This is a genomic window from Exiguobacterium sp. s194 (genome assembly GCF_018618275.1).
Lineage (GTDB): Bacteria > Bacillota > Bacilli > Exiguobacteriales > Exiguobacteriaceae > Exiguobacterium > Exiguobacterium chiriqhucha.
In genome coordinates, this window is record NZ_JACSLT010000005.1 from 1 (window position 1) to 227808 (window position 227808).

Below are 227808 nucleotides of genomic sequence, written 5' to 3' on the forward strand. Positions count from 1 at the left end.
GTCAAGTTCAACTCGTTAAGCGACTATGAAGTGCGTGAGCGGGTGAATAATTACTTAACTTACTACAACGAAGAACGTATCCAAGAAAAATTAGGCTACCTCACACCGATAAAATATGGTGTGGCGGCAGCCTAATCAAGGTGTTTTTATTAGTGTCTCATATAGCTAGGTCAGTCTAAACACCATCTTTTTTTTAGAAATATCGCTTGCGCCACAAAATGTAAAAGGCGAGGCTTGAGAAACCGATCATCATCGTAATGGCGAACACGAAGCCGATCGGTTGTCCTTCCCACGGCACTTGGACGTTCATCCCGAATATTCCAGAGATCATCGTCGGAATACTTAGTACGATCGTGATCGAGGCCAAGAACTTCATGACGAAGTTGACGTTGTTCGAGATGATCGAACCGAAGGCGTCCATCTTGATGCTGATGATATCGTTATAAATCGACGCCATCTCCATCGCCTGACGGTGCTCGACGAACACGTCTTCGAGCAACTCCTCGTCTTCCTCGTGCTTCTCGAGACTCGGTGTCTTGACGATGCGGTCGAGGACGCTGTCGTTCGCTTTGAGCGACGTCATGAAGTAGACGAGCGACTTCTGTAAGTTCATCAATTGAAAGATTTCCTGATTTCGCATCGAACGTTGCAACTCTTGCTCGAGCTCGTCCATGCGCCGATCGATTTGGCGAAGGAAGCGCAAGTACGTCATGCTGACTCGGTGCAAAATCTGAAAGACGAACCGGCTCCGGTAGTTCGTCCGGAACAAACGGGCTTTTCCGTTGGCGAACAAATTGAGCACGTCGAGGTCACGCGAACAGACGGTGATGAAGTGTCGTCCCGTGACGATAATCCCAAGTGGAATCGTATTATAGGCGCGTCCTGTGTCGTCTTCTTCCACATATGGGACGTCAATGATCATGAGGAGGCCCTCATCATCTTTTTCAAATCGTGGTTTTTCTTCAATATCAAGCGGGTCGTAGACGAAATCTTCAGGAATGCCGGAGGCGGCGATGACTTGATCGGCCTCATCTTTGGTCGGATTGACGAGTTGAATCCAGCTCCCTTTGTCAAAGTCTTCGATTTCGTCGACACGCCCAGATGCGTCGGTACGGTAAATCGTTAGCATAATGTTCCTCCTACCTTAGCTCAACCTAATTATAGGTAGGCGAATGGGAGAGTGCAATCGGAAAAGGAGGAGTTTTTTTGTTTTTTCTCGAAAACATGCTACAGTGGGTAGGAATGTTAGTAGGATTGAAGCAAAGGAGGGATGGAGTTGTCACAAACGCCCCATAATGCTCTGTTTAACGAAGAAAAGTTGGCGGAGCTCCATCAAATCGCTAGCGGAAATAAAGATTTCTTAAAAAAGATTGCCGAGACATATATCCGCCAATTCGAGGCGAAATTCCCGGAATTGAGACGCATGGTGCTGGAACGAAACCATGAACAAATCGAACAGCTCGCCCACTTGTTGAAAGGGGCCTCCTATTCTGTCGGCCTCGACGAGACGGCCGCCCGGTTCCAACAGCTCGAAGTGGCTGGAGAGACGAACGAGACCGAAAACCTCGAACCGATTCTCGACGACATCGAAGCCGATATGCGCCGCTTCGACCAAGAATGGGAAGCGCGCTTGAATGCATTATCATAAATAAAACGGGATTTCGCCGCAAGGCGAAGTCCCGTTTTTCGGATTAGGCTAAAAATTCGTCGAGTGTGGCAATCAACATGCCAATCTCTGGCTTCGTGATTTGGGCGTTCGCTCCGACCGCGTCGCCTTTATGTTTCAAGTCGTCCGAGATGAGCGAAGAGAAGATGATAATCGGCAGGTCGGCGAAACGATCCATCTCACGGAGTCGTTTTGTCAAATGCAAACCGTCCATTTGCGGCATCTCGATATCGGTGATCAGCAAGTCACAATGGACGTCGCTCTGTTCGAACGCATCGAGCGCTTCCTTCCCGTTATTGAAAATCGTCGTGTTGAAATAGCCGGCGTCATCGAGCGTATCGATGATGAGCGTCCGCAACATCTCCGAGTCTTCCGCGATCCAGACGTGTTTGTTCGAGCGCTCCCGGGCACCGAGTCGTTTGACCGATTCACGGGCCATGATGTCTTTACGGGACAGTTCGAGGGCGATGCGCTCGTAGTCAAGAAGGATGATCATCTGGTCGCCTGTCTTGACGACCCCGTTCGTGATTCCTTGCATGCCGCGTGCGAGATCAGACGGCGTGTCGATCTGTTCCCAAGAGATACGCTTAATCTCTGTCACTTGATCGACGCGGAGCACCGATTTCTCTCCGTTAAACTCACAGACGATCAAGCGATCGTTGTCTCCGACGTCACGCGGATGTCCGATGACCATCGGTAAATCGATGACCGTCATGACCTCACCGCGGAGCTCAATCAATCCCATGATTGCTTCCGGAGTGCCCGGGAGCGGAGTGAGGGGAAGCATCGTGATGATCTCACGTACCTTCATGACGTTAATCCCGAAAATGAACGGGCCTGACTGGAAAATGACGATCTCTAATTCGTTCGTGCCTGCCTCAAGTAAAATATTATGATCCATGCTCACTGGTGGTCCCTCCTAGTTCACGTACTCTCATCTCTTCTATCGGTCGATTTGATGAACATCTTCAGTTGAAAGTGGCAAAGTCGAGGCGGAATTGACAAAAAATTGACGAGTAACCGTTTACATTACATAAACTGAATCTTTATAGTTGTTCAACCGATTTGATTTTGCATACAATGGGGGTGGCAACGAGATATCAAAGCTTACTCAGGAGGCAGATAGAGATTATGAGTATGAACACGTATCCATATTTAATTAATGGACAATGGCAGGAATCGACAACGAACGAAACAATCGAACTCGTTTCACCTTATACAGATGAAGTCGTCGGGCACGTCCAGGCGATGTCTCGCGACGAAGTCGACGAGGCGATTCACGGCGCGAAAAGCGCACAACAGGAATGGGCGGCGCTTCCGGTCAACAAGCGTGCCGAACTGTTGTACGCTTGGGCGGACAAACTCGAAGAACGCGTTGATGAGATCGGTCAAATCATCATGCGCGAAGTCGGCAAGAACTTGAGCGACGCGAAGAAAGAAGTCGTCCGGACGGCGGAAATCATCCGCTATACGGCCGAAGAAGGTCTTCGCTTCACGGGCGGGTTCATGCAAGGGGACTCATTCCCTGGCGGTTCGAAGAACAAGATGGCAATCATCAAGAAAGAAGCTCTCGGTGTCGTCCTCGCGATTTCACCATTCAACTACCCGGTCAACTTGGCAGCAGCCAAAATCGCACCGGCGCTCATCACAGGTAACGCGGTCGTCTTCAAACCGGCGACACAAGGTGCCATCAGTGGTGTGAAGATGATCGAGGCACTCCAAGATGCAGGTCTTCCAAGCGGTCTCTTGAACCTCGTCACAGGGCGCGGGTCGGTCATCGGTGACTACTTGACGTCACACCCTGGCATCGACATGATCACGTTCACGGGCGGTACCGGGACAGGTCAACACTTGTCGCAACAAGCATCGATGGTACCTGTCGTGCTCGAACTTGGCGGGAAAGATCCGGCGCTCGTCCTCGAAGACGCAGACCTCACGCTCGCGGCTGATCAAATCGTCAGCGGGGCATTCTCGTATTCAGGACAACGCTGTACGGCGATTAAGCGCGTATTCGTGCTCGAGCACCAAGCAGACGAACTCGTCGGCATGTTGAAAGAGCGCGTCGAGAAGCTCACGGTCGGGTCACCGGTCGATAACAGCTTCATCGTCCCACTCATTGACAAGAAGTCGGCGGATTACGTCCAAGGCTTGATTGACGATGCCGTCAACAAGCAAGCGACGGTCGTCCACGGAAACGAGCGCGACGGCAACCTCTTGCACCCGACGCTCCTCGACCACGTCACACGTGAAATGCGTGTCGCTTGGGAAGAGCCGTTCGGACCAGTCTTGCCGATCATCCGCGTCAACTCGCTCGACGAGATGATTGAACTCACGAACGAGTCTGAGTTCGGTCTTCAAGCGAGTGTGTTCACGCAAAACGTGAACAGCGCCTTCACGGTCGCCGACAAGCTCGACGTCGGTACGGTCCAAGTGAACGGCCGCACGGAACGTGGCCCAGACCACTTCCCGTTCATCGGCGTGAAACAGTCAGGCCTCGGTGTTCAAGGGATTGGACGCAGCCTCGAGACGATGACACGAGATAAAGTCACGGTCATCAACCTATAAGACATCGGAGAGGAGAAATCCTCTCCTTTTTTTGTGTGATTGAAATCCATTCTTATCGACAGGTATAATGAGTGAAGATAGGTGGAAGGGGTTGTGGGGACGTGGCGAACTGGATTTCAAGCCAACTGGCAAGACTCGATATACCGACGCCGTTCGAGGTCGGCAACGTAAACGTTTATGTCGTCGAACACATGAACCGTTTCTTTATGGTTGATTGCGGACCGGATACGGAAGAGGCGTGGGCCTCATTGACGACACAACTGGCCGAGCTCGAGTTGACGCTCGCGGATATTGATTTTTTATTTTTGACGCACCATCATGCCGACCATGCGGGTCAGGCGTGGCGTCTGCGTGACGCCTCGATTCCCGTCTACGGACATGAGAAGCTCGTTCGCTATTTAGAACAGACACCGAACTTCATCAAACGGGGCAACCAGTTTTTGCACGATCTGGCGCACTGGTTCGGGACCCCGGAGACGATTGTGAACAAATTGCCCGATTATCGGGAGGCACTGCGCTGGATCGGTCCGACGACTGTGACGATGACATTCGAGGATGGACAGGACGTGACGAGCGACGGGGCGTGGAAGACGATCCATCTGCCTGGGCATGCGAGTGACCAGCTCGGACTGCTCGGTCCAGGTGGCGTGTTAATCGCGGGCGACCATTTAATCGATGCGGTCGAACCGAACCCGCTCATCGAGCAGCCGTACGAAGAGGAAGGGTTCGCTTCGCCGGTCGTCCTGTATCTCGATTCACTGCGGAAACTGCAGTCGGTCGACTTGAAGCTCGTCGTGAGCGGGCATGGGGAACCGATTCACAAACCGCGTCCATTGATTGAGGCCCGCATCGCTCAGCGCTATGAGCGAAGTGAACTGCTCCTGAACGACTGGGTGGACGGCTTGAGCGTGTTCGATTGGTCGATGCGCCTGTATGGACGCAAGATGCGGCGGGCGATGCCGCTCGTCTTCAGTGAGGTGTTCGCCCGGTTGACATTGCTCGAGGAACGTGGGCGCGTCGTCAAACAGTTGACGGATGGAAAATGGATTTATGTGAGAGTGGAGGACATCGTAGAATGAGACATATTGTCATCACGGGTGCGTCGAGCGGCTTTGGGGCCGCGCTGGCGCATTCTTTTTATGAGTCGGGTGCCCGATTGACGTTGATTGCACGGAACGAGGAGCGGTTGCGCGAACTCGGACAGAAGTTATCGGCCGATTGGATGGTGGCCGACGTCTGTACCGACTATGACACGCTCGTGGCCCAAGTCGAACGTACATATGGAGCAATCGACGTCTGGGTGAACAATGCCGGAATCGGCGAGTTCGACCGGGTCGTCGATCAAACGACCGACGTCATCGAGGAGACGATGCGCTTGAACGCGATCGCACCGATGTTGCTCGCGCGTGATTGTGCGCGAACGATGCGCCGTGGCAGTACGATCATCAACGTCTGCTCGCAAGCGGCAAAAGTCCCGACCCCAAAATCGGCCGTCTATGCCGGATCGAAAGCGGCGCTGCTCCAGTTCTCGAACGCGCTCCGGTTGGAACTGAAGCCGGCTGGGATTCATGTATTGACCGTCAACCCGGGACCGATTGCGACGCCGTTTTTTCTCCGGGCCGACAAGAGTGGACGTTACGAAGCGAGTGTGAAATCGATTATGCTCGATCCCGATCGTCTCGCGAAACGCGTCGTCGCAGCATGTGAGGCGTCGAAACGTGAAGTGAACGCCCCGTGGTGGATGGAACTTGGCGCGAAACTGTACGCAATGTGCCCGGTCATGTTCGAACGGCTCGCAAAACGGGGATTTGACAGAAAGTAAATGCGTCAACATAGAGAAAAAAAGGGGGAGACACGATGCGCCGATTGAAACAGTTTGGCTTGATGCTGTCACTCATCTTCCTCGCTGCCTGCGGGACGACGCGCGCCGAAATCGCACCGACGTTCGAACAGGCGGCCGAAGAAGCGAAACAGTCGACGGTCAATTTTTATATGTGGGGAGGCGATGACGGCATCAATCGCTATATCGATGAGTATGTCGCGCCCCGCCTGAAAGAGACGTATGACGTGGAGTTGAACCGCGTCCCGATGGACACGGCTGAATTCGTGCGTCAATTGTCGCTCGACAAGCGGGCGAATCGAGAAGAAGGAACGATCGACCTCGTGTGGATCAATGGAGACAATTTCCGTAACGCTGCCGAGGCGGATTTGTTGCAGGGTGACCTGCTCGACAAAATCCCGAACGCCAAGTTATTGAACGAGGAAGCGCAAGCGACCGATGCGGGAACTCCGACGAACGGGCTCGAAGTCGCTTGGGGGAACGTGCAGTTCGTCATGCACTATGATGCGGACAAAGTCAAAAATCCGCCGACGACGTTCGACGAATTACATCGTTGGACCGAAGAAAATCCTGGCCGTTTCACGTATCCTGAAGTGACAGACTTCACAGGAAACGCGTTCGTCCGCCATCTGCTCTACGCCGAGTATGGGACTGAGGCCGGTGACGGTGAGATTCCAAACGAGTTCTGGGAGAAGCTTGCGGCGTGGTCGCCGACCCTATGGAAACAAGGGACGACGTATCCGAAATCGCTGGCCCAGCTCGACCAGTTGTACGCCGCGGGTGACGTCTGGATGACGATGGGCTTCAATGAGCGCCGCGCCGAGGCAGAACGCAATGACGGCGTGTTCCCGAGCGGCACACGGTCGCTCGTGCTCGAGCATTCGATTGCCTCGACGCACTTCCTCGCCGTACCGTTCAATGCCAAAAATCCGAACGGTGCCCTCGTCGTCATCAATGAGTTACTGTCACCGGAAGCCCAGCTCGCCAAACAAGACGCGACATACTGGGGGGACGGGACGTCGCTTGATTTGACGAAACTCGATGCGGCCGACCGTGACGCTTTCTTGAAGCTCGATGAGGGTGTCACTTATCCCGATCCGGAACGTCTCGCCGAACGATCGATTCCCGACTACGGGCCGGCCGTGATTGACGCGATTCGCGAGGAGTGGGACCGTGTCGCGCAGTAGTCTCTGGCTCAGTTTGTTCGTTCTGGCCTTGCCGTTCACCGGTGTCGCCTTCTTGATATACGAGACCGTCGGCTTCGACTGGTCTGAGTTGAACGATGCGGCCTGGCGTGCCAGTCTCGCCGTGACGCTGTATGTGACGCTCGTCTCGACGGTCATCTCGCTCGTGATCGGCACATGGCTTGCCCGCTCGGTGTATCGGCGCCAGTCGACATGGCTCGCGTCACTGCTTAGATGGCCGATGTTCGTACCGCACGTCGCGGCCGCGTATTTATTTTATGTATTGTTCTCGGGCGGCTTCCCGGTCTATGGGTTCGTGGAAGCGAATGAACGCCACCATCTCGTCGTCATCTTGACGTACGTCTGGAAAGAGGTGCCGTTCGTGTTTTTGATGGTGATTGGGACGTATGTCCAATTGAACCGGGGCTACGTGGATATGGCGAAGACGCTTCAACTGACGCCGTTCGAACAGTTTAAGGTGGCCGAATGGCCGTTCCTCGTCAAACCGCTCCTCGATTCGTTCTGGGTGCTCGTCGCCTTCATTTCGTTCGCTTATGAAGTGCCGGCCTTGTTAGGGGTCACGTACCCCGAGCTGCTCGGGGTACTCGCCTATGAACGATTGACGACCGGGCTGTTCTTGAATGCGGTCGAGTCATATGCGGTCGCCCTCGTCTGGACGCTGTTCATCTTTATCGGTGTCATCGGCTCCTATACGGTGACGGCTAAACGACGGCGGCGCATCGAACGGGGGGTGAGGCGATGAGTCGGCTTCTCATTGCGGGTTTGATCCTGTTCCCGTTCATCGGGCTGTTTTTGGCATTCCCGGCCACTTTCAGCTGGGACGAGGCGATTGGGAATACGGTCCTCTATGTCATCGTCCTCGGGTTCGTCAACGTCTGGCTCGGCATCGGGACGGCGTGGTGGCTCATGTTCACCGACTCGAGATGGAAGACTACAGTCGAATGGTTCACGTTCCTGCCGTTGTTCATCCCGGTCCTGGCCAGCATGTTCGGCATGTATATCGCCGTGGCGCAACTCGGTCTTGTCGGCACGCACATCGGCGTCGGGCTCGTCCTGCTCGTCACGACGCTGCCTTACTCGATTCGGTTGGCGTATAACGCCATGTACGTGATCGGTCGACCGCTCCTCGAACAGACGTTGACGCTCGCCCCGTGGAGCCGGTTCGGCCTCGTGTTGTTCCCGCTTTTAAAAGAAACGATTCGGACGATTGTCTTGTTCTCGACCGTCATCGTCTTGAGTCAATTCGTGCTCGTCCAATTGATGGGGGCCGGACTCATCCCGACGGTCACGTCACAGCTCTATCAGGCGTATGCAGGCAATGACGTCTCCTTGGCGTTACAGAATACATGGGTGCTCATCCTCGTTCCGGTCCTCCTCTATCTTGGGCTCGGCGGACTGTTCGGCATCTGGATCAGATTGGTGAAAGGGCGGTTGCAATGAGTTTAGTGTTAGCAGGCGTTCAAAAACGCTTTAAAGACCGCGACGTGTTACGCGGCATCGATCTTGAAATCCCGAACGGCGAGATTCACGCGCTGGTCGGTGTGAGCGGGTCCGGGAAGTCGACGTTGCTCCGCATCGTCGCCGGTCTGGAGACGTTAGACGCTGGTACGGTGACGTGGGACGAGACCCCGCTCGACGGGGTGCCGCCTCACTTGCGCCGAATCACGATGTTGTCGCAATCCGCGCTCTTGTTCCCACATTTGACGGTCGGGGAGAACGTGACGCTGGCGACGCCGAAGCGGTCACGAGAAGAAGCGGAGGCGTGGCTCGCCCGCGTCCGGCTACCGGGTCGCTATGACGCTGAGATTCACGAGCTCTCCGGCGGAGAACAACAACGTGTCAGCTTTGCCCGGGCGCTAGCGGCTTCCCCGCGACTCATTCTGCTCGATGAGCCGTTCACGAACCTCGACCCTGAGCTCAAGTACGAGTTGCAACGCTTGATCCGCGACCTCGTCCGCGAACTCGGATTGACGGCGCTCCTCGTGACGCATGACCGGGAGGAAGCGATGCTCGTCGCTGACCGGGTGACGCTGCTCGAAGCAGGACGCGTCCGCGCGACCGGCACCCCACAAACGTTAGCCGAGACGGAATCGACGTTCGGCGACTTTATCGAACTGGGTGGCAGGTCGTATCCTTCGCTTCACATCGAAGTGACGGAAACCCCGACGGACGAGACGGTCAAGCTCGTCCGGTCGTTCACGCGTTTCGGGCATCGTCTCGGCGAGTATCGCCGCGAGCGAGGGGACTATGTCATCTTGCCGCGGCATGAATCGTTCCGAGACGGGGAGACGTATTATTTACGGAAGAGACAAGGAGGAATTTGATGTTAGACACATACGGTAGCCGGTTCGTCCGTCCCGTCATCGAACGCGGGGCCGATCGGCTCTTGAAATGGAAGTTCACCCCGAATGAGGTGACCGTCCTCGGGGGCATCATCGGCGTCTCGGTCGGCCTCTTTATTTATAACGACATGCTATGGACGGCCGTCTTGCTGTTATGGGTGTCGGGCCTGTTCGACGTCCTCGATGGGACGATGGCGCGTCGCTCGCAAAAAACTAGCTTCGGGACGGTGCTCGACCTCGTGTTCGATCGCATCGTCGAGATCGCCGTCGTCATCGCGCTCGCCTTGCGCCATCCCGAGCATATGCCGATCTTTCTGCTGTTGCTCGGGTCGTTCGTCGTGGCGATGACGTTGTTCCTCGCCGTCGGGGCGAGCAGCTCCCGCCGGTCGGAGAAGTCGTTCTATTACCAACCGGGGATTTTGGAGCGGACGGAATGCTTCATCTTGTTCACGCTCATGATTATATTCCCGACATGGATTGGCGTCATCGCGACGATTTTCCTCGTCCTTGAAGTGTCGACCATTTTACAGCGGTTGTTCGAAGCGCGGCGGATTTTACGATGAAGCCGCGTCTCGTCCTTGTCGGGCTCGGTCACGGGCAACTTGAAATTCTCGCTCGGCTCGACGTGCTCCATGAACGGTATGACGTCCAGTATATCGGGGGACGCGAAACGATATACACGGGCGCGTTCCCGCAAGTGATCGCCGGGGAGATGGAATCGGCGACGACTCGGCTCCGGTCCGACGTCACACCGATCGCCCATCGCCTCATCGGGCTCGACCCGGATGCCCGGATCGTCGAGACCGAACGCGGCCAAGTCGGCTATGATGTCCTCGTGCTCGCGACCGGTGCGAAAAGTCGTGGGCTCGGAAAAGAGTTGAAGCCGATGACGACAAACTTGTTGGACGAGATTTTACAGAGTGATGCGATCACGATCGTCGGCGGCGGCAAGGCCGGCGTCGAGCTCGCCTTCGCGTGCATCCGCCAACAACGACGGGTGACGCTCTATGCCCGGAACATCTTGCCCGAACTTCCCCGTGATGTCGGTCGACGTATGGCACGTCGTCTCGTCCGGAGCGGCGTGACGATCATCCTGGCCCCGTTCCAACCTGGACAAGAGGACGGACTCGTCTTGGATGCGACCGGTGTCGTCGCCGACGACTGGTGGTCAGCGGCCGGACTGGCGGAAGAAGCGGCGTTCATCGAGACCGAAGACGATTTGCGGCACCCGGTCTATCGCGATATCTTTGTTACGGGCGATATGGCGGCCCGGTTGAACGGAGGCGTCGATGCCGTCCGCTCGGGGCGACACGTCGCACGTCTGCTGCTGGGCACAAAGCGGCCGTTCAAATCACGGACATCGCTCAACATCTTGCTGACGACTCCGGGACAAGCACTCTTGACGTACGGGAAGTTGACGTGGCACGGGCGGTTACCGTTTTGGTTGAAACGGACAATCGACCGACGCTACGTCGAACGATTTACTTGAAAGAACGAAAAAAGACGACCATGACGGTCGTCTTTTTGTTTAGTCGTTCAACGTATCGAGGAACGAGCGGATTTGCATCTCTGTCTTGGCGTTCGCCGAGTGGAGATGCTCTTGTTTGACGCCTTCTTTATAGAAGAGAAGCGAGGGAATGCCCCGTACTTCTTGCGCGTCCGACAGTTCCGGCAATTCGTCGCGGTCGACGACGTACCAGTTGAACTGTGGGTAGTCTTTGACGAGCTCGTCGACGTACATGTCGAGTCGACGGCAGTCAGGGCACCATGACGTCGTGAAGACGACCATGCCTTTATCTTGAATGGCTTCTTGGAATTGCTGATCGGATTGAATCGGTTTCATAAAAAATCTCTCCCTTCACGTATATTGTCTGTGTAATCGCAATGGGCGTCAACCGATTGGCATTCTCGGTCGCGCTGCAATATGTGATACACTAATAAAAATAGAACCGCAAGGGATAGGTGATGGTTATGGCGTTACGTCATGCACTACTCGGGTTATTGACCCATCAACCCGCTACCGGCTATGCCTTGAACGCGACGTTCAAAGCGCAAATGATTCATTTTTGGCACGCCCATCATACACAGATTTACCGTGAACTGTTAAAAATGGAAGACGAAGCACTCGTCTCCTCTGAGCATGTGGCCCAACATGATTTACCGGACAAAAAGATTTACTCGATCACCGACACGGGACGTCAAGAGTTGATCGACTGGTTGCGGCAACCGACCTCGTACCAACCGAAAATGAAAGACGAGAACTTGCTCCGGGTCAGCCTGTTGCAGTTGCTCCCGCTCGACGAGGCGATTCGCTACGTCGAAGAGACGAAAGCGCATCACGAGCAAGTCGCCCATCAAATCCGGGCGTTTCAAGCGGCCCATCAGTCCGAGGCCGATACGCTCGGCTATTTACTGACGAGCGAGTATGCGATTCGGATGATGGAAAACTACGCCGGTTGGGCCGATTGGGCCATCGAACAAATGAAACAACGTGACACCGATGCGACCTGACGTTCAGGTCGCATGTTTTGTGTAGGGGTGAATAGGCAGCCGTGCCAACAGCTCATCAAGTTTGTCCGAATCGACGTCGGCTTGATTGGCGGCAATCAATTCGTTCAATTGATCGACCGAAGAGGCACCCGGCAGGACGACGGCACACGTTCGTTTCGCGGCGGCAAGGGCGTAAGCTTGAATCGGCGTCGGGATCGTCGGCAACACGTCGCGTAACTCTGATGCAGTCCATGCTTCGAAGCCTTTGTCCGTCAAGCGCTCGGACCACTCGGCGGTCAATAGTCCTTTGGCGAGCGGTCCGCGCCCGACAATCGGGATGTCGAGGTCGAGTGATTCGACGCGACGATCGAGCAACGAATATGGTGTCATCAAGACGTCGAGTTCACCGTGCTCGAGCCAATAGTGAATGACGTTCGGACGAATCGAGGACAGTCCGATTTGTCGGACGACCCCGGCTTGTTTTTGCCGGCGCATGAAGGCGATTGTCTCATCGAGGTCGTCCTCGATCGTGCCGCCATGGACGTAATATAAATCCAAATAGTCAGTCTGGAGACGTTCGAGCGAATCGGCGAGCGCCTGCTCCAAATACGCGGCGCTCGGATTCCAGCGCATCCCATCCTCCGTTCGCACGTTCCCGCCCTTGCTCGTCAAGAACAGTTCGTCCCGGCGTCCGGCAAACGTCGAACCGACTAGACGTTCCACCTTGAAGTGATCGTAGACGTCGGCCGTATCGAAATGCCGAATCCCAGCGTCGTAGGCGGCCTCTAGAATCCGACGACCTTCTGCTTCCCCGTGTTTTAAAATCGACATGGTTCCTAATCCTAACTCTGCCATTGATAATTCCTCCTTGTTCCGTCTGACGATATGAATCATAATCACAGTATATAGGAAAAGTGAGGGGTACATACAAATGGAAGAGAAAACGATTGAACGGGAAGTCATTTACGAAGGAAAGATCTTTAACGTTGAGAAACACGTCGTCTCGCTCCCGAACGGAGGGACCTCGGTCCGTGAACTCGTCTACCATAACGGGGCCGTCGCCGTCCTCGTCGTCGATGAAGACGATCGCATCGTCCTCGTCGAGCAGTACCGGAAAGCGTTTGAATCGATGTCACTCGAGATTCCGGCCGGTAAATTAGAAGTCGGTGAGGAACCGCTCGCGAGCGCGAATCGCGAACTCGAAGAAGAGACCGGTTATACGGCCGAGACGCTCGAAAAAATCTTCTCATTTTACGGGGCACCCGGTTTTTGTAGTGAACGGGTCGATGTCTATGTCGCCCACGGCTTGACGGCCGGTACGATGAACCTTGATGAGGACGAGTTTTTACAAGTCCAACGCTTCACGTTCGACGAGGCGGTCGACTTGCTGGCGAGTGGACGCATCACTGACGCGAAGACGATTATGGCGATTCAGTGGTGGCAATTATCTAAATTGAAATGATTCTAAACTAGAGTGAGTTATGTTACACTTACATAGGAATCATTTTAATTTGAAAAACCGGACGAACTTCGGTATGCTTTGAATAGTGAATTATGCTAAGAGGGGGCGCCTTATGGAAACGCGAATTGAACGGATCAAACAGCAATTGAGCGCCAAAGGATATAAATTGACACCGCAACGAGAATCAACTGTCCGGATTCTACTTGAGAATGAGACGGACCATTTGAGCGCAGAGAACGTGTTCATGCTCGTCAAAAGCATCGCACCGGAAATCGGGCTCGCGACCGTCTATCGGACGCTGGAGCTATTGACGGAGCTCGGTGTCGTCGACAAAGTCAACTTCGGTGACGGCGTCGCCCGTTTCGACCTCAGACCAGAAGGCGCGAACCATTCGCACCATCATCTCGTCTGTGTCGAGTGCGGTTCGGTCGAGGAGATCATGGAAGACTTGCTCGTCGACGTCGAGAAGAAAGTCGAAAGCAAATACGAATTTTTAATCAAAGATCATCGCTTGACGTTTCACGGCATCTGTAAAGTTTGCCAAGCCAAAGGCGTCACGCTCGAGGGTCATAAAGCAGTCATCAACGGATAAAGCAAGACAGGCAGCCCCTCAAAGGCTGCCTGTCTTTTGTATGTCGTCACGTCGTCAAGTAACGGGACAAGACGGTGGCGATCCCGTCTTCATTGTTCGATGTCGTCACTTCCGTGGCAATGGTCAAGATGTCCTCGACGGCGTTGCCCATGGCGACGCCGATGCCGGCATACTCGATGATCGACCGGTCGTTATGCCCGTCACCGAACGCGATGACATGCTCGCGGTCAATCCCAATCTCCCGGAACACATGATTAAGTGCCCGGGCCTTGTCGATTCCGAGATCCGTGAACTCATAGTACATGGCGGCCGTGAACATGCCCGTTACGCGGTCCGTGAACGGTGCGGCGAGCGACGCGGCATGGGCCTGTAGATAGTCAGGTTGTCCCGCGACGAGAATCTTATAGACGGGGAAATGGATGGCGTCGGCGAGACGGGGTGCTTCCCGCAATTGGAATCGTCCACCGCGCGACTCATATTCGATGATATTGAACGGCTTACCATTTAACTCGAGCATGCCGTTGAAGACGTCATTGACATACATATACGTCTCGTCATTGATCATCGGAATGACGTCGAAGCCGGTCAAATGATCCAAAATGGCACGAGCGTCGTTCGGATGAATCGCCTGTTCGAACAATGTTTCATTCGTCGCAGCATCCGTGACGCACGCCCCGTTCGAGGAGACGATGAGTCCCCCGTATTCATGCAGTCTGAGCTCTTCGGCGAACGGTTCGATGCCCCGTTTCGGCCGGCCGGAGGCGAGTACGACTTTTTTGCCTTCCGCCTGGAGGTCGAGCAATATCTGTTTCGTGCGCGATGAAATCATCTTCTGGTCGGTCAATAACGTTCCGTCAAGGTCGAGTAAAATCGCCTGAATCATCGTCTCATCTCCTTAAATCGTCAATTCAAGTTTATTTTGTTCGGGGTCGAGCAGGACACTTTCATAATAACCGTCTCCCGTCGTCCGCGGTCCGTCGATGAGCGGATACCCGTCGACTTCGAGTCGTCGTGTCAACGCATCGACCGCCTCTTTGCTACCGAGCGCGAACGCGATATGCGCGTAGCCAATCGTTTCGCGTGGTGTGCCTTGGACGTCCGGGCGTCGCATCAACTCGAGCCGGCATGTCGAATCAGGGAACGTCAAAAAATAGGATTCGAACTGTTTTTGTTCGTTCGTATACTTGTCGTTCGCAGTTGCCCCGAGGTACGTCTCGTAGAAGCGGCGCATCGGTTCGAGGTCGTTCACCCATATGGCGATGTGTTCGATTTTCATGTGAGTTCCTCCTTTGATGGTTGGTGCATGATCAAGTTCAAGCGTTCCGTGTTCAAGAGCATCCCGAGCATGATCAAGACGGTCACGAGCGGGAATAGGCCGAGCGACGTCTGAGACACGATGAGTCCGAATAGCGGTGGCAGGAACGTGCTGCCCGTGTAGGCGAACGCCATCTGGAAGCCCATCAACCGTTTTGCCCGTTCCTTCCCGAACCGCTGCGGCGTCTCATGGAGCATGCTCGGGTAAATCGGGGCCAAGCCTAGCCCGATACAAATCAATCCGATCAACATCGCTCCGGTCGCCGGAATGAGAAACACGAGGCTACCGATTAAAGCGAAGGTTTGCCCGAGCCGAATCATTTGTCGATTCGTGAAGCGGAACGAGAGGAACCCGCTCAGGAAGCGACCGAGCGTGATGCTGCCGTAATAGATTGAAACCCACGTCGCGGCCGTCGCGACAGAGAACTGTTTCATCTGGACGAGATAACTGCTGGCCCACAGGCCGATGAGCGCCTCAATCCCACAATAGAGCAGGAACGTGGCCAGCGCATACGAGAGGCCTTTCGGCATCTTTCGTTCGAGCGCGGCCGCAGCCGTCTCTTGTCGTTCGAGCGTGGAGGGCTCCGTTTTGATTTCGCGCTTCCAAAGCGGGAACGACAGGAGCAGGAGGAAGGCGAGCGCGAACTGAATCAACGCGACGATTAAATAGCCGTCACGCCAACCGCTCTCCGTCAAGACACCGGCCATGACGAGCGGTCCGCCCGTCGCTCCGACGCCCCAGAAACAATGGAGCCAGTTCATATGGTGCGCCTGATAGTTTTCTGCGACGTAATGGTTGAGCGCGGCATCGACCGCCCCGGCACCAAGTCCGAGTGGAATCGATAGGACGAACAGCCAAATCAAGGACGGGGCCGCGTAAAAGCCGAGCAGGCACATTGCCGTCACGAGTCCGGAGCCGAACGTGACTTGCTTCGTATCGAAACGTTCGAGCAACCTACCGCTGAGTAGGCTCGATAAAATCGTGCCTGCAGCAATGGTCATAAAAATCCATCCGGCCATCGAGATCGGGGCGTTGAACTCGACGTGCATCAACGGCCAACTGACACCGAGCAAGGCGTCGGGCAGGCCAAGACTGATAAAGGCAATGTAAATCACGGTCAATAATAAAAATCCTGTCATAATTCACCTCTTCAAATCGATTCAAGGATCAACCCGACGCAACGTCGAGCTAAGCCTGCGAAATAATCTTCCTCCCATATGCCGATCAATAAATCTGGGGTGTGAGCCGCCGGAATATGACGCTGGCAGGCGTGCCGAATCCCCTCCAACTCGGTATCGACGAGATCGACGTCCGAAAAAATGATGGCGTGCGGATTGAGCGTCGCGGTGAAGGTCGCGACGAGCCGACCGAGCGCATCGAGCGCGGCGTCCGACAATGGGGCCGGGGCCGACCGCTCACTCGCTATCCGGTCATGAAACGTCGAGTCGTCATAGAGCGGTAGAAACGAGATCTCCCCGCTGAACCCGGTCTTTCCACGGATGAGCTGTCCGTTGATGAGTATCCCGGCACCGGGTCCGTTTTTTCCCAGATAGATGTAGACGATTGACTGGTCGCCAGTGAGTTCGTGCGTGTGTCCGTATCCATAGACAGCCGCGTTCATGTCGTTCTCGATGACGGCAGGGCGAGCGGTGCGTGACTCGACCCAATGTTTCAAGTCGAGGTGTGCGAACGTCGTATAGTCCGGGGCGAAGATGACCGTCCCGTCCGCGACGGCCGCCGCGACACCGATGGAGATCGCACTCACGTCGGAGGTCTGGTCCAACTGTCGATCGAGTACCGCACCGAGCGCACCAAGGTGGTCCCCGTCTAGAATCATTTGCGTCCCGTCGTCAATCGTTGCGCCTTTGCAATCGATGAGACGATAGCGGACGACCGTCTTCTCGACGTATAGCGTCAATCCGTGCGTGAACCTCTCATTATAGATGTAACGTTTGGCAGGGCGTCCGCCGTGTGAGTCCTCAAATCCGTGTTCGAACACTTCACCGGCTTGCATCAACTGCTCTAACTGCTTCTTGACGGTCGGAAAGCTGAGCCGGGTCGCCTCCGAGATGGCGGCGACGGTAGAGCGGCCGTTCAAGACGAGTTGCCGTCTGACGGCGACCGTCAGATTAGTAGTGGTCTGGTCCATGGACGACTCCTTCCTAACTTTTTAAATTGGTTTAATAAGTCGACTTGAGTGTATCAAATTGTGACGAGATTCGTAAGCCCCCAATCGGAAGGAAAGCGTAAAAACCTCACCAAAATCCGTCACAAAAAAGCTTTTAAAAAAATGAGGTCAGACGTCTTCACAACGGTTTACATAAGTGATATGATGTAAGCGTATTCAGGTGTAACGAGAAAGGAGGGGGATGTCATGCGTTCGCAAGTCGAGTCATTTTTGCAGTACATGACGGTAGAAAAACGAATGTCAACGAACACGAGACAAGCCTATGCGAGCGATTTGACCCAGTACTTATCGACGTTGACCCAACTCGGGGTGACCGAATGGAATGAAGTCACGCGGGCACATATCGTCAAGCATATGGAAGAGTTGTCGCAAGCCGGTCGGGCCGCCTCATCATTGCGGAGGGCCGTCAGTTCGATTCGGACGTTCCATCATCATTTAAAGATGACGGGTGGGGCAACGACTGACCCGGCGCTCTATTTAGAGACGCCGAAAGCAGAGCGCCATCTGCCGGACACGTGGTCGCAAGACGAAGTCGAGCGGTTACTCGACAGCGTTCCGACGTCAGACCCGCTTGCGCTGCGCGATCGGGCCATGCTCGAACTGCTCTACGGCACGGGCATGCGCGTCAGTGAACTTCTTGGGCTCGATTTGGATGATTTACAGTTCGAATTGGGGTATCTACAGTGTGAAGGCAAAGGCGAGAGTGCCCGGATTATCCCGGTGTCATCGGTCGCCCAAAGTTTTGTCGAACGCTATATCCAGCAGGCGCGTAACGGGCTCGGTGGTCGGGAGACCGAGGCGTTGTTCTTGAACGGACGTGGCGGCCGGCTCAGTCGTCAAGGATTCTGGAAGATGATTAAACGACGGGCCAAAGAGGCTGGCATTCAAAAAGAGATCACGCCGCACGTGCTCCGGCATTCGTTCGCGACACACTTGCTTGAGAACGGCGCCGACCTTCGGGCCATCCAACAGATGCTCGGGCATGCAGACCTCTCCACGACTCAAATTTACACACATGTCAATAAGGCACGACTTCATGATGTCTATCGAAAACATCACCCGCGTGCGTAACGACACCAAAGGAGGAACTTTTTGTGAAGAAATTTAAACGTATTTTCTTGGTCGTCATGGACTCGGTCGGAATCGGGGAGTCCCCGGATGCCGATCAGTTCGGCGACGTCGGTTCGGACACGCTCGGACATATCGCCCGTGAGCATGGTGGTTTAAACATGCCGCATATGGGCCGTCTCGGCTTGTCGAACATTAAGCCGATTGAAGGAATCGAATCATCGGAGACGCCTAGCGCCTACGGACGCATGGAAGAGATTTCAGCAGGTAAAGACACGATGACCGGCCATTGGGAGATCATGGGCCTTCATATCGATACGCCGTTTCGCGTCTTCGAAGAGTTCCCGGATGACTTGATCAATCGTCTCAAAGAGTTCAGCGGTCGTGACATCATTGGCAACAAGCCGGCATCAGGCACAGAGATTTTGGATGAGCTCGGTGAAGAACACGTCAACACGGGCGCCTTGATCGTCTACACGTCGGCTGACTCTGTGCTTCAAATCGCGGCGCATGAAGAAGTCGTCCCGCTCGACGAGTTGTATCGCATCTGCGAATACGCCCGTGAAATCACGCGCGAAGACCCGTACATGCTCGGTCGCATCATCGCCCGCCCGTTCCTCGGAACACCTGGCGCTTGGGTCCGTACGTCGAACCGCCACGACTATGCGCTCAAACCGTTCGGCAAGACGGTCATGAACACGCTCGAGACGGCCGGGAAAGACGTGATCGCCCTCGGGAAAATCAGCGATATTTACGACGGCGAAGGCGTCACGAAAGCGATTCGGACGAAGTCGAACATGGACGGGATGGACAAGCTTGTCGAATCGCTCGATGAAGACTTCGAAGGACTCTGCTTCTTGAACCTCGTTGACTTTGACGCACTCTTCGGTCACCGCCGTGACCCAGAAGGCTATGCGATCGCGCTTGAAGAGTATGACGCCCGTCTACCAGAAGTGATGGAGAAGTTGCGTGAAGACGACTTGCTCATCATCACGGCCGACCACGGGAACGATCCGACGGCACCAGGCACGGACCATACGCGTGAATACGTGCCGCTCATCGTTCATCATCACGGCGCGACAGCAGTCGACCTCGGGATTCGAGGAACGTTCGCCGACATCGGCGCCACAGTCGCGGATAACTTCGATGTCGATGCACCAGTACACGGAAAGAGTTTCTTAAACGAAATTTGAGGAGGCACTACTCATGGTAAATTGGAACGAAACAAAGGCATTTTTACAGGAACGCATGAACGGAACACCAGAAATCGGACTCATCCTCGGCTCAGGACTCGGCGTCCTCGCTGATGAAATTGAAAACGCGGTCAAAATCCCTTACGAGGACATCCCGCACTTCCCGGTATCGACCGTCGAAGGACACGCTGGACAACTCGTCTTCGGTGACCTCGAAGGAAAACGCGTCGTCGCGATGCAAGGACGATTCCATTTCTATGAAGGTTACTCGATGGAACAAGTCACGTTCCCGGTCCGCGTCCTCAAATTGATCGGTGTCGAGACGCTCATCGTCACGAACGCGGCTGGTGCTTGCAACGAGTCATTCAACCCGGGCGATTTGATGATCATCACGGATCACATCAACTTCTTCGGCACGAGCCCGCTCATCGGCAAGAACGCGAGCGACTTCGGGACACGTTTCCCAGATATGTCAGAAGCGTACGATAAAGAGCTCGTCACGTTGACGGAAGGTGTCGCTGCGAAGCTCGGCCTCTCGATTCAAAAAGGCGTCTATTTCGGAAACACAGGTCCGACATACGAGACACCAGCTGAAGTGAAGATGGCACGCCTCCTCGGCGGCGACGTCGTCGGCATGTCGACGGTACCTGAAGTCATCGTGGCCCGTCATTCGGATATGCGTGTGCTCGGCATCTCGTGCGTGTCGAACATGGCAGCCGGGATTTTAGATCAACCGCTCAACCATGAAGAGGTCATCGAGACGACAGAACGCGTCCGCCAAGACTTCCTTTCACTCGTACGCGGCACGATTCAAAGCATGTAACCACTACCCAATTAGGAGGACGAAACTTATGCGCATGGTCGATTTGATTTTGAAAAAACGTAACGGTGGCGAATTAAACGAAGAGGAGATTCGCTTCATCATCGAAGGCTTCACGAACGAGACGATTCCTGATTATCAGATGTCGGCCCTTTCAATGGCGATTTACTTTAACGGCATGACAGAGAAAGAGACGGCAGCCTTGACGATGGAGATGGTCAAGTCTGGTGACGTCATCGATCTTTCGAACATCCAAGGTAAAAAAGTCGATAAACACTCGACCGGCGGTGTCGGTGACAAAATCAGCTTAATCGTCGCTCCGCTCGTCGCGTCAATCGGCATTCCGGTCGCGAAGATGAGCGGGCGCGGTCTCGGCCACACGGGCGGGACAATCGATAAGCTCGAATCGTTCCCTGGCTTCAACGTCGAGTTGACGGAAGAACAGTTCACGAAGCAAGTAAACGATATCAAGATGTCAATCATCGGTCAGACGGGTAACTTGACGCCTGCCGACAAACGTCTTTACGCACTCCGTGACGTGACGGCGACGGTCGATTCAATCCCGCTCATCGCGAGCTCGATCATGTCGAAGAAAATCGCGGCCGGTGCCGACAGCATCGTCCTCGACGTCAAGACTGGTTCAGGCGCGTTCATGAAGTCGTTCGATGATGCAAAAGCGCTCGCTGAAGAGATGGTCGCCATCGGGAAGAACGTCGGCCGTCAAACGGTCGCCGTCATCACGGACATGGACCAACCGCTCGGTTTCGAGATCGGGAACGCGAACGAAGTGAAGGAAGCCATCGAAGTCCTCTCGGGCAAAGATGTGAACGACTTGAAGACGATTGCCCTCACGATCGCCGGCCATATGGCTGTACTTGGCGAGTTCTATCCGACGTTCGACGAGGCGTACGCTGACCTCGAGAAACGGATGGCGGATGGTCATGCCCTCGAAGTGTTCCGTCAGTTCGTAGCGGCACAAGGTGGCGACGCGTCGCTCGTCGATGACTTGTCGAAACTTCCGCAAGCGAAGTATGAGACGACGTTCGTCGCGAAACAAGCGGGTTACGTCGAGTCGATTATCGCTGACGAAGTCGGTGTGGCAGCGATGCTCCTCGGCGCAGGTCGGGCGACAAAAGATGATCAGCTCGACTTTGCGGCCGGTATCACGCTCGAGAAGAAAGTCGGTGACAAGGTCGAAGCCGGTGAAGTGATCGCCGTGCTCCGTTCGAACAAAGAAGATATGACGTCTGCGCTCGAGCGGATGGACCACGCGTATACGATCGGTGCGACAGAGCCGACGGCCCGTCCACTCGTCCACGCTGTCATCCAGTAAGTAGCAAGTCAGAACGTCTGTTTCCACAAAATAGTGGAGACAGACGGTTTTTTTTGATAGAATGGGCAATGTGTGAGTGAGAAAGACTATTATGAACATAAAGGGGTTACTTTCCATGAAAAAAGGATCTATGAAATTAGAGAACGGTGAAATGATCGAATTCGATTTGTTCCACGATGCGGCACCAATCACGGTTGAAAACTTCGAGAAGCTCGCGAACAGCGGCTTCTATAACGGTTTGACATTCCACCGGGTCATCCCAGGTTTCGTCAGCCAAGGCGGTTGCCCAGAAGGTACAGGCATGGGCGGCGCAGGCTACACGATTCCATGTGAGACGTCAACGTCGTTCCCATACAAGCACGAAGCAGGTTCGCTCTCAATGGCGCACGCTGGCCGCAACACTGGCTCTTCGCAGTTCTTTATCGTCCATGAGCCACAACCGCACCTTGACGGCGTCCACACGGTCTTCGGAAAAGTGACGTCTGGCCTCGAGCACGCGGTCAAACTTCGTCAAGGCACGAAGATGGCCGAAGTCAAAGTTTGGGACGAGAATTGATTTCTGCCTGAACGTTATGGCACAATGAGCCATGTCTCTCACGTGTTCACTTAGTGAAACATGAATGACTAAAGGTGGTGAAACCAGCGATGCTGGTGAAATATAAACAATCGTACGAAAAGACGGCGATGGGACTGCTCGCGTTCTCATGTAGCGACAAATCCCCGCTCGCCTTGCTCGACCTCGTTCGGTCCTACGAAGATGACCCGGCTAAATTCCTCTATCTCTGGAGAGTCGGGGAAGACTTCGTCGGGATCATCGGGATGGAGCAACAAGAGACGACGATGTTCATCCATCATATCGCGCTGTCTCCGTCGTTCCGTGGCGAGAAACGTTCCTATGAACTGCTCGATGAGACCCGGAACTTATTGCCGCTCGACTTGACGCTCGTCGGTCAAGGCAAGACCGGAGACTTGCTCGATAAATGGAATCAAGTCGCAATCTAAAAAAGCTAGGCTCAGCGCCTAGCTTTTTTGCGTGCCTCGAGCGCCCGGAGCCGCTCGGTGACGACCGGTGTCCGGTCGCGATACATATGTTTATGGACGAGCTCGTCAAACGTGAGCGTGGTCGGTTCAAAATTCGGTTTCAAGCGTTCGATTCGTTGTCGCATCGACGTGTCGAGCGGGAGCGTCTCAGGGAGCGGCCAACGACCCAAGTCCCGGGCGAACGTCTCCACGTCGATGCCGTGCCCCTCGAGCGCGGTCGCGGCCAACGTAAGTTTCTGCTGCAGCGCCGAGATGCTCTTTTTTGCGCCGGCCGTGTTGCCGCGTCGGGCGTGGTAATGGGCGACGGCGTACTGAATCAAGGCGGCGTAACCGAGATCTTGGCGCCCCCCGTCTTGCCATGCCTCTTCGAGCACTTCGTGGCATTCGAAATAATCGGCATGGCATTCAAACAAGAGCGTATACTGGATTAAAGGCGTTGACATCAAATTTCTCCTTTCGTGGTCACGGTACTACAAAACATGTTATACTAAAGCGCAAAAATGTAAATGGCAGGTGTCTCTATGGAAGCGTACAACGTCAAAATCGATACGTTCGAAGGCCCGCTCGATTTGTTGCTCCACTTGATCGGCAAAATGGAGCTCGACATCGCGGACATCTCTGTCTCCGAGGTCACGGACCAGTATGTCGCCTTTATCCGGACGATGCAAAAATTTGAGCTCGATGTGGCCAGTGAATATTTGGTCATGGCGGCGACGTTGCTCCAATTGAAGAGCAAGCAACTGTTGCCACCGGTACCGGTCGAAGAGGATGACATTCCTGACTTCGGCGAAGAACCGACCCGCGAAGGGTTGATTCGACAGTTGATTGAATATAAGGCGTATAAAGAAGCGGTCGTGTTCATGCGCGAGCAAGAAGAGTCTCGGCTCGAACTGTATAGCCGCCCGGGCGAGGATTTGACGCGCTATATGTCTGATCTCGTCCAGCCGTACGATGGGCCGCTCAATTTCGCGGATTTGTTGCACGCCTATTCGAAGATGGTCGAGCGCAAGCGGTGGAAAGAACGCCGCAAGAAGACGATCAAGCGCGAAGAGCGGACGCTCGAAGAGCAGATGACACGGTTGCATGAGCACGTGTCGGCCGAGGGGACGACGTCGTTCTTCTCGTTTTTCGAAGAGCGTCCCGACGTCTCTGACCTCGTCGTCACGTTCATGGCGTTGCTCGAGCTGATCAAGTTGCGTGTCGTCACGACCAAACAAGAAGACCGGGACATTCAAATCTCGTTCGTCGAATCGTCAAAGGAAAGGAATGAAGCCGTTGTTGTCTTATGAAACGATTATTGAGAGTCTACTGTTCGTCGTCGGCGAAGAAGGGATGGAAGTGCGGGCCCTCGCGGATACGCTTGACATTTCCGAAGCCGCCGCCCGCGAACAGTTGAGCAAGTTAGAAGCATCGTTTAAAGACTCCGGTCGCCCGTTCCAGTTGATTGAATCGGCGGGCGTGTACAAGCTCGTGACGATTCCTGAGGTGTCGGACTATATCCAGCGCTACGTCGGCACGATGGCCGAACAAGCGTTGTCTCGGGCCGCGATGGAGACGCTCGTCATCATCGCGTACAAGCAACCGGTCACCCGGGCCGATATCGAGGAAGTCCGGGGCGTTAAAGTCGAACGCGTCATCCATACGCTGTTATCAAAAGGATTGATCGAGTCGGCAGGTCGGGCCAAGACAATCGGCCGGGCCAAGTTGTACCGGACGACCGAGCATTTCCTGGACCATTTCGGGTTTAATTCGCTTGAAGAATTGCCCCCATTAACGTTTGAAGACGAGCTCTCGGACGAAGGCGATTTGTTCTTCGGCCAGCCGTCTGCGATTACGCAAGATAGATTGGAGAATGAATAAATGGAACGTTTACAAAAAGTGATTGCCCAAGCAGGTGTCGCCTCACGGCGTAAAGCCGAAGAAATGATTTTAGATGGACGGGTGCGCGTCAACGGGAAAGTCGTGCGCGGACTCGGTACGAAAGTCGGTCCAAAGTCTGAAGTCGAGGTCGACGGTGTGAAAATCGAACAAGAAGAGCATGTTTATTATGTGCTCTACAAGCCGAGCGGTTACGTCTCGACGGTCGAAGACGATAAAGGACGGAAAGTCATCACCGATCTCGTACCGCCTGGATCGCGTGTCTTCCCGGTTGGACGTCTCGACTATAACACGACGGGACTCATCATTTTAACGAATGACGGTGAGTTCTCGAATATGATGACCCATCCGAAGTTCAAGATCCCAAAACGTTATGTCGCGAAAGTGAAGAACATTCCTTCGTATATCGCGATTAAACAACTCGAGTCGGGTGTCGAACTCGATGACGGCTACAAGACGGGTAGCGCCCAAGTGAAGATGAAGACGGTCGACCATAAGAAAAACTCGGCCATCTTAGAAATCGTCATCTCGGAAGGCCATAACCGTCAAATCCGTCGCATGCTCGAAGCAGTCGGTTCAGAAGTCATCAAACTGAAACGCGAACAGTTCGGTTTCTTGACGCTCGACGGTCTCACGACGGGCGAATGGCGTGAACTGTCACGCAAGGAAGTATCGAAGCTACGTGAGCTTGCCAACCCGACCGTACCACCCGTACAACGGGGCAAGAAAAAGAAAAAATAACAACTAAAAAATCGTCCTGAGATAGGATGATTTTTTATTTTGTGGAGATTGTGTGACAAAAAGATGAAAAAAGTCTGTTAATGTGCGTTTTTGGTGTTTTTTCAGTACAATAACAACTAAAGGATGGTGTGAACTCATGACGAAAGAAACAAAGTCGGGTGATCGCATGAACCAGGCGATGGCCCATAAGAAAAAACGGTCATTTTGGCGGCTCATGATTATGACGATGGTCCTGTTCGCAGGAGCGGTCGTTATCATGCAATTGTTTGAACAAGCCGGCAACGACGGACGTATCGAGGCCGGTGACGATGCGCCGAACTTCAAGCTCGTCAGTCTTGACGGGACGACGATGGTCGAGCGTGACACATACGACGGTAAAGGGTTGCTCTTGAACTTCTGGGGCACATTCTGTGAACCGTGTGAGAAAGAGATGCCGGTCGTCCAGGATAACTATGCCGCACTCCAAGACATGGGCGTCGATTTTTGGGCGGTCAACGTCGGCGAGACACCGCTTCGGGTCGATAATTTCGTGAACGGCCTCGGCGTCAAGCTCGACTATCCGATTTTGATGGACACGCGCAGCGAAGTCGAGAAGGCGTACGGGATTTATAACTTGCCGGTCACGTTCGTCATCGATGCCGACGGCAAAGTGATTGAAAAGTACGAAGGTGAACTCACGAAAGAGAAACTGATGGAGTTGGCCGAGAAGTCATTGTAAGCGAACGGGGGGCGCACAAATGCTAGATATGAAATACGACGGCGCCGATTTACGATCGAAGCGTCGTCCACGGTCATGGATTGACCGGGTGTGGAGCTTTTTTGCATCGGTCAAGGTCGGTCTATGGCTCATCGGGCTTATCATCGTCGGGTCGGCGATCGGAACGATTTTCCCGCAAGAGATGTATATTCCGCAACAGTTGCCGGCGAACCAGTATTACACGGACGAGTACGGGACACCGGGTACGATTTACTACACGCTAGGATTCCACAACCTCTATACATCGTGGTGGTACATCACGTTGATCGTGATGCTGACGTTATCGCTCATCGTTGTATCGATTGATCGATTTTTCCCGCTGTATAAAGCGTTGAAATTTCAACCGGTCCGACGTACCGATCGCTTCATGCGCGGACAACGTTTGATTGGTGAGGGAAAAGGGACGGACGAGCAAATCGATGCGTTCGGAGAGGCTTTAAAAGCCAAGCGTTATCAAGTGAAGCGTGATGGGGATGCCTTACTCGCCGAGAAATATCGATTCGGTCGCTGGGGTCCATACGTCAATCACATTGGGCTCGTCATCTTCTTCATCGGGGCGATGCTTCGCGTTTTCCCGGCATTCCATACGGATACGCTCGAATGGGTGCGCGAAGGCGATACGGTTCCGCTCGAAGCGACGGATGATGAATATTATCTTCGCAACGATCAGTTCATCTTAGAGATGTATGATCCGGAAAATAACGCGGAAGATGCGAAATTTGCCAAGGCGATCGAGAAAGCGGGCGCAGTCCCGAAAAACTATGAGACGGAATTGACGCTGTTCAAGAAGACCGGGACGAACGAGGACGGATCGCCGCAACTCGAGGAAGTCGATACCGGTTCGACGAAAGTGAACCACCCGTTCAAGTTTGAAAAGTACGAAGTGTATCAAGAACAGTATTCGAGTCGCCTGGAATTCTTGTCGATGTCCTTTAACGTTGCCGATAAAGAGACAGGTGATGTGTATGGACCGTTCACGGTCGATTTGACGAACCCGGAGACGACGTATGACCTCGGAGACGTCACGGTCAAACTGAACGACCTGTATCCTGACTTTGAGGTCAAGGACGGCCAACCGAACACGAAATCGCCACGGGCACTCAACCCGGCCTTCTTCATGGCGATTGACACACCAGACGGCACGACGGAATCGAATTTGATTGGAATTCGTTTAAACGTGGCCGATGAAGATAATCGCTATGTGTTCCAGTTCGCTGGTACGGAGATGGCAAGTACGAGTGGTCTACGCGTCAAGAGTGACTCGACGTATCCGATTTTGATTGTCGGTGGAGTCATCTTCATGATTGGAATTGTCATGGGGATGTATTGGCCGCACCGTCGTATCTGGATTCGCCGACACAATGAGACGGACGTGCTCGTCGCTGGTTTCACCAACAAGAACCCGTCCTCGCTCAATCGCGAAATCACACCGCTCCTAGAGAAAAATGGCCTGCCGATCTGGGAAGATCAGGCACGGTTTGAAAAAAAGACGGACGACAACTCAACCAATGAAAGAGGGGAATCATAATGGAGTGGATTCAGTGGAGCAGTCGTTTGCTCTTTATCGCGTTCATCCTTTACGCTGTCGCGACCGTGTTATTCACGATCGCGGTCAGCGGGATGCGCAAAGGCCGAAACGTCAACCGTATCGCCTACGGCAAATATGCGTTCATTTTGGCCGTCATCGGCTTCATCGCTCAAATGACATATTTTATTTTACGTTGGGTCGGGGTCGGTTATGCACCGGTATCGAACCTGTACGAATACACGACGTTCTTCGGCATGATGATGGTGTTCGGGTTCCTCGTCGTGTACGGGATTTATAAAAATGACGTGCTTGGCTTGTTCGCCATGCCGGTGGCGCTTCTCGTCATCGCTTTCGCTTCGATGTTCTCGAGCGAAGTGGCACCGCTTATCCCGGCCTTGAACAGTGTCTGGTTGAAAATTCACGTCACGACGGCCGCGCTCGGCCAAGGAATTCTCGCCATCAGCTTCGCCTCAGGTCTCATTTTCTTATTGAATGAGACGTCGATGCGGGAACAGTCGAAGTCACGAACGTGGCTTGAGATTACGATGTTCGTCCTCATGTGCACGCTCGGCTTCATTCTCGTCTCGATGCTCTTCAAGGCGATCGGTGCCGGTGGCGTGGTCGAGTTCACGAACGACCGCGGGACACAAGAGTCGTATGAATACTTCATGCCGATGTTGTTCGTGCCGGAAGGGGCTCAGCTTCTCTCTGGTTCGGGCGGACTGTCACTTGAGTTACCGACGTTCATCAATACATTGAAGTTGAACACGCTCATTTGGTCGGTCATCGCCGGCGTCGTGATTTATGTACTGCTTCGTTTCGTCATCTTGCGAAAACGGATTGCCGAGGCGCTTCAACCGCTCGCGAAAAAAGTCGACCTTGATCTCGCCGACGAGATCAGTTACCGGTCGATCGCCATCGGCTTGCCGGTGTTCATCCTCGGTGGACTCATCTTCGCGATGATTTGGGCACAAATCGCCTGGAACCGTTTCTGGGGCTGGGACCCGAAAGAAGTGTGGGCGCTCATCACGATGCTCATCTATATCTACTATTTGCATATGCGCATCCAACGTGGTTGGACGGGAACAAAAGCCGCTTGGTTATGTGTCGGCGGCTTCGCCGTCATCATGTTCAACTTGGTGTTCGTCAACCTCGTCATCGCAGGTTTGCACTCATATGCGTAAAAAAAGAAGTCACTTCGGTGGCTTCTTTTTTTACGCCGCTGTCAACTGACCGTTGTGAAGCCAAATAATAGAGTGGTATAGTTATGAAAGAGAGCGAAATGTTCACAATTGTGCAACATTCGCTACATCTTGTAATGGTTCTTTAGGAGGTTTAGTGGATGGCTAATAAAACTAAAATTTTAGTGGTCGACGACGAGGAAAGAATTCGCCGCCTATTAAAAATGTATTTGGAACGGGAACAATATGTGATCGTCGAAGCGACGAACGGGGAAGAGGCGCTTCAGCTCGCCCTTGAGCACAATTTTGATGTCATCCTGCTTGATTTGATGATGCCGAAAATGGACGGGGTCGAAGTATGTACCGAGCTTCGGAAATCGAAGGCGACACCGGTCATCATGCTGACGGCGAAAGGCGAAGAAGTCGATCGTGTCCAAGGTTTCGAAGTCGGAGCGGACGATTATATCGTCAAACCGTTCAGTCCGCGTGAGGTCGTCTTGCGCGTCAAGGCACTCCTTCGCCGCTCGGGCTCGACGAAATATTTGCGTACGGCCGAAAAATCAAAAGACTTGATCGTCTTCGCGCATTTGACGATCGACAACGATGCGCACCGCGTCACGGTCGACGGAGAAGAAATCGCGCTCACGCCGAAAGAGTATGAGCTCTTGTTCTTCTTGGCCAAACAAGTCGACAAAGTATTTTCACGGGAGCAACTGTTGAAAGAAGTTTGGAACTATGAATTCTTTGGAGACCTTCGAACGGTCGACACACACGTGAAACGACTCCGGGAGAAGTTGAACCGGGTCTCTCCAAAAGCCGCGCAAATGATCACGACGGTATGGGGTGTCGGGTACAAGTTCGAAGTCGTCAGTGAGTGATGATTCGCCGGAATAGCATCGTCACAAAACTATGGTTGACGATTCTCGTATTGGTCAGTCTCATCTTGTTCATCGTCTCTGTGTTGATGCTCGAGTTTTTCAACTCGTTCCATATCGACCAGGAACGCGGCCACTTGGCCAAGCTCGGCGGGCAGGTCCAGTCGGTGTTGCTTCAAGAAGGGGACGCGTCACGGACGGTCGACCAAATCATTGAAGTGTACGGTGCGAACTATATATTAGAGAACGGGACGGTCCGTTCGAACTTTGGAACGGAAGTCGACGGTCTCATGACGGAGCTCGGCCGTCAGGATTGGGAAACGTATCAGGCAGTCGGGGAGACCGCGATTGGAAACTTTTCGTCATTTGACGATCAGGCGGCACTCGCGTATCGGACGACATTCTCACTCGAGACAGGGGAATACACGCTCTATTTGATCGAACCGCTCGACGCGATCTCGAGTGCGAACGAAGGGGCCCGGACGATCATCTTTTGGACGGTCGCGTCGGCCATCATCGTCACGACCGTATTTGCCTTCTTCTTATCGACTCGGATTACGGCACCGCTCCGCGAGATGCGTGACGCGGTCAATAAGACAGGAGAAGGACAATTCGACCTCCGTCTCGTCCAGAAGTCGAACGATGAGATTGGGGAGTTGGCCGGGTCGTTCAATGCGATGAGCAGCCAACTGTCGACATACGTGAATGCGCTCGATCGAGAACGGCTCCAACTCGCCTCGATTTTACGATCGATGGCCGACGGGGTCATCACGCTCGATCGTCATGCGAACGTCATCGTCACGAACCCGCAAGCCCAACCGCTCCTCATCGACGAACAGCCGCATGAAGTCGTCCTGTCTCTCTATGAGGACGTCGTTGCCGGGGCACCGGAGAAGACGATCGAAGTGAAACAAGACGATCATTATTATACGTTGACGGTGACACCGCTTCTCGGCGAGGACGATTTTGAAGGTGCGGTTGTCGTCATCCGTGACACGACCGAGAGCCATCGTCTTGACAAGATGCGAACCGATTTTGTTGCCAACGTCAGCCATGAACTCCGGACCCCGCTCGTGACGCTCCAAGGGTATTCCGAGGCGATTATCGACGGCATGACCGAGAGTGATGATGCGACGAAAGAATTCGCTTCCATCATCTATGATGAGTCACTCCGGCTCGCTCGTCTCGTCAACGATTTACTCGACTTGGCACGGATTGAATCAGGCAAAGAGACGATGCAATTCGCAACGTTCGACCTCGGTGAGTTTTTACCGCGCGTCATGCGCAAGTTCAACCAGATGGCGAACGAGAAAGGGATCACCCTCTCGACTGAGGCTCCGCGTCACACGATTGAGGCGGACGGGGACCGATTGGAACAAGTGTTCACGAATTTGATCGGCAATGCCATCGCACATACCGAGTCCGGTTCGATTCGACTCGAAGCGAGCGCAGAAGAGACCGGCTTCATGATCCGTCTGTCCGACACGGGCAGCGGCATCCCGAAAGAAGATTTACCGTTCGTGTTCGAACGGTTTTACAAAGCGGATAAAGCACGGACGAGCGGCGGCAAGGCGGGTACCGGAATCGGTCTCGCCATCGTCAAGAACGTCATCGATGCCCATCACGGCATGGTCGACGTCTCAAGCGCGCTCGACGAAGGGACGACGTTCACAATCCGTCTCCCGTACACGCAACCGCAGGCATAACGACAATGGTGACTCCTATGGGTCACCATTTGTGGCATAAAGGAGGAAATGACATGAAACTGTACACACGAGGCGGGGACAAGGGCGAGACGTCGCTCATTGGTGGACGCGTCTTGAAAGTCCATCCCCACATCCAGGCGATGGGGCTGTTAGATGAATTGAACAGTCAGATCGGTCTCGCGCTCGCCCATCAGACGGACGAGACGCTCCGGACCCAATTGACACGAATCCAGCACGACTTGTTCGATCTCGGCTCGGAGCTGATGTATAAACAAGACCCGCCGCAACAAGTCGATTTAGTAATCGTCACGGAGCTTGAGACGTGGATTGACGAGCTTGAGGCCAAATGTCCTGAGCTCGTCCGGTTCATTTTGCCGGGAGGCAGTGTCGGAGCGGCAAGCCTGCATGTGGCGCGCACCGTCTGTCGCCGTGTCGAACGAGAACTTGTCAATGTCGATGCAGCCGTCCGTCAACTCCCGTACTACAATCGATTGAGTGATTACTTATTTACTGCGGCCCGTTACGCCAACGTCGTGGCCGGTGTGCCTGATCAAGAGTACGCCCGCGGTGCCGATGTCTTTAAAACGAAAAAGAAGAAGGAGTAGATCCAGTTATGAAAGGAATCGAACAATTTCAACAGCGATTGCACTATTCGGTCTACCCGACCCAAAAATTCAAGACGACGACATGTCTCGTCTCGTTCGCGGCGCCATTGTCGCCTGAGACGATTGCAGCCCGCGCCTTGTTGCCGTATGTGATGGAGAAGGCGACGGAAGCCTATCCGTCGATCGAACTGTTCCATACACCGCTCGAACAACTGTATGACGCAAGCCTGTACGCCGGGGCCTCAAAAGTCGGCAAAGAGCATATCATCCAGTTCCAGCTTGAAGTCGTGAACGATGAACTCGTCGGCGAACCGGTGCTCGCTCAAGCCATCAAACTGCTCGAGGAAGTGCTACTTCGTCCGAACGCCTATGACGGGGCGTTCCAACCGCTCATCGTCGAGCAAGAGGCTCGTCTACAGCGTCAACGGATCGAATCGGTATACGATGACAAGATGCGCTTTGCCCAACAACGTCTACAAGAGCTGCTCGGCGGAGAACTCGCCATCCCATCGCTTGGGACACTTGACCAGTTGGAGCACGTGACACCTCGGACGTTGTTCGAGGCGTATGAAGCGATGATCCGTCACGACCGCGTCGACGTCTATGTCGTCGGGGACGTCAGTCGTGAACAAGTGACGGACGCGTTCGCCCCGCTCGAAGGGCTCGGAGAACGTCTCGTTCGGGAGTATCCCCAGCCGGTCGACCGTGAGTTTCAACGGCTCGAGGAACATCAAGCCATCAATCAGAGCAAGTTGCACCTCGCCTATCAAGTCGACATCGACCCGAGAAGTGAGGACGCCGTCCGGATGCAAGTCGTCAACGGCTTATTCGGCGGCTTCCCGCACTCGAAACTGTTCATGAATGTCCGTGAAAAAGAGAGCTTGGCCTATTACGCGGCCTCGCAGTATAGCTCGCTCAGCCGGATGTTGTTCGTCTACGCCGGAATCGATGCCTCGAACCAGGCCAAGACCGAGGCGATTATCGCCGACCAGCTAGCCGACCTTCAAGCCGGCACGTTCGAGGATGAGACGCTCGAACAGACGAAAGCGATGTTATTCCATCAGCGTCGTCAACTCGGCGATAATCCGCGCCAATTGATCGCTTGGATGAGCGGTTCGGACATCCGTCCGTTCTCGCTCGACGAAGAGATGGCGATTATCGAACGGACGTCGCGTCAAGACGTGGCCGCGCTCGCGAACCGATTGACGCTACAGGCCGTCTATTGTTTAAAGGGGGGAACCGCATGAAACTCGATTTTCCAAACGTCGGAGAGACGCTTCATCATACCGTCCTCGAGAACGGATTGACGGTTTACTTATTGAAAAAGACCGGCTATGAGAAAACGTACGCCACGTTCACGACCAAATACGGGTCGATTGATCGTCGGTTCAAGCTAGAGGACTGGGTCGACGTACCGGACGGGATCGCCCATTTCCTCGAGCATAAGATGTTCGAGAAAGAGGACGGCGACGTGTTCCAACACTTCGGACGCCTCGGCGCGTCGGCGAACGCGTTCACGTCGTTCACGCGGACGGCATACTTGTTCGGTGCGACGTCGAACGTCAGCGAGAACTTGAAGACGTTAATCGACTTCGTCCAAGCGCCGTACTTCACGGAAGCGTCGGTCGAGAAAGAGAAAGGCATCATCGGCCAAGAGATTCAGATGTATCAAGACAATCCGGGCTGGCGGCTCTATTTCGGTTTGATTGAGGCGATGTACGCCGAACATCCGGTCAAAATCGACATCGCCGGGACGATCGAATCGATCAGCGCCATCACGGCCGACGATTTGTATCGTTGCCATCAAGCGTTCTATCATCCGAGCAACATGGTGCTGTTCGTCGTCGGGAATATCGACCCGGACGCGATTCTCGCCGAAATCACCGCCAACCAGGCGGCGAAGACGTTCCCACAGCCGCTGTTGACGGCGCGGGAAGAAATCGAAGAGCCGGAGACGGTGCATCTGGCCGAACGCATCATCGAGATGGACGTCTCCGTCCCGAAAGTGATGATCGGATATAAGGATACGCCGCTCACCGGCAAGGACGGCATGAAGCAAGAGCTCATCGTCGAGCTCCTCATGCACGCCTTGTTCGACACGACGGCGCCGCTCTACGCGGAACTGTATGCCGAAGGATTGATCGATGACGCGTTCTCGTTCGACTATACGTCAGAAGAGACGTTCGCCTTCGCCGTCCTGTCGATGGAGACGCCGCACGTCGAGCCGTTCGTCGACCGTATCACGTCCGCCCTCGAGCGTCCGCTCGAACTCGGCGCCGAGACACTCGATCGCAAGAAGCGCATGATGAAAGGGCAGTTTTTGAAGGCGCTCAACTCACCTGAGTTCATCGCTAACCAGTTCTCACGCTATGCGCTCAGTGGCGGTAATATGTTCGACATCCCTGATCTGCTCGATGCGATTTCACTCGACGATCTGTACGCCGCGTATGACCGTCTATTCCAAGCCGATCACCGGACCGTCTGCATCGTCAAGAAGCCGTGACGACGCTCATCACGGGAGCGAGCGGGGCAATCGGTCGTGCCGTCGCCCTGTCGTTCCGGGACGATGACCTCATCTTGCAGGCGCATACGCAGGCGGAATTGCTCCGTGCATTCGTCGCGAGCGAAGGACTGACGGCTGACGTCGTCACGTGTGACCTCGATGATGAGACCGGGCTCGAGGCTTGGCTCGACACACTCGGACCGGTCGACCGCATCATCCACGTCGCCGGCAATCATGCCTACGGGTTGCTCGTCGATCAGTCGCTCCTCGAACTCGATCGGCTGTACCGAATTCATGTCCGCTCGATGATCCGGCTCGTGCAACACGTCGTCGGGCAGAAAGCCTACGACCGCCCCCTCGATATCGTCGTCGTCTCGAGCGTCTGGGGTGAGGTCGGTGCGGCCGGGGAAGTCCTCTATTCGACCGTCAAGGCCGCCCAACTCGGGTTCGTCAAGGCGTTCGCTCGTGAGGCGGGACCATTTCACGTCCGCATCAATGCGGTCACACCGGGGTGGATTGACACTCCGATGAATGATACGGTAGAAGAGACGAAACAAACGGCCCGTGAGGAGATTCCGCTCGGCCGATTAGGTGGACCTGAGGAAGTGGCGGAGACGATTCGTTTCCTCTGTTCCCCAGCCGCCGCCTACATGACCGGTGCCGTGCTCCGGATCGATGGTGGTTGGGTATAAAACTTTGTCGCCACGACTGAAACGAGTTCTTTTCAATTCTTCTAAAATAATTTAGAATGAACAAGGTAGCGAGCACACATCAGAAAGGGTGGACGAGATGGATCATAAGTTCGAAGAATGGTATCTCGAATATGAACTTTGCCAGAATCGACCCGGTATCCTGGGGGATATCGCTTCACTGATGGGGATGCTTCAAATCTCAATCGTGACGATTAACGGCGTCGATCTCCAACGCCGCGGCATGCTGTTAAAGGCCCCGGCCGCGGATCACGTCCATCGTCTGGAACATATTTTGCGCAAGATGGAAGCCATCGTCGTCATCAAGCTCCGGCGACCGAAGCTTCGCGACCGAATCGCGATTCGACATGGGCGCTACATCGAGCACGACAATGACGACAAGAAGACGTTCAAATTCGTCCGCGAGGACTTAGGTGTCCTCGTCGACTTCGTCGCCGAACTGATGAAAGAAGAACGGCACTTGTTGATCGGGGTGCGCGGCAATCCGCGTGTCGGGAAGACCGAGTCGATTGTTGCGGCGAGCGTCTGTGCGAACAAGCGCTGGCTGTTCCTGTCATCGACGCTCATGAAGCAGACGGTGAGGACCTCGTTGTTCGAAGAAGAACGCGAAGGGGACCACGTCTATATCATCGACGGTGCCGTCTCGACGCGGACGATGGATGAACGCCATCGTCAATTGATTCGAGAAGTCATGCGGTTGCCGTCCGTGAAAGTCATCGAGCATCCGGACCTATACGTGCGCAACACCGATTGCGTGTTCGAAGACTTTGATTACATCATCGAACTGAGGAACTCACAAGATGAGGAGATTATCATTCCTCAAGAGACACATCGTGAGGCAGAATGGTTTGAATAACTACTTGAATGGAAGGTGTGGACCCCTGTGACAGAACTAGGGACTTTTTTGAAACAAAGGCGTGAGGCGAGCGGTTTGACGCTCGACCAAATCCAGCAGACGACGAAGATTCAAAAACGCTATATCATCGCGATCGAGGAAGGTGATTACAAAAATCTCCCTGGCTCGTTCTATGCACGGGCGTTCATTAAAACGTATGCGGAATCGTTAGGACTTGATGTCGATGAACTGTACGAGACGTATGCGAAAGATTTGCCGAAAATCGAGCCGCAACCGACCGTTCAATTATCGCGAAAGCAAACCTATTCGAAAGCGTCCGAGACGTCGAGCCGTGTCTCGCGTTGGGTACCGAAAGTCATGCTCGTGCTCGTCGCGTTCCTGTTGATGACGGCCGTCTATTACGTCGTCCGAAACCTTGATTTCGGCGACCAAAACGCGTCACCGACTGAACAGACGAACTCGGGTGTAACCATTGATCAAAACAAGGACGTGCCGGAAGAAGAGCCGGTCGAAGAAGAACCGCCGGCTGAAGAACCGGTCGAAGAAGAACCGGCAGAAGAGACGGGACCGATTGCGGTCGCGTCGACGAACGGGGCAGACCTCACATATGAGATCGCGACGGCCGATAAACTGACGACGGAGATTCATGTGAAAGAGTCGCCGGCGACATATGTCGGTGTTCGGGACACCTCACTCGAGGGAGCGTTCCTCGCTCCGGAATATCCGAACCAATCGAAACAAAACCCGATTGTCATCGAGGACGCGGAGACGGATACGCTTCGCATCCGAATCGGCTTGATCGGTGGGGTCGAGAAAATTGTTGTCAATGGCCGGGAGCTTGAATTAGCCGACTCGCCGGTCACACAAAATATATTTGTAAAGAGAGTCGACGCAGAATAAGTTGACTCTCCTTCTAGAGGAGGAGTTCTCGATGAACCTACCTAACCGTTTGACGATGTTACGGGTGTTGCTCATCCCCGTGTTCGTTGTCTTACTCGCCGTAGATTTTGATTGGGGAGACATCGCTTTCCTCGGGGCGGACGTACCGCTCCATCAATTCATCGCCGCGGTCATCTTTACGATTGCCGCTATCACTGACTGGCTTGACGGGCATCTCGCTCGGAAGCACAACTTGGTCACCAACTTTGGGAAGTTCATGGATCCGCTCGCTGACAAACTACTCGTCACGGCGGCACTTGTCCTGCTCGTCGAGATGGATCTCGTCGCGGCATGGGTCGTCGTCGTCATTCTCTCGCGTGAGTTCGCGGTGACGGGACTTCGTCTCGTGGCGGCCGATGAAGGAATCGTCGTCGCGGCCGGGAAGTCGGGCAAAGCGAAGACATGGGTCCAACTCTTTGCCATCATCTTCCTGCTGTTCGGCAACCCGATTTTCAGCTATGTCGGCATCCCGTTCGGCGAATGGGCCATGTGGCTCGCGCTCGTCTTGACGATTTACTCAGGGGCCGAATATTTCGCACAAAACTATAAGATCATTGTAAAGTCGATGTAACCATCGGCATAGACGAGTTGTTCAGCTTGGCCGAACAGCTCGTTTTTTTTTAATGGGGGGAGGAATTTGGATGAAACGCACCGAAATCATTGCGGTAGGCTCTGAACTGCTCTTAGGGGAAATCACGAACACGAACGCCCGTTACTTATCAGAACAGCTGTCGAAATACGGGTTGTCCGTGCTGTATCATGTAGTCGTCGGAGATAATCAGGAACGTTTGCGAGCGACACTCGAACAAGCGCGATCACGAAGTGAATTCGTCATCGTCACTGGCGGCCTTGGGCCGACGGCGGATGATATCACGAAGACGACACTCGCCGAGGTGCTCGGTCGTCCACTCATCCGTGACGAGGCATCGCTCGAGACGATCCATCGTTTCGTCGCCTCGCGCGGACGCGAGCCGAACGAAGGGGACGCGCGGCAAGCCGATGTCTTAACCGGGGCCGAAGTGCTCACCAACCCGGTCGGTCTCGCGCCCGGGATGTGGATCGAGGACGAACCGACATGGCTGTTGTTACCGGGTGTCCCGTGGGAGATGAAAGCGATCGTCGACGCCACGTTCCCAGAAAAATTCGGCGGGATGACCATCGTCTCTGAATCGTTGCGCTTTTATGAAATCGGTGAGTCGGCGCTCGACGCGGCCGTCGTCGATTTGATGACCGGGTCGAACCCAACGGTCGCCCCATACGCCGAGTCGGGCGAGGCACGACTGCGCATCAGCGCCCGCGCCGATACCGAGACCGTGGCGCGGGAGATGATTGAACGGGTCAAACAGGATATTTTGGCGCGGGTCGGTCACTATTACTTCGGTTCAGACGAGGATACGCTCGCCGCACGGCTGATTCACGAGTTACAAGCGCGCAAGGCGACGCTGTCGATTGCCGAGTCGCTCACGGGCGGTCAAGCCCAAGCGATGCTCACGGCCGTTCCAGGAGCATCCTCGGTGTTCAAGGGCGGGGTCGTCACGTACTCCGACGAGCTAAAAAATAGGTTTTTAGGGGTGTCCCTTGATACAATTGATTCACACTCGGTCGTCTCAAAAGAAGTCGCCTTTGAAATGATCCTCGGTCTGACGCGTCAGACCGGAACGGATTATGGGCTGGCGTTCACCGGCGAGGCCGGTCCGACGTCAAATTCGGGTCAGCCGGTCGGAAAAGTGTTCATCGGCATCCGGTCACCGGACGGGATTGACGTGATCGAACGTGATTACCCGCATCAAGAGCGGCATGTCATTCAAGCCCGGGCTACGAAAGACGGAATGTGGGCGCTCCTGCAACAAATGAAAAAAGGCGAATAAACGTTCGCAAAAAACTTGTGTATCGTCTTCGCTTCGCTTATAATGAAAGTATCAATCAAAGGAGGCTCATTAATCTATGAGTGATCGTAAACAAGCGTTAGAAATGGCATTACGCCAAATTGAGAAACAATTCGGTAAAGGCTCAATCATGCGCCTCGGTGAAAATACAGATCAGCAAGTTTCGGTGACCCCGTCAGGCTCAATCGCCCTCGACATCGCCCTCGGTGCAGGTGGTTATCCACGTGGTCGTGTCATCGAAGTGTACGGACCTGAATCGTCAGGTAAGACGACGGTGGCGCTTCATGCCATCGCTGAAGTTCAAAAGCGCGGCGGACAAGCTGCCTTCGTCGACGCCGAGCACGCGCTCGACCCGAAATACGCACAAAACTTGGGCGTCAACATCGATGAGTTGCTCTTATCACAACCGGATACAGGGGAACAAGCCCTTGAGATCGCGGAAGCCCTCGTCCGCTCTGGTGCGGTCGATATCCTCGTCGTCGACTCGGTTGCGGCACTCGTTCCGAAAGCCGAGATTGAAGGGGAGATGGGAGACTCACACGTCGGTCTTCAAGCCCGCCTCATGAGCCAAGCGCTCCGTAAATTGTCTGGTGCGACGAACAAGTCGAAGACAATCGTCATCTTCATCAACCAAATCCGTGAGAAAATCGGAATCATGTTCGGTAACCCGGAAACGACACCTGGTGGTCGTGCCCTCAAGTTCTATTCGTCGGTCCGTCTCGAAGTCCGTCGTGCTGAAACGCTCAAACAAGGCCAAGACATGGTCGGGAACCGGACGAAAATCAAAGTCGTCAAAAACAAGATCGCGCCACCGTTCAAGACGGCAGAAGTCGATATCATGTACGGCGAAGGAATCTCGCGTGAAGGCGAGCTCATCGACATCGGGGCCGACCTCGATATCGTTCAAAAGAGCGGCGCGTGGTACTCGTACAACGAGGAGCGTCTCGGTCAAGGCCGTGAGAACGCGAAGCAGTATATGAAAGAGAACCCGTCGGTGGCCGCATCGGTCGAAGAACGGATTCGCGACCACTACGGTCTCAACGGTGAAAAGACGGTCACAGTCGAAGCTGACAACGATGACGTCCTCTCACTTTTAGACGAAGAGTAAGTAACGTTTCTCGCCTGACATGGTTCAGGCGAGATTTTTTTAGTATAATTTTTTTGATGAATTGGTAGTTCTATCCTGTCCGTGCATTGCATTCTAACAGGTAAATAAGTACAATAAAGCTATACGCGGGCTCGCTCGCGTTTTCATTCATGAAAAAATAAAATATCCTTGCGAAAGGGAGGTGAACATGATGGAATGGCTATTAGAGCTTATTCTGATCCTCCTTTTGCCGATAGCTTTTGTTGCAGGTTTTTTTGTGCGTAAATCGATCGCCGAAGCGAAGATTCAAGGTGCCGAGACGGAAGCGACCAAGATTGTAGAGCAAGCGCGACAACAATCGGAAGCGATGCAAAAAGAAGCACGGCTTGAAGTAAAAGAAGAGATGATTCAACTTCGCAATGAAACCGAACAAGAATTGCGCGAACGACGTGAAGAGCAGAAAGTGAAAGAAAATCGTTTCGTCCAAAAGGAAGAGCTTCTCGACCGGAAAGCAGACATGCTTGAACGGAAAGAAGACGCCTTGGATGAACGTGAGGCTGCACTCGCGAAACGGAAGCGTGAAGCGGAAACGCTCGAGAGCAAAGTGGAGGAATTATATGAGGAGGCACGCCAAGAACTAGTACGCGTGGCAGCCTTGTCGAAAGAAGAAGCACGGACCATCATCATGGACGAAGCGAAGCAGGAAGCGCTTCACGATGCTGCTCTCCTTCAAAAAGAAATCGAGCAAAAAGCAAAATTAGAAGCTGATAAAAAAGCGAAACACCTCTTGTCTCTCACGATGCAACGTTATGCGGCCGAACACGTCGCCGAGACGACCGTATCAGTCGTCAACTTGCCGAGTGATGAGATGAAAGGGCGCATCATCGGACGTGAAGGACGTAACATCCGCACGCTCGAGACACTCACCGGCATCGACCTCATCATCGATGACACGCCGGAAGCGGTCATCCTGTCTGGATTTGACCCGGTCCGTCGTGAAATCGCCAAGATGACGCTCGAAAAACTCGTTCAAGACGGTCGGATCCATCCGGCCCGCATTGAAGAGATGGTCGAGAAATCACGTCGTGAAGTCGATGAGCGCATCCGTGAATACGGGGAAGAAGCGACATTCTCAGCCGGCATCCACGGCGTCCACCCGGACCTCGTCAAGACGCTCGGTCGAATGCGTTACCGGACGAGTTACGGTCAAAACGTGCTCGCCCATTCGGTCGAAGTGGCCCACCTCGCCGGCATGATGGCCGCCGAGCTCGGGGAAGACGTCACGCTCGCCAAGCGAGCGGGTCTCCTCCACGATATCGGGAAAGCCATCGATCATGAAGTCGAAGGCAGCCACGTCGAGATTGGTGTCGAGCTCGCCACGAAGTACAAAGAGCATCCGGTCGTCATCAACTCGATTGCCTCGCACCATGGGGACGTCGAAGCGACATCGACGATCGCGGTTCTCGTCGCAGCGGCGGACGCCTTGTCAGCGGCGCGTCCAGGAGCCCGTCAAGAGACGCTCGAAAGCTATATCCGACGCCTTGAGCGCCTCGAAGCGATCTGTGAGTCGTTCGAAGGAGTCGAGAAGTCATATGCCATCCAAGCGGGACGTGAAGTCCGGATCATCGTCCGCCCAGACGTCGTCGATGACGTCGTGGCGAACAAGATGGCCCGCGACATCTGTAAACGGATCGAAGATGAGCTTGACTATCCAGGCCAAATCAAAGTGACGGTCATTCGCGAAACGCGTGCCGTCGATTATGCGAAGTAACAAGAGCGGAGACATTCTCCGCTTTTTCTATTGGAGGAGGACAAGACTATGAAAATCTTATTTATCGGCGACGTGGTCGGAAAACCAGGTCGCGACATCTTGAGCGCCCAAATCGGACGCTTAAAAAGCAAATATAGCCCGACGTTCATGCTCGTCAACGGTGAAAACGCAGCCAACGGGCGCGGTATCACAAAAAAAATCTATCAACAATTTCTTGAGCTTGGGTTCCATGGCGTGACGATGGGGAATCATACTTGGGACAACCGTGACATCTTTGACTGGATCGATGATGCTGACCGCATCGTCCGTCCGGCCAACTATCCTGACGGCACGCCGGGTGTCGGGATGATGGTGTTGAAACAAGGCGGGAAGAAGCTCGCCGTCATCAACGCGATGGGCACGGTGTTCTTGCCGTCGCTCGACTGTCCGTTCCGTACCGTCGACGCCCTCGTCGAAGAGATTCGCGGCGAGGTCGACGCGATTTTCGTTGACATGCACGCCGAGGCGACGAGTGAGAAGATTGCGATGGGGTATCACCTTGACGGACGCGTCCAAGCCGTCGTCGGCACCCATACGCACGTCCAGACGGCTGACAACCGCATCCTACAAAACGGCACGGCGTACATCACCGACGTCGGGATGACGGGTCCGCTCGACGGGGTGCTCGGCATGGATGCCGAGGTCGTCTTAAGAAAATTCATCACCCAGCTCCCGGTCCGGTTTGAAGTTGCCGAGGGACGGGAACAACTAAATGGAGTTTTAATCACAATCGATGACCAATCGAAACGAGCCACGAAAATCGAACGCATACACCTAGATGATCAGACCGTATGGTTTGATTGAACAACCTACCCGAGGGGGAAACAAGAATGGACGTACTCAAAGTTTCGGCAAAATCGAATCCTAACTCCGTGGCGGGTGCACTCGCTGGCGTACTTCGTGAAAAAGGAACGTGTGAGATTCAAGCAATCGGCGCTGGAGCGCTCAATCAATCCATCAAAGCGGTCGCGATCGCGCGTGGTTTCGTCGCGCCGAGCGGGCTGGATTTGATTTGCATCCCTGCGTTCACCGATATTATGATTGACGGAGAAGAACGAACGGCAATCAAGCTCATCATCGAACCAAGATGAGCTTGCGGTCGGGACATAGGTCCTATTCTTGTAAGAGAAGCCATCGGCGCGGATGGCTTCTCTTTTTTGTCTGGAAAATCGACGTTCTATCTTCTCAGGTTCGTCATTTTATGACAAGATGAAAGAGAACGTGAAGTTCGATTAAGAGATGAAGAGGGGGACGTTTTCAATGGAACAGCTCGTGTCTACGACAGAGAAGGAAGCAACGACACCTGTGATGAAAGCGATTCAAAAACATACGGCCGGATTCGGGGCCCAATTGGTCGAAGTGCCAATCCCGACACCAGGAGCCGGGGAAGTGTTAATCAAAGTGAAAGCGACATCGATTTGCGGGACCGATGTCCACATTTATGAGTGGGACGACTGGGCAAAGAGCCGGGTCAAACCGCCATACGTGTTCGGTCACGAGTTCGCGGGGGAAGTCGTGGCGCTCGGGGAAGGAACGAAACGCATCCAAGTCGGACAGACCGTATCGGCCGAGACGCATATTGTCTGTCACCAATGTAAACAGTGTTTGCGCGGGCAGTATCACATCTGTAAGAACACGAAAATCATCGGTGTCGACACGCAAGGCTGTTTCGCTGAATATGTCGTCATGCCCGAAGAGAACTTGTGGGTCAACCCAGAGTCGATGCCGGCCAAGCTCGCCTCGATTCAAGAGCCGCTCGGAAACGCCGTCCATACAGTGCTCGCGAGTGACGTGTCGGCCAAGTCGGTCGCTATCGTCGGCTGCGGCCCGATTGGCCTCATGGCCGTCGGCGTCGCCAAGGCGGCGGGCGCGAGCCGCGTCTATGCGATTGACGTCAACCCGTACCGGTTGAAGCTCGCCGAAGACATGGGGGCGGACGTCGTCATCAATAGCCTCGAGCAAAATCCGCTCGAGCTGATCATGGATCAGACCGATGGGGACGGCATCGATGTCGTCTGTGAGATGAGCGGGCATCCGGTCGCCATCGACCAGGCGTTCAAGATGGTCACGGCCGGCGGGGACGTCAATGTGTTGTCACTACCAGCCAAGCCGGTCGCCATCGACTTGACGCGTGACGTCGTCTTCAAAGGGGTGCGCGTTCAGGGCATCACCGGACGTAAGATGTATGAGACGTGGGGTCAAGTGTCGACGCTACTCGCGACAGGTCAGCTGAACGTAGAACCGATTATCACGCACGTGTTCAAGCTCGAGGAGTTCGAGCAAGGTTTCGAGCTCATGCGGGCCGGGAAGTGCGGTAAAGTGGTCTTATTACCATAAACAGGGGGAATCGATATGGCATTTGAACATATTACAGAAGCAGTCAATGAAATGAAACAAGCGGGCACGTTCCGCTCACTCGTGCCGCTCGAGTCGGCGCAAGCGAACGAAGTCACAATCGACGGCAAATCGCTCGTCCAGCTGTCTTCGAACAACTATCTCGGACTCGCCAACCATCCGCGCTTGAAACAAGCGGCAATTGAAGCGGTCGAACAGTTCGGGGCCGGCACAGGTTCGGTCCGGACGATTGCCGGGACGTTCGAGATGCACGAGGCGTTCGAACGCGAGCTCGCCGAGTTCAAACATACGGAAGCGGCGCTCGTGTTCCAGTCGGGCTTCGCGACGAACCTCGGCGTCTTGTCGGCCCTCCTCGGTCCGGAGGACGTCGTCATCAGTGACGCGCTCAACCACGCCTCGATTATCGATGGCATCCGGTTGACGAAAGCGGCTCGCCGCATCTATAAGCACATCGACCTCGCTGATTTAGAGGCGGCGTTGAAAGAGACGCAAGATTATCGGACGCGTCTCGTCGTCACGGACGGCGTCTTCTCGATGGACGGCAACATCGCGCCGCTCCCAGAAATCGTCGAGCTCGCCGAGAAGTATGACGCGGCGGTCATGGTCGACGATGCCCACGCCTCGGGCGTGCTAGGCAAAAACGGCCGCGGTACGGTCAACCACTTCGGGCTCGACGGCCGGGTCGCGCTACAAGTCGGGACGTTGTCGAAAGCGATTGGTGTCCTCGGCGGCTACGTCGCCTGCTCGAACGACATCCGTGACTTCTTGATTCAAAAGGGACGTCCGTTCTTGTTCTCGACGTCACACCCGCCAGCGGTCGTCGCGGCGAACCGTGAGGCGATCCGTGTCATGAAAGAAGAAGAGGAGCTGTTCGACAAGTTATGGGCGAACACCGAGTTCTTCAAATCAGGACTTCGTGACCTCGGCTTCGACATCGGCCATGCGACGACACCGATCACACCGGTCATGCTCGGCGAAGAGACGCTCGCGCACACGTTCTCGGACAAATTGAAAGACCACGGCGTGTTCGCACAGAGCATCGCTTTCCCGACGGTCGAGAAAGGCAAGGCTCGGATTCGGACGATCGTGACGGCGGAACATACCCGTGACGACCTCGAACGTGCGCTCGCTGCCTTCAAGGCGGTCGCGGAAGAACTGAACGTCACGCTTCAAGCGTAAGGTTAAAACTGTAGAAATAGAGATATGAACCACAGCATGCCTGAATTGGGCATGCTGTTTTTGTTTGAAAATTTTGGTAGACATCTAGGAGGATTGAATCTAAACTTTGAACAGGAGAGTACTCGGATTTCACTATTTTTTATTTCAACTACCGAGTTTATATAAAAAGGAGTAACAAGAAAGATGTTAGTAATTGATTTATTTTTAATCAGCGGTTTAGGCATCATTTTATCTACCGCCGGCATGTATTTGTTATTTAAACCGAAACAGTCCGTCTCAGTGCAAGATGCGACCGTGGATAGTATCGTAGGAACGATTTTGCTCCATGTCATCTTAGTCTGCATGACAACGAAGCACTTAGGAGCGCTTCTGTTGCTCCTTGGGATAGGGATGGGAATAGGACTTTACATAGCATTGTATGATGCTATTATTCTTTACATAAGTGAGATGAGGAAAAGATGATAGATTATAGCCGAAGTTCAGTTGCGGGATCATTTCTGACAGCAGAAGAATTCTCGATTCTGACGATTTCTCCGCTGTTTATTATTAATGTTGTAATTGGGATTGGGATTTTAATCGTCATATATATCATCGACGTGGAGTCGTGGAAAGACTTTTTCTTATTTTTAGGGATGACGATTTGGGCATCGATTTTCGTATCAGTTTATGTCATGGCGTGGTACATCCGAATTAAGTACGATACGTCGCCAGATTTTTCGGCAACGTTTGGTTTGGATTCCTTCCCTGGATGGGGTGTTCTACTTTCTCAAATGATGGAAGAGCCGAACCTCACACAAAGTTTGATAGCAAATGCATTATTCTTGTTTTTCACACGCAAGTTGAACGACTGGTTCATGTGGCCATTCAAAGTGTTATCCATTTTATTTGTCAGTCTATTTTTCGTCAAGTATGTCCCCATCGTCTTCAATTGGCTCTTCACATAAAAAAGCAAGGCACGTGGCCCTGCTTAGAGGATGAACATTCCGCGGAATCCTCGGGCCGCATAATACGAATCGGCGCCATTATGATAGACGAAGATCTGGTTGTAGCGCCGGTCGCAGAATAAGGCTCCGCCTTTTTGACGAATCGATTCCGGGGTGGCAATCCAGCTCGACGTCTTCAAGTCGAACGTACCGAGCGTCTGCAGATGGCGATACGTTGCTTCGTCGAGTAGTTCGATGCCCATCTCTTCAGCCAACTCGACGGCACTCCCCACCGGTTTGTTCTTCTTTCGCGCCGCTAACGCCGCATCGTCATAGCATAGGCTACGTCGACCACTCGGACTTTCAACCGAACAGTCACAGAAGACATGCTCCCCGTTCGGAAGTCGAATCACATCGGGTTCGCCGCCGGTCCGTTCCATTTCGGAGAGCGCGGCGAGTTTACGGTCGTCCGCTTGAAGACGAGTCAAGATGTCGGGCCAGGTGAGATCTTGATGTCGTTCGGGGTTGGTGGTAAAGCGCGCTTCGAGAGTTTTCAACAACTCGGTTGTTTCTTCGTGTGAAAGGGTGGACATCATCAATCACTCCATTCCAAGGTTTCTTTCAGTATACGACATCACTTGTGATCGATTCAGCACACTGTTCATGGAAAGGGGAATGCCAATTGAATTTCGATGCCTTAGATGTTCAGCATCTACATGCGCAGACGTTCCGGACGATTGATTTGTTCTTGCTCAAATCTATTTGGTCAGACGTTTTGCCGCTCGGTTCTTATCGCGTGATTGACTATGGTGAGCTAGATTTGGAACTTACCAAACCACAATTACTTCAGCTTCGATGGATTGATTTGACGTTACCGATTGGCATCTATTCGAATGAAAAACTAGTCTTTTTGTATAATTCGTATCATCGCAAATTATATACAGAAAAAGTTGTGTCCATCGAGCTAGCCGGACACGATGTTTCTTTCCTCGATTTTTTATTGGCACACAGTCAGACGTTTCATGACCCTGATTCATACTCTCTGAAAATGGAGGATATGTACGGCCTCTCACCGGACAGCCAATGGAGAGAGTTCGGGTTACCGGAAGTGAAGGCCCCTGCGGCATTCATTGCGGACTTATTAATCGCACTCGGTGTTACGTCATTCCAAGTCGTCTTATCCAAAAATAAACTGTTATCCGATTTTGAGTCTTGGGCGAAGTGGACGGGAAGCGATCATGCAATTGAATCTAGTGGGAAATGGACGTGGTCGAAGACGTATAAGGTGAGTTGTGATGTCTCCCGACAACCAGAACAAGCTGTTCATCAACTTGTGTCACTCCTGGAACATGATGAAGAGTGGGAAGGCATTCGATTCCTCATCCCGACCGAGACAGAAACCGTCTCATTGTTCATTGGAGGCGATTTGACGCAAGGATATGGCTACGGTGTGTTTCAGTATAAACATCCGGGAGAGGTGGTTTCCAATGAGATTTGAAGATTTGTTCTTGTATGACGGGATGATGCACGTGTTTGCTTTCAATTATGACCTCGGACCTAAGACTCTGACGTTCAATCTACAGCTCTTCGACCACTCTAGGAAACGGAACGTCTCTTTCCGTGAGCGGCTCGAGGCGAATGGGATTCCTCCGCAAAGCGAGATGGTGAACGTGAAGCTCCGCTTTGAAGACATCATATACATGGAAGTCATCGATGAATCGTATACCGATGGAGTGGTGATCACGCCTCATGACAAGTTTGAAGGAAATCAAATCGTTCGTTATACAAAGTCAGGCTATCTCGATCAACTCCAAGAAACACGTTTTCAGTTGTGGGAGTACATCAAACCGGACGTCGCTACATTTTGCCACTATCGGATATACGGATTGGACACGGTCCTCGAAATCATCACGATGTCGGACCCGACTGTCGAGGCGGCGATTGGGTTAAAATGTATCCGTCGGGGGAGCCCAACCATCTATTTTGGTGGGAAGCATTACTACGAGCAATCTTAAAAAGTCCACATATCAGCAAACAGGCGCCCTCTCTGACCGAGAAGGCGCCTTCTTATTAAGCTGATTGAATCACATCGTCCGTCAAATTGATTTGCCGACCGAGCCAGACGAGCGGAACGGTCAACGCTGCGCCAATCAAATAGACGATGGCGATCGGTAATCCGTCCGCGAGCATTCCGAACGTCAGGCTGCCGATGCTGAAGGCGAGGGTGTAGGCCGTCTGTTGGACGCTATAGACGTACGGAAGTTGCGAGACAGGTGACGTTTCTTGGAGCACCGTGTTCGTTTGGATGATACGGAGTTGGGTGGCGTATCCTTGAACTGCGAGCGCGATGAGCGCGAATGCGATATGAGACGTCACGCCGAACAACAAGGCCGCCCCGACCGACAGCAGGGAGCTGATTCCAAGCGAACTGCTTCGTTGAGCGCGATACAAGTATGCACTGGCCAGAATCATGCTGATCAAGAAGCTTGCGTTCATCGAGCCCCACCATCCCGTATCGATGTTAAGGTGGCGTTCCAGATAGACGAGCAAAAGCGCCGAAATCCAGAGCGTGCTGACGAAAGACTCGAACGTGACGAATACCGTGATTAATCGAGCATGAGGTACTGTTCGCACGATGGCGAGGCTGTCTCTAAGGGAAATGTCTGATTCACCATCTTCTACCGTCACGTCGCGGTCGAGTGAACGGACGAAGCGAAGCGTGACGAGCGTCGAGAGCATGAATAACATCAACGCGACGGTCAAGGCAATCGCGCTTGAAAACGAAGCGACGACCATCGTACCGAGCGGCCACATCGCCAGCTGGATGAACTGATTCGACCCTTGGACGAGACTGTTCGCTTGTTGGCGATTCGTCGTCAGCCGGGGGATGAACGACGCTTGGACCGGACGGGCGAACCCATCCAAGAAGGCGATGAGCACGACGAGGCCGAGGACGAGAATCGACTCCGACCAAATGACGGCCCCGAGCAAGGTCGTCTTCAACAGTTGCGTGACGAGCAGCGTCTGACCGAGGGTGAACCGAGATAAGACGCGGGCAAAGAACAGACCGCTCACGGTCATGCCGATCGTGACGGCAATCGGGAAACTGGCCGCAGCCAGGGCGGAACCGGTCTGTTGATATAACAAAGCGATCAAGGCGACGATATAAAGCACGTCACCAATATTGGCCAGCCATTGACTGACCAGCAGCAGGTAAAACGACTTCATCATGACTCTCCTCCAGAACTATTCAATTTTGGGTGGATGACATGATGTCGACTTACATACTTTCACCGCTTTCAAATTATTTACAAATAGTTTACGATAAAATGATGAAGAACACAATAATTGGAAAGTAAGAGGGGGAAACGACATGTTACACTATGACATCAATGACCAGCTTCAACTACGAATGTTCACCATCGATGACGCGGAGGCGTTGTTCCAGTTGACGATGGCGTCGAAGCCATACCTTCGCGAGTGGCTCGGTTGGCTCGATTACACCGAGACGGTCGAGGATTCACGACAAAACATCGAAGGGCGAATTAAAGGATTGATGGAGACGGGCGGCTATCCGAAATCGTTCGCGATTGTGTATCAGGGCGAGCTCGCCGGGACGATCGGTTTCAACGAGATCGACCGAGGGATCAAGTGCGGCACGGTCGGCTATTGGCTCGGCCAAGATTTTCAAGGGAAGGGCATTATGAGTCAAGCGCTCGAGACGGTCATTGATTACGGGTTCCGTGACTTAAAACTTGATAAAATTGAGATTCGGGTCGCGACCGGAAACGTGAAGAGTCGGGCCTTGCCGGAACGGTTCGGCTTCCTCGAAGAAGGGGTGCTCCGCAATGCGGAGTGGCTCTATGACCGCTACGTCGACCACGTCGTGTACGGGCTGTTGCGAGATGAATGGGCCCATTAACATACAAAACCCCGTCCTTTACAAGGCGGGGTTTTCGTTTGGGATTTGTTCGCCGAAGAGTTCGCTACCGAACTCGGCATACGCCTGCTCATAGCGCCGGAGCGATGACTCTTTATGCATACACGTCACGTTCATGCGTTCGAGAGATGTCATGTCGGTCGCATACGTCTTCAAGACGTGGGCGTTCCGGAGCATCGACGGTGTGACCGAACGGCTGAGACCGCTGCGTTCATTCAATTGGCGCATCATCTTCGTAATCATGACGATCGTCAGCTGTTTCGGCTGGTTCTTCGCATACACCCAACGGAACGTCATCCGGGAGAAGTCGAACGAGACGAAGACGGGATCGTCCGAGTACCAACGCGGACGGACCGGCGTCGGGATGTCGACCAAATAGTTCATGAGGAGTGTCTGGTCCTCTTGACTGAGTTTCAACGTGAACCGGTTGCCGAGCCGGTCATAGACGTCGAACTCATGGCTCGCGAGATGCAGGTCGTTCATCCGAAGACGGATGATATGGTGCACCCGGAGTCCATATTTATAGAACAACGTGACGATCAGCTCGTTCCGATTGACGAGATACGGATGCGCCTGAAGCTGGTTCTCACTCAGCCCGCTTGTCGAACGGATCGTCCGGACGAGCTTGCTGAACTCGGTCGGCAAGGCAATCTGGTCGACGGTGAGCGTATGAGCCGGTTGGGCATAGGCGAGCATCTTTTTCCGGAGCGGATTCAAGAAGACGGTCAGGCTATTGATGACGGTGACGATTCGGGCGACCGTCGCCTGTTGGTATTGCTTCTCTTCGATGAGGAAGTCGTTGACGAACGTCTTCCACGATTCGAGCGGGACGGCGAGCCACGCCTCCGGGGCATCGAGCTCGACGTTATGGTCATGAAAGTATTTGTGCACATCGATCAAGTCGTATCGATAGCGTTTCAGCGTCGACGGTTGACGGCCGCTCGCGCCGAGATGGAACAAGTACGCCTCGATATATTCAGGCAATGGATACTCTTTTCTACGTTTCGTCATGGACGTTCCTCCTTCTCCTCATATCGTACCACAAACGGACGTTCTCCATTCGCCGTTTCGTGGTAAGATGGAGGATGAGACTTATAGGAATGAGGGATTTTTATGCAACGAGAGAAAGTCATTATCGTCGGATGTCAATTACCGACTGTCGACGATTGGACATATGAACAATCGATGGGGGAACTCGTCGAATTGGTCGATACGGCACGAGGTGAGGTCGTCGCCCGTCTCGATCAGAAACGGCAACAAGTCGACCGCCGCACGTTCATCGGGAAAGGGAAAGTCGAGGAGCTCGCGGTGCTCATCGAACAGTTCGAGCCGGACATCGTCATCTTCAACGCCGAGCTGTCGCCAGCCCAGTCGAAGAACATCCGCATCTCGCTGAACGACCCGGACGAGATGAAACTGATTGACCGGACGCAATTGATTCTAGACATCTTTGCCGGACGGGCCCAATCGAAAGAAGGGAAACTCCAAGTCGAACTCGCCCAAATGAACTACCTGCTCCCGCGTTTAATCGGACAAGGCACGCAACTGTCACGTCTCGGTGGCGGAATCGGGACACGGGGACCGGGTGAAACGAAACTCGAGTCGGACCGCCGGCACATCAAGCGCCGCATCGATGAGATTAAGAAAAATCTCGAAGGCACCGTCGCGCACCGTGACCGTTACCGCGAACGTCGGAAAGAGAACCGTGTGTTCCAAGTCGCGCTCGTCGGATATACGAACGCCGGAAAATCAACGATTTTCAACCGCTTGACGGACGCCGATACGTACGAACAGGACGAATTGTTCGCGACGCTCGATCCGCTCACGCGTGAGCTCGAATTGCCGCGCGGCGGGAAAGTGCTCATCACGGATACGGTCGGATTTATTCGCGACTTGCCGACGAAACTCGTCGCCGCGTTCCGCTCGACGCTCGAGGAAGTGCTCGGGGCTGACCTCGTCTTGCACGTCATCGATTCGTCAAACCCGCACTACATGAACCAGATCGACACGACCAACTCGGTCTTAACGGAACTCGGCGCGAGTGAGTTGCCGCAGCTCGAGGTATACAATAAGAAAGACCGGTTGACCGAAGACTTCGTCGGCGGACCGCTCGTCATCTCGGCGCTCGACTCGAACGATATCGAGACGCTCATCGGCGCGATCGAAGATAAGATTGCGGATGTGTTGACGAAAGTACACGTCATCTTGCCGGTCCGCTCGTTCGAGCATTACCATCCGGCCAAAGATTCGATGTATCGTCTCGAGGAGAAGTTCCTCGATGACGGTTCGGTCGAACTCGTTGGATATATGAGAGAAGACACGCGTCTATATGCGACGCTGAAACAATTTGAGGTGTGAAACAATGATGTGGCAAGAAAAGATTGCGTATTATGATGAATTGGCCCCGTTCGTGACCGAGGCGGAAGCGCGGGTAAAACCATATTTTGAAACGATCGAGGCGACAGCGGAGTTCAACCAATACCGTGTCCTCGAGTCGTTTAAGAAGCATAAAGTGTCGGACTTTCATTTCAATCCGACGACCGGGTACGGCTATGACGATATTGGACGCGACACGCTCGAGTCGATTTATGCTGACGTGTTCGGGGCGGACCTCGCCCTGTGCCGCCCGCAAATCATCTCTGGGACGCACGCCATCGGGATCGTCTTGTTCGGTGTGTTGTTGCCAGGGGATGAACTGCTTTATATTACCGGCAAGCCGTACGACACGCTCGAAGAGATTGTCGGGATTCGGGGAGACGGCCGTGGGTCGCTCAAAGAACTTGGTGTCGGCTACGACACGGTCGAGTTGAAAGACGACCAGATCGATGTCGAGACCGTCATCGCACGGATTCGCCCTGAGACGAAGCTCGTTGGCATCCAGCGCTCGAAAGGTTACGCCAACCGACGCAGCATTCCGGTCCAAGAAATCGGGGAGGCAATCGCGAAAATCAAAGCGGCACACCCGCACGTCTTCGTCTTCGTCGACAACTGTTACGGTGAGTTCGTCGAGACGATTGAACCGACCCACGTCGGGGCTGATCTCATGGCCGGCTCACTCATCAAAAACCCGGGTGGCGGCTTGGCGAAGACGGGTGGCTATATCGCCGGGACGAAAGAACTCGTCGAACGCTGCTCGTTCCGCATGACGACACCTGGCATCGGAAGCGAGGCCGGTCCGTCACTCTATTCGCTCCAAGAGATGTATCAAGGGTTTTATATGGCGCCGCACACAGTCGCCCAAGCCTTGAAAGGGGCGCACTTGACGGCGAGCCTGCTCGGATTGCTCGGTTTCGAGACCGATCCGCATTATACGACGCCCCGGACCGATTTGATTCAATCGGTGACGTTCCGCGACCGCGACAAGATGATTGCGTTCTGTCAGAGCATCCAGATGGCGTCGCCGGTCAATGCGCATGCGTTACCGGTACCGGCCTATATGCCGGGGTATGAGGATGACGTTATCATGGCAGCCGGGACGTTCATTCAAGGCTCGTCGATTGAATTGTCGGCCGACGGTCCGCTCCGCGCGCCTTACACGGCCTACGTTCAAGGCGGATTAACTTACGCCCACGTCAAGGTCGCGCTCATGCTTGCCTTGAGCCAATTGCGGACGAAAGAGCTCGTCACATTTGACCGTGACAATATCTCACAGAAGTTGTAACCGAAATGTCATGTTAACTTTCTTAACATCTATTGACAGGTAAGTTGTCATGTATTATTCTCACAGTGTGAGACAGAAAAGGAGGGGTAAGAGATGGCCGATCAATTTCGTCGCTCCAACCCGTTGTTTCCGATTGGAATCGTTCAAGATTTGACCCAGCTGACAGGTAGGCAGATTCGGTACTATGAAGAACAGGGTCTGATTTCGCCTAGTCGGACGGAATCGAAACGACGGCTCTATTCCTTTAATGATGTCGAACGTCTACTCACGATCAAGGATTTTATCGATCAAGGCTTCAACTTGGCGGCGATTCGTCATATGCTCGATAACAGCGACGCTAAAGACGCGGAATCACTAAAGGCGCCGGTCGATGAAGCACCGAAGATCTCTGAACAAGAGTTACACAAATTATTGAAAACACAGCTTCAAGAAGCTGGCCGTTTCAATAAGACGTCGCTCATTCAAGGTGAGCTGTCACGTTTTTATCGATGACGCCAGTACACTAACCATTACACAATGTGAGAGGGGACATTTCACCATGGCCAGAAAAACGTTCACGAAAGAAGACATCAAACGCATCGCACAAGAAGAGGACGTACGCTTTATTCGTCTTCAATTCACGGATATCCTCGGTACGATTAAAAACGTCGAGGTTCCGATCAGCCAATTGGACAAAGCACTTGATAACAAGATGATGTTCGATGGTTCTTCAATCGAAGGGTTCGTACGCATCGAGGAATCAGACATGAACCTCTATCCAGACCTTGACACATGGGTTGTCTTCCCGTGGACAGACGGCAGCGGTAAAGTCGCTCGCTTGATTTGTGATATTTATACTCCGGACGGAAAACCGTTCAGCGGTGACCCGCGCGGCAATTTGAAGCGTAACCTCGAGCGCATGCAGAAGCTCGGTTTCACAGCATTCAACGTCGGACCAGAGCCTGAGTTCTTCCTCTTCAAGAAAGACTTGAACGGCCAACCGACACTCGAACTTAACGACCAAGGCGGTTACTTCGACTTGGCACCGGTCGACCTCGGCGAGAACTGCCGTAAAGAGATCGTCATCGAGCTCGAAAACATGGGCTTCGAAATCGAAGCATCACACCACGAAGTCGCACCAGGTCAGCACGAGATCGACTTCAAATACGCAGATGCGGTCACGACGGCTGATAACATCCAAACGTTCAAACTCGTCGTCAAGACGATTGCAGCGAAATATGGTCTTCACGCGACGTTCATGCCGAAGCCACTCTTCGGTGTCAACGGTTCAGGGATGCACGCCAACATGTCGCTCTTCAAAGGTGACACGAACGTCTTCTACGATCCGAACGGCGAAATGGAACTCTCTGACACGGCTCGCGCCTTCACGGCAGGGATTCTCGAGCATGCCCGTGCATTCACGGCTGTTTGTAACCCGACTGTCAACTCGTACAAGCGTCTCGTTCCTGGTTATGAAGCACCTTGCTACGTAGCATGGAGCGCGCGCAACCGTTCACCACTCGTTCGTGTACCAGCGGCCCGTGGTCTCTCGACTCGAATCGAAGTACGTTCGGTCGACCCGGCAGCAAACCCGTACCTCGCTTTGGCCACACTATTGGCTGCAGGTCTCGATGGAATTGAGAAAGACATGACAGCACCGAAGCCAATCGACAGCAACATCTACGTCATGGATAAGCCAGAACGTGTTGCTAACGGGATTGACGATCTTCCGGCTACGCTCTTCGACGCGCTCGAAGTACTCCGTACTGACAAAGTCGTCATGGAATCGCTTGGCGAGCATATCGGTGAGCACTTCCTCGAGTTGAAAGAAATCGAGTGGGATATGTTCCGTACGCAAGTAACAGAGTGGGAACGCGATCAGTACATGACGCTCTACTAAGTCGATGAACTGGGGACGTTAACCCTACCAATCAGAGTCCTGAACGAGTCTTCGCAAGAAGAACTCATTCAGGACTCTTTTTCTATCGTTCTATATAATGGGGAAGAATGTATGGCTAGATGAGCGGACTAGACGAAACTGAAGGAGATGGAAGACGTGGCCACACCGTTGAAAGAGGTATATCATGAGGATTTTTTGCTAGGATTTGGGCGACGGATTCAATCCGTGTACCCATCGTTTGATATACAAGCATTTGTCGCATCGATTGTAGATGAGTCATGGGAAGCGTTAGCGCTGAAAGGGCGTATGCGCCGTATTTCGACAAAGCTCGGGGAGTACTTACCTCAAAACTACGAGTCAGCTATAGATGTATTGGTTGAAATTGCAGACGATTGTGTCGGCTTTCCATATTTATTTTTTCCCGACTTCGTAGAAGTGTATGGACAGGCGGAAGAACATTGGGAACGCTCGATGTCAGCACTCGAACTCTTCACGCAGAAATCGTCTTCTGAATTCGCAATCAGACCTTTTCTGCTTCGTGATTCGACGCGAGTAATGGATCGCATGATGGCATGGGCCAAGCATCCGAATGAGCATGTGCGAAGATTGGCAAGTGAAGGCTGTCGTCCTCGTCTTCCGTGGGCGGAGTCATTACCGATGTTCAGAGAAAATCCGGCTCCCGTGTTTGCGGTTTTAGAGTTATTGAAAGAAGACCCATCATTATATGTAAGGAAAAGTGTCGCCAACAATCTCAACGATATCTCGAAAGATCACCCGGAAGCCGTGCTCGAAGTCTCGCGTCGATGGCAAGGCGAACATCCTCATACCGATTGGGTCATCAGACATGCGTGCCGAACATTGATCAAATCCGCACATCCTGACGCCTTAACGCTGTTCGGTTATACGCAAGAAACGGATTTGACCGTCAACGCATCGATTTCGATACATCCGAACGTGCTCAGCATAGGAGAGACGTGCGAGATTCAGTACGATGTGTCGATTCGTCCAGGCGATGGCGCCTATATTCGGGTCGAATACGCCATCGATTTCATAAAAGCGAACGGGAAAGCGAGTCGTAAAGCTTTTCTGCTAGCGAACAAAATCGTCCCCGGGGGTGCGCGACTTGTAGCGAACAGGATGCACAGTTGGGCAGATTTGACGACTCGTCGGCATTATTCAGGGGAGCATCGTGTCGTTTTGCTGGTCAATGGACGAGAAGTGGCAGAACATCATGTCATGTTGCATAAAAGTTATTGAGCTTCTATATAATAAACAGTTCAAAAAGGGCAACCCAGTCTCTACTAGACGGGCTGCCCTTTTAGGTGTATGGCATAAATGTTTGGCTTAAAAGGCACGTTTGAAGAACGTGGACGCATAGTCGAGCGTCGTATGTAGCGTCGTCGCGAAAACGAGTCCGAAGAAGCATGCGGCCCCGTTCAGGTCGAGCCACGATCTGACAGCTTCCTCATACGGCGTGAACGTGAGCACGAGCGTGAGCGGGAAACCGAGATAGATGACCCGGATCAGATCGCTCAAGAGCGGAAAATGCGAGAATAACGACCGATGGGGCATAATCTTCACATAAGGGAGCCAAAAGCCCCGAAGCGGTCCCCATCGATAATAGGCGTCCGACTTTAAGTCAAGGTCCGGGGAGAGCCAGAACGTCCCGATTAGGGCGCCGAATAGGAACATGGTCGGAATATCGATGTCAATAAAAGGCGTGGCAATCGCAAGAGCACCGATTGCCACGAGATTCGTACGGGTATGTGTCTTGCCACTCGCCATTAGTGAATCGTACGGTATACACCGATGACCTTCCCTAAAATCGACACGTTATCGAAATACATCGCTTCGAGTTCATCGTTCTCCGGTTGAAGACGGACTTTCGAAGCTTCTTTATAAATCCGCTTCACTGTCGCTTCGCCTTCATCCGTCATGGCGACGACAATCTCTCCATTGTCGGCCGTGTTCTGTTGGCGGACGAGGACACGGTCCCCATCCAAGATGCCGGCGTTAATCATCGAGTCTCCCGATACCGAGAGCATGTAGACGTTGTCGGAACCGACGACGTGGGCCGGGAGCGGGAAGTGCTCTTCCACGTTCTCGATTGCCGTGATTGGCGTACCGGCCGTGACTTTCCCGATGACCGGCACGTACATGACGGCATCATGGTCTTCCACGACTGACATCTCTTCATCTAAAATTTCGATGGCACGTGGCTTCGTCTTGTCACGTCGAATCAATCCACGCTTCTCTAGACGGTCCAAGTGGCCGTGGACGGTCGAGCTCGATGCGAGTCCGACTGCCTCTCCGATTTCACGAACGGAAGGTGGATACCCTTTCGCCCGGACCTCGGCTTTTATAAAATCAAGAATCTGTTGTTGTCTTGCTGACATTTTTTTCAATGGATTTCACCTCGATTATGTCGAATAACCTGCGAACGCATCCTATTCTTTATGGGTTTAGTTTAACACAAGAACACATGAGCGCACAAACATTCGTTCGTTTTTTTCCACTTGACCGAACAGAAGTTCTTGTTTTATGATGAGAACAGATAAACGAACAGACGTTCTCGAGAACGTGTATTCTTATTCCCAGGAGGTAATCGTTATGAGAGACACAATCAATGGAATCATTTTAGTCGGCATGTTGGCACTTGGAATGTTCGCGTTTTATATGGTCGGGGAAATGCGCCACGATGTCGAAGTCGTCGCGACCGAACCAGTAATCGAGCATAGCGTCGAAGAAGAAGTCGCCTTGACGGAGGCCGAGTCGCTCGAGGCACAGCTTCTCGCTGAACGCGCTGAGAAAGAAGACGACAAGACGACGTGGTTCGCCGCCGAATAATCTTTTCTGATTGCGAACAGCCCCCGAACCTGTGTATCGTAGAGGGCGAATGGAAAGAAAGGAAGTGACGGGATGCGAGTCGTCATTTATTGTCGCGTGTCGACGAACAAGTCCACGCAAGAGACGTCACTCGGTCGCCAAGCGGACGAACTGACGCGGATGGCGAAACGTCTTGACGCTGAAATCGTCGATGTGATCAGTGAGCAAGAGAGTGGGTATGAGGTCAATCGGACGGGGTTGCTCGATTTGTTGGAGCACGTCTCGACATCTAATCTCGATGCCGTGCTCGTGAGCGATGACAGCCGCCTCGGACGAGGGAACGCGAAAATCGCCATCTTGCATACGCTCATGAAACATAACGTCCGCTTGTTGACGATGCAATCGTCCGATGAATACGTCGTCTCGGATGCCGAGAAGATGGTGCTTGAAATCGTCAGTGTCGTCGAGGAATACCAGCGTAAAATCCATAATGCGAAAATCTCACGCGGCATGCGTCGGGCGGTCGCGAACGGGTTCAACCCGCACCGCAACATCCAACATCACGATCAAGGCGGTCGGAGCCGAATCGAAGTGCCGATCGAAGAAATTGTCCAACTGCGCGAGCGCGGACTGACGTTCGCTGAAATTGCCGCCACGCTACGTGGTTTTGGCTATGAGGTGTCGAAAGCGACCGTGAACCGTCGTTATTTGGAGCACGTATCAGTGCCAGAAACTTGATTCCTGCTCGCTGATTTTGTACAGTAGAAGAACAAATTCAGTAGAGAGGGGGCGAGCCTGATGCTAGCACCTGAACAGTTGGAGCGAATCAATTTTCTCGCCAACAAAGCCAAGACAGATGGACTGTCATCAGAAGAGATGGATGAGCAGCAAGCGCTGCGCCAACAATATTTGCAAGCGTTCCGCCAATCATTCAAATCGCAAATGATGGGGATGAAGGTCGTCGATCCGGACGGGAACGACGTAACGCCTGAAAAATTGAAAGACGAGCAGAAACGACATCGCTCGGAGTGACCACGAATGCACATCCTATTTCATATAGGGTGTGCATGTTTGTTATACGCGAACGGCGATCAGGGGGACTTAATGGACTGATTTTGGACGAAAGGAAGTAAACGATTCCATCTAATGTGTTATACTAATTAATTAGTTGTGACACACGAATGAGTATGCTAAAATATGACGGGTAGAAACTTTGTAACAACAGAGAGGATGAAATTAGTGGAAACAACTACTAAAGAATTATTAGCGATTAACTCGATTCGGACGCTCTCGATTGATGCGGTCCAAAAAGCGAACTCTGGTCACCCGGGGATGCCGATGGGTGCGGCTCCGATGGCGTTCACACTTTGGACGGATAAGATGCGTCACAACCCGAAAAACCCGAACTGGTTCAACCGCGATCGGTTCGTTCTTTCAGCGGGACACGGTTCGATGCTCTTGTACTCGCTTCTTCACTTATCTGGTTACGACCTTTCACTCGACGACCTCAAATCGTTCCGTCAAATGGATTCGAAGACGCCTGGACACCCAGAGTACCGTCACACGGCTGGTGTCGACGCGACGACTGGACCGCTTGGCCAAGGGATTGCCATGGCAGTCGGTATGGCGATGGCTGAAAAGCATTTGGAAGCGACTTACAACCGTGATGAGTTCAAAGTGGTTGACCACTTCACATACGGGATTTGCGGAGACGGTGACTTGATGGAAGGCGTGTCGGCAGAAGCTGCCTCACTCGCTGGTCACTTGAAACTCGGAAAGCTCGTCGTCCTTTATGATTCAAACGACATCTCACTCGATGGCGACCTTCACAAGTCGTTCTCAGAAAGTGTCGAAGATCGTTTCAACGCTTACGGCTGGCAAGTGATTCGCGTTGAAGATGGCACGGACATCGATACAATCGCGAAAGCAATCGACGAAGCGAAGGCGGAAACGTCGAAACCGACCCTCATCGAAGTGAAGACGGTCATCGGTTTCGGTTCACCGAACAAGTCAGGGAAATCGGCCTCACACGGCGCGCCACTCGGCGAAGCTGAAATCGAGCTCACGAAGCAGTTCTACAAGTGGGAAGGCGAAAACTTCTACGTACCGAACGAAGTATACGACTTGTTCAACGATAAAGTCGTTGAGCCAGGCGCGAAGCATGAAGCGGACTGGAACGAACTCGTTGAAGCTTACAAGTCAGCACACCCTGAACTCGGTGCCCAGTTCGAGCGTGCAGTGAACAACGAGCTCCCAGAAGGTTGGGACAGCGAGCTGCCGACGTTCGAAATCGGTTCGAAGAAAGCAACACGTCAAACGAGCGGTGAAGTATTGAACGCAATCGCTAAAGCGGTGCCGACACTCTTCGGTGGTTCGGCTGACCTCGCGGGCTCGAACAACACGATGATTAAAGGTGCTGCAGACTTCGATGAAGATCCAGCAGGCCGCAACATCTGGTTCGGCGTCCGTGAATTCGCAATGGCAGCTGCCGTCAACGGTATGGCACTCCACGGTGGTGTCCTTCCTTACGGCGCGACATTCTTCGTCTTCTCAGACTATTTGCGTCCAGCGGTACGACTCGCGGCCCTCATGGGAATCCCATCGACGTTCGTCTTGACACACGATTCAATCGCGGTCGGCGAAGACGGCCCGACACACGAACCGGTCGAGCACTTGATGAGCTTCCGTGCGATGCCAAACTTGTCTGTTCTCCGTCCGGCTGACGGAAAAGAGACGATTGCGGCTTGGAAGCAAGCAATCACAACGAAATCATCACCGTCACTTCTCGTCTTGACGCGTCAAGCGTTGCCAGAACTCGAAGGCACGTCGATCGAAGAAGCGGCTAAAGGTGGCTACGTCGTCGCCGGTAACTCGAGCGAGGCGGACGTCCTCCTCCTCGGTACAGGTTCTGAAGTACACGTCCTCGTCGAAGCTCGCAAAGCACTCGCGGCTGACGGCGTGAACGCGGCTGTCGTCTCGATGCCTTCGTGGGAATTGTTCGAAGCACAGTCAGCAGAATACAAAGAATCGGTCCTTCCTTCGTCAATCACGAAGCGTGTCTCGCTTGAAGCGGGCGCGACACTCGGCTGGTACAAATACGTCGGATTCGGCGGTAAAGTACTCGGAATCGACAAGTTCGGTGCCTCTGCCCCTGGGGATCTCCTCATGAAAGAATATGGCATGTCGGTCGACAACGTCGTCGCTGCTGTCAAATCACTTTAATCGCTTACTATCAGTGGTGGCCCGGAGTTTTGGGTCACCACTTTTTTTACAGACGACTAGCGAATTAGCGTAATATAGTGTATAGTAAAAAACGATGTTTCATATGGTAGAGGAGGTTAAGCCTTGAGTACATTATTCTGGATTCTTCTGATCGTGGCAGCACTAATCGGGGGTATTGCGATCGGTTTCTTTATCGCTCGTAAATACATGATGAACTACCTCGAACAGAACCCACCGATCAACGAAGATATGATTCGTACATTGATGATGCAAATGGGTCAAAAGCCGTCACAGAAGAAAGTCAACCAAGTGATGCGCGCCATGAACGTTCAAATGAAGAACGAAAAGAAATAAACCGGATCGACCGAAGCACTTTGCGCCCGCAAAGTGCTTTTTGTATCCATTTTTTGTTAGACAATCGAACAAACTTTCGCTAATCTAAAAGAATAGTCTGAATTCAAGACAACATAGGGGGTGTTTCAGATTCGTGTATTCAAACAATTGGCTTGGTTCTTCAAGCTCGAATGGCGGACGTATGCGCTCGGTATCGTCCTACTCATGTTCGTTGCGGCGCTCGAACTCGTGCCGCCACGCATCATCGGCCGAATCGTCGATGAGATCAACCGAGAATCGCTCGAAACAGATTTATTGTGGATGTTGCTCGGCGGGCTCGCGGCCGTCGGCATCGGAAACTATGTGGCCCGCTTCTTCTGGCGGTACTTCATCTTTGGGGCTTCAATTCGGCTCGGTCGGATGTTGCGGAGTCAGCTCTATCGCCATTTCACTGATTTAGATCAACGTTTTTATAAGAAGTCGCGGGTCGGGGATTTGATGGCTCATGCGACGAACGATGTCCAAGCCGTCTCGACGACGGCGGGTGCGGGGATTTTGACGCTCGTCGACAGCATTACCATGGGGACGTTCGTCATCATCACGATGGTGACGACGATTAGTTGGAAGTTGACGGTCGTAGCGCTGTTGCCGCTGCCAATCATGGTCGCGTTAACGACACGATACGGCAAACTATTACATAATCGGTTCGGGGTCGCTCAGGCGGCGTTCTCCGAACTGAATGACAAAGTCCAAGAGAGCGTCAGCGGTGTTCGGGTATTGAAATCGGCCGGAGAAGTCGGCCGCGACGTCGACTCGTTCGAGAAGTTATCCGACGAGGTCATGGCGAAGAACGTCCGCGTCGCCAAAATCGATGCCCTATACGACCCGACCATCTTCGGAATCGTCGGCCTCTCGTATATCCTATCGATTGGCTATGGGGCCTATTTGATTGAACAAGGCGAGCTGACAATCGGTCAAATCGTCAGTTTCACGGCGTATCTCAGTTTGCTCACTTGGCCGATGCTCGCGTTCGGCTGGCTGTTCAATATCGTCGAACGCGGTCGTGCGTCTTATGACCGAATCGAGCGAATGCTCGCCGTCAAACCTGAGATTCAAGATGACCCGATGGCGGCGACGAAACTTGCCCATTCGGAGATTGAGGCAGACATTCATGCTTTCCGCTATGATGAGACACCCGTCTTACAAGACGTGTCGTTCCGGATCGAACGCGGGCGCACGCTCGGAATTGTCGGACGGACAGGCTCCGGTAAAACGACAATCGTTCGGCTGTTGACGCGGGAGTATGACGTCCATGACGGCACGATTAAAATCGGGGGCATCAATATCCGACAGGTGAAAAAGTCACTTCTGCTCGACAAGGTCGCCGTCGTCCCGCAAGACCACTTCTTGTTCAGCGACTCGATTGCAAACAATATCGCGTTCGGCAAACCGGAAGCGAAACTTGACGAGATTATGGAGGCGGCTAAAATCGCCGAAGTGCATGATGACATCATGCGGTTACCAGAAGGTTATGCCACGCTTGTAGGCGAACGGGGAGTCACGCTATCGGGCGGCCAAAAACAACGGATCTCGATTGCGCGTGCGCTCATGATTGAGGCGGACGTATTGATTCTAGACGATGCCCTCTCCGCCGTCGATGCAAAGACGGAAGAAGCGATTATCGAGCATTTCCGGGCCGGGAATCCCGATCAATCTCGGTTGATTGTCGCGCACCGACTGTCCGCAGTCGAGCACGCCGACGAGATTCTCGTTCTCGAAGACGGTCGTATCATCCAACGGGGCCGGCATCAGGACTTGATTCGCGAACCGGGATGGTACAAAGATACGTATGATCGTCAACAGCTCGAAGCAATCGTAGAAGGGGGTGGCCACCATGAAGCATGACGTTCAGGAATGGGCGGTCATCAAACGTCTATTGGCGTATACGAATCGTTACTCACGCCCACTCAGTCTCGCATTCGTCTTCTTGTTGCTCGCCACCGGTGCGAAGCTCGCGGGACCGTTTTTAATCAAGGTCTTTATTGATGAGTTCGTGACGCCAGGCGTCTATCCGACGAACTGGGTCGTCACATTACTCGTCGTTTATTTGGTCTTGCATGTGTCGGCGATCATCTTCGACTATTTACAGTCGATTTCATTCCAAAAGATTGCCTTGAAAATCGTTCAAAACATTCGGATGGATATTTTCCGTCACGTCATGGGCATGCGACTCGCCTATTTCGACCGGACGCCAGCAGGCGTACTCGTCTCGCGGATTACGAACGACACCGAGGCGGTCAAGGAGCTGTACGTCGGGGTGATGAGCACGTTCGTCCAATCGGCCGTGCAGCTGCTCGGGACATACGTGTTCCTTTATATCCTCGAACCGACGCTCGCAACGATGGGGCTTGTGCTCGTGCCATTGTTCTGGCTCATCATCTGGGTGTATCGTCGCTACTCGACGAAGTACTTCGCCCAAGTACGAGATCTGCTGTCACAATTGAACGGACAGTTGAATGAGTCGATTAACGGGATGGGAATCGTTCAACAGTTCCGTCAAGAAGAGCGGCTTGTCCGCCAATTCGAAGAGACGAACGAGGCCCACCAAGAAGCACGTTATCGGAACTTGAAGCTCGACAGTATGTTATTGCGACCGATCATCGAATTGTTGCTCGCCTTCTCCATCATCGGGCTGCTCGGCTATTACGGCGTCTTGTCAACGACCGAGCAAGTACAAGTCGGGGTCGTCTACGCCTTTATCAGCTATATCGAACGAATCTTCCGTCCCGTGCTCGATATCATGCAACGATTGAGTGAATTTCAACAGGCGGTCGTTTCGGCGGACCGAGTCTTCAAAGTCTTGGACACGGATGAACCGGCCCCAGGTAAGAGCTTAGAGGGAACGGCTGAAATTGGCTCCGGGGAAGTGCGTTTCGAGAACGTCACGTTCAGCTATGACGGGGAAGTCGACGTATTGAAACATATCTCGTTCGTCGCCAAGCCGGGCGAGACGGTCGCCCTCGTCGGTCATACTGGGAGCGGGAAGAGTTCAATCATCAACTTGTTGACTCGGTTCTATCCGTATCAATCAGGACAAATCACGATTGATGGGCATCCCATTGAGCAGTTCGAGGAAGCCGAGCTTCGAGCCAAAGTCGGCCTTGTGCTCCAGGACCCGTTTTTGTTCACGGGGACGATTGAGGACAACTTAAAACTATTTAACCCGACAATCGACTCGGACAAAGTCCGGGAAGCGGCTGAGTTCGTCCAAGCCCATACGTTCGTCGAGAAACTCGAGGCCGGCTACGGGCATACGGTCGGTGAACGGGGGGCGACGTTCTCGAGCGGGGAACGGCAATTGCTCGCGTTCGCCCGGACGGTCGCCCGGGATCCGAAAATCTTGATTTTGGATGAGGCGACGAGTTCGATTGATACTGAGACCGAGGAGCGCGTTCAACTCGCCCTCGAGCGGATGAGACGTGGTCGGACGACGATTGCCATCGCACACCGACTCTCGACAATTCAAGATGCCGACTTGATACTCGTCCTCCATCGTGGTGAAATCGTCGAACGAGGTAATCATCAATCGTTATTGAAACAAGACGGGCTCTACAAAAAGATGTATGAACTTCAATCAGGCCAACGTCTGATGTCATAAATTACAAAAAAAGACGCCAATATCGGCGTCTTTTTTCCATGGAAAAGGCTCTCCGCAAATGAGATGCGGAGAGCCGTTCATTTAAAAAGTTAGGTGTTCTGAAGCATGTATAGCCAGGACGTGACGTGTGATCAGCTTGTCTAACTCTTGGCTGACGTGAATCACTTCAGGAGACGTCCAACTGTGCTGCGAAGCGATTTCGTACAGTTCATCGCGTTTCTGTTCAATGGCAAAATGTAAGTTTTCAGCTGTGATGACCGCCACGGTGTTTCCCCCATCATTATAAAGTCAAAAGTGTTACTTAGGAATATCCAAATCTTAGCATCTAACACTACTGTTTACAAGTTTCATTTCCATTTCAAAGATTACAATTTCTATCAAACAATCGTTGCAGAAAAAGATGCGAGCATTTTGAAAAGGTTTTCGCTATAATGGGGCTGAAAGGTGGAAGATCGCATGGAAGTTACCCTTTGGCTCGCATTTGGGGCGGGCGTCTTGTCATTTTTGTCTCCGTGCACGCTACCGTTGTATCCAGTCTTTTTATCGTATATCACTGGGGTCTCTGTCTCTGATTTGAAGAGCGAAGGACTGCGGCAGCGCACGGCATGGTTTCATACGTTCTCATTCCTCTTCGGTTTCTCTATCGTCTTTCTCGTGCTCGGTTTGTCGACCTCGCTGATTGCCGACGTGTTCATTCAATACAAAGATAGTTTGCGCATGTTCGGTGCCATCCTTATCTTCGTATTTGGTGTCTTCTTGGCAGGTCTCTGGCAACCACGTTTTATGATGCGCGAGAAAAAACTCGCATTAGGAGAGCGCAAGAGCGGCTATTTTGGGACGGCACTCATCGGAATCGGATTCGCAGCAGGGTGGACACCTTGTACCGGACCGATTCTTGCTGGCGTCATCGCCCTCGCGGCGTCGAACCCGAGTCAGGGAATGGGCTATATGTTGGCGTACGTCATCGGCTTTGCCATCCCATTCCTCGTTATGGCCGGTTTTGTCGGCAAAATCAAGTACTTGGCACGCAATAGCGCCAAGGTAGCAAGATTCGGAGGCTATTTGATGATGGCTTTCGGCGTCGTATTATATTTTGATGGAATGAACCGCTTCGCTGCTTGGATGAGCGAATTAGTAGGATTCACCGGATTTTAAAGGGGTTGACCGAATGTCGATATTTTGGGGATCGACCCTCGTCGCACTGATGATGGGCTTGATTGCGAGCTTCGTTCGCGTCAAAGCGTCAGCACGTCCGACGAATGCGAAAAAGATTTTGATTCCGCCGCTGGCGATGTCGACGGGCATGTTACAATTTCTCGTCCCGGCGTTTCGGCTGACTTGGCTCGAGGTCGGAGAGGCGCTGATCGTGGGATTGATTTTCAGCGTGTTCCTCATCAAGACGTCGAATTTCGAGAAACGTGACGGAGAGGTGTACTTGTCCCGTTCGAAAGCGTTCTTTATCGTCGTGTTTGTCTTATTGGCCATCCGGACGGTTATGAAGGCGTTTCTCGGGGACGAGGTAAACATATTCGCGACGGGCGGCCTGTTCTATTTGATCGCCTGGGGCATGATTGTCCCGTGGCGCATCGCCATGTATCAAAAGTACAAACAAATCGTAGCATCATAAACGGCGTCCCTTGCGAGGGACGCCGTTTTGTCGATTAAGAAGATTTTTTGGTCAGGGCTGCCTCGGTCTCGGCATCGATTCCGGTGTTGGCCTTGACGAGAATCCGTTCGAAGTTTCCGGCGACTTCATCTGACTTCGTCACGTACGTCCCGACGATAGCGGCGAGGAAACCGAGCGGGATCGACACGATGCCCGGATTCGTGAGCGGGAACAGAGCCTCACCGATAAAGATGGCGGAACCGTCCGGCGCCCATACGTTCGGGCTGATGGCGACGAGGAAGAGTGACGAGAACAAGCCGACAATCATGCCGAACACGGCTCCTCCGGTGTTAAACCGTCTCCAGTAAATCGTGAACAAGATGACCGGCAAGTTCGCACTGGCGGCCACGGCGAAAGCGAGCGAGACGAGGAAAGCGACGTTCATCGACTGTGCGAAAAACGCGAGTCCCATCGAGACGAGGGCGACAGCGATCGAAGCGATGCGGGCAGCCGTGACTTGTTCTTTCTCAGTCGCTTCCCCCTTACGGACGATATGTCCATAGAAGTCGTGGGCGAATGCCGAGGCGGCCGAAAGGACGAGGCCGGCGACGACGGCAAGGATCGTGGCAAATGCAATCGCCGCGACAAAGGCGAACAACAAGTCGCCGCCGAGCACTTGGGCCAGGAGCGGTGCGGCCATGTTGCCGGCCGGGTTGGCGGCGATAATGGCATCCGAGCCGACGAATGCGGCAGCCCCGAATCCGAGGAAGATTGTCAATATGTAGAACGCACCGATGATCCATGTCGCATAGACGACCGATTGGCGTGCTGTCGGTGCATCTTTGACCGTGAAGAAACGGATAAGGATGTGGGGCAGCCCCGCCGTCCCGAGGACGAGTGCCAAGTTGAGCGAGATCGTGTCGAGCGGGAGCTTGAACTTGTTGCCCGGGTTCAAGAAACTGTCGCCGAGCGGCGTCGCCTTGCTCACTTCCGAGAACATGGTGAAGACAGAGAAGTCAAAGCGAGCGAACACGAGAAACGAGATGATGGCGGTCCCGATCATCAATAGCACAGCTTTCGTGATCTGTACCCATGACGTCGCGGTCATCCCTCCGAAGACGACGTACACCGTCATCAAAATCCCGACGACGACGACACTCGTCGTGTATGGGATGCCGAGCAATAACTCGATGAGCGCGCCGGCCCCGACGAGCTGGGCGATCATATAGAAAATCGAGATGACGATGGCGTTCATGGCGGCGACACCGCGCACGCGCGGTTTGTTGAATCGAGCCGCAATCATATCGGCCATCGTATACTTGCCAAGGTTACGGAGCGGCTCGGCCACGAGGTAGAGCACAACGAGATAAGCCACCAAGAAGCCGATTGAATAGAAGAAACCGTCAAATCCGGCGAGGGCAATCATCCCGGCAATCCCGAGGAAAGAAGCTGCCGACATATAGTCCCCAGCGATGGCGAGCCCATTTTGGAAACCGGTCAACCCTCCATCGGCCGTATAAAAGTCGCTCGCGGTCTTCGTTTTACGAGCGGCGAAGAACGTGATGACGAGCGTGAGCCCGACAATCGCGAGGAATAATAAAATAGCGGTCCAGTTCATCGGTCGTCCTCCTCTTGTTTGATGGCGGTGACGAGTTCGTCAAACCGACGGGCCCGGCGGCTGTACATCACACAGAACGTCCAGGTCATAAAGAATTGGGCGAAGGCGAGCACCCAGGCCCATGTGATGTCTCCGGCGACCGGGATATTCAAAAAGGTGAAGTAACTTGTCGAGATTGGCAACGTGAAGTAGAAGATAAGGGAGAAGATGATGGATGGAACAATGAACCGATTCTTTTCTCGCATCAGTTTGTGAAACGTCTGGCTCTCGACAATCGCTTCGGCGGAGCGGGTACTGTCGGTTTGCGTGACATGTGTGACATCATGCATATAAAAACCTCCTTCGGCATCAAGATACGTACATTATAGAAATGTAAATAAAGGAAAAGCTATCCATTTTTTATTGCGGAAAACGAAATTGTTATACTAATATTGGTCATACCACTTTAATGTAAGCGTTTCCAATATTGTCTATATTATGAACATTATCTTTAGATAGTTATCACTCGTGAAAAGGGTACTTTTGACCTATTAGTCGTATGGCACAATTTCGTAAGCAGGAGACATAATCAGTCGGCTACGATGAGTCGACATCAAGGGGTGAACAAAAAGACGCCAGGCACATGTCCTGACGTCTCGTCTCATTGTTGGAAGTAATGTTGATACACTTTCCAGTCGATTTGCTCTTCTTCAAGTGCCTTCTTTAAGAACTTATGGTCCCGCTTCGGTGTTGCGGCGATATAGCCTTTGACGACGAGCTCGGTCGTCATTTCACGTGCCCGGGTCTCGAGGGCGAATTGTCCAATCTTACCGGCGATCTTGCGGATGGCGACGTCGCGGAACAGCTCTGGTACCGGCGTGACGAGGCGGTCGAGCAACGTTCGCGTCTCCGGCGTCCATAAGTGGCGTGTCTTGTCGATGTAGTCATCCTCGATGTCGAGGAGTGAGCGTCCGTCTTCTTTTGGCATTCGTTTCAAAAATTTACGGAACATAAAGTAACCGCCGATCGACATTAACCCGATCATCACGAATCCCCAGAAGACAATGAAATACATCATCAAGTTTTCTGGCATCGTCTTTCCCCCGTTCTGTCATTTCACGATCATTCAAGCTAAGTATACAAAAAAGGGGCGCGATACAAAAGCTACAGCTATCCGTTCCCTACTATAAAGATGGACGAAACGGGCCGGTTTCGTTAGAATAGATAGCGTTGCAGTGAGCAAGACATCGTATAAATCGTATTGTCCAGAAAGGAAAGAGCCATACATGAATCAATTAAAACAAGAAGTTGAGAAGCGTCGTATTTTCGGCATCATCTCGCACCCGGATGCAGGTAAGACGACGCTGACGGAGAAGTTGCTCCTCCACGGAGGCGCCATCCGGGAGGCGGGGACGGTCAAAGCCCGCAAAAATTCCAAGCATGCCAAGTCGGACTGGATGGAAATCGAGAAACAACGTGGGATCTCGGTCACCTCGTCGGTCATGCAGTTCGTCTATCAAGATAAGGTCGTCTCAATCATGGACACGCCCGGACACAACGATTTCGGGGAAGACACGTACCGTGTGTTGACGTCGGTCGATAGCGCCGTCATGGTCATCGATGCGGCCAAAGGGATTGAGACGCAGACGAAGAAATTGTTCCAAGTCTGTCGGATGCGGGGGATTCCAATCTTCACGTTCATGAACAAATTGGACCGCCAAGCGAAAGACCCGCTCGAACTCATGGAAGAGCTCGAAGAAGTGCTCGGCATGCCTTCGGTCGCCGTCACGTGGCCGATCGGGAGCGGGATGCAGTTCGAAGGGGTGTACGACCGCCTGAAGAACGAAGTCCACTTGTTCCGGGGTGAGAAAGGGACGCTCACGTTGAACGAGGACGGCGTCAATGACCCGATTCTCGCCGATTATTTAACGGAAGAGAACTTGACGAACCTTCGAGATGAAATCGATCTTCTCGACGGTGCCGGCAATGAAATCGAAGTCGATGCGATTCAGCACGGGAAATTGACTCCGGTCTTTTTCGGGACGGCCCTCGTCGACTTCGGCGTGACATCGTTCTTGAACCACTATCTCGCCATGTCACCGGCCCCTGAGGCCCGTAAGTCGAATGTCGGTCCAATCGACCCGACGTCAGAAGACTTCAGCGGCTTCGTCTTCAAGATTCAAGCGAACATGAACCCGGCCCACCGTGACCGCATCGCCTTCGTCCGCATCTGTTCGGGCGTGTTCGAGCGCGGCATGGACGTCACACTCACGCGGACAGGGAAGAAAATCAAATTGAGTCAATCGACGCAGCTCATGGCCAACGACCGGGAAACGGTCGATCAGGCGTTCGCTGGAGACGTGATCGGGATTTACGATTCGGGGACATACCAAATCGGCGACACGATCACGACGTCGAAACAGAAAATCGCGTTTGAGGCGTTGCCGACGTTCCCGCCTGAACTGTTCATGCGCGTCTCGCCAATCAACTCGCTCAAGTCGAAGCATTTCCACAAAGGTGTGGAGCAGCTCGCCCAAGAGGGAGCGATTCAAGTGTATCGCAACGAATACAACGAGATTTATCTCGGTGCGGTCGGTCAACTCCAATTCGAAGTGTTCGAGTATCGCTTGAACAACGAATACGGCGTCGACATCCGTATGGAGCCGGTCTCGTACAGCGTCGCACGTTGGGTGAAGGACAAGGAATTGAAGACGCTCAAGCCGTTTCAGGACTCACGCAACATGCTCGTGACGGATCGTTGGGAGCGTCCTGTGTTCTTGTTCGCTAACGAGTTCACGTTCGATCGCTTCAAAGAACGGTATGAAGATGAGCTCACGCTCGTCGACGCCCTCGACGTCAACGTCGAGATTGGCGCAGAATAATGATTGAAGACGGCTCTTGTCCAAGGGCCGTCTTTTCATGTTTCAGTGAGTCTGACGCTATTGATAAGTTTTACTTATGACTAATTTGTGACGGAATGTATTTTACGTCACGCTATAGTTGTATTATGATAAACATGTGATAAGTAAGCGATTACGGCACGTGCCGGCATCGCCGCTTTCAAAAAGGGGGATATCGTATGGAACAGACGAACGTATTAGACGCTTTCAAATCTCGGACGCAGTTCGAGGTCAATGGACAAGCGTACGATTATTACCGGCTTAAAAAGCTTGAAGAAGAAGGGGTGACGGAACTTAGTCGACTTCCGTACTCGATTCGCGTATTGCTCGAATCTGTGCTTCGCCAACAGGATGGCCGTGCCATCACGAAAGAACATGTCGAGAACTTGGCTAAATGGGGTACTGCCGAAGTTTCGAAAGACATCGATGTTCCGTTCAAACCGGCTCGTGTCGTCCTTCAGGACTTTACGGGTGTACCGACGGTCGTTGACCTCGCCTCACTTCGCAAGGCGATGGCTGACCTTGGTGGAGACCCGAACAAAATCAATCCTGAAATCCCGGTTGACCTCGTCGTCGACCACTCGGTCCAAGTCGATGCGTACGGTTTTGCCGGCGCACTCATGAAAAACATGGACATCGAGTTCGAGCGTAACGAAGAGCGCTACAAGTTCTTGCGTTGGGCCCAGACGGCGTTCGACAACTATCGCGCCGTTCCGCCTGCGACAGGAATCGTTCACCAAGTCAACTTGGAGTACTTGGCGTCGGTCGTCCTCGAGAAGAATGACGGAACGGGCAATGTCGTCTATCCAGACTCGCTCGTCGGAACGGACTCGCACACGACGATGATCAACGGTCTCGGCGTCCTCGGTTGGGGTGTCGGTGGAATCGAAGCCGAGGCGAGCATGCTCGGACAACCGTCTTATTTCCCGGTACCAGACGTCGTCGGCGTCAAAATCATCGGTGAAGTCAATCCGGGTGTCACGGCGACAGACGTCGCGCTCGTCGTCACAGAAATGCTCCGTAACGAGAAAGTCGTCGGCAAGTTCGTCGAGTTCTTCGGTCCATCGCTTCACACGATGCCGCTCTCAGACCGGGCAACGATTGCCAACATGGCGCCTGAGTATGGTGCGACTTGTGGCTTCTTCCCAGTCGATACAGAGACGCTCAACTATATGCGCACGACAGGTCGCCCAGAAGAATTGATCGACCTCGTCGAAGCCTACTCGAAAGCGAATGACTTGTTCTACACACCAGATCAAGCGGACCCGTCGTTCACGAAGACGCTCACGCTCGACTTGTCGAAAGTACAACCGTCGCTTGCTGGACCGAAACGTCCACAAGACCGAATCAACTTATCAGACCTTCAGACAGCGTTCGTCGATAGCGTGACGGCACCAGCCGGACACAGCGGCTTCGGTCTTGAAAAATCCGAGCTTGAGAAGAAAGCAGCTATCAACTATGCAGACGGCTCTGTCGACATGCGCACGGGTGACGTGGCGATCGCAGCGATCACAAGCTGTACGAACACATCAAACCCATACGTCATGGTCGGAGCAGGTCTCGTCGCGAAGAAAGCTGTCGAACGCGGTCTCACGGTTCCAAAATTCGTGAAGACGTCGCTCGCACCGGGCTCGAAAGTCGTTACCGACTACCTCGACAAAGCCGGTCTCACGCCATACCTCGACCAACTCGGTTTCAACACCGTTGGGTACGGATGTACGACATGTATCGGAAACTCGGGTCCACTCGACCGCGAAGTCGAAGAAGCGATCACATCGAACGATTTGCTCGTCTCATCGGTCCTCTCGGGGAACCGTAACTTCGAAGGCCGCGTCCATCCGCTCGTCAAAGCGAACTTCTTGGCGTCACCGCCACTCGTCGTCGCTTACGCACTCGCTGGATCGGTCAACTTCGACATCATGAACGAGTCGTTCGGAACAGACAAAGATGGCAACGAGGTCTTCTTCAAAGACATCTGGCCATCAAACGATGAGATTAAGATGGTTGTTCAAGATGTCGTCTCGCCGGAAGCGTTCCGGAAAGAGTACGACACGGTGTTCACAGGGAATGAGCGTTGGAATGCCCTCGACGTGCCAGAAGGCAACTTGTATGACTTCTCGGACGATTCGACGTATATCCAAAACCCACCGTTCTTCGAAAACCTCGAGCCAGAAGCGGGAGAAGTACATGCGTTGAACGGACTCCGCGTCATCGGGAAGTTTGCTGATTCGGTCACGACCGATCACATCTCACCAGCTGGAGCATTCTCGAAAACGACACCAGCCGGCCAATACCTTCAATCGAAAGGTGTCGCACCGCTCGACTTCAACTCGTATGGCTCACGCCGCGGGAACCACGAAGTCATGATGCGCGGTACGTTCGCGAACATCCGTATCCGTAACCAAGTCGCACCTGGCACTGAAGGCGGCTTCACGACGTACTGGCCGACTGGCGAAATCATGCCGATGTACGATGCAGCCATGAAGTACAAAGAGCAAGGCACAGGCCTTGTCGTCTTCGCTGGAAACGACTACGGTATGGGCTCGTCACGTGACTGGGCAGCCAAAGGGACGAATTTGCTCGGCATCCGTGCCGTCATCGCGCAAAGCTTCGAACGGATTCACCGCTCGAACCTCGTCATGATGGGCGTATTGCCACTTCAGTTCATGGACGGGGAGTCAGCTGACTCACTCGGACTCACAGGCGAAGAAGCGATCGACATCCAAGTCGACGAGTCAGTCCGCCCACGTGATATCCTGAACGTCAAAGCAACACACGAGAACGGCACAGTGACCGAGTTCAAAGTCATCGCGCGCTTCGATTCAGAAGTCGAAATCGATTATTACCGTCACGGTGGCATCTTGCAGATGGTTCTCCGCAACAAATTGAAATAAGCAACATAGCCTTCCTTTGCAAAAAGGAAGGTTTTTTTTGTGAATATGCGAATAAAAGGTGAGAGGATGACTCATATCGGGAAGAGAATGGGGAGAGGGGGGAGTGTATGGAACGACAGACGAAATCAGGTAAAAACTGGTGGCAACGGCTGACGCAAAAAGAGGAAGTGCCGGAGGAAGAGTTTGACCTCACGCTTCCGCAGCTGCGCGAAGCCATCCATGAATATGAACAGACGTTACCGAAAGGCGTCAATCGTACGGTCTTGCTCGACGAGACGCAAGAAATCGATTTGGCTCGACTGAAAAAACACTTGCCCGGTAAACCGAGACAGCGGTTCTATATGTCAAAAGAGACGTTTCATATCGTCCCCGAGGACGAACGAGAATTGGTTTATGAGATGGATCAAGTGCAACGGGCGCTCGATTTATACTTTGAACAAGAAAAAAAAATACCGTTTCGAAAATTTCAACAGACACTGCAATTGGATTTGACTCGATTACGTGAAGGCGGCTACTTGAAAGTACTGCCGAAACGGCCCTATTACGTCGTTGACGAGACGTTAATCGTGTCCTTGGAACCGAAACCGCCAGAGTGACGACACGCCATCGTCACTTTTTTTGACATGGTCGTCCGAGCACGTCGCGGGGTTGAGTCTGGTTTACAAACTATGTTACGGTGGAAAACGTATATGAAAATAAGAAAATTGAATAGGAGTGAGATTATGGAAAGGAAAAGCCAAGTGACGACCGTTTTTCTCGTTTCAGCCATCATTACGGTCTTATTCACGATCTGGGGTGTCATCCCAGAGAGCGTCCTCGGTAACGCCAGTCTCTTGAACGTGACGACGAAACTGCAGGGCTGGCTCTCGAACGGCTTTGGCTGGTTTTATTTACTCAGTGCGACTGGAATTCTACTCGTCGCCATCTTTTTAATCTTCTCGAGGTTCGGGTCAATTCGACTCGGGAAAGACACGGATCGTCCTGAATTCGGGTATCTGTCATGGTTCGCCATGTTGTTCAGCGCCGGGATGGGGATCGGACTCGTCTTCTGGGGAGCAGCCGAACCGCTATCACATTTTCACGCGCCGCCATTCGACTCGGGTACACCTGAGGGCGATGCCCGTACGGCGATGCAATATTCGTTTTTCCACTGGGGCTTGCACCCATGGGCGATTTACGCGATGATCGCGCTCGCCATCGCTTACTCAACGTTCCGGAAAGGGCGTCCGGCGACGATCGGGGAGACCATCGGCTCACTCGTCAAAGACCGCTACGAAATACGGGTCAAACGGACGGTCGATGTGTTGGCCATCATCGCGACCGCGTTCGGTGTGGCGACTTCGCTCGGCTTCGGGGCCCAGCAAATTGCCGGCGGGATTCACTTCTTGATTCCGAACGTACCAAACGCGTTCTCGACCCAATTGATTATCATCGCCGTCGTAACGGTACTCTATATGATCAGTGCATCGACGGGACTCGAGAAAGGGATTCGTATTTTAAGTAATACGAACATCTTTCTCGCCATCGTTCTCTTGATCGCAACGCTCATGGTCGGACCGAGTGCATTCATCCTCGATTTGTTCACGCAGACGATCGGGACATATTTGCAACAGTTACCGTCGATGAGTTTCCGGACGGCAGCGTTTGAGCCGGTGGAACGCGAATGGATTAACGGATGGACGATTTTCTATTGGGCTTGGTGGATTTCATGGTCACCGTTCGTCGGGACGTTCATCGCTCGTGTCTCGAAAGGACGTACGATTCGTGAATTCATCATCGGGATTCTACTCGTGCCGACCTCGTTCGGTCTGCTCTGGTTCTCCGTCTTTGGCGGTGCGGCCATCTGGGCTGATTTGAACGGTGGGGCAAACTTGATTGCAACGGTTAACGAGATTGGCACGGAAGTCGGTCTGTTCGCCTTGTTCGAGACGTTTGGTGGGTTTGGCACGATCCTTAGTGTCGTCGCCATTTTCTTAGTCTCTGTCTTCTTCATCACGTCAGCGGACTCGGCAACATACGTGCTCGGCATGTTGTCGACGAACGGAAAACTCGTGCCGCCGATGAGAATCAAGCTCATCTGGGGTCTCATTCAGTCATCGATTGCCGCCGTGCTCTTATACGTCGGTGGACTTGGAGCGCTACAAGCGGTCGCCATCCTGGTCGCTTTCCCGTTCATCTTCGTGTTAATTTTGATGATTGTCGCCTTGTTCAAAGATTTGTCTGATGAACCAGACGAACGGGACAAGTATATTGAAGCGTATAAGCAGGAAGAAGAAGATAAGCTCGGATAAAAGGAAAGGGTCTCGGTTGAGGCCCTTTTTTGGTTGTAAATGTTTTGCAGGACCCTCTCGCTAGTGTAGGATAGTAAGTGAAGAAGATTGGGAGGGCATTCTATGAAACAACATGTTAAAAAGCGATTGAGTTGGGTGATTTTTGCGGGAATCCTCATTGTCGGCGCCCTGCTCGCCTATAACTTTTACTCGATCATGAACTTGAATGACGACGAGGGCCGCGTCAACCGGGCCGAACCGTTTTATACATCCGTCGTAATCGGCTATGAAGAGAAAAAATTGCCGGAAAACGGCGAGACGTTGGAAGTTCGTGAATATGAAGTGACATACGATGAGGACGGTCACTTCGTGTCCGAGGTCGTGGAGGGCCCTAACGTTGGTGCCCGGGCCGAGTGGGACGGAACCGTTTATCGTGAGTTCAACCCGGACGGCGAGGAGACAAACAGTCAAGAGACGAGCTCCGGTGCTGTGGCTCCGCACCCATTCTTGTCGCGCGCGACGAATGAACAGATTCGTAAATGGCTCGACGATGGGACGCTCGGTTCGAGCGAAGGTGATGTCGATATCATCGGACGGACCGCGCAAGCGTTCGTCAAGAAAGAGTCACCTGAAGCTGTCCCGGCAGAATGGGTCGAAAAGTACCCAGCGATATTCAGTGAAGACGACAATGAAGAAGCGGTCACGTATTACGTCGACGCGAACGAGCGAATCTTGCTCGCTGCCGAATCACGAAACAACGGGAAGTTGTTCCATTCGATTCGGATGACTTCTTTTGAATCACGATAATCCGGCGAGGAGCAGACTAAAACGTCGGCTCCTTTGTCGTCTAAAAAGGAGAATACTATGAAACAGATCACCTTGGATCAAGTGCAATCGGACTTGACGGCGTGGGAAGCGGGTGGACGCATCGAGGAAGCGGCGCTATTGTCTTACGCCCATTGGTCGCGCGCGACCGGCCACCGTCAAGAGTTGATTCGCACCTTGACCCTCCTCGCAACGAAACGGTTCGAAGCGCGTCAGAACATCGACCCGTTATTACATCGTTGGGTCAAGGAATTGGAGTCACTCAACGCATTACCGCCAGCGCTCCGCGTCAGTCAATTATACGAAGTCTTGCGACGTCATAAACAACATTTGCACGTCGAATGGCCGAAATTACGTGAGGCGGATTACGCGTCGATGAAAGTCCAAATTTTAACCGAATACGAAGCGAAGACGTCGGAACTGCTCGAGCAACTTGAACAGCTTCACGACGAGATTGACCGTGCCAAATCCGACCTTCGGGACTCGGAATTCAAAGGACAGCTCGAGCGGTTATTCCTTGTCGTCATCGAGGCGATGCAAGAAGTGGCCGCACTCGAAGATGACACGGCCTCGCTCTTGGCATCGATGCAAGGCAATTACTTCAGCCGTGAGGCGTTCCACCGTTTCGGTGAGCGGGTCGGGCTCGTCAAACAGCGACTCGCCATGATCGTCGAACATTTGCCGGAACAGACGGAACAAGTTCGGTCGAGCGCGATTGAATCACTCGAGGCGATGATCGGGCTCACGGACGTGAAGCAACGTGTCAAAGCGTGGTACCGCTTCCTCTTGTTCCAAAAAGAACGGGAGAAGGCAGGCTTCTCGTCCAAACACCAACCTTCGCTCCATCTCGTGTTCACGGGAAACCCAGGCACCGGTAAGACGACGCTCGCGCGTCTCATGGCCGAGATATATTTTGAGCTCGGTCTACTCGCTCGTCCCGACGTCGTCGAGGCGGATCGGTCGAGTCTCGTCGGCGCGTTCGTCGGACAGACGGAAGAGCAAGTCATGAACAAAGTGAAAGAAGCCGAGGGCGGAGTCCTGTTCATCGATGAGGCGTATGCGCTCAAACGTCAGGATGCGAGCGGGAGTGACTATGGGCAGGCAGCCATCGATACGCTCGTCGCCGCGATGACGAGTGGCGAGTACGCCGGGAAATTCGTTGTCATCCTCGCCGGTTATCCGGAAGAGATGCGTCACTTTCTATTGGCCAATCCGGGACTACGTTCGCGTTTCCCAGAATCAAACCATTACGAGTTGCCGAACTACAGTGATGACGAACTCGTCGCCATCGGCGAGAAAGTGGCCGCGGAGAACAATTACGTCCTGACGGTTGAGGCGAAGCGCGCCTTGATTGCGCGGATCGACCGGGAACGGGTTGACGCCACGTTCGGGAACGCGCGCACGGTGCATAATATTTTGCTCGACGCCATGTTCAAAAAAGGGTCCCGCTTCGGTGCCGATGCCCCGCTCGACGAGATGGCCCTGTTGACGGAGCTCGATTTCGAGATGGATGCGACCGAGGACACGTCAGCCCCGACGCTCGACGACTTGGTCGGGATGGAAGAGGCGAAACGTCAACTACGTGAAATCGAGGCGCTCGTCACGATTCAAAAACGGCGCCGCGAACTTGGATTGAAGACGGCTCCGGTCCAACTTCATGCCGCACTCGTCGGCAACAGCGGAACAGGGAAGACGACGTTCGCTCACCTTTATGCCCAACTGTTGAAGAAGACCGGTTACTTGAAACGCGGACACTTAAAAGTCGTCAGCCGAGCCGATCTCGTCAGCGGTTATGTCGGTCAGACGGCACAAAAGACGAAGGCTGCCATCCGCGATGCGCTCGGCGGAGTGTTGTTGATTGACGAGGCTTATAGTTTGAACGGCGGACCAAACGATTACGGTCGTGAAGCAATCGATACGCTCGTCGACGAGATGCCGAAGCACGGGGACAACCTCGTCGTCGTCATGGCGGGATACGAGGCGCCGATGCGGCGATTGATCGAGTCGAATCCTGGACTGAGTAGTCGGATTAAGCGCACCATCCAGTTCGAGGATTACTCGACCGACCAACTCGTCGAGATTGCCAAGACGTATGCCGGAAAATTTGGCTATACGTATGACGAGACGGTAGAGCAAGCGCTTAAAGAGCGATTGTCTGGTATCGACCGGCCAAACGCGAGGACGGCGCTGTCGTTGATTGATGAAGCCATTGCGAGACAGTCATACCGTTTGATTGAAGGACAGGCTGAAACTGACGACTTGAATCATATTTTAGTAGTAGATATTAAGACCAAGTTATAATATAATGACCTTGAAAGCGAGGACGATTTAATGCATACGATTCAGATTCCGGTCCGCTACCAAGAGACCGACATGATGGGCATCGTCTATCATGCGAACTATTTAGTGTATCTCGAAATCGCTCGTACTGAATTATTGCGCGAGCTCGGGGTCGAATATAAAGACATGGAACAGGCGGGCTTTGTCTCTCCGGTGACGAACGTCTCGGTCGACTATAAGAAGAGCGTCACATTCGGCGATACGGTCCACGTCCGGGTATGGGTCGACAGCTATTCCAAGATCCGGACCGTCTATGGCTATGAGTTGACCGATCAAGACGGACATCTCGTCGGTTCGGCGAAGACGACCCACGTCGTCGTCAAACAGGGCGACTTCAAGCCGGTCCGTCTCGACCGCGAGTTTCCAGAATGGCATGACATGTATATGCGTGTCATGAGTCCCGTCACATAACAGTGGTTCTTTTGTACCGTCAGTATGGTATCATATCTTGACGGTATTTTTTGTACAAAGAAAGGGGAAGATCGCATGCGAAAACCATCTCTGTTGATGGTATGCTGCGCCTTGACGCTCACATTGGTGGGCTGTACTACAAGCGACCAAAGCAAAACGGAAGAAGCCGAGAACAAACCGGCCGAAACCGAACAACAAACAGAAACTCCGGCCGATGCGCCGAAGGATACAGAAGACGAAGTAGTTGAAGAAGCTCCGGCGTCTGAAGCCGAGCCCCCGGCAGCAGACGAGCCTGCGGAAGAACCGGCAGTAGACGAACCTGAGGCCGAAGAAGCACCTGTTGTGGAAGCACCGCCTGTAGAAGAACCGGTCCAAACGCCGAGCCAGCCGCTCGAACAAAACGGGACGGCGAACGTGAAACTCGATACGCTCATCCTCGTCAATAAACAAATCGCCTTGCCGGCCGGTTACAAACCGACCGACCTCGTGACGGCGAATATCGATTTTGTCGACACGGCGTCCGGGGAGCGGAGAATGCTCCGTAAAGAAGCGGCACAGGCAATCGAAAAATTGATGGCCGGTGCGAAAGCGGCCGGAATCGATTTGAAAGGGACGAGCGCGTTCCGTTCATACGACTATCAAGTGCAATTGTTCAACGCCTATGTCGCCAAAGACGGAAAAGAACAAGCGATGAAGTATTCGGCGCCGCCGGGTCATTCAGAACATCAGACGGGACTCGCCATCGACGTCTCGAGCGCCTCGGTCGGGTATCAATTGACACAGAGCCTTGAGCAGACGAAAGAAGGCAAGTGGTTGGCCGACAATGCCCATACGTATGGGTTCATCGTCCGCTATCAACGCGCCTATGAGGCGGAGACGGGTTATATGTTTGAACCGTGGCACTTACGCTACATCGGGGTGGAGCATGCGACGAACGTTCATAAGACGAACGTCCCGTTTGAACGCTATCTCGAGCAATCCATGAATTAAGGGGAATCGCGATGCCTTATTTGACAGAAATCATCATTATCATCATCAGCTATCTACTCGGTTCAATCCCGTTCGCCCTCCTCGTCGGTAAGCTCGGCTATAAAGTCGATGTCCGCGAGCACGGGAGCGGGAACTTGGGCACGACGAACACGTTTCGCGTGCTTGGGAAGAAAGCGGGTACGATCGTCCTATTAGGGGATATGGGGAAAGGCTTGGTCGCGGCATTATTGCCGCTTCTATTCGGGAGCGAAATGAGTCTGCTCCTCGCTGGGATTCCGGCCATCATCGGCCACTCTTATCCCATCTTCGCCAAATTCAAGGGCGGAAAATCGGTAGCGACGAGCGCGGGGATCCTGCTTGCTGCGTTCCCATGGTTTTTCGTCGTCGTCGTCGGCACGTTCATCGTGACGTTGCTTATTTCAAAGATGGTGTCGCTCTCGTCGATGGCCGCCTCTGTCGTCGGACTCGTGACCGTCGTCGCCTATGGCATCATCGCCAAAGACTGGTTGCCGCTCATCGTCATCGTCCCGCTCGCCTTGTTCATCATTATCAAGCACCGCTCGAACTGGCAACGAATCCGTGCCGGCACGGAACCGAAAGTGCCGCTGTTCCAAAAGCGAAAGTAACGATCGATGACCATCCTGCTCGATATACAGAGAAGGATGGTCATTTTTTCATGTAAAAAACGAGAAGTTGAAACCTCAACCCTCATGATGAGGCTGTCTTTTTGTGGATTTCCGTTGATTTTTGCCGAAAAGTTCGAAAAAAGTGTTGGATTTGCCCGTTCTTTACTTTCTGTTTACGTTAAATTTACATCCGTTCGCTACACTGAAAAAGGAAGCGATATTTGCGGAGGAGGCAGGGAAGTGTCTTTAATTGGAGAAGAACGTAAACAAAAGATTGTTGAATGGATTGAGCGGGAAGGCAAAGTGAAGACGAGCGAGTTGATCGAACGGTTGAACGTCTCGGGGGAGTCGATTCGCCGCTACTTAGAAGAGCTTGAGAAAGAGCATCGCATCAAGCGGGTGTATGGCGGGGCGGTGCTCCATCAGAGCGTCTCGTTCCAACCGATGATGATCTCGAACATGGACGGGATTCGTCGCATCGCCTATACGGCGTTTCAGCTCGTCGAGGATGACATGTTGCTGTATATCGGACACGGCGTCGCCCCAGAGCAAGTCGCGGCCAGACTTCGCGGACGCAATTTGACCGTCGTCACTCCGTCGCTCATGGTCGCCAAGGCGCTCTTTGAGCAACGCGCCAAGGGCGTGTTTACTGGCGATATCCAATTGCTCGGTGGGACGATTGATCCGAAACATCTCGTCACCGTCGGCGAGCACGTCCTGCAGCAACTGAAGGCGTATGTGTTCGATATGGCCATCCTGTCGGTCGAGGGCGTCGATGCCTCACTCGGATTGACGTGTGATGCCCATGGTCTCTCGACCGTGACGCAGGCGGTCCTCGATCAATCGCGTCAATGTTATTTGCTCGCCGACCATACCCAGTTCAATCAACAAAAACGCTATCGGGTCTCCGACTTTTCAAAGGTGACGACCATCATCTCTGATTTTCCGGAACCGACGGATTGGAAGCGCGCCTTGGCGGAGCATGAGGTCGAGTGGCGCTTCGCACCATAAGGAGGAGGGATTTCATGATTGAAGTGATTGTGACGACATTGACCGAAGCCAAAACGGCGGAGCGGTTCGGGGCGGATCGGCTCGAATTGATTGCCGATTTGCCGGCCGGCGGGACGACACCGAGTTTTGGGACGATTCGTAACGTGCTCGAACAGGCTACCATTCCTGTCCACGTCATGATTCGGCCCCATGCGGACTCGTTCGTCTATAACGAGGAAGATGCAGAGACGATTTTGGCGGATATCGGTCTTTGCCGTGAACTCGGGGCCGATGGCATCGTCTTCGGAGCCTTGACGAGCGAAGGGCGTATCGATGAGGCGCTACTCGGAGAAGTGATTAAACATAAAGGCGAGATGGTGCTCACGTTCCATCGGGCCATCGATGACGCGGTCGACTTGATGGACGCAATCACGGTGCTAAACGACTTCCCAGAAGTTGACCACGTCTTGACGTCCGGAGGACAAGCGACGGCACTTGAAGGCATAGACCGATTAAGTGCGATGCATGAGGTGGCGGAGATGAACATCCTCCCGGGTGCCGGCATCACGGCCGACAATGTGGCGCAACTGATCGACCGGCTAGGCGTTGATTTCGTCCATGTCGGAAGCGGGGTACGGACCGAGGGCCGCTTGGATGAGCACAAGTTCAAGGCAATCAAACAACAGATGGCACGCTAAAAACAGTCGGCTGACTGTTTTTTTGCTATAATGAAGAAAACGATACTGTAGGTGAAGTCATGCAATCATCAGTCTATAAACAATTTGCCCTTCGGATGTTGTCCGGCAACTGGGGCATCTCGCTGCTTGCGGTCGTGGCGACGATGCTCGTTCAGGCGGTCATCACGACGCAGCTCGATTTGGAATCGACCGACCCGAGCATCCTGTTCGTGTCAATCGGTCTGCTGTACGGTGCGACCGTCTTGCTCGCCCCTCTCGAACTTGGCCGCAACTGGGTGTTCCTCGATATCGCCAAAGCCGAGAAACCTTCATTCGGGCTCTTGTTCGATGCATTCGGTTCGCTCAAAGATTACATCCGGGCGGTCACGTATTATGCCGTCTTTTATCTCGGGTTGAACGTGCTCATGTTGTTCTTGATCGTCCCGGGCGTCTGGTTCTATTTGACGTATCGGATTGTCCCGTTCGTGCTACGAGACCAACCGGAACTGTCTGCGTTTCAGGCGATGCGAGAAAGCCGGCGTCTCATGCGCGGCCATAAACGGACGATGCTGCGCTTGTATGCGAGTTTCATCGGCTGGTATGTCCTCGTCTTGTTCACGGGCGGATTGGCCTATATTTTCGTACAGCCTTATATCAACACGGCGCTCGCCGGGTTATATGTTGAAATCAAGGTAGCGACAGACGCAAACGAACAACCGGTCGGCTCATGAGCCGACCGGTTGTTTTTATGTTCCGTGCCGATCCGACTTTTGTGGGTCAGGAGCGTCACGAAACTCAGATTTCTCTTCTTTTGAGGCATGTTCATGCCATTTCTTCGCTTGTTCCGTGGCGATTGGAATCGCCTTTTGATCGGAGTAACCTTGGGCGAGCAAGGCGTTGGCGATATCGATGGCTTTCTTTTTGACGAGTGGGTCGAAGTTCTTCAGTGATTCCGGATAGTCTTTCATATTCCATGGCATCTGTAATCGCTCCCTTCTGTACTACTAATTCCACGAGCGGGACGATTCAAACGTCCTGATGCATGTAGTATTCGATGAGCGCCTGCGTCCCGTTCTCGCCGTAGCCGTTCTCTTCGAGGATGGAGTACAGTTTATACGCCAACTCGAGGCTCGGTAGTTTGATGTTCAACTGTTCGGCGCTCTCGAGGGCGAGTTTCATGTCCTTCAGGAAATGCTTGATGAAGAAACCAGGAGCATAGTCCTCGACAATCATCCGGGGAACAAGGTTCTCGAGCGTCCAGCTGCCCGCGGCACCGCCCCGAATCGTCTGGCGCAATTGATCGGGATTGAGCCCGGCCCGTTTCGTGAAGGCGAGCATTTCGGCGTTGCCCATCATGATGCCGGCGATTGCGATCTGATTGGCGAGTTTCCCATATTGGCCGCTTCCGGCATACCCCATCCGTTCAATCGATTGGCCCATCGCCTCGAATAGCGGGCGCGCCTTCGTGAAGGCGTATTCGCCGCCGCCGACGAGAATCGACAACGTCCCGTTCTTGGCACCGACGTCACCGCCCGTGACCGGTGCGTCGAGCGGGAGCAAGCTGCGATCGATTGCGGCATCAGCGATCCGTTCGGCCAGGAGTGGCGAAGACGTCGTCATATCAATGACGAGCGTTCCTGGCTCAGCCGATTGCAAAATCATACCGTCCCCGAAATAAAGACTCTCGACGTCAGACGGATAGCCGACGATGGTGATGACGGCATCGGCGTTTTGACAGACGGCTTCGACCGAATCACACCAACGGACACCTTCCGCCAATAAATCAGCCGCTTTCTCTTTCGTCCGCGTATACGCTTGGACTTCGAATCCCGCCTTCATTAAGTTTCTGACCATCGATTGACCCATCACACCGAGTCCGATAAATCCGACTGTCTTCATAGTTGATTGCCTCCTAAAAGTTGTTGTTTCACGAGTCGTTCATAGAGCACGTTTTCCCGAAGCAACTCTTGATGTGTCCCAAGCCCGCTGATGCCACCGTCCTCGAGCACGACGATTTGATCGGCATGTTGGACGGTCGAGAGCCGATGGGCGATGACGAGTGTCGTCCGTCCTGTCATGAGACGGTCGAGTGCTTCTTGGACGACACGCTCGGATTCCGAGTCAAGGCTTGATGTCGCCTCGTCGAGCAATAAGATTTGCGGGTCACGTAACAGCGCCCGAGCGATGGCGAGCCGTTGGCGCTGTCCACCAGATAGCCGGACGCCGCGCTCGCCGATTTCCGTATCGAGCCCGTCCGGCATCGCCTCGATGAACGACCAGGCGTTGGCCATATCACAGGCGTGACGAATCTCATCCTCGGTCGCGGTCCGGGTCAAGCCGTATAAGATATTTTGCCGCACCGTCCCGGATAAGACGGGCGAATCTTGGGCGACGTAGCCGATGACTTGCCGCCATTCGTTGCGGCCGTAGGTTGAGATGTCCCGGTCCCCGTAATGGATGTGTCCGCTCGACGGAAGGTAGAACTGCTCGACGAGGGCGAACAGTGTCGTCTTGCCGGCACCGCTGCGTCCGACGATGGCTGTCGTGGCACCGAACGGGACAGTGAGGGTCACGTCGTCAATCACGGGTTGGTCGCCATAGCGGAACGTCAGGCCCTCGAACGAGAGCGACGACTGTCGAATCGTCGACGGCTCATCCGTGTACGGTTCCGGCTCGATGGCGAGCAGTTCCGAGATTCGTTCGGTGGCCCCGCGTGCTTTTTGGAGCCGAGTGATAAACTCCGTCATCGTGATGAGCGGCGTGATGATTTGGAACAAGTACAGCATGAACGCGAGCAACGAACCGGTCGACAAGGCACCGGTCGAGACGCGATAAGCCCCGAAGCCAAGAATGGCGATCAGCATCGCCGTCAACGTGACGTTCAAGAGCGGAATCAAAATCGCTTGAATCCGTCCCTCGCGCACACCGAGGCCGAAGAGACGCTCAATGCGTCGTTTTCCTTCTGCGACCTCGACTGATTCGGTCGCTTGTGATTTGACGAGCCGGATCTCTCCGAGCAGTTCGGCGAAAAACCCGGACAAGTCACCGAGCTCATGTTGCGTCGCCTTGGCGATTTTCCGAAGTTTACGCCCGAGTGGGATGACGATAAGAAGTGTCGTCGGCACGGAGAACAAGATGACGAGCGTCATCTGCCAATCGAGCGTGAACAAGATACCAACGGCGCCGATGACCGAAACGAACGACGTCAAGAGACGGACGCTCTGTTCGGACAAGAGCTGCTGCAACGTCGTCGTGTCGTTATTTAACCGTGAGACGAGATCCCCTGATTTGACGCCGTCATAGAACGGGATTGGGAGGGCGACGAGATGCTCCCATAACGTCGTCCGCAAATTGGCGACGACCCGTTGTCCGACGATATGTAGCCAATAAATCGAAATCGCACTCGAGACGACTTGGATGAGAAACGCCGTCACGAAGATGGCGACGAGGCGGGCGTCGAGCGCGGCCTCGCTCCAATTGTCGACGACGCGTTGCAAGATGAGCGGGATGGCGAGTGAAGCCATCGCTTGAAGCAATGAAATCAATACGGCACCGATAAACAGACCTTTCGGTGGTTGAGCGACACGGAACAAGCGCAGAAAGGCTTGCCATGTAGATGTGGACTCCATGATACGTCCCCCTTTCCTATTAACTTTCGCTGTTTCGAAAACAAGTGTCAAGACGTCGAATCGTACACCGGAATAATGCTAGAATGGAATCAGAGGTGAAGTCGCATGAAATGGATACATACGGCCGATTGGCATTTAGGTAAAATCGTCCACGGCCGCCATATGACAGAAGAACAACAAATCATTTTATTTGAGTCTTTTTTACACATCGTCGACGAGGAGAAGCCTGATGCCATCGTCGTCGCCGGTGATTTATATGATCGGGCCGTGCCTCCTGTCGAGGCCGTCGATCTGCTCGATGAGATGTGGCGCGCGCTCGTCCTCGAGCGGGGCATCCCCGTGCTCGCCATCGCCGGCAATCATGATTCGGCCGAGCGGCTCCAATACAGCTCCAAACTATTGACGAAAGTCGGTCTCCATATCGTCGGGAAGGTTGACCCGGGCACAGGGCCGATTGTCGTGAACGACATCCCATTTTATTTGATGCCGTTCCTTGAGCCGGCGCGCATCCGTTATGCGTTCGGCGACGAGTCGATTCGGACCCATCATGACGCACTCGCCGCAGTCATCGACTCATACGGGGCGATTGAGGCACGTGCGGTCGCCGTCGGCCACAGTTTCGTCGCCGGTGGACTCGAGACCGATTCCGAACGGCAGCTGTCCGTCGGGACGGCAGGGCAAGTCGCCAAAGGACTATACGCGCCGTTCGGCTATACGGCACTCGGACACTTGCATAACCGTGACGCCATCCGCGACGACCGGGTTGCGTACAGCGGCTCGCTCATGAAATATTCGTTCTCCGAGGCGTCCCATGTGAAATCGGTCGACGTCATCGAATGGGACGGGACATGGACACGCCGTCGGCGCCCGCTAAAAGCGCGACGAGATTTGCGCATTTTGACCGGGACGCTGAACGAGCTACTCGACCCGTCGTTTTATCAAGATGAGGCCGTCGACGACTATTTGAAAATCGTCTTGACCGATGAACGTGCGTTATTCGACCCGATGGCGAAATTACGGACCGTCTATCCGAACATCTTACACCTCGAACTCGAGTTGTTGCGTCGCCAAGACCAGACGTCCCGCTTCGAACGTGAGAAGCTCGAGCGGCAATCGGTCGAGGATGTATATATGGACTTCTTTAAAGCCGTCCACGGCCGCGATGTCGATGCGACGGTGCAACGCTTCTTAAAAGGGGAGGAATCGATTTGAGACCGGAACAATTAACCATCACCGCCTTTGGTCCTTACGCCGAGACGGAACAAATCGATTTTACGCAGCTTGAAGGACGTTCGATGTTCGTCATCAGCGGCCGGACCGGTGCCGGAAAGACGACCATTTTTGACGCGATGACGTTCGCACTCTATGGCCGGGCCAGCGGGGCACTCCGGAACGCCAGCGATTTCCGAAGCCAATATGCGGACCCGGAACGGAAGACTGAAATCGACTTCACGTTCACGATTCGTGATGAACGGTATCGGATCGTTCGTCAGCCGCAACAACCGCATCCGAAAAACAAGACGCCGATTCCGCACGAGGCGGTGCTCTATGAATGGAAAGAAACATGGAAACCGTTGGCAACGAAAGTGAACGACGTCGAACAGACGATTGAATCGTTGTTGCAGCTAAGCTATGAGCAGTTCAGTCAAATCTTGCTGTTGCCGCAGAACCAGTTCCGTCAGCTCCTCGATTCCGATTCGACGAAGAAGCAACAGATTCTGCAATCAATCTTCAAGACGGAGGCGTACCGCGCCTTTCAGGAGGATTGGATCGAACGTTACGGCAAGTACCGCAAACGAGTCGAATGGGCGGTCGAGACGACGCGTTTAAAACTGTTGGAACTCGAAGACGAGTCCGTCGAGGACATGTCGACCCGCAACTTGCCTGAAATCGTGACGTGGCTCGACGCCCGGGAGGAGCGACTCTTGGCGGCGCGGGACACGTTACAGACTCAGCGCCGGACTGGTGAGGAACGACTCGAGACGCTGCGCCGAGAAGTGAATCAGGCGACCGCGCTCGCCGAGTTGATGGATGAGCGGGACGTGCGCGCGACCGCGCTCCAAGCATTCCGCCAAGCGGCACAAGCACGCGAAGAACGCCAGGCGCTCATCTTGCGACTTGAACAAGTGGCGAGCGTCAGCCCGCTCTATCAACGTACCGAAACGGTGCGTCATGATATCGAACGGTTGACCCGTGAACGCGATGTATCCCGTCAACGAGACGAAGGCTACACGAGACAGTTGGAGGAGTTGAAGTCAGAAGCAGAGGCCATCACGACCATGCGCCAGGAGGCAGACCAAGCCACAAGTCGCGTCAATGCGATTGACGAGATGTTGCCCTATGTCGATGAATGGCACCGGGCCACTAGACGTCGGGATGACTTGAAACGCCGGTTGGAGCCGCTCAGTCTGTTCTCAGAAGAAGCGCGTCTCCAGGAGCTCCAAGCGACCGAAGGCGAACTTGCGGCTAAACTGGAACACGCACCGGCCCCAGACCAACTCGTCGAGGCCGAACGACTGTATAGTCAGCTCCAACATCAGGTTCGACTCGAGTCGAAAGTGGCAGAGGTCACGGAACGACTCGGTGCCTGTGAACGCAACGGGAAGGAAGTCCAACGACAATTCACCGCCCAGACGAAACAGGTCGACCAATTCGTCGAGGCCGAGCATGCGCTCATGGCCGACACGCTACGCGAGCATCTCGAAGCGGGGGAACCTTGTCCGGTCTGCGGTTCATTGACCCACGGACACGTCGAGCGAACGGGGACGTCCATCGACCAAGCCGGTCATCGCTCAGCCGTTGAGACACTGAAACGGATTGAGGCCGACCTCCATGAAGCTCGGGCGGATTATCGGGCGCTCAAACGCCAACTCGATGAACTGATCCGTGAACGCGATCTCGCTCGACTTGAGTTGAAGCTCGATGGTGCGGCTGACACTGCGATGCAACACCAAGACGCCCGCATCCGTCAGTTGCGTCAAGAAGCCGAAGAACGACAACGGATGGAGCGTCTCCTGCGGTCGACCACAACCGAATTGAAGCAACTCGAGACGGCGAAGCGTGTGCAGGCTGAAGAACGACAGAAGTTGTTCGAACAGCTCCAAACTGTCCAAGAGAAGCTTCAGTCGATGCGTCAACCGGATGGGACGACGTTAGAGATGTTGCAGACCGAGCGGAATCAGCTCGCGACGCGACTCGCTCACATCGAACGAAACGTGGAGACGTATGAACGTCGGCTTGAAGAATTGAATCGATTGAAGTGGGGGGAAGCGGAGCGACTCCGTCTCCTTGGCGAACAACTCGAGTTCGAACATGCTCGTCTTTCCGAAGCGACGGCTGAACTGGAGGCCGCTTTCGAGAGAATTGAGTTGACTGAAGCTGTGTTCAAGGAGTATCGCTTGCGCGTCGAGCAACTGCCCGAACTACGCGAGCGCCAAGCGACTGAGCTTGAGGAAGGTTTCCGGCTCGAACACGCCGTCAAGGCGCTGAACGAGAAAATCGGGGACCGTCCGCGACCAGACCTTGAACGGCTCCAGGAGAAGTTGCACGAAGAGGGCCGTTCGTTCGAAACGCTGTCCGAACAACTCGTGACGGCGGACGGACAATTGAAACGCCATCGTCACATCGTCGCCGAATGGAACGCGTTACGGGAGAAGACGGATGAGGATCAGCGGAATCTGGAGACGGTCAAATTGATTGCCGACACCGGACGGGGCCTGAATCCGCAAAAATTGACGTTCGAGACGTACGTGCAGACGGCGTTCTTCGATCAAATTCTCCATGCGGCCAACGTCCATCTCGATCAAATGACGAGCGGACAGTTCCAATTAGAGCGAAAAATTGAGACGGCGAAAGGAAATGCCAAGTCCGGTCTCGAATTATTAGTCTTTGACGCCTATACCGGCCAGTCACGCCGGGTCCAAAACTTATCGGGCGGCGAAGGGTTCAAGGCATCGCTCTCGCTCGCCCTCGGATTGGCCGAGGTCGTCCAGCAGTTGAGTGGTGGGGTCAGTCTCGAGACGATGCTGATCGATGAAGGCTTCGGGACGCTCGACGCCGAATCGCTCGATCAAGCGATTGAATTGCTCATGTCGCTGCAATCGAGCGGCCGGCTCGTCGGGGTCATCAGCCACGTCCAAGAATTGAAAGACCGGGTCGACGCCCGGATTGAAGTCAAGAAATCAAGGAGCGGATCAACGATCCAGCTCATCGTGGAGTGAGATCGATGAAACATATGGAAACGAAAACAACGTTAGTGGCCCATCTGCAAGAGGCGGGCATTCGACGAGGGGACGCACTATTCGTCCACACGTCGCTATCAAAACTTGGCTGGGTGTGCGGCGGGCCCCAGACGGTCATCGAGGCGCTCCAAGAAGCGGTCGGACCGGACGGGCTCATCATGATGGCGACCCAGAGCGGGGATAATTCAAATCCCGCTGAATGGGAAGCCCCACCGGTCCCGGTCGAATGGTGGCAGACCATCCGTGATGAGATGCCAGCGTATGACCCGGCGAAAACAGCGACCCGAGGGATGGGGCGTGTCCCAGAGCTGTTCCGCTCGTATCCGGAAGTGTTCCGGAGCGATCACCCGATGTGGTCGGTCGCCGCGTGGGGACGGGACGCCGAACACATCGTGGCTGGACATACGCTCGACGTCGGCTTCGGGCCAGGATCGCCGATTGAACGGATGATTGACCGCGATGCGAAAATATTACATCTCGGTTCGCCGCTCGATGCGACAACGTTATGGCATTATGCCGAATACGGGATTGAGGGTCCGGTGAAGCCGTTCGAATGTGCGTTAGTGGAGAACGGTCAACGGGTGTGGAAGTCGTTCGAGCATACCGACGTCAACAGTGACCCGTTCGGTGCCATTGGCGAGAATATTGTCAAACGGGCCGACGTCAAGACGTTCACGATTCATGAGGCGACATGTTACGTCATCCCGTCTGAGACGTGGGAGCCGGTGCAACATGCGCTCGTCGCCTTACGGAGCTGGCTCCGGTGAGACGGCTGATGCGAACTATACTTAGGAGAGGGGCACTGCGATGAATCGCTGGGTCAAATATATGGGAATCGCCGTCGGGGTGTTGGTTCTCGTCGCGTTTCTTGCCGTCGTGGGCATCTCGGCCCACATCGGGGATCAATTGACGTCACCTGAACGGGAGACGTTGACGTTCACCCCGAAGACGCTAGGCGTCAAGTATGAGAACATCACGATCGAATCAGAGGATCAACAGGATTTATACGGCTGGTGGATCCCGCACCCGACGCCGCGTGCGACGATTGTCTTCGCGCATGGCTACGGGAAGAATCGTGAACAATCCGATTTGCCGCTCAAAGAATTGATTCCGGAATTCCATGAGCAAGGGTATCAGTTTTTGACGTTCGACTTTCGCGGCTCCGGAATTTCAGAAGGGGATCGCGTGACGGTCGGGGCGAAGGAGCAATCTGACCTTGCTGCCGCCATCGATTACGCGAAAGAGCGCTCGGACGGGCCCATCGTCTTATATGGTGTTTCGATGGGTGCCGCGACGGCACTCGCGACGGCTGACGAGACCGATGTCGCCGCCGTCATCGCCGATAGCCCGTTTAGTGACCTCCGCGGCTATCTCGAGACGAATCTGCCGGTATGGAGCGATTTGCCGAACTTCCCGTTCACACCGGTCATCATGACAGTGACGCCTTGGTTTACGGGGCTCGACGCGGATGTGGTCAAACCGATTGACGATATGGCCCAAATCGATGCACCGGTGTTATTGATTCATAGTCAAGGTGACGATGCCATTCCCGTAAGCGAGAGCGAGCAATTGGCCAAAGCCGGCGAGGATGTCGAACTGTGGGTGACCGAGAATGATGGGCACGTGCAGTCGCATCGCTCGTTCCAAACCGAATATCGCCGGACGGTATTCGAATTTTTAGAGCGTGTGTTGTAAGTGAGGGGCGCAACATGCGCTCCTTTTTTGTTATGATTAGTTATGAAAAGGAAAGAAAGAAGGTTTGTTCATGGACGTCACAGCATTACTATCGTTTCTTTTGCTCGGAACGCTCATCGGAATTTTGAGCGGATTCTTCGGCATCGGGGGCGGGATTTTACTCACGCCGCTCTTGCTCGTCTTCGGATACGAGGCGAGCGCGGCCATCGCCCTCAGTCTCATGCTCACGCTCGGGTCGACGACGGCCGGCACGATCTCCCACATCAAATTAAAGAACGTCAATCCGAAACACGCCCTCTTGATTGGCGCGTTCGGGGTCGTCGGGACGTGGGTGGCGACGCCGCTCGTATTTTATCTAGAGACACTCGACGGCGCGAAGCCGGTCATCTCGCTCGCCTATATCGCACTGTTGACGTATTTCGCCGTCTCGTTCTTCCGGTCGAAACAGCACGAAGAGGGTAGCGTCGGTTCGGAGTCGGTCCCACGCCTCGGGTTCATCGGGTTGTTCGGCGGATTCATCTCGTCACTTATGGGTGTCAGCGGTGGGTTCGTATTGACGCCACTTCAAGTTAAGTTACTCAACACCGAGATGAAACGGGCCGTCGGGACGAGTATCGCCGCGGCGTTCCTCATCGTCGTCTCGGGCGTGATCAACTATGCCGTCGCCGGAGCCGATGCGAACTATTGGCACGGCTTGGCGCTCATCGCCGGTGCGATGATTGGTTCACCGATTGGGGCGAAACAGTTGCAGCGGTTCACTTCGCAACTCGTCAAAAAGGCGCTCGGTGGCTTCTATGTCGCCGTCGCCATCAGTGTCGCCCTCAATTTGCTCGGTTATAACGATATCTCGCTCGGACTGCTCGTCGTGCTCGCGCTCTCGTTCATCGTCGCGCTGTTCATCCGACCGCGTTCGAAGTGATCCCAAACCCTCGTCTACGGACGGGGGTTTGTTTGTGGGGATATACTAAGGCTATTCGATCGATGCGACGTACCAAGCATTCTTAACCAGTTCAGCACAGTAAAAAACCCCGTCCGAGGACGAGGTTTTAACGTCTGGCAATATGGTCAATGTTTTCTTGAATCTCTCCGACTTTACTTTTCGCTTCCCGCAGACGTCGTTCGAACGCCTCGATATCGCGCTTCTCGTGCCGCGTCTCGTCTTTCCCGCGTCGTTGTCCTTTCGGAAAGCGATGGGTCGCTTTAGCCAAACGTTTTTTAAACGTCGAATCGCTCATAAGGACACCCCCTTCCATACTATATACGTTCCACCTATACTTTCCGCTGAAACGTTTGAACCTTTAAGAGGCGAGGGTTTTGCGCATTTGAGGGTTGGTGGACACTTTATAAGCGATAGCTGCCGCCAACACTGCTTTGATTAAGTCGCCGATGATGAACGGAATGTTCACTTTGAGCGCATCGATGAACGTCATGCCAAACACGGCTTGCAAGCCAAGACTGCCGAGCAAATAGACAAGACCGAGTCCAAATAAGACGTTGTAGCCGATGAAGGCAGGGAACGAACGATGCCGTTCCGATGACCAGCCAATCAAAAAGGCCGCGATTGGGAAGGCGAGCAAGTATCCGACCGTCGGACCGACGAACGGGGCAAGTCCGCCCGAACCGCTGAGTACTGGAAGGCCGATTAAGCCGAGCAAGAGATAGACGACGACGGCGAGCCCGCCTTTTTTGGCACCTAGGACGGAAGCGACCGTCATGATACCGAGCATTTGTAGGGTAATTGGAACCGGACCGATTGGGATGGCAATCGAACCGATGCTAGCGAGCAGCGCGGCACCGATAGCAATTTGTGTCATATCATGAATTTTCACAATGTAAACTCCTTTTCTGTTAACGTTGACTAAAGTTAGGTTAACATCATCGTAAGAAGTTGGCAAGTACTAAACTAAGTACCTGGTCGTATACAGCTTGAGCCTACAAATTCAGCTTTAGGCAGACACTCCAAACCTCGGCGTATTGAGGATGTTTTTACGCCTACGGACATTTTTAACGTTGAGCGTGAAACTAATTCCATATGTTGGAGATTCAAATTCACATCGTTGGCATGTGCTCGTGTTGCTTGAATTGTTTGGGAGTCGTGCCCGTGTAGGTTTTAAAGACTTTTGTGAAATGGCTCTGGTCGTGGAAATTAAGCCATGTGTAAATTTCAGAAAGAGAGGAATCGGTGTACTTTAACAGTTTTTTGGCTTCCGCTATTTTTTCTCGCAACACATACTCTGTGAACGAAAGCCCGACTTCTTTCTTAAACAGGGACGACAAATAGTTGGGATGAAGATTCACGAATCGAGCGACGTCTTGTAAGGAGATGGCGTCATACAGATGTTTAAAGACGTACGACTGGCATTTGATGATTGGGGCGCTATGTCGAAGCTGTTTTGATTTGTTGACTTGATCCGTGAATTCACATAACGCCTCTTTGGTGTAACGTTGTACAGCTTCAATCGTTCGAAGTTCTTCGGCCCCTTGGATATAGTGATCGCTCATCGTATATGCCGTTTCCGGATGAAGTCCTCCTTCAATCGCATAACGTGTCGCTAACGTGATGGTAGAAATATGGAGGTTTTTTTCATTTCGCAAAGTGCTCTGTTTGGAGAGCACCCCGATTCGTCCATCTCGGTCGGGTGATGCCAGTCGCTGAAGTAACTCTTCCTTCTGACCTTCCTTGACACACCGTAACGTCATCCGTTCCGATTGATACGTCGCGTGGAATGCAATGTCTTGTCTGTTTTTAAACAGCTCTCGTTCATAGGTTTTCGTATCCTCGGTTGTCGTGCGACGCTTGGACGAATCCTCGTCTAGGACGACATCGGACGTAGAGAGTCGTCTCGTAGTCAAAATCGAGGTCGCGAGCACGGCTACATGCAGTAGGTCTTGTCGCGAAAAAACAGGCAAGCCATTCGTAAAACTGTTCGGTTCCACTTCTGCCGAATCCAGACACGGACCGAGAATGAAAAGGCCAATCGGCTGCTCGTTGTCGGTGATGACCAACGTCACGACCTGTTCGTTCGAATTGAGACGACGCCAAACCGGTATGTTAGAAGGCTCATTTAAGAGAGTTAACCGCTCCAGAAGTTGACGTAAAGAAGGGGGAATGAATGATGTTTCTGGATACGCCATCTGTAACGATAATCGGTCATTGTAAAATAACACGGAAAGATGGGTAGTCTGATGCAACAACCGGCACCAATACGTGTAATCCTGATTCGTGTCTCTCTGATTCACATCCATCAAATCATCTCTCCTATCGATTAGGTGTATCTGCAAATTGTATTATAAATCTACTAAAAATGATAAATAAGTACAAAAAAATCCGAATGGGAATGAGTACACTACAAGCAAGCAGAAATGCAAACGGTTACAGGTTCGAACATGGACTGCTAGACCGTATTTAAAAAGTGTTCAATGAAGAGAGGAGTATTACATATGAGTACACATCGATTTCCAGAAGGCTTTTTATGGGGTGGCGCAACGGCGGCCAATCAATTAGAAGGAGCTTACAAAGAAGGAGGGAAAGGTCTATCCATTTTCGATATGGTGACATTCGTCCCTAAAGAAGCGCGTACAGCTGAAATCGAGATGGACGTGAAGAGTGAAGCCGAACTTGAGCGACTGTTAGCGGCTGATGATGGGGCGAATTTCCCAAAACGTCGCGGAATCGATTTTTATCATCGCTATGAAGAAGACATCGCTCTCTTCGCCGAGATGGGTTTTAAGACGTTCCGGATGTCGATTTCATGGCCTCGGATTTTCCCGAACGGGGATGAGCTCGAACCAAACGAAGAAGGGCTAGCGTTTTATGACCGCGTCTTTGATGAGCTGCTCAAGTACGGGATCGAGCCGCTTGTGACATTGTCGCATTATGAATTGCCGCTCACACTCGTCAAAAAATATAACGGCTGGGCGGACCGTCGGCTCGTTGACTTGTTTGTCCATTACGCAGAGACCGTCTTCACTCGTTACAAGGATAAAGTAAAGTATTGGCTGACGTTCAATGAGATTAACGTCTCGACGATGTCACCATACATCGGGAGTGGGATTTTAGTCGATCGCGTCGAGAATGTGGAGGCGACTGTGTACCAAGCGCTTCATCATCAATTCGTGGCGAGTGCTCGTGCCGTACGCGCATGTCATGAGATCATTCCAAATTCGCAAATCGGCTGTATGCTCGCCCGAATGGAAGTGTACCCGGAAACGAGTAATCCAGACGATGTGTTAGCTGCGCTCGAAGAAGATCAAAAGAACTTGTTCTTTACCGACGTGCAAGCGCGCGGATATTATCCGAGCTTCATGTTAAGCTATTTCGACAAACATGATATCTCGATTGAAGTGCTGCCAGGAGATGAAGAGATTTTGTCACACCACACCGTCGACTTCATCTCCTTCAGCTATTATATGTCGATGGTCGCCAGCGGTGCCCCTGAGAAGGCGAAACAAAAAGGAAACTTCTTCAGTGGCATCAAGAATCCTTATTTGGAGGCGTCCGATTGGGGATGGCAGATTGATCCGAAAGGGTTACGCATCACCTTGAAGAAGATGTATGACCGTTATCAGATGCCGTTGTTCATCGTCGAGAATGGATTGGGCGCATACGATGTCGTCGAAGCAGACGGTACAATCAACGATGACTACCGGATCGAATACTTGCGGGCCCATATCGAGCAAATGGGACAAGCGATTGAAGAAGGTGTCGACTTGATCGGGTATACGAGCTGGGGATGCATCGATCTCATCAGCGCAAGTACGTCGGAGATGTCAAAACGTTACGGCTTTATCTATGTCGATCAAGACGACTATGGCAACGGCACGCTCGAGCGAAAGAAGAAAAAGTCATTTGATTGGTATAAGCAAGTGATCACATCGAATGGTGAACAATTGTAATCAACGGAGTCATCAACATGAACAAGCGTCCATTCCTCGCGGAACGGACGCTTGTTTTGATTTATTCGTTACACGTTGGTCGGTAACTTGGCTTTTGCTTCGCTCAATTGCGTACGGACGGAGTCGAACCCTGTTCCGCCGTAGCTGTTGCGACGTTTGACGGCCGTCACCGGAGAGAGTGCCTCGTACACGTCCTGTTCAATCAATCCAGAGTGGGCATGATACGTCTCAATCGGCAGCTCCGCCAAATACAGACGATGATCGATACAGTATCGGACGAGTGTCCCCGTCACTTCATGCGCCTCCCGGAAAGGCATGCCTTTCGCCGTCAAATAGTCGGCGAGCTCGGTTGCGTTCGAAAAATCGCGCTCGGTCGCTTGTTTCATCATGTCCGTGTGGAACGTCATGTCTTGAATCATGCCGGCCATGATGCTGAGGCTCCCTTGAAGCGTCTTGACGGTGTCAAACATGCCTTCCTTGTCTTCTTGCAGGTCTTTGTTATAGGCGAGCGGCAAGCCTTTCATGATGGTCAGCAGCCCCATCAGATTGCCGACGACCCGTCCCGACTTCCCGCGGACGAGTTCGGCCATGTCCGGGTTCTTCTTCTGAGGCATCATGCTCGATCCCGTCGAGAACACGTCAGAGATCGTGATGAACCGATACTCTTCACTGCTCCAAAGAATCAACTCCTCGCAGAACCGTGACAAGTGCATCATGAGGAGCGACGCGTTCGATAAAAATTCCAAGATGAAATCACGGTCGCTGACGGCGTCCAGGCTGTTCGGATACACGTTTGCGAAGCCAAGCAACTCGGCCGAACGGTGGCGGTCGATCGGGAACGTCGTCCCGGCGAGAGCCCCGGCACCGAGTGGGCTCATGTCGATCCGTTTCAAGCTGTCACTGAAACGCTCCTTGTCGCGCTCGAGCATCCAGAAGTAAGCGAGCAAGTGATGGGCGAGCGAGACTGGCTGGGCCCGTTGCAAGTGCGTATAGCCCGGCATAATCGACTCGACGTTTTGAGCGGCGTGGTCATAGAGTGCCGTCTGCACGGCTTCAATCCCTTCGATTGTCTCGAGGACGCGGCGCTTCAAATAGAGGTGCATATCGGTCGCGACCTGATCGTTCCGGCTGCGGGCCGTGTGCATCTTGCCAGCGACCGACCCGATCTCTTCATGCAACAACGCCTCGAGGTTCATATGAATGTCTTCATGGAAGACGTTGAACGTCAATTCGTTCGCTTGTGCCTTCTTGGCTAGCGTCTTCAAACCAGCGACGATTTGCTTGACTTCGTCCGTCGTCAAGATATGTTGCTCCCCGAGCATCGTCACGTGGGCGATGCTCCCTTCGATATCTTCTAACACGAGCTGGGCGTCGAAATGAATCGAGGCCCCGAACTCGTCGACCCATTCACTGGCCGTCTGTTCGAACCGGCCGCCCCATAGTTTACTCATGCACCATCGTTCCTTTCTCTGCGAGCACTTCCGCTTGCACTTTCGTCGGCAGCCCCCAAAGTTTGATGAAGCCGACGGCCGCTTGCTGGTCGAACGTGTCGGCTGACGTGTATGTCGCGAGGTGCTCGTCATAGAGCGAGATCGGTGACTTCCGTCCGTCGACGATGGCCTGTCCTTTGAATAGTTTCATCCGGACCGTACCGGTCACCGTCTGTTGCGTCTCATCGATGAAGGCGAGGAGTGCTTTCGTCAATGGTGAGTACCAGAGACCGTTATAAATCGTCTCTGTCAACTTCTGTTCGACGATCGGTTTAAAATGGGCGACTTCCCGGACGAGTGTGAGCGCCTCGAGCGCCTGGTGTGCGGTGATGAGCGTCATCGCGCCCGGTGCCTCGTACACTTCCCGCGATTTGATGCCGACGACCCGGTTCTCGATATGGTCGATTTTCCCGATGCCGTGGGCCCCGGCGACGATGTTCAACTGCTCAAGAATGGCTGTGAACGTCGCCGCTTGTCCATTGATGGCGACCGGTACACCGGCGTTGAATTCGATTTCGACATAGGTCGGTTCGTTCGGTGTGTCTTCGAGTTGCGCCGTCAATTCATAGGCGCTCGCTGGTGGAGCGGCCCAAGGGTCTTCGAGGATGCCGCATTCGACAGCCCGGCCCCAAATGTTATGGTCGATCGAGAACGGTTCTTCTTGGACGATTGGGATTGGGATACCGTGCTCGGCCGCATAGGCGATCTCTTCTTCCCGCGACCATTTCCACTCCCGGACCGGGGCGATGATTTCAAGCGACGGATCGAGCGCATGGATCGACACTTCGAACCGGACTTGGTCGTTCCCTTTCCCCGTGCATCCGTGAGCGACGGCGATGGCACCTTCGGCTTGTGCGACCTCGACTAGCTTCTTCGAGATGAGCGGGCGCGATAGGGCAGAGACGAGCGGATAGACGCCTTCATACATAGTATGTGCCTGCATCGAGTAACGGGCGAAATCGTTGACGAATTCATCGACCGCATCGATGACGACCGATTTGACGGCCCCGACTTTGAGTGCTTTCTGTTGAATGCGTTCCAAGTCTTTTCCTTCGCCGACGTTCAAACAGCAGGCGATGACGTCATACCCTTGTTCATCCAACCATTTGATTGCGACCGATGTATCAAGTCCACCTGAATAAGCTAATATGAGTTTTTGTTTCATTTCCTTACACCCCTTATACATAATTATTCATCTGTATTTATAAATATACGAATTACTCTAACGTATGCTTCGCCGTAAAGCAACCTTTTTGGCGAAAAAAAAAGAATCACTTGTGAAAGTGATCCTTCATTGGACGATTTCGAGCTCTGGCATCCACTGCGACATATGTTGGCTCGTGGCCTCGAACAGCTCCGGCTTGGCCGACTGTAACGGGACGACCTCGAACGGACCGTCGGCACTTGTGCGGCGGGTGAACGTCGGATAGAACATCGGGTTGGCGAGTTCGAACGTCGTCTCATCCGCCTCGACCGTCTTGACGACATCGATGCCGACGATGCCACCTGTATTCCGGTCGTCCCCTTGTTGTCCGGACAGGAAGTTGCCGAGCGAGTAGGCGACGAACGTCCGATTGCCTTCGGCGCCATCCACCCAGGCGACCGGTTGGAGGACGTGGGGATGGTGGCCGATGATGAGATCGACCCCGAGGTCGGACAGTTGTTGGACGAGCGTCTGTTGCGCCTCGTTCGGGACCGTCTCGTATTCGTTACCGAAATGAAGCGAGACAACCGTGATATCGGCCGCTTGTTCGGCCGCTTCGATTTCAGGGGTCATCGCCTCGAGATCAATGTAATTGACGTGATACGGTTGTTTCGGAACGACTCCATTCGTCCCGTACGTATAGGCGAGAAAGGCAAATGAGATGTCATTCTCGGTCAGCGTCCGAAGCTCGGACTTGTCCGCCTCCGATAAGAATGAACCGGTGTACGGCATGCCGATCTCGTTCCAGTGCGCGATTGAATTCTCGATGGCCGTGACACCCCGGTCGAGCGTATGGTTGTTCGCCGTCGTTACCAAGTCGACGCCAGCGTCTTGGAGCGCATCGCCGACCTCATACGGACTGTTGAAGGCGGGATAACTCGATAAACCGATTTCACTGCCCCCAATCATGCTCTCTTGGTTGGCGATGGCGATGTCGGCCTCGGTCAAAATCGGAGCGATCGGTTCGAAGGCGGCGGTGAAATCATAGCCGTCTCCGCGCTTGGCGGCATTATACACGCTGTCGTGCAATAAGATATCGCCAATCGCATAGAGCGACGTCGTCGTCACGACGGGTTCTGGCTCTTCAGGAACAGGGGCCGGGGCTTCCGCCTCCGCCTCTGTCTCTGGTGCCGGAGTCTCCGTTTGCTCCGTAGACGTCTCGACGTCAGCGGTCGCACAGCCGAACAGAAAGAGGAGGGGCAAGGTCAACATGGCTTGTTTATACGGGATTACTCGTTTCAACGGACGAGTCACTTCCTTTCGTGTGATCCAAACTGGTCTACTCAAGTCATTCGCCATGGAAGAAGAATGTCCTTGTCAGGGCACAAGAAAAAAGTGCCAGGCTATAGTAGCATGGCACTCCGAGTGTTAAATCCGTTCTGTCTTCAAGATGTGTTCCATTTCCTCGAACTCGTTCGTGATCGTCGTGCTCGGTGGCGGTGTCAGCAAACTGACGACATAAATGGCGAGGCTCGACAAGAAGAAGGCAGGAATCATCTCATATAGCTCGCCGAAGGTCCCGAACCAATCGGCAGCAACGTTTTTCCAGACGATGACGATGAACGCACCGGTCAACATCCCGGCCAGCGCGCCTTGACGCGTCGTCCGTTTCCAGAACAGGCTGAACAGGATGAGTGGACCGAACGATGAGCCGAATCCGGCCCAGGCATATCCGACCAAGTTCAAAATCGTGTCATCCGCCCCGAACGCGAGCCAAATCGAAATGAGCGAGACGAGGATGACGGTAATCCGTCCGACCATGACGAGTTCGCGGTCGCCGGCGTCTTTGCGGAAGAACTTCTGATAGAAATCAGTCGTCGCCGCACTCGATGAGACGAGGAGCTGTGACGAGATCGTCGACATGATGGCTGCAAGCAAGGCTGCGAGCAACACGCCGGTGATGAGATCGACGAACAACAAGTCAGATAGATTGATGAATACATTTTCTGGGTTGTCAATCTCAAGCCCGCGCTGGGTGTAGTAGGCGAGTCCGAACAATCCGGTCGCCATGGCCCCGACGACGGTGAACAACATCCACGAGATGCCGATGCGTCGAGCCTTCTTAATGTCTTGCAGCTTCTCGATGGCCATAAAACGGACGATGATATGCGGTTGCCCGAAGTAACCGAGCCCCCAAGCGAAGAGCGAGATGATGCCGATGAGCGATTGACCCGTCAATGGATCGAGCAACGCCTCATCAATATCACCGATCGTCCGAAACGCGGCACTCACCCCGTCAGTCGCCGTGATGGCGATGGCCGGTACGAGGATGAGGGCGAACAACATGATAAGTCCTTGGACGAAGTCGGTCCAACTGACGGCCAAGAAGCCACCGATGAACGTGTACAAGATGATGATCGAAGCCAAAATCAAGACACCCGTCCCAAAGTTGATATCGAAGACCGCTTCGAACAAGCGACCGCCGGCCACGAACCCGCTCGTCGCATAGAGTGTGAAAAAGACGAGTGTGACGGCCGCGGAGAACGTCCGCAACGTCCCGCGTGAATCCTTGAATCGTTTCTCAAAGAAATCTGGAATCGTGATGGCATCCTCGGATAAATATGAGTATGTCCGCAAGCGAGGTGCGACGAGCAACCAGTTCAAGTAAGCGCCGATCGTCAACCCGATGACGATCCATCCGCTCGAGAGTCCCGTCGCGAACATCGCGCCCGGCAATCCCATCAATAGCCAACCACTCATATCGGAGGCACCAGCCGATAAGGCCGCCACGGCCGGACCAAGACCGCGTCCTCCGAGCATATAGTCGCCGATGCTCTCAGTTCGCCGATAGGCGATGACACCGAGTAACACCATGAGCGCCATATACACTGTAATCGAAATCAATACACCGTTCATATAACATCCCCCTCGTTCATAATGAAAACGCTTTCAAACTTTATGGATTGCACCATGAAAAAATTTTGTCACAAAAATGAATGAAGTGCACGATTTTGTTTGAGGATTGACCAAATAATCAAATTATTTGGCGAAGCAAGTTGTGAGGTGGTCATTGACGAGGCCGGTCGCTTGCAGATGGGCATAGATGGTCGTCGGGCCTAAAAATTTGAACCCGCGGCGCTTCAAGTCTTTGCTCACTTGATGGGACAGTTCGGTCGTGGCGGGGATATCGTCAGTTGATGCCCATTCGTTATAAATCACCGAATTGTCGACGAATGACCAAATGTAGGCATCGAACGTCCCGAACTCTTGTTGAATCTCCATGAAACGCTTGGCATTATTGATGGACGCCTCGATTTTACGACGGTTTCGAACCAGGCCTGGATTGGTCATCAATCGTTCCACATCCGTCTCATCGAACGAGGCGACGGTCATGACGTCAAAATCGGCATAGGCGTCTCGATAATGCTCGCGCTTCCGTAAGATGGTGATCCAGCTGAGGCCGGCCTGGGCGCTCTCGAGCGTCAAACACTCGAAATGCTTTCCATCATCATGGACGGGCTTGCCCCATTCTTCATCGTGATAACGAACGTACAACGGGTCAGTGCCGCACCATGGGCAACGTGTAACTTCAGTCATGTCATGTCCTCCATTTCCTTCTAATATTCCATTTTAACATGTTAGTGCGGTTTTTGAGCAGGCGTGACGGGTATAGAAGGAACTATTGGAGGGTGAAGCAAATGAGAGACTGGATGATCCAGGTCATTGAACAGTTCGGTTACTTTGGCATCGCGTTCATGATTTTCATTGAGAACGTGTTCCCGCCGATTCCTTCGGAGGTCGTGCTCTTGTTCGGCGGGTTTTTCGCGGTGAAGACCGATTTGATTGTCCCGCTTGTCATCTTCGCAGCGACGGCAGGCGCCATCTTAGGAGCGGTATTATTGTACGGCATCGGATTGTATTTGGACGTCGAGCAGATTGAGAAGTGGACGAAACGATACGGCAAATGGATTCGGCTCGATATCGCCGACGTGCATCGGGCTGACGCTTGGTTTGATAAATACGGGGGATGGATGGTGTTCTTTGGCCGTTTGATGCCCGTCGTTCGGAGTTTGATTTCAATCCCGGCCGGTATGTCGAACATGCCGTTCTTGAAATTTTTGTTGCTCAGTACGGCGGGGACGGTGATTTGGAATACCATTCTCATCTATATCGGCATCCGCGTCGGCGAGAATTGGGAATCAATTTTAAGCTATTTGGATGTGTACTCGTATGCCATTTACGGTCTGATGGCAGCCGGGCTGGTCGTATTTTTCATTTGGCGCAAAAAGCGGAAGAAGAAACAGGCCTCTTCATTCTAAACAGAAAGGACCGATCTTCGGGAGAAGATCGGTCCTTTCTGTCACGGTTCATTCGTTCGAACCGTTCTTGTTCTCGTCGGGCAAAACTTTTTCTAGTTTTTCTTCCGTCTTGGCCGCTAAAATCTCAGAGAAGCGGAACAAGACGATCCCGATGATGGCCGAGACGAAAATATACAGCCCGACGAACAAGTTGATCGCCCCGTTCGATAAGGCGGTGAAGAGAATCGAGAACTCACCGCGCGGAGCGAGCGAGAAGCCGGCCTCGTTCGCCTGAACCCTTGTCAGGCCATACATGCGGCCGCCGATGCGCCCGACAATCCATTTCGATAGGACACCCCAGACAATGAGAACGAAGAAGAGCGTGTTGACGAAAACGCCTTGATCCAGATTGATTGAGATCCCGAACGAGATGAAGAAGATTGGCAAAAACAAATCACGAACGGGGACCGTCAACCGTTTCAACGGACGGACGTCGTGAATGCCCGCGAGCATGATGCCGGCGATGAACGCCCCGAGAATCTCGGACAGTCCGAATACCATTCCGATTCCGGCGAAAAAGAGAATCAACCCGATCAAGCCAATGCTCGCATCGTCTTGCCGCAGCAGATGTTTGGCAATCTTCGGCTGTTTCTTGACGAAGCGCGATCCGATAAAGAGCAACACGCCGAAGATGAGGAAGCCGGCGAACACTTTCCCGATATCAGACACATGAATCGGTTCGTCCTGGATGATGAACGGGGCGACGGTCAAGATGAGCGGAGCAACCATGTCTTCAAAAATCAGGAGTGCCAAAACGAACTCTTTCACATCTTCATGCTTGTCCGCGTGCCACTCGAGCAGACGTGCCGAAATCGACGAACTCGTCGCAAACAAGACGGCACCGATTAAAAACGATTGTGAGAAGTCGAGTCCGAACAGCATGGCGATTCCGATCGTGACCCCGAAGGCGAGCACGATGTCGAGGACACCTGCCTTCCATACCTGCTTGAGGCGCTTCATCAACTCTCCGAGCGGGAACTTTAACCCGAGTAAAAAGAATAAGAGGATAATCCCGATTTCGCCGGCGATTTTAAAGACCTCGTTTCCATTCCAGAAGAAACCGACGGCGACGCCGATGGCGATAAAAGCGAGAATACTTGGAAAGAATAACCGCTCGATAATGAGGCTGAGCACGGAGATGGCGGCAAGCGCCAGGCCGAGCAAGACGATCATGTTCAGTTCCATACGTCACCCCTTGAATTCGAAAGGTATATTGGTCGACGGGTCAGTCCCGGTTCCATTGGTACTCCATCCCGACCGATTCCGGGCGCGAATAGTCAAACCCGAATTGCCGGTACAATCCATCGGCCGGTATATCCGCAATAAGACTGATGATGGCCGTCTCGTCAGCTTCCTGTAAAATCCAGTCCATCAACTGCGCGACAATCAATTTTCCGAGTCCGAGCCCCTGACATTCCGGGTCGACGACGATATCGACAAGGTGGAACACCATCCCGCCGTCTCCGACGACACGACCCATCCCGACCATGTGTTCATCTTTATACAGGCAGACGCCATATAGCGTGTTGGCCAGTCCTTTCACCGTCCCCGAGTCGGAACGTTTCGGCATTCCGGCTATGACGCGTAGGCGCTGATGCTCCTCCGGTGTCGGTGTCTCGTTCCGTACTTCCACTTCATTGACCATATCGCTACTTCCTCTCTGTGCATAAGTTAAAATTATTTTCCCGCTATATTGAATCAGTAAACCTTGATTTCCGTTGCACGTTATTCAGATAATGGAAGCATGATCGACAGAAAAGGACGTGTCCATATGATAGAAGGTCAAACCATTTTACCCGCGCTCCACGACATGCGGGACCTCGAGAAATTCGTGACGGGACCGTTTCGTGTCGGGGTATTGCTCGAAGTACACGTCGCCCGTCTCGATGCTGTGTTTCAGTTGTTGGCGGCCCATGACAAACATGTCTTCGTCCATCTCGACTTGATTCAAGGGTTGAAGGCGGATGAATATGCGACCGAATATATTTGCCAGACGTATCGTCCGTACGGCATCATCTCGACAAAAGGCAGCGTCATTTTAAAGGCGAAACAAAAACAGGTCAAGACGGTCCAACGTCTATTTTTAATCGATTCAAGCTCGCTCGAGCGCAGTTATCGCCTCATCAAACGGACACAACCGGACTATATTGAAGTGTTGCCGGGTCTCGTCCCGAAGTATATCCGGTCCGTAAGAGCGGAGACGGGAATCCCGGTCTTCGCCGGCGGCTTGATTTCATCGCCTGAAGAAGTCGAGGCCGCTCTCGAGGCGGGTGCGACGGTCGTGACGACGTCTGACCAACGCCTCTGGACAATCGAATAGGACTCGTTTTCATCGAATCGGGGTATGTGACACTGCAGGAGGGATGTATATGAGACAGGTTATGATTATCACGGGCGTCAGCCAAGGGATCGGACATGAGTTGGCACGTCATTTCCGTGACACGTATCACGTCATCGGAGTCGACAAAGGAAACGATCCGCAGCTGGACGAGGTGACGTTTTATGAGATGGATTTGGGGGACCATGAGGCGATCGCTCGCGTGTTCGCCGACATTCAGCGCCAAGTCGGCGTCGCCCACGTGCTGATTAACAACGGTGGCGTCTCGTCACTCGTCAAACCTTTGGCTGAACTTGACGTCGAGACGTTTAAACAAGTGATCGACGTCAACCTCGTCGGAACGTTCGCTTGTGCCAAGGCGTTCTTAACGTTGAACGAGGGGGCGGGATATGGGCGCATCATCAATCTGGCCTCGACGCGCTCCCTTCAAAATGAACCTGATTGGGAAGCGTACGGAGCGTCAAAAGGTGGTATCGTGTCATTGACCCAGTCGATGGCGGTCTCGCTAGCGGAGCGTCCGATCACGGTAAATGCAATCAGTCCGGGCTGGATTCATACGTCGGATGAGCCGCTCCGTGACATCGACCATGCGCAACATCCGTCGGGCCGGGTCGGGAAGCCGGACGATATCGTCCGAGCGGTCGCTTATTTGATTGATGAGCAGAACGATTTCATCAACGGGCATAATCTCGTCGTCGACGGCGGAATGACGAAGAAGATGATTTATGAACCGTGAGTCGCTCAATCGGGACCATTACCCTATATTTTAACGTGCGATATGAGTAGATGGGACTAGACACGGGTAAAGGATGGGAAAGCTCTAGGATCCCATTTATTTAAGGAGGAATCGTCGTGCACCAGCTGATTGAAGAGGCACTCCGATTCGCGGCCGTCCGTCACGATGGACAGTTTCGAAAAGGAACGAATATTCCCTACTTGACCCATCCCGTCGCCGTATCGATGTTGCTCGTCGAAGACCGGCAACCGGTCCCGGTCGTGGCTGCCGGCCTGCTCCATGATTTGCTCGAAGACACGTTGACGACCGCTGAAGAAATTGAGGAACGGTTTGGCAGTGAAGTGAGACGACTTGTTCAGGCTGTATCGGAACCAAACAAGCACTTATCGTGGGAAGAACGAAAACGGATGACGATTCAACACGTGCACACGATGCAGTATGACGAAGTGGCGATTTTGGCGGCAGACAAGTTACATAACCTTCGTTCGATTCGACTCGACGTCGAGTCTGCCGGTAAGCAAATATGGGATCGCTTCAGACGACCCCTCCGCGATCAGTCGTGGTATTATCATGAGCTGCTCCAGGCGTTGACACCGTTCAGACAGACGACGACGCTCATCGAGTCGTTCGAGACCGAGTTGAACTTGTTATTCTATGGTGTCACCGAGGAGCGTTCCGATAAGCTCGAAAAATTGTTCGACGTCATTCAGCACGGGTTTCACGAAGAGGACTGGCTCCAAGAGACATCGACGCTCTGTCAGACGGCCTATGAGTTACATGAGGCGATGCGCGAAGGGTATCGTCACGGCACGGACGTCAATCAACCGGAGCTTGACGCCTTGTCCGCACAATTGAAAGAAGCAGGGCTATGGGAACGTTTACCGCTCCCGATGCTCCAAGCGATTGATGAACTGTCCTACCGGACGGCGATGCCAGTCGATGACGTCGTCGCCCATTTAAGGTTCAATTGATTGTCAAATGACCTTCAATGTGATATATTCGTCGTGAACATAAGAGGGGGAGTAGCGACCACAACCGTGGTCGGTGGGTCGTCATTACGGTGCAATGCACTCGGTCCACCGAGCTTCTTACCAAGTCCGCAAGACCTTTTTATGGATGCTTTTTTGGCGTCCATAAAGAGGTCTTTTTGAATTCATGAAAAAGGGGAGACTTATTCAAATGGTATTTATTTATTTCATCTTGGCCGCAGCCATCACCGTTTACGCTGCCATGAAACTCTCGACTTACGCTGACGTCATCAGTGAGAAGTCGACGATGAGCGGGATGCTCGTCGGGACGGTATTGCTGGCCGGTGCGACATCGCTGCCGGAAGTGACGACGAGCGTCTCGGCCGTCATGATCAACAACCCGGATATCGCCATCGGGAACATGCTCGGATCGAACTTGTTCAACATTTTCATCTTGGCGATGTTCGATCTCTTCTATCGTCAGAAACGCTTGTTCAATGAAGCGAGCCGAGATCATCTCTATACGGCCGGTCTCGGGCTCATGTTGACGCTCGTCACGATGATTGCTCTCATCGTGCGCATCGATTTCACGATTCTCGGCATCGGAATTGACGCCTTGTTGATCGCGGTATTGTATGGGATCGGGATTTACTATATCGGAAAACGCCCGCAACAACCTGCCGTTGAGCGGGAAGCTGCCCACGAGGCGGTTCAAAAAGTCGGTGCCAGTGCGACGAGTTCGATCACGGTCAAACGTGCGATCGTCGGTTTCATCATCGCCGCACTCGTCATCATGGCGGCAGGGACGGCGCTATCTGTGTTAGGTGATCAAATCGCCGTCGTCACCGGCCTCGGTTCAAGCTTTGTCGGCAGTTTCTTGATTGCCGCGACGACTTCGCTTCCAGAGGCGGTATCGGTATTTGTCGCCTTGAAACTCCGTAACGTCAACTTGGCGTTCGGTTCGATTTTAGGAAGTAACGTCTTCAACATGCTCATTATCGCCATGTCAGACGTGTTTTACCGAAACGGCTCGATTTTGGCCGACGTAGCTGCGTCTCACTTGGTGACGGCAATCGGAATCACGATTTTGTCGGTGTTGGTCATGTATACGCTTCTTCGCAAAGATGTGACGTCGAAACTGCGTTACATCTTGCCATCGGCGCTTGTCGTGCTCGTCTACTTCGCTTCGTCTTACTTCATCTTCATCGGTTAATCTGGCACGGTGTCCTCCGAGACACCGTGTTTTTTTGTTTACCGCGGTCCGAGGAATCACTTTTCATCGTCTTGGGTATAGAAGGAGGGAAGGAGGGGTGGCGATGCAAATGCATTCCGTAGAACGTTTAGATGAGTATGTCGTTTTAATCCCAGCCTATAATCCGGATCAAGCGCTCGTCACACTTGTGCGCGAGCTGAAAGAGACGGGATTTGTCCATGTCATCGTCGTGAACGATGGGAGTGTCGAGCCATCCCAAACTGTCTTCGATGAGGTCGGGAAGTGGGTGACGACTGTTCTCGTCCATGAACGGAATCAAGGCAAGGGTGCGGCGTTGAAGACGGGGATTCGTCACGTCGTCGAACGATTCCCCGGTACGCATGGTGTCATCACCGTCGATGCGGACGGACAACATCTGCCGGAGGATGTAAAAAGCTTGTATGAAGCAGGGGTTCAACGGCCGCACCATCTGGTCATGGGATGTCGTGATTTTTCTGGTGCGCATATTCCGTTCCGAAGCCGATTCGGGAACCAGATGACACGTGGTGTCATGCTCGTCGGCAGCGGGCTTCGACTGAAAGACACCCAGACCGGTCTGCGGGCCGTTCCGTTGCGCTATGCGGAACAGTTGCTCGACGTGCCCGGGAACCGCTATGAGTTCGAGATGAACATGTTGACGTTCACGAAACGTTGGCAAGTCCCGATTCAACAGATTCCGATTCAAACCGTGTATGTGGCCGAGAACGCCTCATCCCATTTTCGCCCGGTCATCGACTCGATTCTGATTTATCGCATGTTTTTAGCCTATTCGTTATCCTCGGTCGCCTCATTTTTATTAGATATCGGCGCCTATGCCTTGTTCATCTTTTTATTGAATCCGTGGTTCGAGACGACTCATGTCTTGATTGCGACGGTATTGGCCCGCATCATCTCGTCCTTATTCAATTACGTGGTGAATCGAAAAGTCGTATTCGAGTCGAAAGCGAGACGGGCGATGCCGAAATACTTCGGTCTCGTCGGCTTGCAGATGGCGTTGTCGGCCGGTCTCGTCTATGTATTGTTCCTGTTGTTTCGGGACGGGGAAGTGTGGATTAAAGTGTTTGTCGACAGCCTTTTGTTCGTCGTCAGTTATTATGTCCAAAAAAGATGGATCTTTAAACGGTAACAGGCCAAGACGAGTGTCTTGGCCTGTCTGGCATGCATATGGTTCAATAGGCGAGCTTCCCGATCTTGACCGATGTATAGCGGTGCAGTTCACGCGGGTCATGTATCCCGGTCTTTTGCATCATGTCGCGCATGAGCAATGCGCAGACACGGGCATCTTCAGCCGCATCGTGATGGATGAACGGGACGTTCAAATATTCCGCCATCGTGTTCAGCTTGTGATTCGGCAGTCCAGGATACAGTTTTCTCGACAGCTTGACGGTACAGCCGTACTCGATCGTCGGAAACGTATATAAATCATATTTGGCGATCGCTTTCTTGAAAGCGCCCATATCAAATGAGGCATTGTGCGCCATGACGAGGTCGACATCCCGCAGCGTCGGATAGAGCTGTTCAAGCACCTCGGGTAAGGCTGGAGCGTCCCAGACGTCGCTCGGCCGGATGCCGTGGACGCGGATATTGCCTGCGTCAAAGTCTTCTTCTGGATTGACGAGTAGTTGGTTCGTCTCGATGATTTCACCGTCGACGAGTAGGCTCCAGCCGACAGAGCAGATGCTGCGACTATCGCGGTTGGCCGTCTCGACGTCGATGGCAAGAATTGAATGTGACATAATCGGTCCCTTTCTCATAAAACAAGTATAAAAAAAGTCTAACATATCGTTAGACTAAAAAGCGATTATGCGGCCACGAGGTTGCGACACGCCTCGGCACAGCGGAGACACGCTTCGGAACAACGTTGGCAATGGTCATGCAAATGGCGGCCACATTCGACGGCGCACGTGTCGCACACCTGGGCGCAGAGTGCAGCAATCGGTTTGGTGAAAGCCGAATCGGTCTCGAGCGCGTTCAAGGCGAGCGCACACACTTCCGAACATTCTTTCGTCAGCCGGATACACTCGGCGACCATCAATAAATCCTCTTCTTGTAAACATTTTGAGAAACAGTGATTGCTTGCCCGCATACAGTCGATGACGGCTAAAATGGTCTCTTCGACAGAGGCACGATCCATAGTAAGTCCCCCTTAGAATAATGATGTCTTACAATCATTACCCGCTACCAGGTGACTTAAACCGGGCGGAGACGCAAAAAAGTCACCCCTCAAATGAGTGGTGACTTCCATAATGGAGCATAGCGGGCTCGAACCGCTGACCTCCACGCTGCCAGCGTGGCGCTCTCCCAGCTGAGCTAATGCCCCGTTCGAAAATTATTATATCATCCTAGTAAAACATTTGGCAATGGGTATTTTTAAATTTTTTTGAACAAAGTTTAATCGGGCGTAAACGTGGGAAAATCATGGGTAATGTTATTCTACGAAAGCAGGTGTTATCTATGGAAATGATTTTACTCGCACTCTTACCTGCCTTGATGTGGGGGAGTATCCCACTCATCGTCTCGAAAGTCGGCGGCAAGCCGATTCAACAGTTAATCGGGACGACGATTGGGGCGATGGTGATGGCGGTCATCATCGCACTCGTCTTCAATCCGGAGTTCACGACGCTCGCAATCGTGACCGGCTTCATATCTGGTGTGTTCTGGGCACTCGGGCAATATTTACAGTTCCAGTCGTTCCAAATTTTAAGTGTATCGAAAGCGATGCCGATCAGCACCGGGATGCAACTCGTCGGGACGTCGTTGTTCGGGGTCATCGTGCTCGGCGATTGGAAGACGACGACCGAGTTGTGGCTCGGCTTTTCTGCGCTCGTGTTGATTATCATCGGGGCGGCACTGACGTCATACCAACAACAAAAAGATGGCGATAGCAGCGGCGCCTTGAAGAAAGGTTTGCTCGTCCTGCTCGTGTCGAGTATCGGTTATGTGACGTATGCCGTCTTGACGAACTATTTCGAGGTCGACGGCATCACGGCCATCTTGCCGCAGTCGGTCGGGATGTTCGTCGCGGCGCTCTTGTTCAGCCTGCGTGAGAAAGATGTGAAGAAGTTCGACCCGAAGACGTTCAAAAACATTTTGGCCGGTCTCGCTTGGGGGATCGGGAACTTCGGGCTGTTCGTGTCAAGCGGTGAGGTCGGCATCGCGACGTCATTCGCCTTGTCCCAATTGAACGTCGTCGTGGCGACGCTCGGCGGGATTTATCTATTGAAAGAAGAGAAGACGACGAAAGAACGGGTCTTCGTCTTTATGGGAATCGGGCTCATCGTCGTGGCCGGATTCATGCTCGGGATTGCCAAGAGCTAAAAAGACGGGTCAGACGACCCGTCTTTTGTTTACCAGGCTTGCTCGATGAATGCGTCGCGCCCAGATTTCTTCCGGTCCTCTTTATAGTGGGCCGGATTTTTTTTATGGAAGTCTTGATGATATTCCTCGGCCGGATAGAACGTGTCGGCCGGTAGAATCTTCGTGACAATCGGCTGTTTGAAGCGTCCGCTCGCCGCGAGCGCGTCGCGACTCTGTTCTGCTTTCACGCGTTGGTCTTCCGTATGATAGAAGATGGCCGGCGCATATTGGCTGCCGCGGTCTTGGAACTGGCCGCCGTCATCGGTCGGGTCGGTCTGAATCCAATATAGTTCGAGCAGTCGTTCATAAGCGAACAGCGTCGGGTCGAACGTGATCTCGACGACCTCATAGTGTCCCGTCGTCCCTGTCTTCACTTGTTCATACGTCGGGTCATTGACGTGACCTCCCGTATAACCGGATACGATTGACTCGATGCCAGGTTGTTCCTCGAACGGCGTCACCATGCACCAAAAACAGCCGCCTGCGAATGTTGCTTTTTCCATTAATAAGTCCCCCTCATGTTCATTTCCAAAAAAAAGCGCCCATGTCATCGACATGAGCGCTCTGTCATATCGGCCAAGGCAAACTGCCTTGCTGGAAGTAGCACCTTGCCGAAGCAGGTTGCTGTGAAGTCATAGAGCCAGGTCTCTCGTTCACTCGAGATATCGATATGTAGTTGGTGAGAGCATCATACCATCAGATTTGAAGCGGCGTCAACGGTTTGGTTTGCGTCGAAGTTGGACCAAGGTGGCGCCGAGAATCAAGATGACGAGGACGATGGAGAGCGGTAGCGTATACGGAGCGTCCCCGGCATATAGCTGTAAGAAGAACAAGGCAAAGACGGACAATAAGACGAGAACGTACGAACGGTTCATAGTAACCTCCCTTTTCTTTCAGTGTACCAAGTTACATATTCGTTGGCGAACGAAAACAGGAAATCATGTGGCGATAGCGAATACCATCGAGTGACCAAAGGAGGAATCTATATGACTGAACCAAACACATGTTTCGAACTCGATATCGAGACCGCCCATCGCGGATATAAAGAAGGAACGTTCACGGCGCGTGACGTGACGGCCTATTATTTGACTCGAATCGCCCAGTTGAACGATAAGCTGAGAGCGGTCATTCAAGTGAACCCGGACGCCTTGTTCGAGGCCGAGGCGGCCGACCGGGCGTTTCGACGAGGTGACCGCTTGCCGTTGCTCGGCATCCCGGTGTTGATTAAAGACAATGTCGAGACGGCCGGATTGATGAAGACGACGGCCGGGGCCGTCGCCCTCGCGCATCACTTCGCCGGCCGGGACGCCCATCTCGTCCAAAGCCTGCGCGCGAGCGGGGCCATCATCCTCGGGAAAGCGAACTTGTCCGAATGGGCCAACTTTTTGACCGAGGGCATGCCGAACGGCTGGAGTGGGGTCGGTGGCCAGACGCTCAATCCATATGGGGACAAGCTCGATGTCGGAGGGTCGAGTTCAGGTTCGGCGTCAGCGGTCGCGGCCAACTTGACGTTGCTCGCCGTCGGCAGCGAGACGAGCGGCTCGATTATCCACCCGAGCGTCCATAACGGAATCGTTGGTATCAAACCGACCGTCGGGTTGATTAGCCGCAGCGGCATCATCCCGATCTCCCGGTCGCAAGACACGGCCGGCCCGATGGCACGGACACTCCGGGATGCGGTGCTCGCCCTTGAGGCGATGGTCGGGGAAGATCCCGCTGACCCAGCGACGGCGCATCTTCCGGCCGGTCCGCCTTACCGGACTTGTCTCGATGAGCGGCAAGCAGTCGGGATGCGTGTCGGCGTCGTCAAGACCGATTTGTCGGAAGAAGAGCAGGTGCTCTACGACGAAGCAATCGCATTGCTGAAACAGAGCGGCATCGAGGTCGTCACCGTCGAACTGCCGTCGAAAGCAGGGCTCGACCAAGGGGATATCCTGTATCATGAGTTCAAGCTCGGAATCGAGGCGTATCTCGCCTCGACGAAGCTCCCGTATGAGACGTTGTCGGATTTGATTAATTGGAACAACAGTCATCCGGAGACGATTCCGCACGGACAGAAGACGTTCGAGAAAGCGAACGAACAATCGGGTCGCTTGATTGAGGACGCCTATTTGATGCGCCGCCTCGACGACGTCTATCACGCCAAGACGGACGGCATCGACCGATTGTTGGCCGAGCAGGAACTTCATGCGCTCGTCTTGCCGCATGACCACAATTATGACATGGCGGCGAAAGCCGGCCATCCGACCGTCACGATCCCGTATCGCTTGAAGGCGAGCGGGGCCCCGTTCGGTCTATCATTCACCGGGACGAGCTATGCCGAACGCGACTTGATTCGTCTCGCCTATGCGTTCGAGCGTCACGTGACACGTCCCGTCCCACCGTTATAAGAACGTTGCACCGGTCGTCCACGTCCGCTACAATGGTACGTATGTGGATTGAAGAAAGGACAGATAGCAATGAAACCATCTATATACGGGCTGACATTCGATCAGCTGACGGAAGCGTGCGTCTCTTGGGGATACAGCGCCTTCCACGCTAGACAAATCTGGGACTCGCTCTATATCGACCGAGTCAAGCACATCGAGGACATCTCGGTACGGGCCGAGGTACGTGAGGCGCTCGCCGCCGAATACGTCATCTCGACGCAAGACCTGTTCGTCAAACAAGAAGCGGGCGACGGGACGGTCAAATTTTTACTTAAACTGCATGACGGACACTATATCGAGACGGTGCTCATGCGTCACAAATACGGACGTTCGGTCTGTGTGACGACGCAAGTCGGCTGCAACATCGGCTGTAGCTTCTGTGCGAGCGGTCTCTTGAAGAAGACGCGCGATTTGACGGCCGGCGAAGTCGTCGAACAGATCATGACCGTGCAACATTATTTGGACGAGGTCGGGGAAGGTGCCCGCGTCAGTCATATCGTCGTCATGGGAATCGGGGAACCGTTCGATAACTTCGATAACTTGGTCGATTTCCTCCGTGTCGTCAAAGACGAACGCGGACTCGCCATCGCACCGCGTAAAATCAACGTGTCGACGAGCGGTCTCGCCGACAAGATTTACAAATTCGCGGACCTCGATCTTCGCATCAATTTGGCGCTGTCACTCCACGCCCCGAACGATGCGTTGCGGACGCAAATCATGAAAATCAACCGGGCGTTCCCGCTCGACAAGCTCATGCCGGCCATCCGTTATTACGTCGAGAAGACGAACAAACGCATCACGTTCGAATATATTCTCTTATCGAAAGTGAACGATTTGCCGGAGCACGCCGAGGAACTCGCCGACTTGATTGACGATATTAAAGACAAGTCATACGTCAACTTGATTCCGTACAATCCGGTCAACGAGCATATTCAGTATGAGCGGAGCACGTCTGAGGACATCATGGCGTTTTATGACGTCTTGAAGAAGCGGGGCATCAATACCGGTGTCCGTCTCGAGCACGGGACTGATATCGATGCGGCCTGTGGCCAGTTGCGCAGCAAGCATATGAATGTCGAAGGCGCAAAATGACAGGGACTCCTTGAATCTCATGATTCAAGGAGTTTTTTTGTCTTCTGCCCTAGAAGGATGCCGGCCCGGTTCAATATTTTTCTTCCGAGCGGTTGCTATTTTGGGAAATGTTGAATAGAGATTGCCCCCTCAGGGAATAGTCACTTGAAATCAATGTAGAGAGTGGAGGCAATTCAATGGAGACAGTAAACGCTGCGTTATGGATTCGAGTTCGAAATACGCTTGGGGAAGGCCCGTGTTGGGATGCGGAACTGAAACGCTTCTATTGGGTCGATATCGAGGGACATACACTTTGGTGGTACGATGAGAAGGAAGATGAATTGTCGTCGTTCGATATGGGACAACAGATCGGGTTCGCGGTCCCGAAAGTGACGGACGGCGTCGTCGTCGGCTTGAAAGACGGGATTTATGAGTGGGACGAGACGTCAAAAGAGCTCGATAAAATCGTCGAACTCGACGACCCGGAAGGAAAGCTCCGCTTCAATGACGGGAAAGCCGACCCGTACGGACGCATCTTCGCCGGCACGCTCCATCTTGAAGACGAGGCGGAACAAGCGACACTATACCGCCTGAATCGCGACGGCACGACCGAGGTCATGTTGAGCGAGTTGACATTATCGAACGGACTGACATGGTCACCCGACCATTCGACGTTCTATCATATCGATACACCGACCGAGACGGTCCGTAAATACGCCTTTGACTTGAAGACGGGTACGCTCGGCGAAGGGGAGGCCATCATCGATTTCACCGTCGAGGAAGGATTCCCGGACGGCATGACGTCCGATGAGGAAGGGTTCTTATGGATTGCACACTTCGCCGGCGGCCGCGTCTCGCGCTGGAACCCGGAGACGGGTGAAAAAGTGCTCGAGGTGCTCGTGCCGGCCCCGAACGTCACATCGTGCTGTTTCGTCGGTGACGACTTGAACCAACTCGCCATCACGACGGCTCGTGAAGGAATGGATGACGAGGCACTCAAAGCCCATCCGGACGCGGGGTCGGTCTTTAAAATCGATACAGACGTGAAAGGGATGCCGCTCTATCGGTTTGGACGATAAGGAGGTAAAGAGATGGTGAAGCGATTGCTCGTTCGTGCAGGCATCGGTTTGGCACTCGCGGCAGTGGCCCGGGTCGGGATTCAAAAACTATTGGATTCGAACCAGGAAGACGACCACACGTATTTGAATCCGCGCTGGGATGAGGCCCCGAGTGTCGATGCCGATAAGGATGAGGATGAGGTCGGTCTGACGCAACTCGATTCGATTTATCGGGCCGAGTGGCAAGCGAACACGTATCCCCGCTCCGAGGCGGAACGCAAGGCGTTGGAAGAATAGGGAAAGGAACACGTCCGGGAACGGGCGTGTTTTTTCTTGACAAGACAAAGGTGACCCGTCATTATCTAAAGAGTAATGATTACGATTTAGGAGTGAAGATACATGAAACGAATTCCAATCACGGTGCTGTCCGGTTATTTAGGGAGCGGCAAGACGACGTTGATGAATCATCTGTTGAACAATCGGTCCGGCAAGAAATATGCGGTCATCGTCAACGACATGAGCGAGTTGAACATCGACGAACGATTGATCGAGCAGAACGGTTTCTCGCGGACGGACGAAAAATTGGTCGAGCTATCGAACGGCTGCATCTGTTGCACGCTCCGTGAGGACCTGCTCGAAGCGGTACAGGACATCACGAACGACCGTGAGCTCGACGGGATTATCATCGAGTCATCTGGCATCTCAGAACCGATTCCGGTCGCTCAAACGTTTACATACGCCGATGACGCCCTTGGCATCGACTTGACGAGCCGTGTCTATATCGATGCGATGGTGACGGTCGTCGATGCGTATCGGTTCTTGAAAGATTTCAACTCGGGCGAGTCGCTTCATGAACGGAAGCAGGCCATCGATGAGACGGACGTCCGCGAGGTCGTCGACCTGCTTGTCGACCAAATCGAGTTCGCGGACATCATCGTCTTGAACAAGGCGGACCGCGTGACCGAGACAGAACTCGGTGAGATGGCCGGGCTGTTGAAGGCGCTCAATCCAACCGCCAAACTGTTGACGTCAGTTTACGCGAACGTGGAGTTGACGGAGCTGTTGGACGTCAATCTTTTCGATTTCGAGCAGGCGATGCACGCCGCCGGCTGGATTCAAGAACTAGAGGCCGAGACACACACACCAGAGACGGAGGAATACGGCATCAGTTCGTTCGTCTATCGCCGCCGCCGTCCGTTTCATCCGGAGCGGCTCCACGCCTGGATCGAGGCGTTCCCGGATCAAGTCGTCCGCGCCAAAGGTTTCTTATGGATCGCCTCCCGGAACGACATCGCCTGCCTGTTCTCGCAAGCGGGGTACGCATCGACGCTCGAACACGCGGGACGTTGGCTCGCGACGCTGCCGGAGGAAGAGCGGAGTCTCATGTTCACGGCAGAACCTGAGCTCGCCGCCGACTACGTCGAGCCGTACGGGGACCGTCAGACGGAGCTCGTCTTGATCGGGCAGCGGATGGAGCGTGCGGTCATCGAGGCCGGACTCGACGCGTGTCTGTTGACGGATGAGGAGATGGCGCTCGATTGGACGACGTTGCAGGACACGCTTCCGGGGAACGGTATCGTGACTTTCACATAAACCGTTTACAAATTCGGAGCGGTCGTCTATACTTCTCGTTGCATAGATAACCGCATACATTGGACTACACTAGGGGTGCTTCGGCTGAGATGTGAGCATGGCTCCAATCCCTTATGACTCGATCCGGGTAATACCGGCGTGAGGAAGTGTGGCACTTTTTCTAATGGATTATTACATTGGACGAGTGGCCGCATTCTCATGGATGCGGCTTTTTTGTGTACATACAATAAGGGGGAATAGAACATGAACAACCAATGTGGTACGAGTCCGATCGTCGGATTCCGCTTTACGCTGAGCCCAATGACATCTGATTTTGTGAGTGTCATCAAAGGGGCATTGAAAGAGACGAACTTGCAAAACGTTTGGCGGCATACCGATGACGTCTCGACGGTCATCCGGGGACGCAGTGAGCATGTGTTCGACGTGGCCAAAGCCGTCTTGTCACATGCGTCGAAGAACGGGGAACATATGTCGATGAGCGGGACGTTCTCGGTCGGCTGCCCAGGCGACACGGCAGGAGACAACCTGCTCGACGTGACGACTGATCCTGTGAACGGTCCGGTATCGACCCAGTACGTCTCTTCCCAGTTCGCCCTCTATCCGCTCGGGGACGCGAAGTATATGGACATCATCTACGAAGAAATTGCCTTTGCGAAAGAGCGTGGCGTCTTCAATGACTCGATGCATTACGCCTCGGGCATTCACGGCGACATCGAACCGGTGTTTTCATTTTACGAGGCGACGTTCGACCGGGTCCGTGCGAAGACGAGCCACGTCGTCATGACGGTGACGTTCAGCGTGAACAGCCCGTCACACGAGGGACAACAGCATGCTTAAGTCGTGGAAGTTAAAAGAAATCGTCTTGTTGGCCATTTTATCGGTCGTGTTCGCTGTCGTCTATTTGGCGTTCGTCCATGTCGGGAATCTATGGGCTGGCTTGATTGGACCGATCGCGTACGAATGGATTTTTGGGATTTGGTTCATCGTCTCGATTATTGCGGCTTATATCATCCGCCGACCTGGCGCCGCATTCTTGTCCGAAGTGCTTGCGGCGACGATTGAGATGATGATTGGTAACGCGATTGGACCTCGTATTATTTTAGTCGGGATCATTCAAGGACTTGGTGCTGAAGCAGCGTTTGCGGTCACGAGCTACAAGCGATATGACCTTTGGGTGCTCATGCTGGCCGGATTTGGTGCAGCTGCGACTAGTTTCGCGTATACGTACGTCATGGGTGGACTCGCTGCCCTCAGTCCGACATACGTGGCGACGATGTTCGCGTTACGAGCGACGAGCGGGATGCTCATTGCCGGTCTGGGAGGTAAGATTTTAAGCGACTTGTTGCTTCGGACGGGTGCGCTCGAAGGGTATGCCATCGCGCGTCAGGGACGTGTGCATGGTTGAGGCAGAACAGCTGTCATTCCGCTATCCGGAAAAACAGCGCGAAGTATTGACGGATATCACGCTTCAATTAACGGCTGGGAGGACACTCATCACGGGGGCGAGCGGGTCGGGAAAATCGACATTGTTCTCTTTGTTGAATCGTCTGTATCCGGATAACTGCGATGGCATCGTGACAGGCAAATTACACTTGTTTGACCGCTCTTATGATACGTATGCAGCTGGTGAGGTGAATCGTCGTGTCGGAACGGTGTTTCAAGATCCTGACAGTCAGTTCGTCATGCAGACGGTCGAGGAGGAATTGATTTTCACACTCGAAAATTTTGCCGTGGCGAGGGACGAGATGATGGCGCGTGTGGCCAAGATTTTAGCGGAATTGCAGTTGACCGATTATCGTGACCGAGTCATTCATGACCTGTCAGGTGGTGAAAAGCAACAAATCGCTGTCGCCTGTGCTTTGATCGGGAAGCCGGAATGGCTACTGCTCGATGAGCCGCTCGCGCACCTTGATCCCGAGACATCAACCCGTTTCGTTCAGTGGCTCGACAACGTCGCACAGACGGTAAACGTTGTCGTCATCGAGCATCGACCCTTCCTATGGGGCGGGTTCTTCGACAGAGAAGTGGAACTCGTGAACGGACGCATCAACTATGACGGACCGTTCGTTGCCCGCCCGGATTATACGTTCTCTCCGGTTGAAGTGATACAAGGAAATACTATTTTATTTCACGTACCGCAATTGAAACGAAAAACATTCAACCTAGCAACGAGCAAGCTGACCGTCGCCGAGGGTGATCTCATTGCCGTACTTGGTCGAAACGGCAGTGGCAAATCGACTTGGCTCAAGAGCCTTGCCCGCGAACATCAAGAAGTGGGACTCGTCCCACAATCTCCGGCTCATCTATTTATCACGAGTGATGTGACACGTGAACTCGCATATGGCCATAATCGTCCGATTGGGGACATCATGAACCGGCTCGGGCTTGGACCGTTTCGTAACGACCACCCACTCTCGCTTAGTCACGGTCAAAAACGAAGGCTCGCCATCGGCGTGATGATGCTCTCGAATAAACGGCTCATCGCGTTCGATGAACCGACTGCTGGACAAGATGAGGTATCGCTTCGTGCGCTTTATGAATTGATGGTTGAACGAATCCGCGCCGGCCAGACGGTTCTGTTTGTGACACACGACCTTAGTTTCGCCCGAATCGCGAACACCTATTACTTGATGCATGAAGGTTACTTGAGTGGGCCATATGATGCATCGCTCTGGAATGAGACGGAGCTACTACAAGCTCACGGTTTATTGCTGGAGGAATCGTGATGACGTTTCAAGAGATGAATCCGACGATCAAATTTATGACCGTGACGTGTCTCATGTTCGGTCTTGCCTTTATGTACAATCCATGGACGCCGCTTGCGGTATTCATCGGAACGCTTATACTTCAAATTCTTTTTTCTAACGTGAACTGGAAGCGCTGGGGGCTATTCATGATTCCGTTTTTATTCACCGCGCTCGGGACATTGTGGACGACGCTCGTCTTTGGAAAAGAGACGAGCGGGGAGGTCATGTTCACGCTGTTCGGCAACGACGTCACCGACGAGAATGTGATACTAGCAGCGACGCTCTCCTTACGGGTATTAGCATTCACCGCGTTGTCACTCCTGTTCACACTGACGACGGATCCCAAACGGTTCGTCTACAGCTTGATGCAACAAGGGAAGTTGTCACCTAAAATCGCTTACAGTGTCTTCGTCGGCTTTCGTTTCTTTCCGATTTTGAAGCATGAACTGATGCAACTGTATGAAACGCATGCTTTGCGAGGCGTTCGTTTAGAGACACGACTCGATCACATTCGGCACGTTCCGAATTTAGTCATCCCGCTTCTGGCCGGATCGATCCGACAAGCGGAACGCATCGCGTTCTCGATGGAGGCACGCGGGTTCACGGGCGAACCACGAGCGACGTATGAAGTAGTCGCCATCACTCGGTACGACTTTCTGTTGGCGTCGCTCTTGATTGTATTGTTCGGAGTGAGCGTATGGATTGGCGTATAAACGAAACAAGACGACTCACTCGGAGTCGTCTTGTTTCGTTTCTTTCACGATTCTAAACTTCGGTTTGACCGATTCATTATTGAACGCCTCGAGCACAGTGTTCTCGTTGGCCATACGAATCTGTTGCGGCTCGCCTTTGGACGTCGTGCCGATACAGAACATATGGGCCTCGTGGTCGGCGAACAGCGTCTTATACGGGGTCGCATGGTGCATCAAGCGTCCTGGCGAGCCCCAGCCGACGATCACCATTCCGCCGGTCGCCTCGACCTCGTCGAGCGTTTCCTCCACGTAATGAAAGTTGACCTCGTCAAGCTGTGACTCGACGTAAGGCAGATTGTCATTGATGGCGAGTGTCGGGACGAGACTGATGACGCGCATCTCACGGATCGGTTGATCGAGATGGTTACGCATGAGCATATACGCCCGCTGCGTGGTCGTGCCAGACAAGAAGGCATCGCTCATCCGGGGTGAGTAGATGATGACGGCACAGATGACGCCGTCGACGACATCTGTGAATTCGTACGTTCGCATATATCGTTTCGTCTTGTCCTCATTGAAGACCGACTTGACGCGAATCGTCACTTCCTCGATATGGGTGTTCATAATGTTTCCTCACTTTTGCTCAAATAGTGCCAGGTCAGACCCAGCCGGCGAACCATTCCAAATAGCGAATCGTATAGCGGGCGACTTGTTGCGTCGCCGTCGCCTTGTCATCCGGTAAATAAGACACGTCAGTTTGATATGACTCATAAAACGACATCACATCGTTGACATACTGCTCGCTTCGGTTGTATTCGAAGATGGCGTTCCGAATCGAATCGGTCGAATCTGCCGTCGTCCCACCGTGCTCGCTTAAATAATAAGCGGCTGCATGGGCCGAATCGACGAGACTGTGCGGGTCGGCCTGGCCATCGTTGTTACCGTCGCGTCCGAGACCGCCATACTGTTCGATCAGCGCGAGGTCTGTCAAATCGACCTCGTCCTCAGGCACGTCACCTTTTTGGTCGTCGGTGTCGTACTGCCAACCGAGCCACGTCCGCGGCATGAATTGGAACGGACCGATCGCCCCGACTGATGAACGCATCGATGAGCTATGGGAGAAAATCGTCTCGACGCGATGGACCGCGGCAAGAAGCCGCCAATCGACGTCATACGTCGCCGCCGCATCTTCATACACGTCACGATGGACAGCAGGGATGCCGTGATCCCCGTAATAGGCCCGGTAAAGACCGTTGTTCACTTTATCATGTTGACCAAACCAGCCGATTGCGCCGAGGCACAGCACGATCACAAGCATGAGACCGGTCAGTCGCAAAATCAATCGTTTCAAGATTCCGCCTCCTAGCTTTCTAGACAATACCCGAATAGTGTAGCATATAGCTAACAGGAAGGACAGGAGTGGATATCCATGCTCGAACAGGCCGTCTTTACCATCATTCTCGTGTATTTATTGATTGTCCAATTGTTCAACGCCCGGTTGATGAAACCGATGATTGAAACGCTCGGACGAAGCCGCGTGTACGATCAGACCATCAAATCGGCGTGGGGGCTCTGTTTGCTGTTGCTCGCCCTCGTCTTTTTGTTCCAGGTCCCGCCTGAAGCGGTCGGGCTCGGCTTCGCCCCGGCCGAGGGGGATTTGCGCGCCTGGCAGTTCTTCTTTTTGACGAGCGTCCTCATCTCCGCATTGATCGCGTTCTATCTGCTCGTGAAAACGTCTCCGGGTTTGCGGCGCCGGTTACGGCCATATTATGAGCTCGAGATTGAACGGTTGCTGTTGCCTCAGACGATTCAGGAGGCGAGAGCGTGGGGCGCCGTGTCTTGGACGGCTGGAGTGACCGAAGAGTTCATCTTCCGTGGCGTGCTGCTCTACACGGTCACATTGTGGGTGGACGTCTCGCCCCCGATGCTCGCCTTGATCGGCGGAGCGTTATTCGGGTTGGCCCACGCTTATCAAGGTGTCCGAGGCATCCTCGTGACCGGTCTCGTCGGGTGGGGGCTCGGTTATTTATATGTGGCGATGGGTATCCTCTGGCCGGTGATGGTCGTTCATGCCTTGCTCGATCTTATTGCTGGACCGATTCACGTCGTCGATTCAGAAACTGACTGACGGCCGCCTCATACGCGGGCTGGTCTTTCAAAATACAGTTCGTATGTTCCGCGCCGTGGATGAGGGCGATCTCATTTTTGCGGTTGAGCGCATTCATCTCGACGGACATCCAGGTCGGGACGAAATCGTCCTCTGTCCCATGGATGAACAAGACCGGCACAGCGATTGCCGCGAGCGCTCGTTTCGGTCGGACTTGGTGCATCCGGAATCCGGCTCGCGTCCAAAGGAAGTAATTGATTCCCGGCAACAACAAATCACCAGGCAGTCGGTGTATGACGTTCAACTGATGGCGCATGAGTTGTCTCATGTCATCGAACGGGCACTCGGCAATCAAAAAATCGACATCTGTCAATGGACCGGCCTGTAAAATCGAGGCGGCGCCCATCGACACGCCATGCAGCCCGACCTCGGAGACGGATTCATTAACCCGCAACCAGTCGACCCAATCCACGATGTCATGTTTCTCATGATAGCCGTACGAGGCGTACACGCCCTCGGATTCGCCGTGGGACCGCAAATCGACGGCGAGCAGATTGTAGCCGAGGCGATGGAACATCGCCAAATGCGGGGCCATGAAGCTGTGGGACGCCGTATAGCCGTGCACGAAGACGATCCACTTCGATGAGCCTTCGTTTCGGTAGACACGCCCATAGAGGCGATATCCGTCTTGCGAGCGGAGCGAGACGTGCTCAAACGGCACGTCGTGATAAAAGGATTGATCTTCCTTCGTGTAGGGGGCCAACAGCATCTCGGGCGTCTTGCGTTTCCCTCGTGTCATGCGTTTGAACGCATAGTAGCTGATGGCATAATAGCCAGTGAATAATGTTGCGAGTCCAACCTTCCATCTCTTCTGCATATGAACCGCTCCTTTCCCCATTATTGTACCCGAAAACGCGTTCCCAATTCACGCGCCATATGGGTCATGGTGTGTTTTCAATGACGGAACGCCAAGGCTTATGTTAGATAAGACACATTGTGCCGAATAGAGTTGCCACATATGATGGTAGCGAATAGTCAGCAAGTGGGAGGATATGAACCGATGGAGCGACAGGCGATGTATCAATTTTTACAGGCATGTTTGATGGGACAGACGGATTATACGACGACTGAGGGAGTGACGTTCTATCGCGCTCCGACGAGCGGGGAACGGCAACATGGAATCGTCTTGGACGTGTTAATTGACCGCTACTTATGTCAGCCTGGGCAGGCAATCGAATTATCGGTCCCGGACATCGCCGTTTCCATTGACGTGTCGGCCGATGAAATCGTCCGGTCCGTACTCGCACTCGCCCGCATCACTCTCGTCTCGCAACATATCGAGGAGAGATTGATTCGTGTCGTCTCGGCGGGCATCAATGAAGCGGGTCGATTGACGCTCGTCATCGGTTTCAACGCTTGGCTGACGCATCATTTGGGCCATCTATCGGGCGAGTGGGTCGAGCTGCCGGCTCGCGTGCACGCCATGTGACAAACCTTGAACAACAAAAAGGGAAGGCCGCGATGGACGCGGTCTTCCCTTTTTTTAATGTCGGGGCGAGGGTTGAAGCTGACCGTCCTGAAGCAATAAGACCCGGTCGCAGACGTCTAGCATGCGTTCATCGTGAGTGATGACGAGGACTCGACGTCCGTGATTACGCGCCTCAGCGACGAGCAACTCCATGACCCGGCGCCCGTTTTCGAAATCGAGGCTCGCCGTCGGTTCATCGGCCAACAAGAGCCGAGGCCGATTGATGAGGGCACGGGCGACGGCGACACGCTGCCGTTCGCCGCCCGACAAGTGCTTCGGCAGTTGATTGAGGCGGTGACTCAGACCGAGGACGTCGAGCAGGTGGAGCGGGTCTTGTTTAGATTCGCTTTCGGCCTGGACGAGCTCGAGTTGTTCTCGAACCGTCAAATATGGAACGAGGTGGGCCTGCTGAAACACGAAGCCGATTTCATTCAAGCGAAGCAAGCGTCGTTCTTCTTCACTCGCAGCGAGCAACTCCCGTCCCTCGAGCTCGATGAGCCCGACATCAGGTCGTTTCAATAAACCAAGAATTTGGAGCAGCGTGCTCTTCCCGCTACCGCTCGGTCCGATGATGCCGATACATTCCCCGGGCTCGACCTGTAAATCGATGCCTCGCAAAATGGGTTGTCCGTCATACGTATGGCAAATATTCGTCAATTTCATTGTCCAATTCCTCCTAGCACGTCGGCGGCGTCAAGCCGGCGCAATTTCCAAAGCGGCAACAACGTCCCGATGAGTGAGAGGACGGCCATGATCGCACCATATGCGAGCACGTTGCCCAAGTCGAACCGGAACGGGATGGCGTCCGGGACGAACGTGCCGGTGAACCCTGTCAGCACCGTGGCTAGCAGGCTCGCCGTGAGCACCGTGGCCATGACCTGGATGACGAGAGCCGTGCCGATCACACGGGGACGAATCCCGATTGCTTTCAAAATCCCGAGCTCCGGGAGCTTCTGGAGTGTCAACATATAAAAGAAAGCGGTCAAGATGAATGCGCCGATGAACAGCAAGAAGCCGCGCATCATCGTGAATGTGCCTTGTTCTGCCGTATACCCAGGGACGGCCTCAACGACGTCTTGTTTCGTCATCGTAGCGAGTGAGGTGTCAGCCTTCCCGAGCCAGGCCGAGACGTAGGCGGGCTGACCGCTAGCCGTCTGGAACGCTTCCCACGTGTCCTGTGTTGCCCAGATGACCGGGGCGTGGCTATAGCGACCGTCCGTCGTCCCGACGATGGTGAATGCATACCCGGACGCAAAATCGCGAACCGTGTCTCCGATTTCGACGTCACCGAGAAAACTTGGGTCGACGAGCACGTCCCCGACAGCGAGGTCAAGCTCGGGCCCGATTGTGGAATCTTTCGGCAGTGTGAATAACGTGGCGTCCTGTTTTTTCGTCCCATGAACGAGCGTCATCGATTTGACGCCGAGCGGGGTGAGCGCATCGGGTGTCGGCAGTTCGATGAATGAGCGGGTCAATTGCCCGTCGGCATCATCGGCCAGTTGAAACGTCTCGATATCAAGTTCACGCAAGGTGGCCCCGTTATCATAAGCCAGGCCGTCCGCGAGTCCGGTGATCAATGTCGACAACAAGACGATGAGTAGCGTGATTACGAAGATGAGCGAAAATTTTCGTTTTTGCCGCCACATCTCTTTTAATCCTAAGTTCATAAAAAAAGCCTCCTTCATAGCGATGAAGGAAGCATAACCGACCAAGATGAACGGAATATGAACATGACTACAACGTGACGTAAAAGACGGTACCCGCCCCGAGCTGAGATTCGACCGTCAACGTGCCGCCGTGAAGGTGGACGATATCTCGGGCGATGGCGAGGCCGAGCCCGGTGCCTCGTCCGGATCGTGAGGCGTCGCCTTTATAGAAACGCTCGAACAGCCGTGCCTTCGTCGCTTCATCCATGCCGACACCAACGTCTTGAATCGAGACGGTCGGGCGTTCGCCTTGATACGCCTTGATGGTGATGAGGCCACCGTCTGCAGAAGCGTGAATCGCGTTCGTTAGCAAGTTGGACCACACTTGTGCCAGCAATAGCGGGTCACCGGTCACGATGAGCGTCGAATCGAGTTCTGTGGCGACAGCGATTCCTTTCTCGTCGAGTTGGAACGTGTGCCGCCGGATGACATCCTCGATGGACGCACGCACATCGACCGGTGTCGTTAACGACACGTTGGCCTCGTCGAGCCGGGCGAGGAGCAGTAATTGTCTCGTCAGCTCGGACAGGCGCGACGCCTCGTCACGAATGATGGCGGCATGCGCTTTCGCGTCACCGTCGGTCGTCGCGACGAGTTCCGAGGCGTAGCCTTTGATGGAAGTGAGCGGGGTCTGGAACTCATGGGAGACGCTCGAGACAAACCGTCTGCGCTCGCCTTCCGATTTTTCAAGCGAGTCGACCATATCGTTGAAGCGACGGGAGAGCGTGCCAATCTCATCGTTGCGCTCGAGTGGGAGGTCGCTCGGCCGACCCCCGGATGCGACCGAATCGGTCGCAGCGGTCAACGTCCGCAACGGGCGGACGAGTTGACTCGTCGACAAGGCAATCAAAATGAAGGCGAGCCCGGTCAATAAGGCGAAGAACAACCCGACGAATAAATGCAGCTCGCGGATTTGGGCACTCAGGTCGGGACGGATGAAGACGGCATCCTCACCATCGATGCTAAACCCATACGTATTGACGACCTCGTTGTCGAACAGTCCGAGCAAAAACAAGTGGAACGGATAGGTGTGCATTCCGTCGTAGGTTTCACCGGACCGGACGGAGGCGATGACGTCGGTGTCGAGCCGCTCATCCCGGAACGCTCCGCCATAGCGTTCAATCGTATCGTCCGGTCGTACGACGAACAACTGATAGCCGGTCTGAGCGAGCAGTGTATAAAATGTGGACGTCTCACCATCGGTATGGGTCTCGAAGTACGCTTTCGCGGCCTCAGCCGTCTGTTCGGTCTTGTCGCTATAGGACGGTTGCCACCACACGTAGTAGGCGACGTTGCTGACGAACAGGGCGATAGCGCCCGACAACAATAAAATCATAAACACGGTCAAAACGATTCGCGTGTATAGCGTCTTCATGGCGTCACCTCGAGCGTATACCCGACGCCTCGTACCGTCCGAATCATGTTGCCTTCGTCACGGAGGCGAGCCCGCAATCGCTTGATGTGGACGTCGATCGTCCGGTCGTCGCCTTCGAACTCGAGGCCCCACACTTGCTCAATCAATTCATCACGGGTGAACACACGACTTGGAAACGCAGCCAACTGATAGAGCAGCTCGAACTCTTTTTTCGGCAAGTGGATCGTCTCCTCATGAAGTTCGAGCCGATAATCACGCAAGTCGAGTTTGAGCGGTCCGGCAGTGACGACCGTGGCCGCATTCTTGGCGTAACGTTTCGCGATGGCTTGGAGCCGGAAGAGCAGTTCTTCTGGAATGAACGGTTTCGTCATGTAATCGTCGGCCCCGTGCTCGAAACCGCTCCGTTTCTCCTCCCATTCCCCGAGGGCGGTCAATAGGATGACCGGGATATCCGTCAATCGTTTCAGCCGGGAACAGAGCGTTCGCCCGTCTTGGCCCGGCAACAGGATGTCAATCACGGCAGCATCTGCAGGTCGCTCTAAAAACAGTCGCTCGGCGACGTTTCCGTCCATGGCCGTGGTGACGGTGTGACCGGCCCGCTGTAACGTCGTTTCAATCAGATGCAGGATGGCCAGGTCGTCTTCAACAATCAGTACGTGCATGACTCTCTTCCTTTCTCATGAAGGACATCGAAAACAGGTGACCCATGTCAGGTCACCTGGCCGTTATGTCGCTTTGGTCAGTTCTTTGTGTAGCGCCCGGAGCGCCCGCAGGAAGGCATCTTTGAAATACTTGTCTTCTTGGGCCTCGAGCGTCTCGAGCGCGGTCGTATCGCCCGCGCTCGCTTTGACGAGCAGGTTGACGACCGTTCCCCAGCGCTTGACGTGCTCGGGCTTCGGATGGTTCATCGCGACGGTCAACGTGAACCAATACGGTTGGTCCCGACGCTGCAACGTGGCAATCATCTGCTTGGCCGTCTGTGCCTCCGCCTCGGACGGTAGCGTGGCCGTGGCGAACCAGCCAAGCAGTCCGGCACTCATTGCCTCGAGTCGCGCCTTGGCTTCTGGCTCGATCGGCTCACGTCCGAATTCGGAGATGTTGACGAAGACGAGACGGTCCTTGCGGTCGAGGTGGGTGATCCATCCTTTGACCGTCTTGAGCTTATCTTTGTCTTTCGACTGGGCTTTGACCGTGTAACCGTTCAGTTTGCCGATGTAAATTCGGAACTGGCCACGGTCGAGTTGCTTATCGACTTTGAACTCGATGTCCTGACCGACCGTGAACGGTTGGTTCTGTTTGTTGAGCGTCTCGCCTTTTTTCAGTTCCGGACGTCGGACGATGTAGCGGAGCGCTTCTTGTTCGGTCTTGTCGTCGAGCGTCCACAGATTGTTCGGTGTGACATTTTTAAAGCGATGCCGGCGGACGAAGATGTATTGATCGAGCGCCTCGACGGCGTCGGTGACGGAATTTTTTCCACTCAAATAATCATCGGCGATATCTCTTAGCGTGATTGATTCGAGCCGGTCGATATGCCCGACGTATGGGACGTGTCCGACGACGAACAGGGCGGTGGCAATCAATTCACTCTCGCGAGGGGTCAGAGGACGTTTGGCCATGTTGCACTTCCTTTCTTGCATTCATATCATTTAGTATACCAAAAACAAATTTCGACATGTTGTATGAATCAACCAGATGGAAAATTTTACAGGTATACAGGATTTCGTGGATTGATTGCGAATACTTGAAATATGATAGAGCTATGCGGATGTTGAGATGAGGTGATGAGATGAAGCTATCGATAGAACCGGGGGATTATGTCGTGTTGATTGAAATCAACAAGGAAGTATTGAAATGTACGTCCCTCGATCAGGCCGACTATGTCGACCGAGACCGCTATGAACTGGTCGGCCGGATGAGTGAACGGCTCCCGGCCGAGGTGATCGTCCCTTCTATCATCGACTATATTCGGTTCGGTAGTGGATATATCGGCGACAATATCGTCTGGGACACAGAGACGGAATCGTTTTTCTGTCAACAGTTCGAGACGATTGATGGATCTCCGCTCGGTGAGGACCTCGACGGATTTACACCCGATCCGTATCGGACGGAACTGGCGCGTTATTATACGTATTTGACCATCGGAAAGATTGTCGACTATGAGATGGATGAGCCTGACGAACCGAGCTATTGGTGAGCGACGAAAAAATGTCACAATCTATTTTTCGAAAAAAAGGGAAATTGATTCCGTAATTTGAGATAATGGGGGCATCTTAGGAAGTTTGGAATGGAGCGGTAGGCGATGAAAAAAATGATGCTCGTGGCGGCGCTCGCGCTGCTCATGCCTGCGTCGGTGGACGCGGCGAAACCGGTTGTGTTGGAGAAACACGGTTACATCGTGGCCGAGCCGAGGGTCGGGAACCAATACTATATCAAGCAATCAGGCACCGATCTGGCGTGGAACACGACGCGCGGCGCTTCAGACATCGTGATCGCTTTAATCGATTCGTCGGCCGATCGGCGGCATAAAGAACTATACAAGGTCCCTCGTGTCGTCAATTCGATGAAAGGGCCTTACAGCGTCGATTATCATGGGACGCATACGGCCGGCATCATGTCTGGGCGTCACAACAAGTTCGGGATGGCCGGACTTGCTCCGAACGTACGCTATCATTTTTATAATGTCTTCTACGGTAAAAACTCGGAGTACACGGATTCTTGGACCGTCGCCAAAGCGGTCGACACGGCGGTGGCGAAAGGGGCGAACATCATCAACCTGTCGCTCGGCGGGCAAGATTACGATCAAGTCCTCGCCGATTCGATTCGCCGGGCCCGGGCCAAAGGGGTCATCATCGTCGCCTCGGCAGGAAACGACGGGGAGAAGACCGTCTCGTTCCCGGCCAATATGAAAGAAGTCATCGCGGTCGGGGCGATTGACGCGAACCGTCGCGTCGCCGGTTTCAGCAATATGGCCGCTCAAGTCAAAATCGTCGCACCCGGGGTGAACATTTTGTCGCTCGGCCTGAATAACGGCTTCGTCTATATGGACGGGACGTCGATGGCCGCGCCGATGGTGTCGTCGGGTCTCGCGCTCGTCAAATCGGTCAATCCGTTTTTGACACCGGCCGATGTGGACGCCTTGATTCAAAAGATGCCACGGGCGAGCGGCAAGATTTATACGGAGCTGAACACGAAGCGGCTCCTCGATGCGACACCGCGTCCCGTGACGCTCTCGGTGCCGTCGACGCTCAAGAGCCGTTACGTCAAAGAAGCGAAACTGACGGTCATGAAAAAACCGAATTTGAAAACGACGTATACGTTATATCAAGGTACCCGTAAAGTGAAGACGCTGTCGGCAGGGAATTCGATGTTCACGATGTATGCCGGCGGCGATTGGCTGCCGAGTGGCTCGTACAAACTCCAAGCCGTCGTCACGGATGGGAAACATAAACGTACGGCCAGTCGGTCCTTCAAATACGTGAATCCCGTCAAGCCGGCGGTTGCGGTCAAAGCGTCCGACGGAGGCACGTTCGAATTGGCGACGACGCGAAAAGGGGTCGTCACCGTACTCGATGCGAACAAAAAAATCGTCTATGAGGCGCTTCACGTACCGTGCAAGTTCCCGGTCCGGAGCGACACGGGAGCTGCGTACACGGTCGTCTTGAAACCGACCGACGTCTCTGAGAAAGTGGTGACGGTCAAGTATGCGCCGCAACCGGTCCAAGCCGAGACGGACAAATCGGCGGAATCGACATGAAAAACACCCGGAGCCAGCGCTTGGCTCCGGGTGTTGATTTATGCTTTCGTGATGGCTTCACCGCTCCAACGAATGTTCGCTTCTAAGACGTTGCCGTTGTCGTCGATATGTTCAAAACTCAGTTTCCCGTCGACAATAATCTCACAGAGACCGACACGGACATCCTCGCTCCATGCGCGACGTGTCTGAGTCGACGCGTCGAACGTCGGAATCGATTCAGGAAAACGTTCCTGTAAGTGGGCCAAGTTATGATGGTCGAAGTGATACGGACGTTTGGACAGTTCATTCGGTGCTTTAATGTCAAACGGCTCGAATCCTCGGACGAGTCGATTATTCCGGTAGAAGGCGAACACGCCGTTGTTCGGGTGGAGCGCTTTAATGTCATCGATTTCAATCACATAGGTCAGTCGTTGAATCCAACCGTTTTTTGCATCTTGACGCATCAAAATCCCTCCTTGTTCAATGGAACACGCCTTATTTTAGCGCTGACGCCGGTGAAAATCAAGTTCAGGTTCTCGGTTGTCATTTCACGGGTTATCCGCTACAATGGGTAAAGTGACTATGAGGTCTGGGCAATCGCGGGACGCAAGTCTTGAGGAAAGTCCATGCTCGCACAGCCTGTGATGGCTGTAGTGATCGTGCTACACGAAAAGATAAGTGTAGGCAACGCAAGTTGACGGCAGAAGAAGCACCTAAGTCCTCGGATATGGTGCAAGCTTCTTGAAAGTGCCACAGTGACGGAGTCTGATCGGAAACGTTCAGAGTGGAACGAGGTAAACCCCACGAGCGAGAAACCCAAACTATGGTAGGGGAACTTCCTGACTGGAACCGAACGGGACGGAAGGCGCCAATCGGCGCAGATAGATGATTGTCACTCCATCGTGCCAGGGAGACCGTTATGAGCACCGGAGTACAGAACATGGCTTACAGGGCAGCATAGTCTCTCATTTAACATTGACCAGGAGTTCAAGCAATCCTACTTGAGCTCCTTTTTACATGACCATTTTAGGAGTAACACTTATAGAAAGTAGGGATAGTATGGCAAAACGAAAACTGATTGCCACCGCAGCGATGGGCATCGAAGCACTCGTCGCCAAAGAAGTGCGCGACCTCGGCTACACGTGTGAGGTCGAGAACGGACGCGTCTATATCGACGCAGAAATGGAAGACATTCCGCGATTGAACCTATGGCTCCGGACGGCAGACCGCGTCAAGCTCGTCGTCGCCGAGTTCAAAGCGACGACGTTCACGGAACTGTTTGACGGTGTCGTCGAACTGCCTTGGACGGATCTCATGCCGTGGGACGCTCGATTCATCGTCGACGGCCGCTCGGTCAAGTCGAAGTTGTTCTCGATCCGCGACTGTCAGAAAATCACGGAGAAGGCGATCGTCGACGCGATGCAACGCGGATACGATAAGCCGGGCGAGTGGCTGCCGAAGACGGGCGCCTACTATCCGATTGAAGTCGCCTTGTTGAAAGATGTGGCGACGATCACAATCGACACGTCAGGTGACGCGCTTCACCGTCGTGGTTACCGTGAGCTCCACTCACAGGCACCGCTCAAAGAGACGATGGCTGCGGCAATGATTCAGCTAACGAACTGGAAGCCGGACATGCCGTTCTACGACGTTTTCACCGGCTCAGGGACGCTCGCCATCGAGGCGGCGCTCATCGGTCGTAACATCGCGCCTGGTCTCAACCGTGAGTTCTGTTCACAAGACTGGCCGTGCGTACCGAAGAAAGCCTGGTATGATGCAATCAATGAAGCGAACGAGAAAGCGGAATGGGACAAACCGCTCAAAATCTACGGCATCGACCTCGACCCACGCATGGTCAAGCTCGCCAAGGATAACGCCGAGCTCGCCGACGTCCGTGACGCGATCACGTTCGTCCACAGTGACGCGGCTGCCTTGAAGCCGAAAGAAGAGTACGGCGTCATCATCGGGAACCCGCCATATGGGGAACGGTTGCAGACCGAAGAAGAGATTATCGACCTGTACGAGCGGATCGGGCAACAATTCGCCAAATATCCGGGCTACAGCGTCTATATGTTGACGAGCTATGAGGATTTCGAGAAAGCCTACGGCCGTCCGGCGACGAAACGTCGCAAGCTGTACAACGGGAATATCGAGACGCAGTATTATCAATTCTTCGGTAAACGTCCGCCGAGACGTTCGGCCGAGCCGAATTCTGACACGAAATAAGTCGTCATTGCACACACATTGCACACTTTTTGTTTGTGATACTGAAGACAAGCGAAAACTGCTCCTAGGAGCAGTTTTTTTGCTTGCCGTGGTTTTTTTCGTCCTTGTAGCTGACGGAATGAATGTATGTGCAAGATAGTCGGACCAGTCCTCATAAATGGGCATGGCCCGTCCTAAGTCCGTCTGTTCAAGAATCGATTGCGCGTTCTTCTTGTCTTTCTAATACGCGACGACGAGACGTTCGAATAGCCTCCCTGGAGTCGGACGGTAGTGAAGGGCCATACAAGTTTTTAAACATTGCGTAATCGCATCCTGTAACACATTACATCACTCACTTTCCTATACATCGCTCTACCGTTCAACATTCAAGCTATTATAACTTACATTTCCATATATAAGGATTATACTCATAATATGGCTAAGATAGGGAGATGAAGAATGGATGATAAGAGGTATATATGAGGCACACTTGCCGGTAAGTGATTTGACGGTGTCGATTCCGTTTTATGAAAAACTCGGAATGAAGCTGGCCTTCCAAAACGAGTCCTTGGCGTTTCTATGGATCATCGAAGGAGAGAGTTGGCTCGGTTTGTGGGAGAGCGATCGCGTCGAGGTGCCGTACCATTCATCGATTCGTCATGTGGCGTTTCGAATCGACCCCGAAAGCCTTGAAAACGGTGAAGAAGTGGCTCGATGAACGGGATATCGAAGTACGGACCGCATTCAAGATGACGCCTGCAGAACAGCCGTTAGTCCTGCCGAACTTCCCGCACGCACATGCCGCTATCTATTTCGACGATCCGGACGGGAATTCGCTCGAACTGATCACGTTTCTTGAGACGGACCCGACCGCTGCGTTTCAAATGATGTCTTTCGCTAACTGGTCAGAAGAGAAGCGGATGCAAGGGTCACAACATACTGAATGAGACAAGGCAGGGGGTAGGGCGATGTATCGGTATACGTTATGTCTATTGAAATCAGAAAATGAAGTCTTACTGTTGAATCGTGAGAAGTCGCTAGCGATGGGACTATGGAACGGCGTAGGTGGGAAAATCGAGTCGGGCGAGACGGTGGAAGCGTCGGTCTGTCGAGAAGTATTCGAAGAGACCGGATATAAGATTGAGCATCCTCTGTATAAAGGGGAGGTCATCCTGCACGGAGAACAGCAGGTCGGGATGCATCTGTTCGTCGTGGAAGTCACGAAACATGAAGCCGCTGACAAGGTACAGAGGACACGTGAAGGGATTTTGGAATGGAAGCGAATCGACTGGGTGCTTCATCCTGACAATATGGGAATCATCAGCAACTTGAAGCAGTATTTACAGCCGATGCTAGACCATCCTATGCCTCGGCGCCATACGTTCCGTTATGACGGGCATGAGTTGTTGACGTACACGCACGACCAACTGGATGAAGCTTCAAGCATTGTACATAAAACGAGATGATTGGCCCCATCGGCCAACCATCTCGTTTTTGATTCAGATATTGGATCACTCGCCAACCATCCCGTCGCCATCGTTATCGCGCATGTGCGGATAGAGCCAATGGTCGCTCGTGATCGGCATGGTGAAGCCGGCGTCCTTTGCCTCTTGAATCGTCACTTGGCCGTTGCCGTTCGTATCGACGCGCGTGACGTCACCGCTTGCTTCGGTGGCCGATGGTGCGCTCTCCGTCAATCCAAGTTCTTCATTCACCTCATCCGGGTTGACGTTGTCGAACGAGTCGGTAACGACATTTCCTTTGACAGTGTATGTGTACTCATAGTGTGAAGGGATATGAGTATTCGTATCCGGATATGTGATGAGCGCCTCGAAGTCGGTCGCGCCGCCTGCGCTCCGGATCACGCTCTCCATATACGCCTGGTCGCCGTGGCGATTGAGCGTGCTGTTTTGGGGCGTGATGTTGAAGGCGTTCGAGACGCCGCCGAGCGAATCGGCGATGACGTGCCCTTCGTCGAGGTCGCGGTGTTCGACCCCAGACACTTTCGCCTCGTCAGCGTAGTATCGCCCATCCGACGTCACGTCTTCTCGGTCGTCATCCTGCAGCACAATCTCGTCCGCAATCACTTTCACGAGTTGACCGTGCTCGTTCGTGAACGCCCAATATTCGCGGTCGCCGTATCCGATATCGACGACGACATTACTCTCGCGTTCACCTGACAAATCTCCACCCTCGACTTCGATCATGTCATAACCGGTGAAGCGGTCCTCTGTCTGCGGTTCGGGTGGCGCCGTCGTCTCGACGGCGGACTGTTCTGGGGTGTCCGTCACCGTGGTGGTCCCGGCTTCTTCGCTCGTACAACCTGCCAATAGCAGAATCGAGAGCGGGAATGCTAAATAAGTAATGTTTAATTTCATTTCAAGTCTCCTATGTGTGAGGCATACTTGTTCATTCTAGGAATCTTCGACACGATTGACAAGCAATCGGATTGGGACGTGTTTCGGTCGTGCTTGTCATAAACGAGCCAGAAATTGTCACGATTCGATGACGCGCTTCCGTTGGGACTAGTGGTACAATGGATGGGAACGGTCCGGCGGTCGAGCGGGTTATGGCGTTTCAATCGTTTCGTTTCAGGCTATACATACGTATACATCGCTTGAGAGGAGACGTATCATGCAGACATATACCATCGAATATGCGTTCCAGGACAAAGAGCAGACGACGCGGACGTGTGAGGTCGTTCTCGACCGGACGCCCGATTTACATGATAACGAGCAATTGGCCGACTTGTATCAAATCGTGTCAGATGCGATTCGTAAACCGATCACCAGTTTTGAAATTGTAGCGGTCCATTAAACGAACCTTTGACCCCGGGCACACGCCTTGGGGTTTTGTTCAGTGTTAGGAAGAGGAGAGATGTACACATGAAGATTGTCGTTGTTGGGTTAGGGGACGTCGCGAAGAAGGCGTATTTGCCGGTCTATGCCGGTTTAGAAGGGGTCGACGTTTATCTCGTCTCGAGAGACGCGGCGAAAGCGGGTCAACTCGTCGAGAAGTATCGTTTTGCCGGTCAGTATGCATCACTCGAAGACGTCCCGTTCGAGATGATGGACGGTGCGTTGATTCACTCGACGACATCCGTTCATGCCGACCAGGTCGGTTACGTGCTCGCGCAAGGTGTGCCCGTCTTCATCGATAAGCCGGTCACGTTCATGCTCGAGGACACGGAGCGGCTCGTACGCCTCGCTGCCGAGCAGGGCGTCGAGCTCATCACTGGGTTCAACCGCCGTTTCGCGACGGCGACGGCTGCCTTAAAAGAAGTGTCCGACCCGAATCTGATTTTGATTCAAAAGAATCGGACGTATCAACCGGCGACGCTGCGTGAGTTCATCATCGAAGACTTCGTCCACGTCGTCGATACGCTCCGCTATTTGACAGGGCTCGCCCCTGTCGAGAATTTGGCCGTGCGGACGCGCCATGAGGCCGGGACGTTGAAACAGCTCCAGATTCAATTCACGGCCGGAGGGGTCGAAGCGATCGGCATCATGAACCGGGACAACGGCTGTACGGAAGAAGTGATGGAAGTGATGTCGCCTCGTCTGAAGCGGGTGTCGCGCGACGTTGAGCGTGTGTATGATTTCACCCGTGACGGCATGCTCGAGCGGGCACTGAATCCGTGGGAGTCGAATTTGACGCGTCGCGGCTTCACGACCATGCTCGACGAGTTCCTGAAGCTCCTCGCAGGTGAACCGAATGACTCGGTGCGGGCAGAGGACAGTTTGACGACGCACGCGCTCTGTGAGCGCATACTAGAAGAGGCTTCGCGTTGACCGTGTCGTTTCTGTGGCCCATCGAGCGGGTATTAACTCCGTAAAAGGAGGGGATGCGCATGGATATTCGTGAGCTCGTCATGCAGGTGAACGACCTGTTATGGACGTACGTACTCATTTTCGTTTTGATTGCCGGAGGGTTGTATTTCACCATCCGGATGGGATTCGTCCAGTTCCGCATGTTGCCGGAGATGTTCAAGTTGCTGTTCGTCAAAGGAATCAAACACGAGAAAGGGCAAGTTTCATCGTTCCAGGCGTTCGCCATCGGAACGGCCGCACGGGTTGGGACAGGGAATATCGCTGGCGTCTCGACGGCCATCGCACTCGGTGGACCGGGCGCCGTTTTCTGGATGTGGCTCATCGCCTTGATCGGTTCGGCTTCTGCCTTCGTCGAGAGCACGCTCGCCCAAGTGTATAAAGTGCACGACGGGAAGGCGTGGCGCGGTGGACCCGCCTACTATATCGAGCGGGCACTCGGTCAACGGTGGCTCGGCATCGTGTTTGCGATTTTAATCACGTTCGCGTTTGGCTTCGCGTTCAACTCGGTACAGGCCAATACGATTGCTTTATCAATCAATAACGTCTTCGAAGTCGATACGCTCTGGGTCGGCATCGTCTTGGCTCTCGTGACGGCCGTCGTCATCTTCGGCGGGATTCGCTCGATTTCAACGTTGTCGGGGATTATCGTCCCGATTATGGCCGGCGGCTATATCCTGCTCGCCCTCTGGGTCGTGTTCACAAACCTAGAGGCCATCCCGGCCGTAATTTCGGCCATCTTCTCAGAAGGGATTCTCGGCTTCCGACAACTGCTCGGCGGTGCAGTCGGTGCGGCCGTCCTGCAAGGGATTCGCCGCGGCTTGTTCTCGAACGAGGCGGGGATGGGGTCGGCACCGAATGCGGCCGCGACCGCGGAGGTCAGCCACCCGGTCAAACAAGGCTTGATTCAATCGCTCAGCGTCTTCGTCGATACGCTCTTTATCTGTACGGCGACGGCGATGATTGTCCTCATCTCGGGAGTTCCGGGTTCAGAGGACTTCCAAGGCATCGAGTTGGCGCAAGAGGCGCTCTTGACAGAGATTGGGCCGCTCGCGACGACACTCATGACGATTGCCATCCTATTGTTCGCGTTCAGTTCGATTTTGGCGAATTACTATTATGGGGAAACGAACATCGAGTTCATCTCCGAACGAAAAGTGTATCTGGTCATCTACCGGATTGCGGTCGTCGGGATGGTCTTGTTCGGCTCGGTTCGATCGGCGGGGTTGGTCTGGTCGATCGCCGATATCTTTATGGGCTTGATGGCGCTCGTCAATATGTATGCCATCTTCCGACTCAGTAAGGTCGCCAAAGCTTTGCTCGACGATTATGTGGCGCAGAAGCGAGCCGGACGTGATCCGGTGTTCAATCGTGATGATGTGGATTTACCTGGTAAAGAACATGTCGAGGCGTGGGAAGAGAAACGAGAGAACATCAGTTAAGATCGGGGCAAGAATCGGACGCGTCGCGCCATTCTTGCCTTTCCTTTATCAAATTTCTTATTTCAAATACCGCATTTATTTAATAAATTATAGAAAAGAGTGCACGAAATGATACAACCATTCCTTCATACATTCAAACGATTTTTTGCCGAACGATTTTTCGACCAAGCCGCCATGTTGGCCTATTATTTCATCCTGTCGACGTTCCCGTTCTTACTGTTCGTACTCGGGATTGTCGGGTGGCTGCCGTTCTCGAGCGGAGACGTGATTTCCGCACTCGCCCTGGTCATGCCTGAAGCCAGCTATCGATTGCTGGAAGGGAACATCGAGGCGATTTTTGATGATTCACGGTTGCGGATTGCCTCACTCAGCATCTTGCCGGCGCTCTGGATCTCATCGATGGCGGTCCAATCGCTCGTCCGGTCGCTCAATGACGCCTATCGCCTGATTCGGAACAAGGCGTTCTGGCGGGGCGTGTTGCAAGACATCGCCGTGACGCTCGCACTCATGTTCGTTTTGCCGTTCTCGTTGCTCATTCCGGTCATCGAGACCGCGCTCCGGGAGTTGGCGACACATATCATCTTTATCGACGACATCGTCGAAAGATATGCTCAAATCTGGTTCTATTTCCGTTGGGTCGTCGGCACGCTCGTCCTGTTCAGCGTCTTCTTGCTCGTCTATAAGTGGTTGCCGAGCCATCGCGGAACATTCCGTGACAGTTGGGCCGGGGCGGCGTTTGCTACCATCGGCATCTTGACAGTTTCGAACGTGTTCAGCTACTATTCACAGTATGCAAACTATGAACAGTTTTACGGTCAACTCGGTGCTTTCATCATCTTGCTGATCTGGTTCTATTTGGCGGCCTCGGTCATCCTTCTCGGGGGGCTGTTGAACGCCACGCTTATCGAACGAAAAGAAATATCCGGTTGACGTGTAAATGCTTGTTATCATTCTTTGATTCAGGGAATGATACGGTTAAGGTCACATCTTTTAATCGGAGGTGGGAAACATGGATATGCAACGGCTCGTACACAATCGTCGTTTCATCGATCAAACATTGTTTTACCTCGCCTTACAATTATGGAAGTGGGTTATGTTACTACCGGTCTTGTTCTATCTAGACGTTTCGATGAGCAGTGCCCCGTTTTCCCAGTATGTGGCGGTCAGTCTGTTGCTGTATGTGGCGTTTCGTGTCATGCAGTACGTGATTGCCAGCCGGGCTTCGTTGATGGAGTTACTCGAATTCGGCTATGCGGTGCTATCGCTCGTCCTCGTTTTCTCCTTACTGCTTGAACTCTCAGCATCGCCAGGAGCCATTGCCTTTGTGCTCGGTGTGTTCTTGGTCCATCCATCGCTCGCCTTGCACCATTACCGTGACTTCACAGAACGGAAGTGGTTGAACAAGCAGTTCCAATTGTTCAGTCCGATGCTTCGAAAAGGTGAGATTCCGGTTCACGTGCTCGTGTTGACAGAGGATGAGATTATCATCACGGCAGAGAGTGGAAAAGAGTACACGTATCGGCATATCTACTGGGGCGGATTCTATATCGAAAATGTCTCATGAAGGTGGTCTAATCATTGAATAGTGTGATTGTGATGGTATTTTGGGTAGTAACATTTATTGTGTTCTTCAAAGGGGCGTTCGATATGTGGCGAGAATGGCGTGCCACGAGACAGCGCTCGGTTCTATATTTCTTTATCGTCTTGTTGCTCACTTGGTTCTGGTTCAACCCTTACCAGCTGACGGCGCTCCATCCGTTCGTCTTGATGGCGTATTATTGGAACCGGAACCGTCGGATGCGCAACGCGATGCTCGTGCTCGTCCTCGTGCCATTCTTCATTCAACTTTGGTTCATGGCGAGAGCGATGTAATTTATTCAGACCACAGACAAGATGTCTGTGGTTTTTTCTTTAATCCTTTGTCACGGCCATTTATAAAACAAGCCGCGTTAGAGTAAGGATACGCGACCGTGCGCAACAAAAAACGCGAGCCGTTCGGCCCGCGTTTTTGATTGATGTTATTCTTTTTTCGCAACGGCGAGTTCAGCTTCCATTTCACTGAATTCACGGTTGATCCGTTTCTGCTCACGTTGGCTCGTAAACGTGCTGACGAGCACGATAGCAAGCATACTGAGGAAGAAGCCTGGTACCATCTCATAGATGACGGCCGAGAGTCCAGTCACGATCCAAAGGATGACCGTGATGGCACCGACGAGGATACCGGCAAGTGCACCTTGGCGCGTCATCTTGTTCCAGTAAAGCGACAAGAGAATCGCTGGACCGAACGCTGAACCGAATCCGGCCCACGCATAACCGACGAGCGTCAAAATCGTGTTCGACGGGCTGAGCGACATGAGTGTCGCGACAAGTCCGACCGTTAGGACACCGATTCGACCGGCGAGGACCATTGTTTTCTCACTGGCATCTTTATTGAAGAACTTACGATAGAAGTCTTCTGTCAATGCCGACGATGTCACGAGAAGCTGTGAAGAAACTGTCGACATGACCGCTGCCAAAATCGCAGCAAGCAAGAATCCAGTGATGAACGGGTGGAACAACACTTCTGAGAAGCGGATGAACACTGTCTCCGGGTCAGCGAGAGGATTCCCTTGACCACGGAAATAGGCGATTCCGACAAGTCCCGTCATGACAGCACCGATGATTGAGACTGTCATCCAGCCCATACCGATGCGACGTGCCGTTTTCAATGATTTCACATCACGAATCGCCATAAAGCGGACGATGATGTGTGGCTGACCGAAGTACCCAAGTCCCCAAGCGAGGAGACCGATAATTCCGAGCGTCGACGTTCCTTCAAACAGGTCGAACAATTCGGTATTGATTGTGGTAGCCGTATCGACGGCGTTTGATACACCACCGACGTCCGTCAAGGCGACGACTGGGACAAGGACGAGAGCGAGGAACATGATGACACCTTGCGCAAAGTCCGTCCAACTGACGGCTGTGAAACCGCCGAACAGTGTATATAGTGCGACGACGCTAATCGTCACGATGACACCTATCTGATAGTCGAGCCCGAATGAGCTTTCAAACAACTTCCCGCCAGAGACAAGTCCGGCTGACGTATAGAACGTGAAGAAGATGATGATGACGGATGCAGACAGGATCCGTAGCCAGTTCGAGTGATCTCGGAACCGATTCTCTAAAAAGTCAGGAATCGTGATCGAGTCATTTGCCATCTCTGTGAAGACACGTAGACGGGGAGCGACTAACAAGTAGTTCAAGTAAGCTCCGATGACCAATCCAACGGCTAACCAAATCGCTGATAATCCCGTGGCATACATTGCACCCGGAAGTCCCATTAACATCCAACCACTCATATCCGAAGCTCCGGCTGACATGGCGGTAACACCTGGCCCCATCTTGCGGCCACCTAACATATAATCTGATGAATCGGTCGTCCGTTTATAAGCGACGTATCCGATGAGGAGCATCATCACGAGGTAAAGCGCGATGGATACCCATTCTTGCCATAACATTTGATTACCTCCTGTTTGCTTTCAATTGTGTCGATTCAATCAATCACGGTTCAATCATGTGTGTGTCTCACACAAATGAGTCAAACTTGAATGACTAGGCGAACTTGTGACTAACCATAACGGACCACGGAAATCATTGCAAACTGTCATCTTTTCATAAAAACGGCTCTAAAGCGCATAGTATCAACGGGTGAGCGCAACATTTTTCATGATTAAAGTTTAAATGTTCTGACAATTAGTTATGCGTGTGACACTTCTGTGTCATCTGTTTGTCATATAATTCGTCATATTTTATGTCTTTAAACGCAAACGACGGCTTCTCCCTTTACAGAGAGAAACCGTCGTTTGATTGCTTAAATCACTCGGTGGTGAGATTGAACGCGATTTTTTCGACAGAACGCATCGTCGGGAACGTCTGCCCGGATTTGGCTTGCATCGTCACCAAGGCATATTGTTTCCCATCCCGCTCCATCAAGAACACCATCGTATAGCCCGATTCGTCGGTATAGCCGGTCTTGGTCGCTGTGACGAGTTTCGAGTAATGGATACTCCGTTCATTGACGGCAGATCCGAGATGATACCACCAGCGTCGCTTTTGATTTCCAGCAGCGTCTTTAAACTTTGCCTCATATTCATACGTCCCGGCAATCTCGACGAGTTCAGGATAAGTGCCGAACGCATACGTGATGCGAGCCATGTCGAGCGCGGTCGTATAATGATTCGGGTCGGAGTAGCCATGGGCATTCCGGAACTGGGTCCCGGTCAGTCCGAGCACTTGGGCGCGCGCGTTCATCAGTTCAACGAACTCATTCGTCGAGCCGCTCACGTATTCGGCTAGACTATTGGCCGCGTCATTTCCTGATTCGAGCAATGTCGCGTACAAGGCCTGGCGAACGGTCAAGCGGTCACCGACCGCGAGGTGGACGATATGGCTGTCCCATGGGATATCTAAAGTAGATTTTTTGACGATGACCACGTTTTGATCGAGTTCTTTCTCGGCGACGGCCTTCTCATAAGCGAGAAGTGCGGTCATCAGTTTGGTCGTACTGGCCGGGAAGACGCGGTCCGCACCATTCTTGTCAATCAGCACCTGGCCATCTGTTAAATTGACGAAAGCCATCGATCCGACGAGAAGTTCGGCCGTGTCGGGCGACACGAGCGGTTGCGTCGTCCATGGTTTGATTGGAATCTCGGGGAACGACGGTCCTTGTTTGACCGGTACGGCGGCCGCGGCCGGCGCAACAGGTTTCGGTTCTACTTCTTGTTTAAAGCCGATCAATGCAGGGATGATGGCAAGTAATCCAATCATGGCGAGGCCGACAAAGAGTCGCCTCATGATAAACGTGTTTCTTCGATGTCTGCGGTTTCGTTTCACTAGATAATCGCTCCTTCATTGTTTACTTTTCTACCATAATGGATGAGGCCTCCTGAAATCGTCTTCAAAATCAAGAATCAGGTCAATAATTGAGGCGTATGAAATGAATCGGAAGGGGTATACACAGTAACAGACACTTATCTTATTAGAGGAGGTACGTTTATGCATCGTCATCCGTTCACCAATTCACTCTGGCGTCAGCACAATGCGGCAACACCTTATCCGCGACTTGAGAGCTCTGTTTCGTGTGATATCGTCGTCATCGGGGCAGGAATCGCCGGGCTCGTCACGGCATATGAGTTGCAACAGCGCGGCAAGCAAGTCGTCTTGCTCGAAGCGGCTGAGATCGGCCGGGGGACGACCGGCCACACGACCGCGAAATGTTCTGTTCAGCATGGGACCGTCTATTCCAAATTGATTCGGACGTTCAATCAAGAGACGGCGCGCCTCTATTACGAGTTCAACGAACAGGGACTCGCCTATTTACGGCAACAGGTCGAGGCCGGGTTCGACATCGATTTCGAGACAAAAGATTCATACTTATATTCAATCGATGGGTCGAGTCAACTCGTCGCCGAGCGTGAGGCGTATTCACAACTTGAGCTGCCCGGGGGAGACGCGACCGAGGAAGTGAAGGCGGTCCTCCCGTTCGAGGTCAAACAAGCGATCGTCATTCGCGACCAGGCCCAGATGCATCCGGTCAAATACTTACACGAGCTCGCCAACCGCTTCGTCGCGGCTGGCGGGAGACTCCACGAGAAGACACGGGCGAGCGAAATCAGTTCGGGACCGCGCCCGATCGTCACGACGTCGACAGGGCGACGGGTCCAGGCGAATCAGGTCGTGGTCGCCACCCATTACCCGTTCAACGACATCCGGGGGCTGTACTTCTCGAAGTTTGAGGTCGAGCGTTCCTATATCGTCGCTTGTGAGACGGAACAGAGCGTCCCGGACGGTATGTATTTGAGTGTCGATCAACCGAGCCGGTCGTTCCGTACGTTCAAGGAGGGCGAAAAGACGTATATGCTCGTCGGAGGCGAAGGGCACTTGAGTGGACACGTCACCGAGACCCGCTCACGCTATGACCGCTTGGACCGTTTCGCCCATGATTCGTTCGGGGCCAAGAAAGCAAGTTTCCGCTGGTCATCCCAGGATCTGATCACGTTGGACCACCTCCCGTACATCGGGCAAATGTTCAGCCGTGAGCCGGACGTGTTCGTCGCCACCGGGTTCGCCAAGTGGGGGATGACGAACGGGATTGCCGGCGGACTGTTGCTGGCCGATCGACTGACCGGGCGCCCGAATCGGTTCAACGACTTATTGGACCCACAACGCTCGAAATTGAAACCGGCCGACGTCGGGCAATTCTTAAAGACGAACCTCGACACGGCCGTTCAATTCGTCAAAGGGTCACTGGAAAGACCGGGTACACTCGACGACCTGCAACTTGATGAAGGCGGGATCGTCCAGGTCGACGGCAAGAAGGTCGGCGCGTACCGTGACCTCGACAACGAATGCCATCTCGTCTCGACACGATGCACCCATATGGGATGTACCGTCAAATGGAACGATGCGGAACGCTCATGGGATTGTCCGTGCCACGGTTCACGGTTCGACACGAAAGGAAACGTGTTGGAAGGACCGGCGACACAACCGCTCGCCTATGATCGGAAAATCGATGTGCCGAAACAATAGGCAACGCGGGTCGTCTATATTAAAGTAAAGAAGTAACGATATAACTGTCATAGGGGTGGAATCAGAATGGAACTAACAAAGCAGTGGCGTGACCATTTCAAACAATTGCGTGCCTTCGACGAGGCGATTTCTTTACTGTATTGGGACATGCGTACCCAGATGCCGGAACAGTCGGCACCGCTACGGGCCGAGACGATTGGTTATCTGTCGACCGAGGCGTTCAAACGCCAGACGAGCGAATCGTTCAAGGCGCTGTTGGCCGAGATGACCGAGACGGAGGACTTGACACCGATCGAGTTGCGTTCGGTCGCGGTCGCCAAAACCCAATATGAACGGAATGCCAAAATTCCGTCCTCAGAATATCAGGCGTATGTGACGCTCGTCTCTGAGGCTGAGACGGCGTGGGAGAAAGCGAAGGATCAGAATGACTGGCACATGTTCGCTCCATATCTTGAGAAAATCATCGGATTTCAGCGGAAGTTCGCCGACTATTTCGGCTACGAATCGCATCCGTATGACGCCCTCCTTTACGATTATGAGCCAGGGATGACCGTCGACCAGCTCGATGAATTGTTCCGGACGCTTCGCGACGAGCTCGTCCCGCTGATCCGTCAGCTGCCTGAACCGGTCCAAGGGCTCGACTGGTCGATGGACAAGGCCGTTCAGCAACGACTGTGTGAGGACTGGATGCGTGTCGTCGACTATGATTTGACGCGCGGCCGTCTCGATGCCACGGTGCATCCGTTCGAGATCACGATCAACCGTCGCGATGTGCGCATCACGACGAAATATGATGAGACCGATTTCCGTAACGCCTTGTTCGGTACGATGCACGAGGCCGGGCACGCGACGTACGAACAGCAAATCGACTCGGAACTCGACGAACTCGGTCTCGGGGGCGGTGCCTCGATGGGCATCCATGAGTCACAGTCCCTCTTCTTTGAAAACTTTGTCGGACGAAGCGAGGCGTTTTTGAAAAGCGTCTATCCGCGCCTTCAATCCGAGCATCCACAGTTGCAGAACATAGATTTTGATACGTTCTATGCCGGCGTGAACGAGGCGAAACCGTCGCTCATCCGGATTGAGGCGGACGAACTGACGTATTGCCTGCATATCATCATCCGCTATGAGCTTGAAAAGCAACTCATCCAAGGCGATTTGTCGGTCGAGGATTTGCCAGCGGCATGGAACGCGCTCTATAAGGAATATCTAGGTGTCGATGTGCCGAGTGATGCGAAAGGCGTCCTACAAGACGTTCACTGGGCCGGCGGGTCGTTCGGCTACTTCCCGAGTTACGCCCTCGGTTTGATTTACGCCGCTCAATTGACGGAATCACTCAAGAATGAGCATCCTGACTTCGAGTCGCTCGTCAGCACGGGCACGTTCGGTCCAATCAAACAATGGCTTGAGGACAATGTCCACCGCCATGGTAAAGCGCTGACACCGAACGAACTCATCAAGCAAGTGACCGGAGAGGACATCTCGGTCCGCCCGCTCATCCGCTATTTGACGAACAAATACAAAACGAACTGAGGCGAAAACGAATGAAACTTTTCGCGCACCGAGGGGTGATGGCCCATCATCCGGAGAATACGATGACGGCGTTCCGGGCCGCACTCGAAGCACAAAGCGATGGGATTGAGGCGGACGTGCACATGACAAAGGACGGAAAGCTCGTCCTTATCCACGATGAGACGATCAATCGGACGACAGATGGGCGTGGACGTGTCGCCGATATGACTTTATCGGAGCTGCGAGGCTATAATGCCGGTGTCACGTTCGCTATCCAAGAACAGATTCCGACGTTAGACGAACTGATCGATCTGTGCCGAGGGACATCGATGGTCCTCAATCTCGAGGTCAAGACGGATATCGAGCGGTATCCTGGTATTGAACAACTCTTGATTGACACGATTCGAAACCAGCGTCTTCCAGTTGGACAAGTCATGTTCTCTTCTTTTAACCATTCGACGCTCCAGCGTTTGAACCAATTGGCGCCAGAAATTGAGTGTGCCGTATTGTTGGCACAACCGCTCTATGACCTCGTCGCATATTGCAAGAAAGTCGGCGCGACCGCCGTTCATCCGAATGTCCTGACGATGACCGATGAAGAGATTCTTCATCTTCAGGACGAAGGTCTCTCCGTACGTCCCTATACCGTGAAAACAGTCCACGACCTAGAGCGGTTCAGTCAACTCGGCGTCGATGCGGTGTTCGTAAATGACATCGACTGGGCAAAAGCACATTCAACCCCGTAACGTTACGCGTTACGGGGTTTTTAAACAATAGGGAAGGGGAAGTCTGGTTAATGTAAAGAAAGCGGTTTCTTTCAAATGTGCTGAGCGGCATATTGAGAGCATACCGTCACCTTTACGCCGTTGCTCCGTTGTCTTAAATTTAAGATGTCACCAGCTACATAGCAATCAGATGTAGCACACATTGCAGCACCGCATCAAACTTGTTGTATACAGTCAATCGGTCAACCCAAGCAGAAAAAGGAGGAAATTTCACATGAAGAAATTGATGTCTTTACTTGGTACACTCGCCTTGGCGTTCGCACTCATCGTGCCGGTCAGTGCAGATGGACACGAGAACGCGATGGTACGTGTACTCCACGCTTCACCTGACGCACCTGCAGTAGATGTGTACGTCAACGGTGAAGTCGCGGTCGAAGGCGCAGAGTTCAAAGCGCTCACAGACTACTTGACTCTCCCGGCTGGAGATTACAACGTGGAAATCAAGCCAGCTGGTGATGCAGAGACGGTCGTCGTTGCGGCAGACCTCTCAATCGAAGCAGGAAAATTCTACACAGCGGCAGCAATTGGTCAACTTGAAAACATCGAGATCGCAGCAATGGAAGACGATGCGAACTTCGAAGATGGAAAATCGAAAGTCCGCGTCGCTCACTTCGCACCTGACGCACCGGCAGTCGATGTCGCTCCTAAAGGCGGCGACCCACTCTTCTCGAACCTCGAGTTCAAAGCAGTAAGTGACTACGGTACACTCGACGCTGGCACGTATGACCTTGAAGTCCGTCCGGCCGGCGCGACTGACGTCGTGAAGGCACTTGACGGTGTCGCTCTCGAAGGCGGTAAAAACTACACGGCATTCGCCATCGGACTCCTTGAAGGCGAACCAGCGTTTGAAGTCCTTCTCGCAGCAGACGGTGGGGAAATGGCTGGAGCACCTGACACAGGTCAAGGTGGTCTCGCTCAGACAGCATCGATGAACTGGTTGCTCGCAGCAGCGGTTCTTGGTGCAGCAGCAGCTGGCTTCTACGTCTTTCGTCGTCAGAAGCAAGGCGCTTAAACTACTCTTCATCGGAACGTTATCGTTCCTTATGATTGCACCGGGCGCAGACGCACCGGATGCGGACGCGAAATTGACGACGGTCGGCTTCGCCGAACCGCTCGTCCTAGCAGCGACCGAGATTGATCGACAGTCATTCCGTACCGACACATTTATCCCAAAACGACTGAAGATTCCGTCAATTGATGTCAACGCGGTCATCCAACCGGTCGGGAAAGACCGACTCGACCGGATGGATACCCCGACGGAGACGGATGAGGTCGGCTGGTATCGGTACGGGGCGAAAGCAGGGGCGACCGGAAACGTGGTCCTATCTGGTCATCTCGATGACCTCAGTGGTCCGGCCATCTTCGCGAACCTTGGCGACTTACGCCTCGGAGAATCGGTGACGCTCCAGCGTGGCAAAAAGGCAATCGCGTATGAAGTCGTTTCCGTCGAACGGTATCGGCTCGAAGACGTCCCGCTCGCCTCGATCTTTGCGGCGACCCAGGCGGAACGGCTCCAGCTGATCACTTGTGCGGGTCCTTATGACCCAGAGTACGGATACCGGGACCGAATCGTCGTCACGGCGATCGCCAAGTCTTAAATCAAGAATGAACCCGAGTTGTGGTCCAACCACACTCGGGTTTTTTATTGTAGCGTGGCGAAACAAAAAACGACCAGGCCGCGATAATCGGCCCAGTCGTTCTTATGCGTCCATTCGGTCAAGCAGTCTTGACAGAAGAATCAATTCGTCATCTGAGAAATCGGTGAACACGTCCATCAAATACTCGATTTTCATGTCTTCCAGTGTCTCGAACAAGGCACGGCCTTCTTCAGTCGCTTGCAATTCGACGACACGACGATCACGTTCGCTGCGTTCACGGGAGATCAACCCTTTTTTCGTGAGTTCATCCGCGAGAGCGGTAATCATCGAAGCCGAGAATTGGAACTCGTTCGATAGAGCCGAGGCGATTTGAGGACTGTTTTGACAAAGCGAGCGGAGAATGAAAAATTCGTTTCGCGTCAAGTATTGTGAGAACATCGACCGGAGGTTCTTTTTCACTCCGCGATAGTTCATGCGAATCCCTCGCTCAGCATCGGCGACGAGCTGACGGCGGGATGCTGTTTGTACAGGTGTTGTCATCCTCAAGAGTACCTCCTACATAAAATATCATTATTTGCATATATTTCAGAACATAAAAACATTCTACAACAAAAACATGAAGTCTGTAAAGTTATGATGGCTCTTCGCGAGTACGAAGTTCTTGGATGACCTCGTCGTAATGTTTCAAATCCGGATAGAAGCGTCGGAAGAAGAACTCGATTTGCTGGTCATCCCCTTCTGCGAGCAATTTCGCGAGGACGGCATAGACGACACCCATTCCTTGACGGGGCAGGAGAGACGATGGCAACAGCGTCGCACATTGAATAGCCCGATTGAAGTAGAGGTCGAGCGTGTCGCTCAAGTCCTGGAACGTGCGAATCTCCGCGTAATGGAACATACGCGTCAGTTCGATGATCGTCGACAAGTCGGTGTCGAGTAGCCAATCGCTCTGGAAGATGGCGTTGTCAAGCTTCTCGACGGTGACGTCATTGGCGATATAGTAATTCAAATTATCTCGCGTGATGCTCACCTTATCGGGCGATTCGACGATCCGTTCGACGGTCTCTTGTTCGAACGTCCGCAACTGTTTGCGGATATTGACGAACTCGGAGTCGGCAATCTCGAGGAGCCCCGCGACACGGCTGAAGCTGCGCTTGATTTCCGGTGGCACGGCGTTCGGGTTCTTATAACCGAGGTCATGCTCGATCTCGGCCCACGCGTGCTGCAAGATGGACCGGACTTGAATCTCGGCTTCTTTGTCTTCATAGCGACGGTACTCCCCGAGGGCAAGCCGCGTGTCGCTCAAGCCGACGACGTAATGGACCGACAAATAGCCGAACTCATTCGGGTCGAGCAACGTGGATTTATCGATCGACTGTTCGCGGTCGATCCGGAACTCATCCTCGAGGATTTGGGCCACGGCACGGACATCGTCGTGGAAATAGGTCACGATCCGAATCCCCGCCAAATCCTGGACGTCGCGCAACGACCGGTATTGATACGGTTTGCGGGACAATTTGGCATACAGGCTCTCGGCTTCCTTCGCCCGGGCGACGATCGAGTGGAACTGGATGCCGGCGTCGTTCAACAGCTCGCTGAGGAGTAACTTCAGCTTGGCTGCGAACGCCTCGTAATCTTCTTTCTCATTCATATAGTCGAGCATGATCGTGTTCATATCCTGTCTCGGCATCAACATCACTCCTTGTCTCATTATATGTAGTATAGCATCAAAGAAATCGGTGTCGCATCTGTTGTCCGTCCCTATGATACAATACGGTTTGGAACGGGAAGGAGTGTCACGCGTGAGAGTGAGCCATACGTTGAAATCGAACGAGCGCGAGAAGCTCGAGATCGTTGCCGGGTTGTTGCAGCAAGCAGGCTATCGGTCTGGAAAGATCGACTGGCAGACCGGCATCAATATCGTTCGGGTCAGTCGCGAAGATGTGTCGTCTGAATCGGACGAACGGACTCGCATCCAAGGCATCGTCGACCATTTCGGAATCGAGGACTGGACTGCCACGTTTTCTTGAACCCCTCTTTTTCAAATCGCTGGACGAAATGGGTTTTGTGACTCATTTTTCGGGAATAGTATATTATTCGATTATAGATCAGCGGACGTTTAGGAGGATGAATATGTTAGAAACAAGAATCGTGCGAGACATGACCTCGGTCGACCATGAAGTGAACGGGATGGTGTCAGGGGGATGTGTCAACGAGCACATTTACTTATTTGCGAGAGATGAAGAATTGACGGTGCGGCTCGCTGCAGAAGCGGGTGTGCAACCATACCGCATCACTGAAAAAGGGCTGTGGGAGTCGCTCATGTCGAAGTTTACAAAAAATTCGGATGACCGGATCGAGCAGCTCGAGAGCCTCGGTCTGACGAAAGAGATGGTCGAATCGCTTGAAGGAGAGATTCAGGCCGGGAAAATCGTCCTCGTCTGCGACAAGTCATAAAAAGAGCCGGAACTGACCCTCGTCAGTTTCGGCTCTTTTCGTCATTTCGTCTCGTAATAGGCGTTCACGATCCGGCGCAGCGACCGCTCGTTCAAATCGAGCGGTTTGAACCCAGCGTCCTGCAACAGACGTTTCGTATTGGCGTCGTCGAACGCGATATCGCGATTCAAGTAAGGATTGAACACCTTCACCATCTCGTTGAACGTCTGCTCGGCTTGGCTGAGCGAAGACGTCGCCGTCTCCGTGATCTTCAAGTGCGGGAACGCAAGCGCTTGCTTCATATAGTCGAGCATGGTCACGTTGCGCGGCGGGGCATCGTTCGTCACGTTATAAATCGTGTCCGGTTTAGCGTGTTCGATGGCAGCGAGGAGTACATCAGCCACATAATCGACCGGGACGAGGTTCGACGTGCCGGTCTCAGAGCCGAGGAGACGGATCGGTCCATCCGGTGCCCCACGGCGCTCGAGGCGGCGCTTGAACACCTCGAGAGCGCGCATATAGCCGTACATCGTGAACTTCGAGTCGGCCTCACCGGTCTTCGAGTCACCGACGATGATGGCGGGACGGAAAATCGAGACGTCGAGGTGGTCCCGTTCCGCCCAGACGGCCTGTTCGGCGTGCGCCTTGCTCTCCTCGTACGGATTATGGAACGTCTGGTCGGTCGCATACAACGTCTCATCGCCGACCTCGCGTGCTCCGAGCGTGTACGCCGTGCTGACGTGGAAGAAGCGAGGGCAATGCAGCGCCTTTGCGAGCGCGAGCGCTTGTCTCGTCCCGGTCAAATTCGTCTCGAACAGTTCCTCACGGAGCTCCTCATCGAATTTGACGAGGGCCGCCATGTGGAGCACCAAGTCGAATGAAAGGTCATGATCGGTGATGAACCGCTCGTCTGCTCCGAGGAACGGGGCCGTCAAATCCCCGGCCAGGACAGTGATGGAGCGACGTTCGTCCCGTGAGAACATCGCCTCCACTTTCTCAGGTGTACGGGCGAGGACGCACAGCGTATGCCCACGATGAATCAGCTCGCGGGCGAGCCGTCCTCCCAAAAATCCGGTCGCACCGGTCATAAAAATATTCACAGCGTTCTTCCTCTCTTTTCAGTCTCTCCCCATCATAACAAGTGGCAACGGAATGAGCCACTTTCAACCTAAAGAATAAAATTAGGGGTTTAATAATTTTTAAAGTCGGTTATGACTTAAGGAGAAGCGTACGCAAGGTACGTCATGACAGTGTTGATATGTCAAATAACTTAAGTGAGGTTTTTTAGAATCATGGCTAATCTATTCGGAACAGACAAGGATGGCAACAGGAAGAAGCAAGAAGAGATTGAAAAAACGGTTCAGGAGAAAGGGATCACACAAATCCACATGTACTTCTCCGACGTGCTTGGAGACTTGAAGCTACTGACTCTCTCTGCAAAATTGTTGCCGGAAGTCTTTGAAGGGAAGACGATGTTTGACGGTTCATCCATCGCCGGTTTTTCTTCCATCAAAAACTCAGACCTATTCTTGAGACCGGATTTAGATCGTCCACGCTACGAGCAGGATGGGGACGAGAGCATTCTCGCCTTTTTCTGTGACGTCTGCACACCGGACGGCGAACGTTACGAGTTCGACCCGCGCAACGTCTTGAAGGATGCCCTCGAGCGGGCTGCACGTGACGGCTACTCGATTTTCGTCGGCGCTGAGCCGGAATTCTTCATCTTCGACGAGAATGGTGAATTTTACGATGAGGCGGGTTACTTCTCGACACGTTCGGAAGACAAAGGGTATGAGGTCCGCCAACATATCGCCAACCGCTTGAGCGAAGTCGGTTTCAACATCGAGGCGGTCCACCACGAAGTCGCACCGGCCCAGCACGAAATCGGCATCAAATATGATGACGCGCTCCACACGGCCGACAACATCCAGTTCTTCAAAGAAATCGTTCAATTGGCAGCCCAAGAGAAAGGTGCAAAAGTGTCATTCTTGCCGAAACCGCTCCGTGACGTGAATGGTTCGGGGATGCACCTCAACATCTCGGTATGGAAGAACGACAAGGACGGCAACCCGACGGTGAACGCATTCGAAGAGCCGGAGTCAGACTACGGTCTATCGCTCACGGCCCGTCACTTCATCGAAGGGATTCTGAAGCATGCCCGCGCAACGGCTATCTTCACGAACCCGCTCCCAGAGTCGTATGAACGTCTCGTGCCAGGTTTCGAGGCACCGGTCAACATCTGTTGGAGCCCATCGAACCGCAGTTCGATGATTCGGATTCCGGCGTCACGTGGAAGCGCGACGCGCGTCGAAGTCCGTAACCCAGACCCGAGTGCGAACCCGTACTTCGCGCTTGCGGCATTGATTTATGCCGGACTCGAGGGCATCGAGCAACAGCTCGAGCCGTCGGCACCGAACGAGGACGACTTGTTCGAGTACTCGGCGAAGCAGATTGAAAGCCAAGGCATCTCGTCACTCCCGGCGACGTTCCATGAGTCGATTCAATCGCTCAAGTCGGACCGGTTCCATGATTACTTCAACCATGACTTGATCGACCGCTACTTGTCGCTCATCCAAGTCCGTAAATAAGCAACGTATACAAAAGCCCATTCCTCGGCCGAGGAATGGGCTTTTACGCTTAATGAATCCCGCGCATATACTTTTTGATGACCGGGGCGAGAGCGAACAAAATCATACTGAGTACAATCGCTGCTCCACCGATAATCCCGAAGTAGAGCATCTCGTTCTCTGGTGAATAGAAACGAACGAGCTGGGCGTTAATCCCTTGTGCCGCCGCGTTCGACAAGAACCAGAGTGACATCGTTTGGGCCGAGAAGGCAGCCGGGGCGAGTTTCGTCGTCGCCGACAGACCGACCGGCGACAGGCTGAGCTCACCAAGCACGACGATGAAGTAACTGAGGACGAGCCAGAGCGGATTGACGAGCGTGTCCGGGCCACCGAAGTAGGCCGGGAGCAAGATCACCAAGAAACTTAACCCTGCGAACAAAATCCCGAAGGCGAACTTCGTCGGGATGCTCGGCTCACGGTCACCGAGTCGGACCCAAAGCCATGCGAACACCGGAGCGAGCATGATGATGAACAACGGGTTGAGCGACTGGAACCAGGCCGGTGACAGCGTGAACCCTAAAAATTCAAGGTCGGTCCGCTTATCCGCATAACTGGCCAAAATCGTTGCGCCTTGCTCTTGAATCGCCCAGAACATGACCGAGGCGATGAACAGCGGGATATAGGCGATAATCCGTGACCGCTCGACTTCCGTCGTTTTCGGGCTACGATACATGACGATGAAATAAATCGTCGGAATCGCGATCCCGAACACACCGACGAGACCGATGAACGTGTTAATCGTGAACAACCCTTGTGGAATCAACACGGCCAACAGACCACCGATGAGGACGACTGCAATCGTCGTATACTTGATTGCGTTTTTCTTTTCAGACGGTGTCAACGGGTTCGGTACGTATGAACCGGCGAGACCAAGGTTCTTTTTCTTCGTGACCATGAAGACGACGAGACCGATGAACATCCCGACCGCGGCGAGCGCGAAGCCCCAATGGAAGCCATAACTCTTTTGAACCCCTCCGACGATCAAAGGCGAGATGAAGGCACCGAGGTTGATCCCCATATAGAAGATACTGAACCCGGCGTCACGACGACGGTCCGTCTCATTGTATAAATCACCGACGATACTCGAGACGTTCGGTTTCAAGAGACCGGTCCCGATGACGATCAACGCCATTGAGATGAACAAGAACGTCAGGCTACCCGGAATCGACAGTACGATATGACCGAGCATGATGAACACACCGCCGAAGAAGACGGCCCGGGACGTCCCGAACACACGGTCAGCGAGCCATCCCCCGATGACCCCCGACATGTAGACGAGTGCGCCATACACCGACATGATGGACAAGGCGACGTTCTGGTCGAGACCGAGACCGCCATCTGATACCTCGTAATACATGTAGAAGACGAGGATCGCACGCATCCCATAATACGAGAACCGTTCCCAAAACTCAGTGAAGAATAGCGTGAACAAACCCTTAGGTTGTCCGAAAAACCCTTTTTGTGGCACGCTGTCCACAATTTTCTGTTTATCGATCCTTTCCATGAAAGATCCCTCCTTAACCGTATTATCATAAAAAGAATCATTATGTTTGTAAAGGATAATAGAAGCAAATATTCAAAATTTAACGAATTTGCAACGAATTAAAAAATCACACTAAACGACTAGGTTCAGTGTGATTTATATAGGTCAAGCCGTCTTTTGTTTCGCTTCGGCCGCACTGACGCGACGTCCGAGCTGCCAGTAGATGAGGCCTGACACACAACTGGCCGCCCCGACGAGGATTAAGGCGATATGTCCGGCCCGCTGATCGAAGAAAAGGCTCGCCATGATTGGAGCCGTCACCCCGCCGATCAACCACTGGATACTGGCGGCCCCGTTATAGGCCCCACGCATATTCTCCGGAGCAATCAAGGCGATGAACGTCTGTTGGACCGGGGACATGATCATCTCACCGAGCGTATAGAACGCGTATACCGCGAGCAAGACGCTCACGAGGACGAGGTACGGTGTCCCGAGGGAGTAGAGGAGACGTGGCATGACCGCGATCAGGATCATGCCGACCCCGAAGATGGTCGCCCCGGCGAGCATGACGTTGCCGAACGGCTTGCGCCCGAGTTTCGAGGCAATCGGGAACTGGAACAACACGACCATGATGCCGTTCAAGGCGAGCATATAGGCGAACGGGTTCTCACGGTCGGTGAACGACGGCATCGACTCGCGCAAGAACAGCGGCAACATGCTCTCGATGAGCGAGAAGCCCATCGAGATGAACACACCGGCGAAGATGAAGACGAGGAACACCTTATCGTTATAGAACACCCGTAGGACGTCCCGGTTAGACGGTGTATCGGCCTCGGTCGTCTCCGGGAGCGACTCCCGGATGAAGCGGCCGAGGACGAGCGCATAAAGGATAAAGACGAATGACGCCGAGAAGAAGATATACTGCCGGTCGATGAACAGGACGGCGCTGCCGAGGAGCGGGCCGAGCGCCGCCCCGATGTTATGGCCCATCCGCAACAGGCCGAACGCCTCGTTCATCTGTTCGGGCTCGGTCACGTCCGCCACCATCGCGCTCGCGGCCGGATGGAACAACGAGTTCGTCAAACCGAGCATGGCGTTCAAAAGGAGGAGCGGCCAAAACGTCTCGGCGAACGCGAAACCTACGAGCGCGAGCGCGTCGCCGAGGATGGCGATCATCATGATTGGTTTGCGGCCATACAAATCTGCGAGCCGTCCGCCGACGACCGAACCGATGAGGGCCATGATCGGACCGGTCGCCATGATGACACCGACCTGGATATAACTGTCGAGCTTGTCGCTGTAATAGAGGACAAGGAACGGCGCGATCATGAACATCATGACGCCGGTGATCGTCTCCCCGAGGAAGCGGATCCAAATATTGCGGTCGAGTCGTTTGAGTGATTGAATCATTAGGTTCACCTGCTTTAATTATTGGAATGTAAAAAGGGACGCAGCATGCACAAAGGCATACGCGTCCCTACGATCTTAGACATGCCTCGGAAGGCAGGCGAACGTCACGGATTCAAATCACGGAGAGGCGCCTGCCGGTCAATATGGACTTGGACGTGCGAGCGTTGAATGACTGACATCGGTACCTCTCCTTTCTGCATTGGACTGTCTTCTCTTCAAGATTATGATATTTCTGTGAAATGTGTCAACCTAAATCGTCAATGTGTCATAACAATTCATTCAAGTTCTTGCGACTGAGCCGGTAGTCGATCAAGCGCGAGAACACAACTTGAATCATCGCCGTGACCGGCACGCTGATGAACATCCCGACGAGGCCGAACAGGCTGCCGCCGATGATGATCGACGTGATGACCCAGAACGGCGTGATGCCGACGCTGTCGCCGAGAATCTTCGGCCCGAGCCAGAGTCCGTCAAATTGTTGCAACAAGAAGATGAACAAGAGGACGATGAGCGCCGTGAACGGGTCATAGAAGTAGGTGATGATGAACGCCGGGATCATCCCGAGCAGCGGCCCGACGTACGGGATGAAGTTCAAGACACCGACGATGACGCCGAGGAGAAGCGCGTATGGCGCCCCGATAATCAACAGACCGGCGACGGCCAGCACCCCGATGATGAGGCAGTCGAGCGACTTCCCGATGATATAGCGTTTAAAGATGTAATCCATCTCTTGGAAGATGTCGATCGTCGTCTTGGCTGACGCGACCGGTAACATCGCATACAACAGCCGCTTGAACATGCGGGCAAAAATCTCTTTGTCTTTTAAAAGATAAATCGAGATGACGATCCCAATCAAGAAGTTGATGAGCGTCATCGTGAAGCTCGACACGTAGCTGACCGACGACAAGACGGCCGTCTCGACCCAGCCCGAGTAGCGCTCCTCGAACCGGCTGAAATCGATGGCCTGGGCGACTGTCGCGTTATACTCTTTCAAATACGTGTTCAACTGTGACAGGTACCCGTCGATTTGCCGGATATAGGACGGGAGTTCCTCAATGAGCGAGGCGAGGCTCGAATAAATGCGTGGGAACAGCGTCACCGCAGAGATGACGAGAATCCCGATAAAGATGATATAGACGATCAGCAAGCCTTGATATCGTTTTAGTTGAAACCGTTCTTCTATATAGGACAGGACGGTATTCAGGAGCAGCGCGATGGCGATTCCCATAATAATCGGCGTCAGCAACTGGAACGTATAATGCATCATCTGCGAAATCGTATCCGGTTCGCTGATGACTTTCCAGAGCACGAGCAGGATCAGGCCGATCACGCTCAACTTCCAAATCAATTGACGGTTTAATTCCAAAGGTCCATCCCCTCATGTTTTAAATTTTGTAGAATAACGTTCACTTTCACTATGAACGTTTTTTTATCGGGATTCAAGAGGACATGCTCATTTTCAAAAAAGGATTGACAAGATTGGTAACGTTTGGTTAACTAAGTGACATATTACAAAAAGACAAATCGCATATAAAACACTTTCTATCAAGAGAAGCGGAGGGACTGGCCCGATGAAGCTTCAGCAACAGATTGATTCAATACTGTGCTAATTCCAGCAAGGTGACCTTGAGAGATGGAAAGGTGGTTGTTTGAATACGTCCGTATCTCGACACCCCTTTCCGCGGAAAGGGGTGTTTTTTGCATAGGAGGACTATTCATGACTGACAGACGCTCACATCTACTTAAAACGTTACCACCTCAACATTTCGTCGGACTCGCGAACGAGGTGGCCGAACTCGAACAAGCCGGCCGCGACATCATCCGACTCGGACAAGGGACGCCTGACCTGCCGACGCCTGAGCCGATCTGTGACGCGCTTCAGACGGCGCTCCTCGACGCCTCGACCCATCAATACGGTCCGTTCCGCGGTCAGGCCCGCCTGAAGCAAGCAGTGGCGACGTTCTATTTGAATGAGTATGGAGTCGAACTTGATCCCGAGACAGAAGTAGCGATTCTCATCGGCTCAAAATCTGGTCTCATCACGTTGCCGCAATGCGTACTCGAACCTGGCGACGGGATTTTGCTACCGAATCCCGGCTATCCTGATTACATCTCGGGGGCACGCCTCGCCGGTGCCGTCGTCCGTGACCTCGTCCTCCGGGAAGAGAACGGCTTCTTGCCGGACTATGAGACGCTCGATACGCAAGAGGCAAGACTCATGTATTTGAACTACCCGAGCAATCCGACCGGAGCCGTCGCCTCACCCGCTTTCTTTGACGATACCGTCCGTTTCGCCCGGGAGCGGGACTTGATGGTCGTCCACGATTTCGCATACGGCAGCATCGGATTCGATGGCCATGTCCCGCCTAGCTTTCTGCAGGCGGAAGGGGCGAAAGAAGTCGGCATCGAGGTATATACGATGTCGAAAGCGTTCAACATGTCCGGTTGGCGCGTCGCCTTTGCTGTCGGGAACGCGGACATCATCGAGGCGATCAACACGTATCAGGACCACGTCCACGTCAGCGTGTTCTCGGCCATCCAGGCGGCGGCTGTCGCTGCGCTCGAGGCGCCCCGTACCATTCGCGATGACTTGGCACGACTGTACGAGGCACGGCGTGATCGCCTGATCGACGGGTTGAACCGAGCCGGCTGGGCCGTCGAACCGCCGGAAGGCTCGTTCTTCGTCTGGGCGAAAGTGCCTGAGGGTGATGCCAAGTCGTTCTCGCGGAAACTGCTGCATGAAGCTGGTGTCGCCGTCACCCCGGGCTATTTCTTCGGTTCGGAAGGGAACGGATACGTCCGCTTCGGTCTCGTCTCACCGGAACCGAAGATTGACGAGGCCGTCGAACGAATCGAGCGGTTGTTTGCCGCCTATGAGGAGGTGCGGGCATGATTCGTCAGGCCGTCCTTGAATATGACCACGCCGATGACGCGCTCGACCGTCTTGATGACTTAGTCGACGGCCGCCGTGCCCACGTCCTGCACGGTCAGAACGGGTATGACGTCGTCCGAGCCATCTTTCCGGCCATCGCGGACTATCCGGCAACAAGGTTCAGCGGGGAGTGCACGGACTCGGAAGTCGAACGGCTCAAACCGTTTGACGCCGACGTGTTAATCGCCGTCGGAGGCGGCAAGCTCGTCGATACGGCCAAACTCGTCGCCTATCAACGGAACGTCCCGCTCATCGTCGTCCCAACGCTCGCCTCGAACTGTGCGGCGTTCACACCGCTCAGCGTCGTCTATCAGGAGGACGGGAGCTACGACCGCTACGACATGTTCCGCGTCGTCATCGAACGGGTCATCGTTGACTCACGGGTCATCTCGCGCTCACCATATGAATACTTTCGGGCAGGTGTCATCGACACGGTCGCGAAGTTTTACGAGGCCCGTTATTTGAGTGGTGACAGCTCAGCTGACGCCGGCGTCAACACCGGACTCGTCTTGGCCGAGCAGTGCGGGCGTCTCGTCGAACTTGAATTGAGCGAGCACGCTTTTGAGTCGTATAGTGACGACGTCCGCTTCGCGGTCGATCACGTGCTCGCCATCGGCGGCGCCGTCGGTGGATTTGGTGACGCCGGGACACGCGTCGCCGTGGGCCATGCGGTCCATAATGCGCTCAGCCGCTTCGAGTCGACCCACTCATTCTTGCACGGAGACAAGGTCGGCTTCGGCCTGATCGTCCAAGAGCGGTTGCGGCGCTCGGCCGATGCCCCTTATTTGGAGGCTTGGTTGAAACGGTTCGGTGCCCCGACGACGCTCGAGACGCTCGGGGTCGAGTCGAGCGACATCCCGGTACTGGTCGACTCCGTCATGACGGAGACCGAGCTGCAACAGTTGCCGGAACCGCTCGATAAAGACTTTTTGAAAATAGTTTTTGAAAATTTACAATTATCTATTTACAATTAAAAGAATTAAAAGTAAGATGATAACAACTTAATAGACCGATTGCTTATCAAGAGTGGTGGAGGGACTGGCCCTGTGAAACCCGGCAACCAGATCGTAATGATCATGGTGCTAATTCCAACAGACGAAATCGTCTGGGAGATGAGCGTGTCCGACTTTGACTTGTCGTGCCCGCCACTCTGAATGAGTAGCGGGCTTTCATTTTGGAGGAGGAAAACAAATGAACATCAAACAGAAAACAGTACTTGCAGGAACATCACTACTCGCCGCCATCGCGCTCTCAGCATGCGGACAATCGGACGCGAGCGAAGCGCTCAGCACGGAGTCGCTCACGATTGGCGTCACGGGCGGGCCGCACCAACAGATCGCCGAGAAAGTGAAAGAACTCGCGGCCGAAGACGGCCTCGAACTCGATATCAAAGTGTTCAACGACTATAATACGCCGAACACGGCGCTCGCCGAGGGTAGCCTCGACGTGAACAGTTATCAGACGCTCTCATTCCTAGAACTGCAAAAGTCCGATAAAGGCTATAAAATCGACGACGTGTTCAAGACCGTCGCTTTCCCGATGGGTCTCTACTCAGAGAAGTTGACCGACATCGAAGATTTGAAAGAAGGGGACAAGGTCGCCGTCCCTAACGACCCGGCGAACGAATTGCGGGCGCTCCGTCTCTATGAGACAGCGGGTCTCATCACGCTAAAAGAAGGTTTGACGGACAAGGCGACGAAACGCGACATCGCCGAGAACCCGCTCAACCTTGAATTCATCGAGCTCGAGGCGTCACAGCTCCCGACCCAGCTCCCGGAAGTCGCTCTCGCGGCCATCAACACGAACTTTGCGATGGGTGCCGGCCTGTCCATCAACGAGGACGCGTTGTTCCACGAGGACACGGTCGACAACCCGTATCCGAACTACGTCGTCGTCCGCACCGACAACAAGGATGATGAAGTCGTCGAGACGCTCAAATCGTACTACCATTCGGACGAGGTCCGGACGTTCATCGAAGAGACGTTCGACGGCTCAATCGTCCCGGCGTTTTAAGGAGGGCCTATGATCGCACTTCGAAACATCACCAAGACGTTCACCGTGAACAAAGGTGCCGTCACCGCACTCGACGACGTCTCGCTCACAATCGAGAAAGGCGAGATTTTCGGCATCATCGGCCGAAGCGGTGCCGGCAAGAGCACGCTCATCCGCATGATCAATCTGCTCGAACGCCCGACGTCGGGTCAAGTCGAGATCGAGGGACAGGACATCACGAAGCTCGACAAGCGCGGGCTCTCGAAGTTGCGCCATCGCATCGGGATGATCTTCCAACATTACAACCTGCTCAAGACGGCGACCGTCGAAGAGAACGTCGCCATCCCGCTCCGTCTCGAAGGGCTCGATAAGCGCACAATCCGTGAACGCGTCGACAAATATCTCGATATTGTCGGATTGACCGACCATCGGAGCCATTATCCGGAGCAACTGTCGGGTGGACAGAAGCAACGTGTCGCCATCGCCCGTGCCCTCGCGCACGAGCCGGACATCCTGCTCAGCGACGAGGCGACGAGCGCGCTCGACCCAGAGACGACCGAGTCGATTCTCGACCTGTTGCTCGACATCAACCGCGAGCTCGGGCTGACGATTTTCTTGATCACCCACGAGATGGAAGTCATCGAGCGCATCTGCGACCGGGTCGCCGTCATCGAGGCCGGCCGGATCATCGAAGAAGGCGACGTGCTCGAGGTGTTCTCGGACCCACAGCATGCGACGACGCGCAAGTTCTTGAAAACGAACCTCGATGTCCCGAAAGAGGTCGTCGACGAATTGAGCACGCACGGGACGCTCGTCAACTTGTCGTTCATCGGCCATCAAAGTGAACAGGCCGTGCTCGCCCAGTTGACGAAACGGTTCGGTTTGCTGCCGAACATCATCGGGGGCGGTATCAAAAAGTTGAAAGGCGGTCTCGTCGGCAATCTGCTCGTCCATTTGGACGGCGATGAGGGCCAGACCGACCAAGCCGTCCGTTTCTTAGAGGCGAGCGGTGTGAAAGTGAAGGAGGTGACGAACCATGCTTCAGTTTTGGGAAAATTGGGGTGACTTGATTTGGACGGGGACGATCCAGACGCTCACGATGACCGGCATCGCGCTCGTCATCTCGACGTTGATCGGACTGCCGCTCGGGACGCTCCTCGTCTTGACGCGACCGAACGGCCGGCTCGCCAACCGTTATTTCTACGGGATCTTGTCGAGCGTCATCAACGTCGTCCGTTCGATCCCATTCATCATTCTCTTGTTCTTCATCCTCCCGTTCACCCGCTTCATCATGGGAACGACGATCGGCGTCCAAGGTGTGCTATTGCCGCTCATCGTGTTCACGGCGCCATATATCGCACGGCTCATGGAGTCGGCACTGCTCGAGGTCGACCGCGGCGTCGTCGAGGCGTATGAGGCGATGGGCATCTCGACCCGGAAAATCATCTGGTACGTGTTGATTCGGGAGGCCCGCTCCTCAATCGTGCTCGGTTTGACGATCGCGACGATCGGTTTGATTGGGGCGACCGCGATGGCCGGACTCGTCGGGGCAGGTGGACTCGGTGATATCGCCTATCAGTACGGGCATCTCCGATTCGAGCCGGAGGTCATGTATGTGACCATCTTCGTCTTGATCTTGCTCGTCCAATCGATTCAATCGTTCGGCAACCGCTTGGCGGCCCGACTCAAGAAGGCATAACAAAAAGAGCTCTGCTTCGGCAGGGCTCTTACTTGTTGTCGAGCAATCGTTTCAATTCGGCGATGCGGTCATGGCGCGGGATGAACGTGCGAATCTCTTTCTCGCTGAACCCGATTTGAATCCGATTGTCATCGACGACGATCGGACTCTTCAAAATCTGGGGATGCGATGCCACGAAGCTGTACAGCTCACGGAGCGACATCTCGTCAAGTTGATCCGCGGCTTGTTTGTACACGCTCTTTTGAACGGACAACAGGTCGGTCGTCCCGTTCTCGGTGAGGCGGAGCATGTCTTTGAACTCGGTGAACGACATCCCTTGGTCGGTCAATTTCTTCTCGATGAACGGGATGTTCTGCTCACGTAACCAATCGATCGTCTTACGGGAAGAACTGCAGCTTGTATGTGTGAATACGGTGACCGTCACGGCAACCACTTCTCCTTTACGTAAGTATGGACTTCTTTATTTTCTCTCATACATACGTGACGGACATCGAATATGTTTCAAATCACATATACTTTTTTCGACCGAACAGACGATTTGTCGGTCCTTACTTCGGGTACAAGACGAGAGAGACTACATCATAGGAGGGATTCACATGTTTGATTACACGGTCAAGACCGATCAGACGGTCGAAGCGGTCGTCGAGAAGCTGAAAACGACGCTCAAAGAGGAAGAGTTCGGGGTGCTCTGGGACTTCAATTTGAGTGAGACGCTCGAAGAGAAAGGTCAAGCGATTGATGGGGACTACCGCATCCTCGAAGTGTGCAATCCAAAAGAAGCGAAAAAAGTCATCACGGCGCACCGGGAAGGCGGTTATTTCCTCCCATGCAAGCTCGCCGTCTTCACGAAAGACGGGTCGACCCATGTCGGGATGCCAAAGCCAACGAAACTGATCGAACTGATCGAGGATGAGTCGCTCCAAGCTGTGGCACGCGATGTCGAGACGAGATTGACCCGAGCCATCGATAAAACTGTGTAACGGTCATTGAACCCATCCAGGTCGTCGGACGGGTTTTTTCGTGTTCCCTCCTAAAGTAATATAATGGTAAAATTGGTACAAATAGATGATGAGGGGCGGATGATTTGAAAAAGTTAGTCGGTTTATTTGTACTATCCACAGGCTTATTGGTTGGTTGCGGTGGGGAAAAGCCGGACGTCGTAAACTTGTCTTACGTCGACGCGCATTGGACCGTCAGCAAGTATGCCAAGGAGGAGTTGATTTCCCTTCATTCAGCCGACGAGACGCTTGAAGCCTGTAGCGGTAAGTTGACGACCGAGCTGGAAGGCGACTTGATTGTGTTCGATACGATCGTGGCGAACCGCTATCCGATGACGGACACGGGTGAGGAGTATGCGTTCAAGGCCGTATCATATATGAAAGGGGATGAGAATTATGTGCTTTGTCGTGACATGGCCTCGAACCGCTTCTCGGCGGAAGTGATCGAGTCGTTCCCTGACGATGTGGACGTATCAACAGGGACACCGATCGGTCGTTATCCAGTCGTCGGTCCGGCCGATAAGTCCGCCAAAACCGCCTTACGGGATGCCGATGAATTGAACGAGTCAGGCAACCCTATTGAACCGTTCCTCGAAACGCTCGTCGCCTTTTCCCCGGCTCTGTACGGTGAGATTGAAGTAGAAATCGGGGGAATGCCGAGTCCATATCCGTTGTTCTCGTTCGATCCGTCGATGGCCAGCATGAAAGACATCAAAGTAGCGATCGGTTACGATACGATTACTGAGAAATCGTATTTGCTGCTCATGTTTGCGGACCTTTATTTCTCGGTGACTCCACTCGAGTCGATGATTGACCAAACCGCAGAAGGGCTTACATATGAAGCGTTGAGCGTCGAGCGCCTCCCCCTCGAGACGGAGCTCATCCCGGACCAGACTTATCCATTGTATGAGTTCACCTATACTCGTGACGGAAAAGTCGTCAATGAGACGATGACGTTCACATACCGCACCTCTGACTTATTATCGACAGCGGAACGAAAGCAGCTCGAGACACACCCCGACGAAGACTACATGCCACTTGTGGTCGGTCCACTCGTTTATCTTCATCAACAGCCGTTCAACCCGGAATCTCCGTTGTCATACCCGGTTCTTTTAAAAGCAGCGGGGAACGAGATGGATGACCTCGTCCAAGCAATCGATTCCGCTGAACCGACGAAGCGTCAAGGTGATGAAGGCGACTATCCGCTTCTAACAATCGTCGATGGACACAAGGGACAAGAGTTCGAGGTGACGTATAAACAGCGCTCGAAAAAGATGGATATTTACGTGACCGACCGCTCGACCGACGAGACGTACAAACTGACGAGCGAAGGGGCCGAGACGTTCTTGTCCTACTTCCCTGACTTGAAGAAGAAATGAGTGGGTTGAACATGAAGAAACGAGCGTTGATGTCATTGTCACTGTTATGGTTGACGGCAGGCTGCTCGGAAGACGTGGACGTCGTCCGCTATGGCCATATCGAGGAGCACTGGCAAGCCGAACGGGTTACGTTGAACAGTCAAGAGCCTGTAGTGGATGCCGAAAAGATTTTGAACCAATGTGAAGACAAGGAACGACTGACCGAACTAGATGGAGAGACGTTTTCAATCCTCGGGATGGCGTATGCGACCCGGGCCCCGCTTATGAATGATGACTATTATGGATATAGTTTTAATGAAGTGACCTATGTCGAGGGGGATACAATCTATGCGCTCTGTAAATCAGACCGGATGGACGGGATGGAAGGGTACGGGGCCGTCGAGCTTGCAGAAAGACCTGCCTACTTGAAAGACGAGGTCGGCACAGAGATTTCGTTCCTTCCGACCGTCCATATCGCGACCGCAAATGAACGGGCTGCGTTACATAAGCCGGACGCCTTCTATGACAATGGACAAGACATGGAACCGTATCCGGTCACACTTATGAGGATTTCGCCTGGATTTAGCGGCACGGTTGAGATTGGGATTGAAGAAGGGGGCTACTTTAACCCATTCTTCCACTTTTTGCCGAACCTTAGACCGTCCGATGTGTTTATCGCATTAGGACGAGATAAGGCCACGAACATGCCTCATCTGCTCCAGTCTTATGGTGGAGACAAGGCTCGCTATTCCTACTCCATTTTACAAGATGCCGATTTGCTCAACGGGGCTGACAGTTTAACCTTCCGTCGAATCCATAACGGTGGCACGATGGAACCGATGACATCTTATCCGCTATATGACCTCACGATTGACGTGGACGGACAAAACGTAACAAAAACCGTGTCGATGCGCTATCGAACGAGCCCTCTCCTTACAGATCCTGCAGATCTAGACGAGATAGCGGTCGCTTACCTCCATCAGTATCCGTATCACCGGGAAGTCCCGCTCCCTTACCCTGATGCGGTGAACGTGAGCGGAAAAGCGTATGACCGATTGGTCGAAGCCCTCGAGACCGCGAGCTCTTCGACGAAGAGTGGTGAGACGGAAGACTATAAGTATTTGACGCTATTACACGGAAATCTCGGTCAACAGTTCGAAGTCAGTTACCAGCAACGGTCGAAGAAAGTCGATGTCTTCGTGAAAGACGTGAAGTCCGGGGAAGTGTTCAAACTGTCGAGCGTCGGGTCGGAGACGTTCCAAGAGTTATTCCCACAGGCTTTCGAATGAACGGATTGGTTGTAAATCGAGGAGGGGTGTTCTGTTGAAACGCACGTTGGTTGGATATGTCATCTGCGCGGGACTGTTGCTTGGAGGTTGTGCCAGTAGCGAGGAAGACGTGGATCCGTCTCGTATCGAGTACCAAACGATACATACTGATGGGGAATACGGGCCGACACGCACCATTACCGACGCTGAGACGAATGCCGAGCTTGATCGAACGACGGAGGAAGTCGAGTGGGAAGACCAGCCCGTCCCGATCGAGCGGGAACCGGATGTGAAAGCGACGTTCTTGTTCACGCCGAACGATGCGCCAGAACGTTCACTCGACTTCGGAATTTGGTACGAAGAACAGATAATCGGCGGCATCGATCCAAAGGACAGCCGGGGTGAACTCACGGCCGACCAAGTCACGCTGTTCAAATCAATATTCGATGACCAGGAATGATAGGGGACCCGTGCATGGCACGGGTCCTTTGTTCATGGACTTAGCAGTGAACCAACTGGAAAACACTTCAAATTCAAGATATTGACTCGATTTCAAAAACCGACGCTATTCAGGACTTTTCGCACAGGGTACACTAGAATTCCGCTACATTCCAGGAATAAAGCACTAAAGGAAATCGAGAAAAGAAGGTAGGAATAATCGGAATGGAACTGACAAAGATTGCTAGCCTCTCATCCCCTGAGGTGCTCCGTGCCCTCGAGGCCAACGTGGCGATGATCCGATTCGACCGTCAACGACGCGTCGTCGATGTGAACGACCTCTTCGCCAAGGCAATGAAATATAAACGTGACGAAATGATCGGGATGCACCATCACTTGTTCTGCACGCCAAGTTTCGTCAGCAGTCCCGACTATCAAGCGTTTTGGAACAAGCTGTTCGACGGCTTCAGTTCGGCCGACAAAATCGAGCGCATCGACGCCCGCGGTGATTCAATTTGGCTCGAAGCGACCTATATGCCAATCTATGAACAGGATGAAGTCGTCGGCGTCGTCAAAATCGCCTCCGACATCACGAGTCGCCAACAGACGATCGAAGAATACGCGCGAACACGGACGGGATGAACAAAGAGCTCGTCTCAATCGTCGACGGCGTATCCCGCTCCAGTACAGACATTCAAGAGAGTGTCCGCATCATGGAACAGACGCTTGAGCGGTTCGAGCATATCGAACAGTCGGCCGAATCGCTGAACGGCACAGCCGAGCGGTTCACTTCCGCCATTTAAAAAACCAATCGGACATGCCTCCTGACAAGGGACACGTTCAATTGGTTTTTTTGATTTGCAGCGTATGGCCATGCTGTTTCAACCAGGCCATCGCGCCGGCGACGTTTGGATACACTGACGCAAGCTTCGACCAGAACGCTTTCGAGTGGTCGAAATGAACGAGATGGACCCATTCGTGGGCGATGACATAATCCATGACGTCCTGCGGGGCGAGCATGAGCCGGACGTTGATCGAGATCGTCCCGGTCGAGCTGCATGACCCCCAGCGCGTCTTTTGGTGGCCGATGCGGATTCGTTCCGCCTTCACACCAAGTTGACGTTCATAGTGGGGGGACCTTTCCATCACATAAGCGAGGGCCCGTTCTCGTAGCCAGACCTCGTACGCTTTCCGAAGCGATGATTCGTCCCACTTCGCAGGACAGTAAAAGTTTTCGCCGTCGAAGCGGAACCTTGTCTCGGTATTGCTTTTCACGAGCGAAAACGTCTCTCCGTGCAAAAGCAGTCTGTCGGCTGGTAAGACGTCACGCTTGGGCAGTGCCGCGAGGCGATCTTCGATCCAGCCGGCATGTTCCGTCAATATTGTCTCGACGACTCGGTTCGGGAGCCTAGCTGGAATCCGCAGCTCGATGCCGTCCGGCGTCACGAAGAAAGCCGCCCGTTTCCGGCGTTTATGGCGGATGACGGTCACGGTCATCGGGTTCACCTCCTTGAAGTATCTCGGTCGATTATAGCCGACGCGTCTCGAATCCGCCATCGTTTTGCGGACTCGAACGCTCGTTTTTTGTTACAGTAGGAGTAGGAGGGATGAACATGAAATCAATCTTACATCAATCGCTTGACCGGACGGGAACGGATTCGGTGAAATGGGACGGGCTCGACCGCTGGTTCCATTTGACAGATGACGTCTTGCCGCTGTGGGTCGCAGACATCGATATCCGCACGGCACCGTCCATCTCGGAGGCGCTGACGGCACGGGCCGCGACAGGAGAGTTCGGGTACACATTGTTCTCGAGAGAGGCGCAAGCAGCCGTGAGTTCTTGGTATGACCGTCGTCACGGGCTCAAGGTCGATGCCGATCACGTCTTGTTCTCGAGTGGCGTCGTACCGGGATTGACGCATATCGTCGAGGCGTTGACGGAGGAAGGGGATGGGGTCGTCATCCAGTCGCCCGTCTATCCGCCATTTCATGAACTGGTCACCGGGTTGAAACGGGAGTTGCTCGACGCTCCGCTCCGTCAAGTCGATGGTCGCTACGAGATGGACTTTGACGCGCTCGAGACACAGATGCAGAAGGCGAAGTTGTTCTTGCTCTGCTCGCCGCACAACCCGGTCGGACGGGTATGGACCGAGTCCGAGCTGAAGCAAGTCGTCGAGCTGGCACGTCGCCATGACGTCATCCTCGTCGCCGATGAAATTCATGCCGACTTGACCTATCCGTCACAACGGCATACCGCCCTCAATCGCCTCGATGACTCGGTCATCACGGTGAGTGCACCGTCGAAGGCGTTCAATATCGCGGGGCTGTTCGCGTCGTACATCATCTGTCCGGACGATGCGATGCGAAAACGGATTATCCAAGTCCAAAACAAACATCATGTGTTACCGACACCGTTCGCGAACACGGCCATCATCGCCGCCTATTCCGACTCGCGGGCCGAGCGTTGGCTCGACCAATTGACGGCCGAACTCGAGGAGCAGGCGACGTACCTCGTCGAGCGGTTCCAGGAAGAGCTGCCCCAATTGAAGACGTACATGCCTGAGGCGAGTTATCTCCTCTGGATCGACTTCAAGGCGCTCAATTTCGAAACGGAACCGCGGAAGAAGTGGTTGCACGAGGAAGTCCGTCTGTTCTTGTCGCCAGGTCACCCGTTCGGGGAGTCGGGTGAGACGTTCGAACGCCTCAATTTCGGGACGTCCCGAGCCATTCTCGACGAGGCGCTTAAGCATCTCACCGAACATGCCGGTGGAAAGGCGTTTGTTTGATTCAAGAAACGGGAAAAATTTCACAATGAGCCAGACAAGACCGATGGCAACGGAAAGCGAGTGAATGCGAATGGAGACGATCAATTGGAAAAAGAAAATGGAGGAGCAACTGAGGCGTAGCGGATTCACGTTACAGGTCGAGAACATGGCCAACCTCGGTTTGACGGAGATTCATGCATCTTCGTCCCCATTGATCTCGTATCCGCTCCGGATTCGCCTGTACGTCCGCATGGGGTGGCTCATGTGCACGGTCGATGCGACATCGGTCGACCGGAACGAGGACCATCCATTGTTCGAGCGAATGATTGCCGCCGTGTTCGAGCGCATCGTCCGACACTTGTATCACGCCTACGACTTCCATGTCTTGACGTATATCGGCAATACCGGCAACTATATCGCACCGAAAGAGTCCGAGACGGGAGAAATCGTTAACCTGCTCGCACAACTGTGGACCGACCGCTCCTATCTGCACCTGGAGACGTATGAAGAGTATCCGGCCCTATACGTGACGCCGCCTTGGGCGCACCAAGCCTACGCGTTTGAGAGCACGGATGACGAATGGATTATCTATGCGGGCCGAAGCGGCCGTCCGGCGACGGATTATCGCGCCGACGGGACGGAACTCAAACCGCATCGCCTGGCCGAAGGGGACTTGTTCTTCCCGGTGCATCGCATTAAAAAAGACCGCGGCACGCTCGCGCTCGCCGAATGGTTACGGCTCGAGCGTCGTGAAGTCGAGGATTTCATGCTCGCCTTCATGAACACGATTCAGAAATTCGATCCCGCCTTCGGCTTTTCCTGGGGTGGGACCGATACGTTCTTTCATGGGGTGCCGGTCGAACCCTATGCGCAAGTGCTTCGGCTCGAGAGCGGGAAACGACGTTACCGGGTCATGAACAACTCGGCTAAGCGACTGTTTGCCGTCGCGGACGACCCGCTCGAATGTTTGAAGGAAGTGGAGCAGACGCTCCGGACGGTCCGTTTGCCTGAGCGACGGGTCTCCTCGCTCGGACAGCTCGTGATGGGCATTTGGCAACAGTTCGAGCCTGATGAATCGACCTATATCCAAGAAGTCGCCTATCGTGGCATTTCCCAGTTCCAAATTGAAGAAAAGATTGGCCACGCCTTGGCGAACCGCCAACGCGTCCGTTGGGTCGAGAAGACCGATCCTCACCAATCCATCATTGAGTTCGCCCATTTGCGGATTTCATTCCCGAAACGACCACCCGGCATCGTCACCGTCGAGCCGGTTGAATCTTCTTATGAGAGAGGTGCCCTATGAGAATCGTTGACGCACGTGCCATGCCAATCAGCCATGAGGATTTGATTGCCGTTACCGAGACGTCCATCTACTATCGAGAGAAGACCGGCGAGACGAGTTTCTCGATCTATCGCTATGATGAAGCGGACGGGACCGTCACGCCGATCAGTCATCGCGCCTATGAAGACTATGGGATCTCGAAGCTGTTCGTCAGTGACGCTCGTGTCTATTTCTTGAATGAGATACCAGACCGGACGGGTGTCGTCCGCACGGAGTTGATTGCGTTCGACTATCGCTCTGGACGAGAAGATGTGCTCGCGACATTCGAGAAACGTGGTAACAGCACGCTCTATTGGGTTCTCGCGGACCGTTACTTCCTCTTCTTGACGAGTTTCGGAGATACTGATGAGGCATGGTTGTATGATGCGGAGACGTCGTTCCAAGAGCGAATCCGTGACGAGCGACTTGTCGGACATGCCGGTAAGTTCCGTGAGCTCTATCTGTTCTCGACCGAGCTCGATGGCATTCCATATATCGTCTGCAACGCCCGCTTGGACGAGTTTGCCTATTACGAGGCACTCGAGGACGGTCGGGTCTCCCCGGACGATGCGATCGACCATTCGGAGGCGATTCTGATTTGTTCGCTCGACGAGGCGGTCGAAGCGATCAAGTCTCGTCAAAACGAGATTCCGTTCGAGGACTTGATTCGTCTGCACGGGGAAGGGGACACGGTCCAATACTTGGGTGAACGGGACAAGCGACTTCGGTTCTCGACTTTCGTCGACGAGGCGAACGAGGAGACGATTTATGAGTTGACCGCACCGGACGTGCTCCGCGAGGTGGCGGTGGTCGACTGGGGCGCCTACGAGCCGATTGACTTCACGTATGACGATGTCAGTTCGACGATTTTCATTAAAGTGGAAGAGTCAACGGACCATACCGAATTAATTGACGCGACGAGCGGGGCCCGTTTCCTCGACACGGCTCCATTCGAGCGCGTGCTCGCCTCGAACTATTTCATCCATGAGTCGGCGGCAGATGGAACAGATGGAGGCGTGACCGTGTTCAATCTCGAGACAAATGAGCGGCAAACGTTTGAAGATGCCTATTACACGGTGCTCGATGAGACGATTGTCATTCTATCGACGAAGCAGTTATAACGAAAACACCTGAACCAATCCATGTGATTGATTCAGGTGTTTTATAATGGTTTACATAATAAGTTATCGTAAACCTATCATAGCTTGTTTTTTCTTCTCGTCGCCGATATGGGCATAGACTTGCGTCGTCGCCACCGATTCGTGACCGAGTAACTGTTGAATCGTCAACACATCGATGCCGCTCATGGCGAGCCGTGAGGCGAATGTATGCCGTAGTTTGTGTGGTGTCACCTGTTTATGCGTCAAGAACGGCAAATACGGTTTCAAGCGGTCGATGTGGCCTTTTAACGTGTGTTGCACCGTCCGCACCGAGATGCGCTTGCCTCGCTCCGATTGGAATAACGGGCCTGACCCGTCACATCGATAGGCGTCGAGGAGCGGCTCGAGCGGGGAGGCGATCGGGATGACCCGTTCCTTATTGCCTTTCCCGATGACGCGAATCGTCCCGCTCTCGCGGTCGATATCGTTCCAATCGAGGCCGACGAGTTCCGAGACGCGCATCCCGGTCAACCCAAGCAGTTGAATCATCAAAAAATCGCGGTCCCGGTTGCGCTCGTACCAACTCGCCTCGCGGTCGGACATACCGACGTTGCTGCGGACGAGCGTCGAGAAGTCGAGCCACTCCTGCTCCGTCAAATAGACCGGGTTGCGCTTGGCACGCTTTGGCCGTTCGACCGCCTGGAACGGGTTATGGGCCGTCACGCCCGTCTCAATCAAATGGTTGAACAGCGACTGCATCGACGACAATTTTCGGTTGATGACGCTCGGAGCGTTATCGAGCTCGAGGGCGAGATACGTCGCGTACGCCTCAGCCCCCGCGTGATCGAACTCGACGAACGAGTCAATCTCGACCGATGATGGGTCGACCTCGGATGCGCTGGCGGCCTCGACCCAGCGGAAAAAGTCTAAAAAATCATAGAGATAGCGCTGGGCGGTCTGTTCCGAATAATGTTTGGCTGCCAGGTGATTCAAAAAACGCTGGATGAAGCTCGGCATGCGCTCGTAGCCGCTCAAATTGAAACGTTTCGTCGTGACCTTGGTCGGTGCTTGTCCGAGCTGGCGGAATATACTCAAAAGATCTCTCCTTGCTTACTGATGGATTGACGTGACGATTCGGTCCTTGCCTTCTTGTTTGCCGGCCCGGAGCCGGTCGTCCGCCTCTTTGACGAGCGTGTCGACGGCCTCGAATCCGGTTCGCGTCGTGACACCGAACGTCATCGTGACGCTGAGACGACGGCCGTCATAAATCGTCTCGAGTGATTTGATGCGTTGGCGCAAGCGGTCAATCGTCTCCGTGGCCTCTGCAGTGGACTGGTCCGCCAAGAAGATGAGGAACTCCTCGCCACCCCAACGGACGGCTATCCCGTCGGTTCGGGCAAGCGCGGAGGCGACTTGCTTGAGTACGAGATCGCCGCAGTCATGACCGTGTTGCTCATTGAACGCCTTGAAATGGTCGATGTCCCCTAGAGCGACGGCGTATGGCCGTCCATTGATGACGGCTTCGCGAATCTCATCTTCGACCAATCGGTAACCAGTCGTCCGATTATACAACCCGGTCAGCCCGTCCCGTGAGGCGAGCGTGTGTAACCGTTCGTTCGTCCGCTCGAGCTCGGACGTCACTTCGACGACGGACCCTTCGAAGACGAAAGACAGACCAGCAATCAAGGCGATCGTCGACAAGAGACAAAAGAGGCCCAATATTTGCTCGAAGGACGGCGTGAGCGGTTGCGTCCCTGTCGTCACATTCATATATAGGAAACCGTAGATGGTCATGGCGAGTATCGTCGAGGCGACCCGGATGGACCGACGGACGTTCGGCATGAAGAACACGCCATAGGCGACCGTGATGATGAAGTAGTGGACGTTCGCACCCCAACCGAGCACGACCGTCGAGATGATCGCGTTATAGACGACCTCGATGAACAGACCGACGAAGAACGCTCGATAATATCGTTTATGTACAAAATAAAAGGATAGCGTGTAATACAGAATGCTGAGTAGATTCGACCAGGCGAGTACCGTGACGCCGAGTTGCCAAAACGTGATCAAGAACACGACGTGGATGAGCCAAGCGAGCGCGTTCCCGTAAAAAGTGATGCGGTAATTATATAGTGTACCGCGACGTTCCTCATAGGCAGTTCCCACGCGAACACCTCCTGAACTTTAGTATACCGAACTGCCATCGATTTGCCCATGGGCGTTCGAGAAACGAGTCAATTTTACTATCTGAAACGCTTTAAATCGGTCCTTATGATTGCGTGAAATAGATATTTCACGCAACGTTTGTTCGCACGGGATTTTCCTCCGAGACACACATCAACCTGAGAACCGGAGAAATATCGTCATATAATCCGGTTTACATAATAAGTTATGGTGAACCAATTGATTTGTTTTAAAAATTTGAAAGAGTTACAGTTGTATGATAAAAGAAAATAAAGCTTGAAACGGTGATTCAGGTAAAGGTACACTGAGAACGTAAACAAAAGGGGGATTTCAGGATGGACGATCAACGTTTGAAACAATGGCTCACCGAGGCGAAGACGATTGCTGTCGTCGGCGTGTCAGCGAACCCGAACAAGACCGCGAACCAAATCGCAGACTATTTGATCTTGCAAGGTTACACAGTCATCCCTGTCAATCCAACGCTCGAGACGTGGAACGGACGCAAGGTCTATCCGACGGTCGAGAGCATCCCGGGGCGCGTCGATATCGTCGACGTCTTCCGACGCAATGAGTATTTGGCCGGCGTGGCCGAAGATGCCGTCCGACATGGGGATGTCGGTCTCGTCTTCAACCAGCTCGGGCTCACCAGCCCGGACGCCGAGCGGATCGCTCGCGATGCCGGACTCGACTACATCGAAAATCGATGCATCTATGTCGAGCACGCCCGCCTTCTCGGTTAAGACCTACCTCCTTGGTAGGTCTCCTTTTTTTCACGAGCCCCGCTCGCGGAGGGAGGCTTGCCAGAATCCAAAAACAGCTATACAATAGGATAGAAAAACGAACGTGTGTTCGAAATTGAGGTGACGAAGATGTCAACAGACTTATTTAATTACAATGAAGACGCCATCCAGGTGCTCGAAGGACTGACTGCTGTCCGGAAACGTCCGGGGATGTATATCGGTTCGACCGACCATCGCGGCTTGCACCATCTCGTCTATGAGATCGTCGATAACGCGATCGATGAGGCGCTCGCCGGATTCGGTGGCCAAATCGATGTGACCATCCATAAAGATGACGCAATCACGGTACGCGATCACGGGCGTGGTATGCCGACGGGGATGCACGCCTCCGGGAAACCGACGCCAGAGGTCATCTTCACGGTCCTTCACGCCGGCGGTAAGTTCGGCCAAGGCGGCTACAAGACGTCAGGTGGACTCCACGGGGTCGGCGCCTCGGTCGTGAACGCACTCTCGAGCAAGGTCCTCGTGACGATTTATCGCGACGGCAAAGTGTTCGAGCAGACGTTTGCCGACGGCGGGATCCCGCAGACGACGCTCCTCGAGACCGGAAAGACGCGTCAGACAGGGACGAGCGTCTACTTCAAACCGGACGCCTCGATCTTCTCGACGACGACATATAACTACGACACGCTCGCTGAACGGCTCCGTGAATCAGCATTCTTGTTAAAAGGATTGACGATCACGTTGACGGACGAGCGCTCGGATAAAGAAGAGACGTTCCATTACGAGGAAGGGATTGCCGAGTTCGTCCAATATTTGAACGACGATAAGGCGACGCTTCATCCAATCGTCTATTTCGAAGGGACGGAGAACGATATCGAGCTCGAGCTCGCCTTCCAGTTCACGGACGCCTATTCCGAGAACGTCCTCTCGTTCGTCAACAACGTCCGGACTCGTGACGGCGGCACGCACGAGGTCGGCGCCAAGACGGCGATGACCCGCATCGTGAACGAGTACGCCCGAAAGAACGGATTGTTGAAAGAAAAAGACAAGAACCTTGACGGCGGTGACGTCCGCGAAGGCTTGACGCTCATCGTCTCGGTACGGATCCCGGAAGAGTTCCTCCAGTTCGAGGGGCAGACGAAATCGAAACTCGGTTCGCCCGAGGCCCGTACGAGCGCTGATGGTGTCATGGCCAAACAACTGACGATCTTCCTCGAGGAGAACCCGCAGATGGCGACGATGCTCATCAAGAAGGCGATCCGCGCCGCCCAGGCCCGCGAAGCCGCCCGGAAAGCCCGGGAAGAGGCGCGCAACGGCAAGAAGAAGAAACGTTCGAGCATCTTGAACGGGAAACTGACGCCGGCGACGTCGAAGAACGCCGCCAAGAACGAACTGTTCCTCGTCGAGGGTGACTCGGCCGGCGGTTCGGCCAAACAGGGCCGCGACCGGACGTTTCAGGCCATCCTGCCGCTGCGCGGGAAGGTCATCAACTCGGAGAAGTCGAAACTCCAGGACATCATGAAGAATGAGGAGATTAACACGATCATCCACGCGATCGGGGCTGGGGTCGGCCATGACTTCGAGCTCGAGGACTGCAATTTCGACAAAATCATCATCATGACCGACGCAGATACGGACGGGGCTCACATCCAAGTGCTCCTATTGACGTTCTTCTTCCGTTATATGCGCCCACTCGTCGAGGCCGGCAAAGTGTTCGTCGCCTTGCCACCGCTCTATCGGATTTCGAAAGGGAAAGGCAAGTCGGAACAGTTCGAGTACGCTTGGGACGAAGAAGCGCTCGAGAAGCTCGTCAAAGTGTATAAGAAGGGCTATATCCTCCAGCGCTACAAAGGTCTCGGTGAGATGAACGCCGACCAGCTATGGGAGACGACGATGAACCCCGACACACGGACGCTCATCCGCGTCACGGTCGACGACGCTGCCGTCGCCGACAAGCGTGTCTCGGTGCTCATGGGAGACAATGTTGCCCATCGCCGCGAGTGGATCGAGGAGAACGTCGCCTTCGGCCTCCAGGAAGATGATTCGATCATCGCCAATGAACACGTGACTAAAGCGATTGAGGAAGTGATGTAACGATGTCGACGATTCAACACATTTTAAACTTGTCGCTCGAACAGGTCGTCGGTGACCGCTTCGGGCGTTACTCGAAATATATCATCCAGGATCGGGCCCTCCCGGACGCGCGCGACGGGCTCAAACCCGTTCAGCGCCGCATCCTGTATGCGATGCACCATGAAGGAAACACGAACGAGAAACCGTACCGCAAATCGGCCAAGACGGTCGGTAACGTTATCGGTAACTATCACCCGCACGGTGACAGTTCCGTCTATGAGGCGATGGTGCGCCTATCGCAGGACTGGAAGTTGCGTTACCCGCTTATCGACATGCACGGGAACAACGGCTCGATGGACGGCGACTCGGCCGCCGCGATGCGGTATACCGAGGCCCGTCTGTCGAAGATCGCCGGCGTCATGCTGACGTCGATCTCGAAGAACACGGTCGACTACACGCCGAACTTCGACGATTCGACCGAAGAGCCGCTCGTTTTGCCGTCACTCCTCCCGAACTTGCTCATGAACGGGACGACGGGAATCTCTGCCGGTTACGCGACCGAGATTCCGCCGCACAACTTGACCGAGGTGCTCAACCTCGCCATCGCCCGTCTGAAAGGTGAGGTCGAGACGACGAATGACGCGTTCCGTTATATGCAAGGACCTGACTTCCCGTCTGGCGGGATCGTTATGGGCAAAGACGGCATCTTGAAGGCGTTCGAGACCGGCAAAGGCAAGGTCATTATCCGTGCCAAATCGGTCATCGAGCCACTTAAGGGAGGTCGTGAACAGATTACCATCACCGAGCTCCCGTATGAGGTGAACAAGGCGAACCTCGTCAAGAAGATGGAAGAGCTTCGCCTCGACCGCAAAGTCGAAGGCGTCGCCGAAGTCCGTGACGAGACTGACCGGACCGGTGTCCGCGTCGTCATCGAGTTGAAGAAGGAAGCCGATGCGGAAGGTGTGCTCCATTTCTTCTTGAAGCATACCGATCTGCAGCTCGCCTATAACTACAACATGGTCGCCATCGTCAACCGGACACCGAAACAGATGGGTCTCTTGTCGATTATCGACGCATACTTGAAGCACGTCGAAGAGGTCGTCACTCGACGCACGACGTTCGAGCTCGACCAGGCGAAGAAACGCGCCGAGATCGTCGATGCGCTCGAACAGGCCATCTCGGTCCTTGACGAGACGCTCGAACTCATCCGTTCGGCCAAAGACAAGTCCGAGGCGAAGCAGAAGCTCATGGAGCGGTTCTCGTTCTCAGACCGTCAAGCCGAAGCGGTTGTCATGCTCCAATTGTATCGTTTGACGAACACGGATATCGTCGAACTGCAAAAAGAGGCGAAGGCGCTCCAAAAAGAGATCACTCGCCTCGCCAACATCTTGAACGTCGACGCGACGAAACGGAAGCTCATCTCGAAAGAGTTGACCGCACTCCGTGACGAGTTCGGCGACGCACGCCGCTCGGTCATCGAGTCCGAGGTCGAAGAGTTGAAACTGAAGACAGAGGTCATGATCGCCGTCGAAGAGACGATGGTGTTCGTCAGCCGCGACGGGTACGTCAAACGTTCATCGATGCGCTCATATGGCGCCTCGAGCGACGAGATGCCGGAGATGAAGCAGAAAGACCGTCCCGTCCTCGTCACCCAGGCGATGACGACGGACCACTTGCTCGTCTGGACGAACAAGGGCAGTTACTTGCTCATCCCGGTCCATCAGATTCCAGAGTCGAAATGGAAAGACGCCGGTCAGCATGTCGCCAACCTCGTGCCGATCGAAGGCGAACAAGTCGTTTCGGCCGATGTCGTCTCGACGTTCGACACCGACGCGCACTGTCTGTTTGTGACGCGTGAAGGCATGGTCAAACGGACACCGCTCCGTGACTATGACGCCCAACGCAAGTCGAAGGCGCTCATGGCGCTCAAACTGAAAGGCGACGACGAGGTCGTCTTCGCCGGCATCAGTGACGGGCCTGGCCAACTGTTCCTCGTCTCTGAGCGCGGTTACGGCCTCTGGTTCAAAGAAGATGACGTGCCGGTTGTCGGTCAGCGCGCTGCCGGCGTCAAAGCGATGAACTTGAAGGATGGGGATATGGTCGCAGATGCTTTCGCCTTCTTCACACCGCCACTGTTCGTCCTTGTGACGCAACGTGGAGCGGTCAAGAAGATGAAGCTCGAGGATCAGTTCGACTGCACGAACCGCAACTTGCGCGGGACGATGCTCATCCGCGAAGTCAAATCGAAACCGCACCAGATTCGTCGCGTGCTCCCGGTGCATGACGATGAGACGCTCCACATCATCGGGAAAGAGAAAGCGAAGACGGTCAAGACGAAGCAGTTGACGCTCTTGGACCGCTACGCCAACGGCTCGTTCGTGTTTGATGAAGAGACATTCGGAGAGATTGAGGACGTGTATCTCGATTGAGATCGAACTAAAGAAAACCCTGTACCAGAGACCATTGTCTTTGATACAGGGTTTTTCTTATGGATTCAAAGCTCGGCCTCTATCAGATAGCGCTCCAAATCGGCCTGTTGGCGCAAGTGATGCCGGGTATGCATCTCGATGAGGTCGTACCACTCCTGTGCGTTCAGCCAGCCAAAGCCGCCATGCCGTGCTTTGACGTCAGGGTTTGCCGCGCGGACGAGCGGTTCAAGTCGCTTCAAACGCGCAGACAATTCGTCGAGTCGTCGCTCGAGCGTCTCATGCTTGTCCGTGTTGTTCGGTGGTTGGTTCATCTCATCAGGTAAACGAATTTTAATCGGAGGGAACCCACCGGCCTGAAACAATCGTTCACCGAATTCGGTCTTTCCGAGCGGTTGCTCTTCGTGTGAGGCGAGACACCGTTCAATCTCGTCTGCATATTCCTCGGCCACCACGATGATATGGTCGTACATCTGCCCGATTGACCAGACGTCTGCTGCTGCCTGATAGCGCAACTGCCGTTCGGTATAGCCGTCCAAGTCTTCTTTGAACTGGGATAACACTGCGATCGACATATCGTTCCTCCTTTGCCACCGTTCTCATTTCAGTATATCACGGGGAGGATAGGTACTTTCTTATGGGAGCGGGTATTGCTAAAAGGAACAAGTCCATCGTTTGGCGAATGGGGTAAGAGGAAAAATCATGGGGGGATCACTATGTCTCAATGGCTCGACTGGGCCAAACGGCTCCAGGCGCTGGCACAGGCTGGCTTGACGTTCACGAAAGACGAGTTCGATCGAGAACGTTACGTCGAACTTCAACGAATCGCGACCGAGATGTTCGAACGACAGTCAGACCTCGCCTTGGAGGAGGTCACGAAACTGACGCACGTCGATGGATACCCGACACCGAAACTCGACGTACGCGGTGTCGTCTTCCGGGACGATGCGCTCTTGCTCGTCAAAGAGCGGTCGGACGGGCTTTGGACGTTACCAGGTGGTTTTTGTGAGGTCGGGTTGTCCCCGGCCCAAAATATCATTAAGGAGATTGAGGAAGAGGCCGGGTTTGATGTCGTACCGGTACGGCTACTCGCGTTGTTCGATATGCATCATCACGACCATCCACCGCTGTCGCAGCATTACTATAAACTGTTCATCGAATGCGAGCTGATTGGTGGCGAGGCGCAGGTGAGCCATGAGACGAGCGAGGTCGCGTTCTTCACGCGGGACAACTTACCACCTTTATCGACCGCGCGGAACACGCAGGAACAGCTTTATATGTGTTTTGAAGCTAGATGGCAAGAAGATTGGATCACGTTGTTTGATTAAGGGGAGGGGATATCATGAAAGTCACACGGATTGACCACGTCCATCAACTGACATTCTATGCGCCTGTATTACCGATTAACGTCCAGTTGATTGAGCGGGAGCTCGGACTCGTCTTGATTGACACCGCCCTCGCGCGCAATGCTGAAGCGATTTTAGCGTATATCGAGGCACAGGAGCGTCCGCTGCTCGCCATCTTGCTGACGCACGCCCATGGCGATCACGTCGGTGGTGTCGACGCCATCTTGAAGGCGCATCCGCACGCCGAGCTTTACGTCTCGAGGCGCGATGCTCGTCTCCTCGAAGGGGACAAGACGACCGACCCGGATGAGCGGTCACTCAAACTAAAAGGATCGCTCCCAACAATCCACTCCTTGCCGGATAAATTGCTCGACCCAGGTGAGCGCTTGTTCGGTCTGAGGGTCTATCCGGCAGCGGGTCATACGCCGGGCTCCATCGCCTATTTCGATGAAAAGGAGCGGAACTTGTTTGCTGGTGACGCGTTCCAGACCCGTGGGGGAGTCGCCGTGGCAGGGGATGTACGCCCGTTGTTCCCGCTGCCGGGCGTCGCGACCTGGGACAAACGGGCAGCGGTCGAGCATGCGGAGAAGTTGATCGACCTGGCACCGCGCCACACGTTCGTTGGACACGGACAGCCCGTCGCTGGGACACACCGGCTCTATTTGGCGCTGAAACGGGCCAAACGCAAGCAAGCACGTCTATTTTCACGATAAACCGGAGGTGCTGATAGATGGAGTTACGCGAGATTCAGACGACAGATTATCAACTGGCCGAGCAGATGCTCGAGATTCAACGGAACGCTTATGCGGTCGAGGCCGAGCTGTTCGGATTCGATGAGATTCCAGCGCGTTATGAGACGGTCGAAGTGATTCAAAATCTGCCTGGGACGAGCTATGGCTTATATAACGACGAGCGGTTGATCGGATTCATCACGGTCGAAGCGGCCGAGAACACGGTCGAGGTCACGAAATTATGTATCGATCCGACGTATTTCAGGGCGAGGCTCGCGACGACGTTGCTCGAACATGTGCTCAGCTTGCATGAAGACAAGCTTGTCTATGTGCATACGGGAAAACATAACGGTCCGGCCAAGAAGCTGTACACGAAGCTCGGATTCAAACCGAGCGCCGAGTTCGAACCGGAACCAGGTGTCACTTTGATTCGTTTTACACGATCTTGAATCCCTTTCCTCAAATTTCAAATCCCGTCTCACTACTTTAAGTATACTAAAGTATTGAGACGGAGTTTTATTTTTACTGATAATATATGTTATGTTAACTAATAGAAAAATAAAGAAAATTGATGTCAGATATGACATCTCTCCTCTCGAAAAAAATCAGAAAATCTTGTACCAATACAACGTCATATCGATGTTCGGATTGCCGGTCTGTTTGAGCGTATCGACACCGCCGAGCGCGAACCCTTCTTTCGCATAAAAGCGACACGCGATCACGTTATCGTTCTGCGCTTCGAGTGACAATCCAAGCAACGATTGCTTTTTTGCCCACGCCTCCGCAACTTCTATCAGCAAATGCCCAAGCCCGCTGTTGCGATAGCTTCCACGGACCGCGATGTTCTCGATATACGCAAAACGGTTCCAGTCTTTCACCACACGGATTTGTCCAATACATGTTGTCTCGTCGAATGCCAAGAATATTTGTTTGTCCTCACTGTTGATGTATTCAGACCAATCCAGCAAATCGTCTGGAAAGCTTGTCACACGGGCTTTCTCATATAACTGTTCCTCATACGTCCAAACCCCGTCAGAAAAGCTCGGAATGATTTTCCCGATGACTGGAAACGGATTATTGGCTTCGTTCACGACGCTGATGGAATACTCATCTAACGCTTTGATCGAGATGTTCGGGGCTTCTTCCATTGCATTATTCTCCCTTCTATATGTAATGACCGCTCCATCCTATAACTACATGATCTCACCAGACTAGCCATAAAGTGGCGGTCATGAAATCAAAGTCGGTGGTTCTGTCGACAACACTTCAATTACATCATGTGATGTCAGGAACACGTAATGCTGAATATTATAAACCGTTTCGTAAATGTTTGTTGATTCTTCAGCTAGCCATTTTAAATAGCTGGAATCGGTCACTTGAAAGAGTGTCCAGTCGCCAAAAAAATCAGGGTCATGATGTTTGTATAAATGTTCTAGCGTTCTAATAAGCGTTCCTTCGTCTGTATGTCGATACGACAGCACTAGTCCGTCAAACAAGAATGTATACGTGTTCTCATGCGTATCCATAAACACGAGTCTTAATCCGTCTTTATCATCAATTAGAGCCTGCAGATATAGTTTGGCCGGTATTTCTGGATTGACGGTGCATCTTTCCCATTTTTCCATTTGCCCCCCGCTCTCCTCATTTTAATATGTTACGAATAAGCCTTTACTATCTATCATACATGAATTATTAAAGTTCACATGGGTCCGAGTCGGCTGATCATCACGATGATATTTTCGCTTAAACCGTATTGTTCAAACCGACATCCATTGATCTGTTTCATCATAATTACTAAACTGTGTCATTCGATTGAATCCTTCATTCATCAACATGTTAGCGCTTTATGGATTTATGTTTCAAAAATAACTTTAATGCTGTTCATCCGCTCTTAGGAGTTGCCTGTAAGCGTATGTCATGCTATTTTTAGACAGATGATAACTTAAGGAGGAACTTGAATGAAACGTATGACAAAAGGTTTGGCAGCATCGCTATTACTGGCTGTCCCGCTCGCGGCGTGTGGTGATTCTAGCACCGATCAGGCCGAAACTTCGCGCTGGGACGAAATCAAAGAAGACGGTACACTCACGGTCGGTACAGCGGGGACACTCTACCCGGCCTCATTCCGTGAAGAAGATAGCGATACATTGACTGGGTTTGACGTCGAGCTCATGAAAGAGGTCGGGAAACGTCTTGACCTTGAGGTTCAATTCAAAGAGATGGCGTTCGACAACATGTTGACGAGCGTCCAAAACGGACAAGTCGACGTCGCAGCGAACGATATCTCGGTCACAGAGGACCGGAAAGAGAAGTTCGCCTTCTCAACACCGTACAAGTACACGTACGGGACGGCCATCGTTCGCAAGAGCGATTTGTCTGGCATCGAGTCAATCGAGGACTTGAAAGGCAAAAAGGCCGCTGGTGAAGCGACAACCGTCTTCATGGACGTGGCACGTCAATACGGGGCGGAGGAAGTCATCTATGACAACGCGACGAACGACCAGTACCTTCGTGACGTCTCGACAGGACGGACCGACGTCATCTTGAACGACTACTATCTTCAGACACTCGCCCTCGCTTTCTTCCCGGACTTCGATATCACGATCCACCCGGATATCGCCTATAACCCACAGGAAGTCGCGTTCTTGATGGACAAAGAGAATGCAGAGCTCCAAGAGAACATCGACCGCGTCCTTGGCGAGATGCTTGAAGACGGAACGGTGAAAGAGTTGTCAGAAACGTTCTATAACGGAGCCGATGTCTCGGTCGAACCGGACGTCGACGCGACGATCGTCGAATTGGACTAAGCCATCATGTTCGAAGGTGTGAAATGGGAAGCAATCTTTGACGTCGACCTGGCTGTGCGCTCGTTCCCTTATCTGCTAGGCGGCTTGCCGAACACGCTTTGGATCTCATTCGTCAGCATGTTCTTCGGCTTGTTGCTCGGTCTCGTGCTCGCCCTTGGGAAACTGTCACCGTCGCGGTTGTTACGGTTCCCGTCGACGTTCTATATCTCGTTCATGCGGGGTGTACCGATTTTGATTATCCTGTTCATCTTATATTCAGGGTTTCCATTCATCGGCATCGAGTTCGCAGCGCTGACGGCGGCAATCATCGGGTTCAGTCTGAACTCGGCGGCCTATATCGCGGAGATTGTCCGGGCTGCGATCCGTGCCGTCGATCCAGGACAAGTCGAGGCGGCCCGCTCGCTCGGGATGAACAAGTGGTTGACGCTCAAAGGGATCATCTTGCCGCAGGCGACGCGAATCGCGCTCCCCCCGCTTTCGAACGTGTTCCTCGATTTGATTAAAGCGAGTTCGCTCGCCGCCATGATCACCGTCCCTGAAATTTTCAACAAGGCGAAGATCGTCGGGGGCCGGGAGTTCGACTATATGACCGTCTATCTGGTCGTCGCCCTCATCTACTGGGGCATCTGTACGTTCATGTCGTTCTTCCAAGATTGGCTCGAACGGCATTTTGAACGCTATTTGGATACACCGAAGCGATGACTGACTTGCCTCCTACAGGCAGGTCAGTTTTTTTGTCGGGCGGTTATTGCAAAAGTGACATGATATAGTCAACTTATTCTATATTTCGCTTCAAAGGAGAGACATCACCTATGTTCTCAAAGCTATTATTCGTCTCATCCGTCCTCATCACACTTACGTATATTTTATTTGATGGACCAGCATGGGTCAGTGCCTTAAACCCATACACGAGTATGATTGTCCTTATTACTTAGTTTTTAAGTTCCCGAGCCAGAAAAGAGCGAAGACGGCTTCTTCGAATTGACCACACGTGACGTACATATTTTGAAGCACTGGTCTTTAGCGTTCCATCTCGGACCGCGAGTGTGCTATGATTTTCTTAATTATCAGAAAATAGACGGGGGAATTTTATTATGGTGCAACAATGGACGACACATTTAAACGATCAAGTGATCGGGCAGTCGAAGGCGATTAAGCTGTCGACGATCGCGCTCCTCTCCGGGGGCCACGTGCTGCTCGAGGACCGGCCTGGTACCGGCAAGACGACGCTTGCACGAAGCCTGGCCACATCGGTCTCGGCCGCGTTCCAACGCGTGCAATGTACACCGGACACGCTACCGAGTGACATTTTAGGGATGGAGCTGTTCAATCCGACGACGGGAACGTTCGAACGCCGGACTGGACCGATTTTCACGTCAATCTTGCTCGTCGATGAGATTAACCGGACGACACCTCGGACACAGTCGGCACTGCTGGAGGCGATGCAGGAGCGACAAGTGACGCTCGGTGAGGTGTCGCTTCGTCTACCGGACCCGTTCTTCGTCATCGCGACGCAAAATCCGTTCGATGGGCAAGGGACGTTCCCGTTGCCGCAGGCTCAACTCGACCGCTTCTTGTTCAAACTGTCGCTCGCTCCGTTGTCTCGGGAGTCGGAACGCCGGTTGCTACGGAACGAGCATTTGAGTGCGGCCCCGTTCACGTTGCAACAGACCGAACTTGCCGAGATGCAGCAAGCCGTCCGTGATGTCTTGTTTCACGAGGCGATGGAGGACTATCTCCTCGATTTCGTCGAGGCGCTCCGTCATCACCGGGATATCGAGGTCGGACCGAGCCCACGGGCGACGCTCGCCTACACGATGGCGGCTCGGGCGCATGCCTATATGGACGGACGGGATTACGTATCACCGGAAGACATCCGCGCGCTCGCCTTGCCGATTCTCGGACACCGCATCGTCTTGACGGTCGAGGCGTCGCTCAAGACGAAGCCGTCTAAATTGATCAAGTCCGTTTTGGAGACCATCCCGGTCCCGTCAGAGGTGTGATATGCAACTCGTCAGCCCTCGCTACCTCGAGTCCGGGTATATGTGGCTCTTGTTCGTCGTCGGGGTGTTCACCGCCCTATACGGCAACGTCTTCCTCGCGAGTGTAATTATCGGTTTCAGCTTGTATGCGCTCATCATGCCGGAGTTGTTGTTCCGGCTCGCTGAATACGTACATGTCGAAGTGACCGACGAGCTGAAGCTGTTCCCGAACGATGAAGAGACGTATACAATCAAATTGGTTTCAACGGCGCCTGTCCCGCTCGGTGTCGTCCGTCTGTCAGGATATCTCCATCCTACCGTCGAGTCGGAGGAACACGCCTTCTGGCGCCAAGAGAACTATGTCGGACGCGAGGCGGTCGTCGCCTATACGCTCCCGCTCAAGGCGATTCGACGCGGACCAATCCGCATGGAGGCGATCGGTATGGAGATTCGTGACCCGCTCCGTATGTTCTCGCTCTATAAGGAAGACCCGCTCGACCGCATCGGCTATGTCTTCCCTGAATTCCTGCCTTATCCGATTCCGAAGCGCCCTCCGACGTTACCTGGGGAGGAGATGGTCCGTCATAGCGCCTACCGTGACCCGGAGACGTTCCAGTCAGTGGCGCCGTATCACGGCCAGCCGATGCGGCAACTGTATTGGTCGGCCTATGCGAAGACCGGCGAGCTACTTGCCCGGACCGAGCAACCCGTCCAAGCGAACGAATATGTCGTCGTGCTCGACTTGCTGACGAAAGACGGACGCGCCCTCACCCATCAGATGGAGCGGTTGATTTCGCAGGCGGCGGCGCTATGCCGCGACTTCGAGAAAGAGAACGCGAGCTATGGGCTGATTGTGCCGACATTGACGAAGGAAGGGATCACCTATGACCTCGCCCCGGGGAGCGGTGAGACGCATTTCCGCAAGGTCATGACGACGCTCGCTTGTCTATCGGAGCGTGACTTCCCGCTCGCCCGGTCGCTGTTCGAACGGAAAGTCGCCAAATATGGCGGCAGCCAATCGATTCTACGGCTCGGAGGTGACGGCCGATGAAACTACTTTGGTGGGTATTTGCCGCTTTCTATGTCGGTCACGCGTTTCCACTCGTATTTCTCTTGACGCTCCGCTTGCCGCGCAACTGGCAACTCGGTGTCCAGACGGCACTCAGCATCGCCGCCCTTTGGTTTTCTTATGAGATGAGCGTGACGTTGCTCTTGTTCACGTACGTCCATGCCTTTATCCGGACGCTCGACTGGACGGACCGTTACGCGATCGCCAGCGTGCTCTTCCTGATCGTCGATTGGTTGTCTCCGCCGGCGTCGCAGCCGCTCGCGATGATCGTCTTCCCGTTCTTGTTCTTGTTTTGGCAGCGGAGCCTATATTACCGCCGTGACTATAAACGGATGCTGTCGACGCTCGTCGTCGCCCTCGCCGTCGGTCTCGGACTGGCTGTGATCATCCGGACAATCAAAGAGTTATTGTTCGGTAACCTCGTCGCCTGGATTCGCCCCATCTTCGTGTGGATCGGGGGTTGGTTCGATGGGTTCAACTTGGATCCGACCGACCGCGTCAACCGGATTCTCGTGCCGGACAATCCGAACATTGATGCCGAGACGATTTCGAATGAGACGTTGCTCGAATCGGCGACGAATCAATCGCTGTTCTTGATTTTGGCTTTTCTCGTCCTTCTGGTCGGGTTGGTCGCCTTGTTCATCTATTTGCAACGCCGTAAAGAGATTCAAGAGGCTGTGACGGTACCGAAACAGCGCCATCAAGCAGCGGATGCCGGGCGTCGCGTCACACGGGCCCCACGGCACGTCCGCTTGCTCGATGCCGGGCGCCGGCTCGAACAGGCCCATCCTCGCCATCGTGAGGAGACGGTCATGGAATGGTTCGACCGCATCGGATTCAGCGAAGGGAACCGCTTCGCCGTCTGGCTCGAGGCCGCCGAGTACGGGGAGAAAGAAGCCCCGGTACCCATCGTCGAGGCGTTCGAACGACATGTCACCCAGACGCTCAAAAAATAAGAGACCAGTCAGTTCGCCGGGCACTGCCGGACGGTCTTGACTGGTCTTTTTTAAAGGATTGGGCTGAGCAAGCGTGACACGCTCTCTTTGAAACGGATCCATTTCGTTCGTGTCTCATAACGCTCAATCGTTAACCTGTCGGCACATGCGAGGTCTCGATTGAATGCATCGATGACAGACTGGGCAACGACCTCGTCATAAACGAGCGCTGAGATCTCGAAATTGAGACGGAAACTGCGCGCGTCGATGTTCGTCGTGCCGATCGAGGCGACCTCGCCATCGATGACGAGCGTCTTCGCATGGAGGAACCCACCTTCATACGTATATACTTCGGCACCGTAGCGGACGAGCTCGGCCGCATTCGTATACGTCGCCCAATAGACAAACATGTGATCCGGCTTGTTCGGAATCATCAGGCGGATCTTCGTCCCAGACATGAGCGCGTTGCGGCAGGCGTCAAGGAAGCTAGCGTCAGGGATGAAATATGGGGTTTGGATGTAAATCGTCTCTTTCGCCTCGGTGATCATCTTGACGAGCATGTTTTTCAAATGCTCGGTCGACGAGTTCGGGCCAGATGTGACGATTTGTACCGGTGACCGAGACGTCTCGAGTAGAGAAGTCGGCCAACGGAAGTCCTCTTTCTCGGCCCGGTGTTTCGTCGGTACGGCACGGTTCCAATCGAGGAGGAAACGCTCGAGCAATTCACGAACCGCCTCCCCTCTCATCCGCAGATGCACATCGCGCCAATAGCCGAACTGACGATTCGTCCCGAGGTATTCATTCCCGACGTTGAAACCGCCGATATAGCCGATCTCCCCATCGATGATACATAGCTTTCGGTGATTCCGGTTGTTGACGCGGAAGTTGATACCGAGGCGTGACGGGAAGAACGACTTCACCTCGCCGCCGTGCGCGAGGAGTTGTTTGAAATGGGAGCGTCGCAATCCCCGTGAGCCGACGGCGTCATAGAGCAGACGTACTTTGACGCCTTCTTTTGCCCGGCGCGTGAGTGCCTCGATGAGCGCTTGGCCGAGCGAGTCATTTTGAATGATATAGTACTGGATGTTGATTTCCTGCGTCGCTATCTCGATGTCATGGAATAACGCTTCGAACTTCTGCTCGCCGTCATGGATGACCTGAATCGTATTATGATACGTCACGAGTGCATTCGTGGAGGATAAGTTCAAGCGGGCGAGCCTTCGATATTTTGACAAGAGCGGGTCATGGGCGAAAAGCCCTTCATGCGCATCAAGCTCGGTCAATTGGTCGTCGACGTGTTTGGCGTACTCGTGACGACGCTCCTCGTCGACCTGATAAAAGTTGTTCGATTTGATTAACCGTCCGAAGAAGATGTAGATGAAGAAACCGAGCAGTGGGATGAAAAACAGCACGAGCAACCAAGCCCATGTCGAACCGATGTCACGCCGCTCGAAGAAGATGATGGTGACGGCGAACGTCACGTTCAGGACAATCAGTACGATACCAAGAATACTGATGATGATTTCAGTTGGGACCATCTCGACGCCCCCTTTATCATCTAGTTTACCCGATGATGGGCAAAACGAAATGCTCGTTTGCAGACACAGTCATAGACACACAAAAAAACACCGCGCCTGCGGTGTTTTTGGAGTAAATCGATTAGTTTAAGACTTTGATTGTGATTGATTTACGACCGAAGTTGAGCGCTTGCTCTTGTGTCGGCATCAAGATATCGATTTTGTTACCTTTGATGGCGCCACCAGTATCTCCAGCGATTGCTTCGCCGTAGCCTTCAACCCATACTTTAGAGCCGAGTGGGATGACTGAAGGGTCAACCGCGATGACTTTTTGGTTCGGGTTCGAGCGGACGTCGATTCCTGTTGCCGTGATTCCTGAGCATCCTGCACAGTATGGCGTGTAAGCCGTTGCTTCCACAGTCATCGTCTTACCTGAAGCCGGAGCTTGGGTTTGCGTTGTAGACGTAGACTGTTTCGTCACTGGTGCAGATGTTGATGCTTTTGGTTTAGCGGCTGGTGCACTATTTGCAACCGATGCTGCGTTGGCACCTTTTACAGAGAATTGTTGACCAGGGAAAATAAGATCTGATTTAAGACCGTTCCATGTCATCAATTGGTTGACAGATACGCCGTTGTTTGTCGCGATGCGATACAACGTGTCGCCTGCTTTAACTGTATACGTTTTTGAAGCGCTTGAAGCTTTAGCTTCTGACTTCGCAAGCTTCAATACTTGGTTTGGATAAATCATATTAGAGTTTAAGCCGTTCGCTTGTTTGATATCATTTACAGATACGTTGTTGTTCACGGCGATACGGTAAAGTGTATCCCCAGACTGAACTGTGTGTGTTGATGCTGCCGAAGCTGGAGCAGCGACTCCTAAACTAAGGCCAGCGAGTGCCGTTAGTGTCAATAGTGGTTTTTTCATAAGAATATTCCTCCCTTTTCTAACGCCCCCTTACTGTAACACCTGTATATTTCACTGCCGTTACAGCCTGATATGAGAGTGATATCAGTTCAGTTACAGAAGCTTTCAGCGAGATGAGAGGAATCTGATTTTTTACAATCCAAATACAAATGGCTTTGTTGAGCCATTTTCGTCTATACTAAGGAGAAGAGAAAGGAGGTTTTAGTCTTTGGAACTATTACTGCTATATTACATTGTGACTAATTTACTAGCGTTTATGTCATTTTTCCTCGATAAACGCCGTGCGAAATCAGGGGAATGGCGAATTTCAGAACGAACGTTACTCATTCTTGTTTGGATTGGAGGAGCATTTGGGGCTTATATTGCGATGCGCCTCTTCCGGCATAAGACGTTGAAGCCGATGTTTCGGATCGGTGTCCCGATTGCCATCTTGGTGCACGCCGGTATCACGGGCTGGTTCATCTTCTGACGCCATTATATAGAAGGAACTTGTTAGCACTGTCCAACGGAGATGGAGTCGAAATGTCTGGATTGACGCTTGATAACGAGAAAACGAAGTCTCCACCCGGTGCAAAACCGAAATAAATATTTGATTGTTGAGGTGAAGAGATGAAAGTTGAAGCAGACATGATTGATGTCCAGTCGTGGACCGAACGGACGATGGAGATCGGGTTCACGACCAATGAGCAGTTTCAAATCTGGCTGGTCACCCAAGGTCAAGTCGAGGTCCGGATCAACGGTACCCGTTTAAGGCTTCGGGCCGGGATGGCATTGATGCTCGACCGCGGACAGGTCACAAAAGTCGAACGGACAGATGACTCGTTTCAAATGACGATGCTTCATGTCGACCCGTTCGACTTGATGGCACCGCCGCTCGCGGAGCAATATGTCACACCGTTCATCGAGACGATTGGCCATCACATGCTGCATCCGGCTGAACCGGGTGACAAGGCCATCCTCGAGACGCTTCATAAAGTAATCAGGAGTTTAAAGAAAGACTCGGCTTTCGCGTTGCTCGATGCGACACTGCAGCTTGTCGTCGTCTGGCGCTATTGGATTCAACGGCCGCCCGTGACGAGGCGGCATGGACAGGAGCGCATGCAACGCATGATTTCCTATATACACGACCATGACACGATGAAGCTGTCGCTCGAAGACATCGCTGCTGCCGGTGGACTGAGCCGGGCCGAGTGTTGCCGTTACTTTTCAAAATGGGGGGACACATCGCCGCTCGCCTACGTCCAAGACGTCCGGATGCAGCGGGCCGCACGTCTGTTATGTGAGACGGACAGTCCAGTCGCTGAAGTAGCGAACCGGCTTGGCTTTACGAGCGTGAGCCATTTCGTGCAGACGTTTAAGAAAGTACATAACCGAACGCCGCTCGCGTTTCGCAAGCAGAAGACATAACAAAAGCCGACACGCGCGTGTCGGCTTTTCTCGTTAACGGGCGGTCCAACCGCCGTCTGCTTTCAAGACGTCGCCATTGACGAAACTCGAATCGTCGGAGGCGAGGAACAACGCGACCTTGGCGATCTGCTCCGGTTCACCCATCGGTGCCTCCCCTGCCCCTTGGATGGCCCGCATCCCGAGCTCGCTCGGCGCGGTGATGGTGGCGCCGATATTCGTATTGACCCCGCCCGGTGCGATGGCGTTGGCCCGAATCTTGTTGAACGTACCGTACGTGGCGGCAATGTTTTTCGTCAGGCCGATAAGTGCGTGCTTCGAGGCGACGTACGAGGCGCCGCCCCGTGTCCCGAACAGGCCACCGACCGAGGCGTTATTGATGATGACGCCGCCCGTTTCTTGCTTGTCCATGATGTTGATCGCGGCCCGGGCCAGTTTCATCGGTCCGGTCAAATTGACGGCGATGACGCGGTCCCACACCTCGTCGGTCACTTCGCCGACGGTCAAAAAGTTGTCCATGATGCCGGCATTGTTGACCAAGATGTCGAGCGAACCGAACGTGCTCGTCGCCGTCTCGACCATCTTGTCGATATCTTCCTGCTTTGTGACATTCCCGGCGACGCCGACGGCTTCCCCACCGCTCGCTTTAATCTCTGACGCGACTGCTTCGACCGTATCCCCGTTCATGTCGACGGCGACGACGCGTGCCCCTTCCTCGGCAAACAGTTTGGCGATGGCCCGTCCCATGCCTGACCCTGCCCCGGTGACAATTGCCGTTCTACCCGATAATTTCACACCGCATTCCTCCTTGTTGAGACAACTCAAGAACGACAGAAAAAACGACAAGTGCAATTTACTCACGTGTCATTAGTCTTTACCCGGATTTGGAGGAAAACGTATCTCTGTTTGGAAGAATCTGCTTCTGTTAAAGTTGTCAGTCACGTACAATGAAAAGATACAGATATTGGAATTTGAGAGGCGGGGTTCGATTGAGTCGTTATCATGCGGAAGTGATTGGAAGCGGGACACCTGTTTTATTTTTACCGGCTGGAGGATTCACTGGTGAAGAAGGCCGTTCGCTCGCCGAGGCGTTGCGCAACGACTTCGAAGTTCATTTGTTAGATTTGCCAGGGTTCGGGAGAAGTGAAGGAATCGAGCAGATCGTGTCGTCCGAACAATTGGCGGATTGGGTCAACGACTATGTCGTCACACATCGACTCGGACCTGTACACGTGATGGCGCATTCGCTAGGAGGTACGGTCGGTCTCGCTTTCGCCGCTCACTATCCCGAGCAAGTGGAGCGGCTCGTCTTGCTCGACCAAGGCCATAAGACGTTCCCGCGCGTTCCGTTGAGAGAATATGGGGTGTTGGGCCTTGCCGTCCCGCTCCTGAGCGGACTTTATCGTCTGTTCGGACCTCGACTCGTCCGGAAAATCGAGACAAAAATCATTTCAGACAACGTGTCAGCTCCGATGCCAGAGGAACAGGTTAAGGCTTTCTGCGCACAGACAGGTCTCACTGAACGAGACGAGATTCGACGTGCGTTGAACGACCCGGCTAAGCTCGGACGAGGCGGATTGAATCTGTTGTTCACCTTCTATCACCTTGACGTGCCGCAGCTCATCCGTTCACTTCAAGTCCCGACGTTGCTTATTTACGGCGATTTTGTCGGACTGGACGACAAAGAAGCCCGATTGACGAAGTCAGCCATGATGGACCTGCAACGGCATGAGCTGCCGATCACTTACATACGAATGACAGGCGGCCACTTCGTCCATTGGAACCCTGCGTTCCCGATTGAACAGGTACGACAGTTTTTACAAGTTGAGAAAGTGAGCAGTCTGTCATGAACCGTCAGCAAAAGATTGTCCTCATTCTTGTGTGCTTATTGTTGGTATCAGCCGGAGTGGCCTGGGCATTTGATTCGACGAAGCAGCCACAATTGCCCGAAGGAGCGGAACCGATTCTCACCTACCCTGTTGATGACCGTAATATGAGTCTTCGCTTTTTCATGAACAGTTACACCGTCGAGGAATGGAGTGAAGAGCCGGTTGCGCAAAGCATAGGTCTTGAACTTACTGTCGACAATCAGGTTCGGTCGATTACATCTGAATCGCTGTCCGAAGCAGGCATCACGTGGGCCACTTTCGGCCAATCGTGCGGGGATACGTCAGCATGTTCCCCGTACGATATCCTTTACGGGATGAACCACGGCGAGACGACAAGAGTCGTCGTCGAGTTGAACGGGGAACGGTTCGAACCGGAACTGTTGAAGACGAAGGCCGGGAATGATGTCTGGTTCGTGCTCGTCGACCAAATCGAGTCGATTGAGTCGATCACCGGTTACGATGCTGCGGGAGACGTATCCTACCGCTTCAACAACTAAAAAAGAGACGGAGGACGGCTGTCCTCTCATCTCTTAGCGTTCACAGGCGATGCCGTCCTTATCACGGTCTTTTGATTTGTTCGCTTCGTATAACGAACTGTTGGCGTAAGGCTTGTACTTCGTCTTCCCACCTTTGTTTTTCGTCGTCTTCGTTTTGGCGACACCGCCCTTGTACGTCTTATTCAGTTCGGTGCAGTTCTTAAATTTTTTCGGTGCAGCGTCCGCGGTTTCTGACGGCGCGATGCTCAGCGTGAACAACGCGATGCCGGCGATGGTCGCACGAAGTAGCTTCTTCATAGTTGTTTCCTCCTTGGTAACAAACGATATGCGTATTAATTCTTGTTTATTATAAGGGCAGTTATGATAAATATCCTGATTTTAAAAAAAGTTAAAGGAAGGTAACCATCTATGGACTTACTTATTCTAATGCAGGACCGGGCCCTCCCGTTACTGTTGCTCGCACTGTTTCTCATGCTGAACGTGGTGTTCGTCATCGGGATTTGGAAACGACGACGTCACTTCTCCAAAGCATTTCTCGTGTTCGCGAGCTCGATTGCGTTTCTACTCATGACGTCATCGGTCATCCTCATCATGTTCACGATGTTCATCGGCTACAACCAGTGATGCCTTCTATCCGATGATATACGTATCAAAATCATCGAGTGCCCCTACGATGTTCGAAGTATGATGAATGCAGAAAGGAGGGAATGCTGATGCTTGAATCACTGAACCGATTGATGGACCACATCGATCAACATCTAACAGAAGACATCACGAGTGAGGATATCACCCGCATCGTCGGGGTGTCCGACTATCATTTTCGACGCATGTTTTCCTATATGGCCGGGATGACGCTCAATGAATACATCCGAAATCGTCGGCTGTCAGAAGCAAATAAGGACTTGATTCATGGGAAATCGGTCACGGACGTGGCCTATACGTATGGCTACCAATCCGTCGACGGGTTCTCTCGATCGTTTCGAGACTGGTGTGGCTTTTTACCGTCTGAAGTGATCAAGAACAAGATTCAAAAGTCATTCCCGAAATTCACTTTCTACATCGACATCAAAGGAGGAATTTCAATGGAATTCAAATTAGAACATAAACCTTCATTCAACGTCGTCGGCGTGTCCAAACGCGTCCCGATTCAGTTCGAAGGCGTGAATCATGACATCGTCGAGTTGGCGCAGTCAATCACGGAGCAACAGCGAAGCGAGATGCATCAATTGGCGGACCTTTATCCAAATCAAGTGCTCAACGTGTCGTACGACTTCGATGAAGGCTATTTGGACGAAATGGGTTCACTCACGCACATGATCGGCTTCGCGACGACGCAAGATAATCCGTATGAGGATCTTGAACAGATTACGATCGAGTCGAACCTGTGGGCCGTCTTCCCGAATACCGGCCCGTTCCCGGAGACGCTCCAGGAGACGATGGCCAAGACGTATGCCGAATGGCTGCCGACGTCGGGATACGAACTGGCCGACTTGCCAAGCATCTCGTTCACGAAGCATGACGGACCGTCGGACAACGTCTATAGCGAAGTCTGGGTGGCGGTCAAACCGAAAACGACGTAAGCACAGAAAAATACCCCTTGAAGACAATTGTCTTCAGGGGGTATTGTCGTTTACTTCGAAGGCTCGTACGCGAGCGCTTCCCCGTTCGTTTCAATCACATGCTTATACCAATCGAACGAGTCTTTCTTCATCCGCTCCATCGAGCCGTTGCCTTCATTGTCACGGTCGACATAAATCATACCGTACCGTTTCTTCATCTCGCCCGTCGTGAACGAGACGATGTCGATGATGCCCCATGGCGTGTACCCAATCAAGTCGACGCCATCATAGACGACCGCTTGTTTCAACTGCTCGATATGCGCCTTCAAGTAGTCGATGCGGGCCGCATCATGAATTTTCCCGTCGACGATCTCATCGACAGCACCGAATCCATTCTCAACGATGAAGAGCGGGATTTGATAGCGGTCGTACAATCGGTTGAGCACATAACGGAGACCGACGGGGTCGATCGACCAGCCCCAGTCGCTCGACTTGATGTACGGGTTCTCGACGCCGTTCGGCAGACCACCGTTGACGATGTCGCCGCTATTATCGGCGACGACGTCACTCTTCACGGTCGTCGACATATAGTAACTGAAACCGAGGTAATCAACGGTCCCATTCTTCAAAATCTCTTCGTCCCCATCGAGGAACGGGATTGAATAGCCTTCACGTTCAAATTCGTTCAAGGCGTAGCTCGGATAGACTCCGCGCACTTGCACGTCCGGGAAGAAGTAACGCTGACGCATCATCTCTTCGGCGAGCATGACATCGTCCGGGTTTGACGAGAACGGATAAATCGGAACGTGTGATACCATCGCCCCAATCTCGAAGTCTGGGTTGATGGCTTTCCCTTTCGAAACAGCGAGGGCGCTCGCGATCAACTCATGGTGCCCCGTCTGATACATCACTTCACGGGCGTTCTCCCCGTCTTCGACGATGACGCCTGAGTTCGTCCATAAGAATAGCGGGTTGTTGACGTCCATCTTGTTGTTGATCTCGTTGAACGTCATCCAATATTTGACCTTGTCTTTATAGCGGTCGAAACACACCTCGGCGAAGCGGACGAAATGGTCGACGACGGCACGGTTGCGGAACCCGCCGTACTCACGTGCGAGATGAAGCGGCATCTCGAAGTGAGATAGTGTGATGATCGGCTCGATGTCGTGCTTTAACAGCTCGTCGAACAAGTCGTCATAAAATTGGAGTCCTGCCTCGTTCGGTTCCGCATCGTCCCCGTTCGGGAAGATCCGGCTCCAACCGATCGACGTGCGGAGACACTTCAAGCCCATCTCGGCAAAGAGCGCGACGTCCTCTTTATAACGGTGATAGAAGTCGATCGCCTCATGGTTCGGATAAAATTCGTCCGGCTCGACCTTGTCCGTGATGCGACGCGCGACGCCGTGAGCGCCGGCCGTCAACACGTCGACGACGCTCGGCCCTTTGCCGTCGGCGTCCCAGCCGCCTTCAAATTGATGCGCGGCGAGGGCGCCGCCCCATAGAAAGTCTTTTGGTAATGTCTTCATCGTAGTTCCTCCTTATTGATTAACAATCGTGAGCATTGGTGTCGTCGTGTCTGTCTGATTACTTGCTTGGACGAGTACGTCAGCGTATGTCGCGCTGTTCGTCACGATGACAGGCGTGATACTTGAAATATTATGTGCAGCGATCATGTCACGGTCGAACGTCGTCAACACATCGCCCGCTTTAAAGCTATCCCCGTCTTTGACGTGTACGGTGAACGGTTTCCCATCGAGCGTCACCGTATCGAGACCGACGTGGATCAACAACTCGATTCCCGTGTTCGAACGGAGACCGATCGCATGTTTCGTCGGTGCGACCATGACGACCGTCCCGTCAAACGGTGCAATGACCTTATTCCCGTCTGGATCGACGGCATAACCTTTCCCCATCGCCCCGGAGGCGAATACATCGTCCGGAACATCGCTCAAGGCGATGACTTTTCCTGAGAGCGGTGAAGCAATCGTCTCTTCCTGGACGAGCGTCGCACTCGCTTCTGCCGTCGCAGGTGTTTCCGTCACTTCTGTCACTTGTTTGGCCGTGTCTTCTCCGAAACCGAAGATTTGAATCAAGACGACCGGAAGGATAATGGCGATCGCTGTCCCGATCAACAGTCCCCAAATCGAGGTCGGCACGTCTTCACTGATTCCGTTCACAAGGGTGAGCGGACCCGGGAGACCGGCGTAAGCGAAATAATACGGGTTGAAGAAACTGGCCACGATGGCTCCGACGGCCCCCGAGATACATCCAAAGATGAACGGTTTCTTGAAGCGGAGTGTCACCCCGTAGATGGCAGGCTCCGTGATTCCGAATAGTCCAGTAATCCCAGCCGAGACACCGACTTTTTTGATTTCTTGGCTCTTCGCTTTCAAGATGACACCGAGAACGGCGCCGACTTGGGCGATGACGGCAATCGTCTGATATGCCTGGAATGAGTCACGGCCATACAAGTCGAAGTTTGCGAGCACCATCGGCGTCACGCCCCAATGGACCCCGAAGATGACGATGACTTGCCAGAGACCACCGATAATTGCGCCAGCGAGCATCGGGGCGTTCTCCGCTAAGAAGTTGTAGCCGTTGGCAATCCCGACCGCACCCATCGTCGTGATTGGTCCGATGACGAGAATCGTGAGCGGCACCATGAGCACCAAACTGAAGAACGGTACGAACAAAGGACGAATGACCTCGTTCATGTGTCGGTTCAAGAACCGCTCGACGTAGGATAAGATCCAGACGAGGAAGAGCGGTGGTAATACCGATGACGTATACGTCGTACCTGACAAGGCGAGACCAAGGAAACTGATCGTCTCCCCTGACGTGATGCGAGCCGCCATCTCGGCCCATGTCGGACTGACCAACGCCGCACTGGCTGCGACGGAGATGAACGTGTTCGTCTTAAAGTGTTTCGATGCCGTGATGGCGATGAAAATCGGTAAGAACGTGAACGGTGCCCATGAGATGAAGCTGAACACTTCGTACGTCCCCGTCTCGGCGAAACCGTCGAACAACAATGTCGTGATGATGAGTACCCCTTGCAAAATCCCGGCTGCGGCCAAGATATAGATGAACGGTGCGAATACGGCGGACATCGTAGCGATGATGCGGTTCAGGACGGTCCCCTTGTTTCCGTCTTCGACCTCAGTCCCTTCGATTTGCACCAGTTTCGTGAACTCATCGAACACTTCCCCGACATGCTGCCCGATGACGACCTGGAACTGGCCACCCGTTTCGACGACCGTGATGACCCCCGGCATCGCCATGACTTGTTCTTTCGCCTGCGGATTCGACCGCTTCAAGACGAGACGGAGTCGCGTCGCACAGCGCGCCGCATTGATGACGTTGTCTTCCCCTCCGACGGCCTCTAAAATATCCCGAGCCAACTTTGAATAATCCCGAACTTTACTCAACTGAAAACCCTCCTTTGATGTAACGCTTACATTTTGTACACTCTTACTATAATTGTACCGGTACAATTAATCAATAGCGATACAATAAATAGTTTGTGAACGTTTCGTAGACATATGTGTGGTATAATGAAGGCAACATTTTCAAGTAGATGAGGGATGAGCGTGCTTAAATATCAACAAGTGGCAGCAGAGATTGAACAGTACATCAATCAACATGATTTGAAGCAAGGAGATAAACTTCCCGTCCTCGAGCAGTTGATGAGCCAATATGCCGTTAGCAAGAGCACGATCACGAAAGCACTCGAGTTGTTGGAGCGGAAAGGGGTCATCTTTCAATTGCGGGGGAGCGGCATCTTCGTCCGGCGCCACAACCGTCCGGGCTATATGAGTCTGTTCTCGACGCAAGGGTTTAAGAGCAACCTCGGTGACCGAGTGTTGACGTCGGACGTGCTCGACGTCTCGGTCACGAAACCGGACGCGACGGTCGCACAGAACCTTGGGATTGACGTGACAGATGACGTCTATCGCGTCGAACGGGTCCGCTTCGTCGACGGCGAGGTGTTCTGTTACGAGGAGTCGTACTATGTGAAGGCGATCGTCCCGTATTTGAACCGAGAGATCGTCGCCGACTCGATCTTCGATTACGTACAGGGCGCACTCGGCGTCACGATCGGCTTTTCGGACATGTATATGCAGGTCGGTCGACTGACTGAGACGGAAGCCGGCTATCTAGGTTTACAGACGGAGGACCCGACGCTCCGCATTGAGACGATTTTCCATCTTTCGAACGGGAAGCCGTTCGATTATTCACGCATCACGTATCATTACGAACACTCACAGTTCGTCGTCCAGGCGAACGGACCATACATGTGAAAACACCGCTCTACGCGATTTGCGTGGAGCGGTGTTTTTGTATGGCTCAGACGAGCGGTTTTCGCTTTAAATCAATCACTGACGTTTACATTTCACTTTCTCCATCGCCTTCGGTAAAAAAGATAAGCGAGCGGGAGCACCGCCAACAACGCGAGTCCGAGCATCCGATATGATGTTGGTTCTGTTGTCTGAACGTCACCTGAACCACCAGTAAGCGCATCCCCTGGTTGCGCTTCGGTGTTGGATTGTGTCTCGACCAAGCGTTTCTGATACATCTCGAGCGTGATCCTGTCTCCTTCGATGAACCGTTTCGCATCGGTCGTCAAGGCGGTCAACTTCTTTCCATCATAGTCAAACCAGGCATTCTCTCGCGAGGAATGGACCAATGTACCGGACACATCAGCTAAGGCAATGGCCAACTCGTCACCATACCCGAACGTGGAGAAGGCGAAGAGGCCCGGTTCCTGCTCGTACGTGCCGATGACATTTCTCGGCTCTCCATCTTGTAGGACGGCTGATACGTACTCCTTGCTCGAGACAAACGTACACATTTCGTCCGACGAATAACAGGATTGCGCGGCAATCATCACTTCATGGAGCGAACCGAACGAGATGGCGCGACTTTCCGTCAAATGATAGTTACTCGGGTCGTCACCTTCGATATGGTCGAGGACGATTGACTCGAAATGTTTTTCAGCAAAACGCTCCGCGGATCGTTCAGTCGGCGCGGCAGCTGCTGACGTAGCAACGAGCGTAAAGGCCCCAGCTAGGGCGAATGTTGTGAGGTGGCGCAACATGTTTTCTCCTTTCAACTGATAGACATCTGTTTGAGCAGTGACGCGTCAATCCGAATCACTTCCGCATGCGGATGATTCTGTCGCTCGATGATTTGATTGAACCGTTTCGAAGCGACGAATCGATCGGATTCATGGACCCACGCCAGACGTACGAGGGCGAGGCGCAATTGCTTGCGACCGTCACTCATTCGCAGGTGGTCGATATGATTCTCAGCATCGAGCCGATTGATGAACAGCTCGACTTTACAATCTTCCTTCACTAAATAGGATACCAGATAAGCGGCCTGTTGAATCAACTCTTCATAGCGCGCATGAAGGCCATTCCCTAGCGGACCGCTCAAGTCGAGCACGAGCGTGAATGTATCGAGGTTTTGGCGTTGATACACTTTCGCCTGAAGTTTTCCTGTCTTGGCTGTCGCGATCCAGTCAATCTGTTTGACCGGCTCTTGCTCATACCGTTTTGTGCTTTGAATCATCAACGGGTCGTTGAGCGGTGAATGTTTGACGAGTCGGTCCCCCATCCGTACCAGGCGTGAGTCAAATCTGTTCTGTCTCGTGATGGATGGGAGTATGATCCAGGATGGAAGCGTATGATCTGTGACGAAGATGGTGCCAAGCCAAAATGGGAGTCTGAACTGAAGTGTACATTCATTGACTTGGACGGGCCCGCGCTGTTTCGCATGAATTGGAAGCGAATAGGTCGATTCCTCACGAAGTTGAATGACATGTACGCGCTGATCTTTGTCAAACGTCAAGCCGTGTCCCGTGACCAGGCGGACCGATGTCGGGATTCCGAGTTCTTGGAGACGTTCTACACCTGTCACCTCCATTCTTAGCGAGACACGATCATTTACGAACAACAACTGCTCTTTCTGGTGGAACGATAAACGTGTCCCTTCGACAATTTTCTGCGTCAGCCATTTCCGAATCAGCATCAATCCTAGTATTGCGCCAGACAGATAAGCGAGCGGCCACACATATGGGAACCATATGAACAGAAGTAGGATTCCGGTATAGGCCGGCCATAGCTTGTCGTCTAAAAGTGACGGTGTGCTCACTTCGACTTGTCGCATCTTCACACCTTCTCGACCGGTACATCGACTCGCTCCAAAATATCAGCGAGAACTTCCCGTTTCGTCGATTTCACGTCCCCTTCGAGCGTGAGCGTCAAGCGGTGTGCCAGAACATGCGTCGCGACGGCTTGGACATCTTCCGGGGTCACGAATTGACGGTCTTCGATATAAGCGTAAGCTTGAGACGCCTTGACGAGGGCGAGCGTCGCGCGAGGACTGGCTCCGACTTCGACGAGCGGATGAAGTCGTGTCTCTTGGATGAGGGCGAGCAGATAGGTGACGACGTCGTCATGGATACGGACCTCCTCAACTGCTCGCTGCGCTGCTAAAAACGTTTCGGACGACATGAGGGCATGAACGATGTGGCGTGTCTTAGAAACAGTCTGAAGAATCAACTGTCGCTCCTCCCCTGCTTCAGGATATCCGACTTGAAGGGACATCAAGAAACGGTCGAGTTGAGCGTCGGGCAAGGCGAACGTCCCTGCCGATTCGATCGGGTTTTGCGTCGCGATGACGAAGAACGGTTCTGGCAGTTGATACGTGACTCCGCCGATCGAGACTTGCCGCTCTTCCATCGCCTCGAGCAAGGCGGATTGTGTCCGGGGGACGGCTCGGTTCACTTCATCAATCAATAAGATGTTGGTAAAGATCGGTCCTGTCCGATTTTCGAACGTCTGTGTCTGCATGTTGAAGAAGTCAGAACCAATGATATCGGTCGGAAGCAAATCGGCCGTGAATTGGATGCGCGTGAAATCAGCTTCAAAACTCTTGGCAATACTTTTGGCAAGTAACGTTTTCCCGGTACCCGGGACGTCCTCTAACAAGATGTGCCCGTTCGCGAGTAGCGCCGTGCAGCAGAGGCGCGTGATTTCAGGTTTTCCGAGATAGATTTGGTCCAATTGTTCTAATACGCGTTTGATGGTCATAAGGGTGGCTCCTTTTCTAAACGAAGTAAATAGTCATCAAGCTGTTGTTTGAACGCTTCTTCACGTTGTGGCGTGATCTCGACTTTGTCATAACGGGTCTCTAAATAGCTCCGAAGCGAGGCGTCGAGTTGAATGCGGCTCGCCCAGGCGGATAACGTCTCGAACGTCCGTCTTCGTTGTTGTGGCGGTAGCGCTTGTTCGAATTGAATCAAATGTTGCCGCAACGGGGAATCTGGTAGCGGATGAGCGGAGCGTTTTGCCTCTTCGAACGTTTCGTCTGTCTCTTGCTTTGAGTGGATCCTCTCGTCTATCGGAACGGCTTCCCTCCCCTTTTTGTGGAAGGGTCTACGCCACATCCATACACCAATCAAGAGAAGGATTGCGCTGAAGATGTAAGGTAACAGGGAAAGGCGATCGGATTCACTTGTGGATGGTTTGCCGTATGACGGAGACGAGTCATTCTCATCTTCCCTTGGTGTGCCGCCTTCATCATCTGATGGCCCAACAACCGCCCCTGCTTCAGAAATACCGGGCCCGGAATCTACGTCACTACCATCTCCACACCAAAAATCCGTATCGACGACCTCAATGATTCCAAACAACTTTCGCTTGTCATGACAGTCCGTGACCCAACTCGTGATGGGGCTTCCAGAGATGTCCAACCCTTTGAAGTAGGTATAAGCAAGTTGACCTGAAAATGAAATAAGTGCGACAACCAGTAAAGAAATCAAGACTGCTGATACAAACAGAACTTTGGCTTTTCTCATGTAACGACCCGTATGTGAATATGTAGATTCGACTGCATCCCGTTCAACGGCTCCTTTCATTCATCGATTCCATTTAATCCTTTTTTTGGAAAAAGTGTTTGGGAGGATTATAGCATATCGGAAATGCAAGTCAAACAAGGTTTTACGTCAGGTAATATTCATTGCAGGAAAAACATATTGCCCAAAGACGTCACGTTGCACTTTCATGAGACCAGACTCGATATCCATTCCGTTAGTCGTGTAATGAAAAGAGACACTCACGGAGCTTGGGATTTGATTGAAAACATAGGCGAAGACAAGAAACGACTATTTCTCTATTTCATGGGTGCGAAGGAAGAGGTCGTTATTCCGCTAAGCAGCCCTATCTTAAAGGAGTCCGAGCAATAAACGCTTCGAGACTTGCCAAAACAGCACCTGAATCCTGAATTGGTAAATATGAACAGTGGAGCTCGGCAGCTCTTAAGTTGATCATGCTTTCACTTCAAGCGCAATTGAATTCGGATTCATAAGAAGCCAATCTCTGCTCCCTTCCTCTCATCCCTCTTCATAAGCACACCTCAGTTATCCTTACTTCAAACAAAAGCCCCAACCAATAAAACGAATTGATTGGGGACCAGGTATCACAACTGCGATGCTCGAAAAGTATGTAACTTGTTTCGTCATTGTTGAAGAATCTCTTGATATTTGTAGCCTTCTAAGATTTCATGATCTTCTTTGAATGTCCAATCTTGAATCGAAAGCTCTGGATTTGATTCTAAGTAATGGTTGAGGATGTCTTTTCCTAAGATATAGTTACTCCAGCGAGGAAGATTCTTTTGCTCATTACCGACAATAAAATCGTTAAATGTTGTTTCATAATTATTAACAAGACTCGCTACATGTTCCTTTGTCTTCTCATCTATTGGTTCATGCCAAGGAGGTGATACGCCTTTGACAATTCGATCTGCAAAAGCATCTGCCTTCCCTTCTAATATGACAGAATTTAAAACCGAACTAATCATAAAGTTTGGTGTGTCCCGAAGAATCAAGTGATGATATTCATGTGCAGTCGCATAAGCAAGAATATTTTTATCGAAGTCTTCATTCAGATAAAAGACAAAAGAGTCTTTATATGCATTTCCACTAACCCCACCCAGTGACTCACCGATAAAGGCAAATTCTGAATTGATTGGTACGAGGAAAATCGTACTTTTCTTTTTAGGAAGTACCTTATGTGAAGCGAGGTAGGTTTTTATAATCGTTTCTTCAATTTCATCATGTTTGCCCATCAATATATCGATTCGATTTAGGAGTTCTTGCTCATAGGATGTCGATTTCATCAAAAAGTTACCTTTCAAATCCGCTGTTCCGAACTTCTCCTTTTCTCCAATCTCCTCTATGTAATCAAGAACGAATTCTCTAAAAAATTTTCTTTTCTGTTCTGGATCATTCGTCTCAAGTGATGCTTCCAAATATTTTTGATATTGTGTGTAAAGTGGCACAATTTTCAATTCACTATCCTGGTTGATTTTCATGGTCTCAGGTTGCATATCAATACGTTCTTTATCAATTTCTATATTTTCTTCATCACCCACACATGCTGATAACAGAATTAAAGGAATACAAAGTAAAATGATAGTCAATTTTTTCAATTGAACGGCCTCCGTCTCTTTTTAAACCATCAAGTTTTTATCATGTTGATGCTTTTTGCTCTCCGTAAGAAGTAGTTTTGTTATATAAATAACTCTTCTCATATATGTTAAATTGTACCATATTTTCTATCGATTCACCTTCTGAATGCTTATATGGTAACTCGAGACTGCCATAATCGTTTTTTTCGTTTACCTTGAGTGTCGTACTCATTTTTAATAATTAATCACAAAAAAATTCCCCGTTCATTGAACGAGCAACCAGACTCCTCCACTATGCATATAATCTTCATCTTGAATCAGTTCGTGGAACCGATGCACCTCGACGTCCGCTGACAGGTCGAGTCTTTGTAGGAATACGCAATCGTTAGGCAACCGCGTCCACGTCTGCTCTGACGTATCCCGATCCATAAACGCCTTCAGTCGTGCATCGCTTTCAAACACGAGCAGTTCGGACTGCCAAAGCGTCGGCAAATCGAGTAAGACGACGACCTGGTACCGCTCCTCTTCTCGGTTATGCACGAGACGTGAGGCCCCTTCCATCATCACCTCGATAATCGCACGTTGAATCCGGCTGTTCTCCTGTACAGACGATAAGAACGATTGATCAATCGGGATTTTGTTATGCCAATACCCGTCATGAAACGTCGTCGGGAACGATTGGGTCTGTTCGTTGACATGCAGGCGCACCCGTTTCAGTCTTCGTCTGACACCGCGTACTTTTGCCCGTCTCTTCAAGAGGTTTGCCCCAAGATGGCGTCGACTTGCTGCTGGTGGTGCCGGTCATGTTCGATGAACTCGGTGACGATATAGGCGAGCGTATACGGGACACCGTGATGCGGGCAATGGGTTACCCCGTTCGCCATCGTGTGCGAAGTCAGCGTCTCTTGACTTAATGACTGAAGCGTTTCTATAAGCGAGCTCCGACTCGTTTTGGCTAACTGGAACACGTTTTCTCCCGAAAGACGTTTCGCTTTTTGGGTCGCTCGCGCGTTAAATGAGTCGAATTCAGGGAAAATCATGGCTTCCCCGGTCTTGACGGCCGGGACGATGACGTTCAACAGATGATTGTCCCAATGGGCGATGTGAAGGACGATTGCTTTGATTGACCATTTGTCGGTTGCAATCGATTTTTCCCACATCGATTCATCCAATCCCGACAATGTGTTTAACCAGTCTATATAGGATGCAAACTCGTCGATGACATCTGAGGTTTTCGTCATAAAAGTATCCTCCTTCGGTTATAAGCTAAGAAAATTGTATCATGTTCCGGCCGCTTAGCACTGAGCTTCGTCAATCAAGGAATGCTTGATTGAGGTGATTGAGCCTCACTTATGCATATAACGGGATAGACCTCTTCATATTGGTTTGAGGAGTCATCCCGTCGATTGAAATTGAACCGTAAGTTACCATCACGCCTTGTGGTGACGGGACCATAAAAAGAGGGAACGTATCCAACCAGTCCGCTGATGTCGGAAACGCATCAGGTGCCCAGTCGAGCTCAAGTTCGTGCCCGGCAAGCGCGTACGAGAATGGCATATGACGATACACGTCAACGAGCAGTCGTTCGATTTTCTGTGTGAACACGGGTCTCGATGCAGGGTGTGAGACGACATTATCCCACTTTATATCGATGAGAATCCCGACATAGGTGTACATCTCTTGAAGGGACACGGTCATCGTCATGTCCACGTCTCCAAAATAGTTGCTTCGTAAATGGATAGATCCGTAATGTCCGATCTGAGCAAAGTCGGTACCTGTCGTTGTCGTCCAACTAGTGCCCGCCTCATCCTGACTGTATGTCACGTTTATGATTTCGCCACCGCTACTCAACAATTCCGCACATACATTTTGAGCAAGTTCAGGTAACGGATAATGGCTCGGATAAGCCATCCCGATGGAAATGAATCCGCCTGCTTGATCCATTCAAACACCTCCTTTGTTTCATCATACAAAAAAAGCGGCACCGTATACACGGCACCGCCCTATCTTATAGCCAGACTGGTAAAGAAAAGAAAACCAAGAACAATACGGTCAAGACACCGACGACCGGACTGAGCGATCGATAGCCCTTCTTGAACAAGACAATCATCGTGTAGGCGATGAATCCGAGCCCGATGCCATCGACGATGGAATACGTGAACGGAATCATGATGATGACGAGAATCGCCGGGAAGGCATGCTCCCAATTGTCGAGCGGGAGATGCTTCACGTTCTGGAACATCATCATGCCGATGATGACCAACACCGGCGCAATCGCCGTCACCGGAATGATCGCGAACAGCGGCAGCAACAAGAGCGAGACGACGTACAGGCCTGACGTCACGAACGAGGCGATGCCGCCCCGTGCGCCGACCGAGATGCCGGCCGCGACCTCGACCGTCGAGACGGTCGGGCTCGAGCCGAACATGGCACCGGCCATCGTCGACAACCCTTGGGCGACGAGCCCTTTCGGTGCGTCCGCATCCTTGCTGATGGCGCGCGTCTGATTCTGGATTAGGCTGATGTTCTCGATCAGCAAGACGAGCGTCAATACGCCGACGGCGACAAGGAAGATCGGTGACGCCGACTCGGCGAACGAGACGTTGCCGAACACGGTGCCGAACGACTCGAAGAACGGCATGAGCGCGAACTCACCGGTCCAGTCGAGCGTTCCCATGACGGCGCTCAAGCCGACCCCGAACGCGATCGTCCATAGGAAACTGCTCGGCCCCATCTTCAAGAAGAGAAGGATGGCGACGAAGAGCGACAGGAACGCGACCTGCACCGGCCGTTCCCCGAGGTCTCCGATATGAAGCAGTGCCCCACCACCGCCCGAGACGATCCCCGCCGCCTCGAGTCCGATCAAGATGAGGAACAGGCCGAGTCCGACCGTCAATCCGTCATGAATAATCGGTGGGAATGCGTTCGCGAGTTTCCTCGCCACCTTCGTCACCGTCAACAGGACGACGAGCGCCCCTGAGACGAACGAGACAGCGAGCGCGCCTTGCCAGCTCAGCCCCATCTGCAGGACGAGCGTGTACGTGAACAACGCGTTGATGCCCATCCCTGGTAACAGGAGCAGCGGCAAGTTGAACAGTCCTGCGATGAACGTTCCGATGATGCTTGTCAAAATTGCTCCGACGAGCGCTCCCTCGAACGGGAGTCCGGCTTGTGTCAAGATTGCCGCGTGAACGGCCGGGATGTATGCTGTCGCCAGAAAGTTCAGCACGCCCCCGTATGTTTCTGTTTTCCATTCTGTTTGTTTTGCCATAGGAATCAATCCTTTATTGGCACCCTCACCCACCCATGTGGTTATACACACGAGGTAAATTATATCCTGTCTGACCTCTGACATGCAAGACAATCTTGGTTCAAATCCATCTTTGGACCCAGTCATGAGACCCATTCAGACGAAAGGTTCATTTTATAAAACAAGAACAAACGTTCCTGTTTTTAGCATCTTTTTTGACAAGAATCTGCTATAATGAAGAGGCAGGTTAACGCAGCAATAGTGGGGTCAGCCGCCAAGTCCACAATGGAGGAAGGCGGTGGTGCGGATGGAACAACTATGGACCTGGGTCGGCGATTATGTGATCGTCCCGATCCTCGCTCCGATTATCGTTCACTTGGTATTACACCAAACATCCGATCGTGCAACGTCTGAACGCACAAAAAAATGACCCCCTCGGCGCAATGAGATGGGTCACTTTCTGATTCACTAACCATTGTGGCGGCTGGGACCACTCTTAAAGTGGTAGCCTGTAAGCCAGAGGCCGGTGTGTCCAGCACCGGTCTCTTTCTACTTGCATCATACCATACTTGTTCCCATTTTTCAGCAACAGAAACGCGAAAACGGTGAAGTTGACGTGACGAATGATCGCAAGACGCCCGGCATCGATCCGAGACCAAGCTTCTTGATTGATTGTTCAACAGTTCGAGGCAAAGCGCTTTGCCTTTTTTAGATTTCATTTATGACTCCTTTAAGAATTCTTTAAATCTGCCATCTACACTGAAGACAGTTCAAATTCTTAGGAGGTTTATTCCCATGTATAATCAGAATTATTCAGTTATGTTCACAATCGAATCAGGGGTCGTTCTCATCCCACTCGCCATCCTCGGTCTCATCACGTTACTCATCTGGTCATTTCGCAAGCAACATGTAAAAGCTGCTCAAACTATTTTGCTTCTATCATTCGGGATATACTTATTAGGTGTCCTTCACTTTGTGTTCTTCCCGATTGACGTCAATTTAGGAAAATATGCGAACCAAGTCCCATGGTGGAGAACAATCAATTTCATTCCGATTTTGACCATCGACTTGTATTCATTTGTACTGAATATCGTGATGTTCCTCCCGTTCGGCTGTTATCTTCCATTTTTGAAACCGTCGATCACGAAAAAAGAAGTACTTAAATTAGGATTTCAGTTTAGTCTGATCCTTGAACTGATTCAATTATTGGTGCGCACGACACTAGGCAGTGGACGAAGCACGGATGTGAATGATTTATTGGCAAATGCGTTCGGGGCGCTCTTAGGGTTCTTACTCGTTCGCTTCGTCGTCCAATACGCCCCGTTCCGACGTTTGTATCAGAATTTCCAACTTTAATTCGCGAGGGAGTTTCAAGCATGACAAAAATCTTGTTAGTGGATGATGATGTCCAAATCGCAGAACTGATTGATGTGTATGTAAAAAATGACGGGTATCACACGACGATGGCAACCGACGGGGAAATGGCGCTTGACTTGTTCAACCAAGAATCGTTTGACTTAATCATTTTAGATTGGATGATGCCTCGGATGGATGGGCTTGAATTTTGTAAGCGGGTGCGCCAGACGAGCCAAATTCCGATCTTAATGGTCAGTGCCAAAGTGGGTGATATGGATAAGATATTGGGATTGACGACGGGAGTCGATGACTACATCATCAAACCATTCAATCCGCTCGAGTTGATGGCACGTATTAAAGCATTGCTGCGCCGTTCAAACTATAACCGACCAAGCGAGTCCTCAAGTGTGCAAGCTGGTCCCTTTCTGATCGATCGAGCCAGTCACACTGTCACGATGCAAGATCAGACGATTCGATTGACGGCACGTGAATTTGAGATTTTGTATTTACTGGCGAAACATAAAGGCCGGGTGTACAGCTCTGAAGAGATATTTGAGACGGTCTGGCAAGAGCATGGCGTCGGGTCGAATCAGACGGTGATGGTTCATATCAGTAACATCCGCGAGAAATTACATGCTGTCGTGCCACATGAGGTCATCATTCATACGGTGTGGGGAGTGGGATATAAAATTGAGACATAATATATGGCGCGTCATAACGTTCATCCCGATATGGAAACGTCTGCTGTATGTAGTGATTGCTTTCGGGGTCGCCACATTGAGCGGTGTGTTGTTACTGCCTGCCGTCTGGTACTTTGAAGAGTCATCACGATTTGTGGAGAGTCTGATCATCGTGTTGTCGTATTTCCGGGAAGGTGTCATCGTCATGTTTTACAGTCTGGTGGTCATCGTTTGTCTCGTGTTGATTTATCAATATGAGCGCAAACGATATTTACAGTTTCACATTGAGCGGATGACGTCACTTGTCGAAGAACTCCATGCCGACCGCGATTCGGTTGAACGATCTGTTCCACCAGAGCTAGACCGGTTGATGGCAACCGTTCGCGCCATCTCGGACAGTGCGGCAAAAGCGGAGCAAGAAGTGCTTCAAGCGGATCGTTTGAAACATGAGCTCGTGACGAACGTCGCCCACGACTTGCGCTCCCCGCTCACGTCGATCACGGGTTATCTTGACTTGATTCACAGCGACCGCTATCGGGACGAGGTGGAATTGCGACATTACATCCACGTCATCCATGAGAACGCGACCCATCTGAAAGGCTTGATTAACGATATCTTTGACTATACGTTTCTACAAAACGATCGGATCGCCCTCCAGACAAGCGAGGTCCGTCTCGATGAATTGCTCAATCAGCTCATCATGCAGTCGACGTTACGTCTCTCGGAAGTTGGAATGGAAGCTCGATTCAGCTCCTCAGCCGAACGTCCCATCGTGGAAGGGGATGCGTTAAAGCTCGTCCGTGTGTTTGAGAATATACTTGAGAATGCGATTCGTTACGGGCGTGACGGAACGTATATCGATATGTTCATCGACGATACGGATGAAGCGGTTCTTATCAACATGACGAACTACGGCGAGGAGGCCATCCCCTCCCGTGACATCCCTTACGTGTTTGAGCGATTTTTTAGAGTGGAACAGTCACGCGCGCATTACACCGGCGGATCAGGTCTCGGTCTTGCCATCGCCAAGTCCATCATCGATTTACACGAGGGCGAGATTCACGTGACGAGCCAACCAAGAGAAACGACGTTCACAATCATTCTCCCAAAAGTCTCTCCAAATGCTGTTCATGAGAAAGCATGGCCCGTGTGACCTACACGCGCCATGCTTTTTTCGTGCTCACACAAAAGATGATCAACTTCAAGCTCATGTTCGTGCGATTGCATTAAGAGGATTATCGACGAGCCCAATCGCACTACGCGACTGGGCTCGTCGATAATCGGGCGTTAGCCCGGTGTTTTCATATCTTCCTCTACCGTATAGCGGGAGAACCAGTTCATCATGGCGTCCGCCTCTTGCTTCGGGATGTCCTCGATCATCTCATTCGATAGCAAGCCACCCCGTGTCGAGAACAGGACGTTACATACATCGAAACGGCGTTGGAGTGGCGTCTGTGTCACTTGGACCTGTTCGATCCGCGGCTTGTCCGTCAAGAATGAACTGACGTTGAAGGCCCCTGTCCGCAGCTCGATGAACTGACCGTTGCGAGCGTAGCGCGTCGTCATATAGCTCAATAGGCGACCGCCGATAATGATGGCCCACAGTAGGACGAGCCACCAGGCGTAATCGCGGAAGAAATACAAAACGACACCCGAGACGATGAGTCCGACCCAGCTGATGCGTAGCAGTTTGACCCAGAGCGAACGTTTTGGCAAGCGATGAAGCGTGTCAGACCAGACGAACTGGTCGAAGTGCTCGTTCAACACGGTCATCGCCCGCTCCCGTTTCACGAACGGGAGGATGGTTGACGATTCGTCTTTCAACTCGTCCATCGTCCCGGCCGCGACGAGTTCGACACCGACGATGTTGAACCAGCGCCGAATGAACGTCTCTTTGACCCGGACCGCTTGAATCTTCTCGTATGGGATCTCTTTAGCGGAACGGTTGAGCAGTCCTTTCTCAACGCGGATGCGGTCCCCGCGTCGTTCGAGCCGGAAGTTCCCGTATTTCAAGAAGTTGATGACCATGCCGATGACGACCGACAATATCAGGACCGTCAGGACGAGCAGGCCAATCGCGATAATCGACGCGTGGACGACCCAATCGCCGATTGTATCGAACGTCCCGTCGAGATTGATGAAGTCATCGATGGACGAGATGATTGTCGAAGCGACAGGGAAAATCGCGAAGACCGATAGTGATGTCAACGAGGCGATAATGATTTCTCGTGTCGATAGTGCATATAACAACCGACTTGCCGGCTTTTCGATTGATAGCGGTTCTGACGTTGCTTCAGCCTCTCCTTCTATCGGTGAGGCAGTTTCTGTTTTCCGATGACGGACGTGGTCGAGAATGTCCTCGAGCCGCTTCGCCTCGTTCGGGAAGACACCGGCCAGCTTGAACGAGGCATCGTCACTGTTCGCGTTCGTGTCGAACGTCAATTCGACGACGCCGAGCAAACGGTACAAAAATGGGCTGTTCGAGTGGACGCTCTGAATCTTATAGAGCGGAAGCGACTTCTCTTTCTTGATCCAATTACCGTCGATGATGTATACCGTCTTCTCATCGAGCGCATACCGGAAGTTGAGCCAGCCAAAGAACTTCTGCAGGACATCGAGCCCGAGAAAGAGCAGAATCCCGACCCGCAAGATGATGCCGAACGTCGACTCCCAGTCATTGTTCAAGACGAACAAGATAATGAGTGGGATGGCGAACGACTTGATGACCTCTAATACCCGTAACAGTAAAACGCGGCTCGGCAGCCGATGCCACGTGAGGGCGGCTTCCGTCATACGACATCCTCCTCCTCGATGCGGGCGTAGATCGCAATCTGTTCACGAAGCGTCTTCGCGAACGACTCCTCGATTGCATAAATGTCGTGAGACCCGGCCGCCGTTCCAATCGTGATCGTCTGCAAGCCGTACTTTCGTAGCAGCGGGCCTTGCTGGGCGTGGACGTATTGTACTTTCGTCATCGGGATCAACACGTCGTTTGTCGTGATGACGCCATGATGCAAGCGAATCTCGAGTGGTTTCACATCATACGTGAACCGCTCTTGCTTCCATTTTTGGAAGACGACAATATCAATCACACTATAGATGAGGTCGATGGCGAGTAAGGCGTACATCGTATATTGCAGCCATGTCGGCCAGTCAAAATAAAGCGCGGCGGCGACGAGGCCACCTGTGATGACGAGCCCAATGAGATAAAAGATCGCGCTCGACAGTCGGAAGACGGTGCGTGCCTCGATTGGCAATGTGCCGCTGAATGATGTCGGTGTTGTTTCTATGTCTGACATTGGTGTTTCCCCCTATTCGTTCGGACGTTTGTCCTTCTCTCTCTTTAGTATACGCCGTTTTTCTGAAAAAGTTTCATTTCGACACGGGGAAAGTGGTGAGCTGTTCGTTGATTAGCTGAAACCGATGCGTATCCTCAGGCTCGACTTCCTCGACGATTGTGGTTAACGCTTCATGGGCAGAACGTTTCAACGCATCTGTGATTCGTCCGGTCAGTTTGATTGAAGCGAACGCGCTCGCGAGGATGACGACGTCACACACGAAACGATCTCCGTTCAACATCCAGTCGTCCGGCGTCGAGATGTCTTCCTCGAGCCAGTCAGACAGGACGGCATACGCCCCTTCCAGAAAATCGAAGTCCTGCTCTTTTCGAAGCGCTTCTCCGAACATGTCGAGGACGTCGGCCCCTTCATCGCTCCCGAACGGCGCGAACTCGTCCGTACAGTCTAAATAAAAGTCTTCCTGGAAATGTTGCATAAACGCCGGGTGGGCCGTCAACGGATGCGGGCCGATCTCTGGGTCATCTAAGTAAAGATGGTTGTCCCAGTCGTACTCGACCTCAACGTACCCTTTCTTTAGTTTTTGACGGACGAGTTTGTCGGCTTCTTTCTTACACTCTTCTGCCGTATCAAAAGACTTTAGTTGGACTTTACCGACCGTACCGAGCTTTCCATACTGGACGACGAACTCGTCTGTGCCGACGCGGATGTTCCAAAATTTTGTAGTGTGCAGTAAATGGACCTTCATTTGCCACTCCCCAATAATATTTATTATGTTTTCATTATACGGTGAATTAGCCAATCTGGTGATTCGCTTTTAAATGTATTATTTTTCAATTGTTAACATTTTTTTATTATAAAGGAATATATAAGTATACATTGAATTCCTTTAAGAAGACTAAGTTATCATAGAGACTTATCGATGAAGGAGGGCTTATGCAGAAAAGAAAAATGTATTATTTCATCATATCGACCTTAATCATCGTCGCTTTATTTAAAATCGGGGGTACTTTCCTTTATACAATGATTGTAGATCGCCCGACCCAACAAGACATGTCGGGAAATCCAAGGTACATCGACGGTGAATTGGCAACCTTTAAAGATAAAACAGAGAATCTAGAGGATACTAATGATATACCGAAGTGGTATGATCTTTTGTCGAAAGAACGGTTTGAGAAAAAGACGTCTGGTGAAGACCAAGGGGATACTTCAGACGTCCTGAAATGGGCCGTTATAGCTTTCTTGCTCATTTTATTTCTCAAGAACTACAAGCGCGTACACGATTGGTGGGATAAACGGCGACGCAAAGCGACATCGTCCTCAGCTGACGAGAGACCATTATCATCTCGAGCCAACATGAACACGGTGACCAATACAACACCAACCTTTCTCTATGCCTCTGATACTGAGCTTGGGAAACTACTCGTGGAGTTGAATGACACCTTGAGCGACACTCAAAAACGAAAACCTCACGAGACCGTCTCAGAGTGGTTTGCACGCATTCGATTCGAACAATCTGTGAAACCTTATGCCGATGTGCGATATGGAGAACTGAACGTGATCGACGAGCGCTCACTTCATGATTTCAAAGTATCTGTCAGACAGTATATACAACACTACAAAGGAGAGAAATCTTGATGAACATTCGTACGATGATTGAGGAAATCAACCAAGTCTATTTGGGCAACCCGACAGTAGTAGAGTTGTGTGTGACGTCGCTGTTGGCAAACGGACATGTGCTCTTAGAAGATGTACCTGGCACCGGGAAAACGATGTTGGCCAAGACGTTAGCGACGAGTTTCCACGGCGACTTTTCAAGAATTCAGTTCACAGCCGACTTATTACCGTCAGATATTGTCGGTTCAGATTTTTTCAATCTAAAGACGCAAGAGTTTGAAAACAAGCAAGGCCCGATCTTCGCCAACATCGTGCTCATCGATGAAATCAACCGGGCCGTCCCACGTACCCAGTCCGCATTGCTCGAAGCGATGGAAGAACGACAGGTGACGGTCGGGGGCAAGACCTATCAACTTCCTACCCCATTCTTCGTCATCGCGACGCAAAACCCGATTGAATCATCTGGCACCTTCTCTTTGCCTGATGCGCAGCTTGACCGGTTCATGATGTGTCTACATACAGGGTATCCGACCGAAGAATTCGAACTTCAATTGTTGGAGGAATCCGTCACCGAGACTCGGAAGGCGGTACTGGCGAATGTCGATTTCGAGCAACTCCTACAATATCGAGCCGATGCCATGAAAATCCACATCTCGAAAGATGTGTTACGTTATATCGTCTCGATCGCGACCGCGTCACGTAGTCACCGGAATGTTCAGACGGGGATCAGTCCTCGTGCGACGATCGCGCTCTCGAAAGCCGCTCAAAGTTATGCCTATATCCAAAATCGTGACTATGTCACACCAGAGGACATCAAGTTCTTGGCCCCATACGTTTTCGCACATCGATTGACACTGACGCTCGAGGGCGAGATCAAGTCCTCGAAGGCCGTGGTCATGGAAGAACTCTTGGCGACCGTCCCGGTCCCGGTCGAGATGGGCATGTGACTCCGATGAACATCACGACCAATGTATTTTTCTTGCTTGAAAAACGAATCCAAATCGTCTTATTTTCAGTGATGGTCATCTTGTTGTTCGTGCCGTACCTCTCGATTTTTTCATTCGTTCTTGCTGTTTTTTTGGCAGCAAGTCTTTATATCGAGCGTTACACGAAACGACTGACTGCACAAATGGACGTCACGTGGAGACAGTTCGACTCGATTCTGTTCAAGGACGAAAGTTGTAAGTTCACCCTTGAACTGACGAACGTGCACCTCTTAAACGAAATGAGCACGAAAACGTATATACGTACGCCAAAGGATGGACCTTACGTTGTAAACTTAGAGGGGCATACGGAAACCATCATCGAATTGGACGAGCTGCCGTCTGATTTCGTCTTCGAACTTACAGGTAATCGAAGGGGGCCCATCGAAATAGCAGAAATCTCCATCACGATTAACTTGCCTCTATCGTTAGGTACGTTGACACTCTATTTGGCTCCCCCTTTACGTTGGACGGTCTATCCATCGATTTCAAGTACTCATGCGCAGCGTATCCGATCACACCTGAAGCTTGGTGAGCGCGTCTCTAAATATTCTCCAATTAAGGATCGGTTACTACAAATCTCCTCGAAGCCCTATGAGGATGAACCGTCTAGACAAATCGACTGGTATGCGACGGCGAAGAAATCCACTTTGCAAACGAAACTGTACCAGCCGGTCAATCAAGACATGTTCACGGTGTATCTCGACTTGTCGGCTTCGAATGGAATCGGCCTTCATCATCAGTTCGAAGAGTTGATAGAGGATACGGCATTGGTCAGTCGGGAATTGATTGAAAGCGGCGGGAAGGTCGAGCTGTTTGTGAACCGATTAGATCAAAAGGGACATGTCAATCACTTGAGCATCCAAGAAGGGGCGAAGCAGCTTAAAAACATCCTCGCTTTACTCTCTAGTCTATCGGAGCAAGATCACTATATGGGTTCAACCCGTTTCTCGCCTTACGTGACGAAAATAAAAAACAAGCAAGCTCAGCTCATAAAAATAGCATCACCTAACTGACTTTTTAAAAGCCCAGTTAGGTGATGCTATTTTTTTACCTTTTTTAGTCTTCAAAGAACCACTTCTTACGCGGTTCCACTTTCAGGTTGTCTCCGTGCTTCTTCATCTCGGTGATGAGGTAGCGTTCGAGCTCATTCATCGCCTTGACCCAATCTGTCATCGTCGCGACGAGCGGGACGACGGTCAGGATGAGGTCCTCCTCCTCCTCACGCATTCTCTCAATCATTAGCTTGGCGAAGTCGAAGTTCTCGTGAATCAAGTCCTCTTCCCGGTCGATGATGTGCTCGTTCTCTAATTCATAAGCCGAGAATAGACGCTCATGCCGTCTGAGCAAGTGCCGCATATGACGCATCAATTCGTCCTCGAGCTGAGGTGGTAGATGTTCGAGTGTCAGAAAATCGTCATGCAGCTTGTCGAGCACGTGGATAGCGGCACTGTTCGTATCAATCATCTTCGACTTCAAGACGGCCCGGCGATAAATCGGCGTCTTCTTCTCGAGCCAGCGGTTGGCTTTAATCTCTTCTTCAAAGAAGTCGTACGTCGTCTTTGAGGCTCGATGTTTCTTTTTCGTCTCATCGAGTGACTCAAATGACGAGCGTCCTCCCTCTGTTTCCGAGAACAGTCGCGCGATGCGGACGGCCATTTGGGAGACGGTCGCGATCTCGTCCTCAAGCTTCCGCTCATAGCGCGGCGGGAACAAGAGCGCATTGACGAGAAGCGCCACCGTGATCCCCATCATGATGAGCAAGTAACGCTCCCCGGCGAACATCCAGACGGGCATGTCCGATTGGCTGGCCCCTTCCATAATCAGAATCGTCGTCAAGATGACGGTCCGGGTCGTCGACTCGAGGTTCAAGAAGAGAAGGATCGAGATGGCGATGATGATGACGACTCCGATGGCGATCGGTGTCGGGTTCGGCGTCAACATTAATGAGAAGACGGCGAGCAAAGCCCCGATCAAGTTCCCTTTTAGTTCTTCTAATAGCCGGACACCCGTCTGATAAACGGACGGCAATAATGCGAGCGAGGCCGCGAGTGCCGGTACGACAATCTGTTGAAATTGAAATGCCTCGGCGATGAGCAATACCAAGGCGACGGATATCCCGGTCTTGATGGTTCTAGCTCCAAATCTCATGCGGTGTCGACAACGAAGTGTCTTCCTCCCTTATACACGTCTTAACTTTTTGTATCCCACTTACCCTGCCCTGAAACCTCACAACTTCAAGCCGTTGTCTCCTGTTTCGATAGCGCTTCCGTGGTATGATGGCGTTGGATATTTTCTTTAATCTTGATTGGGAGGGGTTTACTTGTCAACCATTGCTTTATTTGGAGGGAGCGGCCGCACGGGGATGCGGTTGCTTGAACGTTTGTTAAAAGACGGCCACGACGTCCGACTGTTGTCACGTCGCGAGGTCGAACCGAGGGATCGTCTCACGGTCATCATTGGTGACGCGACCGACGCGGATGCCATCGCAGAAACGGTGAAATCGGCCGACGTCGTCATGTCGGCGCTCGGTACGGATAAGCAGGACGTCTTGTCCCGCTTCACGCCGCTCATCATCTCAGCGATGCAAGCAGCCGGGATCACGCGCATCTTGACGGTCGGGACGGCCGGCATCTTGCAGGCACATGATTCTGACAACTATCGTTTCGAGACCCGCGAGTCGAAACGGTCGATGACGACCGCGGCCGAGGATCACGCCCGGGCATATGAACTGCTCGATGCATCGCCGCTCGATTATACAATCGTCTGCCCGACCCAATTGATTGAAGATGCGTCCGTCGGGAACATCGTCATCACAGCTGACGTGCTCGGGACGCAAAACTCGGGACCAATCTCGCGTGACGATGTGGCTGATCTCGTCATTCAAGCCTGGGAAAACAACACATATCGTAGACACCGCGTCGGCATCACGACGGAATCATAAGTAGGGGATGGGGATTTATGAACGAACAACGCATGCGCCTCGCGCAATTGACCGACGTATTTGACATGCAAACTGAGACCGAGTCAGCTCGTCTCGCCAAGACCGGGCTCCGAAAAGTGACACAAAATGAGATTTGGATCGCGGTCTGTGGCCATTTCTCGGCCGGGAAGTCGACGCTCCTCAACAATTGGCTCGGGAACGGTGTGTTACCGACGAGCCCGATTCCGACGAGTGCGAATATCGTGACGCTTCGACATGGGGAAATCGGGGCATCCGTCGCCGTCAACGATACAGATTGGATTCGACTCGCGCCGAATGAGCTCGACCGTTTGAGCGACTACTGCAAAATCGAAGAGATTAAAGAAGTCGAGTACGCCCTGCCCCGCTTCCCGTTCGGAAGCGACGTCGTCCTTATGGACACGCCTGGGATCGACTCGACCGATGAACGGCACCGTCAAGCGACAGAACGCTCGCTCTTTCTCGCCGACCATCTGTTCTTCATGATGGACTACAATCACGTCCAGTCCGAACAAAACATTAAACTGATGAAACAGTTTAGCGCCGAAGGACGTCCCTACTCGATCATCATCAACCAAATCGATAAGCACGATGAAGGAGAGCTTCCGTTCAGCACGTTCAAGCGTTCGCTCGAGACCGCCTTCACCCGCCATGCGATCAATCCGGACGATATGTTTTACATCTCGCTCCGTGAGCTCGATCACCCGGAAAATGAGGTCGAACGCCTCCGGACGTACGTCCAAACCGTCATCGACGCCGCGCGGGAACATGCGGAAGCACGCGCCGATTTGCTCGTTGACACGTTGCTCGCCCGGTCCACACGTGCGAACGACGCGCTCCTGAACGAGTTGCCGGTCATCGAGAAGCAGCCGACGGAGATTCAAGCCCGCCTGCAACGTCTCGACAAAAAATCGATATGGCTCACCGCGTTCCGCCGCGAGTTCTTCAAACACCAGACACCGATTGTCGCGAGCGCGCCGATCATGAACTACGAGTTCCGCGAACTGTTGCGGGACTATCTCGAGAGTTGTGCGCCGGAGTTCAAGGTCGGCCTGTTCTTCTCAAAAGAGAAGACGCGCCAGGAACGGCTGCGTCGTGAAGACATTGCCGTCAAGGAGTTCAACCGATTGATTGATACGAACCTTCGCCCCCACTTGATCAAGTACGCCGAAGACATCGTCCGCGATTTGAAACTGCCCGAGGCGATTCTGTCGCGTCCTGACACGTTACCGGCCGCACCGAGCACGCTCATCAGTGACCAAGTGAAGTCCGGCGCATCGCTCAGTGGTGACACGGTGCTTCAATTCAGCCGCGACATCGAGTCGGCGCTCGCCTCTTGGGTGACGAAAGTGTCCGAACCGTGGGTCACGTCCGTCGAAACGTATCTTGAGGTTGAAGGCCAAGACCGAATCCATTCCATCGAGACCGAGCAAGATGAGTTGTATGACATGCTCGACACGTTGGCGCTACAACGTCAGCTCTCCGAACAACGAGACGAGCTCACCCATTACACGACACGTGACCTCTCTGATTCACGTATGACGGACCTTGAGACCCGTCACTACGTCACGGCCGACCAATTGCCGCAGAAACAAGTCGAACATCAGCAACAAGAAGTTGCTTCGACCTCGCTTTTGGTGGATGATATTACTGCTTTGTCTCTTGATTTTTCGTATGAATATGCGGTATGTGAAATATTAAAGGACCATCCGTTATTCAAGTCACGCGTCAAATCGCTCCGTCATAAATTGGCCCGGGCCGAATCCGAGACGTACACGCTCGCCATCTTCGGTGCGTTCTCGTCCGGCAAGTCGTCGACGTTGAACGCGTTGCTCGGTGAGACGGTGCTCCCGACGTCACCGAACCCACTGACGGCGTCGATCACGAAAATCGTGCCGCCGAACGGCCGTGCCAACAAAAGTGCGTTGATCACGTTCAAGACACGTGCCGAGCTCGAGGCGGAGCTGAACGATTACGGGGCGTCACTCGACGCGCTCCATCTCGACCACTCGTTCGTCAACGCCGTCAAGAACGCTCCCCTATCCTATCTCGGCAGCCAGGAGACGGTCGACTATGACACGTTCTGCTCGTTCGTCACGGAGGAAGAGAAGAGCTGTATCGTCAAAGAGATCGAGCTCGCCATCGACTCCCCTTGGGCCGAGCGCGGCATCATCTTCGTCGACACGCCGGGTGCCGACTCGCAGTTCAACCGTCATAGCGAGGTGCAGTTCGGCTATATGCGTGACGCCGATGCCGTTTTGTTCGTGACGTATTACAATCACGCCTTCACCGAGGCCGACCGAGAACTCGTCATCCAGCTCGGACGCGTCCAAGGGACAGGTGACCATCACATGTTCTTCCTCGTCAACGCGTCAGATTTGGCGGCGGATGAAGCGGAACGGTTCGCCGTCACCGATTATGTGTCGAACCAGTTGACGAAGCTCGGTGTCCGTCATCCGACGGTGCTGCCGATCTCGAGCCGAAACGCCATTCAGGGAACGGATGCCGGGTTCGACCGATTCTCGGCCAAACTTGAGCAATTCGTCGACCACGATTTGCGTCAGGCGAACGCGGTCCGCATCAAAGATGAGGCACATGCCCTCGTCGCCGCGTTCGAGGACGTCGTCAGCGAGGCCGAAGCGGATGCGAGCGTCAAGGCAGCCCGTCGTGGCAAACTCGAACAAGTGCGCACGTCTGACAATCGTCTCAACGTCACGACGCTCGAAGACCCGTTCAAGCGCGAGACGGACGAGCTACTCGCCCACCTCGAGACTCGCTCGCTCTTCCGGCTGTCGGACTTCGTCAAAGAGACGTTCCACCCGGTCGAGGTCGATGGGTCGAAAGCGAGCCTCGAGCGCGCCCTCACCCGGACGCTCGACAAGTATGCGTATGACATCCATCAAGAGTTGCAAGTGTTCCAATATCGACTCGAGCGCTTCTTGAAACGAGAGACGGAACGCTTGATCGAGCGCGAGACGCTCAAACTGCGTCCGCTCCTGCCAACGTTGTCGTTTGAGGACGACAGCGACATCGATTGGTTCCGTGACGCCGTCGACCCGGTCACGTTCGAGGCGGCTCCGTTCCGTCCCGTCTTGAAGCACTATAAGAACGCGAACCAGTTCTTCGAAGGCGACGGCCGGACGAAACTGCGCGACGACTTGAGTGCCCTGTTGAAGACGGCGGTGCGCGAGCAACTCGCGCGCGTCGGAAGTCATCAAGTCGAACGGACGGCGACGCAGCTTGCCGCGCTCGAGACGACGCTCAGCCAGAACTGGGACCGTGAAGTGAACGACCTCGTCGCCGGCGAATTGAGCATGCTCTCGGACGGTCAATCGTTCCAAGACATGACACAGCGCCTCGCTGCGCTCAGAAAGGACTGAACGCATGGGTTCCTTGTTGCTCGTCGGCTTGATTCCGGCCGTCATTATGACGGTCGCACTCGGCTTGTTTATCCGCCACCTGTATCTGAATAGAGAGTAGACTTTAAAGGATGGGGTCGAGACCGGCCCCATCCTTTTTTATGACAGCATGAACGGCTTTCACACCACTACTTGACGGTCCCAAAGCTTTTCGACGCTCACGAGTTCATCGTTGTCGAACGTCACTTTATATACGTCCGGCATGTCGATCTCTTCCCAGAACGAATAGCCGTTTTAGTCATCTTTTTATGGATTCCGCCCGACGTCCGACTGGCCCGATTGCAACAACGGGAGCTCGAGCGCTATGGAGCGGCGGCACTCGCTGGCGGCAGCCTATACGAGCAATCACAAGCGTTTTTGAGCTGGGCCGCCCTTTACGACCAAGCCGGGACAGAAGTCAGAAGCAAGACGTTGCATGAACAATGGCTGGCTGAACTGGCTTGTCCCATCCTAAGGATTGAGGGTGACTACTCGACCGAGGAACGTATCGC

The 227808-nt window shown here is 53.1% G+C and carries 236 protein-coding genes, 1 tRNA gene, 1 other RNA gene, 1 pseudogene and 4 riboswitches (1 of these 243 only partly in view); of the genes and pseudogenes, 159 read left to right on the forward strand and 80 right to left on the reverse strand.

Annotation, left to right across the window (positions count from 1 at the left end):
• Positions 1 to 30: 30 nt before the first annotated feature.
• A complete protein-coding gene (locus KNP85_RS15880; protein WP_353048929.1) occupies positions 31 to 135 on the forward strand; it encodes an IS3 family transposase in 105 nt (34 codons plus the stop codon).
• Between the two features lie 58 nt (positions 136 to 193).
• Here the strand turns inward: KNP85_RS15880 and KNP85_RS07020 are convergent, their stop codons facing one another.
• The gene (locus KNP85_RS07020; RefSeq protein ID WP_021067655.1) at positions 194 to 1129 is read right to left on the reverse strand and encodes a magnesium transporter CorA family protein; all 936 of its coding nucleotides are present in this window, start codon (positions 1127 to 1129) and stop codon (positions 194 to 196) included.
• Between the two features lie 141 nt (positions 1130 to 1270).
• Between KNP85_RS07020 and KNP85_RS07025 the strand changes: the two genes are divergently transcribed.
• Positions 1271 to 1648: an Hpt domain-containing protein gene (locus tag KNP85_RS07025; RefSeq protein WP_058763867.1), complete on the forward strand. Its 378-nt coding sequence runs from the start codon at positions 1271 to 1273 to the stop codon at positions 1646 to 1648.
• Between the two features lie 43 nt (positions 1649 to 1691).
• On the opposite strand, the gene KNP85_RS07030 is transcribed toward KNP85_RS07025, so the two are convergent.
• Positions 1692 to 2567, reverse strand: a complete 876-nt coding sequence (locus KNP85_RS07030) for a chemotaxis protein CheV (RefSeq protein ID WP_021067653.1) — start codon at positions 2565 to 2567, stop codon at positions 1692 to 1694.
• A 227-nt stretch (positions 2568 to 2794) separates the two neighbouring features.
• On the opposite strand from KNP85_RS07030, the gene KNP85_RS07035 reads away from it, so the two are divergent.
• The 9 genes from KNP85_RS07035 (at position 2795) to KNP85_RS07075 (ending at position 11107) form a co-directional block, all read left to right on the forward strand.
• Positions 2795 to 4231: an NADP-dependent glyceraldehyde-3-phosphate dehydrogenase gene (locus KNP85_RS07035; RefSeq protein WP_029595305.1), complete on the forward strand. Its 1437-nt coding sequence runs from the start codon at positions 2795 to 2797 to the stop codon at positions 4229 to 4231.
• A gap of 101 nt (positions 4232 to 4332) precedes the next feature.
• Positions 4333 to 5310, forward strand: coding sequence for an MBL fold metallo-hydrolase (locus tag KNP85_RS07040; protein ID WP_214802448.1), 978 nt, complete (start codon positions 4333 to 4335; stop codon positions 5308 to 5310).
• On the forward strand, positions 5307 to 6053 hold the full coding sequence (locus KNP85_RS07045) for an SDR family NAD(P)-dependent oxidoreductase (RefSeq protein WP_058763865.1): 747 nt from the start codon (positions 5307 to 5309) through the stop codon (positions 6051 to 6053). The genes KNP85_RS07040 and KNP85_RS07045 overlap by 4 nt, the downstream gene beginning before the upstream one ends.
• 35 nt (positions 6054 to 6088) lie before the next feature.
• Positions 6089 to 7258: an ABC transporter substrate-binding protein gene (locus KNP85_RS07050; protein ID WP_214802451.1), complete on the forward strand. Its 1170-nt coding sequence runs from the start codon at positions 6089 to 6091 to the stop codon at positions 7256 to 7258.
• Positions 7245 to 8018, forward strand: a complete 774-nt coding sequence (locus KNP85_RS07055; RefSeq protein WP_214714715.1) for an ABC transporter permease family protein — start codon at positions 7245 to 7247, stop codon at positions 8016 to 8018. The genes KNP85_RS07050 and KNP85_RS07055 overlap by 14 nt, the downstream gene beginning before the upstream one ends.
• On the forward strand, positions 8015 to 8716 hold the full coding sequence (locus tag KNP85_RS07060; RefSeq protein ID WP_214714717.1) for an ABC transporter permease subunit: 702 nt from the start codon (positions 8015 to 8017) through the stop codon (positions 8714 to 8716). Before KNP85_RS07055 ends, KNP85_RS07060 begins: the two co-directional genes overlap by 4 nt.
• Positions 8713 to 9600, forward strand: a complete 888-nt coding sequence (locus KNP85_RS07065; RefSeq protein ID WP_214714720.1) for an ABC transporter ATP-binding protein — start codon at positions 8713 to 8715, stop codon at positions 9598 to 9600. The genes KNP85_RS07060 and KNP85_RS07065 overlap by 4 nt, the downstream gene beginning before the upstream one ends.
• On the forward strand, positions 9600 to 10181 hold the full coding sequence (locus tag KNP85_RS07070; RefSeq protein ID WP_214714722.1) for a CDP-alcohol phosphatidyltransferase family protein: 582 nt from the start codon (positions 9600 to 9602) through the stop codon (positions 10179 to 10181). The genes KNP85_RS07065 and KNP85_RS07070 overlap by 1 nt, the downstream gene beginning before the upstream one ends.
• Entirely contained in the window at positions 10178 to 11107 is a 930-nt protein-coding gene (locus tag KNP85_RS07075) for an NAD(P)/FAD-dependent oxidoreductase (protein WP_214714724.1), read from the forward strand. The genes KNP85_RS07070 and KNP85_RS07075 overlap by 4 nt, the downstream gene beginning before the upstream one ends.
• A 39-nt stretch (positions 11108 to 11146) precedes the next feature.
• On the opposite strand, the gene KNP85_RS07080 is transcribed toward KNP85_RS07075, so the two are convergent.
• Positions 11147 to 11461 carry a thioredoxin family protein gene (locus KNP85_RS07080; protein ID WP_029595313.1) on the reverse strand — a complete coding sequence of 105 codons (315 nt, stop codon included), beginning with the start codon at positions 11459 to 11461 and terminating at the stop codon, positions 11147 to 11149.
• 128 nt (positions 11462 to 11589) lie between these two features.
• On the opposite strand from KNP85_RS07080, the gene KNP85_RS07085 reads away from it, so the two are divergent.
• Positions 11590 to 12129: a PadR family transcriptional regulator gene (locus KNP85_RS07085; RefSeq protein ID WP_021067642.1), complete on the forward strand. Its 540-nt coding sequence runs from the start codon at positions 11590 to 11592 to the stop codon at positions 12127 to 12129.
• Positions 12130 to 12132: 3 nt separating this feature from the next.
• Here the strand turns inward: KNP85_RS07085 and KNP85_RS07090 are convergent, their stop codons facing one another.
• Positions 12133 to 12963, reverse strand: a complete 831-nt coding sequence (locus KNP85_RS07090; RefSeq protein ID WP_214714726.1) for an aldo/keto reductase — start codon at positions 12961 to 12963, stop codon at positions 12133 to 12135.
• 76 nt (positions 12964 to 13039) lie between these two features.
• Between KNP85_RS07090 and KNP85_RS07095 the strand changes: the two genes are divergently transcribed.
• Together KNP85_RS07095 and fur are read left to right on the forward strand one after the other, a co-directional pair.
• Positions 13040 to 13570 carry an NUDIX domain-containing protein gene (locus KNP85_RS07095; RefSeq protein WP_214714728.1) on the forward strand — a complete coding sequence of 177 codons (531 nt, stop codon included), beginning with the start codon at positions 13040 to 13042 and terminating at the stop codon, positions 13568 to 13570.
• Between the two features lie 112 nt (positions 13571 to 13682).
• The gene (fur, locus tag KNP85_RS07100) at positions 13683 to 14162 is read left to right on the forward strand and encodes a ferric iron uptake transcriptional regulator (RefSeq protein WP_016509373.1); all 480 of its coding nucleotides are present in this window, start codon (positions 13683 to 13685) and stop codon (positions 14160 to 14162) included.
• A 46-nt stretch (positions 14163 to 14208) separates the two neighbouring features.
• Here fur and KNP85_RS07105 read toward each other — a convergent pair whose 3' ends face one another.
• From KNP85_RS07105 to KNP85_RS07120, 4 genes are read right to left on the reverse strand one after another with little or no spacing between them, the layout of a single operon-like run.
• Positions 14209 to 15045: a Cof-type HAD-IIB family hydrolase gene (locus KNP85_RS07105; protein WP_214714731.1), complete on the reverse strand. Its 837-nt coding sequence runs from the start codon at positions 15043 to 15045 to the stop codon at positions 14209 to 14211.
• Positions 15046 to 15057: 12 nt separating this feature from the next.
• A complete protein-coding gene (locus KNP85_RS07110) occupies positions 15058 to 15438 on the reverse strand; it encodes a VOC family protein (RefSeq protein WP_021067638.1) in 381 nt (126 codons plus the stop codon).
• Entirely contained in the window at positions 15435 to 16616 is a 1182-nt protein-coding gene (locus KNP85_RS07115) for an MFS transporter (protein ID WP_214714734.1), read from the reverse strand. The genes KNP85_RS07110 and KNP85_RS07115 overlap by 4 nt, the downstream gene beginning before the upstream one ends.
• A gap of 11 nt (positions 16617 to 16627) precedes the next feature.
• Positions 16628 to 17626, reverse strand: coding sequence for an ROK family transcriptional regulator (locus KNP85_RS07120; protein ID WP_214802453.1), 999 nt, complete (start codon positions 17624 to 17626; stop codon positions 16628 to 16630).
• Between the two features lie 225 nt (positions 17627 to 17851).
• Here KNP85_RS07120 and xerD point away from each other — a divergent pair, with 225 nt between their 5' ends.
• The 6 genes from xerD to KNP85_RS07150 all read left to right on the forward strand — a co-directional run bounded on the left by xerD (position 17852) and on the right by KNP85_RS07150 (position 23081).
• Positions 17852 to 18736, forward strand: a complete 885-nt coding sequence (gene xerD, locus KNP85_RS07125; protein ID WP_021067635.1) for a site-specific tyrosine recombinase XerD — start codon at positions 17852 to 17854, stop codon at positions 18734 to 18736.
• Positions 18737 to 18759: 23 nt separating this feature from the next.
• The gene (gene deoB, locus KNP85_RS07130; RefSeq protein WP_021067634.1) at positions 18760 to 19926 is read left to right on the forward strand and encodes a phosphopentomutase; all 1167 of its coding nucleotides are present in this window, start codon (positions 18760 to 18762) and stop codon (positions 19924 to 19926) included.
• A gap of 13 nt (positions 19927 to 19939) precedes the next feature.
• Entirely contained in the window at positions 19940 to 20749 is an 810-nt protein-coding gene (locus KNP85_RS07135) for a purine-nucleoside phosphorylase (RefSeq protein WP_021067633.1), read from the forward strand.
• A gap of 28 nt (positions 20750 to 20777) precedes the next feature.
• Complete coding sequence (locus tag KNP85_RS07140) at positions 20778 to 22079, forward strand: pyrimidine-nucleoside phosphorylase (protein ID WP_214802456.1); 1302 nt, start codon at positions 20778 to 20780, stop codon at positions 22077 to 22079.
• 115 nt (positions 22080 to 22194) lie between these two features.
• The gene (locus tag KNP85_RS07145) at positions 22195 to 22635 is read left to right on the forward strand and encodes a peptidylprolyl isomerase (protein WP_021067631.1); all 441 of its coding nucleotides are present in this window, start codon (positions 22195 to 22197) and stop codon (positions 22633 to 22635) included.
• A gap of 89 nt (positions 22636 to 22724) precedes the next feature.
• On the forward strand, positions 22725 to 23081 hold the full coding sequence (locus tag KNP85_RS07150) for a GNAT family N-acetyltransferase (protein WP_214802459.1): 357 nt from the start codon (positions 22725 to 22727) through the stop codon (positions 23079 to 23081).
• A gap of 11 nt (positions 23082 to 23092) precedes the next feature.
• Here the strand turns inward: KNP85_RS07150 and KNP85_RS07155 are convergent, their stop codons facing one another.
• Positions 23093 to 23563, reverse strand: a complete 471-nt coding sequence (locus KNP85_RS07155) for a DUF309 domain-containing protein (RefSeq protein ID WP_214802462.1) — start codon at positions 23561 to 23563, stop codon at positions 23093 to 23095.
• A 78-nt stretch (positions 23564 to 23641) separates the two neighbouring features.
• Here KNP85_RS07155 and KNP85_RS07160 point away from each other — a divergent pair, with 78 nt between their 5' ends.
• From KNP85_RS07160 to KNP85_RS07275, 24 genes are all read left to right on the forward strand, one after another.
• Entirely contained in the window at positions 23642 to 24409 is a 768-nt protein-coding gene (locus KNP85_RS07160) for a segregation and condensation protein A (RefSeq protein ID WP_214802466.1), read from the forward strand.
• Positions 24387 to 24980 (forward strand): SMC-Scp complex subunit ScpB, encoded by a 594-nt coding sequence (gene scpB / locus KNP85_RS07165; protein ID WP_214802469.1) that lies wholly within the window; start codon positions 24387 to 24389, stop codon positions 24978 to 24980. Before KNP85_RS07160 ends, scpB begins: the two co-directional genes overlap by 23 nt.
• Positions 24981 to 25739, forward strand: a complete 759-nt coding sequence (locus KNP85_RS07170; protein ID WP_214802471.1) for a pseudouridine synthase — start codon at positions 24981 to 24983, stop codon at positions 25737 to 25739.
• 136 nt (positions 25740 to 25875) lie between these two features.
• Positions 25876 to 26457 carry a redoxin domain-containing protein gene (locus KNP85_RS07175; protein WP_029595327.1) on the forward strand — a complete coding sequence of 194 codons (582 nt, stop codon included), beginning with the start codon at positions 25876 to 25878 and terminating at the stop codon, positions 26455 to 26457.
• 19 nt (positions 26458 to 26476) lie between these two features.
• Positions 26477 to 28024 carry a cytochrome c biogenesis protein ResB gene (gene resB, locus KNP85_RS07180; protein ID WP_029595328.1) on the forward strand — a complete coding sequence of 516 codons (1548 nt, stop codon included), beginning with the start codon at positions 26477 to 26479 and terminating at the stop codon, positions 28022 to 28024.
• Positions 28024 to 29208, forward strand: a complete 1185-nt coding sequence (gene ccsB / locus KNP85_RS07185; protein WP_029595329.1) for a c-type cytochrome biogenesis protein CcsB — start codon at positions 28024 to 28026, stop codon at positions 29206 to 29208. The genes resB and ccsB overlap by 1 nt, the downstream gene beginning before the upstream one ends.
• 158 nt (positions 29209 to 29366) lie before the next feature.
• A complete protein-coding gene (locus KNP85_RS07190; RefSeq protein WP_029595330.1) occupies positions 29367 to 30083 on the forward strand; it encodes a response regulator transcription factor in 717 nt (238 codons plus the stop codon).
• The gene (locus KNP85_RS07195) at positions 30083 to 31786 is read left to right on the forward strand and encodes a sensor histidine kinase (RefSeq protein WP_214802474.1); all 1704 of its coding nucleotides are present in this window, start codon (positions 30083 to 30085) and stop codon (positions 31784 to 31786) included. The genes KNP85_RS07190 and KNP85_RS07195 overlap by 1 nt, the downstream gene beginning before the upstream one ends.
• Positions 31787 to 31839: 53 nt before the next feature.
• Entirely contained in the window at positions 31840 to 32391 is a 552-nt protein-coding gene (locus KNP85_RS07200; protein ID WP_021067620.1) for a cob(I)yrinic acid a,c-diamide adenosyltransferase, read from the forward strand.
• An 8-nt stretch (positions 32392 to 32399) separates the two neighbouring features.
• Positions 32400 to 33638, forward strand: a complete 1239-nt coding sequence (yfmF, locus tag KNP85_RS07205; RefSeq protein ID WP_214802477.1) for an EF-P 5-aminopentanol modification-associated protein YfmF — start codon at positions 32400 to 32402, stop codon at positions 33636 to 33638.
• Positions 33635 to 34894, forward strand: a complete 1260-nt coding sequence (gene yfmH / locus KNP85_RS07210) for an EF-P 5-aminopentanol modification-associated protein YfmH (protein WP_214802480.1) — start codon at positions 33635 to 33637, stop codon at positions 34892 to 34894. The genes yfmF and yfmH overlap by 4 nt, the downstream gene beginning before the upstream one ends.
• Positions 34891 to 35586 (forward strand): elongation factor P 5-aminopentanone reductase, encoded by a 696-nt coding sequence (gene ymfI / locus KNP85_RS07215; protein WP_214802483.1) that lies wholly within the window; start codon positions 34891 to 34893, stop codon positions 35584 to 35586. The genes yfmH and ymfI overlap by 4 nt, the downstream gene beginning before the upstream one ends.
• 97 nt (positions 35587 to 35683) lie before the next feature.
• Complete coding sequence (locus KNP85_RS07220; protein ID WP_021067616.1) at positions 35684 to 36460, forward strand: YmfK family protein; 777 nt, start codon at positions 35684 to 35686, stop codon at positions 36458 to 36460.
• A gap of 27 nt (positions 36461 to 36487) precedes the next feature.
• Positions 36488 to 37360: a helix-turn-helix domain-containing protein gene (locus KNP85_RS07225; RefSeq protein ID WP_029595335.1), complete on the forward strand. Its 873-nt coding sequence runs from the start codon at positions 36488 to 36490 to the stop codon at positions 37358 to 37360.
• A 31-nt stretch (positions 37361 to 37391) separates the two neighbouring features.
• Positions 37392 to 37970: a CDP-diacylglycerol--glycerol-3-phosphate 3-phosphatidyltransferase gene (pgsA, locus tag KNP85_RS07230; RefSeq protein ID WP_021067614.1), complete on the forward strand. Its 579-nt coding sequence runs from the start codon at positions 37392 to 37394 to the stop codon at positions 37968 to 37970.
• A gap of 70 nt (positions 37971 to 38040) precedes the next feature.
• Positions 38041 to 39267, forward strand: coding sequence for a competence/damage-inducible protein A (locus KNP85_RS07235; RefSeq protein WP_214714744.1), 1227 nt, complete (start codon positions 38041 to 38043; stop codon positions 39265 to 39267).
• 76 nt (positions 39268 to 39343) lie between these two features.
• Positions 39344 to 40393, forward strand: coding sequence for a recombinase RecA (gene recA / locus KNP85_RS07240; RefSeq protein WP_021067612.1), 1050 nt, complete (start codon positions 39344 to 39346; stop codon positions 40391 to 40393).
• A 187-nt stretch (positions 40394 to 40580) separates the two neighbouring features.
• Positions 40581 to 42143: a ribonuclease Y gene (rny, locus tag KNP85_RS07245; protein WP_029595337.1), complete on the forward strand. Its 1563-nt coding sequence runs from the start codon at positions 40581 to 40583 to the stop codon at positions 42141 to 42143.
• A gap of 48 nt (positions 42144 to 42191) precedes the next feature.
• Positions 42192 to 42986, forward strand: a complete 795-nt coding sequence (locus KNP85_RS07250) for a TIGR00282 family metallophosphoesterase (RefSeq protein ID WP_131471221.1) — start codon at positions 42192 to 42194, stop codon at positions 42984 to 42986.
• A 26-nt stretch (positions 42987 to 43012) separates the two neighbouring features.
• Positions 43013 to 43273, forward strand: a complete 261-nt coding sequence (locus KNP85_RS07255) for a stage V sporulation protein S (protein WP_012726477.1) — start codon at positions 43013 to 43015, stop codon at positions 43271 to 43273.
• Positions 43274 to 43442: 169 nt separating this feature from the next.
• The gene (gene tdh, locus KNP85_RS07260) at positions 43443 to 44519 is read left to right on the forward strand and encodes an L-threonine 3-dehydrogenase (RefSeq protein WP_214802486.1); all 1077 of its coding nucleotides are present in this window, start codon (positions 43443 to 43445) and stop codon (positions 44517 to 44519) included.
• A gap of 15 nt (positions 44520 to 44534) precedes the next feature.
• On the forward strand, positions 44535 to 45716 hold the full coding sequence (locus tag KNP85_RS07265; RefSeq protein WP_214802489.1) for a glycine C-acetyltransferase: 1182 nt from the start codon (positions 44535 to 44537) through the stop codon (positions 45714 to 45716).
• 183 nt (positions 45717 to 45899) lie between these two features.
• The gene (locus KNP85_RS07270) at positions 45900 to 46178 is read left to right on the forward strand and encodes a hypothetical protein (protein WP_058763825.1); all 279 of its coding nucleotides are present in this window, start codon (positions 45900 to 45902) and stop codon (positions 46176 to 46178) included.
• Positions 46175 to 46660: a hypothetical protein gene (locus KNP85_RS07275; protein WP_058763824.1), complete on the forward strand. Its 486-nt coding sequence runs from the start codon at positions 46175 to 46177 to the stop codon at positions 46658 to 46660. The genes KNP85_RS07270 and KNP85_RS07275 overlap by 4 nt, the downstream gene beginning before the upstream one ends.
• Before the next feature lie 23 nt (positions 46661 to 46683).
• Here the strand turns inward: KNP85_RS07275 and KNP85_RS07280 are convergent, their stop codons facing one another.
• Positions 46684 to 47232, reverse strand: a complete 549-nt coding sequence (locus KNP85_RS07280) for a DUF4256 domain-containing protein (protein ID WP_058763821.1) — start codon at positions 47230 to 47232, stop codon at positions 46684 to 46686.
• A gap of 89 nt (positions 47233 to 47321) precedes the next feature.
• On the opposite strand from KNP85_RS07280, the gene KNP85_RS07285 reads away from it, so the two are divergent.
• Together KNP85_RS07285 and KNP85_RS07290 are read left to right on the forward strand one after the other, a co-directional pair.
• Complete coding sequence (locus KNP85_RS07285; protein WP_214802494.1) at positions 47322 to 48137, forward strand: hypothetical protein; 816 nt, start codon at positions 47322 to 47324, stop codon at positions 48135 to 48137.
• Positions 48127 to 48654 (forward strand): hypothetical protein, encoded by a 528-nt coding sequence (locus KNP85_RS07290; RefSeq protein ID WP_214802497.1) that lies wholly within the window; start codon positions 48127 to 48129, stop codon positions 48652 to 48654. The genes KNP85_RS07285 and KNP85_RS07290 overlap by 11 nt, the downstream gene beginning before the upstream one ends.
• Before the next feature lie 55 nt (positions 48655 to 48709).
• Here KNP85_RS07290 and KNP85_RS07295 read toward each other — a convergent pair whose 3' ends face one another.
• On the reverse strand, positions 48710 to 49870 hold the full coding sequence (locus KNP85_RS07295; protein WP_214802500.1) for an MFS transporter: 1161 nt from the start codon (positions 49868 to 49870) through the stop codon (positions 48710 to 48712).
• A gap of 142 nt (positions 49871 to 50012) precedes the next feature.
• Between KNP85_RS07295 and KNP85_RS07300 the strand changes: the two genes are divergently transcribed.
• The gene (locus KNP85_RS07300) at positions 50013 to 50561 is read left to right on the forward strand and encodes a GNAT family N-acetyltransferase (RefSeq protein WP_214802503.1); all 549 of its coding nucleotides are present in this window, start codon (positions 50013 to 50015) and stop codon (positions 50559 to 50561) included.
• A gap of 18 nt (positions 50562 to 50579) precedes the next feature.
• Here the strand turns inward: KNP85_RS07300 and KNP85_RS07305 are convergent, their stop codons facing one another.
• A complete protein-coding gene (locus tag KNP85_RS07305) occupies positions 50580 to 51590 on the reverse strand; it encodes a site-specific integrase (RefSeq protein WP_214802506.1) in 1011 nt (336 codons plus the stop codon).
• A 102-nt stretch (positions 51591 to 51692) separates the two neighbouring features.
• Between KNP85_RS07305 and hflX the strand changes: the two genes are divergently transcribed.
• From hflX to KNP85_RS07330, 5 genes are all read left to right on the forward strand, one after another.
• Positions 51693 to 52937 carry a GTPase HflX gene (hflX, locus tag KNP85_RS07310; RefSeq protein WP_021067595.1) on the forward strand — a complete coding sequence of 415 codons (1245 nt, stop codon included), beginning with the start codon at positions 51693 to 51695 and terminating at the stop codon, positions 52935 to 52937.
• Positions 52938 to 52944: 7 nt separating this feature from the next.
• The gene (locus KNP85_RS07315) at positions 52945 to 54240 is read left to right on the forward strand and encodes a methionine gamma-lyase family protein (RefSeq protein WP_035385738.1); all 1296 of its coding nucleotides are present in this window, start codon (positions 52945 to 52947) and stop codon (positions 54238 to 54240) included.
• A 93-nt stretch (positions 54241 to 54333) separates the two neighbouring features.
• The gene (locus tag KNP85_RS07320) at positions 54334 to 54732 is read left to right on the forward strand and encodes a MerR family transcriptional regulator (RefSeq protein ID WP_029595347.1); all 399 of its coding nucleotides are present in this window, start codon (positions 54334 to 54336) and stop codon (positions 54730 to 54732) included.
• Between the two features lie 46 nt (positions 54733 to 54778).
• Positions 54779 to 56119, forward strand: coding sequence for a type I glutamate--ammonia ligase (gene glnA, locus KNP85_RS07325; RefSeq protein ID WP_021067592.1), 1341 nt, complete (start codon positions 54779 to 54781; stop codon positions 56117 to 56119).
• A 156-nt stretch (positions 56120 to 56275) separates the two neighbouring features.
• Positions 56276 to 57376, forward strand: coding sequence for a DNA alkylation repair protein (locus KNP85_RS07330; protein WP_029595348.1), 1101 nt, complete (start codon positions 56276 to 56278; stop codon positions 57374 to 57376).
• 87 nt (positions 57377 to 57463) lie between these two features.
• Here the strand turns inward: KNP85_RS07330 and KNP85_RS07335 are convergent, their stop codons facing one another.
• Both KNP85_RS07335 and lexA read right to left on the reverse strand, forming a co-directional pair.
• Positions 57464 to 57904 (reverse strand): metal-binding protein, encoded by a 441-nt coding sequence (locus KNP85_RS07335; RefSeq protein WP_214802508.1) that lies wholly within the window; start codon positions 57902 to 57904, stop codon positions 57464 to 57466.
• Positions 57904 to 58524: a transcriptional repressor LexA gene (lexA, locus tag KNP85_RS07340; RefSeq protein ID WP_021067589.1), complete on the reverse strand. Its 621-nt coding sequence runs from the start codon at positions 58522 to 58524 to the stop codon at positions 57904 to 57906. Before lexA ends, KNP85_RS07335 begins: the two co-directional genes overlap by 1 nt.
• Positions 58525 to 58729: 205 nt before the next feature.
• On the opposite strand from lexA, the gene KNP85_RS07345 reads away from it, so the two are divergent.
• The 7 genes from KNP85_RS07345 to KNP85_RS07375 all read left to right on the forward strand — a co-directional run bounded on the left by KNP85_RS07345 (position 58730) and on the right by KNP85_RS07375 (position 66158).
• Positions 58730 to 58966: a hypothetical protein gene (locus KNP85_RS07345; protein WP_029595350.1), complete on the forward strand. Its 237-nt coding sequence runs from the start codon at positions 58730 to 58732 to the stop codon at positions 58964 to 58966.
• 72 nt (positions 58967 to 59038) lie between these two features.
• Positions 59039 to 59683 (forward strand): YneB family resolvase-like protein, encoded by a 645-nt coding sequence (locus KNP85_RS07350; RefSeq protein ID WP_021067587.1) that lies wholly within the window; start codon positions 59039 to 59041, stop codon positions 59681 to 59683.
• 60 nt (positions 59684 to 59743) lie between these two features.
• Positions 59744 to 59977: a DUF896 domain-containing protein gene (locus tag KNP85_RS07355; RefSeq protein WP_021067586.1), complete on the forward strand. Its 234-nt coding sequence runs from the start codon at positions 59744 to 59746 to the stop codon at positions 59975 to 59977.
• Between the two features lie 198 nt (positions 59978 to 60175).
• Positions 60176 to 62167, forward strand: coding sequence for a transketolase (tkt, locus tag KNP85_RS07360; protein WP_214802512.1), 1992 nt, complete (start codon positions 60176 to 60178; stop codon positions 62165 to 62167).
• Between the two features lie 123 nt (positions 62168 to 62290).
• Complete coding sequence (locus KNP85_RS07365) at positions 62291 to 62521, forward strand: YneF family protein (protein ID WP_021067584.1); 231 nt, start codon at positions 62291 to 62293, stop codon at positions 62519 to 62521.
• A gap of 129 nt (positions 62522 to 62650) precedes the next feature.
• A complete protein-coding gene (locus KNP85_RS07370) occupies positions 62651 to 64405 on the forward strand; it encodes an ABC transporter transmembrane domain-containing protein (RefSeq protein ID WP_029595352.1) in 1755 nt (584 codons plus the stop codon).
• Positions 64395 to 66158, forward strand: coding sequence for an ABC transporter ATP-binding protein (locus tag KNP85_RS07375; RefSeq protein WP_021067582.1), 1764 nt, complete (start codon positions 64395 to 64397; stop codon positions 66156 to 66158). Before KNP85_RS07370 ends, KNP85_RS07375 begins: the two co-directional genes overlap by 11 nt.
• A gap of 81 nt (positions 66159 to 66239) precedes the next feature.
• Here the strand turns inward: KNP85_RS07375 and KNP85_RS07380 are convergent, their stop codons facing one another.
• Entirely contained in the window at positions 66240 to 66422 is a 183-nt protein-coding gene (locus tag KNP85_RS07380; protein WP_214756575.1) for an aspartyl-phosphate phosphatase Spo0E family protein, read from the reverse strand.
• 192 nt (positions 66423 to 66614) lie between these two features.
• On the opposite strand from KNP85_RS07380, the gene KNP85_RS07385 reads away from it, so the two are divergent.
• Positions 66615 to 67313: a cytochrome c biogenesis CcdA family protein gene (locus KNP85_RS07385; RefSeq protein ID WP_021067580.1), complete on the forward strand. Its 699-nt coding sequence runs from the start codon at positions 66615 to 66617 to the stop codon at positions 67311 to 67313.
• A 19-nt stretch (positions 67314 to 67332) separates the two neighbouring features.
• Positions 67333 to 67785: a CcdC family protein gene (locus KNP85_RS07390; RefSeq protein WP_034797347.1), complete on the forward strand. Its 453-nt coding sequence runs from the start codon at positions 67333 to 67335 to the stop codon at positions 67783 to 67785.
• Between the two features lie 34 nt (positions 67786 to 67819).
• On the opposite strand, the gene KNP85_RS07395 is transcribed toward KNP85_RS07390, so the two are convergent.
• The 3 genes from KNP85_RS07395 to KNP85_RS07405 all read right to left on the reverse strand — a co-directional run bounded on the left by KNP85_RS07395 (position 67820) and on the right by KNP85_RS07405 (position 70454).
• Positions 67820 to 69382, reverse strand: coding sequence for a solute symporter family protein (locus KNP85_RS07395; protein ID WP_131471210.1), 1563 nt, complete (start codon positions 69380 to 69382; stop codon positions 67820 to 67822).
• Positions 69379 to 69711 carry a DUF485 domain-containing protein gene (locus KNP85_RS07400; protein WP_021067577.1) on the reverse strand — a complete coding sequence of 111 codons (333 nt, stop codon included), beginning with the start codon at positions 69709 to 69711 and terminating at the stop codon, positions 69379 to 69381. The genes KNP85_RS07395 and KNP85_RS07400 overlap by 4 nt, the downstream gene beginning before the upstream one ends.
• Positions 69712 to 70022: 311 nt before the next feature.
• A complete protein-coding gene (locus tag KNP85_RS07405; protein WP_021067576.1) occupies positions 70023 to 70454 on the reverse strand; it encodes a DUF2621 domain-containing protein in 432 nt (143 codons plus the stop codon).
• 193 nt (positions 70455 to 70647) lie between these two features.
• On the opposite strand from KNP85_RS07405, the gene KNP85_RS07410 reads away from it, so the two are divergent.
• The 12 genes from KNP85_RS07410 (at position 70648) to KNP85_RS07465 (ending at position 85015) form a co-directional block, all read left to right on the forward strand.
• On the forward strand, positions 70648 to 72243 hold the full coding sequence (locus KNP85_RS07410) for a peptide chain release factor 3 (RefSeq protein WP_214802514.1): 1596 nt from the start codon (positions 70648 to 70650) through the stop codon (positions 72241 to 72243).
• Between the two features lie 197 nt (positions 72244 to 72440).
• Positions 72441 to 75155, forward strand: coding sequence for an aconitate hydratase AcnA (acnA, locus tag KNP85_RS07415; RefSeq protein ID WP_029595358.1), 2715 nt, complete (start codon positions 72441 to 72443; stop codon positions 75153 to 75155).
• A gap of 107 nt (positions 75156 to 75262) precedes the next feature.
• Complete coding sequence (locus KNP85_RS07420) at positions 75263 to 75751, forward strand: DUF3939 domain-containing protein (protein ID WP_214714777.1); 489 nt, start codon at positions 75263 to 75265, stop codon at positions 75749 to 75751.
• 126 nt (positions 75752 to 75877) lie between these two features.
• Positions 75878 to 77446, forward strand: a complete 1569-nt coding sequence (locus tag KNP85_RS07425; RefSeq protein WP_058763800.1) for a BCCT family transporter — start codon at positions 75878 to 75880, stop codon at positions 77444 to 77446.
• Positions 77447 to 77548: 102 nt separating this feature from the next.
• Complete coding sequence (locus KNP85_RS07430; protein ID WP_214714779.1) at positions 77549 to 78232, forward strand: hypothetical protein; 684 nt, start codon at positions 77549 to 77551, stop codon at positions 78230 to 78232.
• Between the two features lie 57 nt (positions 78233 to 78289).
• Positions 78290 to 80551 carry an AAA family ATPase gene (locus KNP85_RS07435; protein WP_214802516.1) on the forward strand — a complete coding sequence of 754 codons (2262 nt, stop codon included), beginning with the start codon at positions 78290 to 78292 and terminating at the stop codon, positions 80549 to 80551.
• Positions 80552 to 80581: 30 nt separating this feature from the next.
• Complete coding sequence (locus KNP85_RS07440; protein WP_021067569.1) at positions 80582 to 81001, forward strand: acyl-CoA thioesterase; 420 nt, start codon at positions 80582 to 80584, stop codon at positions 80999 to 81001.
• Between the two features lie 75 nt (positions 81002 to 81076).
• A complete protein-coding gene (locus KNP85_RS07445) occupies positions 81077 to 81991 on the forward strand; it encodes a M15 family metallopeptidase (RefSeq protein ID WP_214802518.1) in 915 nt (304 codons plus the stop codon).
• A gap of 11 nt (positions 81992 to 82002) precedes the next feature.
• On the forward strand, positions 82003 to 82617 hold the full coding sequence (gene plsY, locus KNP85_RS07450; RefSeq protein ID WP_021067567.1) for a glycerol-3-phosphate 1-O-acyltransferase PlsY: 615 nt from the start codon (positions 82003 to 82005) through the stop codon (positions 82615 to 82617).
• A gap of 240 nt (positions 82618 to 82857) precedes the next feature.
• Positions 82858 to 83628 (forward strand): DeoR/GlpR family DNA-binding transcription regulator, encoded by a 771-nt coding sequence (locus tag KNP85_RS07455; RefSeq protein WP_021067566.1) that lies wholly within the window; start codon positions 82858 to 82860, stop codon positions 83626 to 83628.
• 14 nt (positions 83629 to 83642) lie between these two features.
• Positions 83643 to 84305, forward strand: coding sequence for a copper homeostasis protein CutC (locus KNP85_RS07460; protein ID WP_021067565.1), 663 nt, complete (start codon positions 83643 to 83645; stop codon positions 84303 to 84305).
• Positions 84306 to 84364: 59 nt separating this feature from the next.
• Entirely contained in the window at positions 84365 to 85015 is a 651-nt protein-coding gene (locus KNP85_RS07465) for a DUF975 family protein (protein WP_214714797.1), read from the forward strand.
• Positions 85016 to 85030: 15 nt separating this feature from the next.
• Here the strand turns inward: KNP85_RS07465 and KNP85_RS07470 are convergent, their stop codons facing one another.
• The 3 genes from KNP85_RS07470 to KNP85_RS07480 are packed head-to-tail and all read right to left on the reverse strand — an operon-like array spanning position 85031 to position 87913.
• On the reverse strand, positions 85031 to 85264 hold the full coding sequence (locus tag KNP85_RS07470; protein WP_021067563.1) for a DUF2188 domain-containing protein: 234 nt from the start codon (positions 85262 to 85264) through the stop codon (positions 85031 to 85033).
• Positions 85265 to 85310: 46 nt separating this feature from the next.
• Complete coding sequence (locus tag KNP85_RS07475; RefSeq protein ID WP_029595365.1) at positions 85311 to 86183, reverse strand: NAD(P)-dependent oxidoreductase; 873 nt, start codon at positions 86181 to 86183, stop codon at positions 85311 to 85313.
• The gene (locus KNP85_RS07480) at positions 86180 to 87913 is read right to left on the reverse strand and encodes an ABC transporter ATP-binding protein (protein WP_214714799.1); all 1734 of its coding nucleotides are present in this window, start codon (positions 87911 to 87913) and stop codon (positions 86180 to 86182) included. Before KNP85_RS07480 ends, KNP85_RS07475 begins: the two co-directional genes overlap by 4 nt.
• A gap of 105 nt (positions 87914 to 88018) precedes the next feature.
• Here KNP85_RS07480 and KNP85_RS07485 point away from each other — a divergent pair, with 105 nt between their 5' ends.
• The 5 genes from KNP85_RS07485 (at position 88019) to KNP85_RS07505 (ending at position 94768) form a co-directional block, all read left to right on the forward strand.
• Positions 88019 to 89125 (forward strand): exonuclease SbcCD subunit D, encoded by a 1107-nt coding sequence (locus KNP85_RS07485; RefSeq protein WP_214714801.1) that lies wholly within the window; start codon positions 88019 to 88021, stop codon positions 89123 to 89125.
• The gene (locus tag KNP85_RS07490) at positions 89122 to 92133 is read left to right on the forward strand and encodes an AAA family ATPase (RefSeq protein WP_214714803.1); all 3012 of its coding nucleotides are present in this window, start codon (positions 89122 to 89124) and stop codon (positions 92131 to 92133) included. Before KNP85_RS07485 ends, KNP85_RS07490 begins: the two co-directional genes overlap by 4 nt.
• A 5-nt stretch (positions 92134 to 92138) precedes the next feature.
• On the forward strand, positions 92139 to 92921 hold the full coding sequence (locus KNP85_RS07495) for an AAC(3) family N-acetyltransferase (RefSeq protein WP_214714805.1): 783 nt from the start codon (positions 92139 to 92141) through the stop codon (positions 92919 to 92921).
• Between the two features lie 40 nt (positions 92922 to 92961).
• Complete coding sequence (locus tag KNP85_RS07500) at positions 92962 to 93849, forward strand: alpha/beta hydrolase (RefSeq protein ID WP_214714807.1); 888 nt, start codon at positions 92962 to 92964, stop codon at positions 93847 to 93849.
• A gap of 70 nt (positions 93850 to 93919) precedes the next feature.
• Positions 93920 to 94768: a sulfite exporter TauE/SafE family protein gene (locus tag KNP85_RS07505; RefSeq protein ID WP_214714809.1), complete on the forward strand. Its 849-nt coding sequence runs from the start codon at positions 93920 to 93922 to the stop codon at positions 94766 to 94768.
• A gap of 127 nt (positions 94769 to 94895) precedes the next feature.
• On the opposite strand, the gene KNP85_RS07510 is transcribed toward KNP85_RS07505, so the two are convergent.
• The 3 genes from KNP85_RS07510 to KNP85_RS07520 all read right to left on the reverse strand — a co-directional run bounded on the left by KNP85_RS07510 (position 94896) and on the right by KNP85_RS07520 (position 97095).
• Entirely contained in the window at positions 94896 to 95084 is a 189-nt protein-coding gene (locus KNP85_RS07510; RefSeq protein ID WP_021067555.1) for a hypothetical protein, read from the reverse strand.
• Between the two features lie 63 nt (positions 95085 to 95147).
• Positions 95148 to 95678, reverse strand: coding sequence for a biotin transporter BioY (locus KNP85_RS07515; RefSeq protein ID WP_214714812.1), 531 nt, complete (start codon positions 95676 to 95678; stop codon positions 95148 to 95150).
• 220 nt (positions 95679 to 95898) lie between these two features.
• Positions 95899 to 97095 carry a helix-turn-helix domain-containing protein gene (locus KNP85_RS07520; protein WP_214714814.1) on the reverse strand — a complete coding sequence of 399 codons (1197 nt, stop codon included), beginning with the start codon at positions 97093 to 97095 and terminating at the stop codon, positions 95899 to 95901.
• 195 nt (positions 97096 to 97290) lie between these two features.
• Between KNP85_RS07520 and KNP85_RS07525 the strand changes: the two genes are divergently transcribed.
• The gene (locus KNP85_RS07525) at positions 97291 to 98745 is read left to right on the forward strand and encodes a glycoside hydrolase family 1 protein (RefSeq protein ID WP_214714816.1); all 1455 of its coding nucleotides are present in this window, start codon (positions 97291 to 97293) and stop codon (positions 98743 to 98745) included.
• 68 nt (positions 98746 to 98813) lie between these two features.
• Here KNP85_RS07525 and argH read toward each other — a convergent pair whose 3' ends face one another.
• From argH to KNP85_RS07550, 5 genes are all read right to left on the reverse strand, one after another.
• Entirely contained in the window at positions 98814 to 100196 is a 1383-nt protein-coding gene (argH, locus tag KNP85_RS07530) for an argininosuccinate lyase (protein WP_214714818.1), read from the reverse strand.
• Positions 100189 to 101400, reverse strand: coding sequence for an argininosuccinate synthase (locus tag KNP85_RS07535; protein WP_214714819.1), 1212 nt, complete (start codon positions 101398 to 101400; stop codon positions 100189 to 100191). The genes argH and KNP85_RS07535 overlap by 8 nt, the downstream gene beginning before the upstream one ends.
• Positions 101401 to 101526: 126 nt before the next feature.
• Positions 101527 to 102681, reverse strand: coding sequence for a CapA family protein (locus KNP85_RS07540; protein ID WP_021067549.1), 1155 nt, complete (start codon positions 102679 to 102681; stop codon positions 101527 to 101529).
• 126 nt (positions 102682 to 102807) lie between these two features.
• Positions 102808 to 104295 (reverse strand): sodium/proline symporter PutP, encoded by a 1488-nt coding sequence (gene putP / locus KNP85_RS07545; RefSeq protein ID WP_214714821.1) that lies wholly within the window; start codon positions 104293 to 104295, stop codon positions 102808 to 102810.
• A gap of 123 nt (positions 104296 to 104418) precedes the next feature.
• Entirely contained in the window at positions 104419 to 104976 is a 558-nt protein-coding gene (locus tag KNP85_RS07550) for a DNA-3-methyladenine glycosylase I (RefSeq protein ID WP_214714823.1), read from the reverse strand.
• A 101-nt stretch (positions 104977 to 105077) separates the two neighbouring features.
• Between KNP85_RS07550 and KNP85_RS07555 the strand changes: the two genes are divergently transcribed.
• Positions 105078 to 105698, forward strand: coding sequence for a DedA family protein (locus KNP85_RS07555; protein ID WP_214714825.1), 621 nt, complete (start codon positions 105078 to 105080; stop codon positions 105696 to 105698).
• A gap of 48 nt (positions 105699 to 105746) precedes the next feature.
• Here the strand turns inward: KNP85_RS07555 and KNP85_RS07560 are convergent, their stop codons facing one another.
• Both KNP85_RS07560 and KNP85_RS07565 read right to left on the reverse strand, forming a co-directional pair.
• A complete protein-coding gene (locus KNP85_RS07560) occupies positions 105747 to 106922 on the reverse strand; it encodes a cation:proton antiporter (protein WP_214714827.1) in 1176 nt (391 codons plus the stop codon).
• A gap of 40 nt (positions 106923 to 106962) precedes the next feature.
• Entirely contained in the window at positions 106963 to 107382 is a 420-nt protein-coding gene (locus tag KNP85_RS07565; RefSeq protein ID WP_214714829.1) for a GNAT family N-acetyltransferase, read from the reverse strand.
• A gap of 126 nt (positions 107383 to 107508) precedes the next feature.
• On the opposite strand from KNP85_RS07565, the gene KNP85_RS07570 reads away from it, so the two are divergent.
• The 5 genes from KNP85_RS07570 to KNP85_RS07590 all read left to right on the forward strand — a co-directional run bounded on the left by KNP85_RS07570 (position 107509) and on the right by KNP85_RS07590 (position 112157).
• The gene (locus tag KNP85_RS07570; protein ID WP_214714831.1) at positions 107509 to 108057 is read left to right on the forward strand and encodes a glycerol-3-phosphate responsive antiterminator; all 549 of its coding nucleotides are present in this window, start codon (positions 107509 to 107511) and stop codon (positions 108055 to 108057) included.
• 49 nt (positions 108058 to 108106) lie between these two features.
• Positions 108107 to 108811, forward strand: a complete 705-nt coding sequence (locus KNP85_RS07575) for an SDR family NAD(P)-dependent oxidoreductase (protein ID WP_214714833.1) — start codon at positions 108107 to 108109, stop codon at positions 108809 to 108811.
• Between the two features lie 116 nt (positions 108812 to 108927).
• Complete coding sequence (locus KNP85_RS07580) at positions 108928 to 109782, forward strand: HD domain-containing protein (protein WP_214714834.1); 855 nt, start codon at positions 108928 to 108930, stop codon at positions 109780 to 109782.
• A gap of 208 nt (positions 109783 to 109990) precedes the next feature.
• Positions 109991 to 110992 (forward strand): sodium:calcium antiporter, encoded by a 1002-nt coding sequence (locus tag KNP85_RS07585; protein WP_214714836.1) that lies wholly within the window; start codon positions 109991 to 109993, stop codon positions 110990 to 110992.
• Positions 110993 to 111095: 103 nt separating this feature from the next.
• On the forward strand, positions 111096 to 112157 hold the full coding sequence (locus KNP85_RS07590) for a bifunctional glycosyltransferase family 2/GtrA family protein (RefSeq protein ID WP_214714838.1): 1062 nt from the start codon (positions 111096 to 111098) through the stop codon (positions 112155 to 112157).
• Positions 112158 to 112200: 43 nt separating this feature from the next.
• On the opposite strand, the gene KNP85_RS07595 is transcribed toward KNP85_RS07590, so the two are convergent.
• The 3 genes from KNP85_RS07595 to KNP85_RS07605 form a co-directional block, all read right to left on the reverse strand.
• Positions 112201 to 112767: a 3'-5' exonuclease gene (locus tag KNP85_RS07595; RefSeq protein WP_214714840.1), complete on the reverse strand. Its 567-nt coding sequence runs from the start codon at positions 112765 to 112767 to the stop codon at positions 112201 to 112203.
• Positions 112768 to 112832: 65 nt separating this feature from the next.
• On the reverse strand, positions 112833 to 113165 hold the full coding sequence (locus KNP85_RS07600) for a four-helix bundle copper-binding protein (protein ID WP_021067537.1): 333 nt from the start codon (positions 113163 to 113165) through the stop codon (positions 112833 to 112835).
• A 113-nt stretch (positions 113166 to 113278) separates the two neighbouring features.
• Positions 113279 to 113351: transfer RNA gene (locus tag KNP85_RS07605), tRNA-Ala, on the reverse strand.
• A 134-nt stretch (positions 113352 to 113485) separates the two neighbouring features.
• Between KNP85_RS07605 and KNP85_RS07610 the strand changes: the two genes are divergently transcribed.
• Positions 113486 to 114349 (forward strand): GRP family sugar transporter, encoded by an 864-nt coding sequence (locus KNP85_RS07610; RefSeq protein ID WP_029595391.1) that lies wholly within the window; start codon positions 113486 to 113488, stop codon positions 114347 to 114349.
• Between the two features lie 29 nt (positions 114350 to 114378).
• Here KNP85_RS07610 and msrA read toward each other — a convergent pair whose 3' ends face one another.
• Positions 114379 to 114891 carry a peptide-methionine (S)-S-oxide reductase MsrA gene (gene msrA / locus KNP85_RS07615; protein ID WP_029595392.1) on the reverse strand — a complete coding sequence of 171 codons (513 nt, stop codon included), beginning with the start codon at positions 114889 to 114891 and terminating at the stop codon, positions 114379 to 114381.
• 64 nt (positions 114892 to 114955) lie between these two features.
• Positions 114956 to 115057: riboswitch (SAM riboswitch) on the reverse strand.
• Between the two features lie 44 nt (positions 115058 to 115101).
• Positions 115102 to 115263, reverse strand: coding sequence for a hypothetical protein (locus KNP85_RS07620; RefSeq protein WP_029595393.1), 162 nt, complete (start codon positions 115261 to 115263; stop codon positions 115102 to 115104).
• Positions 115264 to 115374: 111 nt separating this feature from the next.
• Here KNP85_RS07620 and KNP85_RS07625 point away from each other — a divergent pair, with 111 nt between their 5' ends.
• The 9 genes from KNP85_RS07625 (at position 115375) to KNP85_RS07665 (ending at position 123999) form a co-directional block, all read left to right on the forward strand.
• Complete coding sequence (locus KNP85_RS07625) at positions 115375 to 116778, forward strand: amidase family protein (protein WP_131471195.1); 1404 nt, start codon at positions 115375 to 115377, stop codon at positions 116776 to 116778.
• A gap of 69 nt (positions 116779 to 116847) precedes the next feature.
• Positions 116848 to 117909: a dual-specificity RNA methyltransferase RlmN gene (gene rlmN, locus KNP85_RS07630; protein WP_021067532.1), complete on the forward strand. Its 1062-nt coding sequence runs from the start codon at positions 116848 to 116850 to the stop codon at positions 117907 to 117909.
• 176 nt (positions 117910 to 118085) lie between these two features.
• Positions 118086 to 118967: an SMP-30/gluconolactonase/LRE family protein gene (locus KNP85_RS07635; protein WP_131471194.1), complete on the forward strand. Its 882-nt coding sequence runs from the start codon at positions 118086 to 118088 to the stop codon at positions 118965 to 118967.
• Positions 118968 to 118979: 12 nt separating this feature from the next.
• Positions 118980 to 119243, forward strand: a complete 264-nt coding sequence (locus KNP85_RS07640; RefSeq protein ID WP_029595396.1) for a hypothetical protein — start codon at positions 118980 to 118982, stop codon at positions 119241 to 119243.
• A 102-nt stretch (positions 119244 to 119345) separates the two neighbouring features.
• Complete coding sequence (locus tag KNP85_RS07645; protein WP_214802520.1) at positions 119346 to 120539, forward strand: GTP-binding protein; 1194 nt, start codon at positions 119346 to 119348, stop codon at positions 120537 to 120539.
• 61 nt (positions 120540 to 120600) lie between these two features.
• Positions 120601 to 120701: riboswitch (TPP riboswitch) on the forward strand.
• Positions 120702 to 120782: 81 nt separating this feature from the next.
• On the forward strand, positions 120783 to 121376 hold the full coding sequence (locus KNP85_RS07650; protein ID WP_131471193.1) for a YkoF family thiamine/hydroxymethylpyrimidine-binding protein: 594 nt from the start codon (positions 120783 to 120785) through the stop codon (positions 121374 to 121376).
• Positions 121369 to 121944, forward strand: a complete 576-nt coding sequence (locus KNP85_RS07655) for an ECF transporter S component (protein ID WP_131471192.1) — start codon at positions 121369 to 121371, stop codon at positions 121942 to 121944. The genes KNP85_RS07650 and KNP85_RS07655 overlap by 8 nt, the downstream gene beginning before the upstream one ends.
• Positions 121937 to 123265: an ABC transporter ATP-binding protein gene (locus KNP85_RS07660; protein ID WP_214802523.1), complete on the forward strand. Its 1329-nt coding sequence runs from the start codon at positions 121937 to 121939 to the stop codon at positions 123263 to 123265. The genes KNP85_RS07655 and KNP85_RS07660 overlap by 8 nt, the downstream gene beginning before the upstream one ends.
• Positions 123265 to 123999, forward strand: coding sequence for an energy-coupling factor transporter transmembrane component T family protein (locus KNP85_RS07665; RefSeq protein WP_214802526.1), 735 nt, complete (start codon positions 123265 to 123267; stop codon positions 123997 to 123999). Before KNP85_RS07660 ends, KNP85_RS07665 begins: the two co-directional genes overlap by 1 nt.
• 15 nt (positions 124000 to 124014) lie before the next feature.
• On the opposite strand, the gene KNP85_RS07670 is transcribed toward KNP85_RS07665, so the two are convergent.
• Positions 124015 to 124602: a DUF1643 domain-containing protein gene (locus KNP85_RS07670; RefSeq protein WP_029595402.1), complete on the reverse strand. Its 588-nt coding sequence runs from the start codon at positions 124600 to 124602 to the stop codon at positions 124015 to 124017.
• A gap of 34 nt (positions 124603 to 124636) precedes the next feature.
• Positions 124637 to 125329, reverse strand: a complete 693-nt coding sequence (locus KNP85_RS07675; RefSeq protein ID WP_251136262.1) for a lytic transglycosylase domain-containing protein — start codon at positions 125327 to 125329, stop codon at positions 124637 to 124639.
• A 78-nt stretch (positions 125330 to 125407) separates the two neighbouring features.
• Between KNP85_RS07675 and KNP85_RS07680 the strand changes: the two genes are divergently transcribed.
• The gene (locus KNP85_RS07680) at positions 125408 to 126106 is read left to right on the forward strand and encodes a CPBP family intramembrane glutamic endopeptidase (protein ID WP_214714870.1); all 699 of its coding nucleotides are present in this window, start codon (positions 125408 to 125410) and stop codon (positions 126104 to 126106) included.
• Here KNP85_RS07680 and KNP85_RS07685 read toward each other — a convergent pair.
• A complete protein-coding gene (locus KNP85_RS07685; protein ID WP_214714872.1) occupies positions 126063 to 126962 on the reverse strand; it encodes an alpha/beta hydrolase in 900 nt (299 codons plus the stop codon). The genes KNP85_RS07680 and KNP85_RS07685 overlap by 44 nt on opposite strands.
• A 141-nt stretch (positions 126963 to 127103) precedes the next feature.
• On the opposite strand from KNP85_RS07685, the gene KNP85_RS07690 reads away from it, so the two are divergent.
• Positions 127104 to 127574 carry a hypothetical protein gene (locus KNP85_RS07690; RefSeq protein WP_214714874.1) on the forward strand — a complete coding sequence of 157 codons (471 nt, stop codon included), beginning with the start codon at positions 127104 to 127106 and terminating at the stop codon, positions 127572 to 127574.
• A 54-nt stretch (positions 127575 to 127628) separates the two neighbouring features.
• Here KNP85_RS07690 and KNP85_RS07695 read toward each other — a convergent pair whose 3' ends face one another.
• The 5 genes from KNP85_RS07695 to KNP85_RS07715 all read right to left on the reverse strand — a co-directional run bounded on the left by KNP85_RS07695 (position 127629) and on the right by KNP85_RS07715 (position 132310).
• Entirely contained in the window at positions 127629 to 128276 is a 648-nt protein-coding gene (locus tag KNP85_RS07695) for an ABC transporter ATP-binding protein (protein WP_035385665.1), read from the reverse strand.
• Entirely contained in the window at positions 128273 to 129280 is a 1008-nt protein-coding gene (locus KNP85_RS07700) for an ABC transporter permease (protein ID WP_214802529.1), read from the reverse strand. The genes KNP85_RS07695 and KNP85_RS07700 overlap by 4 nt, the downstream gene beginning before the upstream one ends.
• Positions 129281 to 129347: 67 nt before the next feature.
• Positions 129348 to 130694, reverse strand: coding sequence for a sensor histidine kinase (locus KNP85_RS07705; RefSeq protein WP_214802531.1), 1347 nt, complete (start codon positions 130692 to 130694; stop codon positions 129348 to 129350).
• Complete coding sequence (locus KNP85_RS07710; protein ID WP_214714880.1) at positions 130691 to 131356, reverse strand: response regulator transcription factor; 666 nt, start codon at positions 131354 to 131356, stop codon at positions 130691 to 130693. Before KNP85_RS07710 ends, KNP85_RS07705 begins: the two co-directional genes overlap by 4 nt.
• 63 nt (positions 131357 to 131419) lie before the next feature.
• Complete coding sequence (locus KNP85_RS07715; protein WP_021067515.1) at positions 131420 to 132310, reverse strand: hypothetical protein; 891 nt, start codon at positions 132308 to 132310, stop codon at positions 131420 to 131422.
• A gap of 170 nt (positions 132311 to 132480) precedes the next feature.
• Here KNP85_RS07715 and KNP85_RS07720 point away from each other — a divergent pair, with 170 nt between their 5' ends.
• Both KNP85_RS07720 and KNP85_RS07725 read left to right on the forward strand, forming a co-directional pair.
• Positions 132481 to 132888: a hypothetical protein gene (locus tag KNP85_RS07720; protein WP_021067514.1), complete on the forward strand. Its 408-nt coding sequence runs from the start codon at positions 132481 to 132483 to the stop codon at positions 132886 to 132888.
• 105 nt (positions 132889 to 132993) lie between these two features.
• The gene (locus KNP85_RS07725; RefSeq protein ID WP_214802534.1) at positions 132994 to 134448 is read left to right on the forward strand and encodes a S8 family peptidase; all 1455 of its coding nucleotides are present in this window, start codon (positions 132994 to 132996) and stop codon (positions 134446 to 134448) included.
• Positions 134449 to 134486: 38 nt separating this feature from the next.
• Here the strand turns inward: KNP85_RS07725 and KNP85_RS07730 are convergent, their stop codons facing one another.
• A complete protein-coding gene (locus tag KNP85_RS07730) occupies positions 134487 to 134891 on the reverse strand; it encodes a hypothetical protein (RefSeq protein ID WP_021067512.1) in 405 nt (134 codons plus the stop codon).
• Positions 134892 to 135012: 121 nt separating this feature from the next.
• Here KNP85_RS07730 and rnpB point away from each other — a divergent pair.
• From rnpB to KNP85_RS07750, 5 genes are all read left to right on the forward strand, one after another.
• Positions 135013 to 135380: RNase P RNA component class B (gene rnpB, locus KNP85_RS07735), an RNA gene on the forward strand.
• 106 nt (positions 135381 to 135486) lie between these two features.
• Complete coding sequence (locus KNP85_RS07740) at positions 135487 to 136653, forward strand: THUMP domain-containing class I SAM-dependent RNA methyltransferase (protein WP_214802537.1); 1167 nt, start codon at positions 135487 to 135489, stop codon at positions 136651 to 136653.
• Between the two features lie 442 nt (positions 136654 to 137095).
• Positions 137096 to 137350, forward strand: a complete 255-nt coding sequence (locus tag KNP85_RS15885) for a VOC family protein (RefSeq protein WP_353048925.1) — start codon at positions 137096 to 137098, stop codon at positions 137348 to 137350.
• Complete coding sequence (locus KNP85_RS15890; RefSeq protein WP_353048926.1) at positions 137331 to 137579, forward strand: VOC family protein; 249 nt, start codon at positions 137331 to 137333, stop codon at positions 137577 to 137579. Before KNP85_RS15885 ends, KNP85_RS15890 begins: the two co-directional genes overlap by 20 nt.
• A 21-nt stretch (positions 137580 to 137600) precedes the next feature.
• Positions 137601 to 138098 (forward strand): NUDIX hydrolase, encoded by a 498-nt coding sequence (locus tag KNP85_RS07750; protein ID WP_214802539.1) that lies wholly within the window; start codon positions 137601 to 137603, stop codon positions 138096 to 138098.
• Positions 138099 to 138143: 45 nt separating this feature from the next.
• Here the strand turns inward: KNP85_RS07750 and KNP85_RS07755 are convergent, their stop codons facing one another.
• Positions 138144 to 139010 (reverse strand): DNA/RNA non-specific endonuclease, encoded by an 867-nt coding sequence (locus KNP85_RS07755; RefSeq protein WP_214802543.1) that lies wholly within the window; start codon positions 139008 to 139010, stop codon positions 138144 to 138146.
• 256 nt (positions 139011 to 139266) lie between these two features.
• Here KNP85_RS07755 and KNP85_RS07760 point away from each other — a divergent pair, with 256 nt between their 5' ends.
• From KNP85_RS07760 to KNP85_RS07785, 6 genes are all read left to right on the forward strand, one after another.
• Entirely contained in the window at positions 139267 to 139449 is a 183-nt protein-coding gene (locus tag KNP85_RS07760; protein WP_021067507.1) for a hypothetical protein, read from the forward strand.
• Between the two features lie 68 nt (positions 139450 to 139517).
• On the forward strand, positions 139518 to 140423 hold the full coding sequence (locus tag KNP85_RS07765; protein ID WP_029595415.1) for a Gfo/Idh/MocA family protein: 906 nt from the start codon (positions 139518 to 139520) through the stop codon (positions 140421 to 140423).
• Between the two features lie 59 nt (positions 140424 to 140482).
• On the forward strand, positions 140483 to 141901 hold the full coding sequence (locus tag KNP85_RS07770) for an alanine/glycine:cation symporter family protein (RefSeq protein ID WP_029595416.1): 1419 nt from the start codon (positions 140483 to 140485) through the stop codon (positions 141899 to 141901).
• A 108-nt stretch (positions 141902 to 142009) separates the two neighbouring features.
• Positions 142010 to 142831 carry a YihY/virulence factor BrkB family protein gene (locus KNP85_RS07775; protein ID WP_021067504.1) on the forward strand — a complete coding sequence of 274 codons (822 nt, stop codon included), beginning with the start codon at positions 142010 to 142012 and terminating at the stop codon, positions 142829 to 142831.
• 79 nt (positions 142832 to 142910) lie between these two features.
• A complete protein-coding gene (locus tag KNP85_RS07780; RefSeq protein WP_029595418.1) occupies positions 142911 to 143465 on the forward strand; it encodes a hypothetical protein in 555 nt (184 codons plus the stop codon).
• An 83-nt stretch (positions 143466 to 143548) separates the two neighbouring features.
• Positions 143549 to 143773, forward strand: coding sequence for a hypothetical protein (locus KNP85_RS07785; protein ID WP_021067502.1), 225 nt, complete (start codon positions 143549 to 143551; stop codon positions 143771 to 143773).
• 146 nt (positions 143774 to 143919) lie between these two features.
• On the opposite strand, the gene putP (KNP85_RS07790) is transcribed toward KNP85_RS07785, so the two are convergent.
• Together putP (KNP85_RS07790) and KNP85_RS07795 are read right to left on the reverse strand one after the other, a co-directional pair.
• Complete coding sequence (putP, locus tag KNP85_RS07790; RefSeq protein ID WP_214714886.1) at positions 143920 to 145401, reverse strand: sodium/proline symporter PutP; 1482 nt, start codon at positions 145399 to 145401, stop codon at positions 143920 to 143922.
• A 358-nt stretch (positions 145402 to 145759) separates the two neighbouring features.
• Positions 145760 to 146737: a D-alanyl-D-alanine carboxypeptidase family protein gene (locus KNP85_RS07795; protein ID WP_035385667.1), complete on the reverse strand. Its 978-nt coding sequence runs from the start codon at positions 146735 to 146737 to the stop codon at positions 145760 to 145762.
• Between the two features lie 201 nt (positions 146738 to 146938).
• Between KNP85_RS07795 and KNP85_RS07800 the strand changes: the two genes are divergently transcribed.
• From KNP85_RS07800 to KNP85_RS07820, 5 genes are all read left to right on the forward strand, one after another.
• Positions 146939 to 148471 carry an FAD-dependent oxidoreductase gene (locus KNP85_RS07800; RefSeq protein WP_214802546.1) on the forward strand — a complete coding sequence of 511 codons (1533 nt, stop codon included), beginning with the start codon at positions 146939 to 146941 and terminating at the stop codon, positions 148469 to 148471.
• 66 nt (positions 148472 to 148537) lie between these two features.
• Positions 148538 to 150004, forward strand: a complete 1467-nt coding sequence (locus tag KNP85_RS07805; RefSeq protein ID WP_029595423.1) for a carboxypeptidase M32 — start codon at positions 148538 to 148540, stop codon at positions 150002 to 150004.
• 11 nt (positions 150005 to 150015) lie between these two features.
• Positions 150016 to 150729 (forward strand): glycerophosphodiester phosphodiesterase, encoded by a 714-nt coding sequence (locus KNP85_RS07810; RefSeq protein WP_021067497.1) that lies wholly within the window; start codon positions 150016 to 150018, stop codon positions 150727 to 150729.
• 253 nt (positions 150730 to 150982) lie between these two features.
• The gene (locus KNP85_RS07815) at positions 150983 to 151780 is read left to right on the forward strand and encodes a DUF4397 domain-containing protein (RefSeq protein ID WP_214802549.1); all 798 of its coding nucleotides are present in this window, start codon (positions 150983 to 150985) and stop codon (positions 151778 to 151780) included.
• Positions 151728 to 152366, forward strand: a complete 639-nt coding sequence (locus tag KNP85_RS07820) for a class F sortase (protein ID WP_353048927.1) — start codon at positions 151728 to 151730, stop codon at positions 152364 to 152366. The genes KNP85_RS07815 and KNP85_RS07820 overlap by 53 nt, the downstream gene beginning before the upstream one ends.
• 102 nt (positions 152367 to 152468) lie before the next feature.
• On the opposite strand, the gene KNP85_RS07825 is transcribed toward KNP85_RS07820, so the two are convergent.
• Both KNP85_RS07825 and KNP85_RS07830 read right to left on the reverse strand, forming a co-directional pair.
• Entirely contained in the window at positions 152469 to 152906 is a 438-nt protein-coding gene (locus KNP85_RS07825; RefSeq protein ID WP_021067494.1) for a MarR family winged helix-turn-helix transcriptional regulator, read from the reverse strand.
• Between the two features lie 91 nt (positions 152907 to 152997).
• Positions 152998 to 154056 (reverse strand): GTP pyrophosphokinase, encoded by a 1059-nt coding sequence (locus tag KNP85_RS07830; RefSeq protein WP_021067493.1) that lies wholly within the window; start codon positions 154054 to 154056, stop codon positions 152998 to 153000.
• Between the two features lie 112 nt (positions 154057 to 154168).
• Between KNP85_RS07830 and KNP85_RS07835 the strand changes: the two genes are divergently transcribed.
• Positions 154169 to 154396 carry a hypothetical protein gene (locus KNP85_RS07835; RefSeq protein ID WP_214802552.1) on the forward strand — a complete coding sequence of 76 codons (228 nt, stop codon included), beginning with the start codon at positions 154169 to 154171 and terminating at the stop codon, positions 154394 to 154396.
• Between the two features lie 103 nt (positions 154397 to 154499).
• The gene (locus KNP85_RS07840) at positions 154500 to 154823 is read left to right on the forward strand and encodes a YflT domain-containing protein (RefSeq protein WP_021067491.1); all 324 of its coding nucleotides are present in this window, start codon (positions 154500 to 154502) and stop codon (positions 154821 to 154823) included.
• A gap of 41 nt (positions 154824 to 154864) precedes the next feature.
• On the opposite strand, the gene KNP85_RS07845 is transcribed toward KNP85_RS07840, so the two are convergent.
• Complete coding sequence (locus KNP85_RS07845; RefSeq protein ID WP_029595428.1) at positions 154865 to 155902, reverse strand: SDR family oxidoreductase; 1038 nt, start codon at positions 155900 to 155902, stop codon at positions 154865 to 154867.
• Positions 155903 to 156094: 192 nt separating this feature from the next.
• Here KNP85_RS07845 and KNP85_RS07850 point away from each other — a divergent pair, with 192 nt between their 5' ends.
• Positions 156095 to 157390 (forward strand): glutamine synthetase family protein, encoded by a 1296-nt coding sequence (locus KNP85_RS07850; protein ID WP_021067489.1) that lies wholly within the window; start codon positions 156095 to 156097, stop codon positions 157388 to 157390.
• Between the two features lie 49 nt (positions 157391 to 157439).
• Here KNP85_RS07850 and KNP85_RS07855 read toward each other — a convergent pair whose 3' ends face one another.
• From KNP85_RS07855 to KNP85_RS07865, 3 genes are all read right to left on the reverse strand, one after another.
• On the reverse strand, positions 157440 to 158933 hold the full coding sequence (locus KNP85_RS07855; RefSeq protein WP_021067488.1) for a peptide MFS transporter: 1494 nt from the start codon (positions 158931 to 158933) through the stop codon (positions 157440 to 157442).
• Positions 158934 to 159077: 144 nt separating this feature from the next.
• A complete protein-coding gene (locus KNP85_RS07860; protein WP_021067487.1) occupies positions 159078 to 160322 on the reverse strand; it encodes an MDR family MFS transporter in 1245 nt (414 codons plus the stop codon).
• 265 nt (positions 160323 to 160587) lie between these two features.
• Entirely contained in the window at positions 160588 to 161688 is a 1101-nt protein-coding gene (locus KNP85_RS07865; protein ID WP_214802554.1) for an AI-2E family transporter, read from the reverse strand.
• 173 nt (positions 161689 to 161861) lie between these two features.
• Positions 161862 to 161962: riboswitch (SAM riboswitch) on the forward strand.
• A gap of 77 nt (positions 161963 to 162039) precedes the next feature.
• Between KNP85_RS07865 and KNP85_RS07870 the strand changes: the two genes are divergently transcribed.
• The 5 genes from KNP85_RS07870 to KNP85_RS07890 all read left to right on the forward strand — a co-directional run bounded on the left by KNP85_RS07870 (position 162040) and on the right by KNP85_RS07890 (position 166945).
• A complete protein-coding gene (locus KNP85_RS07870; RefSeq protein WP_214720023.1) occupies positions 162040 to 163215 on the forward strand; it encodes an aminotransferase class I/II-fold pyridoxal phosphate-dependent enzyme in 1176 nt (391 codons plus the stop codon).
• The gene (locus KNP85_RS07875) at positions 163212 to 164228 is read left to right on the forward strand and encodes an iron-containing alcohol dehydrogenase family protein (RefSeq protein ID WP_214802558.1); all 1017 of its coding nucleotides are present in this window, start codon (positions 163212 to 163214) and stop codon (positions 164226 to 164228) included. Before KNP85_RS07870 ends, KNP85_RS07875 begins: the two co-directional genes overlap by 4 nt.
• A gap of 40 nt (positions 164229 to 164268) precedes the next feature.
• Positions 164269 to 164373: riboswitch (SAM riboswitch) on the forward strand.
• 72 nt (positions 164374 to 164445) lie between these two features.
• On the forward strand, positions 164446 to 165267 hold the full coding sequence (locus tag KNP85_RS07880) for a MetQ/NlpA family ABC transporter substrate-binding protein (RefSeq protein ID WP_214802561.1): 822 nt from the start codon (positions 164446 to 164448) through the stop codon (positions 165265 to 165267).
• A 9-nt stretch (positions 165268 to 165276) separates the two neighbouring features.
• A complete protein-coding gene (locus KNP85_RS07885; protein WP_214802564.1) occupies positions 165277 to 166311 on the forward strand; it encodes a methionine ABC transporter ATP-binding protein in 1035 nt (344 codons plus the stop codon).
• On the forward strand, positions 166283 to 166945 hold the full coding sequence (locus KNP85_RS07890; protein ID WP_034777647.1) for a methionine ABC transporter permease: 663 nt from the start codon (positions 166283 to 166285) through the stop codon (positions 166943 to 166945). Before KNP85_RS07885 ends, KNP85_RS07890 begins: the two co-directional genes overlap by 29 nt.
• A 28-nt stretch (positions 166946 to 166973) precedes the next feature.
• Here the strand turns inward: KNP85_RS07890 and KNP85_RS07895 are convergent, their stop codons facing one another.
• On the reverse strand, positions 166974 to 167369 hold the full coding sequence (locus tag KNP85_RS07895) for a Spx/MgsR family RNA polymerase-binding regulatory protein (protein ID WP_021067479.1): 396 nt from the start codon (positions 167367 to 167369) through the stop codon (positions 166974 to 166976).
• Between the two features lie 172 nt (positions 167370 to 167541).
• On the opposite strand from KNP85_RS07895, the gene KNP85_RS07900 reads away from it, so the two are divergent.
• The 6 genes from KNP85_RS07900 (at position 167542) to KNP85_RS15785 (ending at position 171810) form a co-directional block, all read left to right on the forward strand.
• Positions 167542 to 167925: a DUF302 domain-containing protein gene (locus KNP85_RS07900; RefSeq protein ID WP_131472636.1), complete on the forward strand. Its 384-nt coding sequence runs from the start codon at positions 167542 to 167544 to the stop codon at positions 167923 to 167925.
• 104 nt (positions 167926 to 168029) lie between these two features.
• Positions 168030 to 169322, forward strand: coding sequence for a hypothetical protein (locus KNP85_RS07905; RefSeq protein WP_214802567.1), 1293 nt, complete (start codon positions 168030 to 168032; stop codon positions 169320 to 169322).
• Between the two features lie 11 nt (positions 169323 to 169333).
• Complete coding sequence (locus tag KNP85_RS07910; RefSeq protein ID WP_214802569.1) at positions 169334 to 170590, forward strand: hypothetical protein; 1257 nt, start codon at positions 169334 to 169336, stop codon at positions 170588 to 170590.
• Positions 170591 to 170624: 34 nt separating this feature from the next.
• Positions 170625 to 171029, forward strand: a complete 405-nt coding sequence (locus KNP85_RS07915; protein WP_214802571.1) for a hypothetical protein — start codon at positions 170625 to 170627, stop codon at positions 171027 to 171029.
• 203 nt (positions 171030 to 171232) lie between these two features.
• Positions 171233 to 171649 (forward strand): PAS domain S-box protein, encoded by a 417-nt coding sequence (locus KNP85_RS07920; protein ID WP_251136263.1) that lies wholly within the window; start codon positions 171233 to 171235, stop codon positions 171647 to 171649.
• Positions 171646 to 171810, forward strand: coding sequence for a hypothetical protein (locus KNP85_RS15785; protein ID WP_251136264.1), 165 nt, complete (start codon positions 171646 to 171648; stop codon positions 171808 to 171810). Before KNP85_RS07920 ends, KNP85_RS15785 begins: the two co-directional genes overlap by 4 nt.
• Before the next feature lie 37 nt (positions 171811 to 171847).
• Here the strand turns inward: KNP85_RS15785 and KNP85_RS07925 are convergent, their stop codons facing one another.
• A complete protein-coding gene (locus KNP85_RS07925) occupies positions 171848 to 172504 on the reverse strand; it encodes a M48 family metallopeptidase (protein ID WP_131472646.1) in 657 nt (218 codons plus the stop codon).
• A gap of 116 nt (positions 172505 to 172620) precedes the next feature.
• On the opposite strand from KNP85_RS07925, the gene KNP85_RS07930 reads away from it, so the two are divergent.
• The 3 genes from KNP85_RS07930 (at position 172621) to KNP85_RS07940 (ending at position 176214) form a co-directional block, all read left to right on the forward strand.
• Positions 172621 to 173793, forward strand: a complete 1173-nt coding sequence (locus tag KNP85_RS07930) for a MalY/PatB family protein (RefSeq protein WP_214802573.1) — start codon at positions 172621 to 172623, stop codon at positions 173791 to 173793.
• A 70-nt stretch (positions 173794 to 173863) separates the two neighbouring features.
• Positions 173864 to 175075, forward strand: coding sequence for a hypothetical protein (locus KNP85_RS07935; RefSeq protein WP_029595436.1), 1212 nt, complete (start codon positions 173864 to 173866; stop codon positions 175073 to 175075).
• A complete protein-coding gene (locus tag KNP85_RS07940; protein ID WP_214802575.1) occupies positions 175072 to 176214 on the forward strand; it encodes a hypothetical protein in 1143 nt (380 codons plus the stop codon). The genes KNP85_RS07935 and KNP85_RS07940 overlap by 4 nt, the downstream gene beginning before the upstream one ends.
• A 63-nt stretch (positions 176215 to 176277) precedes the next feature.
• On the opposite strand, the gene KNP85_RS07945 is transcribed toward KNP85_RS07940, so the two are convergent.
• Together KNP85_RS07945 and KNP85_RS15895 are read right to left on the reverse strand one after the other, a co-directional pair.
• Positions 176278 to 177288 (reverse strand): tyrosine-type recombinase/integrase, encoded by a 1011-nt coding sequence (locus KNP85_RS07945; RefSeq protein ID WP_214802579.1) that lies wholly within the window; start codon positions 177286 to 177288, stop codon positions 176278 to 176280.
• Positions 177289 to 177303: 15 nt separating this feature from the next.
• Positions 177304 to 178359, reverse strand: coding sequence for a GGDEF domain-containing protein (locus KNP85_RS15895; RefSeq protein WP_029595439.1), 1056 nt, complete (start codon positions 178357 to 178359; stop codon positions 177304 to 177306).
• A 353-nt stretch (positions 178360 to 178712) separates the two neighbouring features.
• On the opposite strand from KNP85_RS15895, the gene KNP85_RS07955 reads away from it, so the two are divergent.
• From KNP85_RS07955 to parC, 3 genes are all read left to right on the forward strand, one after another.
• The gene (locus KNP85_RS07955) at positions 178713 to 179117 is read left to right on the forward strand and encodes a CoA-binding protein (protein ID WP_021067467.1); all 405 of its coding nucleotides are present in this window, start codon (positions 178713 to 178715) and stop codon (positions 179115 to 179117) included.
• A 129-nt stretch (positions 179118 to 179246) separates the two neighbouring features.
• Positions 179247 to 181214, forward strand: coding sequence for a DNA topoisomerase IV subunit B (parE, locus tag KNP85_RS07960; RefSeq protein ID WP_214799912.1), 1968 nt, complete (start codon positions 179247 to 179249; stop codon positions 181212 to 181214).
• A gap of 2 nt (positions 181215 to 181216) precedes the next feature.
• A complete protein-coding gene (gene parC / locus KNP85_RS07965; RefSeq protein ID WP_029595441.1) occupies positions 181217 to 183622 on the forward strand; it encodes a DNA topoisomerase IV subunit A in 2406 nt (801 codons plus the stop codon).
• Between the two features lie 65 nt (positions 183623 to 183687).
• On the opposite strand, the gene KNP85_RS07970 is transcribed toward parC, so the two are convergent.
• Positions 183688 to 184194 carry a DinB family protein gene (locus tag KNP85_RS07970; protein WP_214802581.1) on the reverse strand — a complete coding sequence of 169 codons (507 nt, stop codon included), beginning with the start codon at positions 184192 to 184194 and terminating at the stop codon, positions 183688 to 183690.
• A 141-nt stretch (positions 184195 to 184335) separates the two neighbouring features.
• Between KNP85_RS07970 and KNP85_RS07975 the strand changes: the two genes are divergently transcribed.
• The 3 genes from KNP85_RS07975 to KNP85_RS07985 are packed head-to-tail and all read left to right on the forward strand — an operon-like array spanning position 184336 to position 186145.
• A complete protein-coding gene (locus tag KNP85_RS07975) occupies positions 184336 to 184947 on the forward strand; it encodes an NUDIX hydrolase (RefSeq protein WP_029595443.1) in 612 nt (203 codons plus the stop codon).
• 14 nt (positions 184948 to 184961) lie between these two features.
• Positions 184962 to 185678: an MBL fold metallo-hydrolase gene (locus KNP85_RS07980; protein WP_029595444.1), complete on the forward strand. Its 717-nt coding sequence runs from the start codon at positions 184962 to 184964 to the stop codon at positions 185676 to 185678.
• A 17-nt stretch (positions 185679 to 185695) separates the two neighbouring features.
• Positions 185696 to 186145, forward strand: coding sequence for a GNAT family N-acetyltransferase (locus KNP85_RS07985; RefSeq protein WP_029595445.1), 450 nt, complete (start codon positions 185696 to 185698; stop codon positions 186143 to 186145).
• A gap of 156 nt (positions 186146 to 186301) precedes the next feature.
• Here the strand turns inward: KNP85_RS07985 and KNP85_RS07990 are convergent, their stop codons facing one another.
• Together KNP85_RS07990 and KNP85_RS07995 are read right to left on the reverse strand one after the other, a co-directional pair.
• The gene (locus KNP85_RS07990) at positions 186302 to 186844 is read right to left on the reverse strand and encodes a GNAT family N-acetyltransferase (protein WP_029595446.1); all 543 of its coding nucleotides are present in this window, start codon (positions 186842 to 186844) and stop codon (positions 186302 to 186304) included.
• 81 nt (positions 186845 to 186925) lie between these two features.
• Positions 186926 to 187321: a hypothetical protein gene (locus KNP85_RS07995; protein ID WP_029595447.1), complete on the reverse strand. Its 396-nt coding sequence runs from the start codon at positions 187319 to 187321 to the stop codon at positions 186926 to 186928.
• Positions 187322 to 187654: 333 nt separating this feature from the next.
• On the opposite strand from KNP85_RS07995, the gene KNP85_RS08000 reads away from it, so the two are divergent.
• From KNP85_RS08000 to KNP85_RS08020, 5 genes are all read left to right on the forward strand, one after another.
• Entirely contained in the window at positions 187655 to 188503 is an 849-nt protein-coding gene (locus KNP85_RS08000; protein WP_029595448.1) for a transporter substrate-binding domain-containing protein, read from the forward strand.
• Positions 188504 to 188509: 6 nt separating this feature from the next.
• A complete protein-coding gene (locus KNP85_RS08005; RefSeq protein ID WP_214802584.1) occupies positions 188510 to 189205 on the forward strand; it encodes an amino acid ABC transporter permease in 696 nt (231 codons plus the stop codon).
• A 392-nt stretch (positions 189206 to 189597) separates the two neighbouring features.
• Entirely contained in the window at positions 189598 to 190506 is a 909-nt protein-coding gene (locus KNP85_RS08010) for an AAA family ATPase (protein ID WP_029595449.1), read from the forward strand.
• Position 190507: 1 nt separating this feature from the next.
• The gene (locus tag KNP85_RS08015) at positions 190508 to 191536 is read left to right on the forward strand and encodes a DUF58 domain-containing protein (RefSeq protein ID WP_131472675.1); all 1029 of its coding nucleotides are present in this window, start codon (positions 190508 to 190510) and stop codon (positions 191534 to 191536) included.
• Positions 191533 to 192510 (forward strand): hypothetical protein, encoded by a 978-nt coding sequence (locus KNP85_RS08020; protein WP_131472677.1) that lies wholly within the window; start codon positions 191533 to 191535, stop codon positions 192508 to 192510. The genes KNP85_RS08015 and KNP85_RS08020 overlap by 4 nt, the downstream gene beginning before the upstream one ends.
• Before the next feature lie 50 nt (positions 192511 to 192560).
• On the opposite strand, the gene cls is transcribed toward KNP85_RS08020, so the two are convergent.
• The gene (gene cls, locus KNP85_RS08025; RefSeq protein WP_131472679.1) at positions 192561 to 194027 is read right to left on the reverse strand and encodes a cardiolipin synthase; all 1467 of its coding nucleotides are present in this window, start codon (positions 194025 to 194027) and stop codon (positions 192561 to 192563) included.
• Positions 194028 to 194148: 121 nt separating this feature from the next.
• Positions 194149 to 194931, reverse strand: a complete 783-nt coding sequence (locus tag KNP85_RS08030; RefSeq protein ID WP_021067451.1) for a LysM peptidoglycan-binding and 3D domain-containing protein — start codon at positions 194929 to 194931, stop codon at positions 194149 to 194151.
• A 208-nt stretch (positions 194932 to 195139) separates the two neighbouring features.
• On the opposite strand from KNP85_RS08030, the gene KNP85_RS08035 reads away from it, so the two are divergent.
• Positions 195140 to 195400 carry a DUF1294 domain-containing protein gene (locus KNP85_RS08035; protein ID WP_251135329.1) on the forward strand — a complete coding sequence of 87 codons (261 nt, stop codon included), beginning with the start codon at positions 195140 to 195142 and terminating at the stop codon, positions 195398 to 195400.
• Positions 195401 to 195540: 140 nt separating this feature from the next.
• Complete coding sequence (locus KNP85_RS08040; protein ID WP_214716257.1) at positions 195541 to 196338, forward strand: AraC family transcriptional regulator; 798 nt, start codon at positions 195541 to 195543, stop codon at positions 196336 to 196338.
• Positions 196339 to 196371: 33 nt separating this feature from the next.
• On the opposite strand, the gene KNP85_RS08045 is transcribed toward KNP85_RS08040, so the two are convergent.
• Positions 196372 to 197130 carry a glucose 1-dehydrogenase gene (locus tag KNP85_RS08045; RefSeq protein WP_214716255.1) on the reverse strand — a complete coding sequence of 253 codons (759 nt, stop codon included), beginning with the start codon at positions 197128 to 197130 and terminating at the stop codon, positions 196372 to 196374.
• Between the two features lie 194 nt (positions 197131 to 197324).
• Between KNP85_RS08045 and KNP85_RS08050 the strand changes: the two genes are divergently transcribed.
• Together KNP85_RS08050 and KNP85_RS08055 are read left to right on the forward strand one after the other, a co-directional pair.
• Positions 197325 to 198185, forward strand: coding sequence for an alpha/beta fold hydrolase (locus KNP85_RS08050; protein ID WP_214716253.1), 861 nt, complete (start codon positions 197325 to 197327; stop codon positions 198183 to 198185).
• Positions 198182 to 198721 (forward strand): hypothetical protein, encoded by a 540-nt coding sequence (locus KNP85_RS08055; RefSeq protein ID WP_131486670.1) that lies wholly within the window; start codon positions 198182 to 198184, stop codon positions 198719 to 198721. The genes KNP85_RS08050 and KNP85_RS08055 overlap by 4 nt, the downstream gene beginning before the upstream one ends.
• Positions 198722 to 198754: 33 nt before the next feature.
• Here the strand turns inward: KNP85_RS08055 and KNP85_RS08060 are convergent, their stop codons facing one another.
• Positions 198755 to 199018 carry an excalibur calcium-binding domain-containing protein gene (locus KNP85_RS08060; RefSeq protein ID WP_029595456.1) on the reverse strand — a complete coding sequence of 88 codons (264 nt, stop codon included), beginning with the start codon at positions 199016 to 199018 and terminating at the stop codon, positions 198755 to 198757.
• A 111-nt stretch (positions 199019 to 199129) separates the two neighbouring features.
• Here KNP85_RS08060 and KNP85_RS08065 point away from each other — a divergent pair, with 111 nt between their 5' ends.
• Positions 199130 to 199345: a hypothetical protein gene (locus KNP85_RS08065; RefSeq protein WP_131472689.1), complete on the forward strand. Its 216-nt coding sequence runs from the start codon at positions 199130 to 199132 to the stop codon at positions 199343 to 199345.
• 89 nt (positions 199346 to 199434) lie between these two features.
• Positions 199435 to 200301 (forward strand): AraC family transcriptional regulator, encoded by an 867-nt coding sequence (locus KNP85_RS08070; RefSeq protein ID WP_214756608.1) that lies wholly within the window; start codon positions 199435 to 199437, stop codon positions 200299 to 200301.
• 50 nt (positions 200302 to 200351) lie between these two features.
• Here KNP85_RS08070 and bglA read toward each other — a convergent pair whose 3' ends face one another.
• Together bglA and KNP85_RS08080 are read right to left on the reverse strand one after the other, a co-directional pair.
• On the reverse strand, positions 200352 to 201806 hold the full coding sequence (bglA, locus tag KNP85_RS08075) for a 6-phospho-beta-glucosidase (RefSeq protein ID WP_214756609.1): 1455 nt from the start codon (positions 201804 to 201806) through the stop codon (positions 200352 to 200354).
• A 12-nt stretch (positions 201807 to 201818) separates the two neighbouring features.
• On the reverse strand, positions 201819 to 203708 hold the full coding sequence (locus KNP85_RS08080; protein WP_131472695.1) for a beta-glucoside-specific PTS transporter subunit IIABC: 1890 nt from the start codon (positions 203706 to 203708) through the stop codon (positions 201819 to 201821).
• Between the two features lie 162 nt (positions 203709 to 203870).
• Between KNP85_RS08080 and KNP85_RS08085 the strand changes: the two genes are divergently transcribed.
• The gene (locus KNP85_RS08085; RefSeq protein WP_034777602.1) at positions 203871 to 204581 is read left to right on the forward strand and encodes a GntR family transcriptional regulator; all 711 of its coding nucleotides are present in this window, start codon (positions 203871 to 203873) and stop codon (positions 204579 to 204581) included.
• Positions 204582 to 204673: 92 nt separating this feature from the next.
• Here the strand turns inward: KNP85_RS08085 and KNP85_RS08090 are convergent, their stop codons facing one another.
• The 9 genes from KNP85_RS08090 to KNP85_RS08130 all read right to left on the reverse strand — a co-directional run bounded on the left by KNP85_RS08090 (position 204674) and on the right by KNP85_RS08130 (position 213025).
• The gene (locus KNP85_RS08090) at positions 204674 to 205375 is read right to left on the reverse strand and encodes a hypothetical protein (RefSeq protein WP_214756610.1); all 702 of its coding nucleotides are present in this window, start codon (positions 205373 to 205375) and stop codon (positions 204674 to 204676) included.
• Positions 205376 to 205389: 14 nt separating this feature from the next.
• Positions 205390 to 206451: a DUF58 domain-containing protein gene (locus KNP85_RS08095; protein WP_251130852.1), complete on the reverse strand. Its 1062-nt coding sequence runs from the start codon at positions 206449 to 206451 to the stop codon at positions 205390 to 205392.
• 2 nt (positions 206452 to 206453) lie between these two features.
• Positions 206454 to 207377 (reverse strand): AAA family ATPase, encoded by a 924-nt coding sequence (locus KNP85_RS08100; RefSeq protein ID WP_214756612.1) that lies wholly within the window; start codon positions 207375 to 207377, stop codon positions 206454 to 206456.
• The gene (locus KNP85_RS08105; RefSeq protein WP_251130853.1) at positions 207374 to 208144 is read right to left on the reverse strand and encodes a hypothetical protein; all 771 of its coding nucleotides are present in this window, start codon (positions 208142 to 208144) and stop codon (positions 207374 to 207376) included. Before KNP85_RS08105 ends, KNP85_RS08100 begins: the two co-directional genes overlap by 4 nt.
• Before the next feature lie 659 nt (positions 208145 to 208803).
• Positions 208804 to 209775, reverse strand: a complete 972-nt coding sequence (locus tag KNP85_RS08110; RefSeq protein WP_214756613.1) for a DUF2268 domain-containing putative Zn-dependent protease — start codon at positions 209773 to 209775, stop codon at positions 208804 to 208806.
• A gap of 243 nt (positions 209776 to 210018) precedes the next feature.
• Positions 210019 to 210510: a DUF3916 domain-containing protein gene (locus KNP85_RS08115; RefSeq protein WP_214756614.1), complete on the reverse strand. Its 492-nt coding sequence runs from the start codon at positions 210508 to 210510 to the stop codon at positions 210019 to 210021.
• Positions 210507 to 210995, reverse strand: a complete 489-nt coding sequence (locus KNP85_RS08120; RefSeq protein ID WP_214756615.1) for a DinB family protein — start codon at positions 210993 to 210995, stop codon at positions 210507 to 210509. The genes KNP85_RS08115 and KNP85_RS08120 overlap by 4 nt, the downstream gene beginning before the upstream one ends.
• A 109-nt stretch (positions 210996 to 211104) precedes the next feature.
• Positions 211105 to 211698, reverse strand: a complete 594-nt coding sequence (locus KNP85_RS08125; protein WP_214756616.1) for an Imm64 family immunity protein — start codon at positions 211696 to 211698, stop codon at positions 211105 to 211107.
• Positions 211699 to 211762: 64 nt separating this feature from the next.
• The gene (locus KNP85_RS08130; protein ID WP_214802586.1) at positions 211763 to 213025 is read right to left on the reverse strand and encodes an NCS2 family permease; all 1263 of its coding nucleotides are present in this window, start codon (positions 213023 to 213025) and stop codon (positions 211763 to 211765) included.
• A gap of 774 nt (positions 213026 to 213799) precedes the next feature.
• On the opposite strand from KNP85_RS08130, the gene KNP85_RS08135 reads away from it, so the two are divergent.
• The 3 genes from KNP85_RS08135 to KNP85_RS08145 are packed head-to-tail and all read left to right on the forward strand — an operon-like array spanning position 213800 to position 216193.
• Entirely contained in the window at positions 213800 to 214360 is a 561-nt protein-coding gene (locus KNP85_RS08135) for a VanZ family protein (RefSeq protein ID WP_214802589.1), read from the forward strand.
• A gap of 20 nt (positions 214361 to 214380) precedes the next feature.
• Positions 214381 to 215061, forward strand: coding sequence for a response regulator transcription factor (locus KNP85_RS08140; RefSeq protein ID WP_214802591.1), 681 nt, complete (start codon positions 214381 to 214383; stop codon positions 215059 to 215061).
• A complete protein-coding gene (locus KNP85_RS08145) occupies positions 215051 to 216193 on the forward strand; it encodes a sensor histidine kinase (RefSeq protein ID WP_251136265.1) in 1143 nt (380 codons plus the stop codon). Before KNP85_RS08140 ends, KNP85_RS08145 begins: the two co-directional genes overlap by 11 nt.
• Before the next feature lie 134 nt (positions 216194 to 216327).
• Here KNP85_RS08145 and KNP85_RS08150 read toward each other — a convergent pair whose 3' ends face one another.
• The 3 genes from KNP85_RS08150 to KNP85_RS08160 all read right to left on the reverse strand — a co-directional run bounded on the left by KNP85_RS08150 (position 216328) and on the right by KNP85_RS08160 (position 219084).
• A complete protein-coding gene (locus KNP85_RS08150) occupies positions 216328 to 217833 on the reverse strand; it encodes a PH domain-containing protein (RefSeq protein ID WP_214802608.1) in 1506 nt (501 codons plus the stop codon).
• On the reverse strand, positions 217830 to 218339 hold the full coding sequence (locus tag KNP85_RS08155) for a PH domain-containing protein (protein WP_214797479.1): 510 nt from the start codon (positions 218337 to 218339) through the stop codon (positions 217830 to 217832). The genes KNP85_RS08150 and KNP85_RS08155 overlap by 4 nt, the downstream gene beginning before the upstream one ends.
• Positions 218340 to 218412: 73 nt before the next feature.
• Positions 218413 to 219084, reverse strand: coding sequence for a WGR domain-containing protein (locus KNP85_RS08160; protein WP_131472719.1), 672 nt, complete (start codon positions 219082 to 219084; stop codon positions 218413 to 218415).
• 188 nt (positions 219085 to 219272) lie between these two features.
• Here KNP85_RS08160 and KNP85_RS08165 point away from each other — a divergent pair, with 188 nt between their 5' ends.
• The 3 genes from KNP85_RS08165 to KNP85_RS08175 are packed head-to-tail and all read left to right on the forward strand — an operon-like array spanning position 219273 to position 221952.
• Entirely contained in the window at positions 219273 to 219974 is a 702-nt protein-coding gene (locus tag KNP85_RS08165; RefSeq protein WP_131472721.1) for a hypothetical protein, read from the forward strand.
• Positions 219974 to 220900 (forward strand): AAA family ATPase, encoded by a 927-nt coding sequence (locus KNP85_RS08170; protein WP_214802611.1) that lies wholly within the window; start codon positions 219974 to 219976, stop codon positions 220898 to 220900. Before KNP85_RS08165 ends, KNP85_RS08170 begins: the two co-directional genes overlap by 1 nt.
• Positions 220901 to 220905: 5 nt before the next feature.
• Positions 220906 to 221952 carry a DUF58 domain-containing protein gene (locus KNP85_RS08175; RefSeq protein ID WP_214802614.1) on the forward strand — a complete coding sequence of 349 codons (1047 nt, stop codon included), beginning with the start codon at positions 220906 to 220908 and terminating at the stop codon, positions 221950 to 221952.
• Positions 221953 to 221995: 43 nt separating this feature from the next.
• Here the strand turns inward: KNP85_RS08175 and KNP85_RS08180 are convergent, their stop codons facing one another.
• Positions 221996 to 223087 carry an FUSC family protein gene (locus KNP85_RS08180; RefSeq protein ID WP_214802617.1) on the reverse strand — a complete coding sequence of 364 codons (1092 nt, stop codon included), beginning with the start codon at positions 223085 to 223087 and terminating at the stop codon, positions 221996 to 221998.
• Positions 223088 to 223259: 172 nt separating this feature from the next.
• On the opposite strand from KNP85_RS08180, the gene KNP85_RS08185 reads away from it, so the two are divergent.
• The 3 genes and pseudogenes from KNP85_RS08185 to KNP85_RS08195 all read left to right on the forward strand — a co-directional run.
• On the forward strand, positions 223260 to 223880 hold the full coding sequence (locus KNP85_RS08185; protein WP_082665700.1) for an NAD(P)-dependent oxidoreductase: 621 nt from the start codon (positions 223260 to 223262) through the stop codon (positions 223878 to 223880).
• Positions 223881 to 223897: 17 nt separating this feature from the next.
• Complete coding sequence (locus tag KNP85_RS08190) at positions 223898 to 227278, forward strand: dynamin family protein (protein WP_214802620.1); 3381 nt, start codon at positions 223898 to 223900, stop codon at positions 227276 to 227278.
• A gap of 273 nt (positions 227279 to 227551) precedes the next feature.
• A pseudogene (locus KNP85_RS08195) lies at positions 227552 to 227808 on the forward strand (P-loop NTPase family protein); its annotated part runs 40 nt beyond the window's last position; the annotation flags it as partial.

What these genes read in the sequence shown, in the direction of transcription:
- KNP85_RS07020 (WP_021067655.1), bottom strand. Translation starts at nt 1,129, where the DNA reads ATGCTAACGATTTACCGTACCGACGCATCTGGGCGTGTCGACGAAATC.
- KNP85_RS07025 (WP_058763867.1), top strand. Translation starts at nt 1,271, where the DNA reads ATGGAGTTGTCACAAACGCCCCATAATGCTCTGTTTAACGAAGAAAAG.
- KNP85_RS07030 (WP_021067653.1), bottom strand. Translation starts at nt 2,567, where the DNA reads ATGGATCATAATATTTTACTTGAGGCAGGCACGAACGAATTAGAGATC.
- KNP85_RS07045 (WP_058763865.1), top strand. Translation starts at nt 5,307, where the DNA reads ATGAGACATATTGTCATCACGGGTGCGTCGAGCGGCTTTGGGGCCGCG.
- KNP85_RS07050 (WP_214802451.1), top strand. Translation starts at nt 6,089, where the DNA reads ATGCGCCGATTGAAACAGTTTGGCTTGATGCTGTCACTCATCTTCCTC.
- KNP85_RS07060 (WP_214714717.1), top strand. Translation starts at nt 8,015, where the DNA reads ATGAGTCGGCTTCTCATTGCGGGTTTGATCCTGTTCCCGTTCATCGGG.
- KNP85_RS07065 (WP_214714720.1), top strand. Translation starts at nt 8,713, where the DNA reads ATGAGTTTAGTGTTAGCAGGCGTTCAAAAACGCTTTAAAGACCGCGAC.
- KNP85_RS07070 (WP_214714722.1), top strand. Translation starts at nt 9,600, where the DNA reads ATGTTAGACACATACGGTAGCCGGTTCGTCCGTCCCGTCATCGAACGC.
- KNP85_RS07075 (WP_214714724.1), top strand. Translation starts at nt 10,178, where the DNA reads ATGAAGCCGCGTCTCGTCCTTGTCGGGCTCGGTCACGGGCAACTTGAA.
- KNP85_RS07080 (WP_029595313.1), bottom strand. Translation starts at nt 11,461, where the DNA reads ATGAAACCGATTCAATCCGATCAGCAATTCCAAGAAGCCATTCAAGAT.
- KNP85_RS07085 (WP_021067642.1), top strand. Translation starts at nt 11,590, where the DNA reads ATGGCGTTACGTCATGCACTACTCGGGTTATTGACCCATCAACCCGCT.
- KNP85_RS07090 (WP_214714726.1), bottom strand. Translation starts at nt 12,963, where the DNA reads ATGGCAGAGTTAGGATTAGGAACCATGTCGATTTTAAAACACGGGGAA.
- KNP85_RS07095 (WP_214714728.1), top strand. Translation starts at nt 13,040, where the DNA reads ATGGAAGAGAAAACGATTGAACGGGAAGTCATTTACGAAGGAAAGATC.
- fur (WP_016509373.1), top strand. Translation starts at nt 13,683, where the DNA reads ATGGAAACGCGAATTGAACGGATCAAACAGCAATTGAGCGCCAAAGGA.
- KNP85_RS07105 (WP_214714731.1), bottom strand. Translation starts at nt 15,045, where the DNA reads ATGATTCAGGCGATTTTACTCGACCTTGACGGAACGTTATTGACCGAC.
- KNP85_RS07110 (WP_021067638.1), bottom strand. Translation starts at nt 15,438, where the DNA reads ATGAAAATCGAACACATCGCCATATGGGTGAACGACCTCGAACCGATG.
- KNP85_RS07115 (WP_214714734.1), bottom strand. Translation starts at nt 16,616, where the DNA reads ATGACAGGATTTTTATTATTGACCGTGATTTACATTGCCTTTATCAGT.
- KNP85_RS07120 (WP_214802453.1), bottom strand. Translation starts at nt 17,626, where the DNA reads ATGGACCAGACCACTACTAATCTGACGGTCGCCGTCAGACGGCAACTC.
- xerD (WP_021067635.1), top strand. Translation starts at nt 17,852, where the DNA reads ATGCGTTCGCAAGTCGAGTCATTTTTGCAGTACATGACGGTAGAAAAA.
- KNP85_RS07135 (WP_021067633.1), top strand. Translation starts at nt 19,940, where the DNA reads ATGGTAAATTGGAACGAAACAAAGGCATTTTTACAGGAACGCATGAAC.
- KNP85_RS07140 (WP_214802456.1), top strand. Translation starts at nt 20,778, where the DNA reads ATGCGCATGGTCGATTTGATTTTGAAAAAACGTAACGGTGGCGAATTA.
- KNP85_RS07145 (WP_021067631.1), top strand. Translation starts at nt 22,195, where the DNA reads ATGAAAAAAGGATCTATGAAATTAGAGAACGGTGAAATGATCGAATTC.
- KNP85_RS07150 (WP_214802459.1), top strand. Translation starts at nt 22,725, where the DNA reads ATGCTGGTGAAATATAAACAATCGTACGAAAAGACGGCGATGGGACTG.
- KNP85_RS07155 (WP_214802462.1), bottom strand. Translation starts at nt 23,563, where the DNA reads ATGTCAACGCCTTTAATCCAGTATACGCTCTTGTTTGAATGCCATGCC.
- KNP85_RS07160 (WP_214802466.1), top strand. Translation starts at nt 23,642, where the DNA reads ATGGAAGCGTACAACGTCAAAATCGATACGTTCGAAGGCCCGCTCGAT.
- scpB (WP_214802469.1), top strand. Translation starts at nt 24,387, where the DNA reads ATGAAGCCGTTGTTGTCTTATGAAACGATTATTGAGAGTCTACTGTTC.
- KNP85_RS07170 (WP_214802471.1), top strand. Translation starts at nt 24,981, where the DNA reads ATGGAACGTTTACAAAAAGTGATTGCCCAAGCAGGTGTCGCCTCACGG.
- KNP85_RS07175 (WP_029595327.1), top strand. Translation starts at nt 25,876, where the DNA reads ATGACGAAAGAAACAAAGTCGGGTGATCGCATGAACCAGGCGATGGCC.
- resB (WP_029595328.1), top strand. Translation starts at nt 26,477, where the DNA reads ATGCTAGATATGAAATACGACGGCGCCGATTTACGATCGAAGCGTCGT.
- ccsB (WP_029595329.1), top strand. Translation starts at nt 28,024, where the DNA reads ATGGAGTGGATTCAGTGGAGCAGTCGTTTGCTCTTTATCGCGTTCATC.
- KNP85_RS07190 (WP_029595330.1), top strand. Translation starts at nt 29,367, where the DNA reads ATGGCTAATAAAACTAAAATTTTAGTGGTCGACGACGAGGAAAGAATT.
- KNP85_RS07195 (WP_214802474.1), top strand. Translation starts at nt 30,083, where the DNA reads ATGATTCGCCGGAATAGCATCGTCACAAAACTATGGTTGACGATTCTC.
- KNP85_RS07200 (WP_021067620.1), top strand. Translation starts at nt 31,840, where the DNA reads ATGAAACTGTACACACGAGGCGGGGACAAGGGCGAGACGTCGCTCATT.
- yfmF (WP_214802477.1), top strand. Translation starts at nt 32,400, where the DNA reads ATGAAAGGAATCGAACAATTTCAACAGCGATTGCACTATTCGGTCTAC.
- yfmH (WP_214802480.1), top strand. Translation starts at nt 33,635, where the DNA reads ATGAAACTCGATTTTCCAAACGTCGGAGAGACGCTTCATCATACCGTC.
- KNP85_RS07220 (WP_021067616.1), top strand. Translation starts at nt 35,684, where the DNA reads ATGGATCATAAGTTCGAAGAATGGTATCTCGAATATGAACTTTGCCAG.
- pgsA (WP_021067614.1), top strand. Translation starts at nt 37,392, where the DNA reads ATGAACCTACCTAACCGTTTGACGATGTTACGGGTGTTGCTCATCCCC.
- KNP85_RS07235 (WP_214714744.1), top strand. Translation starts at nt 38,041, where the DNA reads ATGAAACGCACCGAAATCATTGCGGTAGGCTCTGAACTGCTCTTAGGG.
- recA (WP_021067612.1), top strand. Translation starts at nt 39,344, where the DNA reads ATGAGTGATCGTAAACAAGCGTTAGAAATGGCATTACGCCAAATTGAG.
- rny (WP_029595337.1), top strand. Translation starts at nt 40,581, where the DNA reads ATGATGGAATGGCTATTAGAGCTTATTCTGATCCTCCTTTTGCCGATA.
- KNP85_RS07250 (WP_131471221.1), top strand. Translation starts at nt 42,192, where the DNA reads ATGAAAATCTTATTTATCGGCGACGTGGTCGGAAAACCAGGTCGCGAC.
- KNP85_RS07255 (WP_012726477.1), top strand. Translation starts at nt 43,013, where the DNA reads ATGGACGTACTCAAAGTTTCGGCAAAATCGAATCCTAACTCCGTGGCG.
- tdh (WP_214802486.1), top strand. Translation starts at nt 43,443, where the DNA reads ATGGAACAGCTCGTGTCTACGACAGAGAAGGAAGCAACGACACCTGTG.
- KNP85_RS07265 (WP_214802489.1), top strand. Translation starts at nt 44,535, where the DNA reads ATGGCATTTGAACATATTACAGAAGCAGTCAATGAAATGAAACAAGCG.
- KNP85_RS07270 (WP_058763825.1), top strand. Translation starts at nt 45,900, where the DNA reads ATGTTAGTAATTGATTTATTTTTAATCAGCGGTTTAGGCATCATTTTA.
- KNP85_RS07275 (WP_058763824.1), top strand. Translation starts at nt 46,175, where the DNA reads ATGATAGATTATAGCCGAAGTTCAGTTGCGGGATCATTTCTGACAGCA.
- KNP85_RS07280 (WP_058763821.1), bottom strand. Translation starts at nt 47,232, where the DNA reads ATGTCCACCCTTTCACACGAAGAAACAACCGAGTTGTTGAAAACTCTC.
- KNP85_RS07290 (WP_214802497.1), top strand. Translation starts at nt 48,127, where the DNA reads ATGAGATTTGAAGATTTGTTCTTGTATGACGGGATGATGCACGTGTTT.
- KNP85_RS07295 (WP_214802500.1), bottom strand. Translation starts at nt 49,870, where the DNA reads ATGATGAAGTCGTTTTACCTGCTGCTGGTCAGTCAATGGCTGGCCAAT.
- KNP85_RS07300 (WP_214802503.1), top strand. Translation starts at nt 50,013, where the DNA reads ATGTTACACTATGACATCAATGACCAGCTTCAACTACGAATGTTCACC.
- KNP85_RS07305 (WP_214802506.1), bottom strand. Translation starts at nt 51,590, where the DNA reads ATGACGAAACGTAGAAAAGAGTATCCATTGCCTGAATATATCGAGGCG.
- hflX (WP_021067595.1), top strand. Translation starts at nt 51,693, where the DNA reads ATGCAACGAGAGAAAGTCATTATCGTCGGATGTCAATTACCGACTGTC.
- KNP85_RS07315 (WP_035385738.1), top strand. Translation starts at nt 52,945, where the DNA reads ATGTGGCAAGAAAAGATTGCGTATTATGATGAATTGGCCCCGTTCGTG.
- KNP85_RS07320 (WP_029595347.1), top strand. Translation starts at nt 54,334, where the DNA reads ATGGCCGATCAATTTCGTCGCTCCAACCCGTTGTTTCCGATTGGAATC.
- glnA (WP_021067592.1), top strand. Translation starts at nt 54,779, where the DNA reads ATGGCCAGAAAAACGTTCACGAAAGAAGACATCAAACGCATCGCACAA.
- KNP85_RS07335 (WP_214802508.1), bottom strand. Translation starts at nt 57,904, where the DNA reads ATGGCGAGTGGCAAGACACATACCCGTACGAATCTCGTGGCAATCGGT.
- KNP85_RS07345 (WP_029595350.1), top strand. Translation starts at nt 58,730, where the DNA reads ATGAGAGACACAATCAATGGAATCATTTTAGTCGGCATGTTGGCACTT.
- KNP85_RS07350 (WP_021067587.1), top strand. Translation starts at nt 59,039, where the DNA reads ATGCGAGTCGTCATTTATTGTCGCGTGTCGACGAACAAGTCCACGCAA.
- KNP85_RS07355 (WP_021067586.1), top strand. Translation starts at nt 59,744, where the DNA reads ATGCTAGCACCTGAACAGTTGGAGCGAATCAATTTTCTCGCCAACAAA.
- tkt (WP_214802512.1), top strand. Translation starts at nt 60,176, where the DNA reads ATGAAATTAGTGGAAACAACTACTAAAGAATTATTAGCGATTAACTCG.
- KNP85_RS07375 (WP_021067582.1), top strand. Translation starts at nt 64,395, where the DNA reads ATGAAGCATGACGTTCAGGAATGGGCGGTCATCAAACGTCTATTGGCG.
- KNP85_RS07385 (WP_021067580.1), top strand. Translation starts at nt 66,615, where the DNA reads ATGGAAGTTACCCTTTGGCTCGCATTTGGGGCGGGCGTCTTGTCATTT.
- KNP85_RS07395 (WP_131471210.1), bottom strand. Translation starts at nt 69,382, where the DNA reads ATGAACTGGACCGCTATTTTATTATTCCTCGCGATTGTCGGGCTCACG.
- KNP85_RS07400 (WP_021067577.1), bottom strand. Translation starts at nt 69,711, where the DNA reads ATGCATGATGTCACACATGTCACGCAAACCGACAGTACCCGCTCCGCC.
- KNP85_RS07405 (WP_021067576.1), bottom strand. Translation starts at nt 70,454, where the DNA reads ATGCCAGAAAACTTGATGATGTATTTCATTGTCTTCTGGGGATTCGTG.
- KNP85_RS07410 (WP_214802514.1), top strand. Translation starts at nt 70,648, where the DNA reads ATGAATCAATTAAAACAAGAAGTTGAGAAGCGTCGTATTTTCGGCATC.
- acnA (WP_029595358.1), top strand. Translation starts at nt 72,441, where the DNA reads ATGGAACAGACGAACGTATTAGACGCTTTCAAATCTCGGACGCAGTTC.
- KNP85_RS07420 (WP_214714777.1), top strand. Translation starts at nt 75,263, where the DNA reads ATGGAACGACAGACGAAATCAGGTAAAAACTGGTGGCAACGGCTGACG.
- KNP85_RS07425 (WP_058763800.1), top strand. Translation starts at nt 75,878, where the DNA reads ATGGAAAGGAAAAGCCAAGTGACGACCGTTTTTCTCGTTTCAGCCATC.
- KNP85_RS07430 (WP_214714779.1), top strand. Translation starts at nt 77,549, where the DNA reads ATGAAACAACATGTTAAAAAGCGATTGAGTTGGGTGATTTTTGCGGGA.
- KNP85_RS07435 (WP_214802516.1), top strand. Translation starts at nt 78,290, where the DNA reads ATGAAACAGATCACCTTGGATCAAGTGCAATCGGACTTGACGGCGTGG.
- KNP85_RS07440 (WP_021067569.1), top strand. Translation starts at nt 80,582, where the DNA reads ATGCATACGATTCAGATTCCGGTCCGCTACCAAGAGACCGACATGATG.
- KNP85_RS07445 (WP_214802518.1), top strand. Translation starts at nt 81,077, where the DNA reads ATGCGAAAACCATCTCTGTTGATGGTATGCTGCGCCTTGACGCTCACA.
- plsY (WP_021067567.1), top strand. Translation starts at nt 82,003, where the DNA reads ATGCCTTATTTGACAGAAATCATCATTATCATCATCAGCTATCTACTC.
- KNP85_RS07460 (WP_021067565.1), top strand. Translation starts at nt 83,643, where the DNA reads ATGATTGAAGTGATTGTGACGACATTGACCGAAGCCAAAACGGCGGAG.
- KNP85_RS07465 (WP_214714797.1), top strand. Translation starts at nt 84,365, where the DNA reads ATGCAATCATCAGTCTATAAACAATTTGCCCTTCGGATGTTGTCCGGC.
- KNP85_RS07470 (WP_021067563.1), bottom strand. Translation starts at nt 85,264, where the DNA reads ATGCCATGGAATATGAAAGACTATCCGGAATCACTGAAGAACTTCGAC.
- KNP85_RS07475 (WP_029595365.1), bottom strand. Translation starts at nt 86,183, where the DNA reads ATGAAGACAGTCGGATTTATCGGACTCGGTGTGATGGGTCAATCGATG.
- KNP85_RS07480 (WP_214714799.1), bottom strand. Translation starts at nt 87,913, where the DNA reads ATGGAGTCCACATCTACATGGCAAGCCTTTCTGCGCTTGTTCCGTGTC.
- KNP85_RS07485 (WP_214714801.1), top strand. Translation starts at nt 88,019, where the DNA reads ATGAAATGGATACATACGGCCGATTGGCATTTAGGTAAAATCGTCCAC.
- KNP85_RS07495 (WP_214714805.1), top strand. Translation starts at nt 92,139, where the DNA reads ATGAAACATATGGAAACGAAAACAACGTTAGTGGCCCATCTGCAAGAG.
- KNP85_RS07500 (WP_214714807.1), top strand. Translation starts at nt 92,962, where the DNA reads ATGAATCGCTGGGTCAAATATATGGGAATCGCCGTCGGGGTGTTGGTT.
- KNP85_RS07505 (WP_214714809.1), top strand. Translation starts at nt 93,920, where the DNA reads ATGGACGTCACAGCATTACTATCGTTTCTTTTGCTCGGAACGCTCATC.
- KNP85_RS07510 (WP_021067555.1), bottom strand. Translation starts at nt 95,084, where the DNA reads ATGAGCGATTCGACGTTTAAAAAACGTTTGGCTAAAGCGACCCATCGC.
- KNP85_RS07520 (WP_214714814.1), bottom strand. Translation starts at nt 97,095, where the DNA reads ATGGATGTGAATCAGAGAGACACGAATCAGGATTACACGTATTGGTGC.
- KNP85_RS07525 (WP_214714816.1), top strand. Translation starts at nt 97,291, where the DNA reads ATGAGTACACATCGATTTCCAGAAGGCTTTTTATGGGGTGGCGCAACG.
- argH (WP_214714818.1), bottom strand. Translation starts at nt 100,196, where the DNA reads ATGAGTAAACTATGGGGCGGCCGGTTCGAACAGACGGCCAGTGAATGG.
- KNP85_RS07535 (WP_214714819.1), bottom strand. Translation starts at nt 101,400, where the DNA reads ATGAAACAAAAACTCATATTAGCTTATTCAGGTGGACTTGATACATCG.
- putP (WP_214714821.1), bottom strand. Translation starts at nt 104,295, where the DNA reads ATGAACGGTGTATTGATTTCGATTACAGTGTATATGGCGCTCATGGTG.
- KNP85_RS07550 (WP_214714823.1), bottom strand. Translation starts at nt 104,976, where the DNA reads ATGACTGAAGTTACACGTTGCCCATGGTGCGGCACTGACCCGTTGTAC.
- KNP85_RS07555 (WP_214714825.1), top strand. Translation starts at nt 105,078, where the DNA reads ATGAGAGACTGGATGATCCAGGTCATTGAACAGTTCGGTTACTTTGGC.
- KNP85_RS07560 (WP_214714827.1), bottom strand. Translation starts at nt 106,922, where the DNA reads ATGGAACTGAACATGATCGTCTTGCTCGGCCTGGCGCTTGCCGCCATC.
- KNP85_RS07565 (WP_214714829.1), bottom strand. Translation starts at nt 107,382, where the DNA reads ATGGTCAATGAAGTGGAAGTACGGAACGAGACACCGACACCGGAGGAG.
- KNP85_RS07570 (WP_214714831.1), top strand. Translation starts at nt 107,509, where the DNA reads ATGATAGAAGGTCAAACCATTTTACCCGCGCTCCACGACATGCGGGAC.
- KNP85_RS07575 (WP_214714833.1), top strand. Translation starts at nt 108,107, where the DNA reads ATGAGACAGGTTATGATTATCACGGGCGTCAGCCAAGGGATCGGACAT.
- KNP85_RS07585 (WP_214714836.1), top strand. Translation starts at nt 109,991, where the DNA reads ATGGTATTTATTTATTTCATCTTGGCCGCAGCCATCACCGTTTACGCT.
- KNP85_RS07590 (WP_214714838.1), top strand. Translation starts at nt 111,096, where the DNA reads ATGCAAATGCATTCCGTAGAACGTTTAGATGAGTATGTCGTTTTAATC.
- KNP85_RS07595 (WP_214714840.1), bottom strand. Translation starts at nt 112,767, where the DNA reads ATGTCACATTCAATTCTTGCCATCGACGTCGAGACGGCCAACCGCGAT.
- KNP85_RS07600 (WP_021067537.1), bottom strand. Translation starts at nt 113,165, where the DNA reads ATGGATCGTGCCTCTGTCGAAGAGACCATTTTAGCCGTCATCGACTGT.
- KNP85_RS07610 (WP_029595391.1), top strand. Translation starts at nt 113,486, where the DNA reads ATGGAAATGATTTTACTCGCACTCTTACCTGCCTTGATGTGGGGGAGT.
- msrA (WP_029595392.1), bottom strand. Translation starts at nt 114,891, where the DNA reads ATGGAAAAAGCAACATTCGCAGGCGGCTGTTTTTGGTGCATGGTGACG.
- KNP85_RS07620 (WP_029595393.1), bottom strand. Translation starts at nt 115,263, where the DNA reads ATGAACCGTTCGTACGTTCTCGTCTTATTGTCCGTCTTTGCCTTGTTC.
- KNP85_RS07625 (WP_131471195.1), top strand. Translation starts at nt 115,375, where the DNA reads ATGACTGAACCAAACACATGTTTCGAACTCGATATCGAGACCGCCCAT.
- rlmN (WP_021067532.1), top strand. Translation starts at nt 116,848, where the DNA reads ATGAAACCATCTATATACGGGCTGACATTCGATCAGCTGACGGAAGCG.
- KNP85_RS07635 (WP_131471194.1), top strand. Translation starts at nt 118,086, where the DNA reads ATGGAGACAGTAAACGCTGCGTTATGGATTCGAGTTCGAAATACGCTT.
- KNP85_RS07640 (WP_029595396.1), top strand. Translation starts at nt 118,980, where the DNA reads ATGGTGAAGCGATTGCTCGTTCGTGCAGGCATCGGTTTGGCACTCGCG.
- KNP85_RS07645 (WP_214802520.1), top strand. Translation starts at nt 119,346, where the DNA reads ATGAAACGAATTCCAATCACGGTGCTGTCCGGTTATTTAGGGAGCGGC.
- KNP85_RS07650 (WP_131471193.1), top strand. Translation starts at nt 120,783, where the DNA reads ATGAACAACCAATGTGGTACGAGTCCGATCGTCGGATTCCGCTTTACG.
- KNP85_RS07655 (WP_131471192.1), top strand. Translation starts at nt 121,369, where the DNA reads ATGCTTAAGTCGTGGAAGTTAAAAGAAATCGTCTTGTTGGCCATTTTA.
- KNP85_RS07660 (WP_214802523.1), top strand. Translation starts at nt 121,937, where the DNA reads ATGGTTGAGGCAGAACAGCTGTCATTCCGCTATCCGGAAAAACAGCGC.
- KNP85_RS07665 (WP_214802526.1), top strand. Translation starts at nt 123,265, where the DNA reads ATGACGTTTCAAGAGATGAATCCGACGATCAAATTTATGACCGTGACG.
- KNP85_RS07670 (WP_029595402.1), bottom strand. Translation starts at nt 124,602, where the DNA reads ATGAACACCCATATCGAGGAAGTGACGATTCGCGTCAAGTCGGTCTTC.
- KNP85_RS07680 (WP_214714870.1), top strand. Translation starts at nt 125,408, where the DNA reads ATGCTCGAACAGGCCGTCTTTACCATCATTCTCGTGTATTTATTGATT.
- KNP85_RS07685 (WP_214714872.1), bottom strand. Translation starts at nt 126,962, where the DNA reads ATGCAGAAGAGATGGAAGGTTGGACTCGCAACATTATTCACTGGCTAT.
- KNP85_RS07690 (WP_214714874.1), top strand. Translation starts at nt 127,104, where the DNA reads ATGATGGTAGCGAATAGTCAGCAAGTGGGAGGATATGAACCGATGGAG.
- KNP85_RS07695 (WP_035385665.1), bottom strand. Translation starts at nt 128,276, where the DNA reads ATGAAATTGACGAATATTTGCCATACGTATGACGGACAACCCATTTTG.
- KNP85_RS07700 (WP_214802529.1), bottom strand. Translation starts at nt 129,280, where the DNA reads ATGAACTTAGGATTAAAAGAGATGTGGCGGCAAAAACGAAAATTTTCG.
- KNP85_RS07705 (WP_214802531.1), bottom strand. Translation starts at nt 130,694, where the DNA reads ATGAAGACGCTATACACGCGAATCGTTTTGACCGTGTTTATGATTTTA.
- KNP85_RS07710 (WP_214714880.1), bottom strand. Translation starts at nt 131,356, where the DNA reads ATGCACGTACTGATTGTTGAAGACGACCTGGCCATCCTGCATCTGATT.
- KNP85_RS07715 (WP_021067515.1), bottom strand. Translation starts at nt 132,310, where the DNA reads ATGGCCAAACGTCCTCTGACCCCTCGCGAGAGTGAATTGATTGCCACC.
- KNP85_RS07720 (WP_021067514.1), top strand. Translation starts at nt 132,481, where the DNA reads ATGAAGCTATCGATAGAACCGGGGGATTATGTCGTGTTGATTGAAATC.
- KNP85_RS07725 (WP_214802534.1), top strand. Translation starts at nt 132,994, where the DNA reads ATGAAAAAAATGATGCTCGTGGCGGCGCTCGCGCTGCTCATGCCTGCG.
- KNP85_RS07730 (WP_021067512.1), bottom strand. Translation starts at nt 134,891, where the DNA reads ATGCGTCAAGATGCAAAAAACGGTTGGATTCAACGACTGACCTATGTG.
- KNP85_RS07740 (WP_214802537.1), top strand. Translation starts at nt 135,487, where the DNA reads ATGGCAAAACGAAAACTGATTGCCACCGCAGCGATGGGCATCGAAGCA.
- KNP85_RS15885 (WP_353048925.1), top strand. Translation starts at nt 137,096, where the DNA reads ATGATAAGAGGTATATATGAGGCACACTTGCCGGTAAGTGATTTGACG.
- KNP85_RS07750 (WP_214802539.1), top strand. Translation starts at nt 137,601, where the DNA reads ATGTATCGGTATACGTTATGTCTATTGAAATCAGAAAATGAAGTCTTA.
- KNP85_RS07755 (WP_214802543.1), bottom strand. Translation starts at nt 139,010, where the DNA reads ATGAAATTAAACATTACTTATTTAGCATTCCCGCTCTCGATTCTGCTA.
- KNP85_RS07760 (WP_021067507.1), top strand. Translation starts at nt 139,267, where the DNA reads ATGCAGACATATACCATCGAATATGCGTTCCAGGACAAAGAGCAGACG.
- KNP85_RS07765 (WP_029595415.1), top strand. Translation starts at nt 139,518, where the DNA reads ATGAAGATTGTCGTTGTTGGGTTAGGGGACGTCGCGAAGAAGGCGTAT.
- KNP85_RS07770 (WP_029595416.1), top strand. Translation starts at nt 140,483, where the DNA reads ATGGATATTCGTGAGCTCGTCATGCAGGTGAACGACCTGTTATGGACG.
- KNP85_RS07775 (WP_021067504.1), top strand. Translation starts at nt 142,010, where the DNA reads ATGATACAACCATTCCTTCATACATTCAAACGATTTTTTGCCGAACGA.
- KNP85_RS07780 (WP_029595418.1), top strand. Translation starts at nt 142,911, where the DNA reads ATGGATATGCAACGGCTCGTACACAATCGTCGTTTCATCGATCAAACA.
- KNP85_RS07785 (WP_021067502.1), top strand. Translation starts at nt 143,549, where the DNA reads ATGTGGCGAGAATGGCGTGCCACGAGACAGCGCTCGGTTCTATATTTC.
- putP (WP_214714886.1), bottom strand. Translation starts at nt 145,401, where the DNA reads ATGTTATGGCAAGAATGGGTATCCATCGCGCTTTACCTCGTGATGATG.
- KNP85_RS07795 (WP_035385667.1), bottom strand. Translation starts at nt 146,737, where the DNA reads ATGAGGCGACTCTTTGTCGGCCTCGCCATGATTGGATTACTTGCCATC.
- KNP85_RS07800 (WP_214802546.1), top strand. Translation starts at nt 146,939, where the DNA reads ATGCATCGTCATCCGTTCACCAATTCACTCTGGCGTCAGCACAATGCG.
- KNP85_RS07805 (WP_029595423.1), top strand. Translation starts at nt 148,538, where the DNA reads ATGGAACTAACAAAGCAGTGGCGTGACCATTTCAAACAATTGCGTGCC.
- KNP85_RS07810 (WP_021067497.1), top strand. Translation starts at nt 150,016, where the DNA reads ATGAAACTTTTCGCGCACCGAGGGGTGATGGCCCATCATCCGGAGAAT.
- KNP85_RS07815 (WP_214802549.1), top strand. Translation starts at nt 150,983, where the DNA reads ATGAAGAAATTGATGTCTTTACTTGGTACACTCGCCTTGGCGTTCGCA.
- KNP85_RS07825 (WP_021067494.1), bottom strand. Translation starts at nt 152,906, where the DNA reads ATGACAACACCTGTACAAACAGCATCCCGCCGTCAGCTCGTCGCCGAT.
- KNP85_RS07830 (WP_021067493.1), bottom strand. Translation starts at nt 154,056, where the DNA reads ATGCCGAGACAGGATATGAACACGATCATGCTCGACTATATGAATGAG.
- KNP85_RS07840 (WP_021067491.1), top strand. Translation starts at nt 154,500, where the DNA reads ATGTTAGAAACAAGAATCGTGCGAGACATGACCTCGGTCGACCATGAA.
- KNP85_RS07850 (WP_021067489.1), top strand. Translation starts at nt 156,095, where the DNA reads ATGGCTAATCTATTCGGAACAGACAAGGATGGCAACAGGAAGAAGCAA.
- KNP85_RS07855 (WP_021067488.1), bottom strand. Translation starts at nt 158,933, where the DNA reads ATGGAAAGGATCGATAAACAGAAAATTGTGGACAGCGTGCCACAAAAA.
- KNP85_RS07860 (WP_021067487.1), bottom strand. Translation starts at nt 160,322, where the DNA reads ATGATTCAATCACTCAAACGACTCGACCGCAATATTTGGATCCGCTTC.
- KNP85_RS07870 (WP_214720023.1), top strand. Translation starts at nt 162,040, where the DNA reads ATGACTGACAGACGCTCACATCTACTTAAAACGTTACCACCTCAACAT.
- KNP85_RS07875 (WP_214802558.1), top strand. Translation starts at nt 163,212, where the DNA reads ATGATTCGTCAGGCCGTCCTTGAATATGACCACGCCGATGACGCGCTC.
- KNP85_RS07880 (WP_214802561.1), top strand. Translation starts at nt 164,446, where the DNA reads ATGAACATCAAACAGAAAACAGTACTTGCAGGAACATCACTACTCGCC.
- KNP85_RS07885 (WP_214802564.1), top strand. Translation starts at nt 165,277, where the DNA reads ATGATCGCACTTCGAAACATCACCAAGACGTTCACCGTGAACAAAGGT.
- KNP85_RS07890 (WP_034777647.1), top strand. Translation starts at nt 166,283, where the DNA reads ATGCTTCAGTTTTGGGAAAATTGGGGTGACTTGATTTGGACGGGGACG.
- KNP85_RS07900 (WP_131472636.1), top strand. Translation starts at nt 167,542, where the DNA reads ATGTTTGATTACACGGTCAAGACCGATCAGACGGTCGAAGCGGTCGTC.
- KNP85_RS07910 (WP_214802569.1), top strand. Translation starts at nt 169,334, where the DNA reads ATGAAGAAACGAGCGTTGATGTCATTGTCACTGTTATGGTTGACGGCA.
- KNP85_RS07920 (WP_251136263.1), top strand. Translation starts at nt 171,233, where the DNA reads ATGGAACTGACAAAGATTGCTAGCCTCTCATCCCCTGAGGTGCTCCGT.
- KNP85_RS15785 (WP_251136264.1), top strand. Translation starts at nt 171,646, where the DNA reads ATGAACAAAGAGCTCGTCTCAATCGTCGACGGCGTATCCCGCTCCAGT.
- KNP85_RS07925 (WP_131472646.1), bottom strand. Translation starts at nt 172,504, where the DNA reads ATGACCGTGACCGTCATCCGCCATAAACGCCGGAAACGGGCGGCTTTC.
- KNP85_RS07930 (WP_214802573.1), top strand. Translation starts at nt 172,621, where the DNA reads ATGAAATCAATCTTACATCAATCGCTTGACCGGACGGGAACGGATTCG.
- KNP85_RS07935 (WP_029595436.1), top strand. Translation starts at nt 173,864, where the DNA reads ATGGAGACGATCAATTGGAAAAAGAAAATGGAGGAGCAACTGAGGCGT.
- KNP85_RS07940 (WP_214802575.1), top strand. Translation starts at nt 175,072, where the DNA reads ATGAGAATCGTTGACGCACGTGCCATGCCAATCAGCCATGAGGATTTG.
- KNP85_RS07955 (WP_021067467.1), top strand. Translation starts at nt 178,713, where the DNA reads ATGGACGATCAACGTTTGAAACAATGGCTCACCGAGGCGAAGACGATT.
- parE (WP_214799912.1), top strand. Translation starts at nt 179,247, where the DNA reads ATGTCAACAGACTTATTTAATTACAATGAAGACGCCATCCAGGTGCTC.
- parC (WP_029595441.1), top strand. Translation starts at nt 181,217, where the DNA reads ATGTCGACGATTCAACACATTTTAAACTTGTCGCTCGAACAGGTCGTC.
- KNP85_RS07970 (WP_214802581.1), bottom strand. Translation starts at nt 184,194, where the DNA reads ATGTCGATCGCAGTGTTATCCCAGTTCAAAGAAGACTTGGACGGCTAT.
- KNP85_RS07975 (WP_029595443.1), top strand. Translation starts at nt 184,336, where the DNA reads ATGTCTCAATGGCTCGACTGGGCCAAACGGCTCCAGGCGCTGGCACAG.
- KNP85_RS07980 (WP_029595444.1), top strand. Translation starts at nt 184,962, where the DNA reads ATGAAAGTCACACGGATTGACCACGTCCATCAACTGACATTCTATGCG.
- KNP85_RS07985 (WP_029595445.1), top strand. Translation starts at nt 185,696, where the DNA reads ATGGAGTTACGCGAGATTCAGACGACAGATTATCAACTGGCCGAGCAG.
- KNP85_RS07990 (WP_029595446.1), bottom strand. Translation starts at nt 186,844, where the DNA reads ATGGAAGAAGCCCCGAACATCTCGATCAAAGCGTTAGATGAGTATTCC.
- KNP85_RS07995 (WP_029595447.1), bottom strand. Translation starts at nt 187,321, where the DNA reads ATGGAAAAATGGGAAAGATGCACCGTCAATCCAGAAATACCGGCCAAA.
- KNP85_RS08000 (WP_029595448.1), top strand. Translation starts at nt 187,655, where the DNA reads ATGAAACGTATGACAAAAGGTTTGGCAGCATCGCTATTACTGGCTGTC.
- KNP85_RS08005 (WP_214802584.1), top strand. Translation starts at nt 188,510, where the DNA reads ATGTTCGAAGGTGTGAAATGGGAAGCAATCTTTGACGTCGACCTGGCT.
- KNP85_RS08010 (WP_029595449.1), top strand. Translation starts at nt 189,598, where the DNA reads ATGGTGCAACAATGGACGACACATTTAAACGATCAAGTGATCGGGCAG.
- KNP85_RS08015 (WP_131472675.1), top strand. Translation starts at nt 190,508, where the DNA reads ATGCAACTCGTCAGCCCTCGCTACCTCGAGTCCGGGTATATGTGGCTC.
- KNP85_RS08020 (WP_131472677.1), top strand. Translation starts at nt 191,533, where the DNA reads ATGAAACTACTTTGGTGGGTATTTGCCGCTTTCTATGTCGGTCACGCG.
- cls (WP_131472679.1), bottom strand. Translation starts at nt 194,027, where the DNA reads ATGGTCCCAACTGAAATCATCATCAGTATTCTTGGTATCGTACTGATT.
- KNP85_RS08030 (WP_021067451.1), bottom strand. Translation starts at nt 194,931, where the DNA reads ATGAAAAAACCACTATTGACACTAACGGCACTCGCTGGCCTTAGTTTA.
- KNP85_RS08040 (WP_214716257.1), top strand. Translation starts at nt 195,541, where the DNA reads ATGAAAGTTGAAGCAGACATGATTGATGTCCAGTCGTGGACCGAACGG.
- KNP85_RS08055 (WP_131486670.1), top strand. Translation starts at nt 198,182, where the DNA reads ATGAACCGTCAGCAAAAGATTGTCCTCATTCTTGTGTGCTTATTGTTG.
- KNP85_RS08060 (WP_029595456.1), bottom strand. Translation starts at nt 199,018, where the DNA reads ATGAAGAAGCTACTTCGTGCGACCATCGCCGGCATCGCGTTGTTCACG.
- KNP85_RS08065 (WP_131472689.1), top strand. Translation starts at nt 199,130, where the DNA reads ATGGACTTACTTATTCTAATGCAGGACCGGGCCCTCCCGTTACTGTTG.
- KNP85_RS08070 (WP_214756608.1), top strand. Translation starts at nt 199,435, where the DNA reads ATGCTTGAATCACTGAACCGATTGATGGACCACATCGATCAACATCTA.
- bglA (WP_214756609.1), bottom strand. Translation starts at nt 201,806, where the DNA reads ATGAAGACATTACCAAAAGACTTTCTATGGGGCGGCGCCCTCGCCGCG.
- KNP85_RS08095 (WP_251130852.1), bottom strand. Translation starts at nt 206,451, where the DNA reads ATGCGACAAGTCGAAGTGAGCACACCGTCACTTTTAGACGACAAGCTA.
- KNP85_RS08100 (WP_214756612.1), bottom strand. Translation starts at nt 207,377, where the DNA reads ATGACCATCAAACGCGTATTAGAACAATTGGACCAAATCTATCTCGGA.
- KNP85_RS08105 (WP_251130853.1), bottom strand. Translation starts at nt 208,144, where the DNA reads ATGAGAAAAGCCAAAGTTCTGTTTGTATCAGCAGTCTTGATTTCTTTA.
- KNP85_RS08120 (WP_214756615.1), bottom strand. Translation starts at nt 210,995, where the DNA reads ATGACGAAAACCTCAGATGTCATCGACGAGTTTGCATCCTATATAGAC.
- KNP85_RS08125 (WP_214756616.1), bottom strand. Translation starts at nt 211,698, where the DNA reads ATGGATCAAGCAGGCGGATTCATTTCCATCGGGATGGCTTATCCGAGC.
- KNP85_RS08130 (WP_214802586.1), bottom strand. Translation starts at nt 213,025, where the DNA reads ATGGCAAAACAAACAGAATGGAAAACAGAAACATACGGGGGCGTGCTG.
- KNP85_RS08135 (WP_214802589.1), top strand. Translation starts at nt 213,800, where the DNA reads ATGTATAATCAGAATTATTCAGTTATGTTCACAATCGAATCAGGGGTC.
- KNP85_RS08140 (WP_214802591.1), top strand. Translation starts at nt 214,381, where the DNA reads ATGACAAAAATCTTGTTAGTGGATGATGATGTCCAAATCGCAGAACTG.
- KNP85_RS08150 (WP_214802608.1), bottom strand. Translation starts at nt 217,833, where the DNA reads ATGACGGAAGCCGCCCTCACGTGGCATCGGCTGCCGAGCCGCGTTTTA.
- KNP85_RS08155 (WP_214797479.1), bottom strand. Translation starts at nt 218,339, where the DNA reads ATGTCAGACATAGAAACAACACCGACATCATTCAGCGGCACATTGCCA.
- KNP85_RS08160 (WP_131472719.1), bottom strand. Translation starts at nt 219,084, where the DNA reads ATGAAGGTCCATTTACTGCACACTACAAAATTTTGGAACATCCGCGTC.
- KNP85_RS08165 (WP_131472721.1), top strand. Translation starts at nt 219,273, where the DNA reads ATGCAGAAAAGAAAAATGTATTATTTCATCATATCGACCTTAATCATC.
- KNP85_RS08170 (WP_214802611.1), top strand. Translation starts at nt 219,974, where the DNA reads ATGAACATTCGTACGATGATTGAGGAAATCAACCAAGTCTATTTGGGC.
- KNP85_RS08175 (WP_214802614.1), top strand. Translation starts at nt 220,906, where the DNA reads ATGAACATCACGACCAATGTATTTTTCTTGCTTGAAAAACGAATCCAA.
- KNP85_RS08180 (WP_214802617.1), bottom strand. Translation starts at nt 223,087, where the DNA reads ATGAGATTTGGAGCTAGAACCATCAAGACCGGGATATCCGTCGCCTTG.
- KNP85_RS08190 (WP_214802620.1), top strand. Translation starts at nt 223,898, where the DNA reads ATGAACGAACAACGCATGCGCCTCGCGCAATTGACCGACGTATTTGAC.